Source organism: Nocardioides bruguierae (assembly GCF_023554635.1).
GTDB classification, from domain to species: domain Bacteria; phylum Actinomycetota; class Actinomycetes; order Propionibacteriales; family Nocardioidaceae; genus Nocardioides; species Nocardioides bruguierae.
Genome location: NZ_JAMJPH010000001.1, coordinates 169383 through 399505, shown reverse-complemented (window position 1 = coordinate 399505; position 230123 = coordinate 169383). Strand labels below are relative to the sequence as shown.

Below are 230123 nucleotides of genomic sequence, written 5' to 3'. Positions count from 1 at the left end.
ACGGGTCACGCACATCCCAGGCTGGGGCCGGACGGACATCCGTGCGAGCGCCACCGGGACGTCGAGCCATGCTCCGTCCGCCGAGGTCCCGGTGAACCAGCGACCTCCACCGTGCCAGCGCAGTGCTGCCCAGCCCGTCAGGCCGGCGCCCCGTCCGGGCAGCCGGACGCCCACCTCGAGTATCCGTTGGTCCACCGTCACCGGTACCTCGGCGGGCACGTACAGCCCGTGCCCGGACCGCCGCCACCCGCGTCCCCGGGCCTGTCCGCGGGTCGGACCGTTCTTGCCGGCAGGGTCGACCGGAACGGGGGCGACCAGCCCCCGCTCGCTCCCCGGCGCTGCACCGTCCTGTGACATGCAGGAGTCATGCCCCGTGGTGGGCCGTCGTCGGTGTTCGTCCACAGGCCAGGCGGGAGCTGCCGATAGTGCGCGACGAAAAGCACCACGAACGGCCGGGAACACAGCCATTTCGTCGCGCACTATCGGCAGGGGTGGAGCCGGTGACAGGAGTCGAACCCGCGACATCCTTATTACAAGTAAGGCGCTCTACCAACTGAGCTACACCGGCGAGCCCGGTCGGCACGCACCGCCGGGTCGCGGAGCAGGATAGCGGCGGGTGTCCGGTGACCGAGCACTCACCCGCCCGGTCACCCGCGCGACACACGGGTTCGGCACAGTGTCGCCATGACCGACGCGCTGACCGACCTGCTCCGCCAGCCCCACCACGACGGGTCCCCGCTCTACTGCGACGCCGAGACCCCGACGATCGGCTGGGCGGTCAAGGTGCGCGTCCGCACCGACCCCGACGACCCGACCACCCAGATGTGGATCCGGACGACGTACGACGCCGAGCCGGTCTACCACCAGTGCGTCCAGGTGCAGCGTGACGGCCTGCCCGCGGGGTCGACGTGGTGGGAGGGCGAGCTGCCGGTGCACAACCCGGTCACCCACTACCGGTTCCTGCTGGCCGACGCCGAGGAGAACCAGTCCTGGCTGACGGCGGCCGGGGTGGTCACCCACGACCCGGCCGACGCGCTCGACTTCAAGCTCTCCACCCACGCCGAGGCACCGGCCTGGGGCCGCGAGGCGGTCGTCTACCAGATATTCCCCGACCGGTTCGCCCGCTCCGCGGCCGCCGACGAGCGTCCGACCCCGCACTGGGCCGTGCCGGCCGCGTGGGACGACACGGTCGTCTTCGAGGGCACCGACCCCCGCACCCCGCTGCAGTTCTTCGGCGGCGACCTCGACGGCGTCACCGAGCACCTCGACCACGTCGCCGACCTGGGCGTCACGGTGCTCTACACGACGCCGGTGTTCCCCGGTGAGTCCAACCACCGCTACAACGCCTCCACCTTCGACGGCATCGACCCGCTGCTCGGCGGCGACGAGGCGTTCGAGCGGCTCTCGCACGCGGTGCACGACAAGGGCATGCGACTGCTCGGCGACCTCACCACCAACCACACCGGCGACACCCACGAGTGGTTCCAGCAGGCCGCCGCCGACGAGGACGCCCCCACCCGCGACTGGTACTGCTTCCGCCCGCAAGGCGGCTACGAGACCTGGATGGGCCACCACACCCTGCCCAAGCTGAACTACCAGAACGCCGACATGCGCGCCGCGATGGTCGAGGGCCCGGACTCGGTGGTCGCCCGCTGGCTGCGGCCCCCGTTCGACGTGGACGGCTGGCGCATCGACGTCGCCAACATGACCGGCCGCCTCGGCGTCGTTGACGGCGCCCACGACGCCGCCCGCGCGGTGCGCCGCACCGCCGAGGCCGAGCGCGCGGACGCGTGGGTCATCGGCGAGCACAACCACGACGCATCCGCCGACCTGGACGGCGACGGCTGGCACGGCACCATGAACTACTCCGGCTTCTCCTGGCCCGTGTGGTCGTGGCTGCGCCACCCCGACACCCCCGCCCGCCCGTTCGGCCGCCCGCTCGCGGTGCCGCGCCGCGGCGGCTCGGAGGTGCTCACCAGCCTGCGCGAGTTCGCCGCCCGCTACGGCTGGCGCGCCACCGCGCAGTCGTGGAACATCCTCGGCTCCCACGACTCCGCCCGCATCCGCACCCAGGTGGGCGGGGACGCGGCGGTGCACCGCGTCGCCGCAGGCCTGCAGTTCACGCTGCCGGGCGTGCCGATGCTCTTCGCGGGCGACGAGATCGGCCTCGAGGGCGTCCTCGGCGAGGACTCCCGGCGCACCATGCCCTGGCACCGCCCCGAGTCGTGGGACACCGCCACCCTCGACGCCTACCGCGCCCTGGCCGGGCTGCGGACCTCCACGCCCGCCCTGACCCGGGGCAGCCTGCGCTGGGCCCACGCGGACGACGACACCCTGGTGTTCGTGCGCGAGCACCCCGCCGGCTCGGTGCTGGTGGCCGCGCGCCGGGCCGCGGGCGACGCGGTGGCCCTGCCGGCGTCCGCGATGCTCACCGGTGCCGACGAGCTCGCCGGCGACCTGCTGCTCTCCACCGAGCAGGGCGCGGCCGACCTGAAGGTCCGCAAGGGCACCGTGCAGCTGCCCGCGGGCGGGCCGGGGCTCACCGTCTGGAGCCTGTGAGGCGGAGATCCTCGGCGCCGCCGCGTACCCTGCCCGAGTGGCACTGAGGATCGTCGCCGCCCGGCCGGACCCGGCCATCGTGCGGCTGCCGTGGTCGACCCCGCTCGAGGAGTGGGGCGAGGAGTTCGTCGTCCCCCTGCCCCGCGGCCTGTCGCGGCACGTGGTGCGCACGGTGCGGCTCGGGCAGCGGGTCTACGCGGTCAAGGAGACCCAGGAGCCGATCGCGTTCCGCGAGTACCAGATGCTGCGCGACCTCCAGCGCATCGCGATCCCGTCGGTGGTGCCCCAGGGCGTCGTCACGGGCCGGGTGGACGCCGACGGCGAGCCGCTGCCGGCGGCGCTGCTCACCGAGCACCTGCAGTTCTCCCTGCCCTACCGCAGCCTCTTCACCCACGGCGCCCGCCGCACCAGCCTGCCGCAGCTGGTCGACGCCCTCGTCGTCCTGCTGGTGCGCCTGCACCTGACCGACTTCTACTGGGGCGACGTGTCGCTGTCGAACGTGCTGTTCCGGCGCAGCGCCGGCGAGCTGGCCGCCTACCTGGTCGACGCCGAGACCGGCGAGCTCAAGACCACCCTGTCGCCGGCCCTGCGCGAGCACGACCTGACCGTGGCCTGCGAGAACGTCTTCGCCGAGCTGCTCGACCTCCAGGCCTCGCGCGCCATCGACGACGTCGACCCGTGGGACGTCGTCGACCTCCTGCGCAGCCGCTACACCGCGCTGTGGGACGAGCTGACCGGCACCGAGGCGTTCTCCGCCGACGAGATCTGGCGGATCGAGGCCCGCATCGAGCGCCTGAACTCGATGGGCTTCGACGTCGAGGAGCTCGACATCGTCACCGACATCGACGGCGACGAGGTGCGGATCTCCCCGCGCGTCGTCGAGCTCGGCCACCACCGGCGCGAGCTCCAGTCGCTCACCGGCCTGGACGTGGAGGACAACCAGGCCCGGCGGCTGCTCAACGACATCGCCGCCTACACCGCCAGCCGCGACCTCGGCCGCGAGGACCGCACGCTCGTGGCCGCCCGCTGGATGAGCGAGGTCTACGAGCCCGTCACCACGATGATCCCGGCCGACCAGCGCGGCAAGCTGGAGCCCGCCGAGTTCTTCCACGAGGTGCTCGAGCACCGCTGGTACCTCTCCGAGCAGGCGGGCCGCCACGTCCGCATCCGGGACGCGGCGGCCGACTACATCCGCACGCAGCTGCACGAGAAGCCCGAGGAGGCGCTCGCCGTCGACCCCGACGCCGAGCAGCCGGAGGTCTGAGCGCCCCGCCTCCGGTCCTCAGCGGGTGGCGGACGGGCTCTCGGTCGGGCCGTCGTTGCTGTCCGGCGTCGCCGTGGCCGCGCCCGAGCTGGTGGGCACCGTGTCCGTGGCGACGCCCTCGTTCGGGTCCTCGCCCTCGGCCTCCGCGGCCGCCTCGGCCTCCTCGGTGGCGGTGTCGACGTCCGCGTCGAGCCCGCTGAGCCGCACGTAGTCCTCCACGTCCCACGAGCCGTCCGTCTGCAGCACCACGCCCTGGATGCCCACCGGCACGCCGTCGCGGTAGGTCAGCAGCGTCATCTGCGCCTCGCGCCGCGGCTTGGAGCCGAGCGCGATCGCGTAGGCGGCACCGCCGGTGGTACCGGTGGTGAACGAGTAGCCCAGCTCGCCGTTCTCCCCGAGCACGGCCGTCGGGCCCTCCTCGACGTGGGTGTGCCCACCGAGCACGAGGTCGACGCAACCGCGCTCCAGCGCCGGGTCGCCCATGTTCGCGTCGTGCACCAGCAGCGTGGTGACCCGCTCCTCGGAGTCGCAGGCGGCGTCGGCGATGCGGTCCGCGACCTCGGAGAACGACAGCCCCGACTCGTCGCGCCAGTTGCCCAGGCCCGAGGCCCGCGGGTCGGCGGTGCCGAGCAGCGTCGAGCCGGCCGGGCCCTCGATGATCTGGCCGTCGAGCACGGTCCAGCCGCGGTCGGCGAGGTAGGTGGAGACGAACGTGCCGTTGTCGTGGTTGCCGGAGACGGCGAACCGGGGCAGGTCGGAGAAGGCGGCCTGGAGGGAGTCCAGGGAGAACGCCTCCCAGGTGGAGCCGGTGGACGTGTCGTCGCCGGCGTCCATCACCGCGGTGGCGCCGCCGGCGTCCCCGACCGCCCGGGCCACGGCGTCCATGCCGACGTTGTCGTGCCGGTCGGAGACCAGGAGCACGACCTGCTCGCCCTCGAGCGGGGTGCGGACCGGCAGGTCGGCGGCGTCCTCGGCCGCGGCGTCGTAGAACGCCTTGGACTTGTCGTAGGTGTCGATCGCGGACTCGATGAGCCGCTGGGTCTGGTTGGTGGTCACGTCGCCGCGGATCTCCACGCCGTCGAGCTCGGCGGCCACCGCGCTGGGCAGGGTCACCTCGTCGCCCAGGAAGTCCTGCACGCTCTCCCAGGAGCGGTCGTCGGTGACCCGGCCGTCGTCCGGCCACCACGGCTGCCACCAGCCGAGCACCAACGCCACCGTCACGACGCCGGCCACCGCCCCCTGCCGGGTCGGGATCGCCCGACGCAGCTCACCGCGGCGCCGGCGACCCAGGACGAGCACCACCACGACCGGGAGCAGGCCCACGACCGCGCCGCGCAGCAGCGACTCCTGGGCCAGGTCCACCAGCTCGCCGCGAATCTTCGCCTCGACGCCGTCGGGCGCCGAGGCGAGGTAGGCGTACCGCTTGACCAGCTCGGAGGTGCTGGACGCCTCGGTCTTGCCGAGCTGGAGGTCGATGCCCAGCGGGGTGCCGGTGGCCAGGCGCAGGTCCGGCAGCACCGGGCCGGTGCGCAGCAGGACGTACCCGCTCAGCGTCGGGGTCAGCACCGTGTCGTGGCTGGCCAGGCTGACCTCGCGCTCGGAGCCCAGGAAGATCAGCACGGACGCCGGCGCGGCCACCACCAGCCAGATCGCCGCGAGCACGCCGATGAACGCCGTGCGGCGCCGCCGGCTGTGCGGGCCGGGGGCGTGGTGCGCGGCGTGGGTGGTGGGGTGCTGGGTGGCGTCCGGCTCCGCAGGTTCCGGGGTGACCTGCGGCTCGGTCTCAGGGGTGTCCGGCATAGACCGTCCACGGTACGCGCGCGCACCCGACGACCGCGCATCCGTTCACGGAAGCGTCACACGTACTGGTCGTTACCGGTCGCCGAGGTGCGAGGAGCGCCGGCGACGAGCCACGAGACGCCCGCACCCACCCAGGGCGCGCGCCACGGACAGGGTGGGCGCCACGGACAGGTGCGGCGATCTCGAGGCTCGGCCGTAGCCGGCCTCACACCTCGATCACCGGTGACGTCAGCCGCGCAGGCGGGCGACCTCGTACAGCGCGACGGACGCGGCGACACCGGCGTTGAGGGACTCCACCGAGTTCACCATCGGGATGGAGACGAGCTGGTCGCACGTCTCGGCCACGAGCCGGGAGATGCCGTTGCCCTCGGAGCCGACCACGACGACCAGGGGGCCGTCGGCGAGGTCGAGGCCGGTGATCTGCGCGTCGCCGTCGGCGGCCAGGCCGACGACCATGCAGCCCTCGTCCTGGTAGGCCTTGATCTGGCGGGTCAGGTTGACGGTCTGGGCGACCGGGATGCGGGAGGCGGCACCGGCCGAGGTCTTCCACGCCGAGGCGGTCATGCCGGCCGCGCGACGCTCGGGGATGACGACGCCGTGGGCGCCGAACGCGGCGGCCGAGCGGACGATCGCGCCGAGGTTGCGGGGGTCGGTGACCGAGTCGAGCATGACGATCAGCGGCTGCTGGTTCTCGTCCTTGGCACGGTTGAGCAGGTCGTCCGGGTGGGCGTACTCGTAGGCCGGGATGCGCGCGGCGAGGCCCTGGTGGACGGCGCCGAAGGTGAGCCGGTCGAGCTCGGTGCGGCTGACCTCCATCAGCGCGATGCCGCGGTCGGCGGCCATCTCGAACGCCTCGCGCAGGCGGTTGTCCCGCTCGGCGCCCTCGGCCACGAAGACCGCGTTGACCGGGACGCCCTCGCGCAGCGCCTCGACGACGGGGTTGCGCCCGGCGATCCACTCGACGTCGGTGGTCTTGCGACCGCCGCGCTGCGGGCGCTTGTTGGCCTCGCGCTGCTTGGCGGCCTCGGCCTTGAACGCCTTGTGGTACGGGCGGTCCTTGGCCTTGGGGGTCGGGCCCTTGCCCTCGAGCCCGCGGCGGACGCGGCCGCCGGAGCCGGCGGTGGGGTTGCCCTTGCCCGTCTTCTTGATGGCGCCTCGGCGCTGGGAGTTACCGGCCATGGTTCACACGCTCCACTTCGGACCGTCGGGGGTGTCGGTGACCTCGATGCCGGCCGCCTTGATCTGGTCGCGGATCGCGTCCGCGGTGGCGAAGTCCTTCGCCGCACGGGCTGCCGCGCGCTGCTCCAGCAGCCCGGCGACCAGTGCGTCCACGGCCGAGGTCAGGGCCTCGTCCGCGCCGGCGGAGGCCGCAGGGCCCCACGCCTCGTCCGCCGGGTCGAGACCCAGCACGCCCAACATGGCCCGCACGGCCGCGACCTGGGCGGTCACGTCAGTGCCGTCGGCCAGCAGCCGGTTGCCCTCGCGCACGGTGTCGAAGAGGACGGCGGTCGCGGCCGGCGTCCCGAGGTCGTCGTCCATCGCCGCGGCGAAGGCGTCGGGCACCTCGCCCGCGGCCACCGGCGCGGCCAGGGCGGCGTCCGCGCGCTCGAGGAACGCCTCGATGCGCTGGTAGCCCTTCGCGGCCTCCTCCAGCGCCTCGAAGGAGAACTCCACGTGGCTGCGGTAGTGCGCGGCGACCACGTAGTAGCGCAGCTCCGCGCCACGGAAGCGCTGCAGCACCGCGGGGATCGTGAGGCTGTTGCCGAGCGACTTGCTCATCTTCTCGCCGGCGGTGGTGATCCAGGCGTTGTGCATCCAGAAGGACGCGAACCCGTGGCCGGCCGCGCGCGACTGCGCGAGCTCGTTCTCGTGGTGGGGGAAGCGCAGGTCGAGCCCGCCGCCGTGGATGTCGAAGGCCTCGCCGAGGTACTTGCCGGCCATCGCCGAGCACTCGATGTGCCAGCCCGGGCGGCCGCGGCCCCACGGGCTCGGCCAGGACGCGGTGCGCGGCTCGGTCTCGGACTTCCAGCCCTTCCAGAGGGCGAAGTCGCGGGGGTCCTTCTTGCCGCGGGGATCGGCGTCCTCGGCGGCCTCCATGTCCTCGACGCCCTGGCGGGTCAGCTCGCCGTAGGACGCCCAGGAGCGCACGTCGAAGTAGACGTCGCCGGAGCCGTCGGGCGCGGCGTAGGCGTGACCGCGCTCGATGAGGTGCTCGATCAGCTCGAGCATCTCGGGCACGTGGCCGGTGGCCAGCGGCTCGTACGTCGGCGGGGCGACGTTGAGCAGCGCGTAGGCACGGTCGAGCTCGCGCTTCATCGCAGCGGCGTGGGCGTACCAGGGCACGCCGTGGGCCTCGGCCTTGGTGAGGATCTTGTCGTCGATGTCGGTGACGTTGCGGACGAAGTCGACCGCGTAGCCCCGGTGCGCCAGCCAGCGGCGCAGCACGTCGAAGTTCACCGCGGAGCGCACGTGGCCCACGTGGGGCTCGCTCTGCACCGTGAGACCGCAGACGTAGACCCCGACACGCCCCTCGACGAGAGGGGTGAAGTCGCGGACGTCGCGGGTCGCGGTGTCGTACAGGCGCAGGCTCACGCGGGCCAGTCTAGGAGTGCCGACGTGTGCGGTGCGCATCGTCGCCGGTCACCCCGGTACGACCCACCACATTCGTGGTTCCGACCGCCCGGAACCACGAATGTGGTGGGTCGTACCCCCGCGCCGTCGCGCCACCCCGACAAGGTTCGGTGAAGCAGACGAGGAACCTGGGGCGCACGGGACGGATGTGACGTACCGTCGACCGGTGCCCTCCCCCCTTCCCCGCCTGGCACCGACCCTCCTCGCGCTGGTCCTGCCGCTCGCCCTGCTCACGCCCGCCACGCTTGCCACCACGACGTCCGCGACGGCGGCCGACGGCGCCACCGCAGCCCGGGCGGGCACCGCGAAGATCAGCTACCGGCAGACCGACGACGGGGCGGGGTTCCGCGCCGGCCGCCTGAGCGGCACCCGCACCGCCCGCGGCGCCGTGGTGCTGGACGAGCCGACGAGCAGCACCCGGCTCGGCGGCACCCGGTACGACGTGGGGCGCTGGGTCTCGCCGTGGGAGTCCACCGCCTTCGGGTTCACGGAGCTGATCGCCTCCTGGCGCGCCCGCACCCCCGGCGACAGCCTGGTGGTGGTGCAGGTGCGCGGCCGGGACGCCGACGGGGCCACGTCCTCGTGGGACACCCTGGCCCGCTGGACCTCCGGGGACCGGCACGTCCTGCGCACCACCCTCTCCGGCCAGGCCGACGACCTGGCCTCGGTCAACGTCGACACCTGGGTCGCCCGCGAGGCCGCCGGGCTGCGCGGCTACCAGCTGCGGGTGAGCCTGCTGCGCCGCGCCGGCGCCCGCACCGCCTCGCCCCGGCTGAGCACGGTCGGCGCCGTGGTCAGCCGGCAGCCGGCGAGCACGCCCGCCACCAGCGCCCCCGGTGTGGTCGCCCGGGACGGCGGACGGGTGCTGCGCGTGCCGCGCTACAGCCAGATGATCCACGAGGGCGACTACCCGCAGTACGGCGGCGGTGGGGAGTCCTGGTGCTCGCCGACCTCCACCTCGATGGTGCTCTCCTACTACGACGCCCTGCCGAACGCGCGCCAGTGGTCGTGGGTGGCCGACGACCACCGCAACCCCTGGGTGGACGACACGGCCCGGCGCGTCTACGACCACGGCTACCGCGGCGCCGGCAACTGGCCGTTCAACACCGCCTACGCCGGGCTGCACACCCAGGAGTCGTACGTGACCCGGCTGGCCGACCTGCGTGCGGCCGAGCGGCTCGTGGCCGCCGGGGTGCCGGTCGTCATCTCGATCGCGTTCGGGGCCGGCGAGCTCGACGGCGCCCCCATCTCCGCGAGCAACGGCCACCTGCTGGTCGTGGTCGGGTTCCGGGCCGACGGCGACGTCGTGGTCAACGACCCGGCCGCGGCCCGCAACAAGGGCGTGCGCCGCACCTACGACCGCGGCCAGCTGGAGCGGGCGTGGCTCGAGGCCTCGGGAGGCACCGCGTACGTGATCAGCGACGGCCGCGCCATGCCGCGCGGCGCGAGCTTCGCCTGACCCAGTGCCTGACCCAGCGCCCGACCCAGCGACTCAGCCCCGGCCGCGTCAGGAGGCGGTGAAGTCGACCTGGTGGTAGCCGGTGGCGCCGTCGGGCAGGACGTCGCGCACGGTCGAGTCCTGCACGGTGCCCTCGGCGTCGGTGGCCCGCACCCGGACGGTGTGGTCGCCGGCGTCCAGGTCGACCGAGGCCGACCACTGGACCCACGTGTCCGCGCTGGGCACGGTGCCGAGGTCGCAGGCCTGCCAGGCCCCGCCGTCCACGGAGACCTCGACGGCCTCGATGCCGGTGTGCTGCGCCCAGGCGACGCCGCCGAGGGCGACGGTGCCGGCGTCGACCGAGGCGCCGGAGCGGGGCACGTCGACCCGGGAGGCGAGCTTGATCGGGCCCTTCTCGGCCCAGCCCCGGTCGGTCCAGTAGGCGGAGAAGTCCGCGAAGCGGGTGACCTCGAGGTCGGTGACCCACTTGGTCGCCGAGACGTAGCCGTACAGCCCGGGCACGACGACGCGGACGGGGAAGCCGTGCTCGATCGGCAGCGGCTCGCCGTTCATCGCGACGGCGAGCAGCGCGTCGCGGTCGTCGGTGAGGGCCTCGAGCGGGGTGCCGCAGGTCCAGCCGTCGCTGCTGGTCTGCTTCACCGCGTCCGCGCCGTCGGTGACGCCGGCCTCGGCCAGCAGGTCGGCGACCCGCACGCCCGACCAGCGGGCGTTGCCGATCAGGTCGCCGCCGACCGGGTTGGAGACGCAGGTCAGGGTCACCCACGACTCGGTGAACGACCGGGAGACCAGGTCGTCGTAGGTCAGCGTGAGCTCGTTCTCGACCATGCCGTGGATGCGCAGGCTCCACTCGTCCGGGCTGACGGTGGGCACGGCGATGGCGGTGTCGATCCGGTAGAACTCGTCGTTCGGGGTCTGCCAGGAGCCGAGGTCGTCGACGTCGAGGGACGACCCGGCCGGCGGCTCGGGGTCGGTGACGCCGGTCAGGCTCAGCGAGCGGCGCGCGGACTCGACGGCGCTGCGCCCGGCGCCGAGCACCGAGCCGCCCAGGCCGAGGAGCACGGCCACGCCACCCACGACGCCCGCGCGGACGAGGAAGGCCCGGCGTGACTCCCCGAGCGGCCGGTCCGCGTCGTCGCCGGCTCCGGCCGCGAGCATCGCGCCCTCGCGCAGCGGCTTGGTCAGCACCGGCAGCACGACCACCCAGGTGATGGCCCCGACGGCGACCGGGATCACCGGCCCGACGCCGCTCTCGCGGAACAGCACCGCCGCCAGGCCGACCCCGCCGAGCAGCGCGAAGCCGATCTGCGCGGAGCCGTCACCGGAGTCGCGGGCAACGCGGCCGACGAAGGCGGAGAACGCCAGCAGGGCCACGAGGATCACGGCGACCAGGAACGGCTTGTCGAGCTCCTGGAGGAGGTTGATCGCGGGCTTGACCACGGCCTCGGGCAGCACCTCGATGATCGACTCGGCCACCGCCACGACCGGCGAGGAGCGGACCGACAGCAGCCGCGCCGCGGCCTCGCTGGTGAGCAGGCCAGCCACGAGGGTCACGATCCCGGCGGCCGGCCAGAGGTAGCGCTGCTGCGGAGTCACCCCTCCAGTGTGCCGGGTCGGTGCACACCCGGTGCATCCGCGCCCACTCGTTGAACAAATGTCAATAAAGGTCGCCGCAGAGGTTCTCGCGGCGCCACGGGTGCGGCAGGATGCGAGGCGTGACCCTCCCTCCTGGACTGCCTCGCACCGGCATCGGCACCGACGTCCACCGCCTGGTCGACGGGGTGCCCATGCACCTCGGTGGCCTCGCGTGGCCCGACGAGCCCCAGGGCCTCGAGGGGCACTCGGACGCCGACGTGGCGGCCCACGCCGCCTGCGACGCCCTGCTCTCGGCCGCCGGGCTCGGCGACCTCGGCTCGAACTTCGGCACCGCCGAGCCGCAGTGGGCCGGCGCGTCCGGCGCGACCCTGCTCGCCGAGACCGCCCGCCGCGTCCGCGCCGCCGGCTTCGAGATCGGCAACGTGGCGGTGCAGGTGATCGGCAACCGCCCCCGCCTCGGGCCCCGCCGGGCCGAGGCCGCCGCGGTGCTCTCCGCGGCCGCCGGTGCCGACGTCACCGTCTCGGCCACCACCACCGACGGGCTCGGCCTCACCGGCCGCGGCGAGGGTGTCGCCGCCCTCGCGACCGCGCTCGTCGTCCCCGTCTGAGCAACCCGACGCCCCCACGCTCGCCCCCACCCCCTGCCGCTCCCCCATCCCTGGAGGCCCCATGACCACCGTGCTCACCCACGACGGGCTGCGCCTGCACGCCACCGCCTACGGCCCGGCCGACGCCGACGTCACCGTGCTCCTCGCGCACTGCTGGACCGCCGACGAGCAGCTGTGGCACTACCAGGTCGCCTCCCTGCTCTCCCGCGAGGTGCCGGGCCACCCCGGCGCACGGGTCCGGGTGGTCACCTGGGACGCCCGCGCGCACGGCCGCTCCGAGGTGCCGGACGAGGCGGCCTGCACGATCACCGACCTGGCCCGCGACCTCGGGGCGGTGGCGGACGCGCTCGCCCCCGCCGGCCCGCTGGTGCTCGCCGGCCACTCGATCGGCGGCATGACGCTCATGGCACTGCCCGACGTCCGCCCGGACCTGGTGGACCGCGCCGCCGGCCTGCTGCTGGTGGCCACCTCGGCCGGTCACCTCGGCGCCGGCATCGACCGCCTGGCCGCCCGGCTCCCCGGCGGCGAGCACCTCGTCGACAGGCTCCCCGCCGTGCTCGGCCACCGCGCACGCCGCCTGAGCGCCCGGGCCGGCGTCCGCCGCCGCTCGCCCCGGGTGGAGCAGGCCGTCGTCGACAGGATGCTCGTCGGCAGCCCGGTGCGCCCCCGCGACGCCGGCCTCATCGCCGACCAGCTGGCCGCCGCCTCCCCCGCCACCATGGCCGGGTTCGTGCGCGACCTGCGCCTGCACGACCGCGAGCACCTGCTGCGCGCCTGGGACGCCGTGCCCACCGTCGTCCTGGTCGGCACCGCCGACAGGCTCACGCCGCTCTCCCACGGCCGCCGGCTCGCCTCGGGCATCCGGGGCGCACGGCTGCTGGTGCTGCCGGGCGCCGGCCACTACCTGCCGCTCGAGCGGGACGCGGTGGTCAGCGAGCAGCTCGCCGCCCTCGTGGACGCGGCGGTGCGCTCCGCCGTCACGGAGCCCGCGCCGGCCTGATCACCCGGCCGCGCGGGCTGGGAGTCAGGCCGCGACGTGCTTGCGCGCCCCGACGAGCACCACGCCGCCGTCCACCCTGACCTCGAAGGCGGGGACGGTGACGCCGGGCTGGTCGAGGCAGATGCCGGTGCGCAGGTCGAACCCGTGCCGGTGCGAGGGCGACGCCACGAACGGCACGCCGTCGCGGACGCCGACGATGCCGCGCGCCAGCGTGGAGGTGCGGCCGAAGGGGTCGTGGTTGCCCAGGGCGTGCACCTGGTCGTCGGGCATGCGAAAGAGCGCCACGGCCTGGCCGTGGACGAGGGCGGTGGCGCCTCGCTCCACCTCGAGCTCCTCGAGGCGGCAGACCGGCTGCCAGCCCTCCTCGCTCGCCGCGCGTCGGGGTGTCACGCGAGCACCCTCCCTCGGCGTCGTCCGCGGGGCCCGACGATGCGCGGACCCGGGGCCGAAACTAGGGCCCGCCGTGTACCCGGGAGGTTTCACAGTGTTACGTCCGTGCAAACCCTCCCCGGCGCCCTCACGGCCCGGCGGGACCAGGCGGTCGTCGGGCGGCCCTGACGCGCCGGTGTCACCCGTCGGGGCGAGGGCGGCGCGCTCGGCGGTAGCGTTCCGACCGTGCTCGCACCCTCCCCCTCCGCGGCCCCCGGCGTCGCCGTCGTCGTGCTTGGCGCGGGCTCCGGCAGCCGCGTCGGCGCCGACCGCAACAAGGTGCTCCTGCCGCTCGGGGACCGCCCCCTGCTGGCCTGGTCGGTGACCACGGCCCTCGCGGTGACCGACGTGCGCCTCGTGGTCGTCGTGGCCGCGCCCGGCGAGGCCTCCGAGGTGGCCGAGGCGCTCGGCCCCTGGCTGCCGGCCGGCCCCACCCCGGGGGCACCGGAGGTGCGCCTGGTGGAGGGCGGCGCCACCCGGCACGACTCCGAGGACGCGGCGTTCGCAGCGCTGCGCGCCGACGTGGACGCCGGCCGCGTCGACGTGGTCGCGGTGCACGACGGCGCCCGGCCGCTGGCCGCGTCCGCCCTCTTCGACGAGACCGTGGCCCGGGCCCGCGAGCACGGCGGCGCCCTGCCCGCCGCGCCCGTGACCGGCCTCGTCGGCCGCGACCTGCGCCCCTCGCCGGTGGGCGCCCTCGTGGGCGTGCAGACGCCGCAGTCGTTCCGCGCCGCGGACCTGCTGGGCGCCTACGCCGCGGCCGCGGAGGCGGGCTTCGGGGGCACCGACACCGCCGTCACGTTCGCCCGGTTCACCGGCCTGCCGGTGGTCGTCGTGCCGAGCGGGGCCCGCAACCTCAAGGTCACCTGGCCCGAGGACGTGGCGCTGGCCGAGCGACTCCTGCACCCGCAGGGCTGAGCGTCCACCCCGGACGAGGGGGAAGCGGGCTCAGCGCTCGCCGCGCGTGAGCGCCTCCAGCACGGCCACGTCGTCGGCGTCCGCCACCCGGCGGGCCTGGGGCGGGGCCGCGAGCGTGAGCACCGGCCAGCGGGCGGCCAGCAGGGGCACGAGCGCGGCCAGGTCGTCGGTGGGCAGCCCGTCGTCCAGCGCGGCCACGACGCTCGGCGGCAGCACCACGGGCGAGGCGACGGCCAGCAGGCGGTCGCGATCGACCGTCTCGCCCAGCACGCCCGCCTCGTCCACCTCCTTGACGGTGTCGGTCACGGCCCGCACGCCCACGACGACCGCGCCGTGCGCCTGGGAGTGCCGGACGCACTCGACCAGGAAGGAGGGCGGGGTCATGGGGCACAGCACGTCGTGCAGGACGACGGTCTCCTCGGCGTCCACGAGCGCCTGCCAGGCCGTGCCCTCGTCGACCTGGAGCGCGCCGGACTCACCCAGCGCCCACGCCGCGCAGGCCACCAGCGCCTCGCCGTGCAGGAGCGAGAACGGCAGCGAGCCGCGGTGGTCGGTGAGCAGCACGGCCAGCGCCTCGGGCGGCTCGACCCACTCCTCGTCCTCGTCCCCCTCGTCGGGCTCGTCGTCGGCCCCGTCGGGGTCCGGGAGGTCGGCGTACGGGTCCTCGAGCGCGTCGACGTCCTCCGGACCCTCGTCCGGGGGCTCAGCGGTGCCGTCGTCCGTGCCGGGGTCCGCGTCGACGTCGAAGGAGAGGTCGAACCGGACGTCGTCGTCGCGCTCGTCCACGGGGCCACGGTAGCGAGCCCGCGACCGTCCCGGCCGCGGGGTCCGCGCGGGACGCGGGCCCCGCACAGGCGTGCCACGGCGGGTCGCGGCCGGTCTCACAGGTGCGGGCGCTTGTCTCCCCTGCCATGACCGACCACCACCACAGCGAGGAGCAGGGCGGGGACCTCCTCGACCGCGGGCTCCGGTTCGACCTGGCCTACCTCCGCGACCGTCGCACGGTCCTCTCCCTCCTCGGCGCGGGCGCCCTCGGCACCGGCGGCGCGCTGCTGCTCGGCTCCGGCACGCCGGCCTCGGCCGCGACCTGCTCGGGGAGCGAGATCCCGGCCGAGACCGCGGGTCCCTACCCGGGCGACGGCTCCAACGGACCGAACGTCCTGGACGACAGCGGCGTCGTGCGCCGCGACATCCGCCGCAGCTTCGGCGACACCCACCGCCGCGCGCAGGGCATCGACCTCACCCTGACGCTGCGGCTCGTCTCCACCGGCGACTGCGACCCCCTCGAGGGCTACGCGGTGTACGCGTGGCACTGCGACGCCAAGGGCCGCTACTCGATGTACTCCGCCGGGGTGACCGACCAGAACTGGCTGCGCGGGGTGCAGGTGAGCGGCGAGAAGGGCATCGTGCGCTTCCGCAGCGTCCTCCCCGGCTGCTACCCGGGCCGGTGGCCGCACGTCCACTTCGAGGTCTACCGCTCCAAGCGCGCCGCGACCCGCTCCGGCACCCCGGTGGCGACCTCGCAGCTGGCGCTGCCGCGCAAGGTGGCCGCCCACGTCTACGCCAAGCGTCCTCGGCTCTACGGCGACTCGGCCACCAACCTGGACCAGATCTCGCTGTCCAGCGACAACGTGTTCGGCGACGACGGCGGCGTCGACCAACTCGCCCGGGTGAAGGGCACGCTCCGCCGGGGCTACCGCGCCTACCTCCAGGTGCCGATCGACGTCTGAGCACCCCGGTCGGGCCGCTCGGCACCTGCGGGCCTCCGGACGCGGACGACCCCCGTCACCCTGGTGGGTGGCGGGGGTCGGTCGCGTGGGTCGTGCCGGACCGTCAGGTCAGGACGCGAGCACCTCGTCGAGGATGGCCTCGGCCTTGTCCTCGTTGGTGGACTCCGCGAGCGCGAGCTCGGAGACCAGGATCTGGCGAGCCTTCGCCAGCATGCGCTTCTCGCCGGCCGACAGCCCGCGGTCGCGCTCACGGCGCCACAGGTCGCGGACGACCTCGGCCACCTTCATGACGTCGCCGCTGTGCAGCTTCTCGAGGTTCGCCTTGTAGCGACGCGACCAGTTGGTCGGCTCCTCGACCTGCTGCGCACGCAGGATGTCGAACACTCGGTCCAGCCCGTCCTTGTCGACGACGTCACGCACGCCGACGAGGTCCAGGTTGCACGCCGGGACCCGGACCACCAGGTCCTGCTGTGCCACGATGCGCAGGACCAGGTACTGACGGTCCTCGCCCTTGATCTTGCGGGTCTCGATGTCTTCGATGACGGCAGCCCCGTGATTGGGGTAGACGACGGTCTCGCCGACAGTGAAAGTCATGTGCCAGGTTCCCCTTCCTCAGGTGGACAACGATAGCACGACCTCGTTGCCCCCGGCCACTGTTTGTGCAGGTCAGGGCCTTGATCCGGGCTTGACAAGCCGAAACCCGGGTGGCTCACGCACGCGATAGCAAGTCCCGCCCCGCCAGGCAAGCCTCCGGTGGGTCGGACGCCGGGGGCCGAACGTCGGCCACGGACGAACCCCCGCCCGGGACCACCCGCCCCAGGTCAGGGCCGCCCGCACGGCGCTCCCACCACCGTGGGCGGGAACGGTGATACTGGCCACATGCCCCCCGCCGAGCAGCAGACCGACGTCAACGACGTGGCGGCGCCTCCCACCGGCCGCCCCCTGCCCGCCCCGGTGGCCCTGGTGCTGGCGGCGCACCCCGCGCGGGCCCTGGCCGTCACGGTCGCCCTCGCCGTCGCCGCCGCGGTCACCGGCAGGCCCGGCCGCGAGGTCGCCCTGGTGGCCGCCACCGTGGCCGTCGGCCAGCTCGTGCTCGGCTGGGTCAACGACGTGGCCGACGCCGACCTCGACGCCCGGCACCGGCGGCGCCGCAAGCCCGTGGCCGACGGCCGGCTCGAGCGGGGGACGGCGGGGTTCGCGGCGGCGTGCGCGGTGCTGGTCCTCGTCCCGCTGTCGGTGGCCAACGGCCTGGTGGCCGCCGGCTTCTACCTGGCGTCGGTGGCGATCGGCGTCGTCGGCACCCGCGTCGGCCGGCGCGGGCCCGCGTCGTGGTGGCCGTGGGCGTTGGCCTGGGCGCTCTACCCGGGCTTCCTGTCCTACGGCGGCTGGGGCGGGCTGCACGTGGGCGAGCCGCCGCACCCGCTGGCCGTGGGGCTGGCCGCGCTCGCGGGCGTCGGCGTGCACGTGCTCACCGCCGTCTGGGGGCTCGTCGACGACCGGGACGAGGGGTGGGACACCCTGCCCCTGCGGCTGGGGCTCGGCCTGGGCGCCAACCGGCTGCTCGCGCTGACCGTCGTGTTCCTCGCCGCCGTGGCCGCGGGCCTGCTCTGGCTGGGCGTCGCCGCGCCGTCCGGCACCTGACGCCCGGTCGCGGCACCGACCCCCGGCAGCGGTACCCTCTACCCGCTGGCTCCACGTCCGACACGAAGGCACCGAACATGTCTCTGCGCCGCAACCTCGCGCTCGTCACCGGCGCGGTCGCGCTCACCACGACCCTCTCGTCGTGCGGCTTCGACCTCGCCACCGACCAGGTGTACACGCCCGCCGCGGGCACCAACGACCGCGAGACGGAGGTCAACGTCCTCTCGGCCGTCGTGGTCGCCGCGCAGGACGACGCGGGCACCTTCGTCGGGGGCCTGGCCAACACCGCCGCCGACGAGCTGTCGCTGACCGGCCTCAGCGCCGCCGACACCAGCGTCACCGTGGCCGACTTCGACCCCATCGACGTCGCCCCCGACGGCTACACCGGCGTCGGCACCACCGAGGACGGCATCGGCCTGACCGGCTCGTTCGCCGCCGGCGACGTGCTCGAGCTGACCTTCACCTTCGACAACGGCGAGTCCGCGACGATGGACGTGCCGGTCGTCCCGGCCTGCCGCGAGTTCGAGGGCTTCGACACCGCCAGCACCACCGCGACCGGCGAGACCTACGACTGCGAGGCCGAGGAGCCCGTGGTCACCTACGGAGAGCACTGAGACGCATGTCGACCCTGATCCTGCTCCGCCACGGCGAGAGCGAGTGGAACGCCAAGAACCTGTTCACCGGTTGGGTGGACGTCGACCTCAACGACAAGGGCCGTGACGAGGCGGTCCGCGGCGGCAGGCTGATGAAGGAGGCCGGCGTCCTCCCCGACGTCGTGCACACCTCCCTGCTGCGTCGCGCGATCAACACCTCGGCCATGGCGCTGAGCGAGGCCGACCGGCACTGGATCCCGGTGAAGCGCTCCTGGCGCCTCAACGAGCGCCACTACGGCGGCCTCCAGGGCAAGAACAAGAAGCAGACCCTCGACGAGTACGGCGAGGAGCAGTTCATGCTCTGGCGCCGCTCCTTCGACGTGCCGCCGCCGGTCCTGGCCGACGACGACGAGTTCTCGCAGGTGGGCCTGCCCCAGTACGCCGACCTCGGCGACGAGATGCCCCGCACCGAGTGCCTCAAGGACGTCATCGAGCGGATGCTCCCCTACTGGGAGTCCGACATCACCGCCGACCTGGCGGCCGGCAAGGTCGTCCTGGTGGCCGCGCACGGCAACTCGCTGCGCGCGATCGTCAAGCACCTCGACGGGATCAGCGACGACGACATCGCCGGGCTGAACATCCCCACCGGCCAGCCGCTGGTCTACGAGCTGGACGACTCCTTCTCCCCCGTGGAGAAGGGCGGTCGCTACCTCGACCCGGAGGCGGCCGCCGCCGCCGCTGCCGCGGTCGCGAACCAGGGCCGCTGAGCCCGGCAGCCACGACGCACGAAGCGGCGGCCCCCCCCCCCGGGGGGGGGGGCGGGGGGGGTGGGGGGGGGGGGGGCCCCCCCCCCCCGGGGGGGGGGCGGGGGGGGGGGGGGCGGCCCCGGGGGGGGGGGGGGCCGGGGGGGGGGGGGGGCCCCCCCCCCGGGCCGGGGACGGAGCCCCTTGCCGCATGGGGTCAGCAAGGGGCTCCGCAGTCGATCGAAGTGCTCCCTCCGAGTTCGACGCGCACATCATGGCACCCCCGACCAGCCTGAGACCACGTTTCACCGCGCCTCCCCGGGTTGAGGTAACCCGTTCGGGCAGAGGGCTGGACCAGCCCACCTGACGCCCCCAGCAGGGGCGTCAGGAGGACCCGGTCAGGAGCCGTTCGGCAGGCTGGTCTCGGCACCCTCGGGGGTGGCCTTGGCGACGGCGCCCTTGACCATCGACTCCAGGTCGATCCCGGTGGCGGACTTCAGCATCTCCATCGTGTGGGCGATGTTCGTGGTGACCTGCTGCGGCAGGGCGCCGGCGCCCTCGGTGGAGAGGACGGTGAGCTCGGTGATCGACGCCATGGGCGCCGCGACCTCCTTGGCGAGCTGGGGCAGCATCTCGATCAGCATCTGGAGCACCGCGGCGTCGTTGTAGTCGGCGAACGCCTGCGCGCGCTTGTCCATGGCCTCGGCCTCGGCCTGACCGACCGCGGCGATCGCGGCGGCCTGGGCCTCGCCCTCGACGCGGGTCGCGTCGGCCTCGGCGGTACGCCGGGCGCGCTCCGCGGCACCGCGGCGCTCACCCTCGATCGCCTCGGCCTCGGCGAGCGCGGCACGGCGGGACTTCTCGGCCTCACCGGTGAGGCGGGCCTCCTCGGCCTGCGCCTCGGCGGCCCGGATGGTGGAGGCCTTGCGCGCCTCGGCGGCCGCGATCTCGGCCGACCGCTTGGCCTCGGCCTCCTGCTCGACCTTGTAGCGCTGCGCGTCGGCGGGCTTGCGGACCTCGGTCTCGAGCTGGCGCTCGGTCAGCGCCGCCTGGCGCACGGCCACCTTCTCCTGCTCGGTGAGGATCGCCTGGTCGCGGTCGGCCTGGGCCAGCGGGCCGGACGCGGCGGCCTGGGCGGCAGCGGCGTCGGTCTCGGCCTTGATCTCGGCCTGCTTCAGGGCGAGCACGCGCTGCGAGACCGCGATCTCCTGCTCGGCGGCGATCTGCGCCTGCTCGGCGGCCTGGCGGGCGTTGGCCTCGGCGATGCGGGCCTCCTGGGCCACGCGCGCGGCCTCGGGTCGGCCCAGGTCGGCGAGGTAGGAGCCGTCGTCGGTGACGTCCTGGATCTGGAAGGTGTCGAGGATGAGGCCCTGGCCGGTCAGGGAGTTCTCCGACTCGTCCGCCACGCGCTGGGCGAAGGCGGCACGGTCGCGGATGATCTGCTCCACCGTCAGGCCGCCGACGATCGAGCGCAGCGCACCCGCGAGGACCTCCTGGGTGAACGGCTCGACGTCCTCCTGCTGGGAGAGGAAGCGCTGGGCCGCCAGCCGGATCTGGTCGGCGTTGCCGCCGACCTTCACGATGGCGACGCCCTCGACGTTGAGCTTGATGCCCTGGCCGGAGACGGCGCCGCGGATCTGCACCGAGATGCGGCGGCTGGAGAGGTCCAGCGTGCCCAGCTTCTGCACGAAGGGGATGACGAAGGTGCCGCCGCCGAGGATGACCTTCTGGCCCGAGAGGTCCGTGGTCAGCTCGCCCGTCTCCGGGTTGACCACCGCCCTGCCCTTGCGGCCCGTGACGATGAACGCCTCGTTCGGCCCGGCGACCTTGTACCTGCTGGTGACCAGCAGGATCAGGAGGACGAGGACGACCACGAGGCCGCCGATGGGCAGGAGCAGTTCCATGGGGTTCCTTCCGAGAACGGTGGGGTGGAGCCGGGAGCGGTGGGCGGTCAGCCCAGCTCGCGCCACAGGGGCGCGACGGTGACCGCGGTGGGGGAGACGGAGCCGGTGACCTGGATGCGCTCGCCCGCCTCCAGCGGGAGCGGGTGGTCGCCGTCGAGCCGGGCGTTCACCCGCAGCGCACGGGTGCCGACCAGCACGCGGACGGTGCCGTAGCCGTCGACCGGGACGGCGGTGAGGACGACGCCCTCGTAGCCGACCGCGGTGGTGGTGCTGGGCGGCTCCGTGGCGTCGTCGTGGCGCAGGAGCCGGGTCAGCCAGACCGCCAGGGCGCCGAAGACCAGGCCGCCGCCCACGCCGACGGCGGTGCTGACCAGGGTCGGTGCGCCCAGCGCCTCGGCGATGGCGCCGGAGAACCCGAGCGCGGAGACGAAGGAGCCGAGCACCGCCGTGGAGAACACGTCGCTGCCCAGACCGTCGAAGAGGCCGTCGAGGAGACCCTCGATCGGCCCGTCCAGCACGTCGCCCAGCACCAGGGAGAGGGCCAGCACCAGGACGCCGGCCACGCCGAGGACGAGGAAGACGGTCATCGCGGGGCAGCCTCCAGGGGATCGATCACGGTCGTGACGACGAGCACGTCCGTGCGTTCGCCGCGCACTTCTTTACCTCGACAGGGTCATCCTGCCCCATCGCCGCACCGGGTGCCGGGCGGGTCGGCCCTGACCTGTGGAGGACGGGCGTGCTCAGCCGGTACCGGCGACCTCGGCAGCCCGTTGGGCCAGCCACCGGTCCCAGGCCTCGGCACCGGGCAGGGAGGCCACGCGGCGGGTGATCGGCTCCTGCCCGGCCACCCACCACCCCAGCCGCCGCACGGCCAGGGGGTGGTCGGTCAGGGCGGTGGTGGAGGCCTCCTGCGCGTCCTCGAGCGAGACCTGCACGGTGCCCGCCCCGGTGCGCTCCCCGGTGCGCTGCCCTGCGTCGGAGAGCGTGCGCAGCGCGGAGCCCAGCCAGCGTCGCAGGGGTCGTGACGAGGGCGTCCAGCGGCTCACGCCCTCGGGCGACGCGGACGCGGTGGCCACCCGCAGCAGCACGTGGTCGACGTCCGCGCCGCCCGCGCCCGCGGCACCGACCTGGAGGCTCCAGGCCACCGGGAGCGTGTCGCCGCCCCGCGGCAGCCCGGCGCTGAGCCGCCGCACGAGGTCGCGGTCCCGGTCGTCGGGGGCGCCGGTCACCACCAGGCGACGGCGCGCGTCGCCGAGGTCGAGGCGGACGTGGCCCGCCAGCGTGCCGGGCAGCGTCACCGCGTCCTGCGCGAGCGCGGCCAGGGCCTGGGTCAGCGAGTCGCTGCGGGCCGTGAGGGTGTCGGTCGCGGCGAGGGAGAGCACGACCGACCCGTCCAGCGCGTCGCTCCAGGACCGCCACACGTCCACGGCGTCGGCGACCTCGGTGGCCACCTCGGCGCCGGCACCGGGGCCGAGGAGGCGGTCGCCGTCGATCTCGATCCACCCGCAGGACTCGGGCGTGCAGTGCTCGCTGTCGAGCAGGCGCAGCCGGAACGGGGTGTAGTCGGCGGAGTCGACGGCGTCGACGGTGCGCTGCACGACGGCCACGACCGAGGCGGTGTCCAGGTCGTCGGCCAGCTGGACGTCGATGCGGGCCTGCTCCCCGTCGTCGGGGTCGGGCACGGCGACCTCGACCACGCCGGGGGCCTGCCGCACGCGCCCCTCGAGCGCCTGGGGGGTGCCGCCCACCAGCCCGCAGGCGGCCAGCCCCGGGCCCAGCAGCCCGGCCGCGGCGACCAGCGCGAGGGCGCGCGCCGACCACGGGCGGCGCGCACGTGCGCGGGGGGTCGCAGCACTCACGCCCGCCATGGTCGCACCGGTACCCGGGCGCCGGGGGGCGAACGCGAGGACGGGCGCGGGCTGGGAACGGGGCCTGGAACGGGGGGCTGGGAACCGCCGGGTGCTCGGGCTCAGGAGCCGAGCGCGGCGGCCAGCTCCCGGCGGTTGGAGATGGAGAGCTTGCGGTAGACCCGGGACAGGTGCCACTCGACGGCCTTGACCGTCACCTGCAGCTCCGCGGCGACCTGGCGGTTCGTCAGGCCCTGGGTGGCCAGTGCCGCCACGCGACGCTCGCCCGGGGTCAGGTCGGCCGCGGCGTCGCTGCCGGTGGTGGCGGGGTGCTCGCCCACGATCGCGAGCAGCTTGTGCACGCGAGCCAGGAGCGGGCCGAGGCCCTGGCGGCCGGCGAACGACTCGGCCCCGCGCAGCAGCAGCACCGCGGTGTCGCGGTCGCCCGCGAGCAGGCGCAGGCCCGCCAGGTCGGTGTCGATCTGGGCGGTCAGGCGCCCGGCCTCGATGCCGAGCAGGGTCTGCCGGGCCGCCTCGAGGAGGTCGGCGCGGTCGGTGGCGGAGGTGACGTTGGCCAGCGTCCGCAGGGCGTGGGCGTGGGCGTGCTGGGAGCCGGAGGCGAACGCCAGCCGCACGTGGGTGCGGGCGTGCTCCTCGGCCTCGTGGCGCCGGGAGAGGTGCACGAGCGCGAGGGCCAGGCCGGTGCGCCACGGCAGCCAGGCCGGGTCGGCCGACGGCAGCAGTTCGTGGACGGCGGTGAAGTGCCCCGCCGCGTCCTCGTAGCGCCCCTGGGCCAGGGCGAGCTGGCCCTGGGTGAGGGCGAGCACGGCGTGGGTCTGGGCGTCGGAGCCGGCGGCCTCGGCGCGGGCACTCTCGACGACGCGGACTGCCTGGTCGAGCTCGCCGCGGGCCATGCGCACGTCGCACTCGGCGTGCCGCAGGTGGGCGCGGTCGAGGTCGCTCAGTGCATCAGCGTCCACCGAGGTGAGGGCTGCCAGGGCCAGGCCGATCCGCCCGGCGCGCAGCTGCGCGGTCGCCCGTCCGATCTCGAGCGAGACGGGGACGCCCGCGCCGACCGCCAGGGGGACCTCGAGGAGGGGCGGGGGAGTCAGGGACATGAGCAGAGCCTAGGGAGGATCGAGGGCCTAGGAGGGGACTTCAGGCAATTCTTGGGCGCGCGTCGCGGCGGGGCGTGCCGGTCCGTAATCGCGGGCTCGGCGAGGGGCCGGCGTGCACGCCCGTACCGTTCAGACGGGTGCCGCGCCGGCCAGTGCGAGCGCCCGCTCGGCCAGGGGTCGCACCTGGTCGGTGTCGGTCGGCACGAGCCCGACCCGGGTGCGGCGGTCCAGCAGGTCCTCGACCTCGGCAGCCCCCTCGTGGGTCACGCCGAAGACCAGCTCGGCGAGGGTCACCGGCGCGGTGGGCGAGGCCGGCGCCAGCAGCGTGACGTCGTCCAGGCCGGTGACCGAGCGCGCGGTGGCGAGCACCAGCGAGGCGTCCGTGCCGAAGCGGCGGACGAGGCGGGGCGGTGCGTCCAGCGCCGCGAGCACGGGCCGCGGCGCAGCGCCGGCCAGCGGCAGGTCGCGGGTGCGGCAGGCGCCGGCGGCGAGGCCGGTCGCCTCGAGGCCGGCGTCGAGGGCGTCCTGAGCCATGCGGCGGTAGGTGGTGAGCTTGCCGCCGACCACGGTGACCACGGCACCGGCACCGGCACGACTCCCGGCGCCCCGCACGCGGACGGCGTGCCGTCGCGAGAGGTCCGCGGTGCCGCTGCCGCCCGCGCCGGCCAGCAGCGGGCGCAGCCCCGCGAACGCGCCGAGGAGGTCGGCGGGGCCCGGCGGGTGGGCGAGCACGCCGCCGAGCACGTCGACCAGGAAGGCGACCTCGCCGGGCGTCGGCTCGGGCACGTCGGGCACCGGCCCGGGGGCCGGCTCGTCGGTGAGGCCGACGTAGGTGGTGCCGTCCGGCTGGGGCAGCAGCAGCACGAAGCGGGCACGCTCACCGGGCACGGGCACCGAGAGCGCCGTCGACAGCCCTCCGAGCGCGGCCGTGCGCACCACCAGGTGGGTGCCGCGGCTGGGCGTGAGCCGGAGCGAGGGGTCCAGGTCGCCCGCCCACACGCCCGAGGCGTTGACGACCAGGCGGGCGTGGACCTCCCGCTGCTCGCCGGTGCGGGCGTCGAGCAGGTCGGCCCCGCCGGGGCGGGTGGCCACGACGCGGACGCGGGTGCGCACGTGCGCGCCGTGCTGGGCCGCCGTCCGGGCGAGGGTGACCACGAGGCGGGCGTCGTCCTCGAGGCGACCGTCCCAGCCGAGGAGGCCACCGCGCAGGCCGGTGGGTCGCAGGGCGGGCGCCAGGGCGAGGGCCTCGGCGGCGCCGACGCGTCGGGAGCGGGGCAGCTCACCCGCTCCCGTGCCCGCCGCGTGCCGCAGCAGGTCGCCCGCGGCCAGGCCGGTGCGCACGACCGCGGCCTCGCGGTGGCCGGTGGCCTCGGTGAGGGGCACCAGCATCGGCAGCGGGTGGGTCAGGTGCGGGGCGGTGCGGCTCATCAGCAGGCCCCGCTCGATCGCGGACTCGCGCGCCACCCCGACCTGGCCGTGAGCGAGGTAGCGCAGGCCGCCGTGCACCAGCTTGCTGCTCCACCGCGAGGTGCCGTGGGCGAGGTCGTGGGCGTCGACGACCAGGACCCGCAGGCCACGCGCGGCGGCGTCGAGCGCGACGCCGGCGCCGGTGGCGCCCAGCCCGACCACGAGGACGTCGACCTGGGTCGGCGCGTCGGCCAGCCCGGCGCGCACGCGCGGCGTGGTGCCGGGGGTCATCTCAGGCGCCGTCCGTGGGCGCGAGCGAGGCCCGCAGCTGGTGGGCGAGCTCGGCCTCGAGGGCCGCCTCGCCCACCGCGTCGTCCACCATCGTCTGGCGGGAGAGGACGTGGCCGTGCAGCGTGAGCAGCAGCGCGCGGGCGAGGAGCACCGGGTCACCGGCACGGGCGGCGCCGGCCTCCTGGCAGCGGGCGACGGCGCCGGCCACGACCTGGGCCATCTGCTCCTGGCTGCGGCCGCGGCGGTTGAGCAGGTAGGGCAGGAGCAGCTCGGGGTCGAGCTCGACGATCCGGGCGAACAGCTCGTTCTCGCGCAGGGCCCGCACGGCGGCCAGCAGGTCGTCCACGAGCAGGTCGACGGGCCGGTCCGGGCGGGCCTCGTCGGGGCGGCTCGCCAGCACGTCGGCCATCACTCGCGACCACTCGCGGGTCATCAGGTCGCCCAGCAGGGTCGGCATGTCCGCCCACGTGCGGTAGATCGTCATCCGGCTGACCGCGGCCCGTCGGGAGACCTCGGTGAGGGTGGTGCGCCGCCAGCCGAGGTCGAGGAGGCAGGCGCGCGCCGCGTCCAGGTAGACGTCCTGGCGGGAGGAGTCGCCCTCGCTGTCAGCGGTGTTACGAAGTGACGGCATGTGTCACACTGTAACGCATGGACGTCTCCCGTACAGCCCCGCCGACCGAGATGGACCCGCAGCGCTGGGGCCCCACCGACTGCGCCGAGCCCCTGGCGCCCGCCGCCCGCGGCCTCGTCGAGCTCGCCTTCGGGCTGGCCGAGACGCCGCCCGCGCCGCTCGGCACGCCCCCGGCCGACGGTCTGCCCGCCGCCGTCCGCACCGCACTGGTCGACCTCCTCGGCCCCGCGCACGTGGACGACGGCGACGCGCTGCGTCGGCTGCGCACCGCCGGCAAGTCGACCCCGGACCTGCTGCGCGCCCGCGCCGGGGACGTGGCGGACGCACCCGACCTCGTGGTGCGCCCGGCCGACCACGACCAGGTGCAGGCGGTGCTCGACCTGGCGGTGGCCCACCGGGTCGCGGTGGTGCCGTTCGGCGGGGGCACCGGGGTCGTCGGCGGCGTCGCGGGCGGCCGCACCGCCCGGGAGGCCGGCCTCGCGGGGGCCCTCAGCCTCGACCTGGTGCGGCTCGACTCCCTGCTCGCGCTGGACGAGGTGTCCCTGACCGCGACCCTCGGCGCCGGGCTGCGGGGGCCGGCCGCCGAGGCGCTGCTGGCCGAGCACGGGCTGGTGCTGGGGCACTACCCGCAGTCCTTCGAGCACGCCAGCATCGGCGGGTTCGCCGCGACCCGCTCGTCGGGGCAGGCCTCGGCCGGCTACGGACGCTTCGACGCGATGGTGGTCGGCCTGCGCGCCGCCACGCCCCGTGGGCAGTGGCGCCTCGGCGTGGCCCCGGCCTCGGCCGCCGGCCCCGACCTGCGTCAGGTGCTGCTGGGGTCCGAGGGCGCGTTCGGCGTGGTCACCGAGGTGACGGTGCGGGTGCGCCGGGCGCCCTCGAGCGCGCGGTTCGGCGGCTGGCGCCTGCCGGACTTCGCCGCCGCCACGACGGCCGTGCGCACGCTGGCGCAGGAGGGCCTGCTGCCCACGGTGCTGCGGATCTCGGACGAGACCGAGACGGCGCTCAACCTGGCCGACCCCTCCGCCGTCGGCGAGGCCGCCTCCGCCGGGTGCCTCGTGGTGGTCGACGTCGAGGGCTCCGCGCGGCACGTGGCACGACGCTGGGAGGAGGTGGCCGAGGTGCTCGCGGCCCACGGCGGCACCGACCTGGGCGCCGGCCCGGGCGAGGCGTGGCGCGACGGGCGCTTCCACGGGCCCTACCTGCGCGACGCGCTGCTGGACGTCGGCGTGCTGGTCGAGACGCTGGAGACGGCGACCTTCTGGTCCGGCGTCGACGGGCTCAAGGCGGCCGTCACCGACGCCGTCTCCGCCTCGCTCGGTGACGGCACGCTCGTGCTGTGCCACGTCAGCCACGTCTACGAGACCGGCTGCTCGCTCTACTTCACCGTCGCCGCTCCCGGCGGGCAGGACCGTGCCGCGCGGTGGGGTGCCGCCAAGGCGGCCGCGTGCGAGGCGATCGTGGCCGCGGGCGGCACGATCACCCACCACCACGCCGTGGGCCGCGACCACCGCCCCTGGCTGCACCACGAGGTCGGGGACGTCGGGGTCGGCGTGCTGCGCGCGCTCAAGGCGGAGCTGGACCCCACGGGCGTGCTCAACCCCGGGGTGCTCGTGCCCTGACCTGTCCTCGCGCCCTGGCCGGCGCCGCACGCCCCGCGACCGGCGGGGTGCTGCCTCAGCGCGCGGGCAGCGTCCAGACGAGCAGCTCGGTGGCCACGGCCGCGGTGACCGTGCGGGCCTCGGTCTCGCCGTCCAGCAGGAACGCGTCGCCCGCCTCCAGCGGCTCCGCCAGGCTCGAGCGGACCAGCGCCCCGCGCGCCACGAAGCAGTGGACGAGGGGTGCCACCGGCAGGGTCACCGACCCACCGGCGGGCAGCCGGGCGACCAGCAGCCGCGCGTCGCCGGACCGGGGCCGGGCGCCGGTGTCGACCAGGTCGCCCGAGGCCAGGGCCTCCGGGTCCACCGGGAGCGACTCGAACGAGGCGGGCGCGTCGACGGCGTCGTCGTCCGGGGTGAGCCAGACCTGCACGAACCGCGTCGCGCCCACGCCCTGCGCGGCCACCTCGGCGTGGTCGACGCCCGCGCCGGCGTGCTGCACGGCCACGGTGCCGGGCGTGGTGGTGGCGGTGTGCCCGAGGGAGTCGGTGTGCTCGAGCGCGCCGGTCAGGACCCAGGTGACGATCTCCAGTCCCGCGTGGTGGTGCTCGCTGAAACCGGACCCGGGCCGCAGGTGGTGGTCGTCGTGGCAGGTCATCCGCCCGAACGAGACCCGTTCCGGGTCGTAGTGCTGCCCGAACGAGAACGAGTGGCGCGTGTGCCGCCCCGGCTCGCGGGTGGTGAATCGGCTCGTTCCCCGGCGGATCTCGACGCTCATGGACATCATGGTCTCGTGCCGCCGTCGCAGGATGCCCCCCGCCTGCCCCCGCTGCCGCCGGGGTTCCGGCTCGGCGTGGCCACCGCCGCCTACCAGGTGGAGGGTGCCCCCGAGGCGGAAGGTCGTGGACCCTCCGTGTGGGACACGTTCGCCGCGCGGCCCGGAGCCGTGGCCGGCGGGCTGGCTGCGGGCGACCTGGGCGCCGACCACTACCGGCGGTTCCGCGAGGACGTCTCGCTGCTGGCCGACCTCGGGGTGGACGCCTACCGCTTCTCCATCTCGTGGTCGCGCGTGCAGCCCAGCGGCCGCGGCGCGCCCAACGCCGCCGGCCTCGACCACTACGAGCGGCTGGTCGACACGCTGCTCAAGGCCGGGATCGACCCCGTCGTCACGCTGTTCCACGGCGACCTGCCGCAGGGCCTCGAGGACGACGGCGGGTGGCTCAACCGCGAGACGATCTCGCGCTTCGGCGACTACGCCGCCCTCGTCGGCGAGCGGCTCGCCGACCGGGTCAGCGCCTGGGTGCCGGTCGACGAGCCCAACGTCGTGGCCTTCCTCGGCTACGGCACCGGCTCGCACGCGCCGGGCCGTCGGCTCATGTTCCACGCCATCCCCGTGGCCCACCACCTGCTGATCGGGCACGGCGTCGCCACGTCCGCCCTGCGGGCCGCCGGGGCCGAGCGCGTCGGCTGCGCGAACCACCACGCGCCCATGTGGCCCGCCAGCGACGACGAGGCGGACGTCGGCGCGACCAAGCTGTTCGACTCGTTGTGGAACGGCTTCTTCATCGAGCCGATGCTGCTGGGGCGCTACCCGCGCGACCTGGAGATCCTGCTCGACGACGTGATCGAGCCGGGCGACCTCGCGCTCATCCGCCAGCCGCTCGACTTCTACGGGATCAGCTACTACGCCCCCATGCGGATCGCCGCGGCCCCCGAGGAGGCCGAGACCCCGTTCATGCCGGTGCCACTGCTCGGCTACCCGACCACCGACCTCGGCTGGCCGGTCGTGCCCGACGCGCTGCGCGAGTGGCTCATCACCTTCCGCGCCCGCTACCGGGCCGCGCTGCCGCCGCTGTGCATCACGGCCGCCGGTGCCGCCTACGCCGACACCCCCGACGAGCAGGGCGTGGTGGACGACGACGCCCGGATCGCCTACCTGGACGGCCACCTCCGCGCCGTCTCCGCCGCCGTCCAGCGAGGCGTCGACGTGCAGGGCATGTTCGTCTGGTCGCTGCTGGACGGCTTCGACGGCGCCCAGGGCTACCAGGCGCCGTTCGGCCTCGTCCGCGTCGAGCCGGGCTGCAAGAAGCGCGTGCCCAAGGCGTCCTTCGACTGGTTCCACGACGTCATCGCGTCGCGGACGCGGTCGATCGGCTGACCCCTCGACCAGCGGAGGCCTCGACCGGAGGGGGCTATCGCAGGACGCCGGCGGCGAGGCCCTCCACGACGAGACCGAGCCGGCGGGCGTCGGTGGCGAGGTTGACGCGGACGTGGCCGGCCAGGCCGGGGTGGTAGTCGCTGCCCTCGGCCACGCGGACGTGGTGCGCGCGGGCGGCCTCGGCAGGGCGCTCGACCCCGTACGCGCGCAGGTCGACCCAGGCCAGGCAGGTGGCCTCGACCGGCCGCACCCGGGCCCGCGGCAGCCGCTCGTCGAGCATCTTCTCCAGCAGGTCGCGCTGCTCGGCGATCCGCTCGCGCAGCGCCTCGAGCCAGTCGTCGCAGTCGTTCCAGGCGACGGTGCCGGCGACCATCCCCAGCACCGACGCGCCACCGTTCTGGGCGTGCGGCACGCCGCGGACCGCGGCTAGGTCGCCGTCGTCCAGCGTGATCACCTGTGCCGCGTGCAGGCCGGCGGTGGAGAACGTCTTGGAGTGGCTCGTGACCAGCACCGCGGACTCGTCGACGCTGAGGTAGGGCACGAACGCGGGGGAGCCCGCCAGCACCAGGGGCGCGTGGATCTCGTCGACGACCACGCGCACGCCGTGGGCGCGGGTCAGGTCGCGCAGCGCCTCCAGCTCGTGGCGGCGGTGCACGCGCCCGGTCGGGTTGTGCGGGTGGCAGAGGATCAGCGTCCGCGCACCGCTCTCCACGATCGCCCGCTCGAGGGCTGCCAGGTCGAGGGCGGCGTCGTCGGCGTCCGGGTCGGCCTCGACCATCACCAGCTCGTGGCCGGTGACCTCGACGACCTCGCGGAACGGCGGGTAGTGCGGGGTCGGCACCAGCACCGGCCCCGGCTCGGCCAGGGTCTCCAGGACGAGGCGGAGCCCCGCGACCACGTCGCCGACGACCGTGGAGCGGCCCGTCGGCAGCGTCCAGCCCCAGTGCCGCTGCGCGAACGCGACGAACGCGGCGTCGAGCTCGGCGGCCTGCAGGGTGTCGTGCCCGGGGGCGTAGCCGAGCATCCCGTCGGCGACCGCTGCGCCGACGGCGTCCAGGATCGGGAGCGCCACCTGGTAGTCGGTCTCCGCGACCCAAGCGGGCACGGTGCCCTCCTCGGTGGAGCCCCACTTGGTGGGCAGGGCGCGACGGAGCTGGGCGTCGGTGAGGTCGACGATCACGCGGACCAGTCTGGTCCGCTCCGACCAGCGGCCGGTGCGCGGGGTCGGTCGCCGCTCAGGGGGCGGTGAGCCGCGCGGCGACGGCGGCGAGGACGGCGGGGTCCCCGGGCGACGGGGTCCAGGGGAGGCGGAGCCGGTCGCGGGCCTCGTCACCGGCGTAGCGGGGGATCACGTGCCAGTGCAGGTGGAAGACCGTCTGCCAGGCGGCCTCGCCCCACGCGGTCAGGACGTTCACGCCGTCCGCGCCCAGGCGCTCGCGCATCCGGGCGCCGAGGGCCTGCGCCGCCCGCGCGGTCGCCGCGACGTCCTCGGGGTCGGCCGCACCGAGGTCCGCGGCGTGCGCCTTGGGGACCACCAGGGCGTGGCCGTCGCTGGCGGGGTTGATGTCGAGGAACGCGAGCGTGCGCTCGTCCTCGCCCACGACGGTGGCAGGGACCTCCCCGGCGACGATGTGGCAGAACAGACACGTCGCGTCGCGGTTCACCTCGCCTGGCACGGGCCCCAGCGTAGGCGGTCCTCACCCTCCCGGACCAGGTGCACGAGTACCCCCGAGGGGTAGTGGTAGAGGCATGGACACCTCCTGGAAGATGGCCGCGACCGCCACCCGCCACTGCCTCACCGGCTGCGCCGCCGGGGAGATCGTCGGCATGATCCTGGCCGCCGCCTTCGCCTGGCAGAACCTGACCAGCGTCACGGTCTCGTTCGTGCTGGCGTTCGTGTTCGGCTACTCGCTGACCTTCTGGGGCGTGAAGAAGGCGGGGTTCTCCACCTCGACCGCGGTCAAGGCGGCGCTGGCCTCCGACACGGTCTCGATCCTGGTGATGGAGCTCGTCGACAACGGCTTCATCGCCCTGATCCCCGGCGCGCTCTCCGCGACGCTCACGCAGTGGCTGTTCTGGTGGACGCTGGCGCTGTCGCTGGCCATCGCCTTCCTCGTGGCGGTGCCGGTGAACAAGTGGCTGATGGACCGCGGTCTCGGCCACGCCAAGGTGCACGAGCTGCACGGGCACAGCGGTGGGCACGGCGGCGGGCACGGTGACGGGCACGAGGGTCACGAGATGCACCACACGGCCCAGGGCCACTGACCGGACGGGCGTCACCCGGGTGTCACACGTCGGCCCTACGATCCGACTCATGCGCCGTCGCCTCGCCCTGCCTGCCCTTGCTGCCGCGTCCGTGCTGGTGCTCAGCGCCTGCGCGCCGACCGAGGAGTCGGTCTCGGCCTCCGACGACGGCTCGACGACGGCCGACGCGACCGCGGAGGGCTCGGACGGCAGCAGCGAGTCGGCCGACCCCGCCGCCTGCGTCACCGACGACATGCTGACGACGGCCGGCACGCTGACGGTGGGCACCGACTCGCCGGCCTACTCGCCGTGGTTCAAGGGCAACGACCCGACCAACGGCAAGGGGTACGAGTCCGCCGTGGCCTACGAGGTCGCCGGCCGCCTCGGGTTCAGCGAGGACGAGGTCACCTGGACCGTCGTCCCCTTCAACACCTCCTACGCGCCCGGCGCCAAGGACTTCGACTTCGACATCAACCAGATCTCGATCACCCCGCAGCGCGCGAAGGTCGTCGACTTCTCCGACGGCTACTACTCCGCCGCCCAGGCGGTCATCGCGCTGGACGGCTCCGCCGCCGCGGACGCCACCAGCCTGGACGACCTCAAGGACCTGAACCTCGGCGCGCAGACCGGCACCACCAGCCTCACCGCGATCACCGACGTGATCCAGCCCGACTCCGACCCGTCCGTCTTCCAGACCACGAACGCCGCCGTGCAGGCGCTGCAGAACGGTCAGGTCGACGCGATCCTCGCCGACCTGCCCACCGCCTTCTACATCTCGGCCGTGCAGCTGGACGGCGGCACCATCGTCGGACAGTTCCAGCCGGAGACCGGCGAGACCGAGGAGTTCGGCATGCTCTTCGCGAAGGGCTCCAGCCTCGTGACCTGCGTCAACGAGGCGCTCGCCGCGATGGAGGACGACGGCACGCTGGCCGCGATCGAGAAGAAGTGGCTCTCCGACTCCGTGTCCGTCCCCGAGCTGGACTGATCGGGGTCGGCACCGGGCGTGGGTCCCTCAGCAGCGCGGGCAGCGGCGCCCGCGGACTGGTCCCCGAGCGAGCGTGAGCTCGAGCGGCGAGCCCTCCGTCGACGGCAGCGGCGTCGCTCCACCCTGATCGCCACGGTCATGACCGTGGTGGTGCTCGGCCTGCTCCTCGTGGGGCTGGTCAGCTCGCCCGGCTGGGAGCGGGTCAAGGAGTACTTCTTCTCGCCCGAGGCCGCCCGCGAGTCCTGGCGGGCGGTGCTCGAGGCGATGTGGCTCAACGTCCGCCTCTTCGTCGTCTGCGAGATCGGCATCCTCGTGCTGGGCCTGCTCATCGCGGTCGCCCGCACGACCCGCTCGGCCTGGCTGGCGCCCGTGCGGGTCGTGGCGGTCGTCTACACCGACGTCGTCCGCGGCATCCCGACGATCCTGCTGATCACGATGTTCGGCTTCGGCATCCCGGCGCTGCAGCTGCAGGGCATCACCAACGACCGGGTCGTGTGGGCCGGCGTCGCGCTGGTGGTCTCCTACTCGGCCTACGTCTCGGAGGTCTTCCGCGCGGGGCTGGAGTCGGTGCACCCCTCGCAGGTGGCCAGCGCCCGCGCGCTGGGCCTCTCCGAGGGCCGCATCCTGCGGCACGTGGTGGTGCCCCAGGCGGTGCGCCGCATCGTCCCGCCGTTGCTCAACGACTTCGTGTCCCTGCAGAAGGACACCGCGCTCGTCTCCGTGCTGGGCGTCCTGGACGGCGTCTTCTGGGCCACCAACTACGCCAACTTCAACTTCAACTACACGCCGATGGTGGTCGTGGCGCTCTACTTCGTCGTGCTCACGGTGCCGCTGGCCCGGCTCACCGACCACCTGCAGAAGCGGCTGGTCGAGCGGGAGAGGGCGGGTGCCCGATGAGCGCGCTGCTGTCCGTGCGCGACCTGCGCAAGTCCTACGGCGACCGGGTCGTGCTCGAGGGCATCGACCTCGACGTCGAGCCCGGCGAGGTCGTCTGCCTGATCGGCGCCTCGGGGTCGGGCAAGTCCACGCTGCTGCGGTGCCTGAACCTGCTCGAGCAGGTGGACGACGGCACGATCACGTTCGAGGGCAACGAGATCACCGACCCGCGCACCGACGAGCGGGCCGTGCGCCGGCGGATGGGCATGGTCTTCCAGGCCTACAACCTGTTCCCGCACCTCACCGTGCTGCAGAACTGCGTGCTCGCCCCGCGGTTCGCCCACCGCCGCTCCCGTCGTGAGGCGGAGGAGCGGGCCCGTGACCTGCTCGGACGCTTCGGGCTGGGCGAGTTCGCGGACGTCCACCCCGACCGGCTCAGCGGTGGCCAGCAGCAGCGCGCCGCCGTCGTCCGTGCCCTGTGCACGAGCCCGTCGCTGCTCCTGCTCGACGAGGTGACCGCCGCCCTGGACCCCGAGCTCGTCGGCGAGGTGCTCGGCATCCTGCGCGAGCTGGCCGCCGAGGGCACCACGATGGTGCTGGCCACGCACGAGATGTCGTTCGCACGGGACGTCGCCACCCGCGTCGTCTTCCTCGACGCCGGCCGCGTCTGCGAGGAGGGCCCGCCCTCCCAGGTGCTCGGCGCGCCGCTCCAGGAGCGGACCCGCGCCTTCCTCGCCCGCGTCCTCTGACGAGCGCCCTCGTGTCGGGACGTCATGCGGAGCGGACGCAGTCCCCCTCAGATGCATGACGTCCCGGGTGCAGGATGGGGCGCATGCCCCAGCAGCAGAACCCCGGTGACCAGGCAGGACGAGGCGGGCCGCTGGCCGGCGTGAAGGTGGTCGAGCTGGCGGGCATCGGGCCCGGTCCGCACGCGTGCATGATCCTCGCCGACCTGGGTGCGGACGTGATCCGGCTCGACCGGCCCCAGGGCCAGATGTTCACCGGTGGTGCGCACGACCTGCTCAACCGCGGCCGCCCCAGCGTCGCGCTCGACCTCACCCACCCCGAGGCCGCCGACCTGGTGCTCGGCCTCGTGCGCGACGCCGACGTGCTCGTCGAGGGGATGCGGCCCGGTGTCACCGAGCGCCGCGGCGTCGGGCCGGCCGAGTGCCTCGCGGTGAACCCGGCGCTGGTCTACGGGCGGATGACCGGCTGGGGGCAGGACGGTCCGCTCGCCCAGGCGGCCGGTCACGACCTCACCTACACGGCCCTGACCGGTGCGCTGCACGGCGCGGGGCAGGACCCGGCGCGTCCGCACTTCCCCCGGAACCTGCTCGGCGACTTCGGCGGCGGCTCGACGTACCTGGTCATCGGCGTGCTCGCCGCCCTCACCCACGCCCGCGCCACCGGCCGCGGCCAGGTGGTCGACGCCGCGATCGTCGACGGTCTCGCCCACCTCGACGCGATGACCCACGCCCTGGCCAACGGTGGCCTCGACACCCAGCCCCGCGGCCGCAACCTGCTCGACGGCGGCGCCCCCTTCTACGACCTCTACGAGACCGCGGACGGCGGCCACGTCGCCGTCGGTGCCCTCGAGCCGCCGTTCTTCGCCGCCCTGCTCGAGGTGCTGGACGTCGCAGCGGACTGCCCCGGCCAGCTCGACCTGGCCCGCTGGCCGGAGATGCGCGCCCTGTTCGCCGAGACGATCCGCGGCCGCACCCGGGAGGAGTGGACGGCCGCCGCCGAGGGCACGGACGCCTGCCTCGTCCCCGTGCTGACCCGGGAGGAGGCGCCCCTCCACCCGCACCTGGCCGCGCGCGGCACCTTCCTGCCCGGCGAGCACGGCCCCCAGCCCGCCCCGGCACCCCGGTTCTCCGAGACGCCGGCCAGCCTCGGCACCCCGCCGCCGGCCGTGGTCGGTCAGGACACCCGCGCCGCGCTGGCCGCCTGGGGGGTCGCGGACGTCGACGGCCTGATCGAGCGCGGCGTCGTCCACCAGGCCTGAGGTCTCGATCACCGGGAGGCGTGCCAGCACAGATCTCCACTAATGAATATCTGTCAATAACGGCGGATCCGCGTTACCGTCGCCACATGACCTCCCAGGACACCAGCCCGGCGCAGCCGGTGGAGGACGTCGACGTCCTCGTCATCGGCGCGGGGCTCTCCGGCATCGGCGCCGCCTGCCAGATCGTCACCCGCCACCCCGGCAAGTCGGTCGCGGTGCTCGAGGCCCGCGCCACGAGCGGCGGCACGTGGGACCTGTTCCGCTACCCCGGCATCCGGTCGGACTCGGACATGTTCACCTTCGGCTTCCGGTGGCGGCCGTGGCCCAGCGACACAGCGCTGGCCGACGGGCACCTGATCCTCGACTACCTGCGGGCGGTCGCGGAGGAGTACGACGTGGAGCGGCTGATCCGCTACGACCACCGGGTCACCAGCGCCGCGTGGAGCAGCGACGAGCAGCGCTGGACGGTCACCTACACCCACGACGGGGTCGAGAAGCAGGTCCGGTGCAGCCTGCTGTGGGGCTGCTCCGGCTACTACGACTACGAGAAGGGCCACGCCCCGGTCTTCCCCGGGGCCGAGGACTTCGAGGGCCAGGTCGTGCACCCGCAGTTCTGGCCCGAGGACCTCGACTACGCGGGCAAGAAGGTCGTGGTCATCGGCTCCGGCGCGACCGCCGTGACGCTCGTGCCGGCCATGGCGCCGACCGCCGAGCACGTGACGATGCTCCAGCGCTCGCCCACCTACATCCTGTCCCGGCCCGGCCGCGACGGCTGGGGCAAGGCCCTGGCCCGGCTGCCCGAGAAGCTCCGGTTCCCGCTGGTGCGGTGGAAGAACATCCTGGTGCAGGTGGGCAGCTACCAGCTGTTCCAGCGCCGGCCGGAGTGGGGCAAGAACCTCATCCGCACCGCCACGGCGCGGCAGCTGGAGGGCACGGGCCTCGACGTCGACACCCACTTCAAGCCCGACTACAACCCGTGGGACCAGCGGCTCTGCTTCGTCCCCGACTCCGACCTGTTCAAGGCGCTGCGCAGCGGCAAGGCCGACGTGGTCACCGACCACATCGAGACCTTCGACGCCACCGGCATCCGGCTGACCAGCGGCGAGCACCTGGACGCCGACATCATCGTCACGGCCACCGGCCTGCGGCTCAAGGCGTTCGGCGGCATCTCGATGACCGTCGACGGCGCCGAGGTCAAGGCCCACGAGACGATGGCCTACAAGGCGCTGATGCTCTCCGGCGTCCCGAACTTCGTCTACACGATCGGCTACACGAACGCGTCCTGGACGCTCAAGGCCGACCTGGTCAGCGACTACGTCTGCCGGATGCTCGAGCACCTCGACAGCCACGGGCTGAGCAGCTTCGTGGCCGAGCGCGACCCCAGCGTGGGGGAGCGGCCGTTCATGGACTTCCAGTCCGGCTACGTGCTGCGGGCGCTCGACCACCTGCCCCGGCAGGGCGACCGGGCGCCGTGGATGCTCAAGCAGAACTACCTCACCGACCTGCGCACCATCCGGCACGACGAGCTGGACGACGGGGTCCTGGCGTTCCGCTGACGCCGCCCGTGCCCGAGGGGGTGAGATGCCCCGCGGGCCGGATGGGTATCCGAGGAGGGTGCGGCCCCGACGGCGGGGCCCTCTCATCCGAGGAGGAACCATGGCGATCAGCGACAAGCTGTCGAACAAGTCCGAGGAGCTCGGCGGCAAGGGCAAGGAGACGGTCGGCGAGGCCACCGGCAACGAGCAGCTCCAGGCCGAGGGCAAGGCCGACCAGTCCTCGGCCGGCCTGAAGCAGGCCGGCGAGAAGCTCAAGGACGCCGCCAAGGACGTCAAGGGCGCCGTCTCGAAGTGACGCGCCACGTCTGAGCGCCACGTCTGAGCACCACGTCTGAGCACCACGTCTGAGCACCACTTCTGAGCACCGCGTCTGAGCGCGCGTGACACCTCGGTCCCACGACCGAGCCCGACGAGGGCCGCCCCGCACCGGGGCGGCCCTCGCCGCGTCCCGGGGTGCCTCCGTCCCCGGGCGGGTGACCCGACCCAGGCCGCGGACGCGGGAGCATCGGAGGCGCAAGCCGCCGCGACCGAGATCAGGAGCCCGGAGGACCCGTGAGCCAGATCGTCCGCCGCAGCCTGTGGGACAAGGTCCCGCGCGACCACTGGGACAGCCCCCAGGTGCTGCGCCGACGCCAGGTCGTCGTGGCCGTGGTGGTCGTCGCCGGTGCGGTCGCCCTCGGCTTCCTGCTGCGCACCGACCCGGGCTCGGTCGCCTTCTACCTGCTCACCCTCGTGCTCGCGGCGATCTGGACGACCGGGGCGTTCGTCTCGGGTCGCATCCACCTGGGGCGGATCGCCTTCCGCGACCGGCTGGTGCGCCCCGTCCTCTCGCCGTTCCTGGTGGGGGCGGTGATGGTCGGGGTGTTCGTGGCCGGCGGGTACCTGGTGCAGGCCATCGACGTGCTGGCGCCGCTGGTCGAGGAGATCCGCTCGGTGCTCGACTACTCGACGCAGGGCTCGCTGCCGATCCTGGTGGTGGTCACCGCGATCAACGGGATCGCCGAGGAGCTGTTCTTCCGCGGCGCCGCCTACGCGGCCACGCCGCGCCGCCCCGTCCTCGTGACGACGGTGGCCTACCTGGTGGCGACGCTGGCCAGCGGCAACGTGATGCTCGCCTTCGCCGCGGTGCTGCTGGGCGTCGTGGTCGGGCTCGAGCGGCGGGCCTCGGGCGGCGTGCTGGCGCCGATCATCACGCACCTGACGTGGTCGCTGTCGATGCTGCTCGTGCTGCCGCTGGTGTTCGCCTGACGATTGTCGGGTAAAGCCGCAGGTCGCGCCGGGTCCAGCGGCACCCGAAGGACGTGCAAGAGGGGCCAAATGTACCCCTCACCTGGGCCGACGGGACCTTGTGAAAGTTCTCACGAGCGCTTCGGAAGACACTGTGGGGCACGTACCTTGGCAGCGTGATGCCCCTTCTCGACACCGTCGTCGGGTCGCTCGACGTGCACGCGAGCCTGACCGCCCTGACCTCCCTGACCGCCGACGCGAGCAGCACCGCCGACCCGGCGGGCCTGCTGCCGGCCCGCCAGCAGATGGCGCTGTCGCTGGGCTGGCACATCATCCTGGCGTGCTTCGGCGTCGCCTTCCCGACGATCATCCTGGCGATGCACTGGCGCGGCGTGTACCGCGAGGACGCCGACGCGCTGCGTCTCGCCCGCCGCTGGTCGAAGGTCTCGGCGGTCCTCTTCGCCATCGGCGCCGTCTCCGGCACCGTGCTCAGCTTCGAGATGGGCCTGCTCTGGCCCGGCCTGATGGGCACGTTCGGCGACGTCCTCGGCCTGCCGTTCGCGTTCGAGGGGCTCGCCTTCTTCCTCGAGGCGATCTTCATCGGCCTCTACCTCTACGGGTGGGACCGGATGAAGCCCAAGGTGCACCTGCTGATGCTGGTGCCGATGGCCATCACGGGCGTGGTCGGCACGTTCTGCGTGCTCGCGGTGAACGCGTGGATGAACGAGCCCACCGGCTTCGACATCGTCGACGGCGAGGTCACCAACATCCAGCCCTGGGCCGCGTTCTTCAACGATCGCGTCTGGCTCCAGTTCGGCCACATGTGGGTCGCCACGTTCATGGTCGCGGGCTTCTGCATCGCCGCGGTCTACGCCGTGGGGATGCTCAAGGGCCGTCGCGACCGGCACCACCGCCTGGGCTTCATCGTGCCGTTCGTCTTCGCCTCGGTGGCCGCGATCTCCCAGCCCGTCGTGGGCCACTTCCTCGGCGCGGAGCTGGCCGAGATCCAGCCGAGCAAGCTCGCCGCGATGGAGCTGGCGACCACGTCCGAGAGCCCCTCGCCGATGACGCTGGGCGGGTACGTCAACAGCGACGGCGAGAAGGTCGGCGCCATCGAGATCCCCTACCTGGGCTCGATCATCGCGATGGAGTCGCTCTCGGAGCCGGTGCCCTCCCTGGACGAGTTCGCGGAGGAGGACCTGCCCCCGGTCAACCTCACCCACTGGTCGTTCCAGATCATGATCGGTCTGGGCATGCTGCTGATGGGCCTCGCGCTGATCTTCTGGTTCGCGCGCTGGCGGAAGTGGGACCTGCTCGACACCGACCGGGCCACGAGCCGGTGGTTCCTGCGGATCATGGCCTTCTCCGGCATCGCGGCCATCGCCGCCATGGAGACGGGATGGATCACCACCGAGGTCGGCCGACAGCCCTGGATCGTCTACGGCGTCATGCGCACCCCCGAGGCTGCCGGCGACAACTCCGGGCTGTGGTGGCTCTACTGGATCACCGTCGTCGTCTACACGCTGATGACGATCGGCGCGATCGTCGTCCTGCGGTCCATGGCCAAGCGGTGGCGCCGAGGGGACGAGTCGCTGCCCAGCCCGTACGGGCCGGAGCTGCAGCCGAGCGGCACCGACGCGGTGGACGCCGGCGCGGAGAAGGCGGCCGGCCGATGAGCCTCGAGGTGGTCGTGGCGGCCGCGCTCTTCGCGGGCGTCCTGTTCTACGCCGTGCTCGGCGGGGCCGACTTCGGCTCGGGGTTCTACGACCTCACCGCGGGCGGCTCCCGGTCGGGTGCGCGCATCCGCCGCCAGGTCGACCACTCGATCGGGCCGGTCTGGGAGGCCAACCACGTCTGGCTGATCTACGTGCTCGTCGTCTGGTGGACGGCGTTCCCCAGCGCCTACGAGCCGGTGATGCGGACGCTGATCGTGCCGCTGTTCCTGGCGGTCGGCGGCATCGTCCTGCGGGGCTCCGCGTTCGCGTTCCGCAAGTACGCCGAGTCGCTGGCCCTGGCCCGCTTCTTCGGCGTGGTCTTCGCGGTCTCCTCGGTCATCACACCGTTCTTCCTGGGCGCGGTGGCCGGTGCGATCGCCTCGGGCCGGGTCCCCGCCGAGGGACGCGGCGACCTCTGGGCCTCCTGGCTGAACCCGACCTCGGTCATCGGCGGGCTGGTGGCGATCGGCACCTGCGCCTTCCTGGCCGGCGTCTTCCTCGTCGCCGACGCCACCCGCGGCCCGGACGCCGACCTCGCCGCCTCGCTGCGCCGCCGCGTCCTCGCGGTGGGCATCGGCACCGGTGCGATCGTGCTGGCCGGCCTCATCCCGCTGCACGACGACGCCCCGACCCTCTGGTACGGGCTCACGCACCGCGCGCTGCCGCTGGTGATCGCCTCGGCGGTGCTCGGCGCCGCGACCCTGGTGCTGCTGTGGGTGCGCCGCCCGGGCGTCGCCCGCGTCACCGCCGTGGGCGCCGTCGCGGCGGTCGTCTCGGGCTGGGGCATGGGCCAGTACCCGTGGTTCCTGGTGGACGAGATCACCATCACCGACGCCGCGGGGGCGACCGCGACCCTCGAGGCGCTGCTCGTGGCCGTGGGCCTGGCGGCCGCCCTGGTGGGCCCCTCGCTCGGCTACCTGCTGTGGACCGCCCAGAAGTGGTCCGCGGAGGACGCGCACTGACCTCTCAGGCCGAGGCGGGTGCGCTCTCCTCGGCCAGGGCGAGGCGCACCATCTCCACGTAGCTCATCGGCTCGAACGGCACGACGTCACGGATGCTGGTGTCGGTGACCAGCACCTCGGTGCCCATCGACTCGATCAGGTTGCCCGCGGTGGTGGCGTCGACGCCGGTGACCAGGCGGATCCACCACTCGCTCAGCATCGGGGTGCCCACCGGCACCTCGAGGATGGGCGGCTTGCGCCCGAGCAGCACCTTGCCGGCCTCCTGGAGCATGCCGGTGTAGGAGAGCTGGTCGGCGCCGCCGATCTCGAAGACGCGGTCGAGGGCCTGGTCGTTGCCGGTGACGCCGACGACGTAGCGGACGACGTCGTCCACCGCGATGGGCTGCGTACGGGTGGCCGCCCACCGGGGCACGACCATGGCGGGCAGGTGCTTGACCAGCTGCCGGGTCATCTCCCAGGAGACCCCGCCGGCGCCGACGACGATCGCGGCGCGCAGCACCGTGACCGGCACGCCCGAGGAGCCGAGCAGGTGCTCGACCTCGCGGCGCGAGCGCAGGTGCGGGGAGAGGGACTCGCCGTCGGCGCCCAGGCCGCCGAGGTAGACGATCTGGTCGACGCCGGCGGCCGCCGCGGCCAGGCCGAAGTCACGGGCCGCCGCCGCGTCCTTCTTCTCGAAGTCGGTGTCGTCGAGGCTGTGGACCAGGTAGATCGCCACGTCCACGCCCTCCATCGGCTCGGCGAGCGAGCCGGCGTCGAAGACGTCACCGAAGACAGGGGTGCCCTCACCGGTGTAGGTGTCGGGGTGGCGGGTCATGGCCTTGACCGTGTGACCGGCCTCGGTCAGGCAGGGCACGAGTCGACCACCGACGAAGCCGCTGGCGCCGGTCACGAGCACGGTGAGACCCATGGGTCGACGGTAGGCAGGCGGACGCCGGGGGCTGCTCACCCGCGCCGGGGGTAGGATGTGGTTGAAGATTCAGCAACTGACTCGTCAGGAGTTCTCGTGAGTGCCGCCCCCGTCACCACCCTGCCCGTGGCCGTCTCCACCGCCGAGGACGACGCCGCGCGCCCGCTCGTGGTTCTCCTGCACGGTCGCGGCGCCGACGAGCGCTCGATCATCGGCCTGGCCCGGCACCTGCCGGCCGGCGCGTCCTACGTGGCGCTGCGCGCGCCGCTGGGCGCCGAGCAGTCGGGGTACGCATGGTTCGCCAACCACGGGATCGGACGCCCGGACGCCGACTCCCTCGCCGGCACGATGGCCTGGTTCGACGCGTGGCTGGCCTCGGTGGCCGAGCCGGGGCGCCCCGTCGTGCTGGTCGGCTTCTCCGGCGGCGCGGCGTTCGCCGGCGGGCTCCTCCTGACCCGCTCCGAGCGCTGGGCCGGCGTCGCCGTCCTCGCGGGCACCCTGCCGTTCGAGCCCGCGGGCATGGACCTCACCACCGGCCGGCTCGCCGGATCCCGCGTGCTGGTCGCCCAGGGCAGCGCGGACCACGTCATCCCCCGTGACCTGCTGGACCGCACCCGCACCTGGCTCGCCGACGAGTCCGGCGCCGACGTCACCGTGCACACGGACGACGGCGGGCACGGCCTGACCGCGCAGGGCGTCACCGCGCTGGCAGGGTGGCTGGAGGGCATCCTCACCGCCAGTTGATCGTTCGGCCACCGCTGGTGGTCGAGCGCACGTCGAGAGCACTCACCCGCACTCGTCGACGGCGTCCACGGAGGCCGTGACGTGCAGCTGCGCGTGGCCCGCGTACTCGTGGGCGTCCTCGAGGCTGTCGGTGGCGAGGGTGAGCTGCGCCCACCCGACGACGCGCTGGGCGTGGCTGGGCAGCTCGGGGAACCGGTTGTCGTCCGGCGCCCAGACCTCGATCCGCTCGGTCAGGTCGCGCCAGCGCGCTGCGGGGTCGGCCCACGAGCCCCCGAGCAGGTCGATGCCGGCGCACTCCTCCAGCGGCAGGCCCAGGCTCGGCTCGCCCTGCTCGCCCGGCAGCAGTCCGGCGTCCACGGCACCGGCGAGGCTGCCGTCACCGTCGGTGTCGCCGTAGAGGTGCACCCCCGGTCCGGTGACCAGGTTGGAGACGGCCTCGGCCGCGGCCCGTGCCTGCACCAGGTCGTCGGCGGCGGCCCAGACCTCCAGCGCCGACTGGACGGCGCCCAGCCGGTCCCGGGCGGCAGCGACGTCCGCCGGGTCGCCGGGGTCGCCCTGCTCGGAGCAGGCCGTCGTCAGGAGCAGCGCGGTGGCCAGGAGCCCGGCACGCACGAGCCGGGGACGGACGCGCACAGGACGGATGGATACGGGGACGGGCGGCACGGCAACCGCTCTAGGAACCCGCGGGCCCGTCGCCCGGCTCGCCCGCGCACCGGCACCGGGTCTCGGCCAGCAGGGCGCGGGTGCGCTCCTCGGCCGCGCGGACGCCGACCAGGACGGCCGCGGCCGTGGTGCCGCCGACCAGGATCGGGAGGACGAGCAGCGTCCAGCCGGCGAACCCACCCCCGCCGCTGAGCACCGACAGCATCCTGAGCGCCATGTCGGCGAAGGTCGCCCAGAACAGCACCCACGCCAGCAGGCGCAGGGACGCGACGGACAGCCCGGGCGGCACCGGAGGCGCGGCCGCGGCGCGCGAGGAGGCTCGCAGGTCCGGCATGACGTCATTCCACCACGGGCGGCGACGGGAGGTCCCCGCTCGCGGCGGGCGAGCCCGTGGTCGCGTCGCGCCCGCGCACCAGGTCGCGCAGGTGCGAGGCGTACTCGAACTGGAGCGCCTGGGAGCGCTCCTCGGAGGCACGCACCGCCGTGAGCACGACGGCCATGGCGGTGCCGACGACCAGGAGCAGCAGGACGAACCCGGTGGCGGTGGCCCAGCCGTCGTTCCCGTCGCTGATCGCGGCGAGCAGGGCCACCGCGTCCAGGATCGTGGCGCCGGCCAGCGACCAGGCCAGCGAGCGCAGGTGGCGGGCGGAGAGGGCGGGGGCGAGCAGCGCGGAGCGGTCGGGCAGGGCGTCCATGACGCCTGAGTCCATCACACGCCGCCGTCGGGCGCACCGGTGCGGCGGGCGACCTCCTCGCGGCGGGTGGCGTCCATCGCGGCCTCGTACGCGGCGACGAGGCCGTCCACGGTCACGGGCTTCATCGCCGTGACCAGGGCCTGGAGTCGCTCCGAGCCCGCGTCGGTGTCGCGGTAGGCGGGCCAGACCTGCTCGCGGAAGACGGCGTCCAGCTCGGCGGCCAGCGCCTCGCCCGCGCGCCGGCACGCGTCGCCGGCCGCCCGCGCGGCGGCCAGGGGGAAGTCGAGCGCGAGGAGGTCGAGGGCGGTCGTGAGGCGCCCCGCGGCGAGGCGGTAGCCGCCCGCCGGGTCGACGCGGACGACACCGAGGGCGTCGAGGAGCGCCAGCGCCGCCTCGTCCAGGGTGCGGCCGGCGCGCTGCTCGAGCGCCGCGAGGTCGGCGACGTGCTCGTCGTCGGGGTGCCAGGGGGTGAGCATCGTGCGCCGCACGGCGAGCTGGTCGGCGCCGGCGTCCTCGGGCAGCGTCGCCAGGTACCGCTCGATCGCGGCCAGGGTGAACCCGTGGCCCTGCAGCTCGCGGACCAGCTCGAGCCGCGCGACGTGCACGGGGGTGTAGTAGCCCGACCGGCCGCGGCGCACGGGCGGCGGCAGCAGCCCGCGGGAGGTGTAGAAGCGGACGTTGCGCACGCTCACCCCGGTGCGCTCGGTGAGGTCGGCGAGGCCGATGAGCCCCTCCTCGTCCACAGCCTGCTCGCCCATGCCCCTCCTCCCCAGGTCGTGCCCTCGCTCTTGACCACCGTGACAGTACCGGTGTCATGATCGTGAGTGGCGCCCGTCACGCGCGCTGCTCCCCATCCGGCCCCTGCAGAGAGGCAGCCCATGCCCGAGGCGTTCATCTACGACCACCTGCGCACCCCACGCGGTCGCGGCAAGGCGAGCGGCAGCCTGGCCGAGGTCACCCCGGTCTCCCTGGCCACCGGTCTGCTCGAGAGCCTGCGCGAGCGCAACCCCGGGCTGGACGCCGGCATCGAGGCCGTGGACGACGTCGTGCTCGGTGTCGTCACGCCGATCGGGGAGCAGGGCGGGGACCTGGCCAAGACGGCCGCGCTGGCCGCCGGCTACCCCGAGACCACCGCGGGCGTGCAGCTCAACCGCTTCTGCGCCTCGGGGCTGGAGGCGGTCAACCAGGCCGCCGCGCGGGTGCGCTCGGGCTGGGAGGACGTGATCGTCGCGGGCGGCGTGGAGCACATGTCCTCCACGCCGATCGGTGCCGACGGCGGCCCCTGGGCGGCCGACCCGCAGACCGCGCTGGCCACCGGCTTCGTGCCGCAGGGCATCGGCGCCGACCTCATCGCGACGCTCGGCGGCTGGACCCGCGCCGACGTCGACGCGTTCGCCGCGGAGTCCCACGCCCGCGCGGCCAAGGCCTGGGCGGACGGCCGCTTCGCCTCGTCCGTGGTGCCGGTGACCGACCGCAACGGGCTGACGATCCTCGACACCGACGAGACGATCCGGCCCGGCACCTCGCCCGAGAGCCTGGCCGGGCTCAAGCCCTCCTTCGCCGCGCTCGGGCGCGACTTCGGCTTCGACTCCGTGGCCCTGGAGAAGTACCACCGGGTCGAGCGCATCGACCACGTGCACCACGCGGGCAACTCCTCCGGCATCGTGGACGGGGCGGCGCTGGTGCTCCTCGGCTCCGAGGGTGCCGGCGAGCGGCTGGGGCTGCGGCCCCGGGCCCGCGTCGTGTCGGCGGCCGTGTCGGGGGCGGACCCGACGATCATGCTCACCGGCCCCGCCCCGGCCGCGCGCAAGGCGCTGGCCAAGGCCGGTCTCGAGGTCGGCGACATCGACCTGTTCGAGATCAACGAGGCGTTCGCGGCGGTCGCCCTGCGGTTCATGCGCGACCTCGGCATCAGCCCCGAGATCACCAACGTCAACGGTGGGGCCATCGCGATGGGCCACCCGCTGGGGGCGACCGGGGCAATGATCCTCGGCACCCTCGTGGACGAGCTGGAGCGGCGCGACCTGCGCCGCGGGCTGGCCACGCTGTGCGTGGGCGGCGGCATGGGCATCGCGACGATCGTGGAGAGGGTGTGAGCCGGATGAGCGGCACGACCGTGGACACCTCGGTGACCTACGAGCTCGGGAGCGACGGCGTCGCCACGCTCCTCCTGGACGACCCGCAGGCGCGGGTGAACACCATGAACGACCGGTTCGGCCCCGCGTTCGCGGCAGCCGTGGAGGCCCTGCTCGCCGACCTGGAGCAGCGGCCCGACGACGTGCGCGGCGTCGTGCTGGCCAGCGGCAAGTCGACCTTCTTCGCCGGCGGCGACCTGCTCTCGATGCAGCGCACCGGCCCCGACGAGGCCGCCGCGACGTTCCTCATGGTCGAGGGCCTCAAGGCCACCATGCGGCGGCTGGAGACCTGCGGTCGGCCCGTGGTCGCCGCGATCAACGGCGCCGCGCTGGGCGGCGGTCTCGAGCTCGCGCTGGCCTGCCACCACCGGGTCGTCGCCGACGACCCGCGGATCAGGCTCGGCCTGCCCGAGGCGACGCTCGGGCTCCTGCCCGGTGGCGGCGGCGTCACCCGCGTCACCCGGATGCTCGGCCTCCAGAGCGCCCTCATGGACGTGCTGCTGCGCGGCCCGCAGATGAGCCCCGAGAAGGCGCTCGGCCAGGGCCTCGTCGACGAGGTGGTGCCCGCCGCGGGCCTGCTCGAGCACGCGCGGGCGTGGGTGCTCGCGCACCCCGAGTTGCACGTGCAGCCGTGGGACGCGCCGGGCTACCGGATGCCCGGCGGTGCCCCGTCCTCGCGGCAGATGGCCCAGGCCCTGCCCGCGTTCCCGGCCCTGCTGCGCCAGCAGACGAAGGGGCACGTGCCGCCGGCGCAGGCCGCGATCCTCTCGGCCGCCGTCGAGGGGGCCGGTCGCGACTTCGCCGCCGCCTCGCGCATCGAGTCGCGCTACTTCACCTCGCTGGTGACCTCGCAGACCTCGACGAACATGATCCAGGCGTTCTTCGTGGACATGCAGGCCGTCAACGGCCCGGCCCACCGGCCCGCCGGCGTCGAGCCGTTCCGACCGACCCGCGTGGCGGTGCTCGGGGCCGGGATGATGGGCGCCGGCATCGCCCACGCGTGCGCCCGTGCCGGCCTGGACGTGGTGCTCAAGGACGTCTCCCTCGAGGCCGCCGAGCGCGGCCGTGGCTACACCGAGACGCTGAACGCCCGCGCCGTGGAGAAGGGGCGGACGACGCCCGAGAAGGCCGCGGCCGTGCTGGCCCGGATCACCCCCACCGCCGACGCGGCCGACCTGGCCGGCTGCGACCTCGTCATCGAGGCGGTCTTCGAGGACCCGGCGCTCAAGGCGACCGTCTTCGCCGAGGTGCTGCCGCACCTCGCGCCCGACGCGCTGCTGTGCTCGAACACGTCGACGCTGCCGATCACCGACCTGGCCGCGGCGGTCGCGGACGCGACGGGCCTCGACCTGGCGGACCGCTTCCTCGGGCTGCACTTCTTCAGCCCCGTGGACAAGATGCCGCTGGTGGAGATCATCCGCGGCCGCGCCACCGGAGACAGCGCGCTGGCGCACGCCCACGACGTCGTCCGGGCCATCGCGAAGACGCCGATCATCGTCCACGACTCCCGCGGCTTCTACACCTCGCGCGTCATCGGCGTGCGGATCAACGAGGGCCTGGCGATGCTCGCCGAGGGGGTGCACCCGGTCTCGCTCGAGCGGGCCGCCACGCAGGCCGGCTACCCGGTCGGTCCGCTCCAGCTCAGCGACGAGCTGAACATGGAGCTGATGGCGCGCATCGCCAACGCCACCGAGGCCGCCGACCCCGAGGCCGCCCACCCCGGCACGGCCGTCGTCCGCCGGATGATCGAGCTGGGTCGTCCCTCGCGGCTGAAGGGCGCGGGCTTCTACGACTACGAGGGCGGACGACGGCAGGGCCTGTGGGCCGGCCTGGCCACCGCGTTCCCGTCGACGCCGGAGGAGGACGCCGTGCCGCTGCGCGACGTCGCCGACCGGATGCTCGTGGCCGAGGCGCTCGAGACCGCCCGCTGCTTCGAGGAGGGCGTGCTGGAGTCGTCCGCGGCCGCCAACATCGGGTCGATCCTCGGCATCGGCTTCCCGCCCACCACGGGCGGCGCCGCCCAGCTGATGCACGGCTACGAGTCGCCCACCGGAGAGGTCGGCCTGGCGGCGTTCGTGGCCCGGGCGGACGAGCTGGCCGCGGCCTACGGGCCGAGGTTCACCGTGCCGGCGTCGCTGCGGACGCTGGCGGAGAAGGGGGAGCGGCTGCCCGCCTGAGCCCGGCTCCGGGCCTCAGCCCAGGCGTCTGGCCAGGGCCGGCGGGGCGATCGCGAGGACGCGGCCGAGGACCTCCCACGGCCAGCGCGGCACGAAGGCGCGCCCGACCTCCTTCTCGATCGCCTCGACCATGGCGGCGACCCCGGTCTCGGTGTCGACCATGAGCGGGGTGCGGCCGGACTTGGCGCCGGTCATCTCGGAGGCGATGTAGCCGGGGTGCAGCACGGTGACTCGCACGCGGCCCTTCAGCTCGCCCGCGTCCACCTCGGCGCGCACGCCCTCGGCGAGCCGGGCGACCGCGGCCTTCGAGGCCGCGTAGGCGGTCATGTGCGTGGGCATGGCCCGCACGCTCATCACCGAGGAGACCACGACGAGGTGGCCGTGGCCCTGCTCGCGGAAGACGGCCATGGCCGCCTCCATCGTGGCCAGGGCGCCGAGGACGTTGGTCGTGAGCGTCTCGATGTTGGCGTCGGGGCGCCCGGAGCCGATCGGACGGCCCTTGCCGGCGCCGGCGTTGACCACGACGCGCTCCAGCCCGCCGAGCTCGGCGCGCAGCTGCTGCACCACGCGGGGCACGGCCCCCAGGTCGCTGACGTCGAGGGGCGCGGAGCGCACCCGGACCCCGGGGCTGACCGCGCCGATCTCGGCCGTGAGGTCGTCGAGCCGGTCGGTCCGCCGCGCCGTGAGCGCGAGGTCGTGGCCGGCCGCCGCGAGCTGTCGCGCCATCTCGGCACCCAGGCCGGACGACGCACCCGTGATCAGGGTCCTCATCCGGCGCAGTATGCCCAACGGGACGTGGCTTGTCGCGGGTCCACGGTGATTCGCAAGAATTTCAGGTCCACCAGTGTTTCGGCACCGCAACATTTCGTACCTGAGAGTTCTCAGACTCTTGACTTCACGCTCCCACGGGAGTGAGGTGCAGACCACCTCCGTGTCATCTGCTGGCATCGGGCGCCGGCACGCGGGGGATCTCGGGTTAAGAGGGAGAACCTGTGTCGAACACGCACGCCGGTCGTGCTGCGCGTACACGCGCACTCGGCCTGCTCTCCGTCAGCGCACTGACCCTCGGCCTCATGGCCGGGACGTCACCCGCGACGGCAAGCAACGCATCCAAGGACAAGATCACCCCGATCGAGAAGGTCAAGCCGGCGAGCTTCGAGGACGGCGACTACATCGTCCTGCTCAAGCAGCCCGCGGCCGCCTCGTACACCGGTGGCACCAACGGCCTCGCCGCGACCCGGTCGGCCTCGGGCGAGTTCAACGCCCGCAGCACCGCGGCCACGCAGTATCGCGGCTACCTGCGGACGCAGCACCGCTCGCTGGCCCGCTCGGTCGGGGCGAAGATCGCCTCGCAGTACACGATCGCCTCGAACGGCTTCAGCGCCACGCTGACCGGGACCCAGGCATCGCAGCTGTCCAAGGACAGCTCGGTGATGGCCGTGGTCCCGAACGACAAGCGTGAGCTGCTCGACTACGACTCCGACAACACCGCGAAGTTCCTGGACATGGTCGGCCGCAAGGGCGCCTGGAACCAGAACGGCGGCAAGAGCGACGCCGGCGACGGCGTCGTGGTCGGCGTGATCGACACCGGCATCTGGCCCGAGAGCGAGTCCTTCCAGGGTGCCGCGCTCACCGCCGCGGCCAGCGGCTCGTGGGGCGCCCACATCGACCCGCTGGGCAACACGACCATGCGCAAGGCCGACGGCGGGACCTTCAACGGTCGCTGCGAGACCGGTGAGGACTTCGAGCTCAGCGACTGCTCGACCAAGATCATCGGTGCGCGCTACTACCCCGACACCTTCCAGGCCTACGTCGACGCCGGGTACATCGTCCCGAACGAGGCCGAGTTCAGCTCGCCCCGTGACGGTGGCGGCCACGGCTCGCACACCGCCTCCACCGCCGCCGGCGACTCCGTCAAGGGCGTCTCGGTCGAGGGCGTGGACTTCGGCGAGGTCGTCGGCATGGCGCCGGCGGCCTCCATCGCCGCCTACAAGGTCTGCTGGGAGGCGACGACCCCGGGCGGCGCCGACGCGAGCGGCTGCTACGGCGACGCCCTGCTGAGTGCGATCGACGACGCCGTCCGCGACGGCGTGGACGTCATCAACTACTCCATCGGTGGCGCGCCGACCGACACCCTCGACCCGGTCGAGGTCGCCTTCGCGGGTGCCGCGGACGCCGGCGTCTTCGTCGCCGCCTCCGCGGGCAACTCCGGCCCGACCGCCTCGTCGGTGGACCACCACAGCCCGTGGCTGACCACGGTCGCGGCCTCCACCTACCGCAACTTCGACGGCACCGTGGTGCTGGGTGACGGCACCGAGCTCCTCGGCGTCTCCTCCTCCACCACCGGGGTGTCCGGCAGCCTGGTCGCGTCCACCGACGTGGGCCTGGACGGTCAGAGCGAGCAGGCCGTGGCCGAGTGCTGGGACGGGTCCCTGGACCCCGAGAAGGTCGCCGCTGACGACATCGTCGTCTGCGACCGCGGCACGGTCGCCCGCGTGGAGAAGTCCGCCACCGTGCTGGCTGCCGGCGGCGCCGGCATGCTGCTGATGAACACCAGCGCCAACAGCCTCGACGCCGACTTCCACTCGGTGCCCACCGTGCACCTCCAGGACACGGACTACAACGCGGTCTACGACTACCTGGCCGACGCCGGCGACGGCGCCACCGCCGAGATCATCCCCGGCAACCAGACCGACCTGGAGAGCCCGGCCGTGCCGGTCATCAGCGGCTTCTCCTCGCGCGGTCCGGCCCTGGCCAACAACATGGACATCCTCAAGCCGGACATCGCGGCGCCGGGCTCCAACGTCCTCGCCGCCGTCGCGCCGCCGTCGAACTCCGACCGCGACTACGACCTGTACTCCGGCACCTCCATGTCGAGCCCGCACATCGCCGGCCTCGGCGCGTTCATCATGGGCGAGCACCCGAACTGGAGCCCGATGGCGGTCAAGTCCGCCATGATGACCACGGCGCAGAACACCAAGAACGACGACGGCAGCGCCAACCGCGACGTCTTCGCCCAGGGCTCCGGTGAGGTCACGCCGACCTCGATGTTCTCGCCCGGCCTGTTCGTCACCTCCACGCCGCGCCAGTGGTACGGCCTGCTCACCGCCAACGGCTACGACACCGGCGTCCGCGCCATCGACGCCAAGCGCGTGAACCTGCCCTCCATGGCTGACTCCACGGTGCTGCAGAGCACCACGTTCGTCCGCTGGATCTCCGCCCAGACGGCCGGCACGTGGAAGGTGAAGTCCGCGATCAAGGGCTTCGACGTGGACGTGAACCGCAGCGTCTTCAAGACCAAGCGCGGCCAGAAGCGCAAGCTCGTGCTGACGTTCACCCCGAACGCCGACGCCACCTACGGTGAGTGGGCCCAGGGCTACGTCAACGTGGTCGGTCGCACCAAGCTCGGTCGCAAGGTCGTGCGCATGCCCGTCGCGCTGAAGCCGCTCGAGGTCGACGCCCCCGCCTCGGTCGAGGGCACCGGCACCGACGGCTCCGTCGACGTGACCGTCACCGGTGGCGTCAACGACGAGATCCCGCTGACCATGGAGGGTCTGGCCGGCGCCGACACCGTCTCCGGTGCGGTCGCGCCGAACGACTACGACGGCTACTGCGTCCCGGTCGCCGAGGGCAGCTCGCTGATCCGCTTCGACCTCGACGCGCTCGACGACACCGCGGACCTCGACCTGTCGGTCTACGCCGCCCCCGAGGCGGACTGCTCCACCGGGTACGGCTCGCTCGTCGGTTCCTCGGCCACGGCCTCCGCGGACGAGTCCGTCACGGTCGAGGCCCCGGACTCGCCGGCCTACGTCGTCTTCATCGACGGCTACTCCGCCGGTGACCTCGGCTCGCCGATGGACTACGACCTGAACGTCTACGACGTGAACCCCGCCTCCTCCGAGGGCGCGGTCACCTTCACGCCGAGCACGCTCAGCCTGTCCCCGCGCGAGGAGACCACCTTCACCACCGAGTGGAGCGGTCTCGACGCCGACTCGCAGTACCTCGGCTTCATCCGGTACGGCGACACCGGCGTCAGCACCATGCTGACCGTCACCACCCCCGCGGTCCCGTGACCCGACGGGTCCGCGTCGGCTGACCGGCGCGGACCCGTCCACGGGCAGCACCAGCTGCACCAGCTCCACCCGCACGGCCACCCCACTCCTCCGGGGTGGCCGTGCGGTCGTCCGGAAGGTGCCCGCGAGCGAGGCGGCACAGCACTGGATACCGGGTATGCATACGTGGTAGGTATGTACCCGGTAGGCCGCAGGGTGCGGCTGCGGCCGGGAGGTGCCCATGTCCGTGAAGCTCGCGCTGCTCGCGCTGCTCGAGACCGAGCCGATGTACGGCTACCAGCTGCGCGTCGAGTTCGAGGGCCGCACCGGCTCCACCTGGCCGCTCAACGTCGGGCAGGTCTACACGACGCTCACCCGGCTCGAGCGCGACGGCCTCGTCGAGCCCGCCGCCGGCGACGAGCAGCAGGACGCCGGCGGCCAGGACGAGGACGGCCGGTCCCAGCAGCGCTACCGCCTCACCGACGCAGGCCGCGACGAGGTCGCCGCGTGGTTCACCACCCCGGTCTCGCGCACCCAGCCCGCGCGCGACGAGCTGGCCATCAAGGTCGCGCTCGCCGTGACCGTGCCGGGCGTGGACGTCGGCACCCTCATCCAGCGGCAGCGCACCGCGTCCATGGCGGCCCTGCAGGACTACACCCGCCTCAAGCGTCGGGCCGGTGAGTCCGACGGGGACCTGGCGTGGTCCCTCGTCCTCGACTCCCTCGTGTTCGCCGCCGAAGCCGAGATCCGCTGGCTGGACCACTGCGAGGCCCGGGTCCGCCGCGCCGCGCGCGAGCGCGCCACCACCCGGCCCGCCGCCGCGGAGCAGCAGACGGCGCGGAGCCAGGAGGCCGGGCGATGACCGCCTTCCTGGGCAGCGAGACCGCCCGCCGGATGACCCGGGTCGAGGACGCCTGGCTGGCCAGCAGCGCCGAGCGGCTCGCAGAGCGGCTGGCAGAGCGCCGCCGGCAGCGACGCACCCACGGGAACCCCGCCGACGAGGGCCGCGCCACCGAGGGGGAGTCGCGATGAGCCCCGTGCTGCGGCTCGACGCCGTCACCCGCGTCCACGGCTCCGGCGAGACCGAGGTGCAGGCGCTGCGCGGCATCTCCTTCTCCGCCCACGCCGGTGAGTTGGTCGCCGTCATGGGGCCCTCGGGCTCCGGCAAGTCGACGCTGCTCACCATCGCCGGCGGGCTCGACAGCCCGACCGCGGGCACGGTCACGGTCGAGGGCACGGACCTCGGGAGCCTGGGTCAGGCGGGGCGCGCCCGCATGCGCCGCACGTCCATCGGCTACGTCTTCCAGGGCTTCAACCTCGTGCCGGCACTCACCGCCGCCGAGAACGTGGCGCTGCCGCGCGAGCTGGACGGCGAGTCGGCCCGCCGGGCTCGCGCGGCCGCGCTCGCCGCGCTGGAGGAGGTGGGCATCGCCGACCTCGCCGACCGCTTCCCCGACGACATGTCGGGCGGCCAGCAGCAGCGGGTGGCCATCGCCCGCGCCGTCGTGGGCAGCCGCCGGCTGGTCCTCGCCGACGAGCCCACAGGCGCGCTCGACTCCGAGACCGGCGAGGAGGTGCTGCGGCTGCTGCGCGCCCGCTGCGACGCCGGCGCCGCCGGCGTCCTGGTGACGCACGAGGCCCGGCACGCGGCCTGGGCCGACCGCGTGGTCTTCCTGCGGGACGGCGTCGTGGTCGACGAGTCCGGCAGCGCCCCCGTCGAGCGCCTGCTGGACGAGGAGCCCGCACTGTGAGCGGACCGCTGGCCGGCACCCGCGCCGACTGGCGGCTGGCCCTGCGGATCGGCTGGCGCGACGCGTGGCGGCACAGGGCCCGCAGCGTGCTCGTGCTCGTCATGGTCGCGCTGCCGGTGGCGGCGGTGACCCTGGCCGACACCTTCTTCGCCACCCAGGACGTCTCCGGCGGCGAGGTGCTCGAGCGGCGCCTCGGCACCGCGGACGCAGAAGTGAGCGTCGAGCGCAGCGTCGACCGGGCCTGGCAGCTCGCCGACCCCGACGACGGCTACTCCAGCCGCGGCAGCGGCCGCGACGGCGGGCCCACGCTCGAGGACGTCCTGTCCGTGCTCGGTCCCGCCGCCGCCGGTGGCGGGGAGCGGCCCGCGACGCAGGTCTCCGACGGCTCCCTGCGCGTGCGCACCGAGGACGGCCTGGCGTACGTGTGGACGCTCGCGGCCGACTGGTCCGACCACCTCACCGACGGACTGGCCACGCTCGAGTCGGGTCGGCTGCCGGCGTCCGGCGAGGCCGTGATCTCCCCCGGGATGGCCGAGGCCTACGGCTTCGCGGTGGGGGACACCCTCACCCTCGCCCGTGGCGAGGAGCTGACGGTGGTCGGCCTCGGGCAGCGCGCCGACTCCACGCCCGGGGCCGAGAACCTGCTCGTGGGCCCTGACGCGGGCCTGCGCGGGTACGGCTCGACCAGCTACCTGGTCGGTGGGGGCACGGTCACCTGGCGCGACGTGGTGGCCCTCAACAGGATCGGCGCCGTGGTCGCCTCGCGCGCGGTGCTCACCGACCCGCCCCCGGACTCCGCGCTCGAGCCCGCCGCCCGGATGGGCAGCGAGGTGGTCTCCGGCCCGGTGATCACGATCGCCGCGCTCGTCGTGGTGATGATCCTGCTCGAGGTGGTGCTGCTCGCCGGCCCCGCCTTCGCGGTCGGCGCGCGTCGCCAGGCGCGCACGCTGGCCCTGCTGGCCGCGGCCGGCGGCACCCCGCGCCAGGCGCGCCGGGTGGTGCTGGGCACGGCGGTCGTGCTCGGCTCCGTGGCCGCCGTCCTGGGGCTCGTGCTCGGCCTCCTGCTCACCCTCGCCGCCCTGCCGGTCCTCCAGCACTTCTCCGACCAGCGGTTCGGCCCCTTCGACGTGGAGCCGCTGCACCTGCTGCCGGTGGCCGCGTTCGGCCTGCTCAGCGCCGTGCTCGCGGCGGTCGTGCCGGCCTGGTCGGCATCGCGCACCGACACCGTCGCGGTGCTCTCGGGCCGCCGGGGCGACGTCCGTACCGGCCGCAGCGCGCCCGTCCTCGGCGCGGTCCTGCTGGTCGCGGGCGTGGGGGCGGCGTGGCTCGGTGCGTCGCGCGGCACGAGCGGGGGCGAGGTGCCGATCGCGTTCTCCGCCGTCCTCACCGTGCTGGGCACGGTGTTCCTCGTCCCGCTGGTGGTCGGCCTCGTGGCCCGCGTGGCCCGCGGCCTGCCCCTGCCCCTGCGCTTCGCCGTGCGGGACGCGGCGCGCCACCGCACCCGCACCGCCCCGGCGGTCGCCGCGGTGGCCGCCACGGTGGCGGGCGTCGTCACGCTCGGCATCGCCGTCACCTCCGACGAGGCGGAGAACGAGGCCGGCTACACCCCGCAGCTCGCCCTGGGCGCCCTCGCGATCACCGATGACGGCCCGAGCACCGACTGGGCGGCCCTCACCCGCGCCGTGGGGGAGGCGGCGCCCGCCGCCGAGGTGACGCCGGTCCAGGCGCTGTGGAGCAGCGGCCGCACGACCGTCGACGTCGAGATCCGTGTCCCCGGGCAGGGGCTCGTGCTGAGCGGCTACTCCTCCAGCTTCGGCGGGGTCGTCGTCGCCGACTCGGTGCCCGCCGGCCTGGTGGACCTCGACGACGAGGAGCGTGCCGCCGCCGACGAGGCCCTCGCGGCCGGCGGGGTCCTCGCGTTCGCGGACCCGGGGGCGACGACCGCGCCCGAGGCCCGGCTGCGGGCCCTGGCCTACGAGCGCCGCAGCACCGAGCGCCTGGGCAGCGCCGAGGTGCCGGCGGCCTGGATCACGCCCGTGGGCGAGTACGCCCCGTTCCAGGCGGTCCTCTCCCCGCAGGCTGCGGCCTCGCTCGGCGTGGAGCCGACGACCACCGGGCTCCTCGTCACCGGCGACCTCGGCTCCGTGGCCGACCGCATCGAGGAGGTCGTCGGCGGCGTCGACGAGCAGGCCGTGGTGACCTACGAGCAGGGCTACCAGCTGCCCCGCGAGACGGTGATCCTCCAGCTCGTGCTCGCCGGCCTCGGGATGATCCTGATGCTCGGCGGCACGCTCACCGCCACGTTCCTCGCGCTCGCGGACGCCCGACCCGACCTGGCCACCCTGGCGGCCGTCGGCGCCGAGCCACGGACGAGGCGGGCGGTTGCGGCCGGGTACGCCCTGATGATCGGGCTGGTGGGCGCGGTGCTCGGGGCGGTGGTGGGGTTCGTGCCGGGCTGGGCGATCACCTTCCCGCTGACCGGGCCGTACGAGCTCGCGACCTTCGGGCAGGCGCCCGAGGGCCCCTCGCACTACTTCGACGTGCCGTGGCTGCTGGTGGGTGGCGTGGTGGTCGGGCTCCCGCTGCTGGTCTCCGCCGTGGTCTGGGTCAGCGCGCGCTCGCGCCTGCCGCTGGTGGCGCGCACGGACTAGGCCCCGGTGCGGCCGGGGCGGCGTGGGCGGTCTCACCGCCCGCTGCTCGGGACCGGCCCGCCGGGGTTGCCGAGGTCAACCTAGGGTCGGGGGTCATGGACCACCCCTCGACGACCACGTGAGCCGCCCGTGACCGGCGTCCTCGACGGCTTCGGCACCATCGCCGTCCTGATCGCGCTGGGGTGGCTGCTGGCCCACCTGGGGGTGCTCGACCAGGCCGGCCGCAAGACGCTCAGCCTGCTCGCGTTCTACGTGGCCAGCCCGGCGCTGCTGCTCACGGTGCTCCAGGACGCCGACCTCGCCCGCGTCTTCAGCCTCAACCTGGTGGTGAGCGTGGCCGCCGTGGCCGCGACGGCCGCGGGCACCGGCGTGTGGATCGTGGCTGCGCGGCTGCGCGGTCGCCGCGACCCGGAGCGTCCCGGCCCCGGGCTGGGGGAGGGCGTGGTGGCCACCCTGTGCTCCAGCTACGTCAACGCCGGCAACCTCGGCATCCCGATCGCGGCGTACGTGCTGGGCGACGCGGCGCTGGTCGCGCCGATCCTGCTGGTGCAGGTGCTCGTGCTCCAGCCCACCGCGCTGGCGCTGCTCGACATCGCGGTGGCGGGCCGGAAGGTCTCCTTCGCGCAGGTCGCCTCCCGTCCGCTGAAGAACCCCCTGACCATCGCCTCGGCGGCCGGCGTCGTCATCGCGGTCACCCAGGTGCGGCTGCCCATCGTGCTGGCCGACCCCATCGAGCTGGTGGGCGGCATGGCGGTGCCCGCCATGCTGCTGGCCTACGGCGTCTCGCTGCGGCTGGGGCCGCTACCGGGGCGGGGCGTGCCTGCGGGCGAGCTGTGGACCGCGGTCGGCCTCAAGGTGCTGGCACAGCCGGTCGCCGCGTACCTGGTGGGCCGCGCGGTCGGGCTGGACGAGGCGTCCCTGTTCGCCGTCACGGTGCTGTCGGCGCTGCCGACCGCCCAGAACGTCTTCATCATCGCCAGCCGCTACGACCGGGGCGTGCTGCTGGCCCGCGACGCGATCTTCGTGAGCACCATCCTCACGGTGCCCGCCGTGGCGGGCGCGGCCCTGCTCCTGGGCTGATCCCGCCGGGGGCGGGTGCGCCGCGCCGGGGCGACCTGCGGCTACGGTGGCCGCATGAGCCTGGTGGGAGCCGTCGACCGCTTCCAGCGGCGCTTCTCGCCCGTCTCGATCCCGCTGTCCACGATCTACAAGTTCATGGACGACCAGGGCCCCTACCTCTCCGCGATCATCACCTACTACGGGTTCATCGCGATCTTCCCGCTGCTGCTGCTGGCGTCCTCGATCCTGGGCTTCGTCCTCCAGGGCGACTCCGCGCTCCAGGAGACGGTGCTCAACTCCGCGCTGAGCACCTTCCCGATCATCGGCGACCAGCTCGGCACGCCCGAGGGCCTCACCGGCTCCACCGCCGCGGTGGTCGTCGGTACCGTCACCGCCCTCTACGGCTCGCTCGGCCTGGGCCAGGCCATCCAGAACGCGGTGAACATCAGCTGGGCGGTGCCGCGGGACTCCCGGCCCAACCCCTTCCTGCTGCGGCTGCGCAGCCTCCTGCTGCTCGCCACGGCGGGCGTCTCGGTCATCGTCATCTCGGTGCTCTCCGCGATCGGCTCCGAGACCGAGTTCCTCGGGCACAGCACCACCTCGGCGCTGCGCTGGACGATCCGCATCGTCACCGTGCTCGTGATCGGGCTGGTGCTCACGATCCTGTTCCGGCTCGCCTCGGCCCGCTCGGTGCCGCTGCGCCGCTCGGCGCCCGGTGCCTTCGTGGTCGCCGTGCTGTGGCAGGCGCTCCAGACGATCGGCACGCTCTACGTCACCCGGGTGATCGCCGAGACCGAGGGCATGAACGGCACGTTCGCGCTCGTCCTCGGCCTCATGGGCATCATCTACGTCGCCGCCTTCATGGGCGTGCTCGGCATGGAGGTCAACGTCGTGCTCGCCCGCAAGCTGTACCCGCGGGCGCTGCTGACGCCGTTCACCGACAACGTCCGGCTCACCGACGCCGACAAGCGCACGTACGCGTACTACGCCACGATGCAGCGGCACAAGGGCTACGAGAACATCCAGGTCACGTGGGGCCTGCCCCCGATGGACCGCCCCGCCTCGTCCGGCACGACGGACGACGGCCCGCGGCCGTCCTCCTCGGGCACCCCCGCCGACGCCCACCCGGCGGACACCCCGCAGCAGCGGCGCCGCGAGACGCGCGCCGCCCCGCCGACCACCCACGTGTCGCTGGACGCCGTCGAGGCCGAGGAGCTCGGCCGCCGGGAGGACTGAGCGGCTGCGTCAGGGGCGGCCGAGGGGCCGCGGGGCGAACATCGGCACGCGGGCGGCGTACTCGTCCCACCCGTCCCGCTGCGACATCTTCTTCTCCAGCAGCCTCGCGCCGGTGACGTTGCGCAGGAAGAACGTCATCGCGACGGGGCACAGCACGGTGACGAGCCCGAGCAGCCAGCCCGATGCGAGCCCGCCGGCGAGCCAGAGGCCCCACCAGACGCAGGCGTCGCCGAAGTAGTTGGGGTGGCGGGTGAGGCCCCAGAGGCCCTCGTCCATGACGTTCGGGCGCTCCTCGCGGGGCCGCGCCTTGTACTCGCGCAGCTGGCGGTCGCCGACGGCCTCGAAGTAGAGCCCGACGCCCCAGACGACGACGCCCAGGACGACGACCGGCCACCAGGTCGCGCCCACGACCGCGCCGATCACGACCGGCAGCGAGACGAACCACTGGGCGAAGCCCTGGACGAGGAAGACCCGGCGGACGGCGGTGCCCATCCCCACCTCGGCGAGCGAGCCGCCGAGCATCTCGGCGTAGCGGGGGTCCTCCTTGCCCTGGTGCTCACCGACGGCGCGGGAACGGACGTGCCAGGCCAGCCGGCCGCCCCACACGGCGACCAGCACCATCAGCAGCACGGTGCGCCACGTGGTCAGCGCGTCGGAGACGAGCAGGCCGATGACTCCGGAGACCAGCGCGACCGCCACGAAACCCGCGCCCCAGGCGACGTCCACCACCGCGACCACGCCGAGCTGCGCGGCACGCAGGGCGGCGGCCGTCATCGAGACGGCGACGGTGACGAGCGACGTGAGGAGCGCCAGGATCAGGACGGAGGAGTCGAGGTCGGGCACCTCAGAAGTCTCGGACCAGCGGCAGCGTGTGCGCTCCACCCGGCCGGACCATGGTGATCTGGTCGACGCCCATGCGGCCGTCGCGGAAGGCCATCGAGCCGCCGACGAGGTAGAGGTACCAGACGCGGACGACCTCCTCGCCGACCAGGTCGACGAGGCGTGCGCGGTTCTCGTGGAAGCGCTCCAGCCACCCGGCCACGGTCAGCACGTAGTGCTCGCGCATGGCGTGCACGTCGCGCACCTCGAGGCCCGCCTGCTCCAGGAAGCCGACGGTCTGCCCGACGGGTCGCATGTGCATGTCCGGGGCGATGAAGGACTCGATGAACGGGCCGCCGCCGGGCCACTTGCCGGCCCGCGACATCTGCTGGATCAGCACCCGGCCGCCGGGGCGCACGGAGTCGTGCAGGACCTGCGCGTAGGTGGGGTAGTTGCCCTGGCCGACGTGCTCGCCCATCTCGATGGAGGCGACGGCGTCGTACTCGCGACCGCGCGGCGGGACGGCGTCGCGGTAGTCCTGGAGCCGGATCTCGACCCGGTCCTCGAGGCCGCGCTCGCGGATGCGGGCGTCGATGAACTTCTTCTGCTCGGCCGCGATGGTGACGCCGGTGACCTGGGCACCGAAGTGCTCTGCGGCGTAGAGGGAGAGCGAGCCCCAGCCGCAGCCGACGTCGAGGAACCGGGAGCCCTCGGTGAGCCCCACCTTGCGACAGACCAGGTCGAGCTTGGCGGCCTGTGCCTCGGTGAGCGGCTGGTCGGCGCTGGAGTGGTAGCCGCTGGAGTAGGCCATGTGCGGCTCGAGGATGGCCTCGTAGAACTCGTTCGAGAGGTCGTAGTGGAACGAGATGGACGCCCGGTCGCGCAGCTTGGAGTGCAGCCGGCCCTTGATCTCGGCCTGGGAGGCCGGGTTGGGCAGCGGCTTGCCGAGCACGCCCAGCTCGCGGGCCAGCCGGGCGGCACTCACCAGGGCGCGCGGGTCGGGGCGGCCCGAGGAGAGACCACGCTCGCGGGCCACGGCGAACGCGTGGGTGAGGGCCTTGTCCAGGTCCCACCGCTCGTCCTCGACGACCTCGAGCTCACCGGTGACGTAGGCCTGGGCCGCGCCCAGCTCGCCCGGGTGCCACAGCAGCCGACGCAGGGCGTCGGGGGAGCGCAGCTCGATGGTCGGCACGGAGCCGTCGGTCGGCCCGGCGTCCGAGCCGTCCCACGCCACGAGGTGGACGGGCAGGTCCCCGCCCACGAACGGACGCAGCACCTGCGAGATCCGGTAGGCGATGCCGTGCTGGCCCGGCACGGGCGGGGCGACGGGCGGCGTGGTCGTGGCGGTCACGCGACGGCCTCCTCGCCCAGCTGGGTGCCCGAGGCGGCCTCGTGAGGCCGCGAGAGCACCAGCTGGTAGTCGTCGATGTAGCCGGAGGCGAAGCCGGCTCGGGAGTACTCCAGGTAGAAGTGCCACATCCGGCAGAAGACCTCGTCGAAGCCGAGGGCGAGCACCTCGTCGCGGCGGTCGAGGAACGCCTCGTCCCACAGCCGCAGCGTCTCGGCGTAGTGCTGGCCGAACTGGAACCGCTCGGTCAGCCGCAGCGAGGTGTGCCGGCGGGTGACGTCGTCGATCGCCTCGACGCTGGGCAGCAGGCCGCCGGGGAAGATGTACTTGTGGATCCAGGTGTAGGTGTTCCTGGTGGCCAGCATCCGGTCGTGACGCATCGTGATCGCCTGGATGGCGACCTTGCCGCCGGGCGCCAGCCGCGAGTCGATGGTGGAGAAGTACACGGGCCAGTAGTCGGCGCCGACGGCCTCGATCATCTCGACCGAGACGATCGCGTCGTAGGTGCCCTCCACGTCGCGGTAGTCGCACAGGTCGATGGAGACGCGGTCGGCGTACCCGGCGTCCGCCACCCGCTCGCGGGCGAGGGCGAGCTGCTCGCGGGAGAGGGTCACCGAGTGGACGGTGGCGCCGCGGCGGGCGGCGCGGATGGCCAGCTCGCCCCAGCCGGTGCCGATCTCCAGCACGCGCGAGCCGGCGCCCACGCCGGCGGCGTCGAGCAGCCGCTCGATCTTGGTGCCCTGCGCGTCGGCCAGGGTGGCGGCGTCCACGGTGCCCGGGGACGCGGCGACCAGCCGCGAGGGCAGCGGGTGGTGCTGGCGGTGCGAGAGGTCGTCGTCCTGGGCGACGACGCCCGTGGGCCACAGGGCGGCTGAGTAGCTGAGCGTGGAGTCCAGGAACAGCCGGAAGAGGTCGTTGGACAGGTCGTAGTGGTGCGCGATGTTGCTGCGGGCGTTCTTCTTGCTCGAGCGCTGCCAGCGCGGGGGCCGCTTCACGACCAGCGCACGGAAGCGCTGGAGCGACTGCGGCACCAGGTCGGTCATCTCGGCGGCCAGCACGGTGAGGAAGCCGCCGAGGTCCTCGGCGTCCCAGGCGCCGGTGAGGTAGGCCTCGCCGAACCCGATGAGCTGGTGGCGGCCGACGCGGGAGAAGAACTCCTCGGCGTCGTGCACCGTCATGGACGGGCCGCCACGGCCGTAGGTGCGGCCCTCGAGGTGCACGGTGACCTCGAGCCGGCCGACCGCGGCGAGGAAGAGCTTGCGGGCCACCCCCGCGGCGACGCGGGTGCGGGGGCCGGGCGTGATCGGTCGCAGACCGGGCCAGACGGAGGTGTCGGGGGGCGTGGTCGGGCGGGCGGGGGCGAGGTTCTCGGTCACGCCTGCACTCCTTCCTGTCGGTGCGAGGGCCGCTGCCGGACAGGGAGTCGGCGCAGCCACAACCAGGTGCCGTGGACGCGGATCAGCGCGGCGTCGCGCAGAGCCGCGCCGGTGGCACGGTAGGGGGCTCGGGGGGTGTCGTCGCGGGTGCCCGTGACGGAGGCGGAGAAGACGGTCTCGCCGGTCTCCCCGCTGCCGGGGTGCGTGCCGGGGTAGGTCTCCTCGCTGTGCAGCGAGACGGCCACGGCGAGCCGGTGGCCGGGCACCGGCACGGCGAGCTCGTAGGTGCCCTCGGTGCCGTGGAAGGGCGAGACGTACATGCCCTTCTCGGTGCGGGCGCGGCCCTGGGCGTCGGGGTGCACCAGGTAGGCGTGCACGTCGCCGTAGGTGTTGTGCACCTCGACGACGACGGCCTCCACGCGGCTGCGGGAGTCCAGGCACCAGAAGACGCTGATCGGGTTGAAGCAGTAGCCCAGGGTCCGCGGCTGGGCGGCCAGCAGGATGCGGCCGGCAGGGTCGGGCGTGACGTCCTGCGTGGCCAGGAAGCCGGTGACGTTCTCGCGCAGGCTACGTGCGGGGTCGCCCAGGTGGTCGCGGGACTCGAAGGTGCCCTTGAGGAACGCCAGCGGCCGGTGGTCGGGGAGGTCGTCGACGTCCACGAGCCACAGCGAGGAGGTGCTGGTGAAGGTGCGCCGGAACGGGCGGCGGCGGGTGTGGCTGACCTCCGTGGAGTACACCGCCGGGGTGCGCGGCACCTCGACGCTGTCGTCGGGCTCCGTGACCTCGGGCCACTCCAGCCCGAGGCGGGTGACGGCGGCCAGGCCCGAGCGTGCGCCGTCCTCGTGGAAGCCCCACCCGTGGTAGGCGCCGGCGAACGCCAGCCGGCTGCTCTCGATCTCGGGCAGGCGGCGCTGCGCGGCGACCGACTCGGGAGTGTAGAGCGGGTGCTCGTACTCCATCCGGTCGATCACGCTGGCCGGGTCGACGAGGTGCTCGCCGCCCAGGGTGACCAGGTAGCGGGTGTCGGTGTCGAGCCGCTGGAGCCGGGTGAGGTCGTAGGTGACGACGACGCCCTGCTCCACCCCGTCGGCGCGGGTCTGCGCCTCGGTCGGCCGCAGGAAGTTCCAGGACGCCCGGGCGCCGTCGGCCTGCGGCAGCAGCGAGGAGTCGGTGTGCAGCAGCGCCGTGTTCGGCGAGTACGGCATCGCGGCCAGCACCTCGCGCTGGGCCGCGGTCGGCTCGCTGAGCAGCGACAGCGCCTGGTGCGGGTGGGTGGCGACGACCACGGCGTCGAAGGTCTCGGTGCGGCCGCTTCCGTCGGTGATCGCCACGCCGTCGTCCGTCTCGACGAGGCCGGTGACCTTGGTGTCGAGCCGGACCTCGCCGGCCGACCCGGTCAGCTCGGCGCCGATCCGCTCGACGTAGGTGCGCGAGCCGCCCGTGACGGTGCGCCAGGTGGGGCTGCCGAAGATCGACAGCATCCCGTGGTGGCGCAGGAACGCGAACAGGTAGCGGGCCGGGTAGTCGAGGGAGACCGACGGCTCGCAGGACCACACGGCCGCCACCAGCGGCTCCATGAAGTGCCGCACGAAGAAGGGGGAGAAGCCTGCCTCGTCCAGGAAGGCCCGCAGGGTCTGGTCGCCGTGCGCCTCGCCCTCGTCGCCCGCCTCGAGCAGGGCGTGGGCCCGGCGGTGGAAGCGGGGGATCTCGGTGAGCATCCGCAGGAAGCGCGGGTTGCGCAGGTTCGCGGACGTGGGGAACAGGCCGCTGCGACCCAGCGCTCCGGCCCACTCCACGCCGGCGGCGTCGTCGCGGATCGACATCGACATCTCGGAGGGCTGCGTGCCCACCCCCAGCTCGCGGAAGACCCGCAGCAGCGTCGGGTAGGTGCGCCGGTTGTGGACGATGAAGCCGGTGTCGATGCCGAGCGTCCGCTCGCCCTCGACGACGGTGTGCGTGTCGGCGTGCCCGCCCAGACGCGCGTCGGCCTCGTAGAGGGTGACGTGGGCCGTCCGGGAGGCGACGTGCGCGGCCACCAGGCCGGCGACGCCGGAGCCGATGACGGCGACCCGGCCCGGGGCCTGCGCGGGTCGCGCCATCAGGCGTTCTCGAAGGGGATGATGACGGCGCCCTCGAGGGTGGGCTCGGGGGAGCCGCCCTCGGGCTCGACGCTGATGCCCAGGCCGGTGGCCGTGGCGGCGTCGCCGGAGAGCAGCACCTCGTTGTCGGGGCCGTCGGGCATGAACCCGGCGGCGACCATCTCGCCGTCGTGGTCCAGCCACAGCTCGTAGACGGAGCCGTCGGGGGCCTCGGCCATGCCGCTGGTGATGATCACGGCCTTGTTGAGGTCCTTGGAGCGCACGACCACGGCCTTGGCGCCGTCCTCGAACTTCTGCACGTAGCGCTCGGCGTCGGTCGCGGCGAGCACCCGGTCGGTCGGCGAGGCGACGAGGGAGGGCGCCGGGGCGTCGTCCCACGGACGGGTGATGGCCAGGGTGGTGGCGGCCCCTAGCGTGATGACCGCAGCGGCCGCGGCGGCCACGAAGGTCCGCACCCGGGGCGGCCGGTGGGCAGCGACGGAAGGCGTGGGCAGGGTGGCACGAGGGGCCGAGGCGACGACGGGCGGCAGCGGCCGCACGGTGCCGACCTCGGCCAGCAGCCGCTCGCGCAGCGCTCCCGGAGGGGTGACCTCCTCGGCGGTCGCGGCCAGCAGCGCGCCGGCCTCGCGCAGCGAGTCCACCTCGCCGCGGCAGTCGCCGCACTCGGCCAGGTGCCGCTCGAAGCGAGCGCGCTCGACGTCGTCGAGGGCGTCGACGGCGTAGGCGCCTGACAGGGCGTGGACGTCGTTCATCGGCCTACTCCCAACGCGTCTCGTAGTCGTATGAGCCCGTCCCGGATCCGCGTCTTCGCGGTGCCGACGGGCAGCTGCAGCATGCTGGCGACCTCGGTGTGGGTGTACCCGCCGAAGTAGGCCAGCTCGATGGCCTCCCGCTGCACCTGGGTGAGCGAGGAGAGGGCCCCACGGACCCGTCGTGCCTCCAGCGACGCGTGCGCCGCCTCGGCCGTCACGTCGTGGGGCACGGGCTGGTTCTTGTGCTGGTAGGCGACGTCGCGCCTGGTCGCGGCCTCGGCCGAGCGGACCCGGTCGACGGCCTTGCGGTGCACGATCGTCATGACCCACGACAGCGCGCTGCCGCGCTCGGGGTCGAAGCGTGCGGAGGTCCGCCACACCTCGAGGAAGGCCTCCTGGGTGACCTCCTCGGCCTGGGCCGGGTCCCGCACGACGCGCACCGCGAGCCCGTAGGCCCGGGACGAGCACGCGTCGTAGAGCCTGGCGAAGGCGGACTGGTCGCCGCGGGCGCAGCAGCGCAGGGCCTCGTTCAGCTCCTGCGCGGCGTCCCGAGCGGCGACGGGGACGTCCTCGGGGCGCGCGCGACCGGAGGACGTGGAGCCGGCCTCACCGGGTATCGCATCGCTCACGAGTCGCATCGTCCCAAACTTCCTGCTCGAAGACCCTCACCTCGGGGTGAGTGGTCACGGTGTCGAGAGATCGGCCCGGGCCCCCGGGAGGTGGCCCGGGCCGATCGTGCGTCCGGAGGAGGGGACCTGCGGACGACGTGGTCCAGTGCCCCGGAGGGCGCCGGATCAGGGCATCAGCACCTGGTCGATCACGTAGACCGTCGCGTTGGCGGTCGGGATGTTGCCGCACAGGACGTTGGCGCCGTCGACGGTCATGCCGTCGGTGTCGCCCTCGACGGTGACCATGTCGCCGTTGAGGGTCTCCTGGTCGCCCACGATCTGGTCGGGGTCCATCTGGCCGGCCACCACGTGGTGGGTCAGGATCGCGGTGAGCGTGTCCTTGTCCTTGAGGACGGCGTTGAGCGTCTTCTTCGGGATCTCGGCGAACGCGTCGTCGGTGGGGGCGAAGACGGTCAGCGCGTCGGCACCGTTGAGGGTGTCGACCAGGTCGGCGGCCTGGACGGCCGAGACGAGGGTGCCGAGCAGCGGGTTGTTGCTCGCGGCGGTGGCGACCGGGTCGGAGACCATGCCGTCGAAGGAGCCGGCGCCGTCGGTCGGCACGGCGGAGCAGGCCGGGCCGAAGACCTGGTCGCCCGCGGAGGCCTCGGTGGTGGTGTCCTCGGACTCCATGGAGTCCATCGACTCGGACTCGGTGGCCGAGGCGGAGGTCTCGGTGTCGCTGGCGGCGTTGTCGGTGGACTCGGAACCGCACGCGGCGAGACCGCCCATGGTCAGGACCGCGACGGCCAGGCCGCCGGAGAGACGAAGGGTGGTGCGCTTCATGATGTCGTGCCTTCCTGCATCGGGGGTACCGGACCCACTGCGGGCCCGGGGGTGCCTCCGGGCCGTCGGTGGTGGTCACCGGCCGGCCCTGAGTGGCTGGACGTGAGTAGTTCGGCGCTGTGCCCGGGGCGGATGGGTGGATTTCGAGAAATCTCCGAACTTTCTTGTTTCCGCAGGTCAGAGGCATGCCGGTGGTCGAGCAGCGAGGCCCTCCCTTGGTCGAGCGGCGAGGCCTCTGGTGGTCGAGCAGAGAGGAGCTCCGGCGACGAGCGCACGACGAGACCACCCACCCGCACGTCGACCACCCGCAGGTCGACCACCAGGCTCCGGACGCACCACACCCGGCAGCGGGGCCCCATGACCCTGCTGCCGGGTGCGACTCGTCGGCGTGCGCCGACGTCCAGGTGACGAGCGCGGGCGGGCGTCGTCCAGCCCTGCCCCGCGGCCCGCCTCAGCCCACGGTCACCTGGAGCGTGTGGATGCCGGAGGCACCGTCGGGGAAGGGGTCTGCGCGCACGTTCTGCTGCACTTCTCCGCTGCCCGTGACCACGCGCGCGGAGATGCTGTGGGAGCCGGGCTCGGCGTCCCAGCGCAGGAACCACTGGCGCCAGTAGTCGTTGGCGACGTCGGGGCCGGCCTCCGCGTCGGTCCACGGGCCGCCGTCGATGCTGACCTGCACCTGTCCGACACCGCCGGACTGCTGGGCCCACGCCACGCCGCCGATCGTGACCTCGCCGGCGTCCAGCTGCTCGAGGGCGGCGGGGGTGTCGATGCGGGCGGAGATCTTGATCGGGGCGTCGGTGGCCCAGTCGCGCTCGGTCCAGTAGGCCTGCGCGTCGTCGTAGGTGGTCAGCGTCATCCGGGTGATCCACTTGCAGGCGGAGACGAACCCGTAGAGGCCGGGCACGACCATGCGCGCCGGGAACCCGTGCACCTGCGAGAGCGCCTCGCCGTTCATGCCGACCGCGATCATCGCGTCACGGCCGTCGGTGGCCACGGCGAGCGGGGTGGAGATGGTCATCCCGTCGAAGTCGGTGGAGAGGATCTGGTCGGCCTGGTCGCCGACGCCCGCCTGGTCGAGCAGGTCGGTGAGCCGCACGCCGAGCCAGCGCGCGCCGCCCGCGTACGGACCGCCGACGGAGTTGGAGACGCAGGTCAGCGTGATGTCCCGCTCGATCAGGTCCATCGCGAGCAGGTCGTCGAACGTGAAGGTGAGCTCGTTCTCGACGTCGCCGTCGATGGTGAGCGTCCAGGAGTCGACGTCGACCGCCGGCACGTCGAGCCGGGTGTCGACGCGGTAGAAGTCGCCGATCGCCGTGCGCAGCGGGGTGATGCCCTTGACCTTGCCGTCGAGCCCGGTGGGGAAGGCCCCGGCCGGGTCGGTCGCCGGGGGCAGGGTGACGTCGGCCGGGCCCGTGCGCAGCCGCGCGACGAGACGGCTCGCGCCGCCCGCGGCGGCGGCCACGACCGCCAGTGCACCGGCGGCCAGGAGCACCCCGCGGCGGGTCGGTCGCGCGCCGGCGTCCGCCTCGTCGTCGGCGGGGTGGAGCCAGGGCAGGGAGGAGAGCCCGGACGTGGCGACGCGGTGCAGCAGCACCAGCGAGCCGACGCCCGCGACACCGGTGGCGATGCCGGGCACGGCGTCGAGGACGCCGGACTGCGGGCGCACCAGCGCGAGCACCGTGGCGACGAGCACCAGCAGGCCCTCGAGCGTCGCGCCCGCCACGAGTCGACGTCGGGCCAGCAGGCCCGCCACGGCGGCGAGGACCAGGACCACCACGAGCACGCTGCCGAGGAGGATCGCCTTGTCGGCGGTGCCGAAGGTCTCGATCGCCCAGTTCTTCAGCGGCGTCGGGGTGAGGTCGATGACGGTGGAGCCCGTGGCGAGCACAGGCGAGGCGTCAGGTCTGACCAGGGCGGCGACCAGCTGACCGACGGCGAGGCCGACGAGCGTGGAGACCACGCCGATCAGCGCCCAGGTGGGGGCGCCGACGGCGCGGTTGGACTCGGTGCGGGGGGTCTCCATGCGAGTGGTTCGGAGCGGGCGCCCGGACGGCTTGGTCAGTCGGTGCCGGTCCTGGTGTCGGCCGTGATGCCCGTGGTGCCCGCGGCGGTGACCAGGTAGCTCTGGCCGTGGCGGGTGGTCCACTCCCAGCCGGTGGGGAGCCCCTGGGTGTCGAGGGCGCGGTGGTAGGCCCAGCCGAGGTGGGTCTTGGCGCGGTGGTGCCGTCGGCACAGGGGTGCGGCGTTGTCGGTCGAGGTGGGGCCGCCCCTGGCGTGGGGGACCACGTGGTCGAGGTCGGCACGGCGTGAGGGTCGGCGGCACCACGGGAACACGCAGGTCGGCTCCGTCAGCCCGACCTGTTCTCGGAACCGGTCGGGGAACTCGTAGGCCTCGCTGTGCCGTGGCACGCGTGCGTCGATCACGGGTCTGACCGTGATCGTGGATCTCGCTGGGGAGTCGGTGATCCACCTGGCGAGGACGTCGAGGGTGGTGAATCCACCGCCCAGGGGGCTGAGGCTCCCGGGTCCGGACTCGATCCTCGCGAGTGGCTCCTGATGGCGGTCGGCGGTGCCCTCGACGGCGGCGCTGACCGCGTCCTCGGAGAGGTGCACGTAGACGGTCATGTCCCGGGTCGTCGTGGGCCGGGCGACCGCTCGGGGCAGGCGGCCCTGGAGCTGGCGGCGGGCGATCTCGCCGAGGGCGGCCGCGCGGCGGACGTCGAGGGAGTCGACCGACCCGGCCTCCCGGAGCTCGGCGGCGACCTGGCTCAGCGCGGCGTCGAGGTCCGCGGCGTCCGTGACGTCGAGCATCGCGTCGACGCAGACGACGCCGGTGTGGTCGATCATCCGGTGGCCGGCAGGGGTCTGGTCGACGGTGACGTGACGGGTCTCGGCGGCGTCGAGCGCCTGCTCCTCGGCGGCCTCCGGGTCGAACCGCACCAGCGCCTCGGTGACGAGCCGGTCGAGGGCGGTCGGGCCGATCCGGTGGGCCACGGCAGCGAGCTGGGCGTCGACGAACGCCGCTCCCGCGGCCGGCAGGTGCATCGTCCGCCGCGCGACCAGGCGGGCCCTGGACCAGGGCAGGGCGTGGTCGACCTCGCGGGCGTCGGCGACCCGCACCCCTCCGTCGTCGCCCAGGGCGAGCCCGCGGGTCAGTGCCGCCCACGAGCGGGGCAGCCGGTGGCGGAGCTCGACGACGTCGCCGATGAACGACCGACCGGCGTCGGTCGACATCCCCAGCGCAGCGGCCCACTCGACCACCGCCGCCTCGGTCACCAGTGGCGACCCCGGGCCGCCGAGGTCGAGGGGGCGGTCGCCGTGCAGGAAGGCCGGCGTCTCCCAGGCGTAGGCACCGGCATCGGCGAGGCCCATCACGGCCTGCTCGGGGTGGGCCTCGACCCACGCCACCGTCGCCTGGGCGACCTCGACGTCGGCGACGTGCCGGGCGCGCCTGGCGTCGCGGACGCGCGTCAGGAGCGAGGCAGTGGGGTGGGTGCCCCTGGCCTCGTCCACGTCACGCTCCACGGTGCAGGTCATGCCTGACATTCTACGCGATGATGAGTTCGAATCACAGGGTGTGGACTGGTCTGTGGAGCACGCCGAGGGTGGGCGTTGGTGGTCGGGTGCGGGGGTCTCGTGGCTCGTCGCCGGGGCTCCTCGCACCTCGACCACCGGTGGGTGCGGGCCGGCCTCCTCGCACCTCGACCACCGGTGGGTGCGGGCCGGCCTCCTCGACCGCGGGCGGGCCGCAGGGCAGGATGCGCCGCATGGACGCCACCCTGGTCCGCACCGACGTCGACGGCGCCGTCGTGACCCTCACGCTCGACTCCCCGGCCAACCGCAACGCGCTCTCGCGGCGGCTGCTGGCCGAGCTGGACGCGGCGCTCGTGGCCGCGGCCGAGCGCCCCGGCACGCGGGTCGTGGTGCTCGCCGCCACCGGCCGGGTCTTCTGCGCGGGCGCGGACCTGAGCGAGGCCGCGGGCGGGTCCATGGAGGAGACGACCGCGGCCATCGTCGGCCTGCAGCGACGCCTGCTCACCCTGCCCGTGCCCGTGCTGGCCCGGGTGCAGGGTCCGGTCCGCGCCGGCGGCCTCGGCCTGGTCGCGGCCGCGGACGTGGTGGTCGCCTCCACGCAGGCGACCTTCGCGCTCACCGAGGTGCGGCTCGGCCTGGCCCCGCTCGCCGTCAGCCTCACCGTGCTGCCCCGGCTCACCGACCGGGCGGCGGCCTGGGCGGCGCTGGGCGGCGAGGTCTTCGACGCCGCCACCGCCACGTCCTGGGGCCTGGTCACCACCGTCGTCGACGCCGACGACCTGGACGCCGAGGTCGGGTGGCGGGCCGACGTCCTCGCCCAGGGGGACTCGCAGGGCCAGCGGGAGACCAAGGCGCTGCTGGTCGCCGACCTCGTCGCCCGGATCGACGCGGAGGGTGCGGACGTCGCCCGTCGCTCGGCCACCCTGTTCGGCTCCGACGCGGCGCAGGCCGCGATGGCGGCGTTCCTCGAGCGGGGCCGTGGAAGAAATTCCTGACACGGGGGCAACCGGACGAGGGGTCGACCCGGTCCTCCAGGACATGACCACCCGATCTCGGGACCGGGAGACCACCACCGGACCCTCAGCGCAGGCGCCCGCCGCCGACCACGTGGGGCACGCCGACCACGACGTCGCCGCGCCCTCGGCCGCGCACCCGCGCAGCCGCCGCGGGGCGTCGGTGCCGTTCGAGGACTTCGTGGCCGCCCGCTCCGGTGCCCTGCTGCGCACCGCCTACCTGCTGACCCACGACCACGCGCTCGCCGAGGACCTCCTCCAGACCGCGCTGGCCAAGGCGTGGCCCGCCTGGGACCGGATCGACGAGCCCGAGGCGTACCTGCGCCGCGTCCTCGTCACCACCTTCTCCTCGTGGTGGCGCCGCAAGTGGAACGGCGAGACGCCCACCGAGGTGCTGCCCGAGACCTCCGCCCCCGACGCCCACGAGGCGGCCGGCACCCGGGACGACCTGTGGTCGGCGATGGCCCGGCTGCCACGGCGCCAGCGGGCCGTCGTCGTCCTGCGCTACCTCGAGGACCTCACCGAGGCGCAGACGGCCGAGGCCCTCGGCTGCTCGGTGGGCACCGTGAAGTCCCAGACCTCCAAGGCGTTCGCGAAGCTGCGGATCGACCCCTCCCTGACCGACCACCACCCCACGACCACCACCTCCGAGCAGACCGGGGAGGAGCTGTCATGAGCCCCACGATCGACGACCTGCGCGCCACCCTCGACCAGCGTGGCCACGATGTGGACGCCGGCGGCGTCGACGTGCACGCCCGCCTCTCCGGCGTCCGGCACCGCGTCGCGGCCGCCCGCCGTCGTCGTGCCGCCGCCGTCTCCACCGCCGCCGCAGTCGTGCTCGCCGGCTTCCTCTCCGTCGGCGTGCTCACCCGCGGCGCCCCGGTCGACGACGGCCTCGTGGTCGCCGGCCAGGACGTGGCGGAGCAGGTGAGCCTGCCGCTGGGCGAGTACGCCTACCAGCGGTCGGTGGACCTCGACGACATGGAAGACCCGAACGGCGTCGTCCGCGACAGGACGGTTGCCGAGGAGCTCCTGCGACGCCAGGTCACCCTGCCTCGTGCAGGTGTCGACCAGGCGGTCGCGCTGGTCGCCTCGGGGCTCGACGGCGGCACCGTGACCCTGCGGACCCTGTACGGCGGACCCGGGCTCGTCCGCCTCACCGAGGACGGCACCACGCCTGTCGCGTCCGTCGGCACCGGGCGCACCGACCTCGTGCTGGTCCTCCGTGACGTCCCGGCCGACGCCGAGGTGGCGCTCGTGGTCTACGACCGCAGCGACACGCGGATCGACGCGCTCTACGCGCCCGACGGCTCGGCCTGGTTCCGGGACGAGGTCGGGGGTCGAACCCGGCTGGCCGGCGCCTTCACGCCGACCGAAGGTCGGGCCACCGCCTCCCTGACCTTCACCGGAGCCCTGGGCAGCACCCTCATCTCCGACTACTGCCGCAGTGACGTGAAGGGCGCCTACGCCACCGTGCTGGTCGACGGTGGTCTGAGCTCCTCGGGCGGTTGTGTCGGCGAGGCCGGCGACGCCTTCATCGGTGGCGTCACCTTCACCAGCCAGGACAAGGTCACGGAGCACACCCTGGAGATCCGGGTGACCCGCGGCGAGGACGGCCCGCTGCTGGACGCCTCCCAGGTGGTGGCCGGCGTCGCCGGGTACGCCGCCGACCCCGACGACACCGTCCTGAGCGACGGCACCCGCAGCGGGGACGACGTCGACGCCCGGATCGAGGTCGACGGCCGCGCCTGGGTGCTGGAGCAGGTCGTCGAGCTGTCCGGCCGGGACAGCCTCACCGCCGACATCGACCTCACCGAGGAGCCCGACGCGCGGTACGTGGACGTCACCTACGCGCGCGGACGCACGACCCTGAAGGCCGTCGGGTCGGTCAGCGGCAGGGCCCTGAGCGGTCGTGCGACCCACGTCGCCAGCGGCGGGTGGATGACCGGCCAGATGAGTGGCGTGCTGCTCCAGGGGGAGCGCTGGCAGGTCACCCTCGCCAGGCCGCAGGGCGCGCTCGAGGAGGGCGGTGGGGCCCTGCTCGTGTACGCCCCCGTCGACGAGTGAGCACCTGGGCCACGGCTCACCCCCCGGTTGGCGCCGTGGACGGACACCCGGACGGGTAACGTTGTCGTCTTGCCGCGCCCGGTGGGAGGGCGCGGACGCGCACGCGCGCGGACGAGGACCCCCATCCGGGACAGCACGACGAGGAGCAGCGTTGACCGAGGTCAGCAGCAGCGGTGACGAGCAGCGGCGTCCGGAGGACGTGGCCGCGACCGAGACGGCGGCCGAGCAGGCCTACGTCGACACGGTGTTCGCCCAGCTCGAGGTGAGCGCCAAGGCGGCGCAGGACCTCGCCAAGGAGGGCCACAGCCGCGGCGCGCTGGGCCACGAGGGCGGCCTCGTGGAGCGCGACGCGATGGTCTTCCAGGCGGCCAAGCGGATCGCCCAGCTCGACGCGGCCCACGAGGGCCTGGTCTTCGGCCGGCTCGACCTCGACCCCTCCGTCGACGACCGACCCCGCTACATCGGCCGCATCGGCCTGCGCGACGCCGAGCGGGAGAGCCTGCTGATCGACTGGCGGGCCCCGGCGGCGTCCGTCTTCTACCAGGCCACGGCCGCCACGCCGCAGAGCGTGCTGCGCCGCCGCGTCCTGCGCTCCAAGGGCCGCGTGGTCGAGGGCGTCGAGGACGAGCTGCTGGACGGCGAGGCCATGGAGGCCGCCGGCCTCGACCTGCCGATCGTCGGCGAGGGCGCGCTCATCGCCCAGCTCTCCCGGGCCCGCGACCGGTCGATGCACTCGATCGTCGCCACCATCCAGGCCGAGCAGGACCAGGCGATCCGCGCCCCTGCCAAGGGCGTCGTCTCGATCTCGGGCGGCCCCGGCGTCGGCAAGACGGTGGTCGCGCTGCACCGCGCGGCCTACCTGCTCTACACCGACCGTCGCCGCTACGAGTCCGGCGGCGTCCTCGTCGTCGGCCCCTCGGGCGTCTTCATGCGCTACATCGAGCGCGTGCTGCCCTCGCTCGGCGAGACCGCCGTCGCGCTGCGCTCCCTGGGTGAGGTCGTGGACGGCGTCCGCGCGACGCGCCAGGACGACCCGGCCGTGGCCGCGGTCAAGGGCTCCGCGCGGATGGCCACGGTGCTCCGGTCGCTCTCGCGGCAGCAGGCGCCCGACAGCCCCACGAGCTTCCGCACCTTCTACCGCGACGACGTGCTCACGCTCGACCGCGGCACGCTGGGCCGCATCCGCCGCCAGCTGATGAACCAGGGCCGCCGCAACCGGCAGATGCCGCGCGTGCCCGGCGCCCTCCTCGACGCCCTGTGGCGTCAGGTGCGCTCCGAGCGTGGCCGCGAGCGCGGCCGGGAGTCCTTCAACGAGGACCTCAAGGGCGACCCGAAGTTCCTCGACTTCGTCGCCGCCTGGTGGCCCCCGCTGGACGCCCGCGAGGTGCTCGGCTGGCTGCGTGAGCCCGACATGCTCGCCCGGGTGGCGGGCTCGGAGCTCTCCAAGGACGAGCAGGACCTGCTGGTGAAGTCCTACGGCCACGGGCTGGACGACCTCTCGATCCAGGACGTCGCGCTCCTCGACGAGCTGCGCTACGCCATCGGCGACGTGCCGCAGAAGACCGACGACGAGGCCAGCCTCGACGACACCGGCCTGCTCGAGGGCGGCCTCGACATGGCTGAGCTGTTCACCGCCGCCGACCGCGAGTTCGCCCCGGCCGGCCGCGCGTGGCAGGCCCCGCAGCACAAGATCGAGGACGACCCGTTCGCGCACGTCCTCATCGACGAGGCGCAGGACTTGACCCCGATGCAGTGGCGCATGGTCGGACGCCGCGGGCGCACCGCGACCTGGACGATCGTCGGCGACCCGGCGCAGTCCTCCTGGCCGGTGCCGGAGGAGGCGGCCGCCGCCCGTGCCGAGGCGCTGGAGAAGAAGGCCACGCACTCCTTCCACCTCGGCACGAACTACCGCAACTCCTCCGAGATCTACTCCTTCGCCGCCGCCTACGCCGAGCGCGTGGGCCTGGACGCCGACCTGCCGACCGCGGTCCGCTCCACCGACGAGCACCCCGTGGTGCTGGAGGACGTCGAGGACCTGGAGGCCTCCGTGCGCGAGGCGGTGGACGGCCTGGCCGGCCGCGTCGCGGGCACGGTCGGCATCGTCGTCCCCGTGGCCCGTCGCAGCGAGGTGAACTCCTGGCTGGCGAGCTGGCCCGAGCGCGCCGAGGACGCCCCGCACGCCCGCGCCGCGATCGACTCCACCGACGCCCCCAGCGGCGACGACCGCGTCGTCGTGCTCACCGGCCTCGACACCAAGGGCCTGGAGTTCGACGCGATCGTGGTGGTGCGACCGCAGGAGATCGAGGACGAGTCCCCGACCGGCCGCGCCACGCTCTACGTCGTCCTCACCCGCGCCACGCAGCTGCTGACCACCATCAGCTGAGCACCATCAGCTGAGCACCGGCGCCGGACGGGCTCGGCCCGCGACTACCCTGCAGCCATGACCAACGACGTCGCCGCTGCCCGGGAAGCCATCGAGGCCATCCAGGGGCACGAGGCGTGGGCGATCATCCGCCGCTCCACGCGCGCGGGTGACAACCCGACCGTCGGCGTGCTCGGCGGCAAGCGGTGGGTCGCGGACTCGCTCATGGACGTCCCGCTGGAGACCGGCGTCCCCGAGCCCGGACGCCTCGCCGACCGGCTCGTGGCCGTCCCGTTCCGGCAGGTCGCCGAGCGCGGGTTCGACGCCCACGACGACGGCACCCCGCTGGTCGTGGTCGACGTCGAGGACGAGCGTGAGTTCTCGGTCGACGACGTGGTCGCGGCCATCACCGAGGTGCCGGTCGAGCTCGCCGACGCCGGCGGCTTCGACACCGACGACGAGGCCTACGCCGAGGTCGTCAAGCAGATCATCACCGACGAGATCGGCCAGGGCGAGGGCGCCAACCTCGTCGTCGGCCGCCCGTTCCACGCCACCGTCGCCGACTGGGACGCCGCGCGCGCCCTCACCGTCTTCAAGCGCCTGCTCGAGCGCGAGCGCGGCGCCTACTGGACCTACGTCTTCTTCACCGGCGACCGCTACCTCGTCGGCGCCACCCCGGAGCGTCACGTCTCCGTGCGCGACGGCGCGGTGCGGATGAACCCGATCTCCGGCACCTTCCGGCTGCCCCGCCCGGCCGCCGACGGCACCGCGGTGCCCGCCGCCGCGCTGAAGAGCGACCTCCTGGACTTCCTCTCCGACGAGAAGGAGATCTACGAGCTCTTCATGGTGGTCGACGAGGAACTGAAGATGATGTGCGACATCTGCTCCGAGGGCGGCCAGGTGCTCGGCCCGTTCCTCAAGCCGATGAGCCACCTGATCCACACCGAGTACTTGCTGGCCGGCCAGACGCACCGCGACGTGCGCGAGGTGCTACGCGACACCATGTACGCGGCGACCGTCACCGGCTCGCCGGTCGAGAACGCCTGCCGCCTGATCAAGAAGTACGAGGAGCAGGGTCGCGGCTACTACGGCGCCGCGCTCGCCGTGCTCGGCCGGGACGAGGCGGGCGGCCCCGTCCTCGACAGCCCGATCGTCATCCGCACCGCCGACGTGGACCTCGAGGGCAACCTCACCGTCACCGCGGGTGCCACGCTGGTGCGCGACTCCGACCCGCACTACGAGGTCGCCGAGACCCACGCGAAGGCCGGTGGCATCCTCTCCGCCTTCGGGCTCGTGCCCCCGGCCCCGCCGACCACGGTGGACGTGCCGGCGCTGGTCAACGACGAGGACGTGCTGCTGCGCCTCAACCAGCGCAACCGGCGCCTCTCCCAGTTCTGGCTCACCGACCAGGCCGGCGAGGACCCCGACCCGGCCCTGGCCGGCAAGAGCGTCGTCATCCTGGACGGGGAGGACGACTTCGTCCGCATGCTCCGCCACGTCCTGGCGACCCTCGGGCTGACCAGCACGGTCGTGCGGCACGAGGACTACGTGCCGGGCTGCCTCGACGGTCACGACCTCGTGCTCGTCGGGCCGGGCCCCGGCGACCCCCGCGACGGCGACGACCCGAAGATGGCGAGCCTGCGGCACGCGGTCTCCTCGGTGCTCGAGACCGAGCAGCCGTTCCTGGCGGTGTGCCTGGGGCACCAGGCGCTGTGCCACACGCTCGGCCTGCCGCTGGGCTACAAGGACATCGTCTTCCAGGGCACCCAGTCGCCCGTGCCGTTCGAGGGCCGCACCGAGCGGGTCGGCTTCTACAACACGTTCGTGGCCCGCGTGGGCGAGGACGTGGCGCTGCCGGCGGGCACGGTCGTCGACGCCGACCCCGAGAAGGGCGACGTGCACGCCATCCACGGGCCGCACTTCACCGGCATCCAGTTCCACGCGGAGTCGATCCTGACCCAGCACGGCGTGGACCTGCTGCACCGCATCCTGCTGCGCCTGCTGGGCTGACGTCTACCGCGGATCGCCGTTCCAGTCATCACTCATCTTCGGTAATCGGAGAGAAAGTAAATGCGTTCTGTTGCCTTGACGTCGCGGGCTCGTCTAGCCTCGTGACCAGCCCGGCGGGGACTGCCCCCCAGCCTTGCCGGGCCCCTACTCCCCCCGGCAGAACCCTGTAGAACCCCTGGTCAGAGCCGTCGTCCGACGCGTGGCACCCACGCTCCGACGGCCGGACGGGTGCCCGACGCGACGTCGTCGGTCGCTATCGTGTGCCGGTGCCGGAGCGCTCCGTGATCGTGGTCGACCACCACGACTCCTACACGCAGAGCCTCGTGCACCTCGTCGCCGCGGTGACCGGGGTGCTGCCGACGGTCGTCCAGCACGACGAGACCGACGTGGCCACTGTGCTCGCGCACTCCCACGTCGTCCTCTCGCCGGGGCCCGGTCACCCCGCCGACGAGCACGACTTCGCCGTCGGCCGCGGCGTGCTGCGGGCGGGCACGCGGCCGGTCCTGGGCGTCTGCCTGGGCCTCCAGGGCATGGTCACCACCTTCGGCGGCACGGTCGAGCGGGTCCGGCCCGCGCACGGCGAGGTCGCCACCGTGCAGCACGACGGACGGGGGGTCTTCGCCGGCGTGCCCGGCCCCTTCGCCGCCGTCCGCTACCACTCGCTGGCCGCGACCCGCGTGCCCGACTGCCTCACGGTCACCGCCACCTGCACCGACCCCGACGGCACCGAGGTGGTGATGGGCGTGCGGCACCGCACGCTGCCGCTGGAGGCCGTGCAGTTCCACCCCGAGTCGGTGCTCTCCGAGCACGGCCTCGACCTGGTCGCGGCTTTCCTCGCGCCCGGCTTCGGCGTCGAGACCCGCGGGGGAGGGGACGCGTGAGCACCGCGCCGGAGCCACGGGACCTCGCGGCCGAGCGGTTCGCCGAGGTCGCCCGCGCCACCGACCGCTGCGTCTGGCTGGACGGGGTGGGGGCGCGCGAGTGGTCGGGACGCGACTCGGTGCTCGCCTGGTGCGAGCCGGAGGACGTCTCGTTCAGCTACGACGCGACCCGGCGCGAGGTCACCCGGCACGCCGGCGGACGCGCCCGCATGGTCGGCGACGACCCCTTCGCGGTGCTGCGCGCCGAGCTGGCGGCGGCGCCCGGCGCCCGCTGGTACGGCTACCTCGGCTACGCGGCCCGGCCCGACCTGCCGGCACACCCCGACCCCGACCTCCCCGACGCGGTGTGGCTGCGTCCCTCGCGGGTCGAGCGGCTGCCGGCCGGTCGACCCCCGGCGCCCCGGGGGCACGCGGCGGCGGCGGAGAACGGGGCGGAGCAGGACGGGGCGGAGCAGGACGGGGACGACGGCACCCCGCCGTCGTCCTACCTCGCGCAGTTCGCGCAGGTGCAGGAGGCGCTGCACGCGGGCCTGAGCTACGAGGTGAACCTGACCCGCCGCGAGCGGGTGGAGGCTGCCGCCGACCCCGTCGAGGTCTACCTGGCCCTGCGGGCGGCGAACCCCGCCCCCTACGCCGGGTACCTGGCCCACGACGTGCCCGGGGCCCGCGCCTGGCTGCTCTCCTCCAGCCCCGAGCGCTACGCCCGCGTCGCCGACGGCACGATCGAGGCGCGGCCGATCAAGGGCACGACCCCGCGCGGAGCGACCCCGGCGCAGGACGCGGCCGCCGCCGACGCGCTGCGCCACGACCCGCGCTACCGCGCCGAGAACCTGATGATCACCGACCTGCTGCGCCACGACGTGGCCGGCGTGAGCGCGCCGGGCTCGGTGACGGTGCCCGAGCTCATGACGGTGGAGTCCTACCCGAGCGTCCACCAGCTGGTGAGCACCGTGCGGGGGCGGTTGCGACCGGGCACCGACGCCCTGGCGGCCGTGCACGCGCTGTTCCCGGCCGGCTCGATGACGGGGGCGCCGAAGCTGCGCACGATGGACGTGATCGCGGCCGTGGAGGACTCCCCGCGGGGCGTCTACGCCGGGGCGTTCGGCTGGCTCGACGGGGCCGGCGCCGACCTGGGCGTGGTGATCCGCTCGCTCGTCACGGCGGGCGAGGGCACCTGGACGCTGGGCACCGGGGGCGGGGTGACCGTGCACTCCGACGCGGACTCCGAGCACGCGGAGACCCAGTGGAAGGCCGAGCGGCTGCGGGCCGTCCTGGCCGCGGTGGCCCGACGCCCGGGTGAGGCGGGTCCGTGAGCCCGGCCACGACGATGAAGGAGCGCGGGTGGTGTCACCCGCTGGTAACCGGAGGTGGTTAGGGTCGAGTCCATGGAGAAGCCGCACGTCATCGTGCTCTTCGGCGCGACGGGTGACCTGGCCCGCCGCAAGCTGCTGCCCGGGCTGATGCACCTGTTCCAGGCGGGCCTGCTCAAGGACGCCCGGATCGTCGGCACCTCGCTGGAGCCCTACTCGAACGAGGAGTTCGTGAAGGTCGCTCGCGAGGCGTGCGAGGAGTTCGGCAAGGAGAAGTTCCAGGAGTCGTCCTGGCAGACCTTCGCCGAGGTGCTCAGCTACGTGCCGCAGGGCGCGGGCGCCGAGCCGCTGGCCGCCGAGGTCGAGCGCGTCGAGGAGATGCTGCCGGGCGAGGAGCGCGACAAGCGCCGCCTGCACTACCTCTCCGTGCCTCCGAAGGCAGCGCTGGACGTGCTGCGCCAGCTGGACGAGGCCAACCTGGTCGACCGCGCGCGGATCATCATGGAGAAGCCCTTCGGCACCGACCTGGAGTCGGCCAAGGCGCTCAACCGCCGGGTGCACACCGTCTTCGCCGAGGACCAGGTCTTCCGCATCGACCACTTCCTCGGCAAGGAGGCGGCCCAGAACATCCTGGCGTTCCGCTTCGCCAACGGTCTGTTCGAGCCGATCTGGAACCGCAACTTCATCGACCACGTGCAGATCGACGTGCCGGAGACCCTCGGGCTCGAGGGGCGCACGAAGTTCTACGAGACCACCGGCGCCTTCAAGGACATGGTCGTCACCCACCTCATGCAGGTGCTGGCGTTCACCGCCATGGAGCCGCCCACGGCGCTGACCCCGGGCCCCATCAGCGAGGAGAAGCTCAAGGTCTTCCGCTCGATGCGGCCGCTGGAGCCGAACAACGTCGTGCGCGGCCAGTACACCGGCTACCGGGGCAAGGAGGAGGTCGCGGACGACTCCGACACCGAGACCTTCGTGGCGCTCAAGGTCGAGATCGACAACTGGCGCTGGGCCGGCGTGCCGTTCTACCTGCGCACCGGCAAGAAGCTCGCGGAGGGCGCGCGGATCATCTCCATCGCCTTCAAGGAGCCGCCGCTGACGATGTTCCCGGCCGGCTCCAACGTGGGCACCCAGGGCCCGGACCACCTCACCTTCGACCTGGCCGACCAGTCGAAGATGTCGCTGTCCTTCTACGGCAAGCGGCCCGGCCCGGGCATGAAGCTCGACAAGATGTCGATGCAGTTCTCCACCCACGAGACCGCCGCCTCCGGGCTGGTGCTCGAGGCCTACGAGCGGCTCATCCACGACGCGATGCGCGGCGACCACACGCTGTTCACCACCGCGGACGGCATCGAGGAGCTGTGGGCCAAGTCCATGCCGCTGCTCGACAACCCGCCGCCGGTGCGCTCGTACTCGCCCGGCTCGTGGGGGCCCAACGCCATCCACCAGCTGATCGCGCCGCACGCGTGGCGGCTGCCGTTCGAGCGCGCCTGGCGGGAGAGCAACCCCAACGAGTGGTGAGGGTCAGGACGTGGCGGGGTAGCCCGCGTCCTCCATGTCACCGAGCCCGCCGCCGTTGACGAGGTCGGTGAACCCGGCGTCGGTCATCTGCTCGATCGCCGCGCCCGCGCGGCTGCCGGAGCGGCAGTAGACGACGTAGGCGGCCTCGGGGTCGAGCGCCGCGATCTCCTCGGCGAACGTCGAGGCGGAGACGTCGATGTTGACCGCGCCCTCGACGTGCCCGTCGGCGAACTCCTCGGGGGTGCGCACGTCGACGATCGTGGCGCCGCCGTCGATCGCGTCCGCGACGGCGGAGGTGTCGGCGGTGGAGCCGGCCGTGGTGTCCGACGAGCCGCACGCGGCGAGACCGAGGGACAGCCCGAGCGTCAGGCCGACGGCGAGCAGGAGCGAGGAGAGGCGGCTACGCATGCCCCGAGCGTAGCACCGCAACCCCCAGGGGGGTTCTGGTCGAGCCGTGCTCAGGCGTGGCGCTCAGGCCAGGTGACCGGCCTTGGGGCTCGGGCCGTACGCGTTGTCGCCGGGCTCGCTGTCCATCACGAAGAAGACGATGAGCACGACGAAGCCGACGAACGGCACGAGGCCGATGAGCAGCCACCAGCCGGTCCGGCCGATGTCGTGCAGGCGCCGCACGCCGACCGCGATGACCGGCACGATCAGGCCGAGCGAGACGATCACCGAGACGATGCCGAACAGCACCGAGCCGGCGTCCCCGGTGATGCCGGCCAGGATGTTCAGCACGATGTTGACCAGCACGACGGCCAGGTAGAACCACCAGTACTCCGAGCGCCGCGCGCGGCCGGTGAAGTCGGCGTAGTGGGTGAGGACGTGGCGGACGGCGTCGGTGAACGACATGGTGGCCCCTGGGAGGAGTGCTCGCGGATGGTCGAGCCGGGACGCTAGCGAACTCCACCGAGCGGTGTCAGCCCCCTGTCCGGACCGGCTCGTCGTCCTGCCCGGGCAGCTGGAGCACCATCCGGGCCCCGCCCAGGGGGGAGCGGCCGGCGACCACGGTGCCGGAGTGCCGCTCCGCCGCCTGCGCGACGATCGAGAGGCCGAGGCCGGAGCCGGGCATCGTGCGCGACTCGTCGGCGCGGTAGAAGCGCTCGAAGACGTGCGGCAGGTCGGCGTCCGGGATGCCGGGGCCCTCGTCGTCGACGGTGAGGACGCCCTCGACCAGCGACACCTGCACCCGACCGTCGGTCGGGCTCCACTTGGCCGCGTTGTCGAGCAGGTTCGTCACCGCCCGCTCGAGCGTCCCCGGCTCGCCGCGGGTGAACCAGGGGCGCAGGTCGGTCTCGAAGACGGCGCCGGGCGCGCGGCGGCGCACGCGGGCCAGCGCGTGCTCGACCACCTCGACGAGGTCGAGGTCCTCCACCGTGTGGCCCATCTCCTCGTCGCGGGCGAGCTCGACCAGGTCGCCGACCAGGGTGGAGAGCTCCTCGACCTGGGCGCGGACGTCGTCGAGCACCTCCGCCACCGCCTCGGGCGGCAGCACGATGTCGTCGCTGCGGGCCTGGGCGAGCAGCTCGATGTTGGTGCGCAGCGAGGTCAGCGGCGTGCGCAGCTCGTGGCCGGCGTCCGCCACCAGGCGCTTCTGCCGCTCCCGCGAGGAGGAGAGGGAGGCCAGCATCAGGTTGAAGGACGTGGCCAGGCGCGCGACCTCGTCGTCGCCCTCGACCGCCAGCGGCTCGAGCCGCTCGGTGCGGGCGATCTCCTCCACGCCCCGGGTGAGCGTGCGGACGGGGCGCAGGCCGCTGCCGGCCACCGCCCAGCCGGCCAGGGCGGCCACGAGGACGCCGGCCACGCCGAGGACGAGGGTCACCGCGCCGAGCTTGGCGAGCACCGACTCCTGCGAGGTGAGGGACTGGGCCAGCACGAGGGCCTGGCCTGCCTGGTCCGGCACGGGCACGGTCACGACCCGGAAGCGCTCGCCGTCGTCGGTGACGAGGGTGCGCAGCGAGCCCTCGCTCAGGCCCTGGGCCACCGCGATCTCGGGCTCGCCGATCGTGAGGCCGGTGCCGGTGGTCTGCGGGGAGATGACGTTCACGGTGCCGCTGGTGACGTCCACGACGGCCACCCGGATCTCGCCGGCGGCCAGCGCGAACGCGGACAGCCCCTGCGCCGCGTCCCCCACCTGGTCGAGCTGGGCCACCGCCTGCGCGCGGGTCACGAGCGCCTCGTCGGAGGTGGAGCGGAGCTGGGCCCGGGTGGTGACGAACGCGCCGACGGCGACGGCGGCCACCGAGACGGCCACGGCGAAGGTGGTCAGCAGCGTGATCCGGCTGGCCAGCGAGCGCCGGTAGTGCCAGCGGTGACCGAGGGCGTCCGGGCCGAGGGTCGCCGTCATGACTCCTTCAGCACGTACCCGACGCCGCGGACCGTGTGGATGAGGCGGGGCTCGCCCTCGGCCTCGGTCTTGCGGCGCAGGTAGCCGACGTAGACCTCGAGGGAGTTGGCCGTCGTCGGGAAGTCGTAGCCCCAGACCTCCTCGAGGATGAACGAGCGCTCCAGCACCCGGCGCGGGCGCCGCAGGAACATCTCCAGCAGCGCGAACTCGGTGCGGGTGAGCTCGATGGCGCGGGTCCCGCGGCGGACCTCGCGGGTGGCGGTGTCCATCGTGAGGTCGGCGAAGGAGAGCTGCTCGGTGGCGTCGTCGCCGGCGGCCGGCACGACCCGGCGCAGCAGCGCGCGCAGCCGGGCCAGCAGCTCGGCGAGGGCGAAGGGCTTGGTCAGGTAGTCGTCCGCGCCGGCGTCCAGGCCCTCGACGCGCTCGCCCACCGCGTCCCGGGCGGTGAGCACGAGCACCGGCACGTCGTTGCCGGCGCTGCGCAGGGCGCGGGTCGACTCCAGGCCGTCCAGCCGCGGCATCATCACGTCCATCACCACGGCGTCGGGGCGGCGCTGCGCGATCGCGGCCAGCGCCTGCGCGCCGTCGTCGGCGGTGGTGACCTCGTAGCCGTTGAACTCCAGCGAGCGGCGCAGCGAGTCGCGCACGGCACGGTCGTCGTCGACGACGAGGACGTGGGGCCGCGGCTGCGTCGCGTCGGCAGCGGCGGTGGAGGCTGCGGGAGTGGGCACGACACCACTGTGTCAGAGGCTGCTGAACGGTCCCTGAGAGTGCGCCGCGGGGCGTGCGGCCGGTCCGGACCGGTCGGTCACAGGTACCGGCGGGCCGTCTCCGCGGCCCTCGGCCCGTAGCCGCCGCCGAACAGGCAGGCGTGCACCAGCAGCGGGAAGAGCTGGTGCAGGCCGAGCCGGTCGCGCCAGCCCTCGGCCAGCGGGCTCGCCTCCTCGTAGGCCTCCAGCACCTGCGGCAGGTGCGGCAGCCCGAAGAGCGCCAGCAGCGCCAGGTCGGTCTCCCGGTGGCCGCCGTGCGCGGCCGGGTCGATCAGGTGCGGCACCGTCTCGGCGCCCGGCGGCGCCCCGACCGGCAGGCCCCACAGCACGTTGCCGTTCCACAGGTCGCCGTGCAGCCGCGCCGGCGCCTCCTCCGGGACGAGGCGGGGCAGCCGCCCCGCGACCTGCTCGATCGACGTGGCGTCCTCGGGCTCGATGGCGCCGCGGTCCCGGGCCAGCTTGAGGTAGGGCAGCACCCGCCGGACGGCGAAGAACTCGCCCCAGGTGGGGGCGGGTCGGTTCGGCAGGGGTAGCCGGCCCGCGTACCCGTCGCGCTCGGCACCGAACGTCGGCGCTCCGGCCGCGTGCGTCGTGGCCAGGCCGCGGCCCAGCGCGGCGGCGGCCTCGGCCGAGGCCCGCCCCGGCTCGACCCAGCGCAGGATCAGGCACTCCTCGTCCACGGCCAGGATCTCGGGGACGGGCACGCCGCCGGCGTCCGCGAGCCAGCGCAGGCCCGCGGCCTCGGTGGCGAAGAAGTCCGCGGGCGCCCCCGGCAGCGACTTCACCAGCGCGGTGCGGCCGTCGGAGAGACGGATCTTCGTGGCGTGCGCGATGTCGCCCCCGGCCACCTGCGAGGTGGCGGAGACGGCGGCCCCCAGGAGCCGCTCGGCGCGGCGCGCGACTCCCGTCGTCATGCGCGCCCCCGGACCCCGGGCAGGCGCTGGAGGGAGGAGACCACGCACGCGGCGACGCGCTCGCAGGTCTCCAGCGCCTCGGTGAAGCCGCGCTCACCGCCGTAGTAGGGGTCGGGCACGTCGGCGCCGACGTGCACCGGGTCGTGGTCGCGGAAGAGGTGGACGCGCTCGCTGCGTCCGCCCAGGTCGGCGAGGTTGCTGCTGTCCATCGCGAGCAGCAGGTCGTACTCGGCGAACCACGAGTCGTCCAGCTGCTGCCCGCGGTGGCCGCTGGGGTCGTAGCCGGAGGCGAGCAGCGCGGAGGCGGAGCGGTGGTCCATGGACTCCCCGACGTGCCAGCCGCCGGTGCCGCACGAGGCGACCCGTACGTGGCGCGCCAGCCCCGCCTCGTCCACGCGCTCGCGGAGCACCACCTCGCCCATGGGCGAGCGGCAGATGTTGCCGAGGCAGACGACGCCCACGGCGTAGCGGCCGGGGGTGCGGGGCGGGGGGAGAGGGGCGGTGCGCACGCCTCAGTCCTCCCCCAGGACGCCGTCCACGACCCAGGTCACGACCGTGACGATGATCGCGCCCCACACGGCGGACCAGAACCCGTCGACCCGGAAGCCGACGCCCAGCTGCTGAGCCAGCCACGAGGTGAGCAGCAGCATCGCGGCGTTGATCACGAGCAGGAACAGCCCGAGCGTGAGGATGATGAAGGGCAGCGAGAAGAACTGCAGCACCGGCTTCACCACGGCGCTCAGCGCACCCAGGATCAGGGCGGTGAGCAGCAGCGGGACGATCTTCTCGGTCCAGTCCCCGTTGCGGGGGATGAACCAGATGCCGCCGAGCAGCCAGGCAGCGACGGCCAGGGCGACGGCGTAGGACACGAGCCAGCTCACGAGGCGCACGTGGCGATCATGGCAGGTCCGTGGTCGGCCCCGACCCCCTTCCCGGGGGAGCAGTCCCGCTGGCCGCGCCCTGGCGAAACCGCTTGAGTCCGCATCTCGGCTGCCGATGCGAGGGATGGCCGGGACGCTCCCGGACCCGCTCGTCGTCCCCGCGCCACCTCGGCGCGCCCCTCGCAGGAGTACCGCCGTGACCCTGGCTCCCGACCGCCCCGTGACCGCCGCCCCCGCCGTGCCCTCCGGGACCCTCGCGAGCGCCCCGGCACCCGCCGCGTCGCCCACGCCGGCGGCGGTCGGCACAGCACCGGGCCCGTGGAGCCGGCTGCCCCTGCGCTGGAAGATCCTCACGCCCGTCGGCGTGGCCGGCCTCGTGGCCGGCTTCGTGGCCGCCCTCGGCGTGAGCGGCATGGCCACGGCCGCCGGCGACGCGGCCGAGATCCACGAGCACCAGCTGGCCTCCGAGGCGCTGCTGGAGATGTCGGTGCTGCGCAAGAGCCTGTCGCTGAGCGCCCGCGACGTGCTGCTCGTCGGTGACGGGCCCGGACGCGCCGCGGTGCTCGAGGAGTACGAGGCGCTGCAGGCCGACTTCGCCGACCACGTCGAGCGGTACCTCGCGCTCGAGCCGGCGCCCGCCGAGGCCGAGCTCGCCGCGACCCTGCCCGACCTGCTCACCGAGTACGTGACGCTGGTGGACACGGCGCTCGCCCCGGCGGTGGCCGCCCAGGACAACGCCGAGTGGATGCGGGTCAACGAGGCCGAGGTGGTCCCGGCGGCCACGGCGATCAGCGACGTGCTCGCCGAGCTCAGGAGCGCGGAGGACGAGGCCAGCGAGGCGGCGCTCGCCGAGGCGCAGGCCACCTACCGCGCCGACCGCACCGTCTTCCTCGTCGCGCTGGTGGTGGGGCTCGTGCTCTGCGTCGCCATCGCGCTGGTCGTCAGCAACGGGATCGTCCGCGCCATCCACCGGCTCCAGACCGCCCTGGCGGGCATGGCCGCGGGCGACCTGACGGTCGCCGCCGGTGCCCTCGGTGCGGACGAGGTGGGCCGGATGGCCGTCGACTTCGACGCCTCCCGCGAGGCGCTGCGCAGCTCCCTGGCGGAGGTCATGGACCACGTCGTGGTCATGTCGGCCGCGGCCGAGGAGATGCAGTCGGTCTCCGTCGAGCTCGGCGGCACCGCGGAGGAGTCGGCCCAGCAGGCCGCCTCCGTCACCACCGCCACCGAGGAGGTCTCGGTCAGCGTGCAGACCGTCGCCGCCGCCAGCGAGGAGATGAGCGTGAGCATCCGCGAGATCGCGGAGTCCGCCACCGAGGCCGCCCGCGTGGCCACCGACGCCGTCAGCGACGCGCAGGCCACCACCGCCACCGTCGCCCGGCTCGGGGAGTCCTCCGCCGAGATCGGCAGCGTCATCCGGACGATCACCGCCATCGCCGAGCAGACCAACCTGCTCGCGCTCAACGCCACCATCGAGGCCGCACGGGCCGGCGCCGCGGGCAAGGGCTTCGCGGTCGTGGCCAACGAGGTCAAGGAGCTCGCGGTGGAGACCTCGCGGGCCACCGACGAGATCGCCGGCCGGATCGAGGCGATCCAGGGCGACAGCGAGGGCGCGGTCAGCGCGATCGCCGGCATCGTCGCGGTGATCAGCCGGATCTCCGACTACCAGACCACCATCGCCGCCGCCGTGGAGGAGCAGACCGCCACGACCGGCGAGATCGGACGCAACATCGTCGGCGCCTCCGAGGGGGCCACCGAGATCGCCGAGAGCATGTCGTCGATGAGCCGCTCCTCCGAGCACACCGCCGTCGCCGCGTCCATGACGCGGGAGGCGGCCGTCGAGCTCACCGAGGTGGCCCAGCGGATGCGCGACCGGATCAGCCGCTTCACCGTCTGAGGCGCCGGCGGGGTGCCTCAGCCCAGGCCGAGCGCGTCGAGGATGTCGTCCTCGGCGTCGATGAGGTGCTGGCGCAGGAACGCGTAGGCCCCGCGCACGTCCCCGGTCTCCAGCAGCACCACGAGCGCCGTGTGGTTCTCGGCCTCGTCGTGGGCGTTGCGTCGGATGCGCTCGACCTGCGCGAGCGCCAGCTTCAGCTCCACCACCAGCGCCTCGGCCATCGCCTGGAGCCGCGGGGAGCCGGTGAGGCCCACCAGCGACAGGTGGAAGGTCAGGTGCCGCTCGTTCAGCTCCTGGTAGGAGGCGCCGCCCGAGACCGCGCGCGTGTAGGCCTCGAGGCTGGCGCGCACGGCTCCACGCTGGGCGTCGGTGGCCATGTCCCACCGGCGCACGCCCGCGCCCTCGAGCACCCAGCGGGCCCGGCAGACGTCGCGGATGGAGTCGGCGGCCGGCGTGGTGACGCTGACGCCGCGGTGCGGCTCACGGGTCGCCAGCCCCTCGGCCACCAGCTGGGTCAGGGCCTCGCGCACCGTCGGCCGCGAGACGCCCAGCGACCCGGCCAGCGCGACCTCGCGCAGCGTGGTGCCCGACTCCAGCTCGCCCTCGAAGATGGCGCGCCGCAGCTCGGCGACCACACGGTCGACGGTGGAGGAGTGCTCCAGGCGGAGCGTGGCGAACTGCTCGGGCACGGCGGACATTCTCCCCTCTCCCCGGTGCGGGCGCAGGCCCGGGCACGGCGCGGCGGACTTGGCAGGGACCAGGGTCCTGCCCCACACTCACTTCTGTCAGATTGTCTGACAATCTGACGATGAAGACCATGCCGCCCGGCGATCCCGGTCGGCCCGCGCTCCCCAGGAGGACAGTCGTGACCCTGACGCACCCCACCGACCTCCACGCCGTGCCGTCGCCCGAGACCTCCGACCTGGCCGAGCGCCGGGGCGCCGACCTGGCCTGGGGACGGCACTACGCCGCCGTCCGCCCGGACCACTTCCGCGTCGAGTACGCGATCAACCCCTTCATGCACCTCGACGACCAGCCCGACCCGGCCCTCGCGCTGGAGCAGTGGGAGCGGATGGTCGCCGTGCTCCGCGGGCTCGGCGCCCGGGTCGACGTCCTCGACCAGCGCGAGGACTCCCCGGACATGGTCTACGCGATGAACCTGGGGCTGGCCTTCGTCGACCCGTCCGGGCGCGAGCGCATGGTGATGAGCCACATGCGCTACCCCGAGCGCCGGCACGAGACCCGCTCGGCCGAGCCGTTCTTCGCCGCGGCCGGTCGCGAGACCTCCTTCGTCGGCGCCGGTAGCACCGGCCCGCACCTCGAGGCCGGCGACGCGTTCGCGTTCGGTGACGCGCTCGTCGTGGGCTACGGCCCGCGCACCGAGGAGGCGGCCCTGGCCCAGCTGGCCCGCACCCTCGACGTGCGGGTGCGCGGGCTGCGGATCACCCACCCCGGCATGTACCACCTCGACCTGGCGTTCTGCCCGCTCGACGAGCGCACCGCGCTGGTCTGCCCGGCCGCGCTCGACGGCCCCTCGGCCGACGCGCTGCTCGACCTCGTCCCGGACCCCGTGGTGCTGACCGAGGCCGAGGCGCTGAGCACCTTCGCCGCCAACTCCGTGGTCGTGGGCCGCACCGTCGTGATGCCCGCCTGCCCGGCCCGCCTGCGCCAGGAGCTGGAGGGTCGCGGCTTCGAGGTGGTCGTCGTCGACGTCACCGAGTTCCACAAGGGCGGCGGCTCGATCCGCTGCCTCACCAACCCCCTCGACGTCACCGTCGGCCGCGACCTGCCCCGCGTGCCCGGGGGCGAGGTCGTCCTCCCCGGCGCCGTCGAGGGCGTCGCCTGACCCCGCCGAGTCGGCAGCAGCTTTCACCGCCGGGACGCCGGCGGGGCACCTCACAGGCGCGCACAGCCGAGGATGAGGGCCCGGCCAGGCTCCTTTGCCTAGGGTCTGGTCCGTGTTCGGCAACGAGTTCCCCGTGGGCGGCATCCCCGTGATGCTGGTGGGCATCGCGCTCACGGGCCTGCTCTGCCTCGGGCTCCAGCGCGGCCTGCGCTCCCGCGGCCGGGTGCTCGCCTGGTCGGTGGCGCTGCTGGTGTGGTCGCTGGCGGTCATCGGCTTCGTGACGCTGCTGCCGACCAGCCCCGACACGGGCGTCGTCTACGCCGAGGACCGGCTGGGCACCTGCTCGTGGGACTACGGCGGCCCTGCCCCCGACGGGTTCTGGATCTTCTCCGGTGGGCAGCGGCTGCTGAACGCGGCGATCTTCGTGCCGGCCGGGCTGCTGTGGGCGGTCGCGACGGCGCGCTGGCGCGCCGGCCGGTGGCTGGTGCCGCTCGGCCTGGTGGTGCTGACCGGCTACTCGGTGCTCATCGAGTGGCTGCAGCTCGAGGTGGCCAGCCTCAACCGCGCGTGCGACGTCACCGACGTCGTGGACAACGCGGCCGGTGCGGCGCTCGGCCTGGCCGCCGGCGTCCTCGTGGCCCTCGTGCTGCGCCCCTGGCGCGAGCGCCCGGGCTCCGCCGAAGGGCCCGCCGCTCACTAGTCTGCGGGGCATGACCGCACCGCAGCCCCGCGCCCACCTCGCCCACGTGCCGGCCTACAAGCCGGGCAAGCCGCCCGTGGCGCGCGAGGACCTGGTGACGTACAAGCTCTCGAGCAACGAGAACCCGTACCCGCCGCTGCCGGGCGTGGTCACCGCGGCGCACGCGGCGGTCGACACCATGAACCGCTACCCCGACATGGGCAACGGCCTGCTCTACTCCGGGCTCGCGCAGAAGCTGGGCGTGCCGGAGTCGCACCTCGCGGCCGGCACCGGCTCGGTCGCGCTGATCTACCAGCTGCTCACGGCGTTCTGCGAGCCCGGCGACGAGGTCGTCTACGCCTGGCGCAGCTTCGAGGCCTACCCGATCGCGGTCTCCACGTGCGGCGCGACCTCGGTGCAGGTGCCGGTGCTGGCCGACGGTCGCCACGACCTCGACGCCATGCTCGACGCCATCACCGACCGCACCAAGGTCGTCATGGTCTGTACCCCCAACAACCCGACCGGTCCGGCGCTGACCCAGACGGAGCTGGACGCGTTCCTGGGCCGCGTCCCCGCCCACGTCGTCGTGGTGGTGGACGAGGCCTACCTGGAGTTCGTGCGCAACGCCGACGCGGTCGACGGCATCGCCACCTACGCCCGGCACGAGAACGTGGTGCTGTTCCGCACCTTCTCCAAGGCCTACGGACTGGCCGGCTTCCGCGTGGGCTACGCCGTGGCGCCCGAGCCGATCGCCACCGCCCTGCGCCAGGTCTCCCTGCCCTTCGGCGTCTCCTCGGTCGCCCAGGTCGCCGCGGTGGCCTCCCTCGAGGCCGCGGACGCGCTGCTCGAGCGGGTCGACGCGCTGGTCGCCGAGCGCGACCGGCTGCAGGCCGCGCTCGCCGCGCAGGGCTGGGACCTGCCCGACGCGCAGGGCAACTTCCTCTGGTTCGCGCTGGGCGAGCGCACCGCGGACTTCGCACTGGCCTGCGACGAAGCCGGCATCGTGGTGCGTCCGTTCGCGGGCGAGGGCTGCCGCGTGTCGGTCGGCGAGACCGAGGCGAACGACCGGCTGCTCGAGGTCGCCGCCACCTTCGTGTGACCGGCCCCGGTGGGGTGCTCCTGCCGGCTCGGTCCTGACACCTGTCGAGTCGGCAGCAAGTTACTGCCGACTCGGCGGAATCGGCGCGCCGTACGCCGAGATGGAGACGCATCCGTAACGACTCCTTGGCACTCTTGGCGTCATGTCGATCAAGGTCGCCCTGGAGCACCGCACCACCTACGACTTCGACCGCCCGATCAACGTCGGTCCGCACGTGGTGCGGCTGCGGCCTGCCCCGCACACGCGGACGCCGATCGACTCCTACACGTTGAAGGTCGAGCCGGCCGGCCACTTCATCAACTGGCAGCAGGACGCCTTCGGCAACTGGCTGGCGCGCCTGGTCTTCCCCGAGAAGGTCAAGACCCTCGACATCACCGTCGGGCTCGTGGCCGACATGATCACGATCAACCCCTTCGACTTCTTCGTCGAGGAGTACGCGGAGACCTTCCCGTTCACCTACGCCGAGGAGCTCCGGGCCGACCTGGCGCCGTACATGCGCGACGTCGAGGACGCCGGCGAGGTCGACGCCTGGCGCGAGAAGCTCGGCCTGCCGATGGACGTGCGCACCGTCGACTTCCTGGCCAACCTCAACGCCGCCGTGCAGGCCGAGATCGGCTACTCGGTGCGGATGGAGCCCGGCGTCCAGACCCCGGACCACACGCTCGAGTCCAAGATCGGCTCCTGCCGCGACTCCGCCTGGATGCTCGTGAGCCTGCTGCGCCAGTACGGCCTCGCCGCCCGCTTCGTCTCCGGGTACCTGGTGCAGCTGAGCGCCGACCAGGAGAGCCTGGACGGGCCCAGCGGCCCCGAGGCCGACTTCACCGACCTGCACGCCTGGACCGAGGTGTTCGTCCCGGGCGCCGGCTGGATCGGCCTGGACCCGACGTCCGCCCTCTTCGCCGGCGAGGGCCACATCCCGCTCTCGGCGACCCCGCACCCCTCCTCGTCCGCCCCGATCGAGGGCGCCACCGACAAGACCGAGGTGGAGTTCTCCTTCTCCAACACGGTCACCCGGGTGCACGAGGACCCGCGGGTCACCAAGCCCTACACGGACGAGGCGTGGAGCCGCGTCGACGCGGTGGCCCAGGGCGTCGACGCCCGGCTCGAGGCGGGCGACGTGCGCCTGACGATGGGCGGCGAGCCCACCTTCGTGGCGCTCGACGACCAGACCTCCGACGAGTGGAACACCGACGCCGACGGCCCGCACAAGCGCGCGCTCGCCCGCGAGCTGGCCGAGCGGCTGCGCGCCGTCTACGCGGACGGCGGCGTGGTGCACCGCGGGCAGGGCAAGTGGTACCCGGGCGAGCCGCTGCCCCGCTGGAACATCGCCCTGCAGTGGCGCTCGGACGGCGTGCCGCTGTGGTCCGACCCGGCCCTGCTGGCCGAGCCGTGGGACGACGAGCAGGCCTACGAGGACGCCCACGAGCGCGCCGAGAAGCTGGCCTACCGCGTGACCCGCTCGCTCGGCCTGCCCGCCGAGCAGCTGCGGCCGGCCTACGAGGACCCGTTCCTCTCGCTGGCCGAGTCGGTGGCGCGCCCGCACGGCGAGAAGCCGGAGCTGGACCTGCTCGACCCCGCGCACGTGGCCGCGCTCGAGGCGGAGGCGGCGCTCGACGAGGCCGGCCCCGTCGACGTCGGTCCGGTGGTGGCCGACAAGCCGAAGAACCTCGAGCCGCACGGCGTCGAGGCCGACCCGGTGCGCGACTCCGACGGTGAGCCGGGGGCCGAGACGCTCCGCGACCCCTCCGACCCGACCGACCCACGCGCCGGCACGCAGACGCCCTCCCCGGAGGCCGAGCACGGCGAGGCCGAGCCGGTCTCGATGGTCGACCGGATGGACGCGGCCGGCCTGGAGCTGATCCAGCGCCTGGACGAGGCGGTCACCGAGCCCACCGGCTGGGTGCTGCCGCTGACCACCGGCGAGGAGTGGACGTCCCCGCAGTGGCGGCTGCGCCGTGGGCGGCTGGTGCTGAGCCCGGGCACCAGCGCCGTGGGCCTGCGCCTGCCGCTGGACTCGATCTCGTGGGTCGACCCCGACCCCGACGACCAGCCCTCCTACCTGGAGGCCGGCGAGCCGCTCGAGCCGAGCGTGCCGAAGGTCGACATCTGCGCCCCGGACGGCGCGCCCACCACCGCGGTCGCCTTCGAGGCCCGCGACGGCCACGTGCACGTCTTCCTGCCGCCCACCGCGCGCCTGGAGGACTACACCGACCTGCTGAAGATCATCGAGGTGGCCGCCCGGCGGCTGGAGCAGCCCGTCGTGCTCGAGGGCTACGGCCCGCCGCCGGACGCCCGCCTCACCTCGCTCACGGTCACGCCCGACCCCGGCGTCATCGAGGTCAACGTGCAGCCGACCCGCTCCTGGACCGACCTGCGCGACCTCACCGAGACGCTCTACGACCAGGCCCGACGCAGCCGCCTGACGACCGAGAAGTTCGACCTCGACGGGCTGCACACCGGCACCGGCGGAGGCAACCACATCACCCTGGGCGGCCACCAGCCGGTCGACTCCCCGATGCTGCGCCGCCCCGACCTGCTGGTCAGCCTGCTGCGCTACTGGCAGCGCCACCCGTCGCTGTCCTACCTGTTCAGCGGACGCTTCATCGGCCCCACCAGCCAGGCGCCGCGGTTCGACGAGGCACGCCCCGAGGCCGTCTACGAGATGGAGATCGCCTTCGCGGAGATCGCCCGGATCACCGACAGCCTGGCCTGGCAGGGCCTGGAGCCGCGTCCGTGGCTGGTCGACCGGGCGCTGCGGCACCTGCTCGTCGACCTCACCGGCAACACCCACCGCGCCGAGTTCTGCATCGACAAGATGTACAGCCCCGACTCCTCCCGCGGCCGCCTCGGCCTGCTGGAGCTGCGCGGCTTCGAGATGCCGCCGCACCCGCAGATGGCGCTGGTGCAGGCGCTGCTGGTGCGCAGCCTCGTCGCGATGTTCTGGGAGCGGCCGAACCACGACCCGCTGGTGCGCTGGGGCACGGGCCTGCACGAGCGGTTCCTGCTGCCGCAGGGCACCATCGCCGACATCGCGGAGGTCGCGGCCGACCTGCGCGGCGCCGGGATCGCGTTCGAGGAGTCCTGGCTGGACCCGTTCACCGAGTTCCGGTTCCCGCGGATCGGCGTCGTCCGGGTGCCCACCACGCCCGGCATGCGCCCCGAGCAGGGCGGTACCGCCGTCGAGCTCGAGCTGCGCCAGGCGATCGAGCCCTGGATGGTGCTGGGCGAGGAGGCCACCGCGGGCGGCACGAGCCGCTACGTCGACTCCTCGGTGGAGCGGATGCAGGTCACGGTCCGCGACTTCGACCCGGGCCGACAGATGGTCACGGTCAACGGCGTCCCGGTGCCGCTGGCGCCGACCGGCCGACCGGGCGAGTACTACGCCGGCGTCCGCTACCGGGCGTGGCAGCCGTGGTCGGCGCTGCACCCCTCCATCGGCGTGCACGCGCCACTGCACGTGGACGTGGTGGACACGGTGAACCAGGTCAGCCTCGGCGGCGCGACCTACCACGTCAGCCACCCCGGCGGCCGCAGCTACGACGTGCCCCCGGTCAACGCCAACGAGGCCGAGTCGCGGCGCCTGACCCGGTTCGAGCCGCGCGGCCACACGCCCGGCCTCCTGGACGTCGCCGGCATGCGCGAGACCGGCCGGCGTGCCGCGTCCGCGGAGACCCCGCACACGCTCGACCTGCGGCGGGCGCCCGGCCCGCTGCGGACCTGAGCGCACGACGGGCGGGACGCGGTGTCCGGAGTGCGGGGAATCCGTGAGCGGCAGGTGAGAATGTCCCCGTGACGGTGCTGCGCGACTACGCCGCTGCGGTGACGCAGCCGCCTCTGGACGAGGACCGGCCCCGCCGCTTCGACGAGGTGGTGGGCCCGGACGGGTCGCTGCGGCCTGCCTGGAAGCCGCTGGCCGAGCTGGCCGTGGGGCTGACCCCGCACGACCTGTACCGGGTCGACGGGGACATCGTCCGCATGCTCGCCGACGAGGGCGTCACCTACGCCCGCCCCGGCGAGCGGCCCGGCCCGTGGCGGCTGGACCCGGTGCCCCTCGTCGTGGACGCCGGCACCTGGGCGCCCCTCGAGGTGGGCCTCGCCCAGCGCGCCGAGCTGCTCAACGCCCTGCTCGTGGACCTCTACGGCCCGCAGCGGGTGCTCACCGAGCGGGTCGTGCCGGCCGCCGTGGTGCTCGGCCACCCGGGCTTCGTCCGCGCCATGGCCGGCGCCCGGATGCCGGACAGCCACCCGCTGGTCTTCTCGGCCACCGACATCGGCCGCGACCACGACGGCACCTGGCGCGCCGTCGGCGACAAGACCCAGGCGCCCTCCGGCATCGGCTACGCGATGGAGAACCGGCGCGTGCTCTCCCGCGTGCTCCCGGAGATGTACCGCGAGGCCGGGCTGCACCGCATGGAGCCCTACTTCTGGGCGCTGCGCAGCGCGCTCATGCAGGCCGCGCCCGGCGAGGTCGCCGACCCGCGCGTCGTCGTCCTCACCCCCGGCACGCACTCCGAGACCGCCTACGACCAGGCGTTCCTCGCCTCCACCCTCGGCTTCCCGCTGGTCGAGGGCAGCGACCTCGTCGTCCGCGACGGGTGGGTGTACCTGCGCCAGAACCGCGGACGCATGGAGCGCGTGGACGTGGTCGTGCGACGCGTCGACGCCTCCTGGTCGGACCCGCTGGAGCTGCGCGGGGAGTCCCAGCTCGGCGTCGCCGGGCTCACCGAGGCGGCGCGTCGCGGCCGGGTGCGGATCGTGAACCCGATCGGCGCCGGCGTGCTGGAGAGCCCCGCGCTGCTGCCCTACCTGCCCGCCGTGTGCGAGCTGCTGCTGGGCGAGTCGCTGCTGCTGCCGTCCGTGGACTCCTGGTGGTGCGGCGACCCGGCCGGCCTCGAGGCGACCCTGGACCTGGTCGAGCGGGACCCCGACGTCCGCGTGGTCGCCGTCGACGGCCCCGAGGACGGCCTGACCGGCCTGCCGCGCGGCGAGCTGGTCGAGCGGGTGCTCGCCCGCCCCCACCACTACGTGGGCCGACGCGACCCGGTCTTCTCCCAGGTGCCGTCGTGGCGCGCGGGCGCGGCCCGGCCGCGCCCGGTCACGCTGCGCACCTTCACCGTGCGCTACGGCACGGCCTACCGGCCGCTGGTCGGCGGCATGGCGAACGTGCTGGACGACATCGGCACCCGCTCGTCCTCCAGCAAGGACGTCTGGGTGCTCAAGGCCGACCCGGCCGACGCGGACCAGGGGCTCTCCGGCGTCCTCGCCGCGACGCCCGGGCGCGCCGCCCCGGTCGCCGCGCCGCGCGTCCTCGAGGACCTGTACTGGACCGGCCGCTACGCCGAGCGGGCCGAGGGCATGCTGCGGCTGCTGCTGGTCACCCACGGCACGGCCGAGGACTTCCGCAGCCGCCCACGCACCGCGGGCGGCACCAGCCTCGAGGTGCTGCTCGGCGCGCAGGCCCGGCTGGCCGGGCGCCGGCACGAGAACCTCGACGCGGAGTTCCGCTCGCTGCTGCTCGACGAGGACCGCGTCGGCGGCGTCGGGCACAGCGTGGCGGCGCTGCGCGACGCGCTGGCCGGCATCCGTGACCAGCTCTCCGTCGACACCTGGCGCGCGCTGGGCGTCATCGACCGCGCCGTCACCCTGCTCGAGCTCAGCCCGGCCAGCCACCAGATCGCCGAGGCCGCGGGCCGCCACCTCACGGGGCTGCTGTCGCTGCAGGGCAGCAGCGCGAACATGATGCAGGACGACGGCTGGCGGCTGCTCTCGGCCGGGCGCTGGCTCGAGCGGGCGATCCAGCTGTGCCACCTGCTCGTCGCCACCACCACCGAGCGCCGGGGCCTCGACGTGGACCGGGCCGTGCTGGCCGCGGTGCTCGACGCGGCCGAGTCGGGCGTGACGCACCGGCGGCGGTTCCGCGGCTACGTCCGCCCCGCCGGCGTCCTGGACCTGCTCCTGCTGGACCCCGACAACCCGCGCTCGCTGCTGCACTGCCTCACCGAGCTGCGCACGCACCTGGGCCGACTGGCGGGCTCGACCGGCTCGACCCGTCCCGAGCGGCTCCTGGAGCACCTGCTCAGCGAGGTGGAGGCGCAGGAGGTGTCGTCGCTGGTGGCCATCGGTGGCACCGACCGTCCGCTGCTCACCACGTTCCTCGAGGAGACGCTGGAGCGGCTCTCCACGCTGGGCGACGCCATCGCCGAGCACCACCTCTCCTCCGGCCCGCCGCCGCGGCCGCTCAACAGCCTCACCGTGCTCGACGCGCTGCCGGCCGAGCCGGTCACCGGCACCATCCCCGTCATCACCGACGACATGGAGCGCCCGCCGGGCATCCCGCCGCGAGTGCCGCGCGGTGGCGCGAGGCGCGAGGGGGACGCATGAGGTACCGCGTCACCCACCGCACCACCTACACCTACGACGAGCCCGTCACCGACTCCTACGGCCTCGCCTACGTGACGCCGCGCGCCCTGCCGGGCCAGGAGATCGAGACGACCGAGGTGATGGTCAGCCCCGCCCCCTCCGACCTGACCACGCGCGGGGACTACCTGGGCAACACCGTCACCTACTTCCAGGTCACCGAGCCGCACCGCAAGCTCGAGGTGGAGGCGGTCTCGACGGTGCGCACGGCCGAGCCGGAGCACCCCGAGGCCGCGCTGTCCCAGCCGTGGGAGCGGGCCCGGCCGCTGCTGCACCCCGACCTGCCGGGGGCGCGGCACGCCACGGACTTCGCGCTGCCCTCGGCGCTGGTCGCGCAGACGGAGCAGGCGCGGGCCTACGGCGCGGAGTCCCTCACGCCCGGGCGGCCGCTGGGGGAGGCGGTCACCGACCTCATGCGCCGGGTGCACGCCGACTTCTCCTACGACAAGACGGCCACCACGGTCACCTCGACCATCCCCGACATCTTCAGCAGCCGGGCGGGCGTGTGCCAGGACTTCGCGCACCTGATGCTGTCCTGCCTGCGCAGCCACGGCCTGGCCGTGCGGTACGTCTCGGGCTACCTGGCCACGGACCCGCCCCCGGGCAAGCCCCGCATCGTCGGCGCGGACGCCTCGCACGCCTGGGCGGCGGTGTGGCTGCCGGCGGTCCCGACCGTGCCGGCCCCGGGCGAGGAGGCCGGCCCCGCCGACGTCCTGGCCGCCCAGGAGCCGGAGGGGCACTGGCTGGCGCTGGACCCGACCAACGACCAGTGGGCCGGGGAGCGGTACGTGACCGTGGCCTGGGGCCGCGACTACGCCGACGTGCCGCCGGTCAAGGGCGTCATCTTCACCGAGGCGAAGCGCTCGACGCTGCGGGTCTCGGTGGACGTGGCGCCGATGGACGAGGAGGGCAACCTCGTCGAGGTCGTCGGCGCCCTGCCCGGGGGGACCCCGCTGGACGGGTGAGAGCCCGCGGGCCGGCGAGCGGGCATCATGCGTGCGTGAAGGCGTACCGCTGCCGGGTCTGTGCGAACCCGCTCTACTTCGAGAACTCCGTCTGCGTGTCCTGCGGCACCAACCTGGGCTGGTCGCGCGCCGAGCGCGACATCGTGCCGGTGGACGAGAAGAACAGCTACACCGACGCGGCCGGCACCACCTGGTACGTCTGCGCGAACCTCAACCTCTCCGGCTGCACCTGGCTGACCCGCGACGAGGGCGGCTGGTGCTTCTCCTGCCACCTCACGCGCACCCGCCCGAACGACGGCGACCTCGAGGGCCTCTCGAACTTCCCGGTGGCCGAGCAGGCCAAGCGGGCGCTCATCACCGAGCTGGAGGACCTCGGCCTGCCGATCGTCGGCAAGGAGGGCGAGGACGCCGCCGGGACGAACGCGGACGAGGCGGACGGCCTGGCCTTCGACCTGCTCTCCTCGGTGGAGGAGAACGTGGTGATCGGGCACGCCGACGGCGTCATCACCATCGACCTGGCCGAGTCCGACACCGCCTACCGCGAGAAGGTGCGCGACCAGATGGGCGAGCCGTACCGCACGATGCTCGGCCACTTCCGCCACGAGATCGGCCACTACTACCAGTGGCAGCTGGTGCGCGACGACGAGACGCACGCGCGCTACGTGGAGCTCTTCGGCGACGACACGGCGAGCTACCAGGACGCGATCGACCGGCACTACGAGCAGGGTGCGCCGGCCGACTGGGCGGAGAACTACATCTCCACGTACGCGACCATGCACCCGTTCGAGGACTTCGCCGAGACCTGGGCGCACTACCTGCACATCGTCGACACGATCGAGACCGCGCGGGCCTACGGCCTGGCCGGGCCGGTCGGCATCGAGCCGGGGTTCCGCGACGTCGTCCAGCACACCTGGATCCCGCTCTCGACGGCGCTGAACATGGTCAACCGGTCGATGGGCAAGGAGGACCTGTACCCGTTCGTCATCCCGGCGCCGGTCCTCGACAAGCTCGAGTTCGTCGACGGCCTGGTGCGGGCCTCGTCCTCGGACGTGACGGGCACCCGACCGGTCGGGTGACCGTCATGGTACGAGTTTCAACTACCCTCGTGCCATGACGACCTCCGACCACACCCCCAGCTACGTCGAGAAGGGCAAGGGCTTCGACCGGGACATGACCTACGTCCCGGACCGGATCACCGCCGGTGCCCGCACGCCCGAGCACGGCCCCGTGAACGGGGAGCTGTGGCCGGTGGAGCCGGGCCGCTACCGCCTGGTCGCGGCCCGCGCCTGCCCGTGGGCCAACCGCGCGATCATCGTGCGCGAGCTGCTCGGCCTCCAGGACGTCATCTCGATCGGCCTGCCCGGCCCCACCCACGACCAGCGGTCGTGGACATTCGACCTCGACGAGGGTGGCGTGGACCCGGTGCTCGGCATCCACTTCCTCAAGGACGCCTACGAGAAGCGCTTCCCCGGCTACCCGCGCGGCATCACGGTGCCCACGATCGTGGACGAGCGCACGGGCGAGATCGTCACCAACGACTTCCCGTGGATCACCCACGACTTCTTCCACGAGTGGAAGGAGCACCACGCGCCCGACGCCCCCGACCTGTGGCCGGCGGACCTGCGCGAGGAGATGGACGCGGTCAACAAGCGCGTCTTCACCGAGGTGAACAACGGCGTGTACCGCTGCGGCTTCGCCGGCTCCCAGGAGGCCTACGAGGACGCCTACGACCGGCTGTTCACCGCCCTGGACTGGCTGGAGGAGCGCCTCGCCACCCGCCGCTACCTCATGGGCTCGGCGATCACGGAGGCCGACGTCCGGTTGTTCACCACGCTGGTGCGCTTCGACGCGGTCTACCACGGCCACTTCAAGTGCAACCGCAACAAGCTGACCGAGATGCCGAACCTCTGGGGCTACGCCCGCGACCTGTTCCAGACCCCCGGGTTCGGCGAGACCGTCGACTTCGACCAGATCAAGGCGCACTACTACGTCGTCCACAGCGACATCAACCCCACCGGGATCGTCCCGAAGGGCCCGGACGCCGCCGTCTGGCAGACCCCGCACGGGCGGGAGTCGCTCGCCTGACCTCAGGCCGTCCGTCTCCGGAACGGCCCGACCCGCCCACGGGATCGCCATGGACGGGTCGAGATCAGGGGGCCGCGTCGGGGGCGCGGCGTGCCGTCACGCGGGCGAGACGGCCGGGGTCGTCACTGGGCGGCGTAGCCACCGTCGACGAGGTGGTAGGAGCCGGTGATGAAGGACGCGGCGTCGGAGGCGAGGAACGCGACCAGGCCGGCGACCTCGTCCGGGGAGCCCATGCGGCCGAAGGCGTGCTTGGAGGCGAGGAACTCCTGCGCGTCGGCGTCCAGGTTGGCCTCGAGCAGCGGGGTCTTGATGAAGCCGGGGCCGACGGCGGTGACGCGGACGCCGTCCTTGGCGTACTCGAGCGCGGCGTTCTTGGTCATGCCGAGGAGGCCGTGCTTGGCGGTCACGTAGGCGCCGGAGTTCGGGATGCCGACGGAGCCGAGGACGGAGGCCATGTTGACGATCGAGCCGCCACCGTTGGTCTTCATGGCCTCGACCTGCGCGGCGACGCCGTAGAAGACGCCGTTGAGGTTGATGTCGATGACCTTGCGCCAGGAGTCCAGCGGGTACTCGCCGGCCGGGGCCGCGGCGCCGCCGATGCCGGCGTTGTTCACGGCGATCCTCAGCGGGGCCATCGCGTTGGCGGCCTCGATGGCCTTCGCGTGGGTCTCGGCGTCCGAGGCGTCGCCGATGAAGGCCTGGGCGGTGCCGCCGGCCTCCTCGATCTCGGCGACGACCTTCTCGGCGGCGTCCTCCACGAGGTCCCAGACGAGGACGGAGGCGCCGTTGGCGGCCAGGGTCAGGGCGACTGCGCGCCCGATGCCGTTGCCGGCCCCGGTGACGATGGCGGAACGGTCGGCGACGTCGTAGGTGGCCATTTCTACTCCTCCGGTCCGGCAGCGATGTCGGGCCTGATCTTATTCGACAGTTGTTGGCGTACTCGACACTGTAACCTCACGCGCACGTGACTTGTTCCGAGGGTGGGGCGTAACTTCCCTGGCAGGTTGCTGTGAGGTGCGCCACCGCAGGTCGGTGGCGCTGGTGAGGGGCGAAGACATGGACGCACGACAGCGACGCAGCCGCGAGCGGCTGCACCGGGCGGTGCTGACGCTGGCGCAGGAGCGGCCCGTGGCCACGCTCAGCGTGACCGAGGTGGCGGCGGAGGCCGGCGTGCACCGCACCACCTTCTACGAGCACGCCTCGTCGCCGTTCGCGCTGCTCGAGCAGGCGCTCGTGCGCGAGCTGGACGAGGTGCGCGTGCGCCTCCTCTCGCCCGCCGAGGACCTGCCGGTGGCGATCCACGAGGGCACCCGGATGGTGCTCGAGCACGTCAAGAGCCACCTCGGCGTCTACCGCCAGGGTCTCGCCTCGGACGCCGGACCCAGCTCGCTGCACGCCATGCTGGCCAGCCACTTCATGGGCTCCACCCGTCAGCTGCGCTCGGCCGGCCGTGCGCGCGTCGTGCTCGACGTGCCCGGCGTCGACGCCGAGCTCACCGCCGAGGCGGCGGCCCGGTTCCTCGCGGACGGCACGGTGGGCCTGATCGCCACCTGGATCGCCACCGACGAGCTCGACGTGGACGCCTTCGTGGACGTCTACGCCGCCCTCACGCCGCAGTGGTGGACCGACGCGGTCGCCACGCCGGCGTCCGCCTGAGGTCGGCGCTCGAGGACGGGGAGCGGGCGCGCCGTCAGTCGGCGCGCTCGACCTCGCCGGCCAGCTTCACCACGGCGTCGCCGGAGTCGGAGTCGATGACGTAGGCGGGCTCGTCGTCGCTGCCGTGGCGGGTGATCTCCTCGCCCTTGATCGTGCGGGTGACGGTCTCGTGGTGCACCTCGGTGACCGTGCCGGAGCCGGTGCCGGCGCCCCACGACCAGGTGACGCGCGTGCCGGTGCGGATCATGCGTCCTCCTCGCCCAGGCCGGCGTCGCGCTCGGCGGCGTCCTTGAGCCGCAGCAGGGTGGCCTCGATGGCGCGCTGGTTGCGCGCCGGGTAGCCCAGCAGGGCCAGGACGCGGCGGCCGACCGGGCCGTAGCCGGAGTCGTCCCACGTCTCGGTGACGCGGCAGCGCGACACGCCGTCGGCGAGGTCCAGCGGCTCGATCTCGTAGCGCCACCGGTGCTTGCCGACGTGCCGCCAGGCGATGAGCCGGTCCTCGGTGTGCTCGACGACCGTGTTCCTCGTCGCGTAGGGCACGCCGAGGCGCATGCGCATGCCGAACGTGTCGCCCAGCGCGAGCCGCTGCGGTGCCTCACTGGTGTCGGCGCCGGCCACGACGGTGCCCGAGCCGTCGATGCGGGCGTGCTGGCGGGGGTCGGCGACGATCGAGAACACCACGGACGGGGCGGTGTCGACGACGATCGAGGACTGCACGGTCATGTCCCGACCGTAGGAGGGTGGACGCGCCCGGGGCACCACCCGGCGGATGCGTCCGTCGGGGGTGCGTTGTAGCGTGGATGCACCGATGTGGTCGGCGTCACACTCCATCAGTGGGGCGCCGGATCCGGCAGGATGAGGCGCACCACCCCCGCGCCCCGCACCTCCCGGGAGCACACGGTGGCGAACGACCCGGTGGAGAACCCGCCCGGGCGAGAGGAGTTGACGGTGCCCAGCGTGCAGTCCAGCGAACAGAGCATCCCGACCCACCCCGGTGGTGGCACGAGAGCAGGCAAGGACCCCGGTGACGTGTTCGCCCGGGCCTACGCCCAGGGGTCCCAGGACCCCGTGCAGCTGTTGACGCCCGAGGGGGAGCGCGTCCAGCACCCCGACTTCGACGTCGACCTCACGCCCGAGCAGCTGCGCGGTCTCTACCGCGACATGGTGCTGACCCGCCGCCTCGACACCGAGGCCACGGCGCTCCAGCGTCACGGCGAGCTGGGGCTGTGGGCGCAGTCGCTGGGCCAGGAGGCCGCCCAGGTGGGCGCGGCCCGCTCGGTGCGCAGCCAGGACTTCGTCTTCCCGACCTACCGCGAGCACGGCGTCGCCTGGTGCATGGGCGTCGACCCCGTCGAGCTGCTCGGCATGTTCCGGGGCACCGACCACGGGACGTGGGACACCGAGGCCACGCGGATGGGCCTCTACACGATCATCATCGGCGCGCAGACCCTGCACGCGGTGGGCTACGCGATGGGTCTGCAGCGCGACGGGGTGGTCGGCACGGGCGACCCGAGCCGCGACGCCGCCGTGGTGGCGCACTTCGGCGACGGTGCCTCCAGCCAGGGCGACGTCAACGAGGCACTGGTCTTCGCCTCGTCCTACCAGGCGCCGGTGGTCTTCCTCTGCACCAACAACCAGTGGGCCATCTCCGAGCCCACCGAGCGGCAGAGCCGCGTGCCGCTCTACCAGCGCGCGTGGGGCTTCGGGCTGCCCGGCATCCGCGTCGACGGCAACGACGTGCTCGCGATGCACGCGGTCACCACCGCGGCGCTGCAGCGGGCGCGCGAGGGCCAGGGGCCGGTGCTGATCGAGGCGTTCACCTACCGGATGGGCGCCCACACCACCACCGACGACCCGACCCGCTACCGGCTCTCGGCCGACGTGGAGTCGTGGAAGCTGAAGGACCCGATCCTGCGGCTGGAGGCGTACCTGCGCCGCAACGGTCTCGTCGAGCAGGCCTGGCTCGACGAGCTCGCCGCCGAGGCCGACGCCCTGGGCGAGCGGATGCGCGAGGGCTGCCGCACCCGCACCGACCCCGACCCGCTGTCGATGTTCGACCACGTCTACGCCGAGCAGACCCCGGAGCTCGCCGCCCAGCGCGACGGCTACGCGGCCTACCTGGCCGGCTTCGAGGAGGACCAGTGAGCACGCCGAGCAGCACGCAGCGGATCACGCTGGCCAAGGGCCTGAACCTGGGCCTGCGCAAGGCCATGGAGAACGACGACAAGGTCCTCGTCATGGGCGAGGACGTCGGCCGCCTCGGTGGCGTCTTCCGCATCACCGACGGCCTCCAGAAGGACTTCGGCGACGACCGCGTCATCGACACCCCGCTGGCGGAGTCCGGCATCGTCGGCACCGCGGTGGGCCTGGCGATGCGCGGCTACCGCCCCGTGGTCGAGATCCAGTTCGACGGCTTCGTCTACCCGGCCTACGACCAGATCGTCAGCCAGGTCGCCAAGATCCGGGCCCGCACCGACGGCCGGACCGCGATGCCGATCGTCATCCGCATCCCCTTCGGCGGCGGCATCGGTGCGGTCGAGCACCACAGCGAGTCGCCCGAGGCGCAGTTCGTGCACACCCCCGGCCTCAAGGTCGTGGCCTGCTCGAACCCGGCCGACGGCTACGCGATGATCCAGCAGGCCATCGCCTCCGACGACCCGGTCGTCTTCCTGGAGCCCAAGCGGCAGTACCACTCCGAGAAGGCGGACGTGGACCTGGCTGCCGAGCCCGCGCCGCTGTTCTCCTCCCGCGTGGTGCGCCCGGGCACGGACGTCACCGTCGCCGCCTACGGCCCCACCGTGCGCACCGCGCTGCGGGCGGCCGACGCCGCCGCCGAGGACGGCACCTCGCTCGAGGTGATCGACCTGCGCACGCTCTCGCCGCTGGACCTCGACCCCGTCGTCGAGTCCGTCCGGCGGACGGGGCGCCTGGTCGTCGTCCACGAGGCGCACACGACCCTGGGCGTCGGCACCGAGGTGGCCGCCCGCGTCACCGAGGAGTGCTTCTACTCCCTCGAGGCCCCGGTGCTGCGCGTCGGCGGCTTCGACGTGCCCTACCCTGCGGCCCGGATCGAGGAGGCCTTCCTCCCCGACCTGGACCGGCTGCTCGACGCGGTCGACCGCTCGCTCGCCTTCTGACCCACCCGGGAGAGGAACCCATGCCCGAGTACAAGCTGCCCGACGTCGGCGAGGGCCTGACCGAGGCCGACATCGTCGCCTGGCGGGTCAAGGTCGGCGACACCGTCAAGGTCAACGACGTGGTCGTCGAGATCGAGACCGCGAAGTCCGTGGTCGAGCTGCCCTCGCCGTACGCCGGCGAGGTGACCGCGCTGATGGTCGAGGAGGGTGAGACGGTCGTCGTCGGCACCCCGATCATCCGGATCGGCGAGGCGGCCCCGGCGCCCGCCCCGACCCCGGCGCCCGCCCCGGCCCAGCCCGAGATCGACCCCTCCAACCCCGGTGCGACCGGTGGCGGGGAGGGGGAGTCCCTGGTCGGCCGCGCCAAGGCGGAGGGTGGCAGCACGCGTCGCAAGCGCAAGGCGACCGGCACCCCGGCCGTGGAGGCGCCGACGGACGTCCGCGCGCTGGCCAAGCCGCCCGTCCGCAAGCTCGCCAAGGACCTCGGGGTCGACCTCCAGGCCGTCGTCCCCACCGGTGACGGTGGCACCGTGACCCGGGACGACGTGCTGGCCGCGACCTCGGACGCGTCGGCGACGAGCCACGAGACCGCCGCGCCGTCCTCGACCCCCGCACCCACCGCCCGTCCCTCCCGCGCCCCCGGCGAGCGGGAGACCCGCGAGCCGATCAAGGGCGTGCGCAGGGCGATGGGGCAGGCGATGGTCGACTCGGCCTTCTCCGCCCCGCACGTGACCGTGTGGAAGACCCTCGACGTCACCCGGACCATGGAGCTGGTCGAGCGGCTCAGGGGCCACCGCGAGCTGCGGGACGTGAAGGTGACGCCGCTGCTGGTCGTCGCCAAGGCCGTGCTGCTCGCCCTGGGGCGGCAGCCGCTGCTGAACTCCACGTGGGACGAGACGGCCGGCGAGGTCGTCCTCAAGCACTACGTGAACCTCGGCATCGCCGCGGCCACCCCGCGCGGGCTCGTGGTGCCGAACATCAAGGACGCGGACGCCCTCGGCCTGCGTGACCTCGCGGTCGCCCTGGGTGCGCTCACCGCCACAGCCCGCGAGGGCCGCACCAGCCCCGCGGACATGGCCGGCGGGTCGTTCACGATCACCAACGTGGGCGTCTTCGGCATGGACGCCGGCACGCCGATCCTCAACCCCGGCGAGTCCGGCATCCTCGCGGTCGGCGCCATCGAGCGGCGCCCGTGGGTCGTCGGCACCGGCGCCGAGGAGCGGATCGAGCCGCGTCACGTCACGACGCTGGCGATCTCCTTCGACCACCGGCACGTGGACGGCGAGACCGGCTCGCGGTTCCTCGCCGACGTCGCGGCCGTGCTGGAGGACCCGGCGCTCGCGCTGATGTTCTGATCCTGGGGCGCTTCGGTGGTCGGGTCGCCTCAGGCGTAGGGCGGGGTGCGCTCGCCGCGCAGCCACGCGTCGAAGAAGGACGTCGGCACGCCGCTGCGCCGCGACCACCACCGCACCATCGCGTCGGTGCCGGCGTTGCCGTCGGCGTGCGTGCGCGGCCAGGCGCGCACGAGCCGCCAGAACGTCCGGTCGCCGATCCGGCCGCGCAGCAGGTGCCACATCACGGCCGGGGAGAGGTAGACGTTGCTCTCGCCGAACGACTCCGGCCGCGCCTGGGCCGGCGGGCCGTAGGAGCGGCGCAGCGCCGCGTCCTGGTCGTACCAGTAGGCCATGAGCTGCTCGAGCGTGTAGTCGCTGTTCTCGGCCTGGTAGATGGCCTGGAGGTACATCGCCATGCCCTCGTTCATCCACAGGTCGCGCCAGTCGGTGGGGGTGACGAGGTCGCCGTACCACTGGTGCACGATCTCGTGCACGAGCACGGCGGGCGAGGTGGCGTACTCGGTGTCGCCCAGCGTCAGCATGGTCTGGGTCTCCATGCCCGACTCGCTGTCGACGACGAGCACGCCGAGCGAGTCGAACGGGTACCGGCCCAGACGGCCCTCCACCCAGCGCAGCGCGCCCGGCGCCGCGGCCACCGCCACGCCGCGTGAGGACGAGGTCGGCACCCAGGTCGTGACGGGCACGTCGCCGGCGGAGAGGTCCGTGCGCACGTGGTCGCCGGTGGCGACGGTGACGAGGTAGGAGGCCGCGGGGGCGTCGAGGTGCCAGTCGGTGGTGCGGACGCCGGCGGCGACCACGTCGTCGGCCACGGTGCCGTTGGCGACCGAGGTCCAGCCGTCCGGCACCGCCACCGAGATGTCGTAGAACGCCTTGTCGGCCGGCTGGTCGTCCACGGCGTACCAGGTCAGCGCGCCGTAGGGCTCCTGCATGGTCCAGGTCGAGCCGTCCTCGCCGGTGGTCCAGCCGTTGGTGGAGAAGTCGCTGCGGGTGGTCGGGGCGGCCACGGGCAGGGGCGTGCCCTCGTAGTCGAGCTCGAGGACGTAGCGCTGGTCGGCCACGACGTCGACCGCCAGCACGAGGTCGTCGTCGGCGTGCTGCACGGCGTCCTCGGGCAGCGGCGTGCCGTCCAGGGCCGCGGCGGTGACGGTGAGGGCGTCGGAGAGGTCCAGCACGAGCCGGTCGGCGTCCCCGGTGGCCCGCAGCACGAGCGTCTCGTGGCCGGTGAGCAGCCGCGCGTCCGGGTCCCAGCCGAGGTCGAGGTCGTAGTGCAGCGCGTCCAGCCCGGGGTCGCCGACGACGGGGTAGACGGGGTCGGTGCGCGGGGTGCTGAGCGCGGCGTCGTAGGCCGGGTCGTCGGCGTCGGGCAGGTCGCCGCCGTCACCGACGGCGCCGGCCACGCGCACCGTGCCGGTCTCCCCGAGCAGTCGCACGCCGTCGTCCGCGCCCCCGGAGGTGGGGGAGCAGGCGGACAGGGGGAGCAGCGCCAGGACGGACCCGGCGACCAGAAGGCGCCTCACCGGGGCTCGACGGTGAGGTCGCGCAGCAGCGGTCGGGTCAGGCGCCGGCCGGTGTGGATCTGCGCCTTGACCGTGCCCAGCGGCAGGTCGAGCAGGGTCGCGATCTCGTCGTAGGGCAGCTCGTAGACGTCGCGCAGGAGCAGTGGCTGCACCAGCTGCGGGTGGTCGCGCTCGAGGACCTCCATCGCCTCCAGCAGGTCGAGCCGGGTGCCGGCGACGACCGAGGTGGTGCGCGGGTCGGGGCGGTCGGCGCGCGGGTGGGAGGCGACGTCCACGGGGGAGGCCTGGCGCGAGAGCCGCCGGTAGGTGGAGCGGGCGCTGTTGACGCACACCGTGTGCATCCACGTGGTGAACCGGCCGCGGCCGTGCCAGGTGCCCACCTTGGTGGCCACGTTGAGCAGCGCGTCCTGGCAGGCGTCCTCGGCGTCCGCGGGGTGCGGCAGGACGCCGCGGCACACCGCCAGGGCGCGGGGGCGGACGGCGGCGAGCAGCTGCTCCATCGCCTCGCGCTCGCCCGCGGCGGCACGGCGCGCCAGGTCGTCGACCTGGTCGGGTGTCGGCGGTTCGGTGTGCGGATGGCTCACAGCGTCTTCCTACCCCGCGACCGGCCCTGACCACGACCCCCTGACACCCCTCCGGCCCCATCTGCGGCCGGATCGTTGCCTGGATCCTCGCATCGGCCGCCCGGGGCCGCCCGGGGCCGCCCGGGTCGTACCCGCTCGCGCGCCCACCAGGGTGGACCTGACGCCCGCCCGTTGGTGAGGATGTCGCCGTGCCCACCTCCGACCCCGACGAGACCCGGCCCGGCCGGGCCCCGTCCGGCGCAGCGTCCGGCGCAGCGTCCGGCGCAGCCACGTCGGGTCCGCCGTCCGCACCGCAGCCGGGCCCGGCGCGGCTGGGGCGGTACGCCGTGCGCCGCCGGCTGGGCGCGGGGGCGTTCGCGACGGTGTGGCTGGCCTACGACGAGCAGCTTGACTCGCCGGTGGCGGTGAAGGTGCTGGCCGAGAACTGGGCGGGCGAGCCCACGACGCGCCGCCGGTTCACCGAGGAGGGCCGGTGGATGCGGCGGGTGGAGTCGCCCCACGTGGTGCCCGTCTACGACGCCGGCGAGCTGGAGGACGGCCGCCCGTTCCTCGTCATGGCCTACGCCGACCAGGGCACCCTGGCCGACCGGCTCGACGTCACCGGCCTCACCGCCGCCCAGTCGCTGGAGGTGCTGCGGCAGGTGGCCGCGGGCCTCGCCGCGCTGCACGAGCGCGACCTGGTGCACCGGGACGTGAAGCCCGCCAACGTCCTGTTCCGCACCCGCGAGGGCACGGTCGTCGCGATGCTGGCCGACCTGGGGCTCGGCAAGGCGCTGGACGTCTCCAGCCGACTCACGCTGGTCGGCGGCACGCCCACCTACACCGCGCCCGAGCAGGCGCGCGGCGAGACCGTCGACGGGCGCGCGGACCAGTACTCGCTGGGGGCGCTGGCCTACCTCCTGCTGGCCGGTCGGCCGGCGTTCCGGCACACCGACCTGCGGCAGGCGGCCGACCCGACGCCCCCGCCGCCGGCGCACGAGCTCAGCCCGCTGCTGGAGCCGGAGGTGGACGCCGTCGTCCGCCGTGCCCTCAGCCCCGCCGCCGACGACCGCTGGCCCGACGTGCTCGCCTTCGTCGACGCGCTCGAGGCCGCCCTCGGTGCGGCCGGCCACCCGGCCGAGGACGCCACCGTGACCCGGCCGTGGCTGCCGATCGACCCCGAGCTGACCCAGCCCGGTGCCCGCCCCTCGGTCTTCGCGCCCGCGGGCGACCTGCCGCCGGTCGGCACCCCGCCGCGTGCCTCCCGCGGGCGCCGCGCGGCCGGGGTGCTCGCGCTGCTGGTGGCGTGCGCGGTGGCCGCCGTCGGCGCCGGGCTCGGCGCGCACGCCGCGCTCGCGCCCACGCCACCGGCGGAGCAGGAGGTCTACGACGCCTCGGGCACCCTCTCGGTGACCGTGCCCGCGGCCTGGGCCACCACGGTCGCGGACGAGGCGTGGAGCTCCCCCGCGGACGACGGCACCTACCCCGCGCTGGCCGTCGGCACCGGGGCTGCGTGGAACTCCGCGAGCGCCGTGGCCACGGGCGCCGGCGAGGGCGTGTTCCTGGGGATCATGAGCGGCAACGGCCTGCCGGACCGGATGCCCGGCCACCCCGAGTGCGCGCGGGTGCAGGCCCGCTACACCGACGACGGCGCCGAGCCCGCCCGCACCGTGGTGCACGCGGGCTGTCCCGGCGGGGTGACGGTCGAGCGGGTCGTCCGCGTGACCGCCGACCGGCTGCTGTGGGTGCAGGTGCGGTCCGCGACGACGGCGACCGCCAACCAGGTGCTCGACGGGATCGCCACCCACGGCATGTGAGCCTCAGCCGAAGCGGAGCGACCTGGTGAGCCGGTCGAGCAGCTGGGTCAGTCCGTCGCGGTCCGCCTCGCGGCCGACGACGCCGACCCACACGAACGCGGCGGTCTCCCCGGGGCGGGCGACGTAGCGGTCGAGCTCCACGCGGCGGTGCTCGCCGGCCACGTAGGAGGCCGTGACGGAGTCGTAGGTGCGCGACTCGAGCTGGAAGTCGAGCACGTCGGTGGCGCCCTGGAGGGCCTCGACGCGCGCGTCGCCCGCGGCCCGGGGGCTGATGTTCTGGTTGCCGATCAGCCGGATGCGGATGAAGTAGGTGTTCGCCGACTCGGGGAACGAGTACGGGTAGAACTGCACGGCGCCGATCGTGGAGTCCGAGCGGACCCACCCCTGCGGCACGGTGAGGCTGACCGGGAAGTCGGTGGTGCCGACCGCGGCCCGCTCCAGCGGCAGGTCGGTCTCCAGCGCCGGGTAGTCGGGGTCCTCCACGACCCGGACCGTCCGGTCGCGCGGGAACGCCGGCTTGGCCGCCGGCACCGGGGACGCGGTGCCCAGCGAGGTGGGGGCGTCGCCGTCGTCCTGCTCGAGGGTGAGCGCGCCCACGCCGGCACCCGCCGCGGCGCACAGCAGCACCGCGGCGACACCGATCCCGAGCACCCGTGCACGCACGCGCCCACCGTAGGACACGGGTGCGCGCGGGCGGGCCCGGCTTCGCCCGCGCGGGGGGTGCGTGCCATCGTCGGCCCATGAGCGACTTCCTCCTGCGCAGTGCACGCGTGGTGCCCCTGCGGCCCGGGGACGGCCCCGGGCCGGAGCCGGTCGACGTCCTCGTGCGCGGCGGACGCGTGGTCGAGGTCGGCGCCGGGCTGGCCGCCGACGGCGCGGAGGTCGTCGACGCCGCCGGACGCTGGCTCACGCCCGGCCTGTGGGACGCGCACGTGCACCTGGCCCAGTGGACGCTCTCCTCCGGCCGCCTCGACCTCGCCGGCGCCCGCTCGCCGGAGGACGCCACCCGCCTCGTGGCCGAGCGCGTCGCCGAGTACCCCGACCTGCCCGTCATCGGCTTCGGCCACCGCTCCGCCGGCTGGCACCGCGACGTCACCGTGACCGAGCTCGACGCGGTCTCCGGCGACACCCCCGTCGTCCTCATCTCCGGCGACGCCCACCACGCCTGGCTCAACACCGTGGCGCTGCTGCACCTGGCGCTGCCGGTGCGCGACTCGGTGGTGCGCGAGGCCGAGTGGTTCGGCGCCTACGCCCGGCTCTCCACGCTGGTCGGGAACGACGGCACCAGCCCCGAGGCCTACCGCCGCACGATGGACGCCGCGGCCGCGGCCGGCATCGTCGGCCTCACCGACTTCGAGTTCTCCGGCGGCGCGGCCGAGTGGGCCGAGCGCTGGGTCGCCGGCGCCGACGTCCTACGGATCCGGATGAGCACCTACGCCGAGAACCTGGACGACGTCCTGGCCCGTGGCCTGCGCACCGGCGACCCGGTCGTGCCGCAGCTGCCCGACGCGCACCGGCTCACCATGGGCCCGCTGAAGATCATCAGCGACGGGTCGCTCAACACGCGCACCGCCTGGTGCTGCGAGCCCTACGGCGACGCGCACCGGCTCGAGTACCCCGCCGGCCAGCCCAACCTCTCGGGCGCCGAGCTGCGCGACCTGCTGCGCACCGCCCACGCCTCCGGCCTCGAGATCGCCACGCACGCCATCGGGGACGCCGCCGTGGCCGAGGCGCTCGGCGCGTACCGCGACGTCGGGGCCCGCGGGTCCATCGAGCACGCGCAGATGGTCAACCGTGCCGACGTCGCCGAGATGGCCCGGCTGGGCCTGCGGGCGTCGATCCAGCCCGCCCACCTGCTCGACGACCGCGACCTCACCGAGGCGATCTGGGGCGAGCGCTCCGAGCGCTGCTTCGCGTTCCGCTGGATGCTGGACGACGGCGTGGAGCTCGCCATGGGCTCCGACGCGCCCGTCTCCCGGCTGGACCCGTGGCTGGCCATGGCCGCCGCCGTCCACCGCTCCGCCGACGATCGCGACGCGTGGCACGGCGAGCAGGCGCTGACCCCGCAGGAGGTGCTGGCCGCCTCCGTGGACGGCGCGCCCACGGTGGGGGTCGGCTCGCTCGCCGACCTCGTCCTGCTGGACGCGGACCCGCTGGCCGCCGTGCAGGCCGCGGACCCGGCCGAGGCCGCCGTGCTGCACGCCGAGCGGCTGCGCGACATGACCGTCGCTGCCACGTGGATCGACGGGAAGCTCGCCCACTCGACGCTCTGAGAGACCGAGGCCGAACGGCGGCTCAGCCCGCGTCGAGGGTGCTGACGATCGCCTCGGCCACGGCCTCCTGCTCGGCGGCGTAGGGGTGGAAGGCGAGCGCCTGGGAGGTGTCGGTCTGCGCGCCCGCGATCCACGGGTCGTCGGCGCAGATGTCGTGGCCCTCGCTCAGCGACCACACGTCGACGTAGGTCACGCCGGCCCGGTCGGCCGCGTCGCGGACCGCGTCCGCGAGGCCCTCGTTGATCTCGCGGGCGAGGTCGAGGTCGCCGTCCGCGATCGGGAGCAGGTCCTGGCAGGAGCCCTCCGCGGGCACGATCTGCGGGTAGCCGACGGAGAGGACCGTGGCGTTCGGCGCGCGGCCGGCGATTCCCTCGAGCGCGGCGCGGACGTGGCTGCGGATCGTGCTCAGCGTGCTGCGCACCTCGCGCGGGCTGGTGGCGTCGGTGCAGGGCTGGCCGCTGCGGTCGGTCATGGCCAGCTGCACGCAGCCCCCGAGCAGCTTGCTGAAGAGGTCCTCGTCGTTGCCGCCGATGGAGAGGGTCACCAGCTCGGTGTCCTCGCCGAGCGCGTCGAACTGGGCGGGCTGGTTGGTGCCGTCCATCGTGGTCTGCACGCCGACCAGCGAGGTGGTGGTGGCGCCGGAGCAGGAGACGTCGGTGAGGTCGGCGTCGAGGGCCTGGGCCACCAGGCTCGGGTAGTTGCCGTCCGAGCGCAGGCAGCCGTCGTTCGGGTCCGTGGTGGGCACGAACGGGGCGGCGGTGTAGGAGTCGCCGAGGGCGACGTAGACCGGGCCCTGCGGGTCGGCGGCGCGGGTCGCCTCGGCGGAGGACGCGGTGGCCCCGCCGTCGTCCTCGCTGCAGGCGGCGAGGCCCAGGGTGGCGAGGACCAGAGCGGGGAGGACGAGGGCCGCGCTCACGCCGCCCAGGCGCCGGGCGGGGGTACGGACGCGGCTCGAGGTCATGCCTCGACGCTACCGGCCGGGTGCGCACCTGTGCTCCTCCGCGGCCTCGGCTGTGCGCCGGCACTGTGACCGCGCCTACCTGCGGGGGTGGGCGTGCCCGTCGGCAGCACGGGGTAGACGAGAGTCATGGGTGACTTCGACAACCAGTCCGGGCCGGGCCCGGCGGGCACGACGATCGTGGAGGCCGAGGACCTGGACCCGCAGGCCTCCGCCGACATGGACGAGGCCGGCGGCGGCTCCTCGCTGCTGACCGTGGTCGTCGCCCTGACGGCCAACGGCCTGCTGGCGATCGCCAAGACGGTCGCCGCCGTCATCAGCGGCTCGGCGTCGATGCTCGCCGAGGCCGCGCACTCCTGGTCGGACACCGGCAACGAGGTGTTCCTGCTGGTCGCCGAGAAGGCGGGCGCCAAGCCACGCGACGAGGAGCACCCCCGCGGCTACGGCCGCGCCACCTACATCTGGTCGCTGGTGGCCGCCTTCGGCCTGTTCACCGTCGGCTCGCTGGTCTCGATCTGGACCGGCGTCAGCCAGCTGATCGAGGGCGGCAGCGGTGACGAGGGCGGGTTCACCCTCTCCTACGTCGTGCTCGCCGTGGCGTTCGTGCTGGAGGGGACGTCGTTCGTGCAGGCCGCGCGGCAGGTGCGGGGCCACTCCAAGCGGTGGGGGCTGCACCCGCTGCGCTACGTCTCGGACACCTCCAACCCGACCCTGCGCGCCGTCGTCCTCGAGGACTCCTCCGCGCTCGTCGGCATCGTCCTCGCCGCTGCCGGCATCGCCCTGCACCAGGCCACCGGCGACGCCCGCTGGGACGCCATCGGCTCGATCGGCATCGGCCTGCTGCTCGCCGTCGTCGCGATCTTCCTCATCCGGCGCAACATGGAGTACCTGCTCGGCGAGGGCATCGCCCCGGCGATGCGCTCCCGCGTGCTGGCCCGGCTGCTGGAGCATCCCGAGATCGACCGCATCACCTACCTGCACGTCGAGTACGTCGGCCCGCAGCGGCTGTTCGTCGTCGCAGCCGTCGACCTGGTCGGCGACGACACCGAGCCCTCCCTGGCCCGTCGCCTGCGCCGCGTCGAGCACGACATCGAGACCGAGCCCGTCATCACCGACGCCGTGCTCACCCTCGCGCCGCCCGAGGACGCCGCCCTCCTGCCGTGACGAGCGGTGCGGACGTCATCCATCTGAGGGGGACTGCGTCCGCTCCGTATGACGTCCCTGGCCTCACGCCAGCGCGACGGTGAGCGCGAGGACGGTGTCGGGGTCGTCGAGGGAGTCCCCGAACAGCTCGCGCAGCTGGCCCATCCGGTAGCGGACGGTCTGCGGGTGCACGAACAGCGCCTCGGCCACCTCCTCGCGCCGGCCGTGGTGCAGCAGCCAGGCACGCAGCGTCTCGGTGAGCTTCTCGGCGGTCGCGGGGCGCAGGTCGGCCAGCGGGGCGAGCACCTGGGCGCGCAGGTCGGCGCGGGCCTCGGGGTCGGCGTCGAGCACGAGCTGGGGGAGGAACGCGTCCGCGTCGGGGCCCAGGCCCGCGGCGCGGGCGCGCAGGGCGCGGTCGTAGGAGGCACGGACGTCGAGCCAGTCGCGCGCCGGGCCGGCCGTCACGTCCCGGCCGTCGACGGCGGCGAGGAAGCGGGCCCGCGGGGGCCCGGTGAGGTCCGGGACGAGCAGGAGGCCGTCGTCCTCGCGCCCGGGGGCCTCGGGCACCACGATGGTGGCGCCGGGCAGCCGCCCCAGCACCGGGCGCACCTGCGCCTGCGTCACCAGCACCGCGGTGAGGGTGGACGGGGCGGCCCACTCCGCCTTGGTGGCGGCCTCCAGCACCCGCTCGGCGGGGGCGCCGGCCAGCAGCTGCGAGGCGAGGCGCTCCAGCAGCCGCTGCCGCACCCGGCCGGTCGTGGCCAGCTCGTCGGTGTGCCCGGCCACGGACGCGGCGGAGAGCTCGTCGATGTAGGCGAACACGAGCCCGGCGAACCGGCCGACCGCCTCGGCGTCCATGCCGCCCTCGACGGCCAGCGAGGAGAGTCGCAGCCACGACTCGCGCGCGCCGATGCGGTAGGCGGAGAGGAGGGCGTCGGTGGTGCGGCCGGAGCGGGCCTCGCCGCGGCCGAGCTGGTAGGCCCCCTCGACCGCGGGGCCGGTGGGGGTGCGCGGGTCGATGCCGCGCCTGCCCGAGGCCAGCGAGAGGAAGCCGCCGAGCGCGAGCTGCACGGCGTTGCGGATGTTCTCGCCCATCCGGCCCGAGAACGTCTCGGCGTAGGAGGGCACCTCGCGGGTGATCGTGGTGACCACGTGGTCGGCGACCGCGGGCAGCTCGGCCCGCATCAGGGCCACCGCCTCGGCGGGCAGCCGCACGCCGTGACCGGCGGTGCGACGGGGCAGTCGTCGGGCCATCTTCATCCCTTCTTCCTCCCGGACGCCTCAGGTTCCGCCTGAGAATCTCCGACACCGGGAACTACTGTCTCGAGCGAACAAAACTGGCGCGTAGGTTCACGTTCGACGCACAGGACTTTAGCGCTCTCGAAGCGTCACGATGGGACGCATGACGAGCACTGCCATGTCGGGCGCCGGCCGCCCCGCCTCCACGGGCGGCGGACTGCGCCGGACGCTGCGGGAGAAGGTGGCCCCCAAGGTCCGCGACTTCGCCGACGCGGCCGTTACCCCGCTCTCGCTCGACGACGTCCTCGACCACTTCCACCCCCTGCGCGGTGGGTCGGAGCTGCGCGGTCGCGTCGTGCGGGTGACGCCGGAGACCCCGCGCTCGGCCACGGTGCTGATCAAGCCCGGCCGCGGCTGGACCGGCCACGTGCCCGGCCAGTTCGTGCGCCTCGGCGTCGACGTCGACGGCGTCCGTCTGTGGCGCTCGTACTCGCTGACCCACGGCCCGCGCCCCGACGGCCTCATCTCCATCACGGTGAAGCTCGTGCCGGGCGGCGCGGTCTCCACGCACCTCGTGCGTCGGGTGAAGCCGGGCACGCTGGTGCACCTCGGCACCGCCGAGGGCGAGTTCGTCATGCCCGACCCGATGCCCGCCAAGCTGCTGCTGGTGACCGCCGGCTCCGGCATCACCCCGGTCATCGGCATGCTCCGCAACCTGTTCCACAAGGCGGAGAAGCCTGACGTCGACATCGTGCTGATCCACTCCGCGCTCGCCCGCGCGGAGGTGATCTTCGGTCGCGAGATCCGCGGCTACGCCGAGGCCGGCCTGATCCGCCTCGTCGAGCTGCACACCGACTCCCGCGGCCGCCTCGACGTCGCCGAGCTCGACGAGCTGGTGCCCGACCTCGACGAGCGCCCCACCTACGCGTGCGGCCCCGTCGGACTGCTGGACAGCCTCGAGGAGCACCACGCCGAGCGCGGCCTGGAGCTGTTCGTCGAGCGGTTCCGGCCCGTCCTGCTCGCCGAGCCGGGCGAGGGCGGCACGGTCACCTTCACCGAGACCGGCACGGCCGTCGAGGTGGAGGGCGACAGCACGATCCTCGACGCGAGCGAGGCCGCCGGCGTCCTCATGCCCAGCGGCTGCCGCATGGGCATCTGCATGTCCTGCGTGCTCCCGCTCAAGGAGGGCACCGTGCGCGACCTGCGCAACGGCGAGCTCACGCACGCCGTGCCCGGCGAGACCCACCCCGACGGCGTCAAGGTGCAGACCTGTGTCACCAGCGCCGCCGGCCCCTGCACGTTCACGCACTGACGCGCACCCGCGTCCCACGAACCCCCAGCCCGCCAGACCGCCCCACCACACGAGGGAGCACAGCGATGACCAGCATCACCAACAAGGACGTCAACCCGGTCGCCCACCTGAGCCCGGAGGACATCGAGCAGATCGGCCTCGAGCTCGACGCGATCCGCCAGGACATCATCGACCAGCGCGGCGAGCGCGACGCGAAGTACATCCGCCGCGTGGTGAAGGTGCAGCGCAACCTCGAGCTCGGCTCGCGCGCCATCCTGCTGGGCTCGGCGCTGCCGCCGCTGTGGGTGCTCGGCACCGCTGGTCTCTCCGTGGCCAAGATCCTCGAGAACATGGAGATCGGCCACAACGTCATGCACGGCCAGTGGGACTGGATGCGTGACCCGAAGATCCACTCCTCCGCCTGGGAGTGGGACAACGCCTCGACCTCCGACGGCTGGAAGCACAGCCACAACGAGGTGCACCACACGTACACGAACATCATCGGCAAGGACAACGACCTCGGCTACGGCATCATGCGCGTGGACGAGGAGCAGAAGTGGGTCCCGATGTACCTGGCCCAGCCGGCCTGGAACTTCATCAACGCCTGCTTCTTCGAGTACGGCATCGCCGCCTACGACCTCGAGCTCGGCCGCAACCTGCGCCTGCCCGAGGAGCGCCGCGCCCCCGGCTTCAAGGAGCGCGCCAAGGCCACGGTCAAGAAGATCCGCAAGCAGGCCACCAAGGACTACGTGGTCAACCCGCTGATCGCCCTGCCGTTCGGCTCCGCCCTCCCGGCGCTGGCCGCGAACTTCACCGCCAACCTCGTGCGCAACGTGTGGTCGCACTCGGTCATCATGTGCGGCCACTTCCCCGAGGGCGTCGAGACCTTCGAGCTCAACAAGATCCCCGAGAACGAGACCCGCGGCGAGTGGTACGTGCGCCAGATGATCGGCTCGGCCAACATCTCCGGCTCCAAGGCCATGCACATCATGACCGGCAACCTGAGCCACCAGATCGAGCACCACCTCTTCCCCGACCTGCCCAGCAGCCGGTACGCCGAGATCGCCCCGCGCGTGAAGGCACTCTTCGACAAGTACGAGCTGAACTACCACACCGCGCCGCTGCCGCAGCAGGTCGGCTCGGCCTGGCACAAGGTCGTCCGCCTCTCCCTGCCGAACCACTGGCTGGAGACGACCAACCGCTCCAACCTGGTCGACCAGACCAAGCTGCTCTACGCGATGACCACCAAGGGCCCGAAGATGCGCCGCCTCGCGCAGCGCCGTCTCGACCAGATGGCGCGCAAGCAGGCCGAGGTCAAGGCCGCCCAGGACGCCCCCGCGGCCGAGCCCGTCGTGGAGGCCGTCCCCGCCTGACCGGTGGTCGAGGCGCGAGGCGCACCTGCGGCCCTTCCGGTGGTCGAGGTGCGAGGAGCGCCGGCGACGAGCCACGAGACCCCCGCACCCGACCACCGGCGGGCGCCCCCCCGGGGCAGGATGGGCTCGTGACCGCCGCGCTGACCGACTGGCTCCCGTTCGTCGCGGGCCTGGCGGTGCTCGCCCTGGCGACGGTCGGCGTCTCCGCCTGGGCCGGGGTCGGCCTGGGCTGGCTGCCCGTGCGGGCGCTGCTGCGCGCCGGCGTCCAGCTGACGGCGGTGGCACTGCTGCTGGCCGGCGTCCTGGCGAACCCGTGGACGGTGGTCGCCTTCGTCGCGCTGATGCTCAGCACGGCCTCGTGGACGTCGGCGGGGCGGCTGCGCGCCCTGCACCACGGCCGCCGCACGGCGGCCGCGGGCGTGCTCGCGGGGGCCACGGTGGCCGTGGGGGCGGTGCTGGTGCTCAGCCCGGTCACCGGCCTGGTGCCGCACGGCGTGCGCTACGTGATCGCGGTGGCCGGCATCCTCGTCGGCAACGCGATGACCGCCGCCACCCTGTCGGGGCGCAGCTTCCTCCGAGCGGCCCGGGTGCGGGCCGGCGAGGTGGAGGGCTGGCTCGCGCTGGGCGCGGCCCCGTCCCAGGCCCACGCGGCCATCGGCCGGGAGTCGGTGCGGGAGTCCCTGCTCCCGACCCTCGACTAGACCCGGGCCACCGGCCTCGTCACGCTCCCCGGCGCCTTCGTGGGCGCCCTCTTCGGTGGCGCGAGCCCCGCGGACGCCGCCCGCTTCCAGCTCGTCGTGCTCGCGGGCATCGCGCTGACCAGCGTCGTCACCGCCGTCGTCGTCACCCGGCTCGCCGGGCGCTCGCCGCTGCTGGTCCCCGCCGAGGCCTCCGCCGGCTGACGCGGGCGTGAACGTTGCTGCCGACTCGGGGGAGGGGTGTCAGCCTGCCTCGTCGTAGGGGACGCCGGTGACCAGCTGCTCCCGGTAGCCCTCCGAGATCTCGATGAGCCGGTCGAGGGCGTCCCGGGTCCGCAGCAGCTCGCCGATGTGGACGTCCAGCTTGTCCCGCTCCTCGCGCAGGGTCGCGAGGGCGGCGTCGGAGTTCTCCACCCCGGGGCTCTCCACGCACGGCATGACCTGGGCGATCGTCCGGCTGGAGAGCCCGGCGGCGTACATGCGCTGGATGAAGACGACCCGCTCCACCTCGTACTCGGTGTACTGCCGCTGTCCGCCGGAGCTGCGGTCGGCCGAGAGCAGGCCCTGCTCCTCGTAGTAGCGCACCGAGCGGGCGCTCACGCCCGTCCGCCTGGCCAGCTCGCCGATCCGCACGTGCTCTCCCTCTCATCCCGGGTCCAGGACTTGACCTTGACGTCAATGTCAGGTTCTAGCGTGGCCAGCATGACACAGCTCTTCGAGTCCTACGACCTCGCCGGCCTGACCCTGCCCAACCGCGTCGTGATGGCGCCGATGTCCCGGGTGCGCGCCACGGTCGACGGTCTCGCCACCCCGCAGATGGCGACCTACTTCGCCCAGCGCGCCACCGCCGGCCTCATCGTCACCGACGGCGTCTTCCCCAACGCCGTCGGCCAGTCCAACCCGATGATCCCCGGGCTGGCCACCGACGCTCAGGCGGACTCCTGGCGCCAGGTCGCCGACGCCGTCCACACCGAGGGCGGTCGCGTCTTCGCCCAGCTCATGCACGGTGGACGCATCACCCACTCCTCCATCCACGGCCTCCAGCCGGTCGGGCCCTCGGCCGTGGCCGGCCCCGGCACCACGTTCACCCCCACCGGCCCGGCCCCGCTCGAGGTGCCCCGCGCCCTGGAGACCGCCGAGGTCCCCGAGCAGGCCGCCGCCTACGGCGAGGCCGCCGCCCGGGCGGTCGAGGCCGGCCTCGACGGCGTCGAGCTGCACGGCGCCAACGGCTACCTCATCGGCCAGTTCCTCTCCTCCAACGCCAACCTGCGCACCGACCTCTACGGCGGCAGCATCGAGAACCGCGTCCGCTTCGCGGTCGAGGCCACCGCCGGTGCCGTCGAGAGGATCGGCGGGCACCGCGTCGGGATCCGGCTCTCGCCGGACGCGGGCATCTGGGGCGTCGAGGAGACCGAGACCCGCGAGCTCTACCTCGCCCTCCTCGAGCAGCTCGGCGCGCTCGACCTCGCCTACGTCCACCTCGAGGCCACGGCGGACGACGGCCTCCTGCTCGACCTCCGCAAGGCCTGGGACGGCACCCTCCTGGTCAACCCTGTCCACCCCGGCCGTCCGCAGCAGGCGAACCTCGAGGACGCGCAGAAGTGGCTCGACAACGGCGCCGACCTCATCTCCTTCGGCCGCGCCTTCATCGCGAACCCCGACCTGGTCGAGCGGCTGCGCACCGGCGCCCCGATCGCCACGCCCGACGTGGAGACCTACTACATGGGCGACGAGCGCGGGTACACCGACTACCCGACCCACGGCGCCTGACCCGCGTCCGCACCCCCGTACCGGGTCGGCAGACGTGCCCACGTGGCCCTCTGCCGACCCCGGCCCAGCCGGTAGGGTCCGCCCCGTGGAGGACCAGCTGACCCTGCACCCGTCCCGCTCGCGCGCCCTCATGCTGATCGGCCTCGGCGCGCTGTTCGTCCTCCTCGGCATCCTGCTGCTCGACAGCTCTCCGGTGGTCGGCACGGGCGGCGTCGTGGTGGGCACCCTCGTGCTGGTCGCCGGCATCTGGAACCTGCTCTCCACCCGCGACGGCCTGGTCCTCGACCGCCACGGCTTCACGCTGCGCTCGATGGGCCGCGAGGAGACGGTGGCGTGGGACGAGGTGGTCCGCTTCGGGCCCTGGCCGCAGGGCCGCACCTCGCTGCTCGGCTACGAGCTGACGGCGGAGGCGCGGGCCCGGCGCGGTCGCAGCAACCGCGCGCTCAACGTGGCCGCCGTCCGGCTCGACGCCCCGCTGCCGGAGCTGTACGGCAAGCAGGTCACCGAGCTGGGCTCCCTGATGACCGCCTGGAAGCAGCGGCACGACCAGGACCACGCCTGAGGTGCGACAGCAGCTCGGAGCGGTCGTCGCGGTCGGCTTCGCCGCGGCCAAGGGCACCGCGTGGCGCCCTCGCGAGGCGGTGGCGCTGGACTCGGCCGGGGTCGTCGGTGACCGCCGGTGGTGCTTCGTCGACCGCACGGCCCGGCAGGTGCTGCGCACGGTGGCCCACCCGCTGCTGCTGCGGCTCACGCTCGTGGACGAGGACCCGGCGCTGCCCCTCGTCCACGAGGACGGGCGGCGGGCGGCCGGTCGCCCCGAGCCCACCGGCGAGCGGCTGACCTGCGACTACTGGGGCCGCCCGGTGCCGTTGGAGGTGCACGACGGGCCCCAGGCGGAGCTCGCCGCCGCCGTGCTGGGCCGCGACGTCGTGCTGGCCGCGGCGCCGCCCAGCGGGGTCGTGTACGCGGGCGGGGTCAGCCTCGTCTCCACCGCGTCGTGCGCGGCGGTGGGCGTCGAGCCCGCCAGGGTCCGGGCCTCCCTCGTGCTCGACCTGGGGCTGGAGCCCTTCACCGAGGCGCACCTCGTGGGCCGCGAGGTGCGGGTGGGCGGTGCCGTCGTCCGCCCCACCGCCGAGACGGCCCGCTGCGCGGTGCTCGGTGCCGAGACGCTGCGCCGCCTGGCCGGCGTCCGGGACGACCTCCTGCTGGGCGCGGACGGCGACGTGCTGACGCCCGGCGAGGTGAGGCCGGGGGACCCGGTCGACCTGGTCTGAGGGGCCTTCCGCCCCCGGCCCGCGGCGCGCAGGATCGGGTCATGGCCAGCAACCCCGTCGCCCGTCTGCTCCGCACCCGGTGGGCGGTGCGGGCGCCGATCCCGCTGTTCCGCCACGGCCTCGGGTTCCTGCTCGGCCCGCGGATGCTGCTGCTCGAGCACGTCGGCCGCTCCTCGGGCGAGCCTCGGTACGCGGTGCTGGAGGTGGTCGAGCGCGAGGACGACGACCACCTGCTGGTCGCCTCCGGGCTGGGTCGGCGCTCGCAGTGGTTCCGCAACCTCACGTCCACCCCCGCCTGCCACGTCTCCACCGGCTTCCGCCGGCGCGTGCCCGCCACGGCCGCCGAGCTCTCCCCGACGGACCGCGACGCGGCCCTGGCCCGCTACGCCGAGCGCAACCCGCGCGCCTGGCACGCGCTGGAGAGCGGGATGCAGCAGCTGGCCGACGAGCGCGGCGAGGCGCTCGACATCCCGCTCGTGCGGCTCAGCCTGCGCCCGTAGTGCCGGCTCAGCCCAGCGCCGACGAGACGACCGCCCGGGCCTCCTCCTGCACCTGCGCGAGGTGCTCGGCGCCCTTGAAGGACTCCGCGTAGATCTTGTAGACGTCCTCGGTGCCCGAGGGGCGCGCGGCGAACCAGGCGTTCTCGGTGGTCACCTTCAGCCCGCCGATCGCCGCGCCGTTGCCGGGCGCCTCGGTGAGCTTCGCGGTGATCTCCTCGCCGGCCAGGGAGGTGGCGGTGACGGCGGAGGGGGAGAGCGCCTTGAGGGCCGCCTTCTCCTCGCGGGTGGCCGGGGCGTCGACGCGGGCGTAGGCCGGGTCGCCGAAGCGGCCGACCAGCGAGGCGTAGCGCTGGGAGGGGGTGGAGCCGGTGCGCGCGAGGATCTCCGAGCCGAGCAGGCACAGCAGGATGCCGTCCTTGTCGGTGGTCCAGGCGGAGCCGTCGAAGCGCAGGAAGGACGCGCCGGCCGACTCCTCGCCACCGAAGCCGAAGGAGCCGTCGATGAGGCCGGGCACGAACCACTTGAAGCCCACCGGCACCTCCACCAGCGGCTTGCCGACGGACGCGGCCACGCGATCGATCATGGACGACGAGACGAGCGTCTTGCCGATGGCCGCGGTGGCGGGCCAGTCGGGGCGTGCCCCGCCGAAGAGGTGCTCGATCGCGACGGCCAGGAAGTGGTTGGGGTTCATCAGCCCCGCATCCGGGGTGACGATGCCGTGCCGGTCGGCGTCGGCGTCGTTGCCGGTGGCGATGTCGAAGGAGTCGCGCTGCGCGACGAGCGAGGCCATCGCGGACGGGGAGGAGCAGTCCATCCGGATCTTGCCGTCCCAGTCCAGCGTCATGAACCGCCAGGTCGGGTCGACCAGCGGGTTCACCACCGTCAGGTCGAGGCCGTGCCGCTCGGCGATCGCGCCCCAGTAGTCGACGGAGGCACCGCCCAGCGGGTCGGCCCCGATCCGCACGCCGGCCGCCTTGATCGCGGCCAGGTCGACGACGTTCGGCAGGTCGTCCACGTAGGTGCCGAGGAAGTCGTAGGACTGGGCCGAGGCGCGGGCACGGGAGAACGGCACCCGCTTCACGCCGCCCATGCCGGCCCGGATCAGCTCGTTGGCGCGGTCGGCGATCCAGGAGGTGGCGTCGGTGTCGGCCGGGCCGCCGTGCGGCGGGTTGTACTTGAAGCCGCCGTCGCGCGGCGGGTTGTGCGAGGGGGTGACGACGATGCCGTCGGCCAGGCCGGTGCCGGAGGTGCGGCCGCCGTTGGCGCGGATGATCGCGTGGCTGACCGCCGGCGTCGGGGTGTAGCCGTCGGCCGCGTCCACCAGCACGGTGACGTCGTTGGCCGCGAGCACCTCCAGGGCGCTCGCCCACGCCGGCTCGGAGAGACCGTGGGTGTCGCGGCCCAGGAACAGGGGACCGTCGAAGCCCTGCGCCGTGCGGTAGTCCACGATCGCCTGCGTCGTGGCCAGGATGTGCGTCTCGGTGAACGCGGTCGTCAGCGACGACCCGCGGTGCCCCGAGGTGCCGAACGCGACCTGCTGGTCGACGTCCTCGACGTCCGGGACCAGCGTGTAGTACGCGGTGACGAGGTGGGCCACGTCGATCAGGTCGGCGGGCTCGGCGGGCTGTCCGGCGCGAGGGTGACTCATGAGCGCATCATGCCTCGCAGACGCGTCCACGTGACCCGCCCGCCCGATAGTGCGCGACGAAATGGTTGCCGTCAGGCCCCAGGAGCAGCCGTTTCGTCGCGCACTATCGGCGGGGTCAGGGGGTCGTGGCCAGCCCCGCGAGGAACCGCTCGCCCAGCCCCTCGTCCCCGGTCAGGACGACGGCGTCGCCGACGTCGGCCGGCGCGCACCGCCCTCCGGCCAGTCGGACGTAGGTCTGGCGGTCCGTGCGCAGCACCAGCGTCGGCTCGGCGGGGGCCTCGGCCACCGGGCGGGCACGGCCGTCCTCGCCCACGAGCACGGCCCGGGGCGGGTCGTCGTCCAGCAGCAGCACGACGCTGTCGCCGGGTCGCCCGCCGGCACGCTTGACCAGCACGAACCCGAGCGACTCGGCCAGGTAGGCCACCGTGTGGTCGGCCGCGGGGCCGGTGAGCCCGCCGGGGCGCGCGGTGGCGCGGCGGACGTCCTGCTCGTGCATCCACAGGTCCAGCGGGCGGTTGCGCAGCAGCGTGCGCCACGTCCACCCGAGGTCGCCGAAGGGGGAGGGCGCCGGGGCGTCGGGGTCGGTGGGCGGGTCGACCCGGACGGCCGCGCGGCGCAGGCCGGTGACGGAGCGGATCTCCGCCAGCAGCGCCTCGGGCGTCGCCTCGCGGCGGGCCACGACGCCCACCTCGGTGTAGGCCCCGAGGGGGTTGCGCACGTGGGGCGGGCTGCCGACCTCCGCGCTCTCCTGCTCGCCGGTGGCCAGCACCGACTCCAGGTGGGCGACGTGCGCGACGACCGCGTGCACGTCCCACCCGGGCAGGTCGGTGGGTCGGGCCCAGTCGTCGGGGTCGAGGGACGCGGCGACGTCGAGGAACGCCTCGGTCGCGGCGAACCCGACCTCGAGGAGGGCCTGCAGGTCCGGGTGCGCGCTCGTCATGCCCGGCACTGTGGCACACGCAGCGGGGCGGACGCCTCAGACGAAGCGGACGGCCAGCACCGCGACGTCGTCGGCCTGCTCCAGGCCGAGCAGGTCGGTCAGCACCCCGTCCACGAACTCCCCGATCGGCCGACGGCCGTGGGTGGCCGCCACGTCGGCGAGCCGGTCGAGACCGTCGACCAGGCTCTCGCCGCGCCGCTCGACCAGGCCGTCGGTGTAGAGCAGCAGCGTGGCGCCGGGCGGCACGCTGAGCCGGTGGTCGCCGCGCTCGGCGTCGGGAGCGACACCGAGCATGACGTCGGGGGCGTCCTCGGCCAGGAACCGCACGGTGCCCTCGGGGCAGACCACCAGGGGCGGGGGATGGCCGGCGTTGGTCCAGCGCAGCACCCGGTCGCCGGTGCGGTCCCAGGTCTCGATCCGCAGGTAGACCAGGGTCGCCATCGCCTCGACCTGGAGGTCGGTGAGGGCCTGGTCGAGCTTGCCGACGAGCGCCGACGGCGCCTCGTCCTGCGACCAGGCGAGCGTGCGCAGGGTGGCGCGCACCTGCCCCATGGTGGCCGCGGCCTGGAGGTCGTGGCCGACGATGTCGCCGATCATCAGCGCGGTGTCGCCGCTGGGCATGAGCACGGCGTCGTACCAGTCGCCACCGATCTGGTCGCGGGCCGCGGCGGGGCGGTAGCGGGCCGCCATCAGCATCTCGTCGGTCTCGGGCAGCCGCGGCTGGAGCGCGCCCTGGAGCACCATGAGCGCGTCGGACTGCTCCTGGAGCAGCAGCGCCCGGCCGAGCGCCTGCGCCGCGTAGCGGCCGAGCGCCTGGAGGGTGTCGAGCACGTCGTGGCCGAGGTCGCGGCTCTCCGGCCAGATGACCGCCATGCCGCCGAAGGCGCGGCCGCGGTGGGTCAGCGGCACGAAGGCCCGCGCCTCACCGACCTGCCTCTCCAGGTTCAGGCCGCCGTAGACGGCGTTCTGCCGGTGCCGGTCGGGGAACCAGACGATGCGGCCCTCGGCGAGCGCCAGGCCGAGCGGGTTGCTGAGGTCGGCGGGCAGCACGTCGTTGAGGCGCGCGGAGTGCCACTGCTCGCCGAGGTGCCGCACGTAGCTGAGCAGGCCGGGCGCGTGCTGCACGTGCGTCGGCAGGTCCGCGGTGCGGCGGACCGTGTCGTCCTCCGCGATCCAGATGCCGGCGACGAGGGCGCCGAGGTGCTCGCGGGCCACGCCGTCGACGGCCGCGGCCACGTCCACCACGGTGCGGGTGGCGCTGAGCGACTCGGCGAGGGCCAGGAGGAGGGCGCTGCGCTCGTTGAGGTCGCGTGCGCGTGCCGCCGTCCGGGCCGCGTGGCGCTTCTGCTGACGCTGCACGATCTCGGTGGTGCACGCGGCGGCGATGTCCTCCAGGGCCGAGAGCTCCTCGGGGGTCCACTCGCGGGCGGTGTCGTCGATGGCGCACAGGGACCCGATGACCCGGTCCTGCTGGTCCCGGATCGGGTAGCCCGCGTAGGCCACCACGCCTAGGTCGGGGATCGCGAGGTTGTCCCGCAGCCGCTGCTCGACGCGGGCGTCCGCGGTGACCAGCGGCGCCTCGTCCGCCACGACGTACTGGCAGAACGAGTGCGAGAGCGGGGTCTGGCGCAGCGCCATCAGCTCGTCCTCGAGGCCCTGGGCGCCGATGAACAGCTGGCGGTGGGCCTCCACGAGGCTGACCAGCGCGACGGGCACCCCGATGGCGCGGCGGACCATGCGCGCGTAGCGGTCGAACGACTCGTCGACACCGATCTCGTCGGCGTCCGGGTCCGCGTCCTCGGCCGGCACGGCGTGGGTGCTGGTCATCTAGGCCTGCCTCTCAGGTCGGGCGCAGCGTAACTGTGGTCCGAGCAGGCGCTGTGAGGTTTCGTGACCATTGGACCTCACGGGTGGTCACCACGACCAGACGGCGACGCGATCCTGCACGTGACCTGCACGAACGCCCACCCCCAGGGGTGAGCGAGGGCACACCCGTGCGCACGATTCGAACGGGTGGGGACGACGGCGGAGACTGGTGCCATGAGCAGCACGACCCCCGGCACCCGGCCCCGCGTCCGCGCCCCCGAGCTCGTCGGCCGCGGCTGGTTGAACACCGGTGGCGAGACGATCCGGGTCGGCGACCTGCGCGGCCGGTTCGTCCTCCTCGACTTCTGGACCTTCTGCTGCATCAACTGCCTGCACGTCCTCGACGAGCTGCGCGAGACCGAGGAGCGGTTCGCCTCCGAGCTGGTCGTCGTCGGCGTCCACTCGCCCAAGTTCGTGCACGAGGCCGACCCGGACGCGCTCGCGGCCGCCGTGGAGCGCTACGGCGTGGCCCACCCCGTGCTCGACGACCCCGACCTCGTCACCTGGCAGGCCTACACGGCGCGCGCCTGGCCGACCCTGGTGCTGATCGACCCCGAGGGCTACGTCGTCGCCCAGTACGCCGGCGAGGGCCACGCCCACGCCATCTCCGCGCTGCTCGAGGACCTCGTGCCGCAGCACCGCGAGAAGGGGACGCTCCAGCCCGGCGACTCCCCGTACGTGCCGCCCGCCGTGGAGCCCTCCGACCTGCGCTTCCCGGCCAAGGCCGTGCCGGTCTCGCGTGGCGACGTGGAGGGCGTGCTGGTCGCCGACGCCGGCCACGACGAGGTCGTGCTGCTGGCCGCCGGCTCCAGCGGGGACGACGGCGCCGTGCTGCGTCGCTTCGCGGGCTTCCGCGAGCCCAACGGGCTGTGCGTGCTGCCCGAGGACGTCGCCGGCGAGGTGGGCTACGACGTGGTCGTGGCCGACACGGTCGCCCACCGGCTCGTCGGCCTGTCGCTGGGCACCGGGGAGACCCGCGTGCTCGCCGGCGACGGCGAGCAGTGGATGCAGGGCGACGGGGTCGAGCGGCTCTCCTCGCCGTGGGACGTCGCCTGGTGGGGCGTCCGGGTCTGGGTCGCCATGGCCGGCGTCCACCAGCTGTGGACGCTCGACCCGCGCACCGGCGTCGTCGAGGTCGCGGCCGGCACCACCAACGAGGGCCTGCTCGACGGGCCCCTGGCCGAGGCGTGGTTCGCGCAGACCTCCGGTCTCGCCGCCGACGGTTCGCGCCTCTGGCTGGCCGACTCCGAGACGTCCTCGCTGCGGGTCGTCGAGCCGGGGCCGGTCGGCGACCTCGTCGTGCGCACCGTGGTCGGCTCGGGGCTCTTCGACTTCGGGTTCCGCGACGGCGACGTCGACCAGGCGCTGCTCCAGCACCCGCTGGGCGTGACCGTGCTGCCCGACGGCTCCGTGGCCGTCGCGGACACCTACAACGGTGCCGTCCGCCGCCACGACCCGGCGACGGGCACCCTCGGCACGCTGGCCTCCGGGCTGGCCGAGCCCTCGGGCGCGTTCGTGGACGGCACGGACCTGGTGGTCGTGGAGTCCACCGCCCACCGCCTGACCCGGGTGCGCCTGGACGCCGACGTGGTCGCCACCGACGGCTTCTCCCACACCACCCAGCGACCCGTCACCGAGGTCGCCGCCGGGCTGGCGCTGACCGTCACGTTCACCCCGCCGCCGGGCCAGAAGGTCGACGACCGGTTCGGCCCGCCCTCGCAGCTGCTCGTCGAGTCGACTCCGCCGGGCCTGATCCGCTCGGGCGGCGGACGCGGCACGGACCTCGTCCGCACCATCGAGCTGGACCCGCACGTCGGCGACGGCGTCCTCCACGTCGCCGCCCGGGCCGCCTCCTGCGACGCGCACGGTGGCGAGGGCGCCGCCTGCCGGATGCACCAGCAGGACTGGGGCGTGCCGATCCGCGTGGTCGACGGCGCGCCCGCCACGCTCACCCTGCCGCTGGGCGGCACCGACTGAGCAGCGCGCTGCTGTCTCACATCCGAGACAGCATCGCGCGGCGCCCCTCTGGCGGGCGGCGCCGCGCGGGAGTGGACTGATCTCGTCGTCCACTCGTGAACCGGAGCCAGCCATGTCGAGCAGCAACCCCCGCCTCCCGATCCACGCCCCGCACGGCACAGACCTCACCGCCCGCTCGTGGCAGACCGAGGCGCCGATGCGCATGCTGATGAACAACCTCGACCCCGAGAACGCCGAGCGTCCCGAGGACCTCGTGGTCTACGGCGGCACCGGCCGCGCCGCCCGGTCGTGGGAGGCCTACGACGCGATCCTCGCGTCGCTGAAGGACCTCGCGGACGACGAGACGCTGCTGGTGCAGTCCGGCAAGCCCGTCGGCGTCATGCGCACCCACGAGTGGGCCCCGCGCGTGCTCATCGCCAACTCCAACCTCGTCGGCGACTGGGCCAACTGGGAGGAGTTCCGCCGCCTCGAGGACCTCGGCCTGACCATGTACGGCCAGATGACGGCCGGCTCGTGGATCTACATCGGCACGCAGGGCATCCTCCAGGGCACGTTCGAGACCTTCGCCGCCGTCGCGGACAAGAAGTTCGGCGGCAGCCTGGCCGGCACCATCACCGTCACCGCCGGGCTCGGCGGGATGGGCGGCGCCCAGCCCCTCGCCGTGACGATGAACGACGGCGTGGCGATCTGCATCGAGGTCGACCAGGCGCGCATCACCCGCCGCATCGAGCACCGCTACCTCGACGTCCAGGCCGACAGCCTCGAGCACGCCCTCGAGCTGGCCACCGCCGCCCGTGACGAGAAGCGCGCGCTCTCCATCGGCGTCCTCGGCAACGCCGCCGAGCTGCTGCCGCGCCTGGTCGAGCTCAAGGCGCCGGTCGACGTCGTCACCGACCAGACCTCGGCCCACGACCCGCTCTTCTACCTGCCGGCGGGGGTGCCGTTCGAGGAGTGGCAGCACCGCCGCGAGACGGACCCCGAGGGCTTCACCAAGGAGGCCCAGGCGTCCATGGCCGCGCACGTGCGCGCCATGGTCGAGCTGCAGGACCTCGGCGCCGAGGTCTTCGACTACGGCAACTCGATCCGCGACGAGGCCCGCAAGGGCGGTTACGACCGCGCGTTCGCCTTCCCCGGCTTCGTCCCCGCCTACATCCGGCCCCTGTTCTGCGAGGGCAAGGGGCCCTTCCGCTGGGCCGCCCTCTCCGGCGACCCGGCCGACATCGCGGCCACCGACAAGGCGATCCTCGAGCTCTTCCCCGAGAACGAGCGCCTGCGGAAGTGGATCACCATGGCCGGCGAGCGGGTCCACTTCCAGGGCCTGCCCGCCCGCATCTGCTGGCTCGGCTACGGCGAGCGGCACCGCGCCGGGCTGAAGTTCAACGAGATGGTCGCCTCGGGCGAGCTCAAGGCCCCCGTCGTCATCGGCCGCGACCACCTCGACTGCGGCTCCGTGGCCTCGCCCTACCGCGAGACCGAGGGCATGTTCGACGGCTCCGACGCGATCGCCGACTGGGCGCTGCTCAACGCCCTGGTCAACACCGCCTCCGGCGCCACCTGGGTGTCCTTCCACCACGGTGGTGGGGTCGGCATCGGCCGCTCGCTGCACGCCGGCCAGGTGATCGTGGCCGACGGCACCGACCTCGCGTCGCAGAAGATCGAGCGAGTCCTGACCAACGACCCCGGCATGGGCGTGATCCGGCACGTGGACGCCGGCTACGACCGGGCCGCGGAGGTGGCCGCCGAGCGGGGCGTGCAGGTGCCCGTCCCGTTCGTCTCGCGGGAGTCCTGAACCGGTGGTCGACGACTTCGAACGCATGTGGGCCGACCTGGCCCCGGTCGGACGCTCGGCCGCCACCGGCGGGTACTTCCGCCAGCCGTGGACGTCCGCGGAGAACGAGCTGCGGGCGTGGTTCGTCGGCCAGGCCGCCGCCCGTGGCCTGCGGCTGGAGACCGACCTGCTCGGCAACATGGTCGCGTGGTGGGAGGCCCCGGGGGCCGACGGCCCCGCCGTGCTCACGGGCTCCCACCTCGACTCGGTGCTCGACGGCGGCGCGTTCGACGGTCCGCTGGGCGTCGTCTCGGCGTTCGCCGCGGTCGACGTGCTGCGCGCGCGGGGCGTGGCGCCCGTCCGCCCCCTCGGTGTCAGCGCCTTCGTCGAGGAGGAGGGCTCCCGCTTCGGGCTGGCCTGCCTGGGCTCCCGGCTCGTCACCGGCGAGGTCGCCCTCGAGGACGCGCTCGCACGTCGTGATCGCGCCGGCACCAGCCTCGAGGACGCGCTGGCCGCGGCCGACCTCGGCACCGGCTCGCTCCTGGACCTCGCGAACGTGGGCTGCTTCGTGGAGCTGCACGTCGAGCAGGGGCGCCACCTCGTCGACACCGACGCCGTCGTGGGCCTGGCCAGCGAGATCTGGCCGCACGGCCGCTACCGCTTCGACGTCACCGGTCGCGCCGACCACGCCGGGGCCACGCGGATGGAGGACCGCCACGACCCGATGCTCACCTTCGCGATGACGACGCTGGCCGCCAACAAGCAGGCACGGCTGGCCGGCCAGCGGGCCACCTTCGGCCGCCTCGACGTGGCCCCGAACTCCACCAACGCCGTGCCCTCACGCGTCACCGGCTGGCTCGACGCGCGGGCCGACTCCGACGCGGCGCTCGCCGCCCTCGTCGACGCCATCGCCCGCCAGGCCGCCGACCGGGCCGAGCGCGACGGCACCGCCCTGACCGTGACCCCGGAGTCGGTCTCGGCCTCGGTCGCCTTCGACGTGACGCTCACGTCCCGCATCGGCCGCATCGGGGCCCGCACCCGCACCGGTGCCAGTAGCGGTGCCGGTGCCGGCGCCGGGGACGAGGCCTGGCCGGTGATCCCGTCGGCGGCCGGGCACGACGCCGGCATCCTCGCCGCAGCGGGCGTGCCCACCGCCATGCTGTTCGTCCGCAACCCCACCGGCGTCTCCCACTCGCCGGAGGAGAGCGCCGAGACCGGCGACTGCCTGGTCGGGGTCGAGGCGCTGGCCGACGTCCTCGCGGAGCTGCTGACGTGAGCGCCCGCTGGCTGCTGACCCGCGCCTGGGTGGGCGAGGGCGCCGCTGCCCGGGTCGCCGACGACGTCCTGGTCGAGGTGAGCGACGGTCGGTTCAACCGGGTCGAGCCCGACTGGTCGGCGAGGGCCGGGGAGGTCGCCCCCGAGCGGGTCGAGGGACTCACCGTGCCGGGGCTGGCCAACGCGCACAGCCACGCCTTCCACCGCGCGCTGCGCGGGCGCACGCAGCGCGAGCGCGGCACCTTCTGGACGTGGCGCGAGCAGATGTACGCGCTCGCCGCCACGCTCGACCCCGACTCCTACCGGACGCTGGCCACCGCCTTCTTCCGCGAGATGGTCGCGACCGGCGTCACGGGCGTCGGCGAGTTCCACTACCTGCACCACCGCCCCGACGGCGGCCGGTACGACGACCCCAACGCGATGGGCCACGCCCTGGTCGACGCCGCCGCCGAGGCGGGCCTGCGGATCACCCTGCTCGACACGCTGTACCTGTCCTCGGGGTTCGGCCGCGCGCCCGAGGGCGCGCAGGTGCGCTACGACGACGGGGACGCCGACGCCTGGCTCGCCCGGTGGGACGAGGTCCGCCCGGCCGACCACCTGGTGCTCGGCCGTGCCTACCACTCCGTGCGCGCCGTGCCCCGCGAGCAGCTGCGCGCCCACGACCCCGCCGACGGCCCGCTGCACGTGCACCTCTCCGAGCAGGTCGCCGAGAACGAGGCCTGCCTGGCGGCCACCGGCCTGACCCCCACCGGTCTCCTGGCCGAGGCCGGCGCGCTGACCGAGGCGACCTCGCTGGTCCACGCCACGCACCTGACCGACGCCGACGTGGCGCTGCTGGGCGGGGCGCGCACGTGGGCCTGCTTCTGCCCCACCACCGAGCGCGACCTGGGCGACGGGATCGGCCCGAGCCGGGCCCTGCACGACGCCGGCGCTCGGCTCAACCTCGGGTCCGACAGCCACGCCGTCGTCGACCTGTTCGAGGAGATGCGCGCCGTCGAGCTGGACGAGCGGCTGGCCACGCAGGCGCGCGGCCACTGGTCGGCCGCCGAGCTGCTCGCGGCCGGCACCGCGCACGCGAGCCTCGGCGTGCCCGACGCAGGTCGGATCGCCGTCGGAGCGCGGGCCGACCTCGTCACCCTCGACACCGCGAGCGTGCGCACGGCCGGCACCGGGGCCGACGAGGCCACGGCGGTGTTCGCGGCGACCGGCGCCGACGTCGTCCGCGTGGTCACCGACGGTCGCGTGGTGCACGAGCGCGGGCAGGAGGCCGAGGTCGGCCGGCGGCTCGCCGACGCGATCGCCGCCGTGTGGGAGAAGGTGGACGCATGACCTCCACGCTGCTGACCGGCATCGGCGAGCTCTTCACGGGTCGCACGGACGAGGCGGGGCGCCCCACGGACGCGCCCGGGGCCGAGACCGTGCTGCGCGACGCCGCCCTGGTGCTCGACGGCGACCGGGTCGCCTGGCTCGGCCCGGCGGCCGAGGCACCCGCCGTCGATCTGGCCGTCGACCTGGCCGGCCGCGCCGTGCTCCCGGGGTTCGTCGACAGCCACAGCCACCTCGTGTTCGCCGGCGAGCGCAGCGCGGAGTTCGCGGCCCGGATGGCGGGGGAGTCCTACGCCGCCGGCGGCATCCGCACCACGGTGGCCGCCACCCGCGCGGCGAGCGACGAGCAGCTGACCGCGCACGTGGCCGCACTGGTCGCCGAGATGCGTGCCCAGGGCACCACCACGCTGGAGATCAAGTCCGGCTACGGCCTCTCCGTGCACGACGAGGCGCGCTCGTTGGCCGTGGCCCGCCAGTTCACCACCGAGACGACGTTCCTGGGCGCGCACGTGGTGCCGGCCGAGCACGCCGAGGACCCGGCCGGGTACGTCGACCTGGTCACCGGCCCGATGCTGGCCGCCGCGGCCCCGCACGCCCGCTGGATCGACGCGTTCTGCGAGCGCGGTGCCTTCGACGCCGACCAGGCCCGCGCCGTCCTCGCCGCCGGTGCCGAGGTCGGCCTGGCAGGCCGCCTGCACGCCAACCAGCTGGGGCCCGGCCCCGGCGTCCAGCTGGCCTGCGAGCTGGGGCTCGTCGCGGTCGACCACTGCACCTACCTCGACGACGCCGACGTCGACGCGTTGCGCGGGTCGGGCACCGTGGCGACGCTGCTGCCCGGCGTGGAGTTCTCCACCCGCCAGCCCTACCCCGACGCCCGACGCCTCCTGGACGCCGGCGTGCGGGTCGCCCTCGCCTCCGACTGCAACCCCGGCTCCTGCTTCACCAGCTCGGTGCCGTTCTGCGTCGCGCTGGCCGTGCGGGAGATGGGGATGACCCCCACCGAGGCCGTGCTGGCCGCCACCGCCGGCGGCGCCCGTGCCCTCGCCCGGGACGACGTCGGCGTGCTGGAGCCCGGCCGCCGCGCGGACCTCGTCGTGCTCGAGGCCCCCAGCCACGTGCACCTCGCCTACCGCCCCGGCGTCCCCCTCGTGCGCCGGACCTGGATCGGCGGCCGCCCCCTCTGACCGCCGACTCGGCTGTGGGGGGGGTCATGCACCCAGGGCCAGGGAGGCGGCGATGGCGAGCATGGTGAGCCCGATGACGGTGTCGAGCACGCGCCAGGCGACCGGGCGGGCGAACAGCCGGCCGGCGAAGCGGGCGCCGTAGCCCAGGCCGGTGAACCAGATCGCGGAGCCGACCATCGCGCCGCCGGCGAACCACCAGCGACCGGGGTGGCCGTGGCTGCTGGCCAGCGAGCCGAGCAGCAGCACGGTGTCGAGGTAGACGTGCGGGTTCAGCCAGGTCAGCGCCAGTGCCTGGACGACGACGGCCGACAGCGTGGCCCCGACGCCCGAGCCCGCGGCCAGGGCCTCCCCGCCCGCCCACGCCCGTCGGAACGAGAGCAGGGCGTACCCGACCAGGAAGGCGACGCCGAGCCAGCGGATGAGCGTGATCAGCCACGGCACCGCTGACACCAGAGCGCCCACCCCGCCCACGCCCGCGAGGATCAGCACCACGTCGGAGAGCGTGCAGATGACCACCACCGCGCCCACGTGCTCGCGACGCAGCCCCTGCCGGAGCACGAACGCGTTCTGCGAGCCGATGGCGACGATGAGCGAGAGGCCGGCGAGCAGGCCGGCGGCGAGGGCGAGGAGGTCCACGGCTCCACTCTCGGGGCGCAGGAACGTGAAGACCAGCGAAGGAATCTACGGATGCCTTAGCGTGACTTCATGCAGTACCCGGCCCACCACCTCGAAGCGCTCGTCGCGGTGGTCGACCACGGCACCTTCGAGGCGGCGGCTCGCGCCCTGCACGTGACCCCGTCGGCGCTGAGCCAGCGGGTCCGCGCCCTGGAGTCGAGCGTCGGCCAGGTGCTGGTGCGCCGCGCCAGCCCCTGCGAGGCCACGGACGCCGGCAGCGTGCTGGTCCGCCTCGGGCGCGCCCACGCCCTGCTCGACGCCGAGGCCGCCGCCGTCCTGGACCCGGGAGCGGCCGGCCGCACCCGCCTGAGCGTGGCGATCAACGCTGACTCGCTGGCCACCTGGTTCCACGGCGTGCTCGCCACCGCCGCGGCCTGGGACGACGTGGAGCTGCGGCTGCACGTGGAGGACCAGGCGTTCTCGGCCGACCTGTTGCGCTCCGGGCGCGCCCTGGCGGCGGTCACCGACGAGCCGGTCGCCGTGCAGGGCTGCTCGACCGAGCGGCTCGGGGCGATGCGGTACCTGCCCGTCGTCCACCCCGCGCTGCTGGCCCGCTGCACGGGCCCGGACGGCGCGGTCGACTGGGCCCGGCTGCCGCTGGTGCGGTTCAACGGCAAGGACGGCCTCCAGTCCGACCTGCTCGCGCGCCTGGGGGTCGCCCCCGCCGCGGCCGTGCACGAGGTGCCGACCTCGACCGACTACGTCGCCGCCCTGCGGGTGGGCCTGGGCTGGGGGATGCTGCCCGAGCCGCAGGCCGACGACCCCGCGCTCGGCACCGACGTGCTGGTGCCGCTGCCGCACCCCGCCGTCCGGCCTCTCGACGTGGACCTGCACTGGCAGCGGTGGCGGCTCGACTCCGCGCTGCTGGACCGGCTGAGCGCCGCCGTCCGGGACGCCGCCAGGGTGCTGCGGCCGTGAGGCGCCGCTGGTCGAGGAGGTCGCGCTGCGACCGTCGCGAGACCGAGGCCCGACGAACGACGACGGCCCGCCGGACGTGGTGTCCGGCGGGCCGTCGGGTGGAGCGTCCTCACCCGATCACGGGCGGGTGAGGAGTCAGGGGTGCGTCAGAACGCGGCCTCGTCGAGGTCCATGAGGTCGAGGTCGACGGTCTGGGCCTTCTTGAGCTCGGCGCGGATGCTCGGGAGCACCTCGTGGCAGAAGAACTTGGCCGAGGCGACCTTGCCCTCGTAGAAGGCCTGGTCCTTGCCGGCGTCGCCGCCGAGCTTGGTCAGGGCCACCTCGGCGCCGCGCAGCAGCAGCCAGGCGGTGACGACGTCGCCCAGGGCCATGAGCAGGCGGGAGGTGTTGAGGCCGACCTTGTAGAGGTTGCGGACCTCCTCCTGCGCGCTCATCAGGTCGTTGATCATGAGGCCGACCATGGCGTTGGCGTCCTCGAGCGCACGGCCGAGCAGCTCGCGCTCCTCCTTGAGGCGGCCGTTGCCGGCCTCGGAGGCGAGGAAGCCCTTGATCTCCTCGGCGACGTGGCCGAGCGCGGTGCCCTGGTCCTTGACGATCTTGCGGAAGAAGAAGTCCTGGCCCTGGATCGCCGTGGTGCCCTCGTAGAGCGTGTCGATCTTGGCGTCGCGGACGTACTGCTCGATCGGGTACTCCTGCAGGAAGCCGGAGCCGCCGAAGGTCTGCAGCGACTCGGTGCCCAGCAGCACCCACGAGCGCTCGGAGCCGTAGCCCTTGACGATCGGGAGCAGCAGGTCGTTGACGGCCTCGGCCAGCTTGTCCTCCTCGCCGGCGTGCTGGGCCACCATCACGCGGTCCTGCCAGGAGGCGGCGTACATCACCAGCGAGCGCATGCCCTCGGCGAACGACTTCTGGGTCATCAGCGAGCGGCGCACGTCGGGGTGGTGGGTGATGGTGACGCGCGGCGCGGTCTTGTCGCCGGACTGGGTCAGGTCGGCACCCTGGACGCGGGACTTCGCGTACTCCAGCGCGTTCAGGTAGCCGGTCGACAGCGTGGCGATGGCCTTGGTGCCGACCATCATCCGGGCGTTCTCGATGACCTGGAACATCTGCGCGATGCCGTTGTGCACCTCGCCGAGCAGCCAGCCCTGGGCCGGGTGCTTCTCGCCGAAGGTGAGCTCGCAGGTGTTGGACACCTTGATGCCCATCTTGTGCTCGACGTTGGTGACGTAGACGCCGTTGCGCTCACCGGTGAGCTCACCGGTGGAGTGGTCGAAGTGGTACTTCGGCACGAGGAACAGGGAGAGGCCCTTGGTGCCGGGGCCGCCGTGGCCCTCGACGCCCACGGGGCGGGCGAGCACCAGGTGCATGATGTTGTCCTGCAGGTCGGACTCGGCCGAGGTGATGAAGCGCTTGACGCCCTCGATGTGCCAGGAGCCGTCGGCCTGCTGGGTGGCCTTGGTGCGGCCGGCGCCCACGTCGGAGCCGGCGTCGGGCTCGGTGAGCACCATCGTGGCGCCCCAGCCCTTCTCGACCATCAGCTCGGCGATGCGCTTGTCGCGCTCGTTGCCGTTGCGCTCCACGACGGAGGCGAACGACGGGCCGGCGGCGTACATCCACACCGGCGCGTTCGAGCCGAGCACCATCTCGGCGATCGCCCAGTTCAGGGTGGACGGGGCGGGGGTGCCGCCGAGTGCCTCGGGGATCTGCAGGCGCCAGAACTCCGACTCCATCCAGGCGTCGTAGCTGGCCTTGAAGGAGGCCGGCACCGGCGCGGTGGAGGCGGTCGGGTCGAAGACCGGCGGGTTGCGGTCGGAGTCGACGTAGGAGGCCGCGAGGTCCTCGCGGGCGATGCGGTCGACCTCGGCGAGCACCTCGCGGGCGGTGTCGGCGTCGACCTCGGCGAACGGGCCGGTGCCCAGGACCTCGTCGCGCTTGAACAGCTCGAAGAGGTTGAACTCGATGTCGCGCAGGTTGCTCTGGTAGTGGCTCATGGCCCACCTTCCGGGTTCGTGCGGTCGTGCGTTGCGGGGGACGTGTGCCCACGAGGCTGCGGCCTCGGACGGCGTGGGGTGCCACGCGCTCTCGTCCGGCACGCAGCCCGGTGTTCTACTCACCGGTAACTTGGAGGATACCCGTGGGTAACGTGGACCACAAGCACCCCTCCACGACCGTGCGCTGAACGGTGGTGAGGGGTGGGGCGACGCCCGGGAGGGGCAGGAGCGGACGGCGGCCGTCAGTGCGGCTGCCAGGCGTCCTCGTCCTCGGTGGCGGCCACGACCTCGGGCGGCAGGTCGCGATCGGCCAGGGCCTGGATGCTGACCTGCTCGAACACCGCACGCAGGCTGCGGCGGGCGGCGATCCACACGTGCTGGAGCACCTCGGCGGAGTCGTTGTACTCCACCGCCTCCGGGCGCAGCCCGTAGACGCTGACCAGGGGGCCGTCGACGGCCCTGATCACGTCGGCGACCGAGACGTCGGTGGCCGGGCGGGCCAGCCGCCAGCCGCCGGACTGGCCCCGCTGGGAGAGCACGATGCCGGCCCGGCGCAGGTCGGCGAGGATGGCCTGGAGGAACTGCCGGGGGATCTCCTGGAGCCTCCCCAGCTCGTCGGCGCTGACGGCCTTGCCCTCGCTGCGCGCGGCCATCTCGACGAGCGCCCGGAGGGCGTAGTCGGACTTGGCAGAGACGCGCACGGGACCATCATTCCAGACCAGTCGACCGAGTCGGTCGACTTACTCGCCTCGCCCCGGCCCGGACGTGAGCCCGGTGACGTCCGCCGGGTGTCGGGTGCGCGCCGGCCGACGCCTCAGCCGGCCTCGGCCAGCCGGTCGCGCAGCTTGCGCTTCTTCTTCTCCAGCTTGCTCTCCAGGCGGGCGTTGCGGTGCTCGAGGTCGCCGACCTGCTCGCGCAGCCGGGCGACGTCGACCAGCAGGTCGGCCAGCGCGTCGGTGGCCACCTGGAGGCGGTGCTCCACGTCCGGCTCCGCCGGGGTGGCGGTGGCCGGCAGGGCGGGGACCAGTCGCTCGGGGTCGCCGGTGACGCTGTGCCCGCCGTCCTGCACGGCCTTGGCCCACAGGCGGCCGCGCTGCTCCAGGTCGGCGAGCATGGTCTCGGGCAGCAGCGCCAGCAGGTCGTCGACGTCGGCGGGGGCGTCGCCGCCCGCGGGGGTGAGGATGCTGGTCAGCGCGGTGGCGCGACGGGTGGCGGCGTCGGTGCGGCCGTCCACGGCCTCGTTGACCTCGCGCAGCACGGCGAGGCCGGCGAGGTCGGGCTCGGGCTCGCCCTCGAGGTCGAGCGGCACCGCGACGGGGTCGACGCCCACCAGCCGCGCGACCACGGCCCACGAGGCGGACGCGGCGTCCTGGCCGGCGTCCGGGACGACGACGTGCACGCGGTCCGCGCGCCCGACCTCGCTCGCCCAGCGGTCGAGGACCTCGGGCAGGTCCTGCTCGGCGTGGAACGCGAGCGCCTCGTCGTGCTCGGAGTCGGTGGCGAGGACGCGGCGGGCGTAGCGTGGCAGCGTCAGCGAGGAGCCGTCCCGCACCGCCTGCACCCACGAGCGCACCAGCTGGTGGGAGGGGTCGGCCGCGGTCACCACGACGTGCACCTCGAAACCGGCGAGGGAGTCGAGCAGCAGGTCGATCTGGTCTGCGCCGGCGCCGGCGAGCAGGTCCTCGGCGACCACCACCGCGCCCGGCACCGCCGAGGACGGCTTGCGGGCGCGCCGGCACAGCCGGGCCCAGCTGCCCTCCAGGTCCTTGCGGCGGCGACCGTGCGCCCGGTGCAGGCGGCGCAGCTCCAGCGCCGCGTCCCGGGCGTCCTCGCGCGAGCGGGCGGGCACGTGCACGCCGTGCTCGGCCAGGGTCTCGGCGCTCGCGGCGAGCGCCTCACCGAGGGTGCCGGCCCCGGCGTGGTGGAGGCCGACCTGGATCACGAACCTGCGCTTGGCCATGGCGGCAGGTTCGCAGCGCGCGCCGACGTCACGACGGCGCGCTCGCGACGCCTCGGTGGAGGCGTGGTGAACGGTGGACGACGTCGGGCGGAGCTTCTTCCGCGGCAGCGGTCAGTCCTGGACGTGGCGGCGGACCCAGTCGATGAACGGGCTGAGCCGGCGCCAGTCGTCCCGCACGATCTCCAGGGCGTCCGCGGTGTGGATGACGGGCTCGAAGCCCACCAGGTGCCCCAGCGTCAGCGACTTGTGCCGGAGCAGCTCGATCCGCGGGTGGTCGGCGTCGAAGCCGCGCGGGGAGGTCTTGAGGCGGTCCCCGCCGGTCTCGAAGCCCTCGGCCTCGAGCCCGGTGACGAGCGACTCGAGCTCGGGGCCGTAGAGCTCGTGGGCCACGGCCTCGCGGAACGCGGCCAGTCGGGGCCCGGAGGCCTCGTAGAAGCCGGCGCCGGTGCGCAGGCCGCGGGGGGAGATCTCCACGTACCACCCGGTCGCCGGGGCGACGGCCACGTAGGCGCCCTGGTGGGTCTTGTAGGGCGTCTTGTCCTTGCTGAACCGCACGTCGCGGTACGGCCGGAAGATCTTCGCCTTGCCGAACTCGGGCTCCAGGGCGGCGCACAGCGCCGTCATCGGAGCCTTCACCGACTCCGCGTAGACGTGCTTGTGCGCCTCCCAGAACGACTTGGTGTTGTCGACCTCGAGGTCGTCGTAGAAGTCGAGCGCCGCGACGGGGAAGCCGGTGAAGTCCACGAGTGCCGACCCTAGACGGGCCGGCCCCACCCGGTCAGGCCCGTGGGCCCGGTCAGGCCGCGGCGGCGTGCTTCAGCGAGGCGACGTCGTCGAGGATGCGCGCGACCGCGGCGACGAGGGCCGGGGCGTCGAGCGGGTCCGCGGCCAGGTGCGTGGTCATGGCGACGTTGGAGCGACCGTCGGGGGTCTTCTCCACGAGCAGCCCGCCGTTGCCGATCGTGCGGCCGGTGGAGCGCAGGGCCTCCTCGATCAGCGAGGTGGCGCAGCGCAGGCCGGCGAAGGCCGGGGCCTCCAGCTCGATGAGGGTGGTGTCGCCCAGACGCTCCACCCACACGAGGACGCCGTTGTCGCCGTCCTCGACGGTCCAGCCGCCGTTGAAGAGGCCGACGCCGTCGAAGTGGGTGCACAGCAGGTCGTGCACCTGGTCCTCGAGGACGGGCCCGAGGTCGCCGAGGAAGTGGTTCCCGAGAACACTGGTCATGGAGCCAAGGTTAAGAGATCCCGCCGGTCGGCTGAGCGGCAGGTGGCCCATCGGACAATCCCGGACACGTGTCAATCACTGGCACCTGACCTGCAGAGATGTCAGATGAGTGGGGGTCTGGGCCGGCCGTGTGCAGGGCTGCCCTGTCGCAATTGCGCCGGTTCAGGCGTGCGGCGGCTCGGACGGCTGTCCGAGCGACGTCCGAGCATTCCGTCGGTATGTGAGGTCGGGGATCACCCGTGCACTGGTCTGGAGCGGTGGCGTGTCGTCCCCGACGCGACGTCACGAACGGCCGTCCTGGTGCCGCGCGATACCGGGAGGGGGGTCGGGGTTGGTGGACGACGGGATCGAGGCTCAGCCGGAACCCCTGAAGTCCCGGCCCTCGCAGCCGCACGAAGCGTCGTCGGGCGACGCCCGTTCTGCAGTGACGGAGGCGAGGTGCGGGCCGTGAGCGCAGCGAACGCGCGTGCCGAGCCGACGAGCGAAGAACGGGGGTATGAGCCCGGCGACATGTCGCCGGAGGCGACCGAACGATATGGAGCGGATGACGAGACTCGAACTCGCGACATCGACCTTGCCCGGAAATGTCTCAGGGTCGCGCTCTGGAGCGCGACCCTGGGAGCTGGAGCGGATGACGAGACTCGAACTCGCGACATCGACCTTGCCCGGAAATGTCTCAGGGTCGCGCTCTGGAGCGCGACCCTGGGAGCTGGAGCGGATGACGAGACTCGAACTCGCGACATCGACCTTGCCCGGAAATGTCTCAGGGTCGCGCTCTGGAGCGCGACCCTGGGAGCTGGAGCGGATGACGAGACTCGAACTCGCGACATCGACCTTGCCCGGAAATGTCTCAGGGTCGCGCTCTGGAGCGCGACCCTGGGAGCTGGAGCGGATGACGAGACTCGAACTCGCGACATCGACCTTGGGAAGGTCGCGCTCTACCAACTGAGCTACATCCGCGTGGCCGTGAGGCCGCTTGCAGCGTAGTCGATCAGGCGTCGGCCTGCGGCATCCGGGTCAGGGTGGGCCAGCGGGCGTCGAGGCCGTCGCCGGAGGAGCGGCCGGTGAGGCGGCGGTGCACCCAGGGGGCGGCCTGGTGGCGCAGCCAGTCGGCGTCGTGGCGCAGCTGCTCGCGGCGGGGGAGGGCGGGGCGCTCGACGGGGCTGGGGACGGGTCGCTCGTGGGGGACGCCGAGGGTGTCGAGGACGCGGGTGGCCATGAGGTCGTGGCCGGGGGTGCCCATGTGCATGCGGTCCTCGTCCCAGTAGCCCCAGTCGCGGTACTCGCGCATCCGCCAGTAGTCGACGACCTGGGCGTCGTGCTCGGCGGCGAGGTCGTCGACGACCTCGCGGACGAGCTCGTTGTAGAGGGCGAAGCGTCCGCGGAGCATGCGGTAGGTGGCGGAGCCGCCGGGGTCGAAGGCGGTCCACACGAGCAGGCGCGCGCCGGAGGCGGCGATCCGGGTGAGGGCGGTGCGGTAGTCGCCGACGAGCGCGTCGAGGTCGACGTTGGGGCGGAGGATGTCGTTGGCGCCGGCGTAGACGGTGACGACGTCGGGCTCGAGCGCGAGGGCGGGGTCGACCTGCTCGGCGAGGATGGGTCGGAGCTTGCGGCCGCGGATGGCCAGGTTGGCGTACCCGAAGGGCTGCCCCGCCTCGTCCGCGTGGGCCTGGAGGTGCTCGGCGACGCGGTCCGCCCAGCCGCGCACGCCGTTGGGCCGGGTGGGGTCGGGGTCGCCGACGCCCTCGGTGAAGGAGTCGCCGATGGCCACGTATCGCTGGAACGCCGCGGTGTGTGTCACGGGGTCCACGCTAGGCTCCCGCCCGTGCTGCTCTCCGACCGGGACATCTCCGCCGAGCTCGACGCCGGCCGGATCGCGCTGGACCCCTTCGACCCGCAGATGATGCAGCCGTCGTCGGTGGACGTCCGTCTCGACCGGTACTTCCGGGTGTTCGAGAACCACAAGTACCCCGACATCGACCCCGCGCTGGACCAGTCGGACCTCACGCGGGTGGTGGAGCCGGACGGCGACGAGCCGTTCATCCTGCACCCCGGCGAGTTCGTGCTGGGCTCCACCTACGAGGTGGTGACGCTGCCGGACGACGTGGCCGCGCGCGTGGAGGGGAAGTCGTCGCTGGGGCGGCTGGGCCTGCTGACCCACGCCACGGCGGGTTTCGTGGACCCGGGCTTCTCCGGTCACGTCACGTTGGAGCTGGCGAACGTCGCGACCCTGCCGATCAAGCTGTACCCGGGCATGAAGATCGGTCAGTTCTGCTTCTTCCGGCTCTCCTCGCCCTCGGAGCACCCGTACGGGTCGGCGAAGTACGGCTCGCGCTACCAGGGGCAGCGCGGCCCGACGCCGTCGCGGTCGTTCCAGAACTTCCACCGCACGCAGATCTGACCCGGCTGGGGCACTTGCGGACCGTCGGCTAAGGTAAGCCTTACCTCACTGCATGGTGGGGTACCTTCCCCGAGCCGAGAGGCCGACGTGACCGCTGCGCCCGAGACCGACCAGCTGCCCTTCCTCATCACCGAGTGCGTGGTGACCCGCGCCGACCGGCTGACGCCGTCGTTCGTGCGGGTCGAGCTGGCCTCGCCCGACCTGGCCGAGTTCGGCACCGGCGGCCCGCTCTACGACCAGCGGATCAAGCTCGTCTTCCCGCATCCCGACGGCCCGATGCCTCAGTTCTCCGCCACGGGCGAGGAACCCGCCCACGGCTGGTACGCCGCCTGGTCGGCGCTGCCGGAGCGGGAGCGCGGGTACATGCGCACCTACACCGTGCGGGCCCTGCGCGGCTCCGGCGCCGACACCCGGCTCGTGGTCGACCTCGTCGTCCACGGCACCGACGGCCACGGCGAGGCGGGCCCCGGCTCCCGGTGGGCGGCCGAGGCGCGCGAGGGGTCGCGGGTCGCGATCGTCGGGCCCCGTCGCGGCCACCACACCGGCGGCATCGAGTTCGACCCCGGCACCGCGGCGCGGCTCCTGCTCGCCGGTGACGAGACGGCTGTGCCCGCCGTCCTCGCGACCCTGGAGCTGCTGCCGGACGACGCCACCGGCGTGGCCGTGCTCGAGGTGCCCGACGGCCGCGACGCGCAGGACGTGGCGGCGCCGGCGGGCGTGGAGCTGGTCTGGCTCCCGCGCGACGGGCACCGCGTCGGCGAGCGCCTGCACGCGGAGGTGCTGGCCCGGCTCGGCCACGGGCTCGAGGCCCGGGACGCGGCGGCGGCCGGTGCGGTGCTGGACGCCGGCGACGTGGAGGACAACGTCTGGGAGACCTCGCAGTTCTCCTCCTCCGGCGAGGCCGTCGACCAGGTCGTCGCGCCGTCGGGCGAGACCGGCCTCGACGACCTCTACGCCTGGATCGCCGGCGAGTCCCGCATGGTCACCGGCCTGCGCCGGGCGCTGGTGAAGGACCTCGGGCTGGACCGTCGCCAGGTCGCGTTCATGGGGTACTGGCGCGAGGGCGTGGCGATGCGGGGCTGAGTGCGCCCGTCGGCTTGGTCTCTCGGCTCGGGCTCAGTCCCTCGGCTCGGGTCGGCTCAGCCGTCGAGCCGGTCGGCCAGGCCGCGCAGGCCCGTGGCGAGGCGGTGACGCCCCGGCGTGGTGCGCTCGCCGCGCACGCGGGCACGGGACTGGGCACGGGACTGGGCACGGGCGAGGCGGGCCTCGCGCTGCTGGCGGGCGGCGGTCTCAACGAGGTAGGGGTTCTCGGGCATGGCTGGCTCCTGTGGCTGTGGCTGTGAGTGGTGACCTGGGTGGTCGGGTGCGGGGATCTCGGGCTCAGGCGGGGTGCAGGGCGATGTCTCCGCTGACCGTGGTGGCCCGCAGGGCGACGTGGTCCTGTCCGTCGGCGGGCGGACCGACGGGCGCGAGGGTGGAGCTGAAGTCGCCGGAGACGCTGTTGACGTCGGTCCACACCGGGACGCCGGCGGGCACGCCGAGGCGCACGTCGCAGGAGGCCCCGCGCACCGTCAGGACCCCCCGCTGGACGCGCGCGGCCACGAGGTCGCCCGAGCCGCTGGTGAAGGAGAGGTCGCAGGCGACGTCGCCGAGCCGCACGTCGCCGGAGCCGGTCTTGATCCGCAGCTCGGCCGCCGCCGTGGCCTCCCCGACGCGGACGTCGCCCGAGCCGGTGGAGATGGTCGCGGGGGCGGCGAGGTGCTCGAGGTCGACCTGGCCGGACCCGGTGCGGACGTCGGTGGCGCCGGTGACGAGCCGGGCGTGGGTGTCGCCGGAGCCGGTGGTCAGCGTCGTGTCCGCGGACGCCTCGTCGAGGTCGACGTCGCCGGACCCGGTGCGCACGACGGCGTCCCCGTAGCGCCCGGAGACGCGGACGTCGGCGGAACCGGTGCGCAGGTCGAGGCGGCTGCCGGCCGGGACGACGAGGTCGACGTCGAGCCGGGGGTCGCTGCTGAACAGGCCGCCGCGGGGCGAGGCCACGCGCAGCCGGTCGCCGTCGTGGTCGACGGTGACGCGCTCGGCGTCCTTGCCGCGCACGTCCAGCGTCGTGCCGCCGGCCTCGACGAGGGTGACGGTGAGGGAGCCGCGGCCGAGCTCGACGAGCAGGTCGAGCGGGCCGGGGGTGTCGAGCTCGCGGTGCAGCGGGGTGTCGGTCATCGGTGGTTCTCCTCCGTGCGGCGGGGCTGCCGGGCTGCCTGGCTAATGGGGTGGTCGAGGGTGTGCGTGTCCGCGGCCGCAGCGCGCGGCTGCGGTCGGACGGGTGGGCGCTGGGGGTGGGGCCGGCGGCTCAGACCCAGCCGGACTGCCGGCGTCCGCGACTGCGACCGCCGCCGCCGAAGGGCAGGTTGACGTCGAAGGTCACGCGGGTGCCGTCGTCGCCGGAGCCCTGGCCGGTGAGCGTGGCCTGGCGGACCGCGGTGACGAGCCAGGTGTTGAGCGAGGTGCCGGCCTGGGCGGCGAGCTCCTCGGCGCGGGTCTTCACCGACTCCGGGAGCCGCAGGGTGATGCGGGTGACCGAGTCGTCCTCGGGCTCCGCGGGCTCGGGTGCCGCGGGGGCGGGCGGCGGTGCGGGTGCGGCCGGCAGGCCGGCGTCCACCACGAAGTCGAGGTCGCGGCCGTCGAGCCGCACCTCCACGCTGCCGCTCGCCATGGCCGAGGTGATCTCGGCGGTGGCGTGGGAGATGGCCTCCATGAGGGCCAGGCGGGCCGCGGGCTCGATCGCCGCGGCGAGGCGCTCGGCCGCGGCGGCGACCTCCGGGGCGGAGGCGTCGGTGGCGGCGCGCAGGTCCCGGCGGAGGCCCTCGAGGTACGGCGTCATGTCCATGACGCCACTATGACACCACTCTGACGTCACTGCAAGAGTTAATGGTGTCGCCGTGGCGTCTGCGTGGTGTCACGCGGATGTCGTCGGGGGTGGGTGAGGAGTTCCCGCCCGGGCGGGTGACGCCGCTCACCGGCGGCGGACTTACGGTGTCTCGGTTGCCCTGCGCAACGAACGCGTGCCGGGTGAGACGGCACGCGAGCGGCAAAGACGCCCAAGAAAGGAAGGCCCGCTCATGACGTGGCCCCACAGCCTGACGATCGGGGCACCCCCGGTCCTGGCCAGTGACACGATCATCTCGGCGCACGTCGTCGACTACCTGATCATCGCTCTGTACTTCGTGTTCGTCCTCGGGATCGGCATCGTGGCGCGTCGCCAGGTCTCCGACTCGGTGGACTTCTTCCTCTCGGGCCGCTCGCTGCCCGCGTGGGTCACCGGCCTCGCGTTCGTCTCGGCGAACCTCGGCGCCGTCGAGATCATGGGCATGTCCGCCAACGGTGCCCAGTTCGGCCTGCCCGCCGTCCACTACTTCTGGGTCGGCGCGATCCCCGCGATGCTGTTCCTGGGCGTCGTGATGATGCCCTTCTACTACGGCTCCAAGGTCCGCTCGGTGCCCGAGTTCATGTACCGGCGCTTCGGCACCGGCGCGCACCTGGTGAACTCGCTGTCCTTCGCGGTCGCGCAGCTGCTGATCGCCGGCGTGAACCTGTACCTGCTCGGCACGATCATCCAGGCCCTGCTCGGCTGGAACCTCTACCTCGCGCTCGTGGTCGCCGCGGTCATCGTGCTCTCCTACATCACCCTCGGCGGGCTCTCGGCCGCGATCTACAACGAGGTGCTGCAGTTCTTCGTGATCGTCGCGGCGCTGCTGCCGCTGACGCTGCTCGGCCTGCACAAGATCGGTGGCTGGAGCGGCCTGAAGGAGCAGATCGCGTCCGCCGCCGCGAGCAACCCGGACGGGCCCAGCGCCGCCCAGCAGCTGAGCTCGTGGCCCGGCACCGCCCTGACCGGGTTCTCCTCCGACTTCCTCTCGGTCGTCGGCATCGTCTTCGGCCTCGGCTTCGTGCTCTCCTTCGGCTACTGGACGACCAACTTCGTCGAGGTCCAGCGCGCGATGGCGACCAGCTCGATCTCGGCCGCGCGCAAGACGCCGATCATCGGCGCCTTCCCGAAGATGTTCGTCCCGTTCATCACCATCGTGCCCGGCATGATCGCCGCCGTCATGGTCTCCGAGATCGCCCGGACCAAGGCGGGCGAGGACGTCACCGGTGGTGCCGGCGGCACCGTCGACTACAACGACGCGCTGATCTACCTGATGCGCGACCTTCTTCCCAACGGCCTGCTCGGCGTCGCCATCGCCGGTCTGCTCGCCGCGTTCATGGCGGGCATGGCAGCCAACATCTCCGCCTTCAACACGGTCTTCTCCTTCGACCTGTGGGAGCGGTACGTGAAGAAGGACCGCGAGGACGGGTACTACCTGCGGATCGGCCGCTGGGCGACCGTCGGCGCGACCGTCGTCGCCCTGTTCACCGCGCTGCTGGCGTCCGGGTTCTCCAACATCATGGACTACCTCCAGACGCTGTTCGGGTTCTTCAACGCCCCGCTGTTCGCCACCTTCATCCTCGGCATGTTCTGGAAGCGGATGACCCCGACCGCCGCGTGGATCGGCCTCATCGCCGGCACGCTCTCGGCGGTGCTCGTGGCGTTCCTCTCCGACGGGACGCTCGGGGCGATCTCGATCGGCGTGCTGCCGCTCTCGGGCCAGGGCGCGTCCTTCGTGGCCGCCGGCGCGGCCTTCGTGGTCGACATCGTGCTCTCGGTGATCATCTCGCTGGTCACGACGCCGAAGCCCGCCTCCGAGCTGCGGGGCCTCGTCTACAGCGAGACGCCCAAGGAGGACCTGGTGGACGAGGCGGAGAAGACCCTGCCCTGGTACCAGCGCACCCTGCCGCTCGCCGGCGTCGCCCTGGTCATCGTCATCGTCCTCAACGTCGCGTTCTGACGCGCACTCACGGAAGGGAGTGAGCCATGCCTGCCAACGAGGTGCAGAACAAGCAGACCCACAACGCCGGTGTCTTCGACATCCGCAACATCATCGGCGCGCTGCTGGGCATCTACGGCGTGATCCTGGTGCTCATGGGGATCTTCGGTGACCCGGAGACCGACAAGACCGGCGGCCCCAACGCCAACCTGTGGGCCGGTCTCGTCATGCTGGTCGTCGGGATCGTCTTCATCGCCTGGTCGCGGCTGCGGCCCGTGAAGGTGCCCGAGACCACCGACTGACGCGTCGCGTCGTGCGGGGCCCGCCCGGGGACTCTCCGGGCGGGCCCTGCTGCGTGCCTGGTGGCTACATGCGCTCGGGGGCCTCGATGCCCAGCAGGCCCAGGCCGGTGGCCAGGACGCTGCGCGTGGCCGCGGCCAGCGCGAGCCGACCCTCCCGCTCCTCGCCCTCGGCCCGCAGCACCGGGCACGCCTCGTAGAACCGGGAGAGCGCCACCGCCACGTCGTGCAGCGCGGCGCAGAGGTGGTGCGGCTCCAGGGTCTCGGCCACCGTCGTCACGGCTCCCGGGAAGGCCGCCAGCGCCAGGGCCAGCCGTTCCTCCGCCGGGTGCGCGGGCGGCCGTGCAGCCGGAGCCGCAGGGTCGCCCGCGCGGGCCAGCAGCGAGCAGAGCCGGGCGTGCGCGTACTGCAGGTACGGCCCCGTGTTGCCGTCCATCGCCACCATCCGGGCCAGCGAGAACCGGTAGTCCCGCGTCCGCCCGTGCGAGAGGTCGGCGTACTTCACCGCGCCCACCCCGACGGCCCGTGCGACGGCGTCGCGCTCCTCGGCCGGCATCGACCCGCCCCACTCGGCGGCGCGGGCGGCGGCCTCGGCGTCGTCGAGCAGGGAGTCCAGAGACACGGTCTCGCCGCTGCGTGTCTTGAACGGGCGACCGTCCTCGCCGAGCACCGTGCCGAACGCGACGTGCTGCGTCTGCACGCCGTCCGGCAGCCAGCCCGCGGACCGCGCGAGCGCGAGGACCTGCTCGAAGTGCAGCGACTGCCTGGCGTCCACGACGTAGACGACCTGGTCGGCGCCCAGGCCACCCTCGGCCACGGGAGCGACCCGGTGCCGCAGCGCGGCCAGGTCGGTCGCGTCGTAGCCGAACCCGCCGTCGGCCTTGCGGACGAGCATCGGCAGCAGACTGCCGTCCCGCGCGGTGAACCCGTCGAGGTAGGCGCACAGCGCACCGTCGGACTCGGTGACCAGGCCGGCGTCCTGCAGGTCGGACACGACGCCCGGCAGCGCTGCGTTGTAGCTGCTCTCGCCGGCGACGTGCTCGTGCGTCAGCCCGACGCCCAACCGTGAGTAGAGCGCGTCGAACGCCTCGACCGACACCGCCACCAGCGACTGCCACGCCGTGAGCGTCGCCTCGTCGCCGGACTGCAGCGCGACCACCCTGCGCCGGGCCGCCTCGGCGAAGGCAGGGTCGGTCTCGAAGTGTGCCCGGGCACGCCGGTAGAGAGCGTCGAGGGCGGCGAGGTCGAGGGCCCCGACGTCGAGGTGCTCCGCCTCGACCTGCTCGCCGAGCATCCCGAACTGCGTGCCCCAGTCGCCGAGGTGGTTCTGCCGGACGACGTCGTGGCCGGCGAAAGCCAGCACGCGGGCGAGCGCGTCCCCGATGACCGTCGAGCGCAGGTGGCCGACGTGCATCTGCTTGGCGACGTTCGGCGAGGAGTGGTCGACGACCACCCGCCTCGGGTGCTGCGGGCGCGGGACACCCAGGTGCTCGTCGGTCAGCAGCGTGGTGACGAGGCGGGCCAGCACCTCGGGGCGCCAGCGGAGGTTGAGGAACCCCGGCCCCGCGACCTCGACGTCGGCCAGGTCGGCGACGTCGAGGTGGGCGAGCAGGGCGGTGGCGACGTCCCGAGGCTTGCCGCCGGTGGTCGCGGCCAGCCTCAGGGCGAGGTTGGTCTGGAGGTGGCCGTGCTCCGGCCGGGTGGCGCGGCGCAGCTGGGGGTCGTCGTCCACGTCTTGTGACGTCGTGCCGGCCAGGGCGAGGTGGACGGCGGCACGCAACCGTGCGTCGAGGGTGCTGGTGAGGTCGGCCAGGGTGGTGCTCACGCGGGTCTCCGATGCTGGGGGCGCGGCGACCTGGTGCGGAGGGGCCGGCGCGCCGGGGAGGGCACCGGCGCGGGGCGCAGCGGTGCCGAGGGCGCGGGGCGCGCCTGCGGGAGCGTCAGCCGAGCACGGGCGAGTGACCGGACGGCGCCCACAGGCGCATCCGACGTCGCTCGCAGCGGATCAGCATGGGCGTGAGTATGCCTGCGCCAGGTTCGCTCGCGCCACTGCCTCGGGACGTCATACGGAGCGGACGCAGTGCCCCTCAGATGGATGACGTCCGCTTGATGGGCGGTGAGCTGGCAACCGGATGGTGGCCAGGTTCGGTTGCCTCCGCACCGCTGATCGCGCCGGAACGCGACCGGCGGTGGCCTGGCAACCGATCTGCGGGAGAGATCGGTTGCTGGGCCACCGCCGGTGCGGGGGTGGGACTCAGATGTCGAAGAGCGAGTCCAGGGCGTCGATGTCGACGTCCGTGCGGGGCTGGTGAGCCTCCGAGGCGTCCACCGGGGCCGCGGGGGTGGGCTCGGACGCCGGGGTGGGCTCCGGGTCTCCGGCCGGCGGAGCGGAGTCCTCGACCGGCGCTGCCGTGTCCTGGACTGCCGGGGTCGGCTCCTCGGCGGGTGGGGCGACAGGGGCGGCCGCGGCGGCGGTGACCGTGGTTGGCTCGGGGGCTTCGACGTCGAAGAGGGACTCCAGTGCGTCGATGTCGACGCCGGTGTGGGGCGTGTGGGCCTCGACCGAGGTGGGAGCCGTGGTTGCCGCCGGGGCGGGGGTGGGCTCCGGGTCTCGCGACGGTTGCTGCGCAACCTCCTCGACCATCGGAGCGGAGTCCTCGACCACCGGTGCTGCGTCCTCGACCGCCGGTGCCGTGCCCTCGGCTGCCGGGGTCGGCTCCTCGGCGGGCGGGGCGACGGGAGCGGCCGCGGCGGCGGTGACCGAGGTGGGCTCGGGGGCTTCGACGTCGAAGAGCGAGTCCAGTGCGTCGATGTCGACGTCGGTGTGGGGCGTGTGGGCCTGCGTCGACGTGGTGGCAGCCGGGGTGGGTGCCTCGGGTGCGGGGGTCTCGTGGCTCGTCGCCGGGGCTCCTCGCACCTCGACCACCGAGGTGGGCTCGGGGGCCTCGACGTCGAAGAGGGAGTCCAGGGCGTCGATGTCGACGTCGCTGCGGGGAGTGTGGGCCTCGGTGGAGGTGGGTGCCTCGGGTGCGGGGGTCTCGTGGCTCGTCGCCGGGGCTCCTCGCTCCTCGACCACCGGTTCGGCCGACGGTGCCGAGTCCTCGACCACCGGTTCGGCCGACGGTGCCGAGTCCTCGACCACCGGTTCGGCCGACGGTGCCGAGTCCTCGACCGGCGGAGCGGCAGGGGCGGCGGTGACCGAGGTGGGCTCGGGGGCCTCGACGTCGAAGAGGGAGTCCAGCGCGTCGATGTCGACGTCGGTGCGGGGCGTGTGGTCTCGAGACGGTTGCTGCGCAACCTCCTCGACCACCGGGGGCGCGGTCTCCGCAGCGTCCTCCACCGCCGGAGCGGAGTCCTCGACCACCGGAGCGGAGTCCTCGGTCGGCGGGGCCGGGGGAGCGGAGTCCGCCGGGGTGTCGAAGAGCGAGCTGGCGTCGTCGGGCACGTCGAAGAGCGAGTCCCCGCCCGAGGCCTTGGCGGCCGGGCCGACGTCCTGCGTCTCGGTGACGGTCGACGCGCTCGCGGTGACGTCGCCGGGAGCGGGTTCGGCCCGCTCCTCCACCGGCGCCGCAGGGGCGGCCGCGGTGGCAGCAGCGGCGACGGGGGCCGGGGCGTCGCCCTTCACCGAGGCGAGCAGCATCTGCGCGACGTCGAGGACCTCGACCTCCTCGCGCGCCTCGCCCGCGGCCTGCTTGGCGGTGAGGCCGTCGGAGAGCATCACGCGGCAGAACGGGCAGCCGACGGCGATCTGGTCGGCGCCGGTCTCGACGGCCTCGGTGGTGCGGTTGAGGTTGATCCGCGAGCCGGTCTTCTCCTCCATCCACATGCGGGCGCCACCGGCGCCGCAGCAGAAGGACTTCTCGGAGTTGCGGGGCATCTCCTTAAGCTCGGTGCCGGGCAGCACCTGGAGCAGCTCGCGCGGGGGCTCGTAGACGCCGTTGTGGCGGCCGATGTAGCAGGGGTCGTGGTAGGTGATCGAGCGCTTCTGCGTGGCCGCGCCGCCACCCACGGGGGTCAGCCTGCCCTCGCGCACGAGGCGGTTGAGCAGCTGCGTGTGGTGGACGACCTCGAGCTCGATGCCGAAGTCCTTGTACTCGTTCTTCAGCGTGTTGAAGCAGTGGGCGCAGGTCGAGACGACCTTCTTCACCCGGTACTCCTTGAACGTCTCCACGTTCTGGGCGGCCAGGCCCTGGAAGACGAACTCGTTGCCGGCGCGGCGGGCCGGGTCGCCGGTGCAGGTCTCGCCGTTGCCGAGGACGCCGAAGGACACGCCGGCCATGTCGAGGAGCTCGGCCACGGCGCGGGTGGTCTTCTTGGCGCGGTCCTCGTAGGCGCCGGCGCAGCCGACCCAGAACAGCCAGTCGACCTCGTCCAGGCTCTCGATCGTGTCGCCGACGACCTGGACGTCGAAGGGGAGGTCCTTGGCCCAGTCCAGGCGGCCCTGGGCCGACATGTTCCACGGGTTGCCCTTGCCCTCGAGGCCCTTGAAGAGGCCGTTGAGCTCAGGCGGGAAGTTCGACTCGACCAGCACCTGGTAGCGGCGCATGTCGACGATGTGGTCGACGTGCTCGATGTCGACGGGGCACTGCTGGACGCAGGCGCCGCAGGAGGTGCAGTTCCACAGCACCTCGGGGTCGATGACCGCGTCCATGCCGGGCGGGTTGTAGAACCAGTCGCCGCCGTCGGTGGAGGTCTCGTGGCCCTCGAAGGTGCCGCCGGTCTCGCCGACGAGCGCCTTCTCGACCTCGCGGGCGAGCTCCGGGTCGGCGGCGAGCATGGCCTCGCGCTCGGACTCGTCCGCCAGCAGGTAGGGCGCCTTCGCGTACGCGTGGTCGCGCATCGCGGTGATGAACAGCTTCGGCGAGAGCGGCTTCTCGGTGTTCCAGGCGGGGCACTGGCTCTGGCAGCGGCCGCACTCGGTGCAGGTGGTGAAGTCGAGGATGCCCTTCCAGGAGAAGTCCTCGACCTTGCCGACGCCCAGCGCCGTCTCCTCGTCCATCTCCTCGAGGTCCTCGAGGGTCAGGGCCTTGCCGTTCGCGGTCATCGGCTTGAGGCCGCCCAGCGCGGTGGTGGCGCCGTCGGTGTCGCGGCCGACCGCCTCGCGCTTGAACCAGATGTTGAACCAGGCGGTGAAGCGGTGCCAGGCCACGCCCATCGTCAGGTTCGAGGCGATCACCAGCAGCCAGACCAGGGCCAGGACGACCTTGATCAGCGCGATGACGATGACGGTGTTCTCCAGCGTCCCGACGGCGTCGGGGCCCTGGGCGAAGAGGGCGTCGCCGACGTAGGAGGAGACGGGGAAGTGGAAGTGGCTGAAGTCCTCCAGGTGCTCGCCCTGGGCCTGGCCGAGGTTGTACTCGGCGCCGCGGATGAACAGGATCGCGGCGCCCTCGAGCAGCGCCATGACCTCGACGAAGTAGGCCTGCCACGCGGTCGAGCCGAAGAACCGGGAACGCCGGCCGAGGCTGCGCGGGTGGTGCTTCTGCCGGTAGACGATCAGGAAGACGATGCCGATCGTCGACAGCACGCCGAGGGCCTCGTTGAGCCACTCGTAGAGGAAGAAGTGCCCGATCAGGGGCAGCACGAAGTGCGGGTCGAAGAGCTGCACGAAGCCCGTCGCCACGGCGCCGGAGAGCACGATGAAGCCGAGGTAGACGAACCAGTGCATGATGCCGACCCAGTGCCACTGGAGCATCCGGGTGTGCAGCACGGACTCCTTCAGCAGGGTCACGGTGCGCTTGCCGGGCTCGTCGGTGCGGCCGGTGGTGGCCTGGCCGATGCGGATGGTGGCGACCATCCGGGACACGGCGCGCGCGACCACGACCACGGTCACGACGGTCAGGGCCAGCGCGACCACGATGGCGAAGGTCTGCATGTAGCGGTGCTCCTCGTCTCCTCGGTGCGCGCCCGACGTCCGTCGGGGGACACGGGCGCTCGTCGGAGCCTAGGCGTGGCGCGGGCCACAGGGCAGGCCCTGACGTGTGGGGAAGATCCTACTTGGCGGTAACTTCCCTGTCGCCTCCCGGCGGGGGAGCGACGGGCTGCGCGCGTGGCTCCACCCGGGCCAGCCCGGCCACGGCCAGCAGCACCAGCACGGTGCCCGCCCAGCCGGCCGGGCCCAGCCGCTCGCCGAGCAGCAGGGCGGCGGCCACCGCGGCGGTCACGGGCTCGAGCAGGGTCGCGACCACGGCCGCCGACCCCGTCGTCGTCCGCAGGCCCGCGTAGAGCAGGGCGTAGGACAGCGCCATGGTGAACACGCCCAGGTAGACCAGCAGCGCGAGGGCGCCCGGGTCGCCGGTCAGGTGCGGGCCCGGCGTCAGCAGCGCCACGGGCACGAGGACGACGGCACCGATCCCGGTCGTCGCGGTGGTCAGCGGCAGCGGCGCGGCGGCCCCGGCCAGCAGGCCGGCGCGGTCGGTGGCGAACGCGTAGGCCGCGCCCGCGGCCAGCGCCAGCAGCACCCCCAGGACCCGCGCGCCGCCCTCGGTAGCCGCGGCGCCGTGCCCGGTCGTGGAGACGAGCAGCAGGCCCACCAGCGCCACCGTCACCGTGCCCACCGCCCAGCGGTCGGGCGGACGCCGGTGCCGGATCGCCTCGACCACCGTGAGCAGCACGGGAGCCAGCCCGAGGCTGATCACCGTGGCCACCGAGACCCCGGCGAGCACGACGGCCGCGAAGTAGAGCGTCTGGTAGAGCGTCGTGGAGAGCCCCACGAGGGCCACCGCGCCCGGCCGCTCCCGCAGCAGGCGCAGCAGCTGACCACTCTGGCGCACCGCCACCACCGCGACCAGCAGGACGAGGGCGGCCAGCGCGAGCCGCCAGGCGCTGGCGGTCACCACGTTCATCGGCACCCGCTCGCGCACGAGCGTCACGGTGAGGCCGCCGGTGCCCCACAGCACGCCGGCGAGGCAGACCTGCACGAGGCCGGCCGAGGACCGGGGCGGGGAGCTCACCCGGGCAGTATCGGGGTCGGCGGACGGCCCCCGAGCCGACGGGTCAGCAGGTGGGCGGTCCGCAGCACGCCGGCGGCCAGGTCGGCGGCCGACTCCTCGCCGGCCGGGTAGGTCAGCGCGATGGCGGCCACCGGGAGGCCGTTGTGGTCGAGCACGGACGCGGCGACGCCGGCGAGCCCGGCGGTCACCTCGCCCTCCTCCTCGGCCCAGCCGCGGGCGCGGGTGTCGGTCAGGAGCGCCCGCAGCGCCCCGGGGGAGGCGGGACCGGAGCCGGTGCGGTCCACGAAGGCGTCGCGGTCGGGGTAGAGCGCCCGTACCTGCGCGGCCGGCAGCGCCGCGAGCAGAGCGCGGCCGGAGGCCGGCAGGTGCGCCGGCAGCCGGACGCCCACGTCGGTGACCAGCGGGGGTCGCCCCGGCGCGCGCTCCTCCAGCAGGTAGAGCACGTCCCGCCCGTGCAGCACCGCGAGGTGCGCGCTCTGCCCGGTCTCGTCCACGAGGGCGGCCAGCGGTCGCCGGGCGATCCGCTGGAGCGGCTCCTGCCGGGTGTAGCCGCTGCCGACCTCAAAGGCGGCCACGCCGAGGCCCCAGCGGTGCTCGTCGGCCAGGTGGGTCACGAAGCCCTCGTCGGCCATGGCGGTGAGCAGGTGGTACGCCGAGGAGCGCGGCAGGTCGCACGCCCGGGCGATGTCGGCCAGCGGCACCGGCGCGGGGCGGGTGGCCAGGTAGCGCAGGACCCGCAGCGTCCGGGTGGCAGCGGGGACCTGGGGCACGCGGCCAGTCTGCCCGAGAGGACGGGGAGGTCCGGACAGGCGCAGGCCCGGTCCCCGGGGGGTGGGGGACCGGGCCTGCTGGGAGACCGCGAACCGGCGGAAAGGGGGGATGGAGCCGGTTCGACGGTGGAGGTGGTGCGTCAGTCGACGATGGCCAGGCGGGAGAAGCCCAGGTCGACCACGGAGTCGACGTCCGTGCCGTCGAGCAGCGTGAGTCGCAGCGGCACCAGGCGGATGCCGCCGGGGTAGCGCTTGACGACGTTGGTCTGGATCTTCAGCAGACCGCCGGGGATCTCGACGACCTGGTTGTTCAGGTCCTCGGGGGCCATCTGCTCACCGTCCATCGAGAAGCCGATGACGTTGGTGCTGGCGCTGCGCTTGAGCGTGCCGTCGGCGAGACGGGCGACGCGGACGGCGCCCTTGATGGCGTCGACGGTGATCGGGCCGAGGGTGAGGTCGGCGATCTGGCTGCGCTCGATGCCGGCGGTCTTGCGGCGGCTCTGGTCACCGCGCTGCCAGACCTTCGCGGCGCCGACGTCGAGACCCTGGGCCTGGAGCATCCCGGTGGTGTCGGCGGCGGCGTTGCTCTGGGCCTCGCCCTCGGTGCCGGCGCACGGCATCACCTGGTTGACGGCTCGGCCGACCTGGAGCAGGTCGCCCAGGACGTTGGCCTTGACCGCGGCCGCGGAGCCCTCGAAGACGCCGTTGATGACGCCGCGGTCCATCTGGGCGGTGGTGCGCCCGACGAAGACCTTGGTGCCCGTGGGGATCACGGTGATCTTGGCGGCCACGGAGTAGGCGTAGGCACCGCGCTTGCTCTGCTTGGTGACGTTGCGGCCGAGCTCGATGGTCGCCAGGCCCGGGATGGTGATGGGGGTGTCGGCGTCGGGGATCTCGATCTCGACCGGGTCGCCCAGGGCGGGGGTCAGGACGATCCGGCCGATCTGGTTGTCGGTGATGGCCCGGAAGCCGTCGGGGCCGTGCTGGGCGGTCGCGGTGGAGCGCAGGCCCTGGATGGAGAGCGTGCCCAGCTCGGTCTGGGCGAGCACCACCTCGGCGACGCGCTCGCGGGAGACCGTGGCGACGATGCCCTTCTTGGGCTTGCGCAGGGTGCGGCTGTGGGAGGCGACGCCGCGCACGGTGGCGACGTCCTCGGGCAGCTCGGCCTCGGCGACGAAGTTGCGGTTGCCGACACCGGCCATCGAGGTGCAGGACACGACGCTGCGTCCGGTCTTCTGGGAGTCGGCGGGGATCTGGTCGCCGATGACCGTGGTGCCGAAGCCCTTGGCCTTCATGGCGAACGGGGTGGGGGTGCCTTCGTCGTCCACGCGAGCCTGAGCGGACGTCGGAGCCAGGGCCAGCGTGGCGCCCAGGGCGGCAGAGGCGACCCCTGCGACGACGGTGCTGAGACGGACGGGCCGACGGGCGGTCATGTGATGGGGGGACATGAGCTCTCCTCGGTTGGGGTTCCCCGGGCCCCCCTCCCAGGAGGGAGAAGCCACGGTCGCGGCTCCCCCACTGGAAGGCCCAACGGCAGATTTAACTGAGAGTTACGCCATGTCGGTAAAGAACTTTTGCCCGGTCCGTACCGGTTCAGCGTGGGCTGTCGAGGATCAGCGTGATCGGGCCGTCGTTCACGGCCGCCACCTGCATGTCCGCGCCGAAGCGTCCGCGCTCCACGTGGGCGCCCAGGTCGGCCAGTGCCGTGCAGAAGGCCTCGTAGAGGGGCTCGCTGACCGGGCCGGGGGCGGCGGCGCCCCACGACGGACGGCGACCCTTGCGGGCGTCGCCGTAGAGGGTGAACTGGCTGACCACCAGCACCGGGGCGCCCAGGTCGGCCGCGGAGCGCTCCTCGCGCATCAGCCGCAGCTCCCAGACCTTGCGCGCCAGCCACGCCACGTCCGCCTCGCCGTCGTCGTGGGTGACGCCCAGGTAGACCAGCAGGCCCGGCTCGTCGGTGCGCCCGACCACCTCGTCGGCCACGGTCACGGAGGCGGAGAGGGTGCGCTGGACGACGGCTCGCATGCCGTCAATCCTGCCGGGCCGGGCGTCCGCGGCCGGTGGCGGGCCTACCGTGGTCGGCGTGCCCGCGCCGACGCCCGTCTCCGACATGCTCGCCCGGCTGCCGCTGGGCTGGAGCGAGGTGCGTTACCGGGGCCGGCGCTGGTCGGTGACCCGCAGCGTGCAGGTCGGTGGCCGCTCGCAGAAGGTGCTGGCCCACGAGCTGGGTGGCACGGGCCTGGTGAGCGCCAACGTGTACGTGCCGGACGACGGGGTCGAGCGGTTCCGCCCGTGCGAGATGCCCGCCGAGGAGGTCGTGGCCTTCCTCGAGGGCTGGGTGCCGGTGGCGGCTCCGTCGGCAGGGGGGATGACCGGCGGAGCCGCCGCCGATGTGACGTAGTCCACCACGCGCTGGTCGTGGTGGCCACACCGTCCCGCGGCGGCCTGCGGGCCGGTTCGGTCCGGCCGGGGGGTTGTCAGAGGCCCGCGGACGACGCTCAGGCGTCCCAGCCCGGGCCGCGGCGCTCCAGGAAGGCGGAGAGTGGGCCGGGCAGCTCCGCGGCGCGCTCGCCCCAGTCGTAGACCTCGGCGGTGCGGGCCGCGAGGTCGTGCAGGGTGCGGTGCTGGCGCTGCACCAGGCCGAGCAGCAGGCCGATCCCCAGCCCCAGGGTGCTGACCGGCAGCACCAGGGTGCGCACCAGGGCGCCGCGGACGGTGAGCACGCCGCCGTCCGCCGCCACCACGCGCAGGCCCACGAGCGCCTTGCCCGGGGTGCGCCCCGCGACCGCGAGGCTGGTGAACAGGTAGACCGCGCCCCACAGCAGCAGGGCCGTCACCGCCACCGGGGAGCGGGTCTGGGCGTCGCCGAGGGTGTCCCCGAGCGAGATCCCGAGGAAGACCTGGGTGAGGAACCCGATGCCCGCCACGCCGAGGGTGTAGGACGTGGTCACGGCGGCCACGTCGAGCCCGGCGGCCAGCAGCCGGCTCAGCGGCCCGGCGTAGTGGCCGGTCACCGAGCGCCGGCGACCGGGTCGCTGCGCCTCGTCCACCCCGTCCTCCCCGTCGAGCAGGAGGGGCGGGCCCGCAGGGGCCGACCCGGGCTCGCGCCGCAGGGCGCCGTCGACGACCCGGTCCACGATCACGTCGAGGGCCACCACCTGGCGCCGCGCGAGGTCGATCGCGGAGCCGGCGAGGTGCTGGGTGCTGTCGGCGATGAGGTCGGGGACACCGGAGCGGCGCACCGCGGCCTCGAGGTCGACGCGCTCCAGCACCGCGTTGAGGTCGACCCGCTCCAGCAGCAGGTTCGGGTCCACGCGGGCGAGGATCGCCGCGACGTCCACGCGGGCCACCAGGGCGTCGACGTCGACCCGGGCGAGCACGTCGTCGAGGTCGACGTCGGCCAGCACGGCGTCCAGGTCGACGCTGCGCACCAGGGCCGTGGCGTCCACGCGCTTGAGCAGCCGGTCGGGGTCGACGCGGTCGAGCAGGGCGTCGGGCTCGACCCGGTCCAGCAGCCGGTTCGGGTCCACCCGGTCGAGCAGCCGGTTCGGGTCGACGCGGTCCAGGAGGAGGTCCGGGTCGACGCGGTCCAGCAGCGCGTTCACGTCCACCCGGTCGAGCAGGGCGTCGACGTCGACCCGGTCGAGCAGCAGGTCGGGGTCGATCTGCTCCAGCACGAGGTTGGGGTCGACCACGCTGACCACGCGCTCGGTGACGCCGCCGGTCAGCCGGTGCAGGAAGCCGGCCCTACCGGCGTCCTCCGAGCCCGGGGCTGCCATACCCCGCACGGTAGCGCCTCGGCCGGGGCCACGGGGGTCACTCCGGGCTCACGCGGGGGTCACTCGGCGAGCAGCCGCACCGCCTCGGCCACCGCCAGCGTGCGGCGGGCCGACTCGACGTGCAGGTTCTCCACCATCTTGCCCCGGTAGGTCACGACCCCGGAGCCGGCGCCGGCCTCGAACGCGGCGATCAGCCCCTCGGCGTCCTCGACGGCCTCGGGGGAGGGGGCGAACGTCTCGTTGGCGGGCGCCACCTGGCTGGGGTGGATGAGCGTCTTGCCGTCGAAGCCCATCTGCCGACCCTGCGCGCACTCGGCGAGGAACCCGGCCTCGTCCTTCGTGTCGTTGAAGACCCCGTCGAGGACCTGCACCCCGGCCTCGCGGGCGGCGAGCACGCTGAGGGAGAGGGCGGTCGTGAGCGGCGCCCGACCCGGCACGTGCTCGGCGTAGAGCTCCTTGACCAGGTCGTTGGTGCCGAGCACGAGGGCGGAGAGGCGGGGGGACGCGGAGGCGATCGCCCGCACGTCGAAGACCGCCGTGGGGGTCTCGATCATCGCCCACAGGCGCGTGCGCTCGGGGGCCCCGGCGCGCTCCAGGGCGTCCACCAGGGCGAGCACCTCGGCGGCGCTGCTGACCTTGGGCACCACCACGGCATCCGGGCCCGCGGCGGCGGCCGCCGCGAGGTCGGCCTCGTGCCAGGCCGTGCCGAGGCCGTTGACCCGGATGGTCACGGTGCGTCGCCCGTACTCGCCCGAGGCGGCCGCGGCGCAGACGGCCGCGCGGGCGTCCTCCTTGGCGTCGGGGGCGACGGCGTCCTCGAGGTCGAGGATGAGCCCGTCGCAGGCGAGGGTCTTCGCCTTCTCCAGCGCCCGGGCGTTGGAGCCGGGCATGTAGAGGACGCTGCGCAGCACGCTGATCTCGGTCATGCTCAGGCCTCCTGGCCGGTCTCGGAGCCGTCGGCGGGGATGGCGTCGTAGAGCGCCTTCAGGTCGGGATCGATCGCGGCCAGCTGCTCGGCCAGCTCGACCATCACCAGGCACTGCTTGAGGGAGGCGTCGTCCTCCATCTTGCCGTCGAGCATCACCGCACCGGTGCCGTCGCCCATGGCGGCGACGACGCGGCGGGCGTGCGCGACGTCCTCGACGCTGGGGGAGAAGACCCGGTTCGCGATCGCGATCTGCTGGGGGTGCAGGCTCCAGGTGCCGACGCAGCCCAGCAGGAAGGCGTTGCGGAACTGGTCCTCGCAGGCCACGACGTCGGCGATGTCGCCGAACGGGCCGTAGTAGGGGTAGATCCCGTGGGTCGCGCAGGCGTCGACCATGCGGGCGATCGTGTAGTGCCAGAGATCCTGCTGGAAGATCGAGCGCTCGCCGGCGACGTCCCCGCCGACCGGGTCCTGCCGCACCAGGTAGCCGGGGTGGCCGCCGCCGACGCGGGTGGTCTTCATCCGGCGGTCCGCGGCCAGGTCGGCCGGGCCGAGGGAGAGGCCCTGCATGCGCGGGGATGCCCCGCAGATCTCCTCCACGTTGGCGACGCCGCGGGCGGTCTCGAGGATCGCGTGCACGAGGATCGGCCGGGTCAGGCCGGCCTTCGCCTCGAGCTGGGCGAGGAGCCGGTCGACGTAGTGGATGTCCTCGGCGCCCTGCACCTTGGGCACCATCACGACGTCCAGCCGGTCGCCGATGGCGGGCACCAGCGTCAGCAGGTCGTCCAGCGCCCACGGGCTGTCGAGCGCGTTGATCCGCGTCCACAGCTGGGTCGGGGAGTCCGGCCCGCCGAGCGTGGGGGTGTCCTGCGCGATCCGCACGAGGCCCTCGCGGGCGGCCAGCTTGTTGTCGGCCTTCACCGCGTCCTCGAGGTTGCCGAGCAGCACGTCGACGGTGCCGACCATGGCGGGCACCTTGGCCGCCATCTTGGCGTTGCTCGGGTCGAAGAAGTGGATGGCCCGGCTCGGGCGGGCGGGCACCTCGGGGGCCGGCGCGGGCGCGCCCACGGCGAGGGGGCGGAAGAAGTCCTTGGCGCTGCGGTGCGACATGGTTGCGGAACGTAGCAGCGGTCACACCCGGCCCCTATGACCTACCCGACACGCGCGTGCCTTGCCTCAGGCGCCGCCGGCTGACGCCTACGCCTTCCCACCGCGTCGGCGCCGCCACCAGCGGGGCCGGGACGACGGCGGGGTCGCCGCGCCCTCGCGGACGCGGGCCCGGGCCTCCTCCAGCCGCAGCGCCCGGCGCTGCGCCCACGCCTGCACGGTGGCCTCCACGTCCCGCAGCTGCGTCACCAGCGGCGGCTGGTTGTCCTGCACGGTGTAGCGGGCGCGGAGCACCCGCTCGTTGAACTCCCCGATGACCCGGCGGACCTCGGCCTCGACCGTCAGCCGGTCGAGCTCGCGGTCCAGCAGGGCGTCGTCCTTGCGCAGCTGGAGGCTCGGCGGCAGCACGCCGGTGATCTGCTCGCGCTCGACGAGCTTCTTCACCCACCAGTCGGGGTCGTGCTGCTCGCCGAGGTCCTCGATCGGCTTGCCGGCCCCGGGGAGGTCGTCGAAGTCGCCGCGCGCCATGGCGACGCGCAGCTGCTCGTCGACCCAGGAGGCCTGGTTGGCGATGCGGGCCGCGGCGGGGGACTCCTGGCTGCGCTTGCGCCGCTCCGCCTCGTCCCGGGCGCGCTGGATCTCGCTGTGCGGCTGCTGCTGGCTCATGCGATCACCTCGCCCTCAGCCTACGAGCCGTCACCAGCCCCCGGACAGGAGAGCGCCGAGGTTCACGGTCCACAGCAGCCCGGCCAGCGCCAGCTGGGCGAGCGCCGTGGCCACCACGAGGCCGGTGCCCGTGCGGGGCGCCCGCCGTCGCAGCCACCACCCGAGGCCGGTCAGCGACCCGACGAGCAGCACGTCGGCCACGGCGATCACGACGGCGAGGTACAGCGCCAGCCCGTCGAGGCCCTCGGCGAGGGCGCCGATGACCGCCCACGGCACCAGGCCACCGGCGACCAGGAGGCTGGCGGCCAGGACGCAGCGGAACGGGCCGGTGCTGCGGCGGGGCGCGGGGCCGGTGGCGGCGTCGGCCGGCGGGGCGAGGGACGGGGTCATCACAGCCTCAGCAGGTCGAGGACCTCTCCGCCGCCGATCAGGAGCAGGGCGCCGGCGGGGAAGGCGTGCACGACGAGGGCGACGACGGCGATGACCAGCGCCGTGCGCGGGGCCCGGGTGCGCAGGGCCATCGCCGGCGCGCTGAGCAGGGCGAGGGCCAGCAGGGCCGGGACCCCGACGATCCACGCGGCGATGGACGCGAACGGGTCCAGCGACTCGGTGCCGAAGGTGCCGACGTAGGCCCAGGGCACGGTGCCGAGGTAGGTGAGGGTGCCGACGGCGACCCCGATCCAGGCCAGGCGGGTCGCCCACCCGCTGGCGTCCGGGGACGCGGTGGTGGTGCCGCCCTCCGCGGGCGGCCGGGGGCTGGTCAGGACGTCCGTCTCGTCAGTCTCCACCTGACCAGTGTGACCCGGATCCGCCGCGCGCGCACCGGGGTGCGGCGAAACAGCCGGTGAACCGGCGTGCTCGTGAGGTCGGTCCGCGCTCAGGCGGTCACCTGCGTGGCGAGCACCGACCAGGCCACCAGCACGAGGACGAAGGCCGCGGCGGCCAGCCCCAGGGAGGCCCAGGACGCGCGCGACGGCCCGGCGACGAAGGCGATGCCGGCCAGCGCCCCGCTGCCGAGGAGCGGCATGGCGAGGACGGCGGTGAGGAAGCCGAACTCGGAGGTGCGGTCGCCCCAGAAGATGGTCGTGCCGGCGACCGCGAGCAGCAGGCCCACGGCCCAGCCCGCGGCCAGCTGGGTCAGGGACACGAACCGGAACACACGAGAACGGTACTCCCGTTCACTGACCGGCGGCGGTGTTCTCGACGACCCGGGTCGGGAGCAGCAGCAGCGACGCGGCGGCGAGCAGGGCCGCGACGGCGCACACCGACCAGACCACCAGGTAGCCCGCCAGCGCCGCGTGGCCCAGGTCCGGCCCCTCGAGGGAGCCCGTGGAGGCCAGCGCGATGGCGAACACGGCCGAGGCGATGGCGCCACCGACAGTCTTGGTCGCGTTGGTCATCCCGGTCGCGAAACCGGTGCGCCCCGGCGGCGCAGCGGCGGCCGCCGCCGCGGGCAGGGCCGCGACGAGCGCCCCCGAGCCGAGGCCGGCGACGCCCATGTTCACCAGCACCTGCACGCTGCCGTCGTGGAGCGGCACGAACAGGCCGTAGCCGATCGCGACCAGCACCGCGGCGGCCACCAGGGAGCCGCGCGGGCCGAGCAGCGCGGTGGTCAGCGGCAGGGTCAGCGCCCCGGCGGCCATGCACAGCACGTAGACGCCGATCAGCACCGAGACGAACGCGGCGTCCGCCCCCAGGCCGTAGCCGGCCACGGCCGGGTCGGTGCGGGCGAAGGTCGAGAGCGGGATCTGGGCGCCCAGCACGGACATGCCGAACAGGAACGCCGTCAGCTGCACCGGCCACTGCCCCCGCGAGGCCAGCAGCCGCACGTCCACGATCGGCTCGCGGTGCCCGCGCTCGCGGCAGACGAACGGGACGAGGAGCCCCAGGCCGACCGCCACCAGGAGCCAGGGCCACGGCGAGGCGGGGCCGAGCAGGCGCAGGGCGATCAGGCCGCCCATCACGAGCAGCAGCAGCGTGGTCAGCAGGCCGAGGCCACCGAGGTCGTGCCCGCCGCGGGCCTCGCCCGGCACGTGCTCCACGCCGAACCAGATCGCCACCAGCACGAGGGTCACCACCACCGCGGGCAGCGCCAGCAGGCCGGTCATGCCGATGGCGGTGACCAGCACGCCCGACGTCAGCGCGCCGATGATGACGGCCACCTCGAGGGCGCCCACCAGCACGGCCGCCGCGCGCCGGGTCAGCACGTCCTGGCGGCCCGTGCCCGCCGTCCGCCGGTGGATGATCGCCACCTCCAGCGGCAGCCAGACCACGTAGAACCCCTGGAGGGCCCAGGCCACCAGGAAGGTGCCGAAGGACGGGGCGAACGCGACCGCCCAGCTGGCGAGCGCCGTGACGGCCGTGGCCAGCACGAGCACCCGCTGGTGGCCCCACACGTCGGCCAGCCGCGCCAGCGGCGGCACGCAGAGCGCCGAGACCAGCAGCTGGGCGGCCTCGAACCAGTTCACGTCCGCGTCGCTGATGGCCAGCCGGTCGGCGATGTCGCTGTAGATCGGCGTGTAGTAGCCCTGGAGGACGCCGGAGGCCAGCTCGACCGCGACGAGGAACCCGACGACGGCCCCCAGCGACTGGGCGGCCCGGGCTCCCGGGCGGGCGGGGGCGGTGGGCGTGCTCACGCGGGCAGCTCCTCGAGGAGGCGGCGGTAGAAGCGCACGCCGTCGAGCAGGTCGGGGACGTGCAGGTGCTCGTCGGGGCCGTGGATGGTGGCGCGCTGCGCCTTCGACATGCGGAACGGGGCGAAGCGGTAGACCCGCGGGCAGATCTCGGCGAGGAACCGGCCGTCGGTGGCGGCCAGGACGACGTAGGGCGTGGTCACCGCGTCGGGGAAGACCTCGGCCACGCCCCGCTCGAGGAGGGCGAAGGCCTCGTCCTCCCAGGGGCTGAGGGGGCTGGGCTCGCCGCTCTCGACGACCTCCACGTCGATGCCCTTGCCCACCACCGAGCGCACGTGCGCGACCACGTCGGCGACGCTCTCGCCGGGAGCGATCCGGGCGTTGACGCCGGCGGTGGCCTCGCTGGCGACGACGTTGAGGGCGGGGGAGCCGCTGAGGGTGGTGGTGACCATCGTGGTGCGCACCAGGGCGGCGGGCTCGCCGCCCAGGGCCGCGAGCGCCCGGGCCACGGCGGGACGCGCGCTGCCGGCGCGCGACATGAGCGCACCGACCGGCTGGCGGGCGTGCGGGGCCAGGCGGCGGAAGGTCTCGACGGTGACGTCGCCCAGGCGCGCGGGCAGCGGGTGCCGCTCCAGGGCCAGCACCGCCTTGGCCAGGCGGGCCGTGGCGCCGCCCCGGCTCGGGGTGGAAGCGTGCCCGCCCCCGCCGCTGGCGACCAGCCGCAGCGAGGTGGTGCCCTTCTCGGCGACCCCGATGACCGCCACCGGCACGTCGACGCCGGGGAACGTGCCACCGGCCACGGCCCCGCCCTCGTCGAGCACCATCCACGGCTCGACCCCGCGTCGGCGCAGCTCCGCGACCGCGGCCGCGGCGGCCGTGCCGGAGACCTCCTCGTTGCTGCCGAAGCTGAGCCACACGTCCTGCGCGGGCTCGTGGCCGGCGGCGAGCAGCTCCTCGACGGCCGAGCAGATCGCCGCGACGCTGCCCTTGTCGTCGAGCACGCCGCGGCCGTAGACGGTGCCGTCCTGCGGGCCGCCCAGCAGCTCGGCGCCGAACGGGTCGCGGGTCCAGTGCTCGCCCGGCGGCACCACGTCGAGGTGGGCCATGAGCACCACGGGCCGCGCGGCGGAGCGGCCCCGCCAGTGCAGCAGCAGCGCGCCGTCGTCCAGACCGATGACCTCGGCGGCGGCGTGCAGGAGCGGGAAGTGCTCGGCGAGCACCGCGTGCAGCCGGGCGAGCACGCCGTCCTCGATCCGGTCGGGCGGCCGACGGCTCACCGTCGGCACGCGGACCAGCGCCCGCAGCGCCGCCAGCGCGGCCGGTTCGTCGGTCTCGTGCACGCCGGGGGTGGAGGGGGCCGCGGAGCTCACCTCGGCAGGCTAGCCCGCGGGAGGCCCCGGTGGGGGCGCTCCCCAGCGGCCGCGGTGCACCACCTCGTCCAGGGGGCGGCGGGGACGACGGCGGGGCGACCCGCTGCCCGTGCCCTCGCGCTCCTGCCGAGGTGCCGGGTGGCCCACGGTCACCGCCCCGACCGGCGTGACGTCGTCGGGGAGGCCGAGCGTGGCGCGCACGGCCGCGTCGGAGTCGACCGGCAGGCCGAAGAAGCAGGCGCCCAGCCCCTCGTCGACGGCGGTCTGGAGGATCAGCAGGGCGGCCATCGCGGCGTCGGTGTGCCAGTACGGCACCAGCCAGGGCGAGCCCTCCACGCCGGTGCCGCCGCGACGGGCGCCGGCCTTGTCGGGCTCGGCGTAGCGGGCGAGGTAGGCCTCGCGGCTGCTGCACGGCACCACCACGACGGGCGCGCGCGACATCCCCTGCAGCCAGGGGTCGGGGTCCGCCAGCCGTGCGGCCCCCGCGGTGGCCAGCCAGAACGCGTGGACGTCGGCGGGGCGGTCGAGCACGACGAAGCCCCAGCCCTGGGTGAACCCGGCGCTGGGGGCGCGCACCGCGTGCCGGAGCATCCGCTCCACGGCCCCGGGGTCGACCGGCTCCTCGGAGTAGTCGCGCACCATGCGGCGGCGACGCACGACCTCGCGGAACTCCACGGCCCCAGTCTGGCCCGTCGTCGGAGGAGTGTCGCCAAGGGGGCGACCAGGAGCGGGGAGGGGGTCTACCGTGGACGGCCTACCCCTCTCGGATCGCACCACCCGGCGCCGCCGCCGCCCCGTCCTCCCCCTGACGACGAACGCGAGGAACCCCGTGTCTCTCACCGATCCGCCCGCCCGGGCCGCCGACACCGACCTGCACGCCACCGTCGACGACTACGTCGGCTCCCACCCCGCCCGGCTCCAGATCGAGCTTCAGGAGCTGCGCCGCGCCGTGCACGCCGCCGTCCCGATCGCCGGGGAGCGGATGCGCCGCGGCCTGCCCACGTTCACCATGGACGGCACCGACTTCCTCTCCGTCGAGGTCCGCACCGACCACCTGCGCCTCGCGCCGCTGCCGCGCCGAGCCACCGCGGAGCTCGCCGAGGCCATGGCGCCCTACGTCAAGGACGGCGGCCTCGAGGTGCCGCTGGTGCGCACGCCCTACGCGCTCGTCGGTCGCGTCGCGGCCACGCTCTCCTCCGAGGCCGGCGCGACGCCGCTGCACTGACACCGCCGGAGCGGGCCGGCGAAGGCGGCCGACGAGGGCGCCCGCCTCAGAGGGGACGCTTGAAGCCGGCGTGGCTGCGCGTGTACCCGAGCCGCTCGTAGAAGCGGTGGGCGTCGGTGCGGGTGACGTCGCTGGTCAGCTGCACCAGCGTGGCGCCGTGCGCGCGGCCCCAGGCGTGCGCCCATTCCATCAGCGCCGTGCCCAGGCCGGTGCCGCGGGCCTGGGACCCGACCTGCACCGCCTCGACCTGGAGCCGCGTCGCGCCGCCCCGCGAGAGGTGCGGCAGCAGCATCAGCTGAGCCGTGGCGACGGGCCGGTCGTCGTCCCCGACCACCACCGCCAGCAGGTGCCGCGGGTCGGCGTCGACCTCCTCGAACGCCCGCAGGTAGGCCTCGTCCGGCGCCTGCTCGCGGGTCGCGCTGACGGGGTCGGCGCGCAGCAGGGCGACCACGGCGGGCACGTCGTCGCGGCGCGCGCGGCGCACGCGGAAGGTGCGGTCGCCGGCGACCAGGGTGTCGGGTGTCTCTGCCACGGCCCGACCCTGCCACGGGCACGACTCCTGCCACGACCGGCCCCAGCAGTGGGTCAGTAGCCGACGGGCTTCTCCGGGGTGCGCAGCCAGGCGGTGAAGAACCGGTGCAGCCGGCGGCCGGAGACGCGCTCGGCGAGGCGCTCGAAGTCCGCCGTGGTCGCGGTGCCGTGCCGGTGCTCGCGGCCCCAGGCGCGCACCACCCGCCAGAAGTCACGGTGCCCGATGCGCTCGCGCAGCGCCTGGAGGGTCATCGCGCCCCGCAGGTACACGGCCTCGCCGAACAGGTCGGCCGGGTCCGTGAACGTGGTCGGCGCCGGCGACCAGAACGAGGAGCCCGCCGACCGGGCGTAGAGCCGGTCGAGCTGCCGGGCCGGGCCGGCGCCGTGGTGGGCGCCCTCCCAGACCCACTCCGCGTAGGTGGCGAAACCCTCGGCCAGCCACAGGTCGTGCCAGTCCTCGATGCCCACGGAGTTGCCGAACCACTGGTGGGCCAGCTCGTGGACCACGGTCGTGGTGGGGGTCCACCCGGTCGGGTAGAAGGGCCGCGTCTGGGTCTCCAGCGCGTAGCCGACGGAGGCGTCGTCCACCACGTGCCCGGTGCTGGCGAACGGGTAGCGGCCGAAGCGGCGCTCGAGGAACCGCAGTGCCTCGGGCAGGACGCGGCGGGCAGCCCGCGCGTTCGGGCCGGCCGCGTCCTCGACGAACCAGGCGGGCACCGTGCGGCCGCCGGTGAGGTGCACCTCGCGGGCGCGGGTGTCGAACTTGCCCACGGCCAGCAGCACCAGGTGCGAGGCGACCGGCCGGGTGTCGCGCCAGCGCCACGTCTCGGTGGGCTCGCCCCAGGTCACGCCGGTGCTGCCGGCGTCCCCGGCCTCGCCGGTGGTGTGGGAGACCAGCGCGCCGCCGGCCACGGCCGTCCAACCGGTGGGCACCGTGACCTGCACGTCGACGCGGGCCTTGTCCGCCGGGGTGTTGTTCACCGGCAGCCAGGTGCGGGTGCCCAGCGGCTCGCCCAGGGCGGCGAACCCGTCGGAGGTGCGCACCCAGCCCTCGGTGCTGCCGTCGGGGTCCTGGAGGGAGGTGGGGCGCCCCACGTAGTCGACGCGCAGGCGGAAGCGGCCCTGCACGGGAGTGGCGGGCGTCAGCGTCAGCACGTGGCCGGCCTGCTCGGTCGCGACCGTCACCCCGTCGACCCGCGCCTCGGTGACCTCGGGGCCCGTGTAGTCGAGGTGCACCTGCGTGAGCGCGCGGGTGGCCACGGCCACCGCCCGCACGCTCGCGTGCGTGAGGTGGGTCGCCGGGTCGTGGTCGAGCAGCACCCGGTAGGCGCGCACGTCGAGGTCGGAGGTGCCGGACCCGGGGAAGAGGGTGTCGCTCGGGGGCGTCCGGTCGGGCTGGTCGCCGCAGCCGGCGCCTGCGCCGACTCCTGCACCGACTCCCGCACCGACTCCCGCACCGGCCCCCGTGAGGAGGAGGGAGGCCGCGGTCGCGGGGGCGAGCAGGCCGGCGAGCACGCGCCTGGCGCGGTGGGGGCGGGGGCGAGGCACGTGCTGACGATAGGGGCTCCGGGACGCGGCGCGGCAGCGGAGCACGGAGGTTGCGGACCGCGGCGTCGGCCCGGCGGGTTGGAGCGCTGGGGCCGGTCGGCAACAATGGGTCGGCCCGCTCGTCGTCGTCGCAGCCAGGAGTGCCCGTGGCCCGCTTCAAGCCCTCGGAGGACCACCCCGTCCTCGTCGGTCTCGTCGCCCTCGTGGGCGTCGCGGTCGCGATCGGCCTGGTGCTCGGGGTCGTGGCCCTGGCCGGGTCCCGCGTCGCCGGTCTCGGTGAGACCAGCACCGCCGACAGCACCGCGGACGTGAGCGCCGGGGAGACCCTGTACGCGCCGCGTCCGACCCGCACCTCCGCCACCAGCGAGCCCTCGGAGGAGACCAGTACGGCCTCCTCCGGCGGCGGCAGCCAGGGCGACGGCGGGTCCGCGAAGAAGAACAACAAGAAGAAGCAGAAGCAGAAGCGGATCTCGCTCAGCGCCTCGCCGCAGCAGGTCTCCTCCATGGAGCGGATCGACCTGACCGGCACCTACAAGGGCGGCGAGGGCTCCGTGCTCCAGGTCCAGCGTCTCCAGGACGGCTCGTGGACCGACTTCCCGGTCACCGCCGTGGTCTCGGGCGGCACCTTCAGCACCTACGTGCAGACCGGTTACGCCGGTGAGGTGAAGTTCCGGGTGCTCGACTCCGACTCCGACCGCACGTCCAACACGGTCACCGTCACCGTCGGCTGACTGCGCCCGCCTGATATCCGCTCGCCGCACCCGCTCCGCCCTGCCAGGATCGGCGGGTGACCTGGGTCGAGCGGCTGCGCAGCCTGCGCCTCGACACGACCCCGTGGCGCACGTCGCGGGACTTCCGGCTCCTCCTGGTCGCCGGCACCGTCTTCTACCTGGGCGGGATGGTCACCTACGTCGCCATCCCCTTCCAGGTCTACCGGCTCACCGGCTCCAACCTCGCCGTCGGCGCGATCGGGCTCGTCGAGCTGGTGCCGCTGGTCGTGTTCGGCCTGTACGGCGGCGCCCTCGCCGACCACGTCGACCGTCGTCGGCTGCTGGTCGTCACCGGCCTCGTCCAGGCCCTGGCGAGCACCGCCCTCGCCGTCCACGCGTTCGGCCTGCTGGGGCCGCCGCGGCTCTGGCCGCTCTTCGTGGTCGCCGCCGTCCTGGCCTCCGCCTCGTCGCTGCAGCGGCCCTCCCGCGAGGCGCTGATGCCGCGCACGGTCACCCACGACCAGCTGACCGCGGCCCAGGCGCTGGTCAGCCTCGGCATGCAGCTCGGCGTCCTGCTGGGGCCGGCGCTCGGCGGCCTGCTCATCGCCTACGTCGGCCTGGGCTGGTGCTTCGTGGTGGACGTGGCGGGGCTGGTGGTCGCCACGGCGCTGTACGCGGGCATGCGCCGCTACCCGCACCGGGAGGAGACGACGCCGCCGAGCCTGGCCGGCATCCGGGACGGGCTCACGTACGCCCTGCGTCGCCGCGACCTGCTGGGCACCTACCTGGTGGACGTGGCCGCGATGCTGCTGGCGATGCCGGTGGTGCTGTTCCCGGCCCTGGTGGAGGAGGTCTTCTCCCGCCCGGAGCTCCTGGGCCTGCTGTACTCGGCCGAGACCGTGGGTGCGCTGGTGGCCACCGCGCTCTCGGGCTGGACGATCCGCGTCCACCACCACGGCCGCGCGATCACGCTGGCCGCCATGGCCTACGGCGCGTGCATCGCCCTCGCCGGGCTGATGCCCTCGTTCTGGCTGGTGGCGGCGTTCCTCGCGCTCTCGGGCGCGGCCGACATGGTCTCCGGCGTCTTCCGGGGCACGGTGTGGAACCAGACGATCCCCGAGTCCATGCGGGGCCGCCTGGCCGGGATCGAGATGCTCAGCTACTCCGTCGGCCCGCTGGGTGGGCAGGTGCGCGCCGGGCTGGTGGCCGACCTGTGGTCGGTGCGCGGGTCCATCGCGTCGGGGGGCGTGGCCTGCGTGGCCGGCGTCGCGCTCACCGCCGCCTGGCTGCGCGACTTCTGGAGCTACGACGCCCGCACCGACCCGTTCGCGCTCGCCGAGCGCGAGACCAGGCGCGCGGCGGGCGAGGACCTGGGGGAGGACATTGCCGGGTAGTCCTCCGGACGCGGCGACGCCCGCCCCGCGGTGGCGGGGCGGGCGTCGGGCTGGAGCGTCGGGCCGGGGCGTCGGGCCGGAGTGGACCGGACGGCGACCGGGGCTCACTTCGGGATGTAGTTGAACCCGTCGGGGTTGGGGCCGGTGCGGCCGTCCTCGCCCTTGTCGAGGCCGGAGATGGCGGTCATCTCGTCCTCGGAGAGCTCGAAGTCGAAGATCTCGAAGTTCTCGACCATGCGCTCGCGGTGGGTCGACTTCGGGAAGACCACGTCGCCGCGCTGGACGTGCCAGCGCAGCGTCACCTGCGAGGCGGACTTGCCGTGGGCGGCGGCGACCTTGCCGATGGTGTCGTCGTCGAGCACGGCGCCCTGGGCGATCGGCGACCACGCCTCCACGATCGCGCCGGCCTGGTGCGTGGCGGCGCGGGCGGCCTCGTTGCCGAAGAACGGGTGGACCTCGATCTGGTTCACCGCGGGCACGGTGCCGGTCTCGGCGATGATCCGCTGGAGGTGGTCGGGCTGGAAGTTGGAGACACCGACCCCGCGGGCGCCGTTGCCGACCAGCTCGGTCATGGCCTTCCAGGTCTCGACGTAGTCGACGTCGATGCCGGGCAGCGGCCAGTGGATGAGGAACAGGTCGACGTGGGTGCCGAGCTTGCCCACGGTGTCGTCGAAGGCGCGCTTGACGTCGTCGGGGGAGTGGAAGCCGTTGTTGAGCTTGGAGGTGATCCACAGCTCGTCGCGCGGGATGCCGGAGGAGGCGATCGCGACGCCGGTCTCCTGCTCGTTGCCGTACATCTGCGCGGTGTCGACGTGGCGGTAGCCGACCTCCAGCGCCGTGCTGACCGAGTCGGCCGTCTGGGCCGGCGGGATCTGGTAGACGCCGAAGCCGAGCTGCGGGATGGCGGTCTCGTTGTTCAGGAGGATGCTGGGAACGGACATGTCCTCCAGAGGACCACCAGGGTCCGGTCCGTTCATCACCCTCCCGGACGGGGTGCTCTACACCCGCCCGACGGGGTGAGGGAGCAGGGCGTCCAGGTCGCTGCCGAGGCAGACCTCCGCCAGCAGGTCGGCGTGGGCCAGGGCGGTGTCGACCAGCGGCAGGGCGGTGTCGTCGGGCCCGACGAGCAGCCCGATCTCGGTGCAGGCCAGGGCCACGGCCCCGGCGCCGCTCTCGGCCAGGTCCGCGATGATCCGCAGGTACCGCGCGCGGCTGTCCTCGCGCAGCACGCCCCGGGTCAGCTCCTCGAAGACCACCCGGTCGACCTCGACGCGGTCCTTGGGGCCCGGGGTCACCACGTCGATCCCGTGCCGGACGAGCCGCTGGGCGTAGAAGTCCTCCTCCATCACCGGCCGGGTGCCCAGCAGCCCGACGGTGGTGACGCCGAGGGCGCGTGCGCGCACGGCCACGGCGTCCGCGATGTGCACGAGCGGCACGTCGACGGCCGCCTCCACGGCAGGTGCGTTCTTGTGCATGAGGTTGGTGCAGATCGCCACCGCCTCGGCGCCGCCGGCGACGCACCGCTGCGCGGCCCGGGCCAGCAGCCGACCGGAGGCCTCGTAGTCCTGCGCGACCTGGCACGCCCGGACCTCGTCGAAGTCCAGCGACTGGAGGGCGATCGGGGCGGAGGCGTGCCCGCCGCGCCGCTGCGCGACGACCTCGTTGATCCGCCGGTAGTAGGTCACGGTGGAGTGCCAGGACATGCCGCCGACCAGGCCGAGGGTCGTCATCGGGGCCCGGTCGCCGGGCTGCGCGGTGCTCATGGCTCCATGCTCGTCACGCCGCGCCACCCAAGGAAGATCTGTTCTTCTTGGCCGATCCATCACGTGTGCTTATGGGAGCCTGGACGCGTGGCCCTCGACGTACGACGACTCCTCATCCTCCGCGCGGTGCTGCGCGCCGGCTCCATCACCGCCGCCGCCCGCGACCTCGGGTGGACCCAGCCGGCCGTGAGCCAGCACCTGCGGGCGCTCGAGCGGGACGCCGGCGTCCCGCTGCTCCTGCGGACCTCGACCGGGGTCACGGCCACCGAGGCGGGCGCGGCGCTGCTGGGGCGGGCCGACGCCGTGGCCGCCGAGCTGCACGCCGCGGAGGAGGAGCTGGCCGCGCTGGCCGGGCTGCGGGCGGGCCGGGTGCGGCTCCAGGCCTTCCCGAGCGGGGCGGCGACCCTGGTGCCGGCGGCGATCGAGGCGCTGGCGCGCGCCCACCCGGGCGTGACCGTGGGGCTGGAGGAGGCCGAGCCCGAGACGTCCGTGCCGGCGGTGCTCGCCGGTGACGCCGACCTCGCGCTCGCCTTCGCGCACGAAGGACCGCCCGCCGACCTCGGCCCCCTGGTGTGGCGGCCGCTCCTGGTGGAGCCGGTGCTGCTCGTGACCGGGCCCGGCCGCCCCGCCCTGTCCACCCTCGCGGCCCTGGCCGACGAGCCCTGGGTGGGCGGCTGCGTCCGGTGCCGCACGCACCTGCTGGCGGCGTGCCGGGCGGCCGGGTTCGAGCCTGCGCTGCGGCACACCACCGACGACTACGTCGTGGTGCAGAACCTCGTGGCGCGCGGGCTGGGCGTCACCGCGCTGCCCGCCTCGGCCCTGGCCGCCTACCGGCACCCGGACGTCACGGTGCGGCCGCTGGCCGGGCTGGGTGAGCGGCACGTGGGGGTCGTGCACCGGGTCGGCGCCGACGCCGTGCCGGCCACCGCGGCGCTGCTCTCGCGCCTGGAGACGGTCGCGGCCGCGGGCACCTCGGTTCGGCCCGTCGGGGTCGGCGCGGCAGACTAGGAGGATGCACTACACCGCCTACGACACCCGGTTGGCCTCGTACGCCGTCGTCGTCGACGGTGAGGGCGGGGACGTCCGCGTCCTGCTGGCCCTGTGGAACGAGGGCACCCGTCGGCAGTGGACGCTGCCCGGCGGCGGCGTCGAGCTGCACGAGAACGTGGAGCAGGGCGTCGTGCGCGAGGTCCGCGAGGAGACCGGCTACGAGGCCGAGCTGTGCGGCCTCCTGGGCGTGGACAGCTACGTGCTCGACCCGCACCGCCGCCACGTCGACACCGACCGTCCGTTCAAGGCCGTGCGCACCATCTTCAAGGCGCACGTCGTCGGGGGCGAGCTCGCGCCCGAGGTCGACGGCTCCACGGACGAGGCGCGCTGGTTCTCCCTCGACGAGATCGCCGTGCTCGACCGCGTCTCCGTGGTCGACATCGGCCTGCGCATGGCGGGCCTCATCGCCTGACGCGCCGGCGCTGCGTCCGACTCGGGGCCGGACTCGGGGGCCGGGGTCAGCGGGTCGTGGGCACCCAGTAGCGGCGCTTCGGGGTCGGGTCGTCCTCCGGGCCGGGGACGACGTCCTCGAGCACCCCGCCGCAGCCGAGGATGACGGCGGCCGAGCCGAGGTTGCCGTCGTCGCAGGTCACCAGGGCCTGCTCCACCCCGGCCTCCGCGAGCCGCTGGAGCGCGCTGGTCAGCATCAGCGAGGCGTAGCCGCGGCGCCGGAAGCCGGGCCGCACGCCGTAGCCGACGTGGCCGCCCCACCGGGTCAGCCAGTCGTTCAGCTCGTACCGGATCGAGACGCGGCCGGCGATCTCCCCGTCGACCACGAGGACCAGGAACTCGGCCGGGACGCGGCCTGCGGGCGGGTCGGTGCGCAGGGTGGGCAGCCGCTCCACGAAGTCGGCCCACGGCTCGTCCTCGCCGATCTCGAGGAGGAAGGTGAAGTCGTCCGCCGAGAGCTCGGAGTGGGCGGCGCGCACGGCCGCCTCGTCGTCGACGGTGAGGCTGCGCAGGACGGGCTCGGTGCTCATGGGGACACGGTCGCTGCTCCTGGGCGCCGCGGCCAACTCCTTTCGGGTCACCGGGAATGGATCGACGCGCGGCAGCATTGCACCCAGTGAGAAAAGTTGAGTCGATGCCACTCAAGAGACTTGTACGAGAGTCGGCAGCGACGCATAGTGGATCTCGACGAGCCCGGCTGAGCGATCAGCGGGGCCCCTGAGCCCGCCGCCGTCCGCCCCCGAGCGAGGCGGAGCGGACGCGGCCCACAGACAGGCAGCAGCAAACCCGAGCAGCCCGACCCCGACCGGGGAGGGCGCTCCACACCAGGAGGTACTCACCATGGCCCGTGCGGTCGGTATCGACCTCGGCACCACGAACTCCGTCGTGTCGGTCCTCGAGGGTGGCGAGCCCACCGTCATCGCGAACGCCGAGGGCGCTCGCACGACCCCCTCGGTCGTCGCGTTCTCCAAGTCCGGCGAGGTCCTCGTCGGCGAGGTGGCCAAGCGTCAGGCCGTCACCAACGTCGACCGGACCATCCGGTCCGTCAAGCGCCACATGGGCACGGACTGGAAGACCGCGATCGACGACAAGTCGTTCACGCCCCAGCAGATCAGCGCCTTCATCCTGCAGAAGCTCAAGCGCGACGCCGAGGCCTACCTCGGTGAGGACGTCACCGACGCGGTCATCACCGTGCCGGCGTACTTCTCCGACGCGCAGCGCCAGGCGACGAAGGAGGCCGGCGAGATCGCGGGCCTGAACGTCTCCCGCATCGTCAACGAGCCCACCGCCGCGGCCCTGGCCTACGGCCTGGACAAGGGCGAGGACCAGACGATCCTGGTCTTCGACCTCGGTGGCGGCACGTTCGACGTGTCCCTCCTCGAGGTCGGCGAGGGCGTCGTCGAGGTGAAGGCCACCTCCGGTGACAACCACCTCGGTGGCGACGACTGGGACAACCGCGTCGTCGACTGGATGGTCAAGAAGTTCAAGGACGCCAACGGTGTCGACCTGTCCAAGGACAAGATCGCCCAGCAGCGCCTCCAGGAGTCGGCGGAGAAGGCGAAGATCGAGCTCTCCAGCTCGTCCGAGACCACCATCCACCTGCCCTACATCACCCACGGCGAGTCCGGCCCCCTCCACTTCGAGGAGCGCCTGACCCGCGGCGAGTTCCAGCGCCTCACCGAGGACCTGCTCGAGCGGACCAAGAAGCCGTTCCAGGCCGTCCTCAAGGACGCCGGCGTCAACGTCTCCGCCATCGACCACGTGGTCATGGTCGGCGGCTCGACCCGCATGCCCGCCGTCTCCGACCTGGTCAAGAGCCTGCTCGGCGGCAAGGAGCCCAACAAGGGCGTCAACCCCGACGAGGTCGTCGCCGACGGCGCCGCGCTCCAGGCCGGCGTGCTCAAGGGCGAGGTCAAGGACGTGCTCCTGCTCGACGTGACCCCGCTGTCGCTGGGCATCGAGACCAAGGGCGGCGTCATGACCACCCTCATCGAGCGCAACACCACCATCCCCACCAAGCGGTCGGAGATCTTCACCACCGCGGACGACAACCAGCCGTCGGTGGAGATCAAGGTCGCCCAGGGCGAGCGCCAGATGTGGGCCCAGAACCAGCCGCTCGGCAACTTCGAGCTGACCGGCCTCCCGCCGGCCCCGCGCGGCGTGCCGAAGATCGAGGTCACCTTCGACATCGACGCCAACGGCATCGTCCACGTGATCGCCAAGGACCAGGCCTCCGGCAAGGAGCAGTCCATGACGATCTCCGGCGGCTCCGCGCTCTCCAAGGACGACATCGACCGGATGGTCCGCGAGGCCGAGCAGTACGCCGAGGAGGACGCCAAGCGTCGCGCCGCGGTGGAGACCCGCAACCAGGCCGAGCAGCTCGTCTACTCGACCGAGAAGTTCCTCACCGACAACGGCGAGAAGCTGCCCGAGGACGTCAAGACCGAGGTGCAGACCGACGTCGACGCCCTCAAGGCCACCCTCGAGAAGGAGGACGCCTCGGCCGAGGACATCGAGGCCGGCGTCAGCAAGCTCAACGAGTCCAGCCAGAAGATGGGTGCGGCCATGTACGCCGCGGCCGAGGCCGACGCGGAGGCCGCCGGCGGCACCACCGGTGCCACGGGCGAGGCCGACGACGACATCGTCGACGCCGAGGTCGTGGACGAGGACTCCACGGACGAGTCCAAGTGACCCAGGCCGACGACGCCGCGGGGCGGGAGCAGGACGCTCCCGCCCCCGGCGGCACCTTCGGAGAGGAGGCAGCGACGATGACCGAGGAGACCGAGGTCGAGCAGCCGCTGGCCGCTGACGAGACGAACGCCGACACCCCGGCCGCCGAGCCCGTGGTGGAGGAGACCGTCGACCCCGTCGCCGAGGCCGAGGCCCGCGCCGCCGAGCGCACCGCGGACCTCCAGCGCCTGCAGGCCGAGTTCGTCAACTACAAGCGGCGCGTCGAGCGGGACCGTGAGCAGCTGCGCGAGAACGCCACCTACCAGGCGCTCGCGCCCATCGTCGAGGTGCTGGACACCATCGACCGCGCCCGCGACCACGAGCCGCTCGAGGGCGGGTTCAAGGCCGTGGCCGAGCAGCTCGAGCGCACGGTGGCCTCCTCCGGCCTCGTCCGCTTCGGCGAGCCCGGTGACGCCTTCGACCCCAACCTGCACGAGGCGCTCTCCCACGTGGGCACCGACCCCGAGGTCAGCGTCACCACGTGCAAGGTGATCGCCAAGGCCGGCTACCGGATCGGCGACCGCGTCGTCCGCGCCGCCCAGGTGCTCGTGGTCGACCCGGCCGAGGGCTGAGCGACCAGCAGCACCCAGCACGACCCAGCAGCACCCAGCACCACCCGCCCGGCCCCGGAGCGGCGCCCCCGCGGCGCCCCCGGGGCCGGGGACCATGAGCGAGGGCACGACCCGCGTGAGCGAGAGGAGGAGGCCAGATGGCTGACAACGACGGCTTCCGCGCCGACTGGGCGCAGAAGGACTTCTACTCCGTGCTCGGCGTGAAGAAGGACGCCGGCGCCGACGAGATCAAGAAGGCCTACCGCAAGCTCGCGCGCGAGAACCACCCCGACTCCAACCCCGACGACACCTTGAAGCACGACCGCTTCAAGGAGGTCGCCGAGGCCTACGACGTCGTCGGCGACCCCGACAAGCGCACGAAGTACGACGAGTTCCGCAGCGCCTACGGCTCCGGCTTCCGCCCGGGCTTCGGGCACAACGCCGGCGGCACCAGCGGCTACGGCTTCGGCCAGCAGGGCGGGATCAACCTCGAGGACCTGCTGCGCGACCAGGGCGGCTCCGGCGGCTTCGGCGACATGTTCGGCGACCTCTTCGGCGGTGGCGGACGTCGCCAGCAGCGCCGGCCCCGGGCCACCAAGGGCGCGGACGTCGAGTCCAGCGCCACCATCAGCTTCACCGACGCCATCGACGGCGTGACGATCTCGCTGCGGCTCACCTCCGAGACCGCCTGCGAGACCTGCTCCGGCACCGGCGGCAAGCCCGGCACCAAGCCGCACGTGTGCCCTGAGTGCGAGGGCACGGGCTTCGTCACCAACAGCGTCGGCGGCGCCTTCTCGATGAACGAGACCTGCCCCGCCTGCGGCGGCCGCCAGCTCACCTACGACCAGCCCTGCCCCACGTGCCTGGGCTCCGGTCGCGGCCGCTCCGCGCGCACCATCCAGGCCCGCATCCCCGCGGGCGTGAAGGACGGGCAGCGCATCCGGCTGCGCGGCAAGGGCGCCCCCGGCGAGAACGGCGGCCCCGCCGGCGACCTGTTCGTCACGGTGAAGGTCTCCGGCCACCGGGTCTTCGGCCGCAAGGACGACAACCTCACCCTCGACGTGCCCGTCGGCTTCGACGAGCTGGCCCTGGGGGCCGAGGTCAAGGTGCCCACCCTCGGCGGCGCACCGGTCACCCTGCGGGTGCCGGCCGGCACCCCGGACGGGCGGACCTTCCGCGTCCGGGGCAAGGGTGCCCCCAAGGCGGACGGCTCCCGCGGGGACCTGCTCGCCACGGTCAAGGTGCACGTGCCCGCCCAGCTCGACGCCGAGGCGCGGGCCGCGGTCGAGGCGTACCGTGCGGCCATGGCCGACAAGCCGCTGCGCGCCAACCTGTTCAGCCAGGCCGGTCAGTGATGGCGGGCCGCCAGGGAGCAGGCGGGGGCAGCCCGTTCGGTGACCCGGACGCGGCCGTCTTCGTCATCTCCGTCGCTGCCGAGCTCACCGGCCTGCACCCGCAGACGCTGCGCACCTACGAGCGGATGGGGCTCATCACCCCCGGCCGCACCGGTGGGGGTGGCCGCCGCTACAGCCAGCGCGACGTCGAGCGGCTGCGCCAGATCGCCGAGCTGACGGCGTCCGGCACCGGCATCGAGGGCGTGCGACGCATCCTCGAGCTGGAGAACCAGGTCGACGCGCTCGCCGCCCGCAACGGCGAGCTCGTGGACGAGAACGAGCACCTGCGCGAGGCGCTGCGCCAGGCCGCGCTGCGGCTGCGCGCGGCGCAGGCGGGCGAGCCGGCGTCCGGTGCTCCCTCCTCGGGCGGGCGCCTGCCCGTGCTGCGCCGGCCCGACCCCGGCCAGTCGATGGTCGTCTGGCGCCGGGGGCGCTGAACGCCGCTCCCTCAGGCCTTTCCCTCAGGCCTGCGTGACCGCCGGGAGCGCCACCGTGAACACCGAGCCGCCGTACTGGCCGGGCTCGTAGCCGGCTCGGCCGCCCTGCGCCTCGGCCAGGCCACGCACCACGAAGAGGCCGAGGCCGGTGCCGGTGGCCACGGTGCCGCTGGCGCGGGAGAACTCCGCGAACAGCTGCGCGCGGAACTCCTCGGGCACGCCGCGGCCGTGGTCGACGACGTCGATCGCGACCAGGGCTCCCTCGGGCCGCACGTGCACGGACCAGGGCGCCTGCCCGTACTTCAGGGCGTTGCCGACGAGGTTGGTGACCATCTGCTCCAGGCGCAGCGGGTCCGCCACGACGCGCCGGTCGTCCTCGACGACCACCTCGACCTCGTCGCCGAAGCGGTCGGCGACGAGCGCCCGGACGGTCGCCTCGACGTCGACCTCGCGCGGGTCCAGCCGCAGCGTGCCCCGCTGGATCTGGGCGGTGGTGAGCAGGTCCGCGGTGATGCCGTCGAGGATGCGGGCCTGCCGCGAGACCGAGGTCATCAGCCGGGCCTGGGTCTCGCCGTCCAGGTCGGACCCGCCGCCCCACGTGCTGGCCTCCGCGATGCCGCAGATGACCGCGACCGGCCCGCGGATCTCGTGGGCCGCGGTGGCGATGGCGCGGCGCAGCACGGCGACGTCGTCCTGCCCCGAGTCGAGGTAGACGAGCAGCGAGGCGTGGCTGCTGCGGCGCAGCACCACCCGCGCGGTCGTGCCCCCGAGGTCGACCTCGAAGGCGGCGTCGTCGCTGAGCCGGTGGTAGGCCACCAGCGTGGCCAGGGGGCCGTTGACGAAGCCGAGGGGGCTGCCGACGTCCGCGCCGTCCAGCTGGCGCCGGGCCACCGGGTTGATCCGCAGCACCCGCAGCAGCGGCTCGTCGGCGAGCTCCACGACGCCCACCGGCGCGAGGTCCAGCGCCTCGGCCCAGGCGTCGCCCGCCCCGCCGCCCGCTCCGCCGATTGCCCCGCCGCCCGTCGGCGCCGGGTGCCGGTGGCCGGACGGGGCGGGGTGGTGCCCCTCCAGGACCACCTGGTCCGGGGCGGTCGGCTGCGCCACCGTCAGCGAGCGGGCGGTGGCCGCGGGCACGCCGGCCACCACGTCCTGGAGGTAGGCCAGCACGGAGTCCAGCGAGCTGCCCTTCTGCACGTAGCCGTCCGCGCCGTTGGCCAGCGCGCGGTCGGACATCTGCGTGGCGCCGAAGCCGGAGAGCACGATGATCGTGGCCTCGGGCACCGCGCGGCGCAGCGCCGGCAGCGCGTCGAGCCCGTCGACGACCGGCATCGAGAGGTCCAGGAGGACGATGTCCGGCTCGGTCTCGCGCACGACCTCCACGCCGCGGCGGCCGTCGCCGGCCTCGCCGACCACCTCGAACCCACCCCGGTGCAGCGCCAGCCTGAGCAGCTCGCGCAGGTCGGAGGTGTCGTCGATGATCACGACGCGGTGCCGGGTGCTGCTCATGGGGCCTCTTCGCGGGGGGAGGGCGGGCCTGGACTCTCAGGAGGAGACTGGCACGGATCGGTGCCCAGCGGGACCGGTTGGCGAGACGTGGGCCACACGTGGCGCCGCCGTGGCCACCCTGTGGCCCCGCGTCCCGCGGGGCGGCCCCCGGCGGCACGCGGGGCTGCCCGGGGCTGCGGGAAGAACGTCCCGAGTTGAGTGGAATAGGCTCAACTTTCTTGATGTTGAGCCAGGTGACCGCCACACTGGGTGGTGGGCCGCGCACGTCGCGGAAGTCGTCGTTCAGGAGGGGACAGGACTCATGAGCCAGTTCGGCGCCGAGAAGTTCACCACCCGCAGCCGCGAGGCCATCGAGGCTGCTCAGATCGCCGCCACGCAGGGCGGCAGCACCGCGACGGAGCCGATCCACCTGCTGGTGGCGCTCCTCGCGCAGGAGGACGGGGTCGCCCGCAGCCTCGTCACCAGGAGCGGCGTCGACGCCGGCGCGCTCGTCTCCGGGGCCCGTGCCGCGCTCGAGCGGCTGCCCCGCGCCACCGGGGCCACCGTGCAGCAGCCGGCCGCCTCGGCGGCCCTCACCCGCGTCCTCGCCGGGGCCCTCGACCTCGCGGGCTCGATGAAGGACGACTACGTCGCCAGCGAGCACCTGCTGATCTCGCTGGCCACCGTCGAGTCCAGCGCCCGCACCGTGCTCGCCGAGGCCGGGCTGAGCGCCGAGGCGCTCACGGAGTCGCTGGCCGCCGTGCGCGGCAACCGGCGGGTCACCAGCCAGGACGCCGAGGACTCCTACGAGGCCCTGGAGAAGTACTCCGTCGACCTCACCGCCGCCGCGGAGGAGGGTCGCCTCGACCCCGTCATCGGCCGTGACGCGGAGATCCGCCGCGTGGTGCAGGTGCTCTCGCGGCGCACCAAGAACAACCCCGTGCTCATCGGCGAGCCCGGCGTCGGCAAGACCGCCGTCGTCGAGGGCCTGGCCCAGCGCGTGGTCGCGGGGGACGTGCCCGACTCCCTCAAGGGTCGGCGGGTGCTCTCGCTCGACCTGGCGGCGATGGTCGCGGGCGCGAAGTACCGCGGCGAGTTCGAGGAGCGGCTCAAGGCCGTGCTCGAGGAGATCAAGTCCGCCGAGGGTCGGGTCATCACCTTCATCGACGAGCTGCACACGGTCGTCGGGGCGGGTGCCGGCGGCGACAGCCAGATGGACGCCGGCAACATGCTCAAGCCGATGCTGGCGCGCGGCGAGCTGCACATGATCGGTGCCACCACGCTCGACGAGTACCGCGAGTCGATCGAGAAGGACCCCGCGCTGGAGCGCCGCTTCCAGCAGGTCTTCGTCGGCGAGCCCAGCGTGGAGGACACCATCCAGATCCTCCGCGGCATCCAGGAGAAGTACGAGGCCCACCATGGCGTCCGCATCACCGACGCCGCGCTGGTCGCGGCCGCCGGCCTCTCCGACCGCTACATCACCGGCCGCCAGCTGCCCGACAAGGCGATCGACCTGATCGACGAGGCGGCCTCGCGGCTGCGCATGGAGATCGAGTCCTCGCCGGAGGAGATCGACCAGCTGCGCCGCCACGTGGACCGGCTGAAGATGGAGGAGTTCGCGCTCGAGAAGGAGCACGACGACGCCTCCGTGGAGCGGCTGGCCGCGCTGCGCGCCGACCTCGCGGACGCCGAGGAGGAGCTGCGCGCGCTGGAGGTGCGCTGGGAGCGGGAGAAGCAGACCCTCGAGGGCGAGGGCGAGCTGCGCCGTCAGCTCGACGCGCTGCGCGTGGAGGCGGAGAACCTCCAGCGCCAGGGCGACCTCGGCGGCGCCAGCAAGATCCTCTACGGCAGCATCCCGGCCCTGGAGCGGCAGATCGCCGCGGCGGCCGAGAGCGAGCCCACCGACGACCTCGAGCCCCTGGTGGGCGAGGAGGTCGGGCCCGAGCAGATCGCCGACGTCGTCGAGGCGTGGACCGGCATCCCGACCGGCCGCATGCTCGAGGGCGAGACCGCCAAGCTGCTGCGGATGGAGGAGGTCATCGGCGAGCGGCTGATCGGCCAGCGCGAGGCCGTCGAGGCGGTCAGCGACGCGGTGCGCCGCAGCCGGGCCGGCATCTCCGACCCGAACCGGCCGACCGGCTCGTTCCTCTTCCTCGGCCCCACCGGTGTCGGCAAGACCGAGCTGGCCAAGTCGCTGGCCGACTTCCTCTTCGACGACGAGCGGGCGATCGTCCGCATCGACATGAGCGAGTACTCCGAGAAGCACTCGGTGGCGCGCCTGGTCGGTGCCCCTCCGGGCTACGTCGGCTACGACGAGGGCGGTCAGCTCACCGAGGCCGTGCGGCGACGCCCCTACAGCGTCGTGCTGCTGGACGAGGTGGAGAAGGCGCACCCCGAGGTCTTCGACATCCTGCTGCAGGTGCTGGACGACGGCCGCCTGACCGACGGCCAGGGCCGCACGGTGGACTTCCGCAACACGCTGCTGATCCTCACCTCCAACCTGGGCAGCCAGCACCTGGTCGACCCGGGGCTGGACCCGGAGAAGCAGCGGGAGGCCGTCCTCGCGGTGGTCCGCAGCGCGTTCAAGCCCGAGTTCCTCAACCGGCTCGACGAGATCGTCACCTTCGAGGCGCTCTCCAAGGACGCGCTGGCCCACATCGTCGACCTCCAGCTGGCGCTGCTCGACACCCGGCTGGCGGCCCGGCGCATCCACGTCGAGGTCACCGACGCGGCCCGCACCTGGCTCGCCGACACGGGCTACGACCCGGCCTACGGCGCACGCCCGCTGCGCCGCCTCGTCCAGACCGCGATCGGGGACCCGCTGGCCCGGCTGCTCATCGGCGGCCAGGTCACCGACGGCGGCACCGTCCACGTGGACGTGGCACCGGAGGCCGACGGCACGGCCCAGGGCCTGGCCCTGAGCGTGCAGGAGTGAGCGTGAAGGAGTGAGCGTGCGGGCCTGAGCGTGCAGGCCTGACGGGCGCGCCCCGGAACGACAGCAGCCCCCGACCCGGTGAGGGTCGGGGGCTGCTGCGTCGTGCGGGTGAGCCTCAGAGGGTCTCGGTGTCGATGACCGCGCGGTAGCGGACCTGGCCGTGCACGACCTTGTCGTAGTACTCGTCGACCTGGTCGGCGGAGATGACCTCGACCGTCGCGGTGACGCCGTGCTCGGCGGCGAAGTCGATCATCTCCTGGGTCTCGGGCAGTCCGCCGATCATCGAGCCGGCCAGCGAGCGGCGGTTGACGAGCAGCGAGAACGCCGAGACCGACAGGTTCTCCTCGGGGGCGCCGACGTCGTGCAGCACGCCGCCGCGGTCGAGCAGGCCCATGTAGGCGTCCAGCCCGATGTTCGCGCCGACGGTGTTGACGATGACGTCGAAGGAGCCGGCGAGGTCGGAGAAGACCGAGCCGTCCTCGGTGGCGTAGTAGTGCTTGGCGCCGAAGGAGAGGCCGTCCTCCTTCTTCGCGTCGGTGCGGGAGAAGACGGAGACCTCCGCGCCCATGGCGGCGGCCAGCTTCACGGCCACGTGGCCGAGGCCGCCGAGGCCGACGACGCCGACGCGGGTGCCCGGGCCGACGTTGTGCTCCTTGAGCGGGTGGTAGGTGGTGATGCCGGCGCACAGCAGCGGGGTCACGGCGGCGTAGTCGGCCTCGGTGTAGGAGTCCGGGATCTTCACGACGAAGTGGTCACGGACGACGACCTGGCCGCTGTAGCCGCCCTGGGTCACCTCGCCGTAGTAGTCCTCGACGCCGTAGGTGCCGATGCCGCCCTTGAGGCAGTACTGCTCCTCGCCGTCCTTGCAGGGGGCGCACTCCATGCAGGAGTCGACGAAGCAGCCCACGCCGACGACGTCGCCGACCTGGTGGGTGGTCACCTGGTCGCCGACCTCGACGACGGTGCCGAGGATCTCGTGGCCGGGGGTGAGCGGGAAGTGGGCGGTGCCCCACTCCTCGCGCTTGGTGTGGATGTCGCTGTGGCAGATGCCCGCCCAGCGGATGTCGATGCGGACGTCGTCCGGGCGCAGGTCGCGGCGCTCCAGCTGGACGCGCTCGAAGGGCGCGTCGGCGGAGGCGGCGGCGAGTGCGGGAACGGTCACGGTCATGGGGAAGCTCTCCCAGGGGGTCGGGGTCGTGGTGGCACCACCCAGCCTGCCCCGTTTCCGCATCCGGAGGGGTGAGGGGTCGGCCACCAGGCCCCGGCGGTCCCCGGCGTGGCTCCGGGCCGCCCCCGCGGGTCCGGGGCCGGTCCCGGGCGGACGGCTCCCACCCGTCTGGAAGGATGGAGCCGTGAGCGACGCAACTCCGAGGCCGCCGCAGGTCGGGCTCGCGGCCTGGCTGATGATCCTGGGCTCGGTCGGCGTCGTCGTCGGCTCCTACGAGCGGGTCGCGGACCTGCGCTCACTGGAGAGCCGGGAGCAGGTCGCCGCGTGGGCCGCCTCCGAGCCGTGGAGCGGCCTGGACGTCACCACCACCCAGCTGCTCGACGTGCTGCACTGGGCGACGATCGTGCTGGCGCTGTGCGCCGTGGTCACCGCCATCCTCGGGTGGCAGGTGCGGCAGGGCTCGCGCCCGGCGCGGCTGGTGGTCACCGTGCTGGCCGCCCCGATCTTCCTGCTCGGCCTGGTCTCGGGGAGCATCCTCACCTCCATCGTCGGCGCCGCCGCCGTGATGTTCTGGCTGCCGCCGGGCCGCTGGTGGTTCGACCCCGACAAGGCGCCGCCGGAGTGGGACGCCTCCACCGCCACGCTGCGCCGCCCCGAGCGCCCGGCCCCGGCCCCGCGCGCCGGCTCGCCGGTCCCCCCGTCCCCGCAGGCCCCCGGCTCCGGGTGGCCGCCCGCCGGCGGTGCCGACGGCACGCCGCCCCCGCACCCGACCGCGTTCGGCGCGCCGCAGGCCGGGCCCGTGCCCGCGCAGCACCCCGGCGTCGTCACCGGCCGCCCCGGCCGGCCCTCCCCGGGGCGCAGGCCGCAGTCCGTGGTCTCGGCCTGCCTGCTCACCTGGGGCGTGGCCAGCATGATCGGCGTGGTGCTGCTGCTCTCGGGCGCCACCCTGCTGCTCACCGGCTCCGCCGAGGTCGACGCCGCCATCGACGACGCGCTCGCCCAGATGCAGGCCATCGACCCCGCCGCCGCGGAGGCGTTCGACCGCGGCACCCTGCTCGCGCTCATGCTGGTGATGATCGGCGGGCTCGTGCTGTGGTGCGTGGCGGCCGTCGTCCTCGCCGTGCTCACCTGGACCGGCCGCGAGTGGGCCCGCTGGATGCTGCTGGTCTCGGCCGCCCTGGCCGGCCTGTTCATGCTGCTGGGCGCCCTGGCCTCGCCGGTGCTCCTGCTGCCGGCCGGCGGCTGCCTGGTCACCGTGGTGCTGCTGGCCCGCGGGGACGTCAGCGCCTGGATGCGCGGGCAGTAGCCACCCGGCCCCGGGCCCTCAGGCGTGCAGGTCGGCGGCGAGCAGCCGCTCGACGGCCTGCGTCAGCACCTCGGGGCGCTTGCAGAACGTCCACCGCACCAGGTGCGTGCCGGCGTCGGAGTCGCCGAAGCCCTGCAACGGGATCGCCACGACCCCCGCGCGCTCCGGCAGGGCCCGGCAGAACGCTTCGCCGTCGGCCCACCCGAGGTGGGCGACGTCGGTGACGGCGAAGTAGGTGCCCTCCGGACGCGGCGGGGCAGCCCCCGGGGCCACCACCCCGGCCTGCACCAGGCCCGAGACCAGCAGGTCGCGGCGGCCCTGGAGGTCGCGGGCCAGCTCGCCCGGCCAGTGCGCGTGCTCGCGCAGCGCCACCTCGGCGGCCGGCTGGAGCGGAGCGCCGGAGGTGAAGGTGAGCCACTGCTTGGCCGCCAGCAGCGCACCGACCAGGTGCGCGGGGCCGGTCGCCCAGCCGATCTTCCAGCCGGTCAGCGAGAACGACTTGCCGAGGCTGGAGATGCTCAGCGTCCGCTCGGCCATCCCGGGGAAGGTGGCGGGCGGACGGTGCACCCGGCCGTCGAGGGTGAGGTGCTCGTAGACCTCGTCCGTGATCACCAGCAGGTCGTGCTCCACGGCCAGCGCCGCGACGGCCTCCAGCTCGGCGTCGGTGAGCACCGTGCCGGTCGGGTTGTGCGGGGTGTTGAGCAGGATCGCGCGGGTGCGGTCGGTGACCGCGGCGCGCAGGGCCGCCACGTCCAGCCGGAAGTCGGGGGCCCGCAGGGTGACGGGGACCCGCACCGCGCCGGCCACCTGGAGCATCGCGACGTAGGAGTCGTACCAGGGCTCGAGGACGAGGACCTCGTCACCGGGCTCGACCAGGCCCAGGACGGCGGCCGCCACCGCCTCGGTGGCGCCGGTGGTCACCACGACCTCGGTGGCCGGGTCCAGCGTGATGCCGTAGCGCTCGCGCTGGTGCTCGGCGATCGCCGCGCGCAGCCCGGGCGTGCCGGGGCCGGGGGCGTACTGGTTGTGCCCGGCGGCGAGCGCGGCCCGGGCCGCCTCGACGACCTCGGCCGGCCCGTCGACGTCCGGGAACCCCTGGCCCAGGTTCACGGAGCCGGTGGCCACCGCCAGCGCGGAGTAGCTGCTGAAGACGGTGGGCGCGATGCTCGCCAGCCGTGCCGCCGTGGGAGGTCGCCCGCTGCTGCCCTGCATGGCCCCACCGTAGGCGGCTGTGCCGGACGGCACGCGCACGTCTCGCGGGCACCGGGTTGAATAGCCCCCGTGCCTACCTCTGTGCCTGCCTCCGTGACCGACGAGAGCCTCGCCGCCGACATCGACGCCCGCTGCCGCCTGACCGGCACCTTCACCCTCCGCTCGGGGCAGGTGGCCTCGGAGTACTTCGACAAGTACCTCTTCGAGTCCGACCCCGGCCTGCTGCGCCGCGTCGCGCTCCAGATGGTCGACCTGCTGCCGGAGGAGACCGAGCTGCTGGGCGGCCTGGAGCTGGGCGGCGTGCCGATCGCCACCGCCGTCTCCGGCCTCACCGACCTGCCCGCCCTCTTCGTGCGCAAGAAGGCCAAGGAGTACGGCACCTGCAAGCTCGCCGAGGGCCCCGACGTCGCCGGGAAGAAGATCACCCTCATCGAGGACGTCATCACCACCGGCGGTGCCGTGCGGAACGCCACGAACGCGCTGCGCGAGGCCGGCGCGATCGTCGAGGTCGTCGTCTGCGCGATCGACCGCAGCCCGGAGGGCACCAACCCCCTGGCCGACGTCGGCCTCGAGGTCCGCCCCGTGCTGACCAAGGCCCAGCTCGACGCCGTGAGCGGCCGGTGACCTCGGCGCCGCAGGCCGTCGAGCAGGCGCCCCGCCGCTCGCGGGCGCTGCTGCCGCTGGACCTGGTCCGCGGCTTCCTCATCGGCATGGCAGAGCTCGTGCCCGGCGTCTCCGGCGGCACGGTCGCGCTGGTCACCGGCGTCTACGAGCAGCTCATCGGCTCCGCCTCGCACGCCGTCTCCGCGATCAAGCGGCTGGTGCTCGGCCCCGACCGGGTCGCCGGCTTCCGCACCGAGGTCGCCCGCACCGACTGGTGGCTGGTCGTGCCCGTGCTGGTCGGCATGGCCGCCGCGGTGCTGACCGTCGCCGGGGTCATGGAGTCCTTCGTGACCGGCCACCCCGAGCTGGCCCGCGGCCTGTTCTTCGGCCTGGTCGCCGTGAGCATCGTGGTGCCCCTGCGGATGCTCCCCCCGGCCGGACGACGGCACCCGGCCCTCGAGGTGGTGCTGGTGCTCGTCATGGCGGCCGTGGCCTTCGCGCTGGTCTCCCTGGCCGGTGGCTCGAGCGAGGCCGACCCGGCCCTGCCGGTGGTCTTCGTGGCCGCCGCGATCGCGATCTGCGCGCTGGTGGTGCCCGGGGTCTCCGGCTCGTTCTTCCTGCTCGCCGTCGGGCTCTACACCACGACGCTCACCGCGGTGGACGAGCGCGACCTCGGCTACATCGCCGTCTTCGGGCTCGGTGCCGTCGTCGGCCTGGCGTCCTTCGTGCAGCTGCTGCGGTGGCTGCTGGAGCACCACCGGCGCACCACGCTGCTGGTGATGGCCGGGCTCATGATCGGCTCCCTGCGGGCGCTGTGGCCGTGGCAGAGGGCCGAGGTCGCCGCGGACGGCGAGGCCCACGGCCCGGGGGCGCTCGTGGCGCCCTACGACCCGGTGCTGGGCCCCGTCCTGCTGGGTCTGCTCGGTGCCGTCGTCGTGGGCGTGCTGGTGCTGGTCGAGGAGGTCCGCGCGCGGCGCGCGGCCTGAGTCCTGGCCGTCAGCGCGAGCAGCGCGCCAGCCGACGGCGGGGCGCGACGGCCTGCGCCGGCGTGGTCTGCTGGCCGGCGGGCTGCGCCGCCCCGTCCGCCTGCTCGCCGTCGGTGCGCCGGCGCTCGCGCAGCCACTGCACCAGCATGGGCACGAAGAAGACCGCCATCACCAGGATCATCAGCACGTCGAGGTTCTCCCCGAGCCACGGGATGCCGCCCAGGAAGTAGCCGAGCAGCGTCACGGCGCTGACCCACAGGGTGGCGCCGACCGCGCTCCACACGAGGAAGACGCGGCGGCGCATCTGCGTGGCGCCGGCGACGACGGTGATGTAGGTGCGCACGAAGGCGATGAAGCGGCCGCCGACGAGCGCGACGGGGCCGTGGTCGTCGAAGAACTGCTGGGTGCGGTCGAACTGCGTGCGGGAGAGGAAACGGCTGTCGCGCTGGTACAGGGGCGGCCCGATCCGGCGGCCGATCTCGTAGCCCGCCACGTTGCCGAGGAAGGCCGAGAGCGACAGCAGGGCCACGGCGAGGACGACCTCGACCGCCTCGTTGCCGGGGAACAGGTCGAAGTGGCCGGCCGAGACGAAGATGCCGAAGCTGAACAGCAGCGTGTCGCCCGGCAGGAACGGGAACAGCAGGCCGCACTCGACGAACACGACGACCAGGCCCACCCAGAACAGGGCCGGCCCGAGCAGGTCGAGCCAGTAGGAGACGTCGAGGAAGTCCATCCCCAGCAGCATCGGCGTGACGACCGTCAGACTCCCCAGCACACCACCAGGCTACGCAGCCTCACTACGCTGCCACCTGTGCGGGACCAGGACGTGGAGGCCGGGGATGGAGTCGCTCACATCGGCGCTCCCAGGGAATATTCAGGGACGGTCGAGGAACCTGAGCGGGCTCCTTACGACCCCATGCCGCACGGGCAGCCCGTGGTCGGTGTCGGGCCCTGGGAGGGGACCTGGCCGGAGGGCCCGCAGTGGGACCCGGCGCTGCTCGCCGGCGGAGACCGCCGCAACGTCGTCGACCGCTACCGGTACTGGAGCCTGGAGGCGATCCGGGCGGACCTCGACACCCGCCGGCACGACTTCCACGTGGCCATCGAGAACTGGCAGCACGACTTCAACATCGGCACGGTCGTGCGCAGCGCCAACGCCTTCCTCGCCGCCGAGGTGCACGTGGTCGGCAACCGGCGGTGGAACCGCCGCGGCGCGATGGTGACCGACCGCTACCAGCACCTGCTCCACCACGCCGACGTGCCGGCGCTCGCCGCGCACCTGCACGCGCAGGGCGTGGCGCTGTGGGGCGTGGACAACCTGCCCGGCTCGGTGCCGCTGGAGACCGCGGTGCTGCCGCGGCGGGTGTGCTTCCTCTTCGGCCAGGAGGGTCCGGGGCTCTCCGACCGGGCCCGCGAGGCGTGCGACGCCACCTTCTCGATCGCGCAGTTCGGCTCGACCCGCTCGATCAACGCCTCGGCGGCCGCGGCCATCGCGATGCATGGCTGGGTCGTGCAGCACGCCGACCTCGCCGCCGGCACCACGTGGCGCGGCGGCGAGGCCGGGGTTCAGCGCGAGAGCCGGGAGTAGCAGAGCACCACGCGGCTGCGGGCGGTGACCGCCTGCGAGGAGTAGATCCAGTCGTCGGTGCTGGTCAGCGCGGGGCAGCGGTCCACGGCGCGCGCCCGGACCTGGCGCTGGGCCTTGGCGGTGCGCTTGCTCAGCTTCTTGGCGACGAAGGTGCCGGTGCCGCGGTAGGCGTGCGTCCGGTCGCACAGCGTGTAGAGGTACTCGGAGGTGACGCAGCGGGTCACGGAGCGGCGCGTGCGGCGCGAGACGTTGCTCGAGGTCACCTTCACGAGCTTCTCGGGCAGCTGGGCGAGGGCCTCGCCCGTGCCCTGGAGGGCGAGGTCGCAGCGGTACCAGCGGGCGCCGCGGGCGCGCTGCGCCGCGGTCGGCCAGAAGATGAGCGGCAGGTACATGGTCCGGTAGGAGACCCGGGGGTCGTCGGTGGTCCACGGGTCCGCGGCGGTGGCGCAGCGGCGCGCGATGGCGTGCGCGACCGCGTCGGTGTCGTCCCAGTCCGTGTCGGCGTCGAGCAGGCCCGTCCTCAGGACGACGGCCTGGTGACCCTTGGAGCACGCCACCGGGTCGACGGGCACGCTCGCCCGCTGGACCTGCTTCCACGTCAGCTTGTAGCAGTCACCCACCTGGGGCGCGCCCTTCCAGGCGCCGGCCGCGGTGGCGGGTGCCGACGTGGCGGCGAGCAGGACGAGCGGGCCGAGCAGCAGGGCGAGCAGCGACAGACCGAGACGGTGCATGGGTCCTCTTCCGGGAGGCGACGACGGGGACGGCCGTGGCCCGTGCGGGCGCGGCGCGCGCGGCATCCTAGGCAGCCCGAGCAGCGCGTGTCCGGCGAACGGACGTACTGCGACCGGCCCCACCACGCCTGCGGGGGTGAGCACCCTCGTCGTCCCGTCGGCCCGAGCCGACGAGGGTCCACAATGGACGGCATGGGCCTGATCCGGATCGGCAGCGACGAGGAGTGGCGAGCGGCTGTCTCGTCGAGCTTCTACGAGCTGTCGCTGTCGCGGGTCTCGCCGGGCTTCACCGCCTCCATCCAGCAGCGCGACCTCGGCCGCGGGGTGCGGGTCGCCGAGGTGACCTCGGGGGCCACCGAGCTGTGGCGCACCAGCCGGCTGGTGACGACCGCCCCCACCGACGAGGTGCTGCTGCTCGTCCAGCTCGCCGGACGCTCGCGAGTGCGGCAGGCCGACCGCACCGTCACCCTGAGCGCGGGCATGGCCACCCTCTGCGACCCGCTGGTCGAGTACCGCGTCGAGAACGCCACCGCCTCCCAGCAGCTGGTGATGATGCTGCCCCGCGCCGTGCTGCGTGCCTCGGGCGTGCCCGTGGACGCCCTGCGGCTGCGCCCCATCGGCGGCGAGGTCGGCTCGCTGCGGGCGCTCATCGCTCTCGGGGGCGAGGCGGTCTCCTTCACCGACGACGGGCTCCAGTTCCTGGAGTCCGACGCCGTCACCACCGCGATGCTGGGCCTCACGCGCTCGCTGTTCGCCCGGGTCGGCGGGCAGGAGGCGGGGCCGCGGCCGCGGGAGGCGCTCGTGGCCGAGGCCCTCGAGGTCGTCCGGCAGCACGCGCCCGACCCGGCCTTCGACGTCGACGCCTGGGCCTCGCGGGTCGGCGTCTCCCGCCGGCTGCTCACCGACCTGCTGCGGGGCGAGGGGACCCCGTCGGCGGTGCTGCGCACCGAGCGGCTGCGGCGGGCACGGGCGGAGCTGTCCGACCCGCTCGAGGCGCGTCGCTCGATCGCCGAGATCGGCGCCCGCTGGGGGTTCGTCGACGCGACCACGTTCTCCCGCGCCTTCAAGCGCGAGTTCGGCGACCTGCCCTCGGACCTGCGCCGCCCGCTGGCCTGAGCCGCCCGCCCTCGTCCGGGCCCGCCCGTCGGCATTTGCTGCACCGGGTCGGCAGCAGGTGCCGATCGGCGTAAACACCGCGTCACGTGTGCCTCCTGGAGGCCCGCCGCCGTCGCGGCGGCGGCCCCCGCTGGGGCTCCATGTCTCTCGACGCACCACTGCGAGAGACGGAGAACCCCATGAAGCGACGCTCCTGGACCACGATCGGCACCCTCGGCATCGCCGCCGCGGCCCTGACCCTGACCGCCTGCGGCAGCGGCACCGACGCCGCCGACGTCGAGGTCGACACGGACGCGCTGGCCGCGGCCCAGAAGATCGTCGACGAGTACAGCGCCGACGTCAGCGAGGACGAGCTGCCCACCGGCACCACCGAGGTCGCCTCCGACAAGCTCATCGTCACCGTGCCGTGCGCCTACGCCGCGGAGAACTGCAAGCTCGGCGTGGACAGCTTCGCCGACGCCGCCGACGCGCTGGGCTGGACGACGAAGATGATCGACCCGGCCGGTTCCCCCGACGCCGCCCGCGCCGCCATCCAGACCGCGATCAACATCGGCGCCGACGGCATCTTCTTCATGGCAGCCGACGGTCGCGCGCTCGCCGACGACCTGGCCGAGGCACGCGACGCCGGCATCGTCACCGTCAACGTCCAGGGCGGCGAGAACCCCGACGGCGTCTTCGACTCCGCGATCGACCCCTCGCCGACCGGCATGGGCCGCCTGCTCGCCGCGGCGATCACCGTGCAGAGCGAGGGCACCGCCAAGGCGCTGCTCATCAACGACTCCGAGTTCTCCGCCGTCGTCGACATCCACGAGGGCCTCTCCGACGGCCTCGACGAGCTCTGCCCCAGCTGCACCGTCACCGACGAGCTGGACTTCCAGATCGCCGACCTCTCCACCGGCCTCCCGACCCAGGTCGAGTCCGCCCTGGCCGGCAACCCCGACACCGACGTCGTGTGGGCCGCCTACGACGCCGCCGCCCAGAGCATCTCCCCGGTGATCGAGCGCAGCGCCAACGGCGACGCGATCAGCATGGTCTCCACCGACGGCCTCCAGGCGAACCTCGAGGACGTGCAGGACGGCGGCATCCAGACCGCCGACGTCGCCGCGTCCTCGCCCTGGATGGCCTGGCAGTCGGCCGACCTGATGAACACCCTGTTCACCGGTGGCACCGTCGACGCCGAGGTCGCCGCCCCCTACAAGCTGATGACCGCCGACACCATCACCACCATCCCGTGGGACGGCGACGTCGACTGGCAGGGCGCCTACGAGACCCGCTGGGGCGTCCGGTGAGCCGTCGCCCGCTGGAGCTCGTCTCCCTGCGCGACCTGTCGGTCACCTTCGGCACGGCCAAGGCCCTGGACGACGTCAGCGTCGACGTCTTCCAGGGCCGGGTGACCGCCCTGCTCGGCATGAACGGCTCGGGCAAGTCGACGCTCATCAAGGTGCTGGCCGGCGTCTACAAGCCCGACGCCGGCGCCACCCTCGACGTGCGGGGCGCCGCGGTGCCGCTGCCGCTGAGCCCCGCCACCTCGCGCGACCTGGGCCTGCGCTTCCTGCACCAGGACCTGGGCGTGGTGCCCGAGCTGACCGTCGCGGAGAACTTCGCCCTGGTCGCCGGGTTCCCGACCCGCGGCCCCTGGCGCGGCATCGACTCCCGACGCCACGCCGAGCAGGTCGCGGCCACCCTCGAGGTCGCCGGGGTCTCGGCCGACCCGCGCACGCGGATGGCCGACCTCGACCCCTCGACCCGGACGATGGTCGCCATCGCCCGGCTCTTCGCCGGCAGCGGCCGCGACGGCGAGGTCGGCGAGAGCGTCGTCCGCGACCGGCTCCTCGTCCTCGACGAGCCGACCGCCTCCCTGCCCGCGGAGGAGGTCGACCGCGTGCTCTCGCTCCTCGAGCGCGTCCGCGACCTCGGCGGCAGCATCGTCTACGTCAGCCACCGCACCGACGAGGTGCGCCGCATCGCCGACCAGCTCGTGGTGCTGCGCGACGGCCGGCTGGTGGCCGACGAGCCCGTCGGCGACCGCACCGCCGACGACATCGTCTCCCTCGTGGTCGGCCAGAAGGTCGAGCGGACGCGGCACGCCCGCCGGGTCGTCGTCGCCGACGGCAGCGCCGCGGCGCTGTCGGTCGCCGGCCTGCACGGGCCGCGACTGCGCGACGTGAGCCTGCGGGTCGAGCGCGGCGAGGTCGTCGGCGTGGCGGGCCTCGTCGGCTGCGGCCGCAGCGAGCTGCTCCGCATGGTCGCCGGTGCCCAGCGTCCGGCCGCCGGCAGCATGACCGTCGACGACGCCCGGCACGCCCCGCGCTCGCCCCAGGCCGCCATCGAGGCCGGTGTCGCGTCGGTGCCCCAGGACCGGCGCGGCGAGGGCTGCGTGCTGCCCATGTCGGTGCACGAGAACCTGGTGCTCGGCCACCGCCGCCTGCGCCGCACCGGCACGATCGACCGGGCCGCCGAGCGGGCCGGCGCCGCCGACCTGATGGCGACCTACCGGGTCAAGACGGCCTCGCCGGACCTGGAGATCGGCCGGCTCTCCGGCGGCAACCAGCAGAAGGTCGTCCTCGCCCGCACCGCCTCGCACGACCTGAAGGTGCTCGTCCTCGACGAGCCGACCCAGGGGGTCGACGCGCACGCCAAGCAGGAGATCGCCCGCGCGGTCCGTGCCGTGGCCGAGCGCGGCGTCGGCGTCCTCGTCGGGTCCAGCGACTTCCAGGAGCTGGCGGACCTGTGCGACCGGGTCGTCGTCCTCGACCGCGGCCGGGTCACCGGCGAGCTCCTCGGTGAGGACCTCACCGAGGAGCGCATCGCCTCGCTCAGCACCCACCACGGCGCCGCCCCGGCGTCCTCCGCCCCGCACACCACCCCGCAGACCGAGACCAGGGAAGCCCTCGCATGAGCACCACCACCGCGGAGCAGACCTCCGCCACCACCACCCCCGCCCCGGCGGCGCGTCGCCCGTTCCTGGGCTGGCACCTGGTCGCCGAGCACGGCGTCCTGCTGCTGCTCGTCGCCCTGGTCGTGCTGTTCAGCGTCCTGGTGCCCGACACCTTCCCGACGTGGGCCAACGCCCGCCTGGTGCTGGCGAACCTCGCCATCCCGGGCATCCTCGCGCTGGCGGCACTCTTCGCCCTGACCGTGGGCGAGTTCGACCTGTCGCTCGGCGCCACGCTCGGCTTCAGCGCGATCACCGCGGTCACCTTCTCCAACGCCGGGCTCCCGGTGCTGGGCGTCGTGGCCGCCACCCTCGTGGTCGGCCTGCTGGTCGGCGCGGTCAACGCCTTGCTGATCGTGGTGCTCGACGTCAACGCGTTCATCGCGACGCTCGGCGTCGGCACCCTGCTGGCCGGCGGCAACCTGCTGCTGACCGACAGCTCGCTCCTGACGGTCGACTCGGACGCCTTCGGCGACCTCACGACGATCCGGCTCGGCGGGCTGCAGGTCGTGCTGGCCTACTTCGTGGTCGTCGCCCTCGTGCAGTGGTTCGTCGTCGAGCGCACGCCCTTCGGCCGCTACTCCCGCGCGACCGGTCTCGGCCGCCCCGCAGCCCGGCTGGCCGGCGTGAACACGCGCAAGTACCTCGTCCTGGCGTTCCTCGCCGGTGCCGTGCTCGCCGCGCTGGCCGGCGTCCTCCAGGCCTCCCGCGCCGGCAGCACCCCGCCGTCGCTGGGCCCGGACTTCCTGCTGCCCGCGTACGCCGCGGCCTTCCTGGGCGCCACCACGATCAGGCCCGGCACCTTCAACGTGCCCGGCACGGTGCTCAGCGTCGTGCTGCTCGCGGTCGGCACCAACGGCCTGGTGATGCTCGGCGCCGACACCTGGGTCACCAACGCCTTCAACGGGGGCGCGCTGATCCTCGCGGTCGTCCTCTCCCGCTCGTTCGGGCAGCGTTCCCGCGCCTAGCGCCAGACTCCCCTCACCACTCCCGCACGCCCCACCCAGAGCGAGGCTCCCGCATGTACACGATCGTCATCCTCACCAGGCCCATGGCCGGCATGGGCCGCGAGGACTTCCTCGAGCACTACCGCACGACCCACTACGACCTGGCCACCAAGATCCCCGGCCTCCTCTACTACCAGCAGGCCGAGGTCGCCCACGGCGCCGAGGGCTGGGGTGTCGGCGACGAGGCGTTCCCGACCCACGTCGGTCTGTCCACCTACACCTTCGCCAGCCGCGAGGACGCCGAGGCCGGCTTCGCCTCAGCCGAGGGCGTCGCCGTCGACGCCGACACCGGCACGTTCATGGACTGGCCCAGCGTCCTGTTCGCCCCGGCGACCGTCATCCAGTCCTTCGGCTCCCCCGTCTGACCCCCACCTCCGCGGGCCCGCCCCGCCGGTCCGCGCCATCCGCAGCACCACCACCTCCAGCAGCACCGCACGAGAGCGAGACCTCCATGCCCAGCACCACCAGCAGCTCCGACGTCACCGGACCCACCCTGCGGCTCTACCACCCGCAGTGGCAGGGGTGCGCGGCCGAGAACATGGTCCTCGTCCCGGAGCTGCCGCCGGTCGAGGGACGTCGCGGCTACAGCACCGGCACCACCGTGCTCGAGGCCGTCCTGCCGCCGCACGACGGGCCCGTCGCCCACGTCGAGGTGCCCATGGGCGAGACCGGGGACGAGGTCGTCGACGGCATCGAGTCCAAGGGCGTGGTCGCCGACCAGCTCGACCTGGCGCTGCGCACGCTGGAGGAGCAGCGGCCCGGGCGGGTCGTCACCGTGGGCGGTGAGTGCTCGGTCAGCGTCGCCCCGTTCAGCTGGCTCGCGGCGCAGTACCCCGACGACGTCGCGGTGGTCTGGCTGGACTCCCACCCGGACGTCGGGACGCCCGACTCGGAGTACCACGGCTACCACGCGATGGCGGTCGCGATGATCACCGGCCACGGCGACAAGGAGCTCGTCGACCGGCTGCCCGGCACGGTGGACGCCTCCCGCGTGGCCCTCGCGGGCCTGCACTCCTGGACCGAGGACGACTTCCCGAACGCCGCGGCCTGGGGCATCACCACCTTCGCACCCGACGACCTGCGCACCTCGGGTGCACCGCTCGTGGAGTGGCTCGCCTCGACGGGCTGCTCGAAGGTCGCCATCCACCTGGACGTCGACGTGGTCGACGCCGACGAGGTCGTGCTGGGCCTGGGCATGGAGCCCGGGGGGCTGACCACCGATCAGGTCGCCCGGGTCGTCGCCGACGTCAGCGAGGCCGCGGACGTCGTCGGGATGACCGTCGCCGAGTACGTCCCGCGACAGGTCATCCGCACCCAGGCCCTCCTGCGGGGGATGCCCCTGATCTGACGAGTCGGGCGGGTCAGTCGGTCGCGTCGCGCCAGACCGAGCCGCGCACCTCGGCCACGGTCCGGCGGTGCACGACCTCCAGCAGCGCCTCGCGCGCCGGCAGGTCGGCCACCAGGTAGGCGGCGCCGAGGAGTCCCGCGGGGGCCAGCGTGACCGTCTGGGTCAGCACCGCGCCGGCGTCCCGGCCGGGGGCGGCGGGGGAGACGACCGTCTCGAGCGTCACCCGCCCCGGGGCGCGGACCTCGGCCTCGAGGAGGAGGCGGTGGCCGTCGGTGGCGCGGCCCGCCTGGAGCACCCGCCAGAACCCGGCCCGCTCGCCCGCCCGCAGCAGCGGACGCCCGCTCGGGGACGCCGGGGCGGCACCGCCCAGCAGGCGGTCCAGAGCACCCCGCAGCCGCAGCGGGGCGGCGTCGAGGTACCAGTGCGGGCCCGCCGCGGCGGAGGCCACCGCACGGTAGGTGACCTGCGCGGAGAAGGGCACGCGCGTGGTGCGGGTGGAGCTGGTCGCGGTGGTGCGGCGACGGGTCCCGTCGCCGGACGCCGTGGTGCTCATGCTCGCGAGCCTACGGGGGCCGACGACCCTCACCCGGGCGCTGCACGTGCCGCTAGGGTGACCCAGCACGCAGGACGCAGCCCCGTCGCTGCCTCGAACCCGTTCCTCGGAGGAGCTCGCATGCCCATCGCCACCCCGGAGAAGTACGCCGAGATGCTGGACACCGCCAAGAGCGGCCAGTACGCCTTCCCGGCCGTCAACGTGTCGTCGTCCCAGACGCTCAACGCCGTCCTGCAGGGCTTCGCCGACGCGGGGTCCGACGGCATCATCCAGGTCTCCACCGGTGGCGCGGAGTACCTCTCGGGCCAGAAGGTCAAGAAGATGACGACCGGCGCGGCGGCCTTCGCGGCCTACGCCGCCGAGGTGGCCAAGGACTACCCGGTCAACATCGCGCTGCACACCGACCACTGCCCCAAGGACAAGCTGGACGGCTTCGTCCGCCCGCTGCTCGACATGTCGATGGAGCGGGTCAAGAACGGTCAGGCGCCGCTGTTCCAGTCGCACATGTGGGACGGCTCGGCCGTGCCGCTGGACGAGAACCTCGTCATCGCCGAGGAGCTCATGGCCAAGTGCAAGGCCGCCAACATCATCCTCGAGATCGAGGTCGGCGTCGTCGGTGGCGAGGAGGACGGCGTCGCGCACGAGATCAACGACAAGCTCTACACCACGCCCGAGGACGCCATCGCCACCGCGCAGGCGCTCGGCCACGGCGACCGCGGCTACTACATGACCGCGCTGACCTTCGGCAACGTGCACGGCGTCTACAAGCCGGGCGGCGTGAAGCTCAAGCCGTCCGTGCTCAAGGACGCGCAGGAGGCCGTCGTCGGGGCCATGGGTCTCGAGGCCGGCTCCAAGCCGTTCCACTTCGTCTTCCACGGCGGCTCGGGCTCGGCGCCCGAGGAGATCGCCGAGGCCGTCTCCTACGGCGTGGTGAAGATGAACATCGACACCGACACCCAGTACGCCTTCACCCGCTCCATCGCCGGCCACATGCTCGGCAACTACGACGGCGTCCTCAAGGTCGACGGCGAGGTCGGCAACAAGAAGCTCTACGACCCCCGCGTGTGGGGCAAGGCCGCCGAGACCGCGATGGCCGCCCGCGTGGTCGAGGCCTGCGAGAACCTCTCCTCCGCCGGCAAGTCGCTCGGCTGATCCGGCACCGGTCCCGTCACGACGGCCCGCGCCCCTCGGGGTGCGGGCCGTCGGTCGTCCGGAGGGGCCTCGGTGCGTGCCGCGCTGCCTGGCAGGATGGCGCCATGAGCATCGGACAGGACCTGATGGCCGGCCCTCCGCCGGTCCACCTCCCCGCCGACCCGGCCCAGGCCGAGCTGGCCGCGGGCGCGGCGCCCGAGGACGTCGCGCGGGCGCACCCGTCGTCCCCCTTCGCGTGGGCCGCCCTCGCCGGCGCGGCCGCCGAGCGCGAGGACGACGCGATCACCGTCTACGCCTACGCCCGCGTCGGCTACCACCGCTCGCTGGACCTGCTGCGCCGCAACGGCTGGAAGGGCCACGGCCCGGTGCCGTGGGAGCACGAGCCCAACCGCGGCTTCCTCATGAGCCTGGCGATGCTGGCGCTGGCCGCGCAGAGCATCGGCGAGACCGAGGAGTGGGAGCGCTGCTCCACGTTCCTGGCCGAGACCAGCGCCACCGCCTACGAGACGCTGCTCGCCAACGTGGGCTGAGCCCGGGACCGACGCCGCCGTCGACGCCGGTGGTCGGGTGCGGGGATCTCGTGGCTCGTCGCCAGGGCTCCTCGCACCTCGATCACCGGTGGGGTGCCAGGGCTCCTCGCACCTCGATCACCGGTGCGGCGTCAGCGGACCTCGGGCCGCAGGTGCGGGAAGAGGATGGTCTCGCGGATGCCGGCGCCGGTGAACAGCATGATCATCCGGTCCAGGCCGAGGCCCAGGCCACCCATCGGCGGGGCGCCGTACTCCAGGGCGCGGAGGAAGTCCTCGTCCAGCTGCATCGCCTCGGGGTCGCCCGCGGCGGCGGCCAGCGACTGCGTGGTGAGCACCTCGCGCTGCACGACGGGGTCGATGAGCTCGGAGAACGCGGTGCCGCGCTCGACGCCGGCGATGATGAGGTCCCACGCCTCGATGAGGCCGGGCTTGTCGCGGTGCGGGCGGGCCAGCGGCTGCGCCGAGGCCGGGTAGTCGCACAGGAACGTCGGCTGCAGCAGGTTCGGCTCGACGAGCTCGGAGAGCAGCTCCAGCGCGAGCTTCTCGCTGCTCCACTTCGGGTCGAAGTCGATCTCGTGCTTCTCCAGGTGCCCGATGAGCGTCGCGGCGTCGGTGTCGATCGTGATCGTCTCGCCGACGGCCTCGGAGATGGCGTCGTAGACCGGCAGCCAGCGCCACTCGGCGTCCAGGTCGACGACACCGTCGGGGGTCTCGACCTGGCGCGAGCCGGTCGCGTCGGCGGCCGCCAGGAACAGCTCGCGCATGAGCGCGGCCATCGTGAACTGGTCGCCGTACGCCTCGTACGCCTCCAGCATCGTGAACTCGGGGGAGTGCGTGGAGTCCACGCCCTCGTTGCGGAAGATCCGGCCGAGCTCGTAGACCTTGTCGACGCCGCCGACGACGGCCTTCTTGAGGTTCAGCTCGAGCGCGATGCGCAGCGTCATCGGCTGGTCGAAGGCGTTCATGTGGGTGGTGAACGGGCGTGCTGCGGCACCGCCGTGGATCAGCTGGAGCGCCGGGGTCTCGATCTCGAGGAAGTCGCCGCCCTCGAGCACGCCGCGCACGGCGCGGGTGATGGCCGCGCGGGTGCGGACCATGTCGCGCGCCTCCTGGCGCACGATCAGGTCGGCGTAGCGCTGGCGGACGCGGGACTCCTCGGAGAGGTCCTTGTGGAGCGTCGGCAGCGGGCGCAGCGCCTTGGACGCCATCTCCCACCTGGTGGCCATCACGGAGAGCTCGCCGCGGCGCGAGGAGATGACGCGGCCCTCGACGAAGACGTGGTCGCCCAGGTCGACGGTGCGCTTCCAGTCCTCCAGCGCCTCCTCGCCGACCTCGGCCAGGCTCAGCATCACCTGGAGACGGGTGCCGATGCCCTCCTGGAGCGTGGCGAAGCAGAGCTTGCCGGTGTTGCGGGAGAACACCACGCGGCCGGCGATCCCGACGACGTCCTGCGTCTCCTCGCCGGAGGCCAGGTGCCCCCAGCCCTCGCGGACGGCGGCCAGGGAGTGCGTCCGCTCGACGTGGACGGGGTAGGCCTCGCGGCCCTCGGAGAGCAGACGCGCCCGCTTCTCCTTGCGGACCGCGATCTGCGAGGGGACGTCGTCGACGTCCGTCCCGGGCACGGCCTGCTGCGCGTCGTCGCTCATGGGCCGAGGTTATCGAGGACCGGCCGCGAAGGACGAGTCGATGACGCCCGCACGCACGCGCGCGTGGCGCGCAGGCGAGGGGTGGGCGTCGGGGTCAACCCCTGAACTCGACCCCGACACCCGGGCGTGGAGCAGACCCGGGTCATCCCCCGACGAAGCCCGTGCCGCCCCGGTCACGACCCTGGCGAACCAGGAACGGACCGGACCGCCCTAGCGGGGAATCATGCTCACTGTCGGCCCCAAGGTAAAAGGCTGTGGCGGACATTGGCATGATGTGGACAGTTCTCGGTGACTCTCGTCCTGTCCGCGGGAGACCTTCGGTGCTGTGCACGAGTGGTGCCCGGAACGGCGTACACCCGGATTAGCCGGACGCCGTCGTCCACGGCGCATACGCTCCCTGACATGCCGTTACCGCCGCCGGAGTCGGTGCTGTCGGCGCTCGGAGTGCCCCGACCGGCCGAGCGCTGCTACCAGAGCGTCCTGAGCCAGTCGGGTCGTGAGCTCGTCTCGATCGCCGCGACCCTGCTCCAGACGGAGCAGGAGCTGCTCGCGGACCTCCAGCCGCTGATCGACCGCGGGCTGGTCGAGCTGCGTGACTCGCGCGTCTTCGTCGTGACGCCGGCCGAGGCGGTCCTGCAGGCCGTGGAGGAGACCTCCCGTGCGGCCGCCGCCGCGCACCGTCGGCTCGAGGCGATCTCGGGGGCCATCCCGCACCTGACCGCGACGAACGTCCGCCCGCACCCGGGCGAGGTGGTCGACCACGGCGCCGTCGACGGCGAGATCAGCTCGGGCGGCAACCCGGTCCAGCTGCTCACCTCCCTCATCCGGGAGAGCAGCGGCGACCTGCTCTGGTTCCGCGCCGAGCACTTCGAGGCGCCGCGCGAGGACGCGATGCTGCACCTCATCGGCGAGGCGATGGCCAAGGGGCGTCGCTCGCGCGCCATCTACCCGGTCCGCGCGGTCACCGACATGCCCGACACCCTGTCGCGACGCGCGGCCGCGGGCGAGGAGATCCGGCTCGTGCCGGACCTGCCGACCCGGATGCTCATCATCGGCACCACCCACGTGATCCTGCCCGAGCCGCTGGGCTTCATGGACGAGCCCCGCTCGCTGGTGCGCCAGACGGGGTGGGTGCAGGCCCTGACGCTGTGGTTCGAGTCGGTGTGGGACCAGGCGATGCCCTACGCGCAGCAGTCCCGCCACGAGGTCCGTGCCGACATGCGCACCTTCCTCCTCCAGCAGCTCGCCTCGGGCGCGCAGGACGAGCAGATCGCGCGCCGGCTCGGCGTCAGCCTGCGCACCGTGCGGCGTCGGGTGGCCGACATGATGTCGGAGCTGGGGGCCGAGTCGCGGTTCCAGGCCGGCGTCGAGGCGGCCCGCCGCGGCTGGCTCTGACCTGCGGGGAGTCGGCCGCCCCTGATCAGCTCGTCGTCGGGGCGGACGCCGGCAGCACCATGCGCAGGGCGCCTGGCTCGACCCGCCAGGTGCGGCGACGCTCGGGCCCGTCGATCTCGCCGTCCGCGGAGCACCAGAACTCCTCGCCGGCCACGGAGACGCGGGCGCCGCGCAGGTAGACAACGTCGTCGCGGGTCGGGTGGGTGCCTCGCACCAGCTGGGCCACGTAGCCGAACCGCGCCAGCGGGCCGATCGCGCGGCTGACCATGACGTCGACCTTGCCGTCGTCCACCCGGGCCAGGGGAGTGAGGGGGGTGCCGCCGCCGACGTCGCGCGCGTTGCCGACGGCGACCATGAGCACCGGCTCGTCGACGTCGACCACCACCTCGCCGTCGACCTCGACCCGCAGCCGCACGAAGGGCGGCTTCACGGCCGCCTGGAGGGAGCCGATCGGGTACCCGAGGCGGCCGAGGTTGACGCGGCCGACGCCGACGCGGTGCAGCCGCTCCTTCCAGCGTGCGCCGCGGCGGCTGGCCTGGGCGCCGGCGCCCACGTGCACGCTGTTGACGACGACCCGCCCGAGCTCGTCGACGACCAGGTCGACGGGCGTCTCGACCCCGGTGAGGACGAGGCGGGCGGCCTCGGTCACCTCGAGGGGGACAGCGTTGCCGCGGGCGAAGTCGTTGCCGGTGCCCAGGGGCAGCAGGCCGAGGACCTTCTGGCCGAGCTCCCCGCGGGCGTGCAGCGCCGCGACCACGGCGTGCAGGCTGCCGTCCCCGCCCGCGACGACGATGCGTCGTGTGCCGGCGCGGTGCAGGACGCTGTTGAGCTCGCCCGGGTCGCCGGTGGCGACGACCTCGACCGAGGTCGCCGAGCGCAGCACCGACAAGCCGCGCTCGAGGGTCTCCTCGTCGGCGGTCCCGGCGCCGCTGTTCTTGATCACGAGCAGCGGGTCCACGTACCGGACGGTACCGGGCGACAGCGGGCCGGCACGCTCACCCGACTCGGCGTGACGCGCACCCCGCGTCGACCCCCGGGCCCCGCCCGGTGTCCGCTCATCGGACGCCAGCGGTTCCGGACCGGACGGGTGGGGGCCGCCGATCAGGGGATGAGGGTGCTCCGGTGCTAGCGTGAGGCCGCACAAGCCCCTGGTCGTGTGCCGGGGGCATTCGCCTTTCAGGGCCCGCCGCGAGGGCGTGGCCCCCGGCTGGAGAGTGAGCAGGCAGATGCCCGCGATCGCCATCATCGGAGCCCAGTGGGGAGACGAGGGGAAGGGCAAGGCCACCGACCTGCTCGGCTCCTCCGTCGACTACGTCGTGAAGTTCAACGGCGGCAACAACGCTGGCCACACCGTCGTCATCGGCGAGGAGAAGTACGCCCTGCACCTGCTGCCGTCGGGCATCCTGACGGCCGGCTGCGTGCCCGTGATCGGCAACGGCGTGGTCATCGACCTCGACGTGCTCTTCCACGAGATCGACGGCCTCGAGGCCCGCGGGATCGACACCTCCAAGCTGGTGGTCTCCGCGAACGCCCACGTCATCCCGGACTACAACCGCACGGTCGACAAGGTCACCGAGCGTTTCCTCGGCTCGCGCCGCATCGGCACCACCGGCCGCGGCATCGGCCCGACGTACGCCGACAAGATGAACCGCATCGGCATCCGCGTGCAGGACCTCTTCGACGAGTCGATCCTGCGCCAGAAGGTCGAGGGTGCCCTGGAGCTGAAGAGCCAGGTCCTCACCAAGATCTACAACCGCCGTGCCCCCGGCGTCGACGAGATCGTCGACAGCCTGCTGGTGCACGCCGACCGGCTGCGACCCTACGTCGCCGACACCGTGCTGCTGCTCAACCAGGCCCTCGACCGCGGCGAGACCGTGCTCCTCGAGGCAGGCCAGGCCACGCTGCTCGACGTCGACCACGGCACCTACCCGTTCGTCACCTCGTCCTCGGCGACCGCCGGCGGCGCCTGCACCGGCTCCGGCATCCCGCCGATGCGGATGGACCAGATCATCGGCATCGTGAAGGCCTACTCCACGCGCGTCGGTGAGGGTCCGTTCCCGACCGAGCTGTTCGACGACGCCGGCGAGCACCTGCGCAAGACCGGCCACGAGTACGGCACCACCACGGGCCGGCCGCGTCGCTGCGGCTGGTACGACTCCGTCGTCGCCCGCTACGCCGCCCGCGTCAACGGCGTCACCGACTTCGTGCTCACCAAGCTCGACGTGCTCACCGGCCTCGAGCAGGTCCCGGTGTGCGTGGCCTACGACGTCAACGGCGTGCGCCACGACGAGATGCCGGTCAACCAGACCGACTTCCACCACGCCAAGCCGATCTTCGAGTACCTGCCCGGCTGGTGGGAGGACCTCTCCGACTGCCGCACCTTCTCCGACCTCCCGGAGAACGCGCAGAACTACGTCAAGGCCGTCGAGAAGCTCTCCGGTGCACGGATGTCGGCCATCGGCGTCGGCCCCGAGCGCGAGCAGACCGTCGTGGTCCACCCGCTCGTCTGAGGCACCACGCTCCTCGCCACGAACGCGCCCGTCCGATCGGACGGGCGCGTTCCGGCTTTCCCGGGGTTCCTGCCGCAGGCCTCTCAGCAAACGTTTAGGGTTCACGGGATCTCGGACTGCAAGGAGACCCCTGCTGTGACCACGCCGGCCCTGCCGACGCGCCTGCCCGCCCTCGTCCTCGCCCTGCTCGGGCTCGTGGCCGCGTTCCTGACCGCGCCGCTGCTGCCCGCCTCCGCCGCGGACGTCCCCGACGGGTGCGTCGACGCGCCCGTCGGCGTCTACGGGACGCCGTCAGGCACCGCGGCCACGCTCACCGGCGAGGCCACGACCCTGTGCTGGTCGGTGCCTGCCGACCGGCTCGCCTCACTCGTGCTCGTCTCGGTCGTGCCGGGTGACGGGACGCCGGACCCGACCGCCGGTGCCAGCGTCACCGTCACGCCCAGCCGAGGTGACGAGTGCACCTGGCAGCAAGGTGCCGACGCCGACCCACTGCGCTACTGCGACCTCGACGAGACGCCGCAGCCCGGGGACCGGATCGAGGTGCGGGTCACCCCGGACGACGCCACCCAGCCGACGTGGACGGTCGCCGTGCGGCCCCACGCCGGCGACGAGCACTGCCTGGCCGGTGAGGTCGACGGCTCCGCCACGGCCGCGGCCGTGACCAGCATCCACGACGTCGAGTGCGTCCGCTTCGACCCCGGTGACCAGGAGGGCTTCCGTCGCGGCTCGTTCGTCGCCGACGGCGACCTGGCCGTCGCCTGGGCCGGCACCACCGACTGGGGCCAGCCGCTCGCCTGCTTCAGCGAGGCCTGCAACCCCGACATCGACTGGGGCTCCACGGCGGTCGTGGCGGCGTCCTCGATCTCGGGCGCGCCGAAGGCGGGCGAGGTGGCCACGGGCGAGGTGGCGATGCTGGACGGAATCGTGGGACGCGACGCCGGCCCTGCGTGCCGGGCCGTCGACCTCACCCAGGGCAAGGTCCGCGTCAAGGGTGTGCTCGACGACGAGCACCCGATCGCCTGCTACGCGGTCGTGATCTCCGTCGACGACGGGAACCTCCGGCTCGCGTGGGATGCCGACGAGGCCCCCGTCTTCGCCGCCGCCAAGACAGGCTCCTCGAGCTGGGTCTACCGGACGGGCCTGACCGCCGCGGCCTCCTTCCCCTACTACTTCCTCACCACCTACTCGACCGGGAACCGGCCCGTCGGCTCCGGCGCCGTCGTGCTCACCCGACCCGCGGGCACGGCCGAGCTGCCCTTCACCCTGACGCTGCGGTGCCCGACCGCCGACGGGAGCTGCGGCCAGGCCAACCAGGTCTTCAACCTGCCCGCTCTCGGCGTCCCCGCACCGACGGGCGACGCCGCGGTCGACGGCCGCCTGACGGCTCCCGACCTCGCGGAGCGGTGGCGGTTCCAGCCGGCCACCGTCCTGTACCGCTGGCTGCGCGACGGGACTGCGGTCCGAGGCGCCACCGAGGCGTCCTACCGGCCTGTGGCGGCGGACCGTGGCCACGACCTCACCGTCGAGATCACCGGTGCCGACCCCTACCTCCGGGACCTGACGGTCGTCTCGCGCCCGGTGCGTGTCCGCGTGGGCGACGCCCCGGTGGTGGTGCGTGACCCCGTGGTCCGCGGGAAGGCGCGAGTGGGCAGGGTCCTGCGCGTCGCCACCGGCACCTGGCGACCTGCGCCCTCCTCGTTCTCGGTCCGTTGGTACGTCGGTCCGGGGAAGAAGGCGGACGCGACGGGACGGCGGCTCATCCTCCGACCCAGGCACGTCGGCCAGCGGGTGCGCGTCAAGGTCGTGGCCCGCATCCCGGGCCACCGGTCCGGGTCTTCCGTGGTCCGCGTGCGGGGCGCCGTGCGTCGCTGAGGCGAACGGCCCCGAGCAGGTCGGGCGAGACGAGCGGGGCGGTGCCCGGCCGGGACCGTAGGATGCTCGCCCGTGAGCGATGCGTCCCTGACCTGTCTCGTCGTCGGCACCGGCGGCCGTGAGCACGCCCTGGCCCGCGCGCTGGCCGCCGACCCCGTCGTCGGCGCCGTGCACTGCGCGCCGGGCAACCCCGGGATCGCCGCGGTGGCGACGCTGCACCCGGTCGACCAGATGGACGGCGAGGCCGTGGCCGAGCTGGCCGTCTCGCTCGGCGCCGACCTCGTCGTCGTGGGACCCGAGGCGCCGCTGGTGGCCGGTGTCGCCGACGCCGTCCGGGCGCGCGGCATCGCCGTGTTCGGCCCCTCCGGTGCCGCCGCGCAGCTCGAGGGCTCGAAGGCGTTCGCCAAGGAGGTCATGGAGGCCGCCGGCGTCCCCACCGCCGCCGCCCGCGTGTGCACCACCTCCGAGCAGGTCGCGGCCGCGCTCGACGAGTTCGGCGCGCCCTACGTGGTCAAGGACGACGGCCTGGCCGCCGGCAAGGGCGTGGTCGTGACGTCCGACCGCGCCGCCGCCCTGGCCCACGCCGAGGGCTGCGACCGCGTCGTCATCGAGGAGTACCTCGACGGCCCCGAGGTCTCCCTCTTCGCGATCTGCGGCTGGAGCGAGGCCGAGGGCACCACGGTCTACCCGCTCCAGCCCGCACAGGACTTCAAGCGCATCTTCGACGGCGACGAGGGCGGCAACACCGGCGGCATGGGCGCCTACACCCCGCTGCCGTGGGCGCCCGAGGGCCTCGTGGACGAGGTGCTGCGCGACGTCCTCCAGCCGACCGTCGACGAGATGGCCCGCCGCGGCACCCCGTTCTCCGGACTGCTCTACGCCGGCCTGGCGCTGACCTCGCGCGGCACCCGCGTCGTCGAGTTCAACACCCGCTTCGGCGACCCCGAGACCCAGCCGCTGATGGCGCTGCTCGACGCCCCGCTCTCCCCGCTGCTCATGGGCGCGGCAACGGGCACGCTGGCCTCCGTCCCCGCCCCGACCTGGAAGGACGGCAACGCCGTCGCCGTCGTCATGGCCTCGGCCGGGTACCCGGAGTCCTCCTCCAAGGGCGACGTCATCTCCGGCCTGGACGCGGCCGAGGGCCTGGACGACGTGCACGTGATCCACGCCGGCACGGCACTGTCGGAGGCGGGGGAGCCCGTCACGGCGGGCGGCCGCGTCCTCGCGGTCGTCGCGACCGGCTCCTCGCTGGCCGCGGCCCGCGAGGCCGCCTACGCCGGCGTCGGGGAGATCTCCTTCGACGGCGCGCAGCACCGCACCGACATCGCGCTCAAGGCCGCCCAGGGCTGACGGCCCGCACCCACGGAGGTGGCCGGAGAAGGCCGCGGTCTCGGCGGGCCGCCGCCCGAGTAGCGCTGCCGCGTCCATCGGGGACAATGGGCGTCGTGACCGTGCCGAACGTCCTCGCCACCCGCTACGCCGCCGCCGACCTGGCCGCCATCTGGTCGCCCGAGCACAAGATCGTGCTGGAGCGTCAGCTCTGGATCGCCGTGCTCAAGGCCCAGAAGGACCTGGGCATCGACGTGCCCGACGGCGTGGTCGAGGCGTACGAGAAGGTCGCCGCGCAGGGCACCGACGCCGTGGACCTGGCGTCGATCGCCGCCCGGGAGCGCGTCACCCGGCACGACGTGAAGGCGCGCATCGAGGAGTTCTGCGCGCTCGCCGGGCACGAGCACATCCACAAGGGCATGACCTCGCGCGACCTGACCGAGAACGTCGAGCAGCTGCAGGTCAAGCAGTCCCTCGAGCTGGTCCGCGACCGTGCGGTCGCGTCCCTGGCCCGGCTCGGCCGCCTGGCCGCCGAGCACGAGACCACCGTCATGGCCGGCCGCTCCCACAACGTCGCCGCCCAGGCCACGACGCTCGGCAAGCGGTTCGCCAGCGTCGCCGACGAGCTGATGGTCTCCGTCGAGCGCGTGGAGGACCTGCTCGGCCGCTACCCGCTGCGCGGCATCAAGGGCCCGATGGGCACCGCCCAGGACATGCTCGACCTCCTCGACGGCGACGCCGACAAGCTCGCCACGCTGGAGACCCGCGTGGCCGAGCACCTCGGCTTCGAGCGGGTGCTGACCAGCGTCGGCCAGGTCTACCCGCGCAGCCTGGACTTCGACGTCCTCTCCGCGCTGGTGCAGACCGTGGCGGCTCCCTCCAACCTCGCCACGACGATCCGCCTCATGGCCGGCAACGAGATCGTCACCGAGGGCTTCAAGGAGGGCCAGGTCGGCTCCTCCGCGATGCCGCACAAGATGAACACCCGTTCCTGCGAGCGGGTCAACGGCCTCGCCGTCGTCACCCGCGGCTACCTCTCGATGGTCGGCGAGCTCGCCGGCGACCAGTGGAACGAGGGCGACGTGTCCTGCTCCGTGGTCCGCCGCGTGGCCCTGCCCGACGCGTTCTTCGCCGTGGACGGCCTCTTCCAGACGTTCCTCACGGTGCTCGACGAGTTCGGCGCGTTCCCGGCCGTGATCCAGCGCGAGCTCGACCGCTACCTGCCGTTCCTGGCCACCACCAAGGTCCTCATGGCCGCCGTGCGCAACGGCGTCGGCCGCGAGACCGCGCACGAGGCGATCAAGGAGGCCGCGGTCGGCACCGCCCTGGCGATGCGCCAGGGCCAGGCCGAGAACGACGTGTTCGCCAAGCTCGCCGCCGACGAGCGGCTCAGCCTCACCCCCGCCCAGCTCGAGGCGCTGGTCGCGGAGCCGATCACCTTCACCGGTGCGGCGGTGGCCCAGACGCAGGCCGTCGTCCGCGCCGTCGAGGCGATCTGCGCGGCGCACCCGGACGCGGCTGCGTACAGCCCCGGCGCCATCCTCTGACCCGAGGCCCCGTCGAGGAGCGGCGGCCGCCGACGAGACGACCTCCACACGTCCGTACTCCGGCCCGGCGATGCGCCCGTAACACGATCGCGCAAGGATGGGGCCCATGACTTCGACGACCGGGCCCGACCCGACCTCCGAGGAGATCACCGCCGCCGACCGTCGCGTGAGCGACTACGCGGGGGCCGTGAGCAGCGGCGAGCAGCACGCCGCCCTGCGCGCGTCGGTGCGCCAGCTCGGCACCCTGCTCGGTGAGGCGCTGACCAGGCACGAGGGCCCCGAGCTCCTCCAGCTGGTCGAGGAGGTGCGGCACCGCGCCCGCACCCCCGGCGACGGTGGTCTCGACGAGCTCCTGGCCCAGCAGGACGACGCCACCGCCGTCGTCCTCGCCCGGGCCTTCACCGCCTACTTCCAGCTCGTCAACGTGACCGAGCAGCTGCACCGGTTCGCCGAGCTGAGCGCCTCGGACGAGGGTCCGCTGGCCGCCAGCATCAAGAAGATCGGTGCCGCGGTCGAGGCCGGCAAGCTCTCGCTGGACGAGGTCTCGGCCGCACTGGCCAAGGTCGAGTACCGCCCGGTGTTCACCGCCCACCCGACGGAGGCCTCGCGCCGCACCGTGCTGCGGCTGCTGCGCAAGGTCGCCGAGTCGGTCGCGGCCGGTGAGGACCCCCGCGCCACGGCCGGTGCCCAGGCCCGGATCGACCGCCGCCTGGCCGAGCTGGTCGACCTGCTGTGGCAGACCGACGAGCTGCGCATCGCCAAGCCGCAGCCCAAGGACGAGTCGCGCACGGCGATCTACTACCTGACCCAGCTCGAGGGCCACGTCGTCCCCGGCCTCATGGAGGAGCTGCACCAGCAGCTCTCCGAGATCGGCATCGAGCTGCCCGCGGACGCCCGGCCGCTGCGCTTCGGCGCGTGGGCCGGCGGCGACCGCGACGGCAACCCGTTCGTCACCCCTGAGGTCACCCTCGAGGTGCTCGGCCAGCAGCACGACTTCGGCCTGCGTCGCCTCATCGACCTGGTCGAGGAGGCGCTGACCGAGGCCTCGGCCAGCACCCGCGTCGTCTCGATCAGCGACGAGCTCCAGGCCTCCCTGGACGCCGACGCCGAGGCGCTGCCGATCACCTTCGACACGGTCAAGCGGCTCAACGCCGAGGAGCCCTACCGGATGAAGCTCAGCTTCATCCGTGTGCGGCTCATCCGCACCCGCGACCGGTTCGCCCACGGCACCGCCCACGAGCCGGGCCGCGACTACGCCTCGTTCGACGAGCTGCTGGCCGACCTCACGCTGCTGCGCGAGTCGATGATCGCCAGCGGCGACACGCTCACCGCCAACGGCGAGATCCTCAGCCTCATCCGCACCGCCACCGCGTTCGGCCTGGGCCTGGCCACGCTCGACGTGCGCGAGCACAGCGCCAAGCACCACGCCGCGCTGGCCGAGCTCTACGACCGTCTCGGCGAGCTCGAGACGCCGTACGGCGAGCTCGACCACGCCGAGCGGATCACCACCCTCTCGGCCGAGATGGCGGGCCGTCGTCCGCTCATCGGCTCCGGCCGCCAGCTCGAGGACGGTCAGGCCGACAAGTCGCTGTCGCTGATGCGCACCATCCGCAAGGCGCAGGACACGTTCGGGCCCGACGTCATCGAGACCTACATCGTGTCGATGACCCACGACATCGACGACCTGTTCGCGGTCGTCGTGCTGGCCCGCGAGGCCGGCCTGGTCGACACCGGCTCCGAGACCGCGCCCGCCACGGCGCGCCTCGGCTTCGCCCCGCTGTTCGAGACGGTGGCCGAGCTCGAGCTGGCCGGCCCTCTGCTCGAGGGGCTGCTCTCCGACCCGTCCTACCGCCGCGTGGTCAAGGCCCGCGGGGACGTGCAGGAGATCATGCTGGGCTACTCGGACTCCTCGAAGGACGCCGGCATCGCCGCGTCCCAGTGGCAGATCCACCGCGCCCAGCGCGGCCTGCGCGACATCGCGGCCCGGCACGGCGTCTCCCTGCGGCTCTTCCACGGCCGCGGCGGCTCGGTGGGCCGCGGTGGCGGCCCGTCGGCCGAGGCGATCCTGGCGCAGCCGTGGGGCTCGATGACCGGCCCGATCAAGGTCACCGAGCAGGGCGAGGTCATCTCCGACAAGTACCTGCTGCGCGGCCTCGCGCGGTTCAACCTCGAGAACGCGCTCGCCGCGACCATCGAGGCCGCGGTGCTGCACACGACGATGTCGCTGCCGGACGGCACGCTGGACCGCTGGGACGCCACGATGGACGTGGTGGCCTCGCAGGGCCAGGTCGCCTACCGCGCACTGGTGCGCGACCCGGCCCTCGTGCCGTTCTTCGTCACCGCCACCCCCGTCGACGAGCTGGGCAAGATGAACATCGGCTCGCGGCCCTCCAAGCGCCCCGGCGGCGAGGGCGGCCTGGACGACCTGCGCGCGATCCCGTGGGTGTTCGGCTGGACCCAGACCCGGATGATCCTGCCCGGCTGGTTCGGCGTCGGCTCCGGCCTCAAGGCGGCCCGCGAGGCCGGCCACGAGGAGCAGCTGAAGGAGATGTACGGCTCCTGGAACTTCTTCCGCACCTTCCTCTCGAACGTGCAGATGACGCTCTCCAAGACCGACCTCGCCATCGCCGCGCGCTACGTCGACACGCTCGTGCCCGAGGACTCCCGGGCGCTGTTCGAGGTGATCAAGGCCGAGCACGCGCTCACCGTCGCCGAGGTCCTGCGGGTCACCGGCGAGTCCGAGCTGCTCGAGCACTCCCCGGTGCTGCGCCAGACCCTGGCGCTGCGTGACGCCTACCTGGCGCCGCTGCACGCCCTGCAGGTCAGCCTGCTGGCCCGCACGCGCGCCACCGCCTCCGAGGTCACCGCCTTCGACCCGGACAGCGACCTCCAGCGCGCGCTGCTCACCACGATCAACGGCATCGCCGCGGGCCTGCGCAACACCGGCTGATCCCACCTCGCTGGTCGAGGTGCGAAGCCGGCCACGGCTGAGCCTCGAGACCCCCGCCCCCGGAGACGGCGCACGCCGCCGTCGGGTGCGGGGGTCTCGTGCGTCCAGGACACGTGTCGAGGCCCACCCGCTCGGGTCTGCGGTGGCGGGGAAGGATGTCGGGGAAAGGGTGGTGAGCGTGGTCGAGCAGCACGTCGAGGAACCGGCGACGCCGGAGCAGGAGCAGGCGCCGTACGAGCCGGACCCGCGCCGGTGGCGGATCCTGGGCGTCTCGCTGGTCGTCGGGTTCATGTCGCTGCTCGACGTCTCGATCGTCAACGTCGCGATCCCGTCGATGTCGGCGGGGCTGGACGCCTCGGAGGGGACGATCCAGTGGGTCGTCTCCGGCTACGCGCTGGCCTTCGGCCTGACGCTCGTGGCGGGCGGACGCCTGGGCGACGCGTACGGCCGCCGGACGATGATGCTGATCGGCCTCACCGGGTTCGTGGCCTCGTCCGCGTTCGTGGGGTTCGCGCCCAGCGCCGGGACGGTGGTGCTGGCGCGGCTGCTCCAGGGCGCCTCGGCCGGCCTGCTGACGCCGCAGAACTCGGGGCTGATCCAGCAGCTGTTCCGGGGTCGGGAGCGGGGTCGGGCGTTCGGCTTCTTCGGGCTGACCGTCTCGATCGCCTCGGCCACCGGGCCGGTGATCGGCGGACTCATCATCGCGCTGGCCGGCGCGGAGGACGGCTGGCGCTGGCTGTTCTGGATCAACGTGCCGATCGGCCTCGTGGCGTTCGCGGCGATCTGGCTGATGGTGCCGCGCACCCCGGCCGCCGAGCGCACCGGCGACGCCCGCATCGACGTGCTCGGCTCGGTGCTGCTCGGCGCGACCGTGATCTGCCTGCTGCTGCCGGTGGTCTCGCTGGAGAACGGCTCGGCGCTGCCGCTCGTGCTGCTCCTCGGGGTGCCGCTGCTCGGCTGGGCGTTCGTGCGCTGGGAGGCCCGCCAGGTGCGCACCGGCCGCCCGCCCCTGCTCGACCTGCGGCTGCTGCGCCGACTGCCCGGCTACGTCAACGGCATGGCCGTGGGCGCGCTCTACTTCACCGGGTTCACGGGCCTCATGCTCGTGGCCTCGCTGCACCTCCAGGACGGCCTCGGCTACTCCGCCCTCCAGGCGGGCCTGATGATGGCCCCCTTCGCGGTCGGCTCGGCCGTCGCCGCCCCGCTGGCCGGGCGCGTGGTGACGGACGTCGGCCGCCTGCTGACCGTCGGCGCTCTGGGCGTGATGATCAGCGGCACCGTGCTCGTGGCGCTGGTCGTGCCGCTGGCCACCCCGATCTGGGCCTGGCTGCCGCCGGTGCTGCTGCTGACCGGCCTGGGCGCCGGTGCGGTGGTGAGCCCGAACATCACGCTCACGCTGCAGGAGGTGCCGCCGGAGATGGGTGGCGCCGCGGGCGGTGCGCTGCAGACCGGGCAGCGCATCGGCGCGTCGATCGGGGCGGCGCTGGCGGTCTCGGTCTACACGCTGGTCGCCGGCGTCGCCTCGTCCGCCGTGGGGCTCTCGGCCGCCCTGGCCGCCGAGATCGTGCTGCTGCTCGGGGCGCTCGCGATGGCTGTCCGCGCCTGGCGGCGGTGACGACACCCACGCCGTGACGGCCTCCACGCGCACACCGGTGTGACGACCGGGCGAGGAGGGGGACGATGGGTGGCATGTCGGAACCTGCGCCCGCTCCCGATCACGTCACCGAGGTCCACCCCGACGCCGTGACGGTCTGCATCAGCCGTGTCGTCGACCCCGCCCGGGAGGCGGAGATGATCTCGTGGCTGACGGCCGGCCAGTCGCTGGCGCAGCTGTTCCCCGGGTTCCTGGGCGTCGGGTGGGTGCGGCCCGCCCCCGGCCACGACACCTGGCACGCGCTCTACCGGTTCGCGGACGCCGACGCCCTCAAGGCGTGGGAGGAGTCCCCGCAGCGGCACTGGTGGCGCGAGTCGGCGGCCGGCCTGGTGGTGCGCGAGGTCGGCACCGAGAAGCGGTCGGGCATCGAGGGCTGGTTCGACGCCCCGGACGCCGAGATCCTCACCGACGCCCCGCCCCCGCCGCCGCGGTGGAAGCAGGCGATCACCATCTTCATGGTGTTCTACCCGGCCTCCCTGGTGGTCAACTGGATCGCGTCGCAGATCGGGTGGGTGCAGGCGCTGCCGCTGCCGCTGCGCCTGCTCTCCACGATCGTGGTGCTGACCCCGCTGATGGTCTTCTACGGGCTGCCGTGGATCACCCGCAAGATGGACTGGTTCCTCCACGGCCGTCCCGCCCCGTGGCGCCGGGCCCGCGCGTCCTGACGTCGCCCGACCGGAACAACCGCCCGCGACCTCGGGGTGCAGCTCGCTGACCTGGCCTGATGCGTGCCGGTGCCGTGGCGGCCCGGCGTTGTTCCGGTCCGGCGACGGCCGCCCACCCCCGCCGGTCGTGCAGGTCCTTGCAGTGCAGCGACCTGCACGTCGTCCCGTCTTCACGACGTGGACGAGGCGGGGCAGCGTGGCGTCCATGACCACTCTCGGGACCACCCTCCACCGTCACCTCCGCCGGATCGGCCTCGTGCTCGCCGGCCTGCTCCTGGCTACCGGCACCGGCGTGCTGGCGGCGCCGACCGCCTCCGCGGTGAGCCAGTCCAGCGCTGCCTCCCAGCTCTCCGCCGCCGGCATCAGCTGGGTCTCCTCCGGCGGCTGCACCGACCGCTACAACTCCTCCTGCACCTCGTTCGAGGGCATCCGCCAGGCCACGATCGACGGCGCCATCACGCTGAAGAACGCCTCGGGCTGCGCCCTGACCATCACCGGCGGCACCGAGACCGGCCACTCCTCGGGCACCTACTCGCACTGGAACGGCTACAAGCTCGACTTCCGCATCACCACCTGCCTGAACAGCTGGGTGACCGGCCACTACGCCTACATCGGCACCCGCAGCGACGGGGCCGCGATGTACCAGGCCGCCTCCGGCAACGTGTACGCCAAGGAGGGCTCCCACTGGGACGTCACCTACTACTCCTGCGGCTGCTGACCGCTCCGCTGGTCGAGGCGTGACGAACGCACGTCGAGACCAGCCGCCGCACGCCCTAGGCTGGCCCCCGTGAGCACGGAGCTGAACATCCCCGCCGCCCCGCCGATCGCCGGCACCCGCCACGTCCACTCGGGCAAGGTGCGCGACCTGTACGAGGTCACCGAGGGCGAGCACACGGGCCGCTTCCTCATGGTCGCCAGCGACCGGCTCTCCATCTTCGACTTCGTGCTCGACACGACCATCCCCGACAAGGGCGAGATCCTCACCCGCATGTCGCTGTGGTGGTTCGAGCAGCTCGAGGACCTCGTGCCGCACCACGTCGTCTCCACCGACGTGCCGGACTCGGTCAGGGGGCGCGCGGTCATCTGCGAGAAGCTCGACATGTTCCCCGTCGAGTGCGTGGCGCGCGGCTACCTGACCGGGTCCGGCCTCCTCGACTACACGGCGTCCGGTGAGGTCTGCGGCGTCCCGCTGCCGGCCGGCCTCGTCGACGGCAGCCGCCTGCCCGAGCCGATCTTCACCCCGGCAACGAAGGCCGAGCTGGGCGACCACGACGAGAACGTCTCCTACGAGGCGGTCGTCGCCACGATCGGAGAGCCGGACGCCGCCGACCTGCGCGACCTCACGCTCGCCGTGTACGGCCGCGCCGAGGAGATCGCCCGCGAGCGCGGCATCCTGCTCGCCGATACGAAGTTCGAGTTCGGGAGGGACGCGGCGGGCCGCACGATCCTCGCGGACGAGGTGCTGACGCCCGACTCCTCGCGCTTCTGGCCCGCGGCCGAGTGGAAGCCTGGCCAGACCCAGCCCTCCTACGACAAGCAGATCGTCCGCAACTGGGCGCTCTCGCCGGAGTCCGGCTGGGTGAAGTCCTCGGGCGAGGCCCCGCCGGCGCTGCCCGCCGAGGTCGTCGAGCGCACCCGCGCCCGCTACATCGAGGCCTACGAGCTGCTCACCGGCGAGACGTTCTGACCATGGTCGCCCGTCACGGCTCCGGTCGGGTGCGGTTCTCCGTGCCCCAGGAGGTCGCCTTCGACTACCTGGTGGACCCGGCGAACCGCCCCGAGTGGCAGTCGTCGCTGCGCTCCGTCGCGGACGTGGCGGGTGAGCAGGCCGCGGGTCAGACCTGGACCGACGTGACCGTGCCCGGCCTGCGCCCGGCCATGCGCACCACCCGGCTCGAGCGTCCCCACGTGTGGGCCGAGACGGGCACCTGGCGCGGGGTCCGCGCCGACCTGGACCTCGCCTTCACCCCGGCCGCGGCCGGTGTGGCCTGCGACGTGTCGTTCCGGTTCCGCATCGAGGCGCTCGGCGTCCTCGGGCTGGTCGCCACGTTCGCCTCCGTGCCCGCCGTCCGCGCGGACCTCAAGCGGGCCGCGAGGATCCTGCTCGAGCGCCAGTAGCCGCCCCGGCAGGGGTCACTCCCTGCCGGCCTGCAGACCTAGCCGCACGCCGAGCGCGACGACACCGGTCGCCACGCAGCCGATGCCGACGTAGCGCAGCGTCGTGGTGATGAACAGGACGGTCGTGAGGTCGTCCAGCCGGGCCGGGCGGGCGTTGTCGATCACGGCCCACCACACGGCGGCGGAGACGATCATCAGCGCGGTGCCGCCCAGCAGCAGCCAGGTGGTGAGCTTGCGGGCGCGGACCTCGGCCGGCTGCGCGGACCAGGACGCGCGGGCGCTGCTGAGCCCGTCGGGGACGGCCCCGGAGGCCTCGTGCTGGTCGCCGGTCTCGGCCTCGGCCGATCCCTGGTCGTGGGGGTCGCGCATGGACGGGTGCGGCACGGGTTCTCCCTGGAGGACGACGGTCGGCGGCAAGCCGTGGCTGACAACCCGAGCATGACACGTCGACGCCGCTGGCGACCGACCACGTCAGGCGGCATGGACCGGCTTGTGACTCGTGGGTAGGTTGCTCCCATCACACCCGACGTGACGGAGGCCACTCGTGACCGACTACAACCTCGCCAGCCTGCTCGAGAACAGCGCGGCGGCCTACCCCGGTCGCGACGCGGTGGTGCTGGGTGAGACCCGGCTGACGTACGCGCAGGTCAACGGTGCGGCCAACCAGGTGGCGAACGCGCTGAGGGAACGCGGCGTCGGGCACGGCGACAAGGTGGTGCTGAGCTGCCCGAACCTGCCGTACTTCTCGATCGTCTACTTCGGCATCCTCAAGGCCGGCGCGACCGTCGTCCCGCTCAACGTGCTGCTCAAGGGGCGCGAGGTGGCCTACCACCTGGCCGACTCCGACGCGAAGGCCTACTTCTGCTTCCAGGGCACCCCCGAGCTGCCCATCGGCGCCGAGGGCTTCGCCGGCTTCGAGCAGGCCGAGGGCTGCGAGCACTTCTTCATGATCACCGCGGACCCGGCCGCCCCCAGCCCCATCGAGGGCACCACGACGATGGGTCAGGCGATGGCGACGCAGCCGCCCACGTTCGACACGGTCGTCACCGACGAGGACGACACCGCCGTCATCCTCTACACCTCCGGCACGACGGGTCAGCCCAAGGGCGCGGAGCTGCGGCACCGCAACATGCGCGACAACGCGCTGGCCGGCACGGAGCTCTTCGGCGCGGACGCCGAGAACCCCGACACCTACCTGTGCGTGCTGCCGCTGTTCCACTCCTTCGGGCAGAGCGTCATCCAGAACGGCGGCTTCGCGTTCGGCGGCACGGTCGTGATGCTGCCGCGGTTCGAGGCGGCGCCCGCCCTGGGGCTCATGCTCAAGGAGCAGGTGACGTTCTTCGCCGGCGTCCCGACGATGTACTGGGGCCTGCTGGGGGCGCTGACCCCCGAGGTGGACGTCGACACCCTGGCCAAGAACCTCCGCGTCGCGGCCGCCGGCGGCTCGGCGCTGCCGGTGGAGGTGCACCGCAAGTTCGAGCAGCAGTTCGGCGTGACGATCCTCGAGGGCTACGGCCTGTCCGAGACGTCCCCCGTGGCGTCGTTCTCGCCGTTCGGCAAGCCCGTGCGCGTGGGCTCGATCGGCCTGCCGATCCCCGGCGTGGAGATGAAGCTGATCGACCCGACGCCGGGTGAGTGGGGCTCGATCCCCGACGAGCGCGACGAGAACGGGATGACGCCGGTCGGCGAGATCGCGATCAAGGGCCACTGCGTGATGAAGGGCTACTACCAGCGCCCGGACGCCACTGACGCGGTGCTCGACGCCGACGGCTGGTTCCGCTCCGGCGACCTCGGCCGGCAGGACGCCGACGGGTACTACTACATCGTCGACCGCTCCAAGGACATGATCATCCGCAACGGCTTCAACGTGTACCCGCGCGAGATCGAGGAGGTCCTGCTGACCCACCCCGCCGTCTCGCTGGCCGCCGTCATCGGCGTGCCGCACGAGGAGCACGGCGAGGAGATCAAGGCGGTGCTGATCCTGAACGAGGGCGCGAGCGTGTCCGAGGACGAGGTCCTGGCGTGGGGCAAGGAGCAGATGGCGGCGTACAAGTACCCGCGCATCATCGAGTTCGTGCCCAGCCTGCCCATGACCGCCACCGGCAAGATCCTCAAGCGCGAGCTCAGCTGACCGGGTCCGGTGGTCGAGGTGCGAGGCCGGCCACGGCCAAGCCTCGAGACCGCCGCACGCGACTCGCTACGGTGAGGACGTGAAGTTCCTGGTCTTCGGCTTCCTGTCGTTCCTGATGCTGGCCGTCGGCATCCTGTGGACCGGTGAGTCCTTCGGCTGGTGGGGCGAGGAGCCCACGTCCGGCAGCGGCACCGCGGTGCTCGGGCCGCCGATCGCCGGCCTGGGTGTCGCCATGGCCATCGTCGTGGTCCAGCAGGCGTTCAAGCGCGACTGAGCGCAGCCGGTGGTCGAGGTGCGAGGAGCGCTGGCGACGAGCCTCGAGACCGCCCCACCAGACGTGAGACGTCAGTCGAACGGGTTCGGCAGCGCGCCGGGCAGACCGGCCAGCATCTCGCGCGCCTGGCCGGCGACCTTGTGCTCGACGAGCACCTCGTACCGGGTCGCGACGACCTGGGTGACGGAGGAGAAGTCGCGCTGGCCGCGGGTCAGTGCGTAGCTGATCAGCGTGAAGATGAGGCCGAACAGCGCGCCGATGACCGCGGTGGAGGCAAGCAGCGCCAACAGCCCCTGGTCGGAGGAGAACAGGCTCAGCACCAGGCCGACGAAGAGACCGAACCAGGCGCCCGAGGCGGCACCGCCGACCGCGACCCGGCCGGTGGTGAGCCGACCGGTGATCCGCTCGACGCGCTTGAGGTCCGTCCCGACGATCATGCACTGCTCGACCGGGAACTTGTGGTCGGAGAGGTAGTCGACCGTCTCCTGGGCGTGCGCGTAGTCGTCGTAGGTCGCCAGGGACTGCGGGAACTCCAGCGCGAACGCGTCGGCGCTGAGGCGGCGGGGGGTTCCGGGGCTGCTCATGGCCCCAGTCTGCCCCCGCCGTGGGTGCCCGCGGGGGTGTCCTCGGCCCTCAGTTGCCTGTGAACCTCCTGACGGTTGCCACCAGGGCGGCTGCGTACCGCCTCTGCCCCGCGGTGCGCCGCATGGCGCGCGCATCCCGCCGGTTGCGCATGTTGCCCGCCTCCAGCAGCACCGCCGGCACGTCGGAGAGGTTGAGGGTGCCGAGGTCGCCCCGGGCGTCGATGCCGGTGCCGCCGGCGACGTAGTTCGCGACCGGGAACCCCTGCCGCTTCATCGCACGCTTCAGCGTGCGGGCGAGGCGACGCGACGGCTTCCAGATGTCGCCTGTCCAGCCCTTCCGCTTCGTCGGCCGGATGACGTGGAACCCGCGGGCCCCGCTCGTGGTGCTGCCGTCACCGTGGAGCGAGAGCAGGACGTCTGCGTCGTACCGCGCCCCCGCCTTGCCGCGGGTGTTGATGCACGGACCCCACCGGTCCTCCCGGTTGCTGTGCCGGGTCAGCCGCACGGTCGCGCCGAGCCGGCGCAGCTTCTTGCGGGTCCGCACGGCCAGCTGCCACACGAAGGTCGCCTCGGGCCAGCCCTTGTTCGTCGCCGTGCCGGTGGTGTTGCACGCCTTCTTGAACCCGCCGGCCTGCACGAGCCGGTTGATCTCCTCCGGGAAGTTCTTGTTGCCCAGCTGGTGGCCGGGGTCGAGCACGACGGTCACGCCGGCCAGCGGCTTGCGCTGCTGCGGTGCGCTCACGGCCGTGGCCAGCCCCGACGTGGCCAGCCCCGACGTGGCCGGCTCGGACGACGGCAGCGCCGGTGCGGCCGGCGCGAGGCCTAGCACGAGCACGCCGGCGAGGGCGGGCGCCGCGACGGCCCGGACGAGGGCGCGGGGGGAGGACCGGTGGGCCGGTCGGTGGGGGAGCCGAGACATGCCAGCAGGGTAGGTCGGGTGCCGGGGCGTGTCTCGGGCGTCGCGTCCGCCGCACGCGGCCGGCTCGGAGCATCGGGCGACGCGGCTTAGGATGGGACGCGTCGGCGCTGCCGACGTCCCTGATACGTGAGACCCGCAGGAGTCACCGTGCCCGTCGTCGTCGTCGACGTGATGCCCAAGCCCGAGATCCTCGACCCGCAGGGCAAGGCCGTGCAGGGCGCTCTGCCCCGCCTCGGCTTCGCCGGCGTGAGCGACGTCCGCCAGGGCAAGCGCTTCGAGCTGACCGTCGAGGAGGTCACCGACGAGGTGCTCGCCCAGGTCGCGAAGATGGCCGAGACGCTGCTCTCCAACCCGGTGATCGAGAACTTCACCGTGCGCGTGGAGACCGAGGCCGAGACCGCCGTGGCCGGAGCGGGCGCGTGAAGGTCGGGGTCGTCACCTTCCCCGGGACGCTCGACGACGTCGACGCCGCCCGGGCGATCCGTCTCGGCGGCCACGAGGCCGTCTCCCTGTGGCACGGCGACCACGACCTCAAGGGTGTCGACGCCGTCGTCCTGCCGGGCGGGTTCTCCTACGGCGACTACCTGCGCTGCGGCGCCATCTCCCGCTTCGCGCCGGTGATGACCGAGGTCGTCGCGGCCGCCAACGGTGGTCTGCCGGTGCTCGGCATCTGCAACGGCTTCCAGATCCTCTGCGAGTCCCACCTGCTGCCGGGCGCGCTGATCCGCAACGACCACATGAAGTTCGTCTGCCGCGACCAGCGCCTGCGGATCGAGAACACCTCGACCCCGTGGACCAGCGCCTACAGCCACGGTGCCGAGATCACCATCGCCCTGAAGAACGGGGAGGGCGGCTTCGTCGCCGACGAGGCCACGCTCGACATGCTCGAGGCCGAGGGCCGGGTCGTCGCCCGCTACCTCGACGTGAACCCGAACGGCTCGATGCGCGACATCGCCGGCGTCACCAACGAGCGCGGCAACGTCGTGGGCCTGATGCCGCACCCGGAGCACGCGGTCGAGGAGCTCACCGGCTCCGGCACCGACGGACTCGGCTTCTTCACCTCGTTCCTGGAGCAGGCCGCCTCCGTCTGAGGCCCCTGTGATCTCCGCCCGACCGGCGGTGAGCAGGCAACCGAACCCCGTGCGGGAAGGGTTGCAGGCTCACCGCCGGTCGGCGTTCCGGAGCACGAGCGGTGCGTCGGCAACCGAACCGGCTGAGCAGACAGGTTGCTGAGCCACCACCCATCGAGAGTGACGCCGATGCTCACCCTCTTGGGCCGCTCAGGCACCCTGGACCCATGCGCTCCCCCCTGGGTCTGTTCCGCAAGGTCGCGATCGCGGAGGCGGTGACCTGGGCCCTGCTGATCCTCGGCATGGTGCTCAAGTACGGCACCGAGACGACCGACCTCGGCGTGCGTGTCTTCGGCATGCTCCACGGGATCGTCTTCGTCGCCTACTGCGTGACCACCGTCGTGGTGGCCGTCGACCAGCGCTGGAGCCTCGGCCGCGCCGTGCTCGGCCTGGCCTCCGCCGTCCCGCCGTTCGTGACCGTCGTCTTCGACCAGGTGGTCGAGCGCCGCGGCGGCCTGGGCACCACCTGGCGCCTGCGGACCGAGCAGCCCGCCGGCGTCCTGGAGAAGCCCGTGGCGTGGCTGCTGCGCGAGCGCCTGCGCGGCCTGGCCGCCGGGGTGGTGGCCGTGGCCGCGCTCACCGGCCTCGCGCTGCTGGTGGGCCCGCCGGCGTCCTGAGGCTCGACCTCAGCTGCGCTGGCCCTGCTTCAGCAGGCGCCACTGCGGGCCGGTGATGATGCCGGTCGCCTCCAGCCCCACCCGTCGCTGCCACTGCTTGACGGCCTTGGTGGTCGCGGCCAGGTAGAGCCCGTTGACGGGGGTCCGGATCTTGGCGGCGACCGCGTTGAGGGTGCGCTGGAGGTAGCGCACCTGGTTGCTGCCGTCGCCGAACTTCAGCCGGGTGCCGCGGGCGTACTCCGACAGCGCCGCCACCCAGTTCTCCCGTGACCACGTGCGGGACTCGTCGAAGCCGTGGTGGCGCTGCCAGGAGCGGACGACGGAGATCAGCTCGGCGTCGTACTCGCCGTCGGTGCGGCCACCGGCGAAGCCGTCGAGCCGCAGGACGCACTGCAGCGCCGCCGTCCTGCTCTCGTCGGCGACGACGGTGCTGCCGTCGGAGGCGGTGCGCGTGGGGGAGAGGTTCATGTAGTCGCGGTAGGAGATCTGCGTGCCGTTGCAGACCTCGGCCTCGTCCGGTGCTCGGGTGCCCTTGCCGAGGTCGAGGTAGCTGGAGTCGATGTTGATGGTGACCCCGCCCCACGTCTCGTCGTGGCCGCCGCGGTACTGCTTCATCCGGTCGCCGTCGGTCCAGCCGGTGTTGCTGAGCGAGGTCGAGGTGAGGTTCTGCTGGCCGTCCCAGTCGGCGATCCAGACGCGGTCGGGCATCGAGAAGCGGTGGGGGCGGTTCTGCCGGGCGCCGTCGAGCGCCTTGATGCCGGACCCGGCGCTGGAGTACACGCCCGAGACGTAGCCGAGGGTGTGGATCCGGTCGGTCCAGCCGTCGAGGAACGACAGCGCCGACTCGCGACAGTTCTTGTTGCCGAGGTCGAAGCCCTCCATGTCGTACCAGAGGGTCGAGCCGGCGGCGATGCCCAGGTCGGCGGCCTTGTTGACGGCGCCGGAGGCCGACTTCACGCCCTGCTCGTAGGCGAGGTCGTAGCGGCCGTTCTTCCCGGGCCGGGGGTTGACGGTCTCGTCGTTCCTGTACCGCGGGAAGCGGGGGTTGCAGGAGGCCTGAGGACCGAGGGTGATCGGCAGGATGCGCCACCCGGTCGACGACTGCTTGGCGACCCACTCGGCGGTGAGGTTCGGCTGGTCGCGGCACGCACGCGACTTGCCCGAGGCGTAGACGCCCACGGCCTGGTACGGCGAGGCGCGCCACCAGGTGTTCATCGTCTTCTGGTCGGGCGTGTGGCACTGGTCGAAGGCTAGCCCGGTGAGGTTGCGGGGCGTCACGACCCCCGGCTCGCCCTCGCGGGCGGCGGTGTCGTCCGCGGAGGCCAGGGTGCCGGTGGTGGCGACGGTGGCCCCGGTGCGGACGGCGGCGGGCGCGGCCGTCGCGGGCAGGGGGCCGGCCAACGGCAGCACGAGCAGGAGGGGGACGGCGGCGAGCAACGCACGCAGGCGCGGGCGGCGGGTCATCGGGGACTCCGGGAGAGGTCGGGCCGGGGAAGGGCCGGTGGGGGAGCGACCGGACGACGATAACCCCAGGAGTCCCACGGATCACGGCACTTCACACGAGTTGCACGACCCTGTGAACGCACGAGCGGGTCGTGTGCCTGAGCGGTTGCCGGAGCGACCGCTGGGGCACACGACCCGCGTCGGGTGGAGCGAGGTCAGGCGGCTGCCTGCTCCAGAGGCTCGGTCGGCTCGCCGTCGGGCTGGGTGGCCCGGGCGGCTCGGGCACGGCGCGCGGCCTGCACGGTCAGCGCGAGGGCGGCCAGGGCTGCCGCCGAGGCGAACGCGGCCGAGGTGAGGAACGCGGCCTGCGCCCCGGGCACGACCTCGCCGGGCACCGCGCCCACGGCGTAGACCGAGACGACGGCCGCGAGGCCGACCGCCCCGCCCAGCTGCTGGGCGGTCTGCAGCATGCCGGACGCGGCGCCGGCGTCCTGCGGCTGCACGCCGGCCATGACGAGCGAGGTGACCGGCATGAAGATCGCGCCGGCCGAGGCGCCGATGAGGACCAGCGGCAGCAGCAGGGCCGGGGCGTAGCCGGCGCCGGCGTCGTAGGTCGAGAGCGCCGTGAAGCCCAGTGCCAGGCCGATCGTGCCGGCGAGCACCATCACCGGCGCGCCGAGCCGGGCGACCAGGCCCGGGGCGAAGCGGGACATGGTGAAGATCGACAGGCTGACCGGCAGGAACGCCAGGCCGCTGGTGAGCGGCCCGAAGCCGAGGTCGGTCTCGAGGATCTGCACGACCAGGAAGAACATCGACATCTGGGCGCCGAACACGAGCGGCATCACGACCAGCGCGCCGACGCGTCGCGGGTCGCGCAGCAGCGCAGGCTGGACGAGCGGGGTGCGGCCGAGCGCCTCCTGGCGCAGCTCCTGGCGGACGAGCACGGCCAGCATCGCCAGGCCGATGAGCAGGAGGTCGAGGGTGCGGGTGGAGGTCCAGCCGTGCTCGGCGGCACCGACCAGGCCGTAGACCAGCGAGACGGCGCCGCCGGTGGCGAGCAGGGCGCCGAGCACGTCGAACCGCCCGGGGCGACGCGGGGTCTCCGCGACGTGCCGGCCGACCAGCGCCACGACGGCCAGGCCGATCGGGACGTTGATCCACAGCGTCCAGCGCCACGAGCCGAGGTCGGTCACGACCCCGCCGAGCAGCAGGCCCAGGCTGGCGCCGCCCGAGGAGACGGCGGCGAACAGGGCGAAGGCGCGGTGGCGTGCCGCGTCGTCCTTCGCGCTCGTCGTGAGCAGCGCCAGGACGCTGGGAGCGGCCAGTGCCGCGCCCACGCCCTGGGCCGCGCGGGCCGCGACGAGCTGGCCGGGGGTCTGGGCCAGGCCGCCCAGCAGCGAGGCGAGGGTGAAGAGGGTCAGGCCGACCTGGAAGAGGCGGAGCCGACCGAGGACGTCGCCGAGCCGGCCGCCGAGCAGGAGCAGGCCGCCGAAGGCGAGCGTGTAGGCGTTGAGCACCCACGACAGTGAGGCCGGGCCGAAGCCGAGCGCGGTGTCGATGTGGGGCAGGGCGACGTTCACGACGGTGGCGTCGAGCACGATCATGAGCTGGGCGACCAGGACGATGGCCATCCCGAGGCCGAGGCCGGACTTCTCGTCGGGCTCGGCGGTCTGCGTGGTGTTCGTGGTGCTGTCCTTACGGGAGGGGCGGTTCTCGTCGAGGCGGACTCCGGCGGGGCGGCCGCGTCCGGGGATGAGCCGGGCCACGCCCGGCTCGCCGGTGGCGGAGGCGGTGGAGCCGGCGCGGGTGGCGCG

The 230123-nt window shown here is 73.8% G+C and carries 207 protein-coding genes, 2 tRNA genes and 1 pseudogene (2 of these 210 cut by a window edge); 112 read left to right on the top strand and 98 right to left on the bottom strand.

Annotation, left to right across the window (positions count from 1 at the left end; genetic code table 11):
- Both M8316_RS01840 and M8316_RS01835 read right to left on the bottom strand, forming a co-directional pair.
- Nucleotides 1-9, bottom strand: the start of a protein-coding gene (locus M8316_RS01840) for a hypothetical protein (protein WP_250051451.1). Its footprint begins 690 nt before the window's first position; only the first 9 of its 699 coding nucleotides appear in the window; its start codon is at nt 7-9; its stop codon lies off the left edge, out of view.
- 483 nt (nt 10-492) lie between these two features.
- A tRNA-Thr gene (locus M8316_RS01835) sits at nt 493-568 on the bottom strand.
- Between the two features lie 116 nt (nt 569-684).
- On the opposite strand from M8316_RS01835, the gene M8316_RS01830 reads away from it, so the two are divergent.
- Together M8316_RS01830 and M8316_RS01825 are read left to right on the top strand one after the other, a co-directional pair.
- Nucleotides 685-2559, top strand: a complete 1875-nt coding sequence (locus M8316_RS01830; protein ID WP_250051450.1) for a glycoside hydrolase family 13 protein — start codon at nt 685-687, stop codon at nt 2557-2559.
- A gap of 37 nt (nt 2560-2596) precedes the next feature.
- Nucleotides 2597-3823 (top strand): DUF4032 domain-containing protein, encoded by a 1227-nt coding sequence (locus M8316_RS01825; protein WP_250051449.1) that lies wholly within the window; start codon nt 2597-2599, stop codon nt 3821-3823.
- Nucleotides 3824-3841: 18 nt separating this feature from the next.
- On the opposite strand, the gene M8316_RS01820 is transcribed toward M8316_RS01825, so the two are convergent.
- The 3 genes from M8316_RS01820 to cysS form a co-directional block, all read right to left on the bottom strand.
- A complete protein-coding gene (locus M8316_RS01820; protein WP_250051448.1) occupies nt 3842-5623 on the bottom strand; it encodes a metallophosphoesterase in 1782 nt (593 codons plus the stop codon).
- 228 nt (nt 5624-5851) lie between these two features.
- Complete coding sequence (gene rlmB, locus M8316_RS01815) at nt 5852-6802, bottom strand: 23S rRNA (guanosine(2251)-2'-O)-methyltransferase RlmB (protein ID WP_250051447.1); 951 nt, start codon at nt 6800-6802, stop codon at nt 5852-5854.
- A gap of 3 nt (nt 6803-6805) precedes the next feature.
- Nucleotides 6806-8215, bottom strand: coding sequence for a cysteine--tRNA ligase (gene cysS, locus M8316_RS01810; protein WP_443689933.1), 1410 nt, complete (start codon nt 8213-8215; stop codon nt 6806-6808).
- 205 nt (nt 8216-8420) lie between these two features.
- Between cysS and M8316_RS01805 the strand changes: the two genes are divergently transcribed.
- On the top strand, nt 8421-9713 hold the full coding sequence (locus M8316_RS01805; RefSeq protein ID WP_250051443.1) for a C39 family peptidase: 1293 nt from the start codon (nt 8421-8423) through the stop codon (nt 9711-9713).
- Between the two features lie 48 nt (nt 9714-9761).
- On the opposite strand, the gene M8316_RS01800 is transcribed toward M8316_RS01805, so the two are convergent.
- Complete coding sequence (locus tag M8316_RS01800) at nt 9762-11306, bottom strand: molybdopterin-dependent oxidoreductase (protein WP_250051441.1); 1545 nt, start codon at nt 11304-11306, stop codon at nt 9762-9764.
- Between the two features lie 119 nt (nt 11307-11425).
- On the opposite strand from M8316_RS01800, the gene ispF reads away from it, so the two are divergent.
- Together ispF and M8316_RS01790 are read left to right on the top strand one after the other, a co-directional pair.
- A complete protein-coding gene (gene ispF / locus M8316_RS01795) occupies nt 11426-11914 on the top strand; it encodes a 2-C-methyl-D-erythritol 2,4-cyclodiphosphate synthase (protein ID WP_308195940.1) in 489 nt (162 codons plus the stop codon).
- Nucleotides 11915-11975: 61 nt separating this feature from the next.
- Nucleotides 11976-12914 (top strand): alpha/beta fold hydrolase, encoded by a 939-nt coding sequence (locus M8316_RS01790; protein WP_250051440.1) that lies wholly within the window; start codon nt 11976-11978, stop codon nt 12912-12914.
- Nucleotides 12915-12938: 24 nt separating this feature from the next.
- Here the strand turns inward: M8316_RS01790 and nirD are convergent, their stop codons facing one another.
- Nucleotides 12939-13304 carry a nitrite reductase small subunit NirD gene (gene nirD / locus M8316_RS01785; protein WP_250051438.1) on the bottom strand — a complete coding sequence of 122 codons (366 nt, stop codon included), beginning with the start codon at nt 13302-13304 and terminating at the stop codon, nt 12939-12941.
- Nucleotides 13305-13529: 225 nt separating this feature from the next.
- On the opposite strand from nirD, the gene M8316_RS01780 reads away from it, so the two are divergent.
- Complete coding sequence (locus M8316_RS01780; protein WP_250051436.1) at nt 13530-14261, top strand: IspD/TarI family cytidylyltransferase; 732 nt, start codon at nt 13530-13532, stop codon at nt 14259-14261.
- Between the two features lie 30 nt (nt 14262-14291).
- On the opposite strand, the gene M8316_RS20930 is transcribed toward M8316_RS01780, so the two are convergent.
- Nucleotides 14292-15047 carry a 2-C-methyl-D-erythritol 4-phosphate cytidylyltransferase gene (locus M8316_RS20930; RefSeq protein ID WP_250051434.1) on the bottom strand — a complete coding sequence of 252 codons (756 nt, stop codon included), beginning with the start codon at nt 15045-15047 and terminating at the stop codon, nt 14292-14294.
- Nucleotides 15048-15172: 125 nt separating this feature from the next.
- On the opposite strand from M8316_RS20930, the gene M8316_RS01770 reads away from it, so the two are divergent.
- A complete protein-coding gene (locus tag M8316_RS01770; protein ID WP_250051432.1) occupies nt 15173-15991 on the top strand; it encodes a dioxygenase family protein in 819 nt (272 codons plus the stop codon).
- A gap of 108 nt (nt 15992-16099) precedes the next feature.
- Here the strand turns inward: M8316_RS01770 and M8316_RS01765 are convergent, their stop codons facing one another.
- Entirely contained in the window at nt 16100-16585 is a 486-nt protein-coding gene (locus M8316_RS01765; protein WP_250051431.1) for a CarD family transcriptional regulator, read from the bottom strand.
- Between the two features lie 285 nt (nt 16586-16870).
- Here M8316_RS01765 and M8316_RS01760 point away from each other — a divergent pair, with 285 nt between their 5' ends.
- The 3 genes from M8316_RS01760 to M8316_RS01750 all read left to right on the top strand — a co-directional run bounded on the left by M8316_RS01760 (nt 16871) and on the right by M8316_RS01750 (nt 18992).
- Complete coding sequence (locus tag M8316_RS01760; RefSeq protein ID WP_250051428.1) at nt 16871-17632, top strand: UbiA family prenyltransferase; 762 nt, start codon at nt 16871-16873, stop codon at nt 17630-17632.
- A gap of 77 nt (nt 17633-17709) precedes the next feature.
- Nucleotides 17710-18246, top strand: a complete 537-nt coding sequence (locus M8316_RS01755) for a copper chaperone PCu(A)C (RefSeq protein ID WP_250051427.1) — start codon at nt 17710-17712, stop codon at nt 18244-18246.
- A 5-nt stretch (nt 18247-18251) separates the two neighbouring features.
- Nucleotides 18252-18992, top strand: coding sequence for a phosphoglyceromutase (locus M8316_RS01750; RefSeq protein ID WP_250051426.1), 741 nt, complete (start codon nt 18252-18254; stop codon nt 18990-18992).
- A 374-nt stretch (nt 18993-19366) separates the two neighbouring features.
- Here M8316_RS01750 and M8316_RS01745 read toward each other — a convergent pair whose 3' ends face one another.
- From M8316_RS01745 to M8316_RS01720, 6 genes are all read right to left on the bottom strand, one after another.
- Nucleotides 19367-20872: a flotillin family protein gene (locus tag M8316_RS01745; protein WP_250051425.1), complete on the bottom strand. Its 1506-nt coding sequence runs from the start codon at nt 20870-20872 to the stop codon at nt 19367-19369.
- Nucleotides 20873-20919: 47 nt separating this feature from the next.
- Entirely contained in the window at nt 20920-21459 is a 540-nt protein-coding gene (locus M8316_RS01740) for an NfeD C-terminal domain-containing protein (protein ID WP_250051424.1), read from the bottom strand.
- A 153-nt stretch (nt 21460-21612) separates the two neighbouring features.
- Nucleotides 21613-22731, bottom strand: a complete 1119-nt coding sequence (locus tag M8316_RS01735; RefSeq protein ID WP_250051423.1) for a hypothetical protein — start codon at nt 22729-22731, stop codon at nt 21613-21615.
- 110 nt (nt 22732-22841) lie between these two features.
- The gene (locus M8316_RS01730; RefSeq protein ID WP_250051422.1) at nt 22842-23837 is read right to left on the bottom strand and encodes a helix-turn-helix transcriptional regulator; all 996 of its coding nucleotides are present in this window, start codon (nt 23835-23837) and stop codon (nt 22842-22844) included.
- 129 nt (nt 23838-23966) lie between these two features.
- Nucleotides 23967-25535: a glycerol-3-phosphate dehydrogenase/oxidase gene (locus tag M8316_RS01725; RefSeq protein ID WP_250051421.1), complete on the bottom strand. Its 1569-nt coding sequence runs from the start codon at nt 25533-25535 to the stop codon at nt 23967-23969.
- Between the two features lies 1 nt (nt 25536).
- On the bottom strand, nt 25537-26166 hold the full coding sequence (locus M8316_RS01720) for a TetR/AcrR family transcriptional regulator (protein WP_250051419.1): 630 nt from the start codon (nt 26164-26166) through the stop codon (nt 25537-25539).
- 17 nt (nt 26167-26183) lie between these two features.
- Between M8316_RS01720 and M8316_RS01715 the strand changes: the two genes are divergently transcribed.
- Nucleotides 26184-27785: an FAD-binding oxidoreductase gene (locus M8316_RS01715; RefSeq protein WP_250051417.1), complete on the top strand. Its 1602-nt coding sequence runs from the start codon at nt 26184-26186 to the stop codon at nt 27783-27785.
- Between the two features lie 55 nt (nt 27786-27840).
- Here M8316_RS01715 and M8316_RS01710 read toward each other — a convergent pair whose 3' ends face one another.
- Nucleotides 27841-28539 carry a pirin family protein gene (locus M8316_RS01710; protein ID WP_250051415.1) on the bottom strand — a complete coding sequence of 233 codons (699 nt, stop codon included), beginning with the start codon at nt 28537-28539 and terminating at the stop codon, nt 27841-27843.
- 15 nt (nt 28540-28554) lie between these two features.
- On the opposite strand from M8316_RS01710, the gene M8316_RS01705 reads away from it, so the two are divergent.
- Nucleotides 28555-29919 (top strand): GH1 family beta-glucosidase, encoded by a 1365-nt coding sequence (locus tag M8316_RS01705; protein ID WP_250051413.1) that lies wholly within the window; start codon nt 28555-28557, stop codon nt 29917-29919.
- Between the two features lie 34 nt (nt 29920-29953).
- On the opposite strand, the gene M8316_RS01700 is transcribed toward M8316_RS01705, so the two are convergent.
- Nucleotides 29954-31099 carry an aminotransferase class I/II-fold pyridoxal phosphate-dependent enzyme gene (locus M8316_RS01700; protein WP_250051411.1) on the bottom strand — a complete coding sequence of 382 codons (1146 nt, stop codon included), beginning with the start codon at nt 31097-31099 and terminating at the stop codon, nt 29954-29956.
- A gap of 55 nt (nt 31100-31154) precedes the next feature.
- Nucleotides 31155-31595, bottom strand: coding sequence for an HIT family protein (locus tag M8316_RS01695; protein WP_250051410.1), 441 nt, complete (start codon nt 31593-31595; stop codon nt 31155-31157).
- A 73-nt stretch (nt 31596-31668) separates the two neighbouring features.
- Here M8316_RS01695 and M8316_RS01690 point away from each other — a divergent pair, with 73 nt between their 5' ends.
- The 10 genes from M8316_RS01690 (at nt 31669) to M8316_RS01645 (ending at nt 41489) form a co-directional block, all read left to right on the top strand.
- Nucleotides 31669-32184, top strand: coding sequence for a DUF4396 domain-containing protein (locus tag M8316_RS01690; RefSeq protein ID WP_250051408.1), 516 nt, complete (start codon nt 31669-31671; stop codon nt 32182-32184).
- Between the two features lie 49 nt (nt 32185-32233).
- Nucleotides 32234-33148, top strand: coding sequence for an ABC transporter substrate-binding protein (locus M8316_RS01685; RefSeq protein WP_250051407.1), 915 nt, complete (start codon nt 32234-32236; stop codon nt 33146-33148).
- A 138-nt stretch (nt 33149-33286) separates the two neighbouring features.
- Nucleotides 33287-34045, top strand: a complete 759-nt coding sequence (locus M8316_RS01680; protein WP_250051405.1) for an amino acid ABC transporter permease — start codon at nt 33287-33289, stop codon at nt 34043-34045.
- Entirely contained in the window at nt 34042-34773 is a 732-nt protein-coding gene (locus tag M8316_RS01675) for an amino acid ABC transporter ATP-binding protein (protein ID WP_272494467.1), read from the top strand. Before M8316_RS01680 ends, M8316_RS01675 begins: the two co-directional genes overlap by 4 nt.
- Before the next feature lie 83 nt (nt 34774-34856).
- Nucleotides 34857-36029 (top strand): CaiB/BaiF CoA transferase family protein, encoded by a 1173-nt coding sequence (locus M8316_RS01670; RefSeq protein WP_250051403.1) that lies wholly within the window; start codon nt 34857-34859, stop codon nt 36027-36029.
- 86 nt (nt 36030-36115) lie between these two features.
- Nucleotides 36116-37585: a flavin-containing monooxygenase gene (locus M8316_RS01665; RefSeq protein ID WP_250051401.1), complete on the top strand. Its 1470-nt coding sequence runs from the start codon at nt 36116-36118 to the stop codon at nt 37583-37585.
- Between the two features lie 100 nt (nt 37586-37685).
- Complete coding sequence (locus tag M8316_RS01660; protein ID WP_250051399.1) at nt 37686-37880, top strand: CsbD family protein; 195 nt, start codon at nt 37686-37688, stop codon at nt 37878-37880.
- A gap of 257 nt (nt 37881-38137) precedes the next feature.
- Nucleotides 38138-38833: a CPBP family glutamic-type intramembrane protease gene (locus M8316_RS01655; protein ID WP_250051397.1), complete on the top strand. Its 696-nt coding sequence runs from the start codon at nt 38138-38140 to the stop codon at nt 38831-38833.
- Nucleotides 38834-38991: 158 nt separating this feature from the next.
- Nucleotides 38992-40488, top strand: a complete 1497-nt coding sequence (locus tag M8316_RS01650; RefSeq protein ID WP_250051585.1) for a cytochrome ubiquinol oxidase subunit I — start codon at nt 38992-38994, stop codon at nt 40486-40488.
- On the top strand, nt 40485-41489 hold the full coding sequence (locus M8316_RS01645) for a cytochrome d ubiquinol oxidase subunit II (protein ID WP_250051395.1): 1005 nt from the start codon (nt 40485-40487) through the stop codon (nt 41487-41489). Before M8316_RS01650 ends, M8316_RS01645 begins: the two co-directional genes overlap by 4 nt.
- A gap of 4 nt (nt 41490-41493) precedes the next feature.
- Here the strand turns inward: M8316_RS01645 and M8316_RS01640 are convergent, their stop codons facing one another.
- Nucleotides 41494-42396, bottom strand: coding sequence for an NAD(P)H-binding protein (locus M8316_RS01640; RefSeq protein WP_250051393.1), 903 nt, complete (start codon nt 42394-42396; stop codon nt 41494-41496).
- A gap of 96 nt (nt 42397-42492) precedes the next feature.
- Here M8316_RS01640 and M8316_RS01635 point away from each other — a divergent pair, with 96 nt between their 5' ends.
- The gene (locus tag M8316_RS01635) at nt 42493-43140 is read left to right on the top strand and encodes an alpha/beta hydrolase (protein ID WP_250051391.1); all 648 of its coding nucleotides are present in this window, start codon (nt 42493-42495) and stop codon (nt 43138-43140) included.
- 42 nt (nt 43141-43182) lie between these two features.
- Here M8316_RS01635 and M8316_RS01630 read toward each other — a convergent pair whose 3' ends face one another.
- From M8316_RS01630 to M8316_RS01615, 4 genes are read right to left on the bottom strand one after another with little or no spacing between them, the layout of a single operon-like run.
- Nucleotides 43183-43773 (bottom strand): hypothetical protein, encoded by a 591-nt coding sequence (locus M8316_RS01630; protein ID WP_250051389.1) that lies wholly within the window; start codon nt 43771-43773, stop codon nt 43183-43185.
- Between the two features lie 40 nt (nt 43774-43813).
- Complete coding sequence (locus tag M8316_RS01625; RefSeq protein WP_250051387.1) at nt 43814-44137, bottom strand: hypothetical protein; 324 nt, start codon at nt 44135-44137, stop codon at nt 43814-43816.
- A 4-nt stretch (nt 44138-44141) separates the two neighbouring features.
- The gene (locus tag M8316_RS01620) at nt 44142-44513 is read right to left on the bottom strand and encodes a hypothetical protein (protein WP_250051385.1); all 372 of its coding nucleotides are present in this window, start codon (nt 44511-44513) and stop codon (nt 44142-44144) included.
- Entirely contained in the window at nt 44513-45256 is a 744-nt protein-coding gene (locus M8316_RS01615; protein WP_250051383.1) for a helix-turn-helix domain-containing protein, read from the bottom strand. The genes M8316_RS01620 and M8316_RS01615 overlap by 1 nt, the downstream gene beginning before the upstream one ends.
- Before the next feature lie 120 nt (nt 45257-45376).
- On the opposite strand from M8316_RS01615, the gene M8316_RS01610 reads away from it, so the two are divergent.
- A complete protein-coding gene (locus M8316_RS01610) occupies nt 45377-46594 on the top strand; it encodes an acetyl-CoA C-acetyltransferase (protein ID WP_250051381.1) in 1218 nt (405 codons plus the stop codon).
- Nucleotides 46595-46599: 5 nt separating this feature from the next.
- A complete protein-coding gene (locus tag M8316_RS01605) occupies nt 46600-48810 on the top strand; it encodes a 3-hydroxyacyl-CoA dehydrogenase NAD-binding domain-containing protein (RefSeq protein ID WP_250051379.1) in 2211 nt (736 codons plus the stop codon).
- Between the two features lie 15 nt (nt 48811-48825).
- Here M8316_RS01605 and M8316_RS01600 read toward each other — a convergent pair whose 3' ends face one another.
- The gene (locus M8316_RS01600) at nt 48826-49581 is read right to left on the bottom strand and encodes an SDR family oxidoreductase (protein WP_250051377.1); all 756 of its coding nucleotides are present in this window, start codon (nt 49579-49581) and stop codon (nt 48826-48828) included.
- 302 nt (nt 49582-49883) lie between these two features.
- Here M8316_RS01600 and M8316_RS01595 point away from each other — a divergent pair, with 302 nt between their 5' ends.
- The 7 genes from M8316_RS01595 (at nt 49884) to M8316_RS01565 (ending at nt 59559) form a co-directional block, all read left to right on the top strand.
- Nucleotides 49884-52883 carry a S8 family serine peptidase gene (locus M8316_RS01595; protein ID WP_250051375.1) on the top strand — a complete coding sequence of 1000 codons (3000 nt, stop codon included), beginning with the start codon at nt 49884-49886 and terminating at the stop codon, nt 52881-52883.
- 220 nt (nt 52884-53103) lie between these two features.
- The gene (locus M8316_RS01590) at nt 53104-53724 is read left to right on the top strand and encodes a PadR family transcriptional regulator (protein ID WP_250051373.1); all 621 of its coding nucleotides are present in this window, start codon (nt 53104-53106) and stop codon (nt 53722-53724) included.
- Nucleotides 53721-53894 carry a hypothetical protein gene (locus tag M8316_RS01585; RefSeq protein ID WP_250051371.1) on the top strand — a complete coding sequence of 58 codons (174 nt, stop codon included), beginning with the start codon at nt 53721-53723 and terminating at the stop codon, nt 53892-53894. Before M8316_RS01590 ends, M8316_RS01585 begins: the two co-directional genes overlap by 4 nt.
- On the top strand, nt 53891-54613 hold the full coding sequence (locus tag M8316_RS01580) for an ABC transporter ATP-binding protein (protein ID WP_250051369.1): 723 nt from the start codon (nt 53891-53893) through the stop codon (nt 54611-54613). Before M8316_RS01585 ends, M8316_RS01580 begins: the two co-directional genes overlap by 4 nt.
- On the top strand, nt 54610-57264 hold the full coding sequence (locus M8316_RS01575) for an FtsX-like permease family protein (protein WP_250051367.1): 2655 nt from the start codon (nt 54610-54612) through the stop codon (nt 57262-57264). The genes M8316_RS01580 and M8316_RS01575 overlap by 4 nt, the downstream gene beginning before the upstream one ends.
- Nucleotides 57265-57393: 129 nt before the next feature.
- On the top strand, nt 57394-58344 hold the full coding sequence (locus M8316_RS01570) for an AEC family transporter (RefSeq protein WP_250051365.1): 951 nt from the start codon (nt 57394-57396) through the stop codon (nt 58342-58344).
- Between the two features lie 54 nt (nt 58345-58398).
- Entirely contained in the window at nt 58399-59559 is a 1161-nt protein-coding gene (locus M8316_RS01565) for a YihY/virulence factor BrkB family protein (RefSeq protein WP_250051363.1), read from the top strand.
- Between the two features lie 9 nt (nt 59560-59568).
- Here M8316_RS01565 and M8316_RS01560 read toward each other — a convergent pair whose 3' ends face one another.
- The 9 genes from M8316_RS01560 to M8316_RS01520 form a co-directional block, all read right to left on the bottom strand.
- Nucleotides 59569-60402, bottom strand: coding sequence for a DUF1295 domain-containing protein (locus tag M8316_RS01560; RefSeq protein ID WP_250051361.1), 834 nt, complete (start codon nt 60400-60402; stop codon nt 59569-59571).
- Nucleotide 60403: 1 nt separating this feature from the next.
- Nucleotides 60404-61729 (bottom strand): SAM-dependent methyltransferase, encoded by a 1326-nt coding sequence (locus M8316_RS01555; protein ID WP_250051359.1) that lies wholly within the window; start codon nt 61727-61729, stop codon nt 60404-60406.
- A complete protein-coding gene (locus tag M8316_RS01550) occupies nt 61726-63102 on the bottom strand; it encodes an SAM-dependent methyltransferase (RefSeq protein WP_250051357.1) in 1377 nt (458 codons plus the stop codon). The genes M8316_RS01555 and M8316_RS01550 overlap by 4 nt, the downstream gene beginning before the upstream one ends.
- Nucleotides 63099-65201, bottom strand: coding sequence for a DUF1365 family protein (locus M8316_RS01545; protein ID WP_250051355.1), 2103 nt, complete (start codon nt 65199-65201; stop codon nt 63099-63101). Before M8316_RS01545 ends, M8316_RS01550 begins: the two co-directional genes overlap by 4 nt.
- On the bottom strand, nt 65201-65953 hold the full coding sequence (locus tag M8316_RS01540; RefSeq protein ID WP_250051353.1) for an anti-sigma factor: 753 nt from the start codon (nt 65951-65953) through the stop codon (nt 65201-65203). Before M8316_RS01540 ends, M8316_RS01545 begins: the two co-directional genes overlap by 1 nt.
- Nucleotides 65950-66582, bottom strand: coding sequence for an ECF RNA polymerase sigma factor SigK (gene sigK / locus M8316_RS01535; RefSeq protein ID WP_250051351.1), 633 nt, complete (start codon nt 66580-66582; stop codon nt 65950-65952). The genes M8316_RS01540 and sigK overlap by 4 nt, the downstream gene beginning before the upstream one ends.
- 165 nt (nt 66583-66747) lie before the next feature.
- Nucleotides 66748-67404: a fasciclin domain-containing protein gene (locus tag M8316_RS01530; protein WP_250051349.1), complete on the bottom strand. Its 657-nt coding sequence runs from the start codon at nt 67402-67404 to the stop codon at nt 66748-66750.
- Between the two features lie 451 nt (nt 67405-67855).
- Nucleotides 67856-69430, bottom strand: coding sequence for a molybdopterin-dependent oxidoreductase (locus tag M8316_RS01525; protein ID WP_250051347.1), 1575 nt, complete (start codon nt 69428-69430; stop codon nt 67856-67858).
- A 35-nt stretch (nt 69431-69465) separates the two neighbouring features.
- A complete protein-coding gene (locus M8316_RS01520; protein WP_250051345.1) occupies nt 69466-70944 on the bottom strand; it encodes an HNH endonuclease signature motif containing protein in 1479 nt (492 codons plus the stop codon).
- A gap of 230 nt (nt 70945-71174) precedes the next feature.
- Between M8316_RS01520 and M8316_RS01515 the strand changes: the two genes are divergently transcribed.
- From M8316_RS01515 to zwf, 8 genes are all read left to right on the top strand, one after another.
- Nucleotides 71175-71936 (top strand): enoyl-CoA hydratase-related protein, encoded by a 762-nt coding sequence (locus M8316_RS01515; protein WP_250051343.1) that lies wholly within the window; start codon nt 71175-71177, stop codon nt 71934-71936.
- A gap of 43 nt (nt 71937-71979) precedes the next feature.
- A complete protein-coding gene (locus tag M8316_RS01510; protein WP_250051341.1) occupies nt 71980-72630 on the top strand; it encodes a SigE family RNA polymerase sigma factor in 651 nt (216 codons plus the stop codon).
- Nucleotides 72627-74021, top strand: coding sequence for a hypothetical protein (locus M8316_RS01505; RefSeq protein ID WP_250051339.1), 1395 nt, complete (start codon nt 72627-72629; stop codon nt 74019-74021). Before M8316_RS01510 ends, M8316_RS01505 begins: the two co-directional genes overlap by 4 nt.
- 151 nt (nt 74022-74172) lie before the next feature.
- Nucleotides 74173-76404 carry a HelD family protein gene (locus M8316_RS01500; RefSeq protein ID WP_250051337.1) on the top strand — a complete coding sequence of 744 codons (2232 nt, stop codon included), beginning with the start codon at nt 74173-74175 and terminating at the stop codon, nt 76402-76404.
- A 57-nt stretch (nt 76405-76461) separates the two neighbouring features.
- Nucleotides 76462-78393, top strand: coding sequence for an anthranilate synthase family protein (locus tag M8316_RS01495; protein ID WP_250051336.1), 1932 nt, complete (start codon nt 76462-76464; stop codon nt 78391-78393).
- A gap of 266 nt (nt 78394-78659) precedes the next feature.
- Complete coding sequence (locus M8316_RS01490; RefSeq protein WP_250051335.1) at nt 78660-79274, top strand: anthranilate synthase component II; 615 nt, start codon at nt 78660-78662, stop codon at nt 79272-79274.
- Nucleotides 79271-80587 (top strand): anthranilate synthase component I family protein, encoded by a 1317-nt coding sequence (locus M8316_RS01485; protein ID WP_250051334.1) that lies wholly within the window; start codon nt 79271-79273, stop codon nt 80585-80587. Before M8316_RS01490 ends, M8316_RS01485 begins: the two co-directional genes overlap by 4 nt.
- Before the next feature lie 72 nt (nt 80588-80659).
- Complete coding sequence (zwf, locus tag M8316_RS01480; protein WP_250051333.1) at nt 80660-82105, top strand: glucose-6-phosphate dehydrogenase; 1446 nt, start codon at nt 80660-80662, stop codon at nt 82103-82105.
- A 3-nt stretch (nt 82106-82108) separates the two neighbouring features.
- Here zwf and M8316_RS01475 read toward each other — a convergent pair whose 3' ends face one another.
- From M8316_RS01475 to M8316_RS01445, 7 genes are all read right to left on the bottom strand, one after another.
- Complete coding sequence (locus tag M8316_RS01475; RefSeq protein ID WP_250051332.1) at nt 82109-82513, bottom strand: rhodanese-like domain-containing protein; 405 nt, start codon at nt 82511-82513, stop codon at nt 82109-82111.
- A gap of 63 nt (nt 82514-82576) precedes the next feature.
- Nucleotides 82577-82957, bottom strand: coding sequence for a DUF805 domain-containing protein (locus M8316_RS01470; protein ID WP_250051331.1), 381 nt, complete (start codon nt 82955-82957; stop codon nt 82577-82579).
- 67 nt (nt 82958-83024) lie between these two features.
- A complete protein-coding gene (locus M8316_RS01465) occupies nt 83025-84452 on the bottom strand; it encodes a sensor histidine kinase (protein ID WP_250051330.1) in 1428 nt (475 codons plus the stop codon).
- Entirely contained in the window at nt 84449-85183 is a 735-nt protein-coding gene (locus tag M8316_RS01460) for a response regulator transcription factor (RefSeq protein ID WP_250051328.1), read from the bottom strand. Before M8316_RS01460 ends, M8316_RS01465 begins: the two co-directional genes overlap by 4 nt.
- Before the next feature lie 77 nt (nt 85184-85260).
- Nucleotides 85261-86136, bottom strand: coding sequence for a fructosamine kinase family protein (locus M8316_RS01455; protein WP_250051325.1), 876 nt, complete (start codon nt 86134-86136; stop codon nt 85261-85263).
- Nucleotides 86133-86645 carry a low molecular weight protein-tyrosine-phosphatase gene (locus M8316_RS01450; protein ID WP_250051322.1) on the bottom strand — a complete coding sequence of 171 codons (513 nt, stop codon included), beginning with the start codon at nt 86643-86645 and terminating at the stop codon, nt 86133-86135. The genes M8316_RS01455 and M8316_RS01450 overlap by 4 nt, the downstream gene beginning before the upstream one ends.
- Before the next feature lie 3 nt (nt 86646-86648).
- Entirely contained in the window at nt 86649-87026 is a 378-nt protein-coding gene (locus M8316_RS01445; RefSeq protein WP_250051320.1) for a phage holin family protein, read from the bottom strand.
- 187 nt (nt 87027-87213) lie between these two features.
- Between M8316_RS01445 and M8316_RS01440 the strand changes: the two genes are divergently transcribed.
- Nucleotides 87214-88914, top strand: coding sequence for a methyl-accepting chemotaxis protein (locus tag M8316_RS01440; protein ID WP_250051318.1), 1701 nt, complete (start codon nt 87214-87216; stop codon nt 88912-88914).
- A gap of 17 nt (nt 88915-88931) precedes the next feature.
- On the opposite strand, the gene M8316_RS01435 is transcribed toward M8316_RS01440, so the two are convergent.
- Nucleotides 88932-89603, bottom strand: coding sequence for a GntR family transcriptional regulator (locus tag M8316_RS01435; RefSeq protein ID WP_250051316.1), 672 nt, complete (start codon nt 89601-89603; stop codon nt 88932-88934).
- Nucleotides 89604-89779: 176 nt separating this feature from the next.
- Between M8316_RS01435 and M8316_RS01430 the strand changes: the two genes are divergently transcribed.
- The 8 genes from M8316_RS01430 (at nt 89780) to M8316_RS01395 (ending at nt 102005) form a co-directional block, all read left to right on the top strand.
- Nucleotides 89780-90760 (top strand): dimethylarginine dimethylaminohydrolase family protein, encoded by a 981-nt coding sequence (locus M8316_RS01430; RefSeq protein ID WP_250051314.1) that lies wholly within the window; start codon nt 89780-89782, stop codon nt 90758-90760.
- Nucleotides 90761-90872: 112 nt separating this feature from the next.
- The gene (locus M8316_RS01425; protein ID WP_250051312.1) at nt 90873-91460 is read left to right on the top strand and encodes a VanZ family protein; all 588 of its coding nucleotides are present in this window, start codon (nt 90873-90875) and stop codon (nt 91458-91460) included.
- Nucleotides 91461-91470: 10 nt separating this feature from the next.
- A complete protein-coding gene (hisC, locus tag M8316_RS01420; protein WP_250051310.1) occupies nt 91471-92538 on the top strand; it encodes a histidinol-phosphate transaminase in 1068 nt (355 codons plus the stop codon).
- Nucleotides 92539-92680: 142 nt separating this feature from the next.
- Entirely contained in the window at nt 92681-96259 is a 3579-nt protein-coding gene (locus tag M8316_RS01415; protein WP_250051309.1) for a transglutaminase family protein, read from the top strand.
- 68 nt (nt 96260-96327) lie between these two features.
- Entirely contained in the window at nt 96328-98919 is a 2592-nt protein-coding gene (locus M8316_RS01410) for a circularly permuted type 2 ATP-grasp protein (protein ID WP_250051308.1), read from the top strand.
- On the top strand, nt 98916-99920 hold the full coding sequence (locus tag M8316_RS01405) for a transglutaminase family protein (RefSeq protein ID WP_250051307.1): 1005 nt from the start codon (nt 98916-98918) through the stop codon (nt 99918-99920). Before M8316_RS01410 ends, M8316_RS01405 begins: the two co-directional genes overlap by 4 nt.
- A 35-nt stretch (nt 99921-99955) precedes the next feature.
- Nucleotides 99956-100996, top strand: a complete 1041-nt coding sequence (locus M8316_RS01400) for a zinc-binding metallopeptidase family protein (protein WP_250051306.1) — start codon at nt 99956-99958, stop codon at nt 100994-100996.
- Between the two features lie 34 nt (nt 100997-101030).
- Nucleotides 101031-102005: a glutathione S-transferase family protein gene (locus M8316_RS01395; RefSeq protein WP_250051305.1), complete on the top strand. Its 975-nt coding sequence runs from the start codon at nt 101031-101033 to the stop codon at nt 102003-102005.
- Nucleotides 102006-102127: 122 nt separating this feature from the next.
- Here M8316_RS01395 and M8316_RS01390 read toward each other — a convergent pair whose 3' ends face one another.
- On the bottom strand, nt 102128-102883 hold the full coding sequence (locus M8316_RS01390) for an SDR family NAD(P)-dependent oxidoreductase (protein WP_250051304.1): 756 nt from the start codon (nt 102881-102883) through the stop codon (nt 102128-102130).
- 178 nt (nt 102884-103061) lie between these two features.
- Between M8316_RS01390 and M8316_RS01385 the strand changes: the two genes are divergently transcribed.
- Nucleotides 103062-103661, top strand: a complete 600-nt coding sequence (locus tag M8316_RS01385) for a TetR/AcrR family transcriptional regulator (protein ID WP_250051303.1) — start codon at nt 103062-103064, stop codon at nt 103659-103661.
- A gap of 34 nt (nt 103662-103695) precedes the next feature.
- Here the strand turns inward: M8316_RS01385 and M8316_RS01380 are convergent, their stop codons facing one another.
- A complete protein-coding gene (locus M8316_RS01380) occupies nt 103696-103908 on the bottom strand; it encodes a hypervirulence associated TUDOR domain-containing protein (protein WP_250051302.1) in 213 nt (70 codons plus the stop codon).
- Entirely contained in the window at nt 103905-104384 is a 480-nt protein-coding gene (locus tag M8316_RS01375) for an SRPBCC family protein (protein ID WP_250051301.1), read from the bottom strand. Before M8316_RS01375 ends, M8316_RS01380 begins: the two co-directional genes overlap by 4 nt.
- 306 nt (nt 104385-104690) lie before the next feature.
- Between M8316_RS01375 and pdhA the strand changes: the two genes are divergently transcribed.
- Genes pdhA through M8316_RS01360 form a run of 3 tightly spaced genes read left to right on the top strand, consistent with a single transcriptional unit; the run spans nt 104691 to nt 108153 of the window.
- Nucleotides 104691-105806, top strand: a complete 1116-nt coding sequence (gene pdhA / locus M8316_RS01370; protein WP_250051583.1) for a pyruvate dehydrogenase (acetyl-transferring) E1 component subunit alpha — start codon at nt 104691-104693, stop codon at nt 105804-105806.
- The gene (locus M8316_RS01365; protein WP_308195939.1) at nt 105803-106798 is read left to right on the top strand and encodes an alpha-ketoacid dehydrogenase subunit beta; all 996 of its coding nucleotides are present in this window, start codon (nt 105803-105805) and stop codon (nt 106796-106798) included. Before pdhA ends, M8316_RS01365 begins: the two co-directional genes overlap by 4 nt.
- A gap of 20 nt (nt 106799-106818) precedes the next feature.
- A complete protein-coding gene (locus tag M8316_RS01360) occupies nt 106819-108153 on the top strand; it encodes a dihydrolipoamide acetyltransferase family protein (protein WP_250051299.1) in 1335 nt (444 codons plus the stop codon).
- A gap of 29 nt (nt 108154-108182) precedes the next feature.
- Here M8316_RS01360 and M8316_RS01355 read toward each other — a convergent pair whose 3' ends face one another.
- Nucleotides 108183-109670 carry a M1 family metallopeptidase gene (locus M8316_RS01355; RefSeq protein WP_250051297.1) on the bottom strand — a complete coding sequence of 496 codons (1488 nt, stop codon included), beginning with the start codon at nt 109668-109670 and terminating at the stop codon, nt 108183-108185.
- Entirely contained in the window at nt 109667-110254 is a 588-nt protein-coding gene (locus tag M8316_RS01350; protein ID WP_250051295.1) for an RNA polymerase sigma factor, read from the bottom strand. The genes M8316_RS01355 and M8316_RS01350 overlap by 4 nt, the downstream gene beginning before the upstream one ends.
- A gap of 188 nt (nt 110255-110442) precedes the next feature.
- Here M8316_RS01350 and M8316_RS01345 point away from each other — a divergent pair, with 188 nt between their 5' ends.
- Nucleotides 110443-112050 carry a serine/threonine-protein kinase gene (locus M8316_RS01345; RefSeq protein ID WP_250051292.1) on the top strand — a complete coding sequence of 536 codons (1608 nt, stop codon included), beginning with the start codon at nt 110443-110445 and terminating at the stop codon, nt 112048-112050.
- Nucleotides 112051-112053: 3 nt separating this feature from the next.
- Here the strand turns inward: M8316_RS01345 and M8316_RS01340 are convergent, their stop codons facing one another.
- The gene (locus tag M8316_RS01340) at nt 112054-112713 is read right to left on the bottom strand and encodes a hypothetical protein (protein ID WP_250051290.1); all 660 of its coding nucleotides are present in this window, start codon (nt 112711-112713) and stop codon (nt 112054-112056) included.
- A 77-nt stretch (nt 112714-112790) separates the two neighbouring features.
- Between M8316_RS01340 and M8316_RS01335 the strand changes: the two genes are divergently transcribed.
- Complete coding sequence (locus M8316_RS01335) at nt 112791-114323, top strand: amidohydrolase (RefSeq protein WP_250051289.1); 1533 nt, start codon at nt 112791-112793, stop codon at nt 114321-114323.
- Nucleotides 114324-114345: 22 nt separating this feature from the next.
- Here the strand turns inward: M8316_RS01335 and M8316_RS01330 are convergent, their stop codons facing one another.
- Nucleotides 114346-115284, bottom strand: a complete 939-nt coding sequence (locus M8316_RS01330; RefSeq protein WP_250051287.1) for an SGNH/GDSL hydrolase family protein — start codon at nt 115282-115284, stop codon at nt 114346-114348.
- A 126-nt stretch (nt 115285-115410) separates the two neighbouring features.
- Between M8316_RS01330 and M8316_RS01325 the strand changes: the two genes are divergently transcribed.
- The gene (locus tag M8316_RS01325; protein ID WP_250051284.1) at nt 115411-116445 is read left to right on the top strand and encodes a cation diffusion facilitator family transporter; all 1035 of its coding nucleotides are present in this window, start codon (nt 115411-115413) and stop codon (nt 116443-116445) included.
- Nucleotides 116446-116508: 63 nt separating this feature from the next.
- Here the strand turns inward: M8316_RS01325 and M8316_RS01320 are convergent, their stop codons facing one another.
- On the bottom strand, nt 116509-117684 hold the full coding sequence (locus tag M8316_RS01320) for a PucR family transcriptional regulator (protein WP_250051282.1): 1176 nt from the start codon (nt 117682-117684) through the stop codon (nt 116509-116511).
- A 142-nt stretch (nt 117685-117826) separates the two neighbouring features.
- On the opposite strand from M8316_RS01320, the gene M8316_RS01315 reads away from it, so the two are divergent.
- The 3 genes and pseudogenes from M8316_RS01315 to M8316_RS01305 all read left to right on the top strand — a co-directional run bounded on the left by M8316_RS01315 (nt 117827) and on the right by M8316_RS01305 (nt 121229).
- Nucleotides 117827-118975, top strand: coding sequence for a ferredoxin reductase (locus M8316_RS01315; protein ID WP_250051281.1), 1149 nt, complete (start codon nt 117827-117829; stop codon nt 118973-118975).
- A gap of 65 nt (nt 118976-119040) precedes the next feature.
- Nucleotides 119041-120327, top strand: coding sequence for a fatty acid desaturase family protein (locus M8316_RS01310; protein ID WP_250051279.1), 1287 nt, complete (start codon nt 119041-119043; stop codon nt 120325-120327).
- A 128-nt stretch (nt 120328-120455) separates the two neighbouring features.
- Nucleotides 120456-121229 (top strand): annotated as a pseudogene (locus tag M8316_RS01305) (ABC transporter permease).
- 39 nt (nt 121230-121268) lie between these two features.
- Here the strand turns inward: M8316_RS01305 and M8316_RS01300 are convergent.
- Nucleotides 121269-121658, bottom strand: coding sequence for a MerR family transcriptional regulator (locus M8316_RS01300; protein ID WP_308195938.1), 390 nt, complete (start codon nt 121656-121658; stop codon nt 121269-121271).
- Between the two features lie 69 nt (nt 121659-121727).
- On the opposite strand from M8316_RS01300, the gene M8316_RS01295 reads away from it, so the two are divergent.
- From M8316_RS01295 to M8316_RS01280, 4 genes are all read left to right on the top strand, one after another.
- A complete protein-coding gene (locus tag M8316_RS01295; protein ID WP_250051275.1) occupies nt 121728-122795 on the top strand; it encodes an alkene reductase in 1068 nt (355 codons plus the stop codon).
- A gap of 85 nt (nt 122796-122880) precedes the next feature.
- A complete protein-coding gene (locus tag M8316_RS01290; RefSeq protein WP_250051273.1) occupies nt 122881-123357 on the top strand; it encodes a hypothetical protein in 477 nt (158 codons plus the stop codon).
- A gap of 1 nt (nt 123358) precedes the next feature.
- Complete coding sequence (locus M8316_RS01285) at nt 123359-124069, top strand: MOSC domain-containing protein (RefSeq protein WP_250051271.1); 711 nt, start codon at nt 123359-123361, stop codon at nt 124067-124069.
- Nucleotides 124070-124110: 41 nt separating this feature from the next.
- Nucleotides 124111-124569, top strand: coding sequence for a nitroreductase family deazaflavin-dependent oxidoreductase (locus M8316_RS01280; protein WP_250051270.1), 459 nt, complete (start codon nt 124111-124113; stop codon nt 124567-124569).
- A 7-nt stretch (nt 124570-124576) separates the two neighbouring features.
- On the opposite strand, the gene pgm is transcribed toward M8316_RS01280, so the two are convergent.
- The 3 genes from pgm to M8316_RS01265 form a co-directional block, all read right to left on the bottom strand.
- A complete protein-coding gene (pgm, locus tag M8316_RS01275; protein WP_250051268.1) occupies nt 124577-126217 on the bottom strand; it encodes a phosphoglucomutase (alpha-D-glucose-1,6-bisphosphate-dependent) in 1641 nt (546 codons plus the stop codon).
- A gap of 115 nt (nt 126218-126332) precedes the next feature.
- Complete coding sequence (locus tag M8316_RS01270) at nt 126333-127157, bottom strand: maleylpyruvate isomerase family mycothiol-dependent enzyme (protein ID WP_250051266.1); 825 nt, start codon at nt 127155-127157, stop codon at nt 126333-126335.
- 36 nt (nt 127158-127193) lie between these two features.
- A complete protein-coding gene (locus M8316_RS01265) occupies nt 127194-128984 on the bottom strand; it encodes a GAF domain-containing SpoIIE family protein phosphatase (protein WP_250051264.1) in 1791 nt (596 codons plus the stop codon).
- A gap of 213 nt (nt 128985-129197) precedes the next feature.
- Between M8316_RS01265 and M8316_RS01260 the strand changes: the two genes are divergently transcribed.
- The 5 genes from M8316_RS01260 to hutI all read left to right on the top strand — a co-directional run bounded on the left by M8316_RS01260 (nt 129198) and on the right by hutI (nt 136553).
- Nucleotides 129198-131000: an NHL domain-containing thioredoxin family protein gene (locus tag M8316_RS01260; RefSeq protein ID WP_250051261.1), complete on the top strand. Its 1803-nt coding sequence runs from the start codon at nt 129198-129200 to the stop codon at nt 130998-131000.
- 112 nt (nt 131001-131112) lie between these two features.
- Nucleotides 131113-132789: a urocanate hydratase gene (gene hutU / locus M8316_RS01255; RefSeq protein ID WP_250051259.1), complete on the top strand. Its 1677-nt coding sequence runs from the start codon at nt 131113-131115 to the stop codon at nt 132787-132789.
- Nucleotides 132790-132793: 4 nt separating this feature from the next.
- Entirely contained in the window at nt 132794-134044 is a 1251-nt protein-coding gene (locus tag M8316_RS01250) for an allantoate amidohydrolase (RefSeq protein ID WP_250051257.1), read from the top strand.
- Nucleotides 134041-135372, top strand: a complete 1332-nt coding sequence (locus tag M8316_RS01245; protein ID WP_250051256.1) for a formimidoylglutamate deiminase — start codon at nt 134041-134043, stop codon at nt 135370-135372. The genes M8316_RS01250 and M8316_RS01245 overlap by 4 nt, the downstream gene beginning before the upstream one ends.
- Nucleotides 135369-136553, top strand: a complete 1185-nt coding sequence (hutI, locus tag M8316_RS01240) for an imidazolonepropionase (RefSeq protein ID WP_250051255.1) — start codon at nt 135369-135371, stop codon at nt 136551-136553. Before M8316_RS01245 ends, hutI begins: the two co-directional genes overlap by 4 nt.
- 24 nt (nt 136554-136577) lie before the next feature.
- Here hutI and M8316_RS01235 read toward each other — a convergent pair whose 3' ends face one another.
- The gene (locus M8316_RS01235; RefSeq protein ID WP_250051254.1) at nt 136578-137189 is read right to left on the bottom strand and encodes a LysE/ArgO family amino acid transporter; all 612 of its coding nucleotides are present in this window, start codon (nt 137187-137189) and stop codon (nt 136578-136580) included.
- Nucleotides 137190-137258: 69 nt separating this feature from the next.
- On the opposite strand from M8316_RS01235, the gene M8316_RS01230 reads away from it, so the two are divergent.
- Nucleotides 137259-138146: an ArgP/LysG family DNA-binding transcriptional regulator gene (locus M8316_RS01230; protein ID WP_250051253.1), complete on the top strand. Its 888-nt coding sequence runs from the start codon at nt 137259-137261 to the stop codon at nt 138144-138146.
- Between the two features lie 146 nt (nt 138147-138292).
- Here M8316_RS01230 and M8316_RS01225 read toward each other — a convergent pair whose 3' ends face one another.
- The 7 genes from M8316_RS01225 to M8316_RS01195 form a co-directional block, all read right to left on the bottom strand.
- Nucleotides 138293-140137 carry an acyl-CoA dehydrogenase gene (locus M8316_RS01225; RefSeq protein WP_250051252.1) on the bottom strand — a complete coding sequence of 615 codons (1845 nt, stop codon included), beginning with the start codon at nt 140135-140137 and terminating at the stop codon, nt 138293-138295.
- Between the two features lie 242 nt (nt 140138-140379).
- The gene (locus M8316_RS01220) at nt 140380-140838 is read right to left on the bottom strand and encodes an RrF2 family transcriptional regulator (RefSeq protein ID WP_250051251.1); all 459 of its coding nucleotides are present in this window, start codon (nt 140836-140838) and stop codon (nt 140380-140382) included.
- 113 nt (nt 140839-140951) lie between these two features.
- Nucleotides 140952-142097: a hypothetical protein gene (locus tag M8316_RS01215; protein WP_250051250.1), complete on the bottom strand. Its 1146-nt coding sequence runs from the start codon at nt 142095-142097 to the stop codon at nt 140952-140954.
- A 111-nt stretch (nt 142098-142208) separates the two neighbouring features.
- Nucleotides 142209-142841, bottom strand: a complete 633-nt coding sequence (locus M8316_RS01210) for a DUF2461 domain-containing protein (protein WP_250051249.1) — start codon at nt 142839-142841, stop codon at nt 142209-142211.
- A 52-nt stretch (nt 142842-142893) separates the two neighbouring features.
- Entirely contained in the window at nt 142894-143322 is a 429-nt protein-coding gene (locus M8316_RS01205) for a hypothetical protein (protein WP_250051246.1), read from the bottom strand.
- Nucleotides 143323-144206: 884 nt separating this feature from the next.
- A tRNA-Gly gene (locus tag M8316_RS01200) sits at nt 144207-144282 on the bottom strand.
- A 31-nt stretch (nt 144283-144313) separates the two neighbouring features.
- The gene (locus tag M8316_RS01195) at nt 144314-145123 is read right to left on the bottom strand and encodes an SGNH/GDSL hydrolase family protein (protein ID WP_250051244.1); all 810 of its coding nucleotides are present in this window, start codon (nt 145121-145123) and stop codon (nt 144314-144316) included.
- A 24-nt stretch (nt 145124-145147) separates the two neighbouring features.
- Here M8316_RS01195 and dcd point away from each other — a divergent pair, with 24 nt between their 5' ends.
- Nucleotides 145148-145723, top strand: coding sequence for a dCTP deaminase (gene dcd, locus M8316_RS01190; protein WP_250051242.1), 576 nt, complete (start codon nt 145148-145150; stop codon nt 145721-145723).
- 87 nt (nt 145724-145810) lie between these two features.
- Nucleotides 145811-146806, top strand: coding sequence for a siderophore-interacting protein (locus M8316_RS01185; RefSeq protein ID WP_250051240.1), 996 nt, complete (start codon nt 145811-145813; stop codon nt 146804-146806).
- A gap of 56 nt (nt 146807-146862) precedes the next feature.
- Here the strand turns inward: M8316_RS01185 and M8316_RS01180 are convergent, their stop codons facing one another.
- The 3 genes from M8316_RS01180 to M8316_RS01170 form a co-directional block, all read right to left on the bottom strand.
- Nucleotides 146863-147039 (bottom strand): hypothetical protein, encoded by a 177-nt coding sequence (locus M8316_RS01180; RefSeq protein ID WP_250051238.1) that lies wholly within the window; start codon nt 147037-147039, stop codon nt 146863-146865.
- A gap of 64 nt (nt 147040-147103) precedes the next feature.
- On the bottom strand, nt 147104-147940 hold the full coding sequence (locus M8316_RS01175; protein WP_250051236.1) for a DUF4097 family beta strand repeat-containing protein: 837 nt from the start codon (nt 147938-147940) through the stop codon (nt 147104-147106).
- A gap of 130 nt (nt 147941-148070) precedes the next feature.
- Nucleotides 148071-148607 carry a toxin-antitoxin system HicB family antitoxin gene (locus M8316_RS01170; RefSeq protein ID WP_250051233.1) on the bottom strand — a complete coding sequence of 179 codons (537 nt, stop codon included), beginning with the start codon at nt 148605-148607 and terminating at the stop codon, nt 148071-148073.
- Between the two features lie 274 nt (nt 148608-148881).
- On the opposite strand from M8316_RS01170, the gene M8316_RS01165 reads away from it, so the two are divergent.
- Nucleotides 148882-150606: a sodium:solute symporter family protein gene (locus M8316_RS01165; RefSeq protein WP_250051579.1), complete on the top strand. Its 1725-nt coding sequence runs from the start codon at nt 148882-148884 to the stop codon at nt 150604-150606.
- 26 nt (nt 150607-150632) lie between these two features.
- Entirely contained in the window at nt 150633-150887 is a 255-nt protein-coding gene (locus tag M8316_RS01160) for a hypothetical protein (RefSeq protein ID WP_250051231.1), read from the top strand.
- Between the two features lie 64 nt (nt 150888-150951).
- Here the strand turns inward: M8316_RS01160 and argS are convergent, their stop codons facing one another.
- The 6 genes from argS to dtd form a co-directional block, all read right to left on the bottom strand.
- Nucleotides 150952-152709: an arginine--tRNA ligase gene (gene argS / locus M8316_RS01155; protein WP_250051229.1), complete on the bottom strand. Its 1758-nt coding sequence runs from the start codon at nt 152707-152709 to the stop codon at nt 150952-150954.
- A 429-nt stretch (nt 152710-153138) separates the two neighbouring features.
- On the bottom strand, nt 153139-156759 hold the full coding sequence (locus tag M8316_RS01150) for a (Fe-S)-binding protein (RefSeq protein ID WP_250051227.1): 3621 nt from the start codon (nt 156757-156759) through the stop codon (nt 153139-153141).
- 118 nt (nt 156760-156877) lie between these two features.
- Nucleotides 156878-157837: a DMT family transporter gene (locus M8316_RS20925; RefSeq protein ID WP_250051225.1), complete on the bottom strand. Its 960-nt coding sequence runs from the start codon at nt 157835-157837 to the stop codon at nt 156878-156880.
- Entirely contained in the window at nt 157834-158607 is a 774-nt protein-coding gene (locus tag M8316_RS01140) for an IclR family transcriptional regulator (protein WP_250051223.1), read from the bottom strand. The genes M8316_RS20925 and M8316_RS01140 overlap by 4 nt, the downstream gene beginning before the upstream one ends.
- A gap of 140 nt (nt 158608-158747) precedes the next feature.
- Complete coding sequence (locus tag M8316_RS01135) at nt 158748-160055, bottom strand: choice-of-anchor P family protein (protein ID WP_250051221.1); 1308 nt, start codon at nt 160053-160055, stop codon at nt 158748-158750.
- Nucleotides 160056-160200: 145 nt separating this feature from the next.
- Nucleotides 160201-160632: a D-aminoacyl-tRNA deacylase gene (dtd, locus tag M8316_RS01130; RefSeq protein WP_250051219.1), complete on the bottom strand. Its 432-nt coding sequence runs from the start codon at nt 160630-160632 to the stop codon at nt 160201-160203.
- 58 nt (nt 160633-160690) lie between these two features.
- Between dtd and M8316_RS01125 the strand changes: the two genes are divergently transcribed.
- Nucleotides 160691-161008, top strand: coding sequence for a peptide methionine sulfoxide reductase (locus M8316_RS01125; protein ID WP_250051218.1), 318 nt, complete (start codon nt 160691-160693; stop codon nt 161006-161008).
- A 97-nt stretch (nt 161009-161105) separates the two neighbouring features.
- Here M8316_RS01125 and M8316_RS01120 read toward each other — a convergent pair whose 3' ends face one another.
- From M8316_RS01120 to M8316_RS01075, 10 genes are all read right to left on the bottom strand, one after another.
- Nucleotides 161106-162386: an RDD family protein gene (locus M8316_RS01120; RefSeq protein ID WP_250051216.1), complete on the bottom strand. Its 1281-nt coding sequence runs from the start codon at nt 162384-162386 to the stop codon at nt 161106-161108.
- Between the two features lie 59 nt (nt 162387-162445).
- The gene (locus tag M8316_RS01115; protein ID WP_250051214.1) at nt 162446-163312 is read right to left on the bottom strand and encodes an HpcH/HpaI aldolase/citrate lyase family protein; all 867 of its coding nucleotides are present in this window, start codon (nt 163310-163312) and stop codon (nt 162446-162448) included.
- A 2-nt stretch (nt 163313-163314) separates the two neighbouring features.
- Entirely contained in the window at nt 163315-164421 is a 1107-nt protein-coding gene (locus tag M8316_RS01110) for an HpcH/HpaI aldolase/citrate lyase family protein (protein WP_250051213.1), read from the bottom strand.
- 87 nt (nt 164422-164508) lie between these two features.
- A complete protein-coding gene (locus tag M8316_RS01105; protein WP_250051211.1) occupies nt 164509-165084 on the bottom strand; it encodes a DnaJ family domain-containing protein in 576 nt (191 codons plus the stop codon).
- 30 nt (nt 165085-165114) lie between these two features.
- On the bottom strand, nt 165115-165474 hold the full coding sequence (locus tag M8316_RS01100) for a hypothetical protein (protein ID WP_250051209.1): 360 nt from the start codon (nt 165472-165474) through the stop codon (nt 165115-165117).
- Complete coding sequence (locus M8316_RS01095) at nt 165474-165872, bottom strand: hypothetical protein (RefSeq protein ID WP_250051207.1); 399 nt, start codon at nt 165870-165872, stop codon at nt 165474-165476. The genes M8316_RS01100 and M8316_RS01095 overlap by 1 nt, the downstream gene beginning before the upstream one ends.
- Before the next feature lie 89 nt (nt 165873-165961).
- Nucleotides 165962-166243 (bottom strand): hypothetical protein, encoded by a 282-nt coding sequence (locus M8316_RS01090; RefSeq protein WP_250051205.1) that lies wholly within the window; start codon nt 166241-166243, stop codon nt 165962-165964.
- Between the two features lie 19 nt (nt 166244-166262).
- Nucleotides 166263-167720 (bottom strand): MFS transporter, encoded by a 1458-nt coding sequence (locus M8316_RS01085; RefSeq protein ID WP_250051203.1) that lies wholly within the window; start codon nt 167718-167720, stop codon nt 166263-166265.
- Nucleotides 167717-169087, bottom strand: a complete 1371-nt coding sequence (locus tag M8316_RS01080; protein WP_250051201.1) for a M20/M25/M40 family metallo-hydrolase — start codon at nt 169085-169087, stop codon at nt 167717-167719. Before M8316_RS01080 ends, M8316_RS01085 begins: the two co-directional genes overlap by 4 nt.
- Before the next feature lie 9 nt (nt 169088-169096).
- Nucleotides 169097-169762 carry a nitroreductase family protein gene (locus M8316_RS01075; RefSeq protein WP_250051199.1) on the bottom strand — a complete coding sequence of 222 codons (666 nt, stop codon included), beginning with the start codon at nt 169760-169762 and terminating at the stop codon, nt 169097-169099.
- A gap of 154 nt (nt 169763-169916) precedes the next feature.
- On the opposite strand from M8316_RS01075, the gene M8316_RS01070 reads away from it, so the two are divergent.
- On the top strand, nt 169917-170312 hold the full coding sequence (locus M8316_RS01070; RefSeq protein ID WP_250051197.1) for a DUF1801 domain-containing protein: 396 nt from the start codon (nt 169917-169919) through the stop codon (nt 170310-170312).
- A 46-nt stretch (nt 170313-170358) separates the two neighbouring features.
- On the opposite strand, the gene M8316_RS01065 is transcribed toward M8316_RS01070, so the two are convergent.
- Nucleotides 170359-170844, bottom strand: coding sequence for a GNAT family N-acetyltransferase (locus M8316_RS01065; protein ID WP_250051195.1), 486 nt, complete (start codon nt 170842-170844; stop codon nt 170359-170361).
- 53 nt (nt 170845-170897) lie between these two features.
- On the bottom strand, nt 170898-172391 hold the full coding sequence (locus M8316_RS20920) for a M1 family metallopeptidase (protein ID WP_250051193.1): 1494 nt from the start codon (nt 172389-172391) through the stop codon (nt 170898-170900).
- 146 nt (nt 172392-172537) lie between these two features.
- Here M8316_RS20920 and M8316_RS01055 point away from each other — a divergent pair, with 146 nt between their 5' ends.
- Together M8316_RS01055 and M8316_RS01050 are read left to right on the top strand one after the other, a co-directional pair.
- The gene (locus M8316_RS01055; protein ID WP_250051191.1) at nt 172538-173122 is read left to right on the top strand and encodes a hypothetical protein; all 585 of its coding nucleotides are present in this window, start codon (nt 172538-172540) and stop codon (nt 173120-173122) included.
- A 56-nt stretch (nt 173123-173178) separates the two neighbouring features.
- Nucleotides 173179-174495 (top strand): MFS transporter, encoded by a 1317-nt coding sequence (locus tag M8316_RS01050; protein WP_250051189.1) that lies wholly within the window; start codon nt 173179-173181, stop codon nt 174493-174495.
- A gap of 104 nt (nt 174496-174599) precedes the next feature.
- Here M8316_RS01050 and M8316_RS01045 read toward each other — a convergent pair whose 3' ends face one another.
- Together M8316_RS01045 and M8316_RS01040 are read right to left on the bottom strand one after the other, a co-directional pair.
- On the bottom strand, nt 174600-175436 hold the full coding sequence (locus tag M8316_RS01045; RefSeq protein ID WP_250051188.1) for an aldo/keto reductase: 837 nt from the start codon (nt 175434-175436) through the stop codon (nt 174600-174602).
- A gap of 57 nt (nt 175437-175493) precedes the next feature.
- Complete coding sequence (locus M8316_RS01040; protein ID WP_250051187.1) at nt 175494-176258, bottom strand: aspartate/glutamate racemase family protein; 765 nt, start codon at nt 176256-176258, stop codon at nt 175494-175496.
- Between the two features lie 87 nt (nt 176259-176345).
- Here M8316_RS01040 and M8316_RS01035 point away from each other — a divergent pair, with 87 nt between their 5' ends.
- Nucleotides 176346-177266, top strand: a complete 921-nt coding sequence (locus M8316_RS01035; protein WP_250051186.1) for a LysR family transcriptional regulator — start codon at nt 176346-176348, stop codon at nt 177264-177266.
- Between the two features lie 4 nt (nt 177267-177270).
- Nucleotides 177271-177720 carry an NUDIX hydrolase gene (locus tag M8316_RS01030; RefSeq protein ID WP_250051185.1) on the top strand — a complete coding sequence of 150 codons (450 nt, stop codon included), beginning with the start codon at nt 177271-177273 and terminating at the stop codon, nt 177718-177720.
- Between the two features lie 46 nt (nt 177721-177766).
- Here the strand turns inward: M8316_RS01030 and M8316_RS01025 are convergent, their stop codons facing one another.
- Entirely contained in the window at nt 177767-178288 is a 522-nt protein-coding gene (locus tag M8316_RS01025) for a GNAT family N-acetyltransferase (protein ID WP_250051184.1), read from the bottom strand.
- Nucleotides 178289-178598: 310 nt separating this feature from the next.
- Here M8316_RS01025 and dnaK point away from each other — a divergent pair, with 310 nt between their 5' ends.
- From dnaK to M8316_RS01005, 4 genes are all read left to right on the top strand, one after another.
- Nucleotides 178599-180449 carry a molecular chaperone DnaK gene (dnaK, locus tag M8316_RS01020; RefSeq protein ID WP_250051183.1) on the top strand — a complete coding sequence of 617 codons (1851 nt, stop codon included), beginning with the start codon at nt 178599-178601 and terminating at the stop codon, nt 180447-180449.
- Nucleotides 180446-181060 carry a nucleotide exchange factor GrpE gene (gene grpE, locus M8316_RS01015; RefSeq protein WP_250051182.1) on the top strand — a complete coding sequence of 205 codons (615 nt, stop codon included), beginning with the start codon at nt 180446-180448 and terminating at the stop codon, nt 181058-181060. Before dnaK ends, grpE begins: the two co-directional genes overlap by 4 nt.
- A 137-nt stretch (nt 181061-181197) precedes the next feature.
- On the top strand, nt 181198-182394 hold the full coding sequence (dnaJ, locus tag M8316_RS01010) for a molecular chaperone DnaJ (RefSeq protein ID WP_250051181.1): 1197 nt from the start codon (nt 181198-181200) through the stop codon (nt 182392-182394).
- The gene (locus M8316_RS01005; RefSeq protein ID WP_250051180.1) at nt 182394-182870 is read left to right on the top strand and encodes a heat shock protein transcriptional repressor HspR; all 477 of its coding nucleotides are present in this window, start codon (nt 182394-182396) and stop codon (nt 182868-182870) included. Before dnaJ ends, M8316_RS01005 begins: the two co-directional genes overlap by 1 nt.
- Nucleotides 182871-182894: 24 nt before the next feature.
- On the opposite strand, the gene M8316_RS01000 is transcribed toward M8316_RS01005, so the two are convergent.
- A complete protein-coding gene (locus M8316_RS01000; protein WP_250051179.1) occupies nt 182895-184376 on the bottom strand; it encodes a hybrid sensor histidine kinase/response regulator in 1482 nt (493 codons plus the stop codon).
- 301 nt (nt 184377-184677) lie between these two features.
- Here M8316_RS01000 and clpB point away from each other — a divergent pair, with 301 nt between their 5' ends.
- On the top strand, nt 184678-187290 hold the full coding sequence (clpB, locus tag M8316_RS00995) for an ATP-dependent chaperone ClpB (RefSeq protein ID WP_250051177.1): 2613 nt from the start codon (nt 184678-184680) through the stop codon (nt 187288-187290).
- Nucleotides 187291-187405: 115 nt separating this feature from the next.
- Here the strand turns inward: clpB and M8316_RS00990 are convergent, their stop codons facing one another.
- On the bottom strand, nt 187406-188458 hold the full coding sequence (locus M8316_RS00990; protein WP_250051175.1) for an NAD(P)-dependent alcohol dehydrogenase: 1053 nt from the start codon (nt 188456-188458) through the stop codon (nt 187406-187408).
- Nucleotides 188459-188642: 184 nt separating this feature from the next.
- Here M8316_RS00990 and M8316_RS00985 point away from each other — a divergent pair, with 184 nt between their 5' ends.
- A complete protein-coding gene (locus M8316_RS00985; RefSeq protein ID WP_250051174.1) occupies nt 188643-189764 on the top strand; it encodes a hypothetical protein in 1122 nt (373 codons plus the stop codon).
- An 18-nt stretch (nt 189765-189782) separates the two neighbouring features.
- Here the strand turns inward: M8316_RS00985 and M8316_RS00980 are convergent, their stop codons facing one another.
- On the bottom strand, nt 189783-190976 hold the full coding sequence (locus M8316_RS00980) for an aminotransferase class I/II-fold pyridoxal phosphate-dependent enzyme (protein WP_250051173.1): 1194 nt from the start codon (nt 190974-190976) through the stop codon (nt 189783-189785).
- A gap of 93 nt (nt 190977-191069) precedes the next feature.
- On the opposite strand from M8316_RS00980, the gene pyrE reads away from it, so the two are divergent.
- Complete coding sequence (gene pyrE / locus M8316_RS00975) at nt 191070-191600, top strand: orotate phosphoribosyltransferase (RefSeq protein WP_250051172.1); 531 nt, start codon at nt 191070-191072, stop codon at nt 191598-191600.
- Nucleotides 191597-192565, top strand: a complete 969-nt coding sequence (locus M8316_RS00970) for a DUF368 domain-containing protein (RefSeq protein WP_250051171.1) — start codon at nt 191597-191599, stop codon at nt 192563-192565. Before pyrE ends, M8316_RS00970 begins: the two co-directional genes overlap by 4 nt.
- Nucleotides 192566-192575: 10 nt before the next feature.
- Here M8316_RS00970 and M8316_RS00965 read toward each other — a convergent pair whose 3' ends face one another.
- Complete coding sequence (locus M8316_RS00965) at nt 192576-193340, bottom strand: DedA family protein (protein ID WP_250051170.1); 765 nt, start codon at nt 193338-193340, stop codon at nt 192576-192578.
- A 141-nt stretch (nt 193341-193481) separates the two neighbouring features.
- Between M8316_RS00965 and M8316_RS00960 the strand changes: the two genes are divergently transcribed.
- Entirely contained in the window at nt 193482-194153 is a 672-nt protein-coding gene (locus M8316_RS00960; RefSeq protein ID WP_250051169.1) for a TrmH family RNA methyltransferase, read from the top strand.
- On the opposite strand, the gene M8316_RS00955 is transcribed toward M8316_RS00960, so the two are convergent.
- Nucleotides 194132-194884 carry a septum formation family protein gene (locus M8316_RS00955; RefSeq protein WP_250051168.1) on the bottom strand — a complete coding sequence of 251 codons (753 nt, stop codon included), beginning with the start codon at nt 194882-194884 and terminating at the stop codon, nt 194132-194134. The genes M8316_RS00960 and M8316_RS00955 overlap by 22 nt on opposite strands.
- Nucleotides 194885-195076: 192 nt before the next feature.
- Here M8316_RS00955 and M8316_RS00950 point away from each other — a divergent pair, with 192 nt between their 5' ends.
- The 6 genes from M8316_RS00950 (at nt 195077) to M8316_RS00925 (ending at nt 201290) form a co-directional block, all read left to right on the top strand.
- A complete protein-coding gene (locus tag M8316_RS00950; protein ID WP_250051167.1) occupies nt 195077-196000 on the top strand; it encodes an AraC-like ligand-binding domain-containing protein in 924 nt (307 codons plus the stop codon).
- Nucleotides 196001-196179: 179 nt separating this feature from the next.
- A complete protein-coding gene (locus M8316_RS00945; protein WP_250051165.1) occupies nt 196180-197289 on the top strand; it encodes a sugar ABC transporter substrate-binding protein in 1110 nt (369 codons plus the stop codon).
- Nucleotides 197286-198899 carry a sugar ABC transporter ATP-binding protein gene (locus tag M8316_RS00940; RefSeq protein ID WP_250051163.1) on the top strand — a complete coding sequence of 538 codons (1614 nt, stop codon included), beginning with the start codon at nt 197286-197288 and terminating at the stop codon, nt 198897-198899. The genes M8316_RS00945 and M8316_RS00940 overlap by 4 nt, the downstream gene beginning before the upstream one ends.
- Nucleotides 198896-199903, top strand: coding sequence for an ABC transporter permease (locus M8316_RS00935; RefSeq protein ID WP_250051161.1), 1008 nt, complete (start codon nt 198896-198898; stop codon nt 199901-199903). Before M8316_RS00940 ends, M8316_RS00935 begins: the two co-directional genes overlap by 4 nt.
- A gap of 53 nt (nt 199904-199956) precedes the next feature.
- On the top strand, nt 199957-200307 hold the full coding sequence (locus M8316_RS00930; RefSeq protein ID WP_250051160.1) for an EthD family reductase: 351 nt from the start codon (nt 199957-199959) through the stop codon (nt 200305-200307).
- Nucleotides 200308-200393: 86 nt separating this feature from the next.
- Nucleotides 200394-201290: an arginase family protein gene (locus M8316_RS00925; RefSeq protein WP_250051158.1), complete on the top strand. Its 897-nt coding sequence runs from the start codon at nt 200394-200396 to the stop codon at nt 201288-201290.
- Nucleotides 201291-201303: 13 nt separating this feature from the next.
- Here M8316_RS00925 and M8316_RS00920 read toward each other — a convergent pair whose 3' ends face one another.
- Nucleotides 201304-201843: a DUF2867 domain-containing protein gene (locus M8316_RS00920; protein WP_250051156.1), complete on the bottom strand. Its 540-nt coding sequence runs from the start codon at nt 201841-201843 to the stop codon at nt 201304-201306.
- 120 nt (nt 201844-201963) lie between these two features.
- On the opposite strand from M8316_RS00920, the gene fbaA reads away from it, so the two are divergent.
- Both fbaA and M8316_RS00910 read left to right on the top strand, forming a co-directional pair.
- Nucleotides 201964-202995, top strand: coding sequence for a class II fructose-bisphosphate aldolase (gene fbaA / locus M8316_RS00915; RefSeq protein WP_250051154.1), 1032 nt, complete (start codon nt 201964-201966; stop codon nt 202993-202995).
- A gap of 104 nt (nt 202996-203099) precedes the next feature.
- A complete protein-coding gene (locus tag M8316_RS00910; RefSeq protein ID WP_250051152.1) occupies nt 203100-203525 on the top strand; it encodes a DUF3151 domain-containing protein in 426 nt (141 codons plus the stop codon).
- Nucleotides 203526-203656: 131 nt separating this feature from the next.
- On the opposite strand, the gene lysS is transcribed toward M8316_RS00910, so the two are convergent.
- Nucleotides 203657-205171: a lysine--tRNA ligase gene (gene lysS / locus M8316_RS00905; protein ID WP_250051150.1), complete on the bottom strand. Its 1515-nt coding sequence runs from the start codon at nt 205169-205171 to the stop codon at nt 203657-203659.
- A gap of 402 nt (nt 205172-205573) precedes the next feature.
- Between lysS and M8316_RS00900 the strand changes: the two genes are divergently transcribed.
- Nucleotides 205574-206566 (top strand): helix-turn-helix transcriptional regulator, encoded by a 993-nt coding sequence (locus M8316_RS00900; RefSeq protein ID WP_250051148.1) that lies wholly within the window; start codon nt 205574-205576, stop codon nt 206564-206566.
- 25 nt (nt 206567-206591) lie between these two features.
- Here the strand turns inward: M8316_RS00900 and M8316_RS00895 are convergent, their stop codons facing one another.
- Nucleotides 206592-207524, bottom strand: a complete 933-nt coding sequence (locus M8316_RS00895; protein WP_250051146.1) for a diacylglycerol/lipid kinase family protein — start codon at nt 207522-207524, stop codon at nt 206592-206594.
- 268 nt (nt 207525-207792) lie between these two features.
- Here M8316_RS00895 and M8316_RS00890 point away from each other — a divergent pair, with 268 nt between their 5' ends.
- From M8316_RS00890 to M8316_RS00845, 10 genes are all read left to right on the top strand, one after another.
- Nucleotides 207793-209076: an adenylosuccinate synthase gene (locus M8316_RS00890; RefSeq protein WP_250051144.1), complete on the top strand. Its 1284-nt coding sequence runs from the start codon at nt 207793-207795 to the stop codon at nt 209074-209076.
- A gap of 135 nt (nt 209077-209211) precedes the next feature.
- Nucleotides 209212-210948 carry a hypothetical protein gene (locus M8316_RS00885; RefSeq protein WP_250051142.1) on the top strand — a complete coding sequence of 579 codons (1737 nt, stop codon included), beginning with the start codon at nt 209212-209214 and terminating at the stop codon, nt 210946-210948.
- Between the two features lie 87 nt (nt 210949-211035).
- Complete coding sequence (gene purD / locus M8316_RS00880) at nt 211036-212298, top strand: phosphoribosylamine--glycine ligase (protein ID WP_250051577.1); 1263 nt, start codon at nt 211036-211038, stop codon at nt 212296-212298.
- Between the two features lie 95 nt (nt 212299-212393).
- Complete coding sequence (gene purB, locus M8316_RS00875; protein ID WP_250051140.1) at nt 212394-213824, top strand: adenylosuccinate lyase; 1431 nt, start codon at nt 212394-212396, stop codon at nt 213822-213824.
- 106 nt (nt 213825-213930) lie between these two features.
- Complete coding sequence (gene ppc / locus M8316_RS00870) at nt 213931-216774, top strand: phosphoenolpyruvate carboxylase (RefSeq protein WP_250051138.1); 2844 nt, start codon at nt 213931-213933, stop codon at nt 216772-216774.
- Nucleotides 216775-216952: 178 nt separating this feature from the next.
- The gene (locus M8316_RS00865; protein ID WP_250051136.1) at nt 216953-218389 is read left to right on the top strand and encodes an MFS transporter; all 1437 of its coding nucleotides are present in this window, start codon (nt 216953-216955) and stop codon (nt 218387-218389) included.
- 74 nt (nt 218390-218463) lie between these two features.
- On the top strand, nt 218464-219093 hold the full coding sequence (locus M8316_RS00860) for an antibiotic biosynthesis monooxygenase (protein ID WP_250051134.1): 630 nt from the start codon (nt 218464-218466) through the stop codon (nt 219091-219093).
- A 205-nt stretch (nt 219094-219298) separates the two neighbouring features.
- The gene (locus M8316_RS00855; protein ID WP_250051132.1) at nt 219299-219811 is read left to right on the top strand and encodes a hypothetical protein; all 513 of its coding nucleotides are present in this window, start codon (nt 219299-219301) and stop codon (nt 219809-219811) included.
- Nucleotides 219812-219880: 69 nt separating this feature from the next.
- A complete protein-coding gene (locus M8316_RS00850) occupies nt 219881-220780 on the top strand; it encodes a phosphoribosylaminoimidazolesuccinocarboxamide synthase (RefSeq protein ID WP_250051130.1) in 900 nt (299 codons plus the stop codon).
- A 2-nt stretch (nt 220781-220782) separates the two neighbouring features.
- On the top strand, nt 220783-221211 hold the full coding sequence (locus tag M8316_RS00845) for an SRPBCC family protein (protein ID WP_250051128.1): 429 nt from the start codon (nt 220783-220785) through the stop codon (nt 221209-221211).
- A 15-nt stretch (nt 221212-221226) separates the two neighbouring features.
- Here the strand turns inward: M8316_RS00845 and M8316_RS00840 are convergent, their stop codons facing one another.
- Nucleotides 221227-221595, bottom strand: a complete 369-nt coding sequence (locus M8316_RS00840) for a hypothetical protein (RefSeq protein WP_250051127.1) — start codon at nt 221593-221595, stop codon at nt 221227-221229.
- Between the two features lie 160 nt (nt 221596-221755).
- On the opposite strand from M8316_RS00840, the gene M8316_RS00835 reads away from it, so the two are divergent.
- Complete coding sequence (locus M8316_RS00835; protein WP_250051125.1) at nt 221756-223342, top strand: long-chain-fatty-acid--CoA ligase; 1587 nt, start codon at nt 221756-221758, stop codon at nt 223340-223342.
- A gap of 79 nt (nt 223343-223421) precedes the next feature.
- On the top strand, nt 223422-223616 hold the full coding sequence (locus M8316_RS00830; protein ID WP_250051123.1) for a hypothetical protein: 195 nt from the start codon (nt 223422-223424) through the stop codon (nt 223614-223616).
- 71 nt (nt 223617-223687) lie between these two features.
- Here M8316_RS00830 and M8316_RS00825 read toward each other — a convergent pair whose 3' ends face one another.
- A complete protein-coding gene (locus tag M8316_RS00825; RefSeq protein WP_250051121.1) occupies nt 223688-224200 on the bottom strand; it encodes a YflT domain-containing protein in 513 nt (170 codons plus the stop codon).
- A 49-nt stretch (nt 224201-224249) separates the two neighbouring features.
- Nucleotides 224250-225119: an N-acetylmuramoyl-L-alanine amidase family protein gene (locus tag M8316_RS00820; protein ID WP_250051119.1), complete on the bottom strand. Its 870-nt coding sequence runs from the start codon at nt 225117-225119 to the stop codon at nt 224250-224252.
- Nucleotides 225120-225266: 147 nt separating this feature from the next.
- Here M8316_RS00820 and purS point away from each other — a divergent pair, with 147 nt between their 5' ends.
- The 3 genes from purS to M8316_RS00805 all read left to right on the top strand — a co-directional run bounded on the left by purS (nt 225267) and on the right by M8316_RS00805 (nt 226866).
- Entirely contained in the window at nt 225267-225542 is a 276-nt protein-coding gene (gene purS / locus M8316_RS00815; RefSeq protein ID WP_250051117.1) for a phosphoribosylformylglycinamidine synthase subunit PurS, read from the top strand.
- On the top strand, nt 225539-226210 hold the full coding sequence (gene purQ / locus M8316_RS00810; protein WP_250051115.1) for a phosphoribosylformylglycinamidine synthase subunit PurQ: 672 nt from the start codon (nt 225539-225541) through the stop codon (nt 226208-226210). Before purS ends, purQ begins: the two co-directional genes overlap by 4 nt.
- A 206-nt stretch (nt 226211-226416) precedes the next feature.
- Nucleotides 226417-226866: a DUF3817 domain-containing protein gene (locus M8316_RS00805; protein WP_250051113.1), complete on the top strand. Its 450-nt coding sequence runs from the start codon at nt 226417-226419 to the stop codon at nt 226864-226866.
- A 9-nt stretch (nt 226867-226875) separates the two neighbouring features.
- On the opposite strand, the gene M8316_RS00800 is transcribed toward M8316_RS00805, so the two are convergent.
- Both M8316_RS00800 and M8316_RS00795 read right to left on the bottom strand, forming a co-directional pair.
- Entirely contained in the window at nt 226876-228330 is a 1455-nt protein-coding gene (locus M8316_RS00800; RefSeq protein ID WP_250051111.1) for a glycoside hydrolase domain-containing protein, read from the bottom strand.
- A gap of 194 nt (nt 228331-228524) precedes the next feature.
- Nucleotides 228525-230123 carry the 3' portion of an MFS transporter gene (locus M8316_RS00795; RefSeq protein WP_250051109.1) on the bottom strand. Its footprint extends 243 nt past the window's final position, so 1599 of the gene's 1842 nt are visible here — the last part of the coding sequence; its start codon lies beyond the right edge, outside the window; the stop codon is at nt 228525-228527.

Bases quoted from the DNA above. Each gene is read 5' to 3' on its own strand.
- M8316_RS01830 (WP_250051450.1), top strand. From the start codon at position 685: ATGACCGACGCGCTGACCGACCTGCTCCGCCAGCCCCACCACGACGGG.
- M8316_RS01820 (WP_250051448.1), bottom strand. From the start codon at position 5,623: ATGCCGGACACCCCTGAGACCGAGCCGCAGGTCACCCCGGAACCTGCG.
- rlmB (WP_250051447.1), bottom strand. From the start codon at position 6,802: ATGGCCGGTAACTCCCAGCGCCGAGGCGCCATCAAGAAGACGGGCAAG.
- M8316_RS01790 (WP_250051440.1), top strand. From the start codon at position 11,976: ATGACCACCGTGCTCACCCACGACGGGCTGCGCCTGCACGCCACCGCC.
- M8316_RS01770 (WP_250051432.1), top strand. From the start codon at position 15,173: ATGACCGACCACCACCACAGCGAGGAGCAGGGCGGGGACCTCCTCGAC.
- M8316_RS01765 (WP_250051431.1), bottom strand. From the start codon at position 16,585: ATGACTTTCACTGTCGGCGAGACCGTCGTCTACCCCAATCACGGGGCT.
- M8316_RS01760 (WP_250051428.1), top strand. From the start codon at position 16,871: ATGCCCCCCGCCGAGCAGCAGACCGACGTCAACGACGTGGCGGCGCCT.
- M8316_RS01755 (WP_250051427.1), top strand. From the start codon at position 17,710: ATGTCTCTGCGCCGCAACCTCGCGCTCGTCACCGGCGCGGTCGCGCTC.
- M8316_RS01750 (WP_250051426.1), top strand. From the start codon at position 18,252: ATGTCGACCCTGATCCTGCTCCGCCACGGCGAGAGCGAGTGGAACGCC.
- M8316_RS01745 (WP_250051425.1), bottom strand. From the start codon at position 20,872: ATGGAACTGCTCCTGCCCATCGGCGGCCTCGTGGTCGTCCTCGTCCTC.
- M8316_RS01740 (WP_250051424.1), bottom strand. From the start codon at position 21,459: ATGACCGTCTTCCTCGTCCTCGGCGTGGCCGGCGTCCTGGTGCTGGCC.
- M8316_RS01730 (WP_250051422.1), bottom strand. From the start codon at position 23,837: ATGTCCCTGACTCCCCCGCCCCTCCTCGAGGTCCCCCTGGCGGTCGGC.
- M8316_RS01725 (WP_250051421.1), bottom strand. From the start codon at position 25,535: ATGACCCCCGGCACCACGCCGCGCGTGCGCGCCGGGCTGGCCGACGCG.
- M8316_RS01720 (WP_250051419.1), bottom strand. From the start codon at position 26,166: ATGCCGTCACTTCGTAACACCGCTGACAGCGAGGGCGACTCCTCCCGC.
- M8316_RS01715 (WP_250051417.1), top strand. From the start codon at position 26,184: ATGGACGTCTCCCGTACAGCCCCGCCGACCGAGATGGACCCGCAGCGC.
- M8316_RS01710 (WP_250051415.1), bottom strand. From the start codon at position 28,539: ATGAGCGTCGAGATCCGCCGGGGAACGAGCCGATTCACCACCCGCGAG.
- M8316_RS01690 (WP_250051408.1), top strand. From the start codon at position 31,669: ATGGACACCTCCTGGAAGATGGCCGCGACCGCCACCCGCCACTGCCTC.
- M8316_RS01685 (WP_250051407.1), top strand. From the start codon at position 32,234: ATGCGCCGTCGCCTCGCCCTGCCTGCCCTTGCTGCCGCGTCCGTGCTG.
- M8316_RS01680 (WP_250051405.1), top strand. From the start codon at position 33,287: ATGACCGTGGTGGTGCTCGGCCTGCTCCTCGTGGGGCTGGTCAGCTCG.
- M8316_RS01675 (WP_272494467.1), top strand. From the start codon at position 34,042: ATGAGCGCGCTGCTGTCCGTGCGCGACCTGCGCAAGTCCTACGGCGAC.
- M8316_RS01670 (WP_250051403.1), top strand. From the start codon at position 34,857: ATGCCCCAGCAGCAGAACCCCGGTGACCAGGCAGGACGAGGCGGGCCG.
- M8316_RS01665 (WP_250051401.1), top strand. From the start codon at position 36,116: ATGACCTCCCAGGACACCAGCCCGGCGCAGCCGGTGGAGGACGTCGAC.
- M8316_RS01660 (WP_250051399.1), top strand. From the start codon at position 37,686: ATGGCGATCAGCGACAAGCTGTCGAACAAGTCCGAGGAGCTCGGCGGC.
- M8316_RS01650 (WP_250051585.1), top strand. From the start codon at position 38,992: ATGCCCCTTCTCGACACCGTCGTCGGGTCGCTCGACGTGCACGCGAGC.
- M8316_RS01645 (WP_250051395.1), top strand. From the start codon at position 40,485: ATGAGCCTCGAGGTGGTCGTGGCGGCCGCGCTCTTCGCGGGCGTCCTG.
- M8316_RS01640 (WP_250051393.1), bottom strand. From the start codon at position 42,396: ATGGGTCTCACCGTGCTCGTGACCGGCGCCAGCGGCTTCGTCGGTGGT.
- M8316_RS01625 (WP_250051387.1), bottom strand. From the start codon at position 44,137: ATGCCGGACCTGCGAGCCTCCTCGCGCGCCGCGGCCGCGCCTCCGGTG.
- M8316_RS01620 (WP_250051385.1), bottom strand. From the start codon at position 44,513: ATGGACTCAGGCGTCATGGACGCCCTGCCCGACCGCTCCGCGCTGCTC.
- M8316_RS01615 (WP_250051383.1), bottom strand. From the start codon at position 45,256: ATGGGCGAGCAGGCTGTGGACGAGGAGGGGCTCATCGGCCTCGCCGAC.
- M8316_RS01610 (WP_250051381.1), top strand. From the start codon at position 45,377: ATGCCCGAGGCGTTCATCTACGACCACCTGCGCACCCCACGCGGTCGC.
- M8316_RS01605 (WP_250051379.1), top strand. From the start codon at position 46,600: ATGAGCGGCACGACCGTGGACACCTCGGTGACCTACGAGCTCGGGAGC.
- M8316_RS01600 (WP_250051377.1), bottom strand. From the start codon at position 49,581: ATGAGGACCCTGATCACGGGTGCGTCGTCCGGCCTGGGTGCCGAGATG.
- M8316_RS01595 (WP_250051375.1), top strand. From the start codon at position 49,884: ATGGCCGGGACGTCACCCGCGACGGCAAGCAACGCATCCAAGGACAAG.
- M8316_RS01590 (WP_250051373.1), top strand. From the start codon at position 53,104: ATGTCCGTGAAGCTCGCGCTGCTCGCGCTGCTCGAGACCGAGCCGATG.
- M8316_RS01585 (WP_250051371.1), top strand. From the start codon at position 53,721: ATGACCGCCTTCCTGGGCAGCGAGACCGCCCGCCGGATGACCCGGGTC.
- M8316_RS01580 (WP_250051369.1), top strand. From the start codon at position 53,891: ATGAGCCCCGTGCTGCGGCTCGACGCCGTCACCCGCGTCCACGGCTCC.
- M8316_RS01565 (WP_250051363.1), top strand. From the start codon at position 58,399: ATGAGCCTGGTGGGAGCCGTCGACCGCTTCCAGCGGCGCTTCTCGCCC.
- M8316_RS01545 (WP_250051355.1), bottom strand. From the start codon at position 65,201: ATGGCGCGACCCGCGCAGGCCCCGGGCCGGGTCGCCGTCATCGGCTCC.
- M8316_RS01540 (WP_250051353.1), bottom strand. From the start codon at position 65,953: ATGAACGACGTCCACGCCCTGTCAGGCGCCTACGCCGTCGACGCCCTC.
- M8316_RS01530 (WP_250051349.1), bottom strand. From the start codon at position 67,404: ATGAAGCGCACCACCCTTCGTCTCTCCGGCGGCCTGGCCGTCGCGGTC.
- M8316_RS01525 (WP_250051347.1), bottom strand. From the start codon at position 69,430: ATGGAGACCCCCCGCACCGAGTCCAACCGCGCCGTCGGCGCCCCCACC.
- M8316_RS01520 (WP_250051345.1), bottom strand. From the start codon at position 70,944: ATGACCTGCACCGTGGAGCGTGACGTGGACGAGGCCAGGGGCACCCAC.
- M8316_RS01515 (WP_250051343.1), top strand. From the start codon at position 71,175: ATGGACGCCACCCTGGTCCGCACCGACGTCGACGGCGCCGTCGTGACC.
- M8316_RS01510 (WP_250051341.1), top strand. From the start codon at position 71,980: ATGACCACCCGATCTCGGGACCGGGAGACCACCACCGGACCCTCAGCG.
- M8316_RS01505 (WP_250051339.1), top strand. From the start codon at position 72,627: ATGAGCCCCACGATCGACGACCTGCGCGCCACCCTCGACCAGCGTGGC.
- M8316_RS01495 (WP_250051336.1), top strand. From the start codon at position 76,462: ATGACCAACGACGTCGCCGCTGCCCGGGAAGCCATCGAGGCCATCCAG.
- zwf (WP_250051333.1), top strand. From the start codon at position 80,660: ATGGAGAAGCCGCACGTCATCGTGCTCTTCGGCGCGACGGGTGACCTG.
- M8316_RS01475 (WP_250051332.1), bottom strand. From the start codon at position 82,513: ATGCGTAGCCGCCTCTCCTCGCTCCTGCTCGCCGTCGGCCTGACGCTC.
- M8316_RS01470 (WP_250051331.1), bottom strand. From the start codon at position 82,957: ATGTCGTTCACCGACGCCGTCCGCCACGTCCTCACCCACTACGCCGAC.
- M8316_RS01465 (WP_250051330.1), bottom strand. From the start codon at position 84,452: ATGACGGCGACCCTCGGCCCGGACGCCCTCGGTCACCGCTGGCACTAC.
- M8316_RS01455 (WP_250051325.1), bottom strand. From the start codon at position 86,136: ATGACGACGGGAGTCGCGCGCCGCGCCGAGCGGCTCCTGGGGGCCGCC.
- hisC (WP_250051310.1), top strand. From the start codon at position 91,471: ATGACCGCACCGCAGCCCCGCGCCCACCTCGCCCACGTGCCGGCCTAC.
- M8316_RS01415 (WP_250051309.1), top strand. From the start codon at position 92,681: ATGTCGATCAAGGTCGCCCTGGAGCACCGCACCACCTACGACTTCGAC.
- M8316_RS01405 (WP_250051307.1), top strand. From the start codon at position 98,916: ATGAGGTACCGCGTCACCCACCGCACCACCTACACCTACGACGAGCCC.
- M8316_RS01395 (WP_250051305.1), top strand. From the start codon at position 101,031: ATGACGACCTCCGACCACACCCCCAGCTACGTCGAGAAGGGCAAGGGC.
- M8316_RS01390 (WP_250051304.1), bottom strand. From the start codon at position 102,883: ATGGCCACCTACGACGTCGCCGACCGTTCCGCCATCGTCACCGGGGCC.
- M8316_RS01385 (WP_250051303.1), top strand. From the start codon at position 103,062: ATGGACGCACGACAGCGACGCAGCCGCGAGCGGCTGCACCGGGCGGTG.
- M8316_RS01380 (WP_250051302.1), bottom strand. From the start codon at position 103,908: ATGATCCGCACCGGCACGCGCGTCACCTGGTCGTGGGGCGCCGGCACC.
- M8316_RS01375 (WP_250051301.1), bottom strand. From the start codon at position 104,384: ATGACCGTGCAGTCCTCGATCGTCGTCGACACCGCCCCGTCCGTGGTG.
- M8316_RS01360 (WP_250051299.1), top strand. From the start codon at position 106,819: ATGCCCGAGTACAAGCTGCCCGACGTCGGCGAGGGCCTGACCGAGGCC.
- M8316_RS01335 (WP_250051289.1), top strand. From the start codon at position 112,791: ATGAGCGACTTCCTCCTGCGCAGTGCACGCGTGGTGCCCCTGCGGCCC.
- M8316_RS01330 (WP_250051287.1), bottom strand. From the start codon at position 115,284: ATGACCTCGAGCCGCGTCCGTACCCCCGCCCGGCGCCTGGGCGGCGTG.
- M8316_RS01325 (WP_250051284.1), top strand. From the start codon at position 115,411: ATGGGTGACTTCGACAACCAGTCCGGGCCGGGCCCGGCGGGCACGACG.
- M8316_RS01320 (WP_250051282.1), bottom strand. From the start codon at position 117,684: ATGAAGATGGCCCGACGACTGCCCCGTCGCACCGCCGGTCACGGCGTG.
- M8316_RS01315 (WP_250051281.1), top strand. From the start codon at position 117,827: ATGACGAGCACTGCCATGTCGGGCGCCGGCCGCCCCGCCTCCACGGGC.
- M8316_RS01310 (WP_250051279.1), top strand. From the start codon at position 119,041: ATGACCAGCATCACCAACAAGGACGTCAACCCGGTCGCCCACCTGAGC.
- M8316_RS01295 (WP_250051275.1), top strand. From the start codon at position 121,728: ATGACACAGCTCTTCGAGTCCTACGACCTCGCCGGCCTGACCCTGCCC.
- M8316_RS01280 (WP_250051270.1), top strand. From the start codon at position 124,111: ATGGCCAGCAACCCCGTCGCCCGTCTGCTCCGCACCCGGTGGGCGGTG.
- pgm (WP_250051268.1), bottom strand. From the start codon at position 126,217: ATGAGTCACCCTCGCGCCGGACAGCCCGCCGAGCCCGCCGACCTGATC.
- M8316_RS01270 (WP_250051266.1), bottom strand. From the start codon at position 127,157: ATGACGAGCGCGCACCCGGACCTGCAGGCCCTCCTCGAGGTCGGGTTC.
- M8316_RS01265 (WP_250051264.1), bottom strand. From the start codon at position 128,984: ATGACCAGCACCCACGCCGTGCCGGCCGAGGACGCGGACCCGGACGCC.
- M8316_RS01260 (WP_250051261.1), top strand. From the start codon at position 129,198: ATGAGCAGCACGACCCCCGGCACCCGGCCCCGCGTCCGCGCCCCCGAG.
- hutU (WP_250051259.1), top strand. From the start codon at position 131,113: ATGTCGAGCAGCAACCCCCGCCTCCCGATCCACGCCCCGCACGGCACA.
- hutI (WP_250051255.1), top strand. From the start codon at position 135,369: ATGACCTCCACGCTGCTGACCGGCATCGGCGAGCTCTTCACGGGTCGC.
- M8316_RS01230 (WP_250051253.1), top strand. From the start codon at position 137,259: ATGCAGTACCCGGCCCACCACCTCGAAGCGCTCGTCGCGGTGGTCGAC.
- M8316_RS01225 (WP_250051252.1), bottom strand. From the start codon at position 140,137: ATGAGCCACTACCAGAGCAACCTGCGCGACATCGAGTTCAACCTCTTC.
- M8316_RS01215 (WP_250051250.1), bottom strand. From the start codon at position 142,097: ATGGCCAAGCGCAGGTTCGTGATCCAGGTCGGCCTCCACCACGCCGGG.
- M8316_RS01205 (WP_250051246.1), bottom strand. From the start codon at position 143,322: ATGACCAGTGTTCTCGGGAACCACTTCCTCGGCGACCTCGGGCCCGTC.
- M8316_RS01180 (WP_250051238.1), bottom strand. From the start codon at position 147,039: ATGCCCGAGAACCCCTACCTCGTTGAGACCGCCGCCCGCCAGCAGCGC.
- M8316_RS01175 (WP_250051236.1), bottom strand. From the start codon at position 147,940: ATGACCGACACCCCGCTGCACCGCGAGCTCGACACCCCCGGCCCGCTC.
- M8316_RS01170 (WP_250051233.1), bottom strand. From the start codon at position 148,607: ATGGACATGACGCCGTACCTCGAGGGCCTCCGCCGGGACCTGCGCGCC.
- M8316_RS01160 (WP_250051231.1), top strand. From the start codon at position 150,633: ATGCCTGCCAACGAGGTGCAGAACAAGCAGACCCACAACGCCGGTGTC.
- M8316_RS01150 (WP_250051227.1), bottom strand. From the start codon at position 156,759: ATGCAGACCTTCGCCATCGTGGTCGCGCTGGCCCTGACCGTCGTGACC.
- M8316_RS01135 (WP_250051221.1), bottom strand. From the start codon at position 160,055: ATGTCCCCCCATCACATGACCGCCCGTCGGCCCGTCCGTCTCAGCACC.
- dtd (WP_250051219.1), bottom strand. From the start codon at position 160,632: ATGCGAGCCGTCGTCCAGCGCACCCTCTCCGCCTCCGTGACCGTGGCC.
- M8316_RS01120 (WP_250051216.1), bottom strand. From the start codon at position 162,386: ATGGCAGCCCCGGGCTCGGAGGACGCCGGTAGGGCCGGCTTCCTGCAC.
- M8316_RS01115 (WP_250051214.1), bottom strand. From the start codon at position 163,312: ATGACCGAGATCAGCGTGCTGCGCAGCGTCCTCTACATGCCCGGCTCC.
- M8316_RS01110 (WP_250051213.1), bottom strand. From the start codon at position 164,421: ATGTCGCACCGCAGCGCCAAGGACTTCTTCCGCCCCCTCGCCGTGGGC.
- M8316_RS01105 (WP_250051211.1), bottom strand. From the start codon at position 165,084: ATGAGCCAGCAGCAGCCGCACAGCGAGATCCAGCGCGCCCGGGACGAG.
- M8316_RS01100 (WP_250051209.1), bottom strand. From the start codon at position 165,474: ATGACCCCGTCCCTCGCCCCGCCGGCCGACGCCGCCACCGGCCCCGCG.
- M8316_RS01045 (WP_250051188.1), bottom strand. From the start codon at position 175,436: ATGTCCGTTCCCAGCATCCTCCTGAACAACGAGACCGCCATCCCGCAG.
- M8316_RS01040 (WP_250051187.1), bottom strand. From the start codon at position 176,258: ATGAGCACCGCGCAGCCCGGCGACCGGGCCCCGATGACGACCCTCGGC.
- M8316_RS01030 (WP_250051185.1), top strand. From the start codon at position 177,271: ATGCACTACACCGCCTACGACACCCGGTTGGCCTCGTACGCCGTCGTC.
- M8316_RS01025 (WP_250051184.1), bottom strand. From the start codon at position 178,288: ATGAGCACCGAGCCCGTCCTGCGCAGCCTCACCGTCGACGACGAGGCG.
- dnaK (WP_250051183.1), top strand. From the start codon at position 178,599: ATGGCCCGTGCGGTCGGTATCGACCTCGGCACCACGAACTCCGTCGTG.
- dnaJ (WP_250051181.1), top strand. From the start codon at position 181,198: ATGGCTGACAACGACGGCTTCCGCGCCGACTGGGCGCAGAAGGACTTC.
- M8316_RS01005 (WP_250051180.1), top strand. From the start codon at position 182,394: ATGGCGGGCCGCCAGGGAGCAGGCGGGGGCAGCCCGTTCGGTGACCCG.
- M8316_RS01000 (WP_250051179.1), bottom strand. From the start codon at position 184,376: ATGAGCAGCACCCGGCACCGCGTCGTGATCATCGACGACACCTCCGAC.
- clpB (WP_250051177.1), top strand. From the start codon at position 184,678: ATGAGCCAGTTCGGCGCCGAGAAGTTCACCACCCGCAGCCGCGAGGCC.
- M8316_RS00990 (WP_250051175.1), bottom strand. From the start codon at position 188,458: ATGACCGTGACCGTTCCCGCACTCGCCGCCGCCTCCGCCGACGCGCCC.
- M8316_RS00980 (WP_250051173.1), bottom strand. From the start codon at position 190,976: ATGCAGGGCAGCAGCGGGCGACCTCCCACGGCGGCACGGCTGGCGAGC.
- M8316_RS00960 (WP_250051169.1), top strand. From the start codon at position 193,482: ATGCCGCACGGGCAGCCCGTGGTCGGTGTCGGGCCCTGGGAGGGGACC.
- M8316_RS00955 (WP_250051168.1), bottom strand. From the start codon at position 194,884: ATGCACCGTCTCGGTCTGTCGCTGCTCGCCCTGCTGCTCGGCCCGCTC.
- M8316_RS00950 (WP_250051167.1), top strand. From the start codon at position 195,077: ATGGGCCTGATCCGGATCGGCAGCGACGAGGAGTGGCGAGCGGCTGTC.
- M8316_RS00945 (WP_250051165.1), top strand. From the start codon at position 196,180: ATGAAGCGACGCTCCTGGACCACGATCGGCACCCTCGGCATCGCCGCC.
- M8316_RS00935 (WP_250051161.1), top strand. From the start codon at position 198,896: ATGAGCACCACCACCGCGGAGCAGACCTCCGCCACCACCACCCCCGCC.
- M8316_RS00930 (WP_250051160.1), top strand. From the start codon at position 199,957: ATGTACACGATCGTCATCCTCACCAGGCCCATGGCCGGCATGGGCCGC.
- M8316_RS00925 (WP_250051158.1), top strand. From the start codon at position 200,394: ATGCCCAGCACCACCAGCAGCTCCGACGTCACCGGACCCACCCTGCGG.
- M8316_RS00920 (WP_250051156.1), bottom strand. From the start codon at position 201,843: ATGAGCACCACGGCGTCCGGCGACGGGACCCGTCGCCGCACCACCGCG.
- fbaA (WP_250051154.1), top strand. From the start codon at position 201,964: ATGCCCATCGCCACCCCGGAGAAGTACGCCGAGATGCTGGACACCGCC.
- M8316_RS00910 (WP_250051152.1), top strand. From the start codon at position 203,100: ATGAGCATCGGACAGGACCTGATGGCCGGCCCTCCGCCGGTCCACCTC.
- lysS (WP_250051150.1), bottom strand. From the start codon at position 205,171: ATGAGCGACGACGCGCAGCAGGCCGTGCCCGGGACGGACGTCGACGAC.
- M8316_RS00900 (WP_250051148.1), top strand. From the start codon at position 205,574: ATGCCGTTACCGCCGCCGGAGTCGGTGCTGTCGGCGCTCGGAGTGCCC.
- M8316_RS00890 (WP_250051144.1), top strand. From the start codon at position 207,793: ATGCCCGCGATCGCCATCATCGGAGCCCAGTGGGGAGACGAGGGGAAG.
- ppc (WP_250051138.1), top strand. From the start codon at position 213,931: ATGACTTCGACGACCGGGCCCGACCCGACCTCCGAGGAGATCACCGCC.
- M8316_RS00860 (WP_250051134.1), top strand. From the start codon at position 218,464: ATGTCGGAACCTGCGCCCGCTCCCGATCACGTCACCGAGGTCCACCCC.
- M8316_RS00855 (WP_250051132.1), top strand. From the start codon at position 219,299: ATGACCACTCTCGGGACCACCCTCCACCGTCACCTCCGCCGGATCGGC.
- M8316_RS00845 (WP_250051128.1), top strand. From the start codon at position 220,783: ATGGTCGCCCGTCACGGCTCCGGTCGGGTGCGGTTCTCCGTGCCCCAG.
- M8316_RS00825 (WP_250051121.1), bottom strand. From the start codon at position 224,200: ATGAGCAGCCCCGGAACCCCCCGCCGCCTCAGCGCCGACGCGTTCGCG.
- M8316_RS00820 (WP_250051119.1), bottom strand. From the start codon at position 225,119: ATGTCTCGGCTCCCCCACCGACCGGCCCACCGGTCCTCCCCCCGCGCC.
- M8316_RS00805 (WP_250051113.1), top strand. From the start codon at position 226,417: ATGCGCTCCCCCCTGGGTCTGTTCCGCAAGGTCGCGATCGCGGAGGCG.
- M8316_RS00800 (WP_250051111.1), bottom strand. From the start codon at position 228,330: ATGACCCGCCGCCCGCGCCTGCGTGCGTTGCTCGCCGCCGTCCCCCTC.